The 230686-nt window shown below is 48.6% G+C and carries 240 protein-coding genes, 1 pseudogene, 1 riboswitch and 3 other annotated features (1 of these 245 only partly in view); of the genes and pseudogenes, 28 read left to right on the top strand and 213 right to left on the bottom strand.

Annotation, left to right across the window (positions count from 1 at the left end):
• Positions 1-110: 110 nt before the first annotated feature.
• Positions 111-422 (bottom strand): hypothetical protein, encoded by a 312-nt coding sequence (locus tag B9D94_RS17490; protein ID WP_006209584.1) that lies wholly within the window; start codon positions 420-422, stop codon positions 111-113.
• Positions 423-558: 136 nt separating this feature from the next.
• Between B9D94_RS17490 and B9D94_RS17495 the strand changes: the two genes are divergently transcribed.
• Both B9D94_RS17495 and B9D94_RS17500 read left to right on the top strand, forming a co-directional pair.
• A complete protein-coding gene (locus B9D94_RS17495; protein ID WP_148247611.1) occupies positions 559-840 on the top strand; it encodes a GNAT family N-acetyltransferase in 282 nt (93 codons plus the stop codon).
• A 233-nt stretch (positions 841-1073) separates the two neighbouring features.
• Entirely contained in the window at positions 1074-4079 is a 3006-nt protein-coding gene (locus B9D94_RS17500) for a PAS domain-containing protein (protein ID WP_148247612.1), read from the top strand.
• Between the two features lie 98 nt (positions 4080-4177).
• On the opposite strand, the gene pepF is transcribed toward B9D94_RS17500, so the two are convergent.
• Positions 4178-5977 carry an oligoendopeptidase F gene (pepF, locus tag B9D94_RS17505; protein ID WP_036636966.1) on the bottom strand — a complete coding sequence of 600 codons (1800 nt, stop codon included), beginning with the start codon at positions 5975-5977 and terminating at the stop codon, positions 4178-4180.
• Positions 5978-6530: 553 nt separating this feature from the next.
• On the opposite strand from pepF, the gene B9D94_RS17510 reads away from it, so the two are divergent.
• The 4 genes from B9D94_RS17510 to B9D94_RS17525 all read left to right on the top strand — a co-directional run bounded on the left by B9D94_RS17510 (position 6531) and on the right by B9D94_RS17525 (position 10894).
• Positions 6531-8489, top strand: a complete 1959-nt coding sequence (locus B9D94_RS17510) for an endonuclease MutS2 (RefSeq protein WP_148247613.1) — start codon at positions 6531-6533, stop codon at positions 8487-8489.
• 159 nt (positions 8490-8648) lie between these two features.
• Positions 8649-9167 carry a GNAT family N-acetyltransferase gene (locus B9D94_RS17515; protein ID WP_006209578.1) on the top strand — a complete coding sequence of 173 codons (519 nt, stop codon included), beginning with the start codon at positions 8649-8651 and terminating at the stop codon, positions 9165-9167.
• 124 nt (positions 9168-9291) lie between these two features.
• Positions 9292-10155 carry a class I SAM-dependent methyltransferase gene (locus B9D94_RS17520; RefSeq protein ID WP_063479212.1) on the top strand — a complete coding sequence of 288 codons (864 nt, stop codon included), beginning with the start codon at positions 9292-9294 and terminating at the stop codon, positions 10153-10155.
• Positions 10156-10159: 4 nt separating this feature from the next.
• Positions 10160-10894: an RluA family pseudouridine synthase gene (locus B9D94_RS17525; RefSeq protein ID WP_006209575.1), complete on the top strand. Its 735-nt coding sequence runs from the start codon at positions 10160-10162 to the stop codon at positions 10892-10894.
• Positions 10895-11143: 249 nt separating this feature from the next.
• Here the strand turns inward: B9D94_RS17525 and B9D94_RS17530 are convergent, their stop codons facing one another.
• The 20 genes from B9D94_RS17530 to leuC all read right to left on the bottom strand — a co-directional run bounded on the left by B9D94_RS17530 (position 11144) and on the right by leuC (position 40206).
• Positions 11144-11575, bottom strand: coding sequence for a MarR family winged helix-turn-helix transcriptional regulator (locus B9D94_RS17530; protein ID WP_006209574.1), 432 nt, complete (start codon positions 11573-11575; stop codon positions 11144-11146).
• Positions 11576-11964: 389 nt separating this feature from the next.
• Complete coding sequence (gene gyrA, locus B9D94_RS17535; RefSeq protein WP_148247614.1) at positions 11965-14424, bottom strand: DNA gyrase subunit A; 2460 nt, start codon at positions 14422-14424, stop codon at positions 11965-11967.
• An 11-nt stretch (positions 14425-14435) separates the two neighbouring features.
• Positions 14436-16415: a DNA topoisomerase IV subunit B gene (gene parE, locus B9D94_RS17540; RefSeq protein WP_006209572.1), complete on the bottom strand. Its 1980-nt coding sequence runs from the start codon at positions 16413-16415 to the stop codon at positions 14436-14438.
• A 109-nt stretch (positions 16416-16524) separates the two neighbouring features.
• Positions 16525-17514, bottom strand: coding sequence for an ABC transporter permease (locus tag B9D94_RS17545; RefSeq protein WP_006209571.1), 990 nt, complete (start codon positions 17512-17514; stop codon positions 16525-16527).
• Positions 17507-18475 carry an ABC transporter ATP-binding protein gene (locus B9D94_RS17550; protein ID WP_006209570.1) on the bottom strand — a complete coding sequence of 323 codons (969 nt, stop codon included), beginning with the start codon at positions 18473-18475 and terminating at the stop codon, positions 17507-17509. The genes B9D94_RS17545 and B9D94_RS17550 overlap by 8 nt, the downstream gene beginning before the upstream one ends.
• A gap of 34 nt (positions 18476-18509) precedes the next feature.
• Positions 18510-19361: a GDSL-type esterase/lipase family protein gene (locus B9D94_RS17555; RefSeq protein WP_006209569.1), complete on the bottom strand. Its 852-nt coding sequence runs from the start codon at positions 19359-19361 to the stop codon at positions 18510-18512.
• A gap of 147 nt (positions 19362-19508) precedes the next feature.
• A complete protein-coding gene (locus tag B9D94_RS17560; protein WP_148247615.1) occupies positions 19509-20345 on the bottom strand; it encodes a CAP domain-containing protein in 837 nt (278 codons plus the stop codon).
• A gap of 359 nt (positions 20346-20704) precedes the next feature.
• Positions 20705-21166, bottom strand: coding sequence for a GNAT family N-acetyltransferase (locus tag B9D94_RS17565; RefSeq protein ID WP_006209567.1), 462 nt, complete (start codon positions 21164-21166; stop codon positions 20705-20707).
• Positions 21167-21307: 141 nt separating this feature from the next.
• Entirely contained in the window at positions 21308-23122 is a 1815-nt protein-coding gene (locus B9D94_RS17570) for an ABC transporter ATP-binding protein (RefSeq protein ID WP_172964060.1), read from the bottom strand.
• 47 nt (positions 23123-23169) lie between these two features.
• Positions 23170-24948 (bottom strand): ABC transporter ATP-binding protein, encoded by a 1779-nt coding sequence (locus tag B9D94_RS17575; RefSeq protein WP_036636952.1) that lies wholly within the window; start codon positions 24946-24948, stop codon positions 23170-23172.
• Between the two features lie 541 nt (positions 24949-25489).
• Complete coding sequence (locus B9D94_RS17580; protein ID WP_148247616.1) at positions 25490-29149, bottom strand: dynamin family protein; 3660 nt, start codon at positions 29147-29149, stop codon at positions 25490-25492.
• Between the two features lie 293 nt (positions 29150-29442).
• Positions 29443-29724: a hypothetical protein gene (locus tag B9D94_RS17585; RefSeq protein WP_006209564.1), complete on the bottom strand. Its 282-nt coding sequence runs from the start codon at positions 29722-29724 to the stop codon at positions 29443-29445.
• A 236-nt stretch (positions 29725-29960) separates the two neighbouring features.
• Positions 29961-30647, bottom strand: coding sequence for an endonuclease III (gene nth / locus B9D94_RS17590; protein ID WP_006209563.1), 687 nt, complete (start codon positions 30645-30647; stop codon positions 29961-29963).
• Between the two features lie 85 nt (positions 30648-30732).
• Positions 30733-33462, bottom strand: a complete 2730-nt coding sequence (locus B9D94_RS17595; RefSeq protein WP_148247617.1) for an S-layer homology domain-containing protein — start codon at positions 33460-33462, stop codon at positions 30733-30735.
• A gap of 78 nt (positions 33463-33540) precedes the next feature.
• Positions 33541-34125: a GerMN domain-containing protein gene (locus tag B9D94_RS17600; RefSeq protein ID WP_148247618.1), complete on the bottom strand. Its 585-nt coding sequence runs from the start codon at positions 34123-34125 to the stop codon at positions 33541-33543.
• A gap of 40 nt (positions 34126-34165) precedes the next feature.
• Complete coding sequence (locus B9D94_RS17605) at positions 34166-35551, bottom strand: N-acetylmuramoyl-L-alanine amidase family protein (RefSeq protein ID WP_148247619.1); 1386 nt, start codon at positions 35549-35551, stop codon at positions 34166-34168.
• 201 nt (positions 35552-35752) lie between these two features.
• Positions 35753-36436, bottom strand: coding sequence for a GerMN domain-containing protein (locus B9D94_RS17610; protein WP_148247620.1), 684 nt, complete (start codon positions 36434-36436; stop codon positions 35753-35755).
• 40 nt (positions 36437-36476) lie between these two features.
• Positions 36477-37916 (bottom strand): N-acetylmuramoyl-L-alanine amidase family protein, encoded by a 1440-nt coding sequence (locus B9D94_RS17615; protein WP_148247621.1) that lies wholly within the window; start codon positions 37914-37916, stop codon positions 36477-36479.
• A 242-nt stretch (positions 37917-38158) separates the two neighbouring features.
• Complete coding sequence (leuD, locus tag B9D94_RS17620) at positions 38159-38761, bottom strand: 3-isopropylmalate dehydratase small subunit (RefSeq protein WP_036636936.1); 603 nt, start codon at positions 38759-38761, stop codon at positions 38159-38161.
• A 20-nt stretch (positions 38762-38781) separates the two neighbouring features.
• Complete coding sequence (gene leuC / locus B9D94_RS17625) at positions 38782-40206, bottom strand: 3-isopropylmalate dehydratase large subunit (RefSeq protein WP_063479788.1); 1425 nt, start codon at positions 40204-40206, stop codon at positions 38782-38784.
• A gap of 182 nt (positions 40207-40388) precedes the next feature.
• On the opposite strand from leuC, the gene B9D94_RS17630 reads away from it, so the two are divergent.
• Positions 40389-41321: a LysR family transcriptional regulator gene (locus B9D94_RS17630; RefSeq protein ID WP_148247622.1), complete on the top strand. Its 933-nt coding sequence runs from the start codon at positions 40389-40391 to the stop codon at positions 41319-41321.
• 121 nt (positions 41322-41442) lie between these two features.
• On the opposite strand, the gene B9D94_RS17635 is transcribed toward B9D94_RS17630, so the two are convergent.
• Both B9D94_RS17635 and B9D94_RS17640 read right to left on the bottom strand, forming a co-directional pair.
• Entirely contained in the window at positions 41443-41628 is a 186-nt protein-coding gene (locus B9D94_RS17635) for a hypothetical protein (protein ID WP_036636931.1), read from the bottom strand.
• 93 nt (positions 41629-41721) lie between these two features.
• Complete coding sequence (locus B9D94_RS17640; protein ID WP_148247623.1) at positions 41722-42534, bottom strand: carbon-nitrogen family hydrolase; 813 nt, start codon at positions 42532-42534, stop codon at positions 41722-41724.
• A 255-nt stretch (positions 42535-42789) separates the two neighbouring features.
• Between B9D94_RS17640 and B9D94_RS17645 the strand changes: the two genes are divergently transcribed.
• From B9D94_RS17645 to B9D94_RS17680, 8 genes are all read left to right on the top strand, one after another.
• On the top strand, positions 42790-43983 hold the full coding sequence (locus B9D94_RS17645) for a pyridoxal phosphate-dependent aminotransferase (RefSeq protein WP_063479204.1): 1194 nt from the start codon (positions 42790-42792) through the stop codon (positions 43981-43983).
• Between the two features lie 63 nt (positions 43984-44046).
• Positions 44047-44260, top strand: a binding site (T-box leader).
• Positions 44261-44343: 83 nt separating this feature from the next.
• Positions 44344-45447 (top strand): glutamate 5-kinase, encoded by a 1104-nt coding sequence (gene proB / locus B9D94_RS17650; RefSeq protein ID WP_006209548.1) that lies wholly within the window; start codon positions 44344-44346, stop codon positions 45445-45447.
• Between the two features lie 42 nt (positions 45448-45489).
• On the top strand, positions 45490-46737 hold the full coding sequence (locus B9D94_RS17655) for a glutamate-5-semialdehyde dehydrogenase (RefSeq protein WP_148247625.1): 1248 nt from the start codon (positions 45490-45492) through the stop codon (positions 46735-46737).
• A gap of 34 nt (positions 46738-46771) precedes the next feature.
• The gene (gene proC / locus B9D94_RS17660) at positions 46772-47641 is read left to right on the top strand and encodes a pyrroline-5-carboxylate reductase (protein ID WP_006209546.1); all 870 of its coding nucleotides are present in this window, start codon (positions 46772-46774) and stop codon (positions 47639-47641) included.
• The gene (locus B9D94_RS17665; protein ID WP_006209545.1) at positions 47638-48852 is read left to right on the top strand and encodes a 2,3-diketo-5-methylthiopentyl-1-phosphate enolase; all 1215 of its coding nucleotides are present in this window, start codon (positions 47638-47640) and stop codon (positions 48850-48852) included. Before proC ends, B9D94_RS17665 begins: the two co-directional genes overlap by 4 nt.
• Positions 48849-49529, top strand: a complete 681-nt coding sequence (locus B9D94_RS17670) for a 2-hydroxy-3-keto-5-methylthiopentenyl-1-phosphate phosphatase (RefSeq protein ID WP_148247626.1) — start codon at positions 48849-48851, stop codon at positions 49527-49529. The genes B9D94_RS17665 and B9D94_RS17670 overlap by 4 nt, the downstream gene beginning before the upstream one ends.
• Positions 49530-50186, top strand: coding sequence for a methylthioribulose 1-phosphate dehydratase (gene mtnB / locus B9D94_RS17675; RefSeq protein ID WP_148247627.1), 657 nt, complete (start codon positions 49530-49532; stop codon positions 50184-50186).
• 127 nt (positions 50187-50313) lie between these two features.
• A complete protein-coding gene (locus tag B9D94_RS17680) occupies positions 50314-50607 on the top strand; it encodes an SdpI family protein (RefSeq protein WP_036636917.1) in 294 nt (97 codons plus the stop codon).
• A 47-nt stretch (positions 50608-50654) separates the two neighbouring features.
• Here the strand turns inward: B9D94_RS17680 and B9D94_RS31035 are convergent, their stop codons facing one another.
• From B9D94_RS31035 to B9D94_RS17830, 31 genes are all read right to left on the bottom strand, one after another.
• On the bottom strand, positions 50655-50795 hold the full coding sequence (locus B9D94_RS31035) for a hypothetical protein (RefSeq protein WP_164481448.1): 141 nt from the start codon (positions 50793-50795) through the stop codon (positions 50655-50657).
• A 92-nt stretch (positions 50796-50887) separates the two neighbouring features.
• Entirely contained in the window at positions 50888-51589 is a 702-nt protein-coding gene (locus B9D94_RS17685) for a hypothetical protein (protein ID WP_148247628.1), read from the bottom strand.
• A complete protein-coding gene (locus tag B9D94_RS17690; protein WP_036636915.1) occupies positions 51570-52670 on the bottom strand; it encodes a DUF6677 family protein in 1101 nt (366 codons plus the stop codon). Before B9D94_RS17690 ends, B9D94_RS17685 begins: the two co-directional genes overlap by 20 nt.
• Positions 52671-52694: 24 nt before the next feature.
• On the bottom strand, positions 52695-53153 hold the full coding sequence (locus tag B9D94_RS17695) for a hypothetical protein (RefSeq protein WP_148247629.1): 459 nt from the start codon (positions 53151-53153) through the stop codon (positions 52695-52697).
• On the bottom strand, positions 53150-53761 hold the full coding sequence (locus B9D94_RS17700) for an RNA polymerase sigma factor (RefSeq protein WP_006209537.1): 612 nt from the start codon (positions 53759-53761) through the stop codon (positions 53150-53152). Before B9D94_RS17700 ends, B9D94_RS17695 begins: the two co-directional genes overlap by 4 nt.
• A 325-nt stretch (positions 53762-54086) precedes the next feature.
• Positions 54087-55097 (bottom strand): phosphotransferase enzyme family protein, encoded by a 1011-nt coding sequence (locus B9D94_RS17705; protein WP_148247630.1) that lies wholly within the window; start codon positions 55095-55097, stop codon positions 54087-54089.
• A 146-nt stretch (positions 55098-55243) separates the two neighbouring features.
• On the bottom strand, positions 55244-55513 hold the full coding sequence (locus tag B9D94_RS17710; protein ID WP_006209534.1) for a CD3324 family protein: 270 nt from the start codon (positions 55511-55513) through the stop codon (positions 55244-55246).
• A 263-nt stretch (positions 55514-55776) separates the two neighbouring features.
• Entirely contained in the window at positions 55777-55947 is a 171-nt protein-coding gene (locus B9D94_RS17715) for an HAD hydrolase-like protein (protein WP_006209532.1), read from the bottom strand.
• Positions 55948-56029: 82 nt separating this feature from the next.
• Complete coding sequence (locus B9D94_RS17720; protein WP_036636909.1) at positions 56030-56719, bottom strand: HAD family hydrolase; 690 nt, start codon at positions 56717-56719, stop codon at positions 56030-56032.
• A gap of 178 nt (positions 56720-56897) precedes the next feature.
• A complete protein-coding gene (locus tag B9D94_RS17725) occupies positions 56898-57644 on the bottom strand; it encodes a DnaD domain-containing protein (RefSeq protein ID WP_063479196.1) in 747 nt (248 codons plus the stop codon).
• A gap of 18 nt (positions 57645-57662) precedes the next feature.
• Positions 57663-58958 (bottom strand): asparagine--tRNA ligase, encoded by a 1296-nt coding sequence (gene asnS / locus B9D94_RS17730; RefSeq protein ID WP_006209529.1) that lies wholly within the window; start codon positions 58956-58958, stop codon positions 57663-57665.
• Positions 58959-58984: 26 nt separating this feature from the next.
• On the bottom strand, positions 58985-60196 hold the full coding sequence (locus B9D94_RS17735; RefSeq protein ID WP_148247632.1) for an acetate/propionate family kinase: 1212 nt from the start codon (positions 60194-60196) through the stop codon (positions 58985-58987).
• The gene (locus B9D94_RS17740) at positions 60193-61065 is read right to left on the bottom strand and encodes a 3-hydroxyacyl-CoA dehydrogenase family protein (RefSeq protein WP_006209527.1); all 873 of its coding nucleotides are present in this window, start codon (positions 61063-61065) and stop codon (positions 60193-60195) included. The genes B9D94_RS17735 and B9D94_RS17740 overlap by 4 nt, the downstream gene beginning before the upstream one ends.
• 133 nt (positions 61066-61198) lie before the next feature.
• Entirely contained in the window at positions 61199-62701 is a 1503-nt protein-coding gene (locus tag B9D94_RS17745) for an AAA family ATPase (protein ID WP_006209525.1), read from the bottom strand.
• Entirely contained in the window at positions 62694-63227 is a 534-nt protein-coding gene (locus tag B9D94_RS17750) for a hypothetical protein (RefSeq protein ID WP_006209523.1), read from the bottom strand. Before B9D94_RS17750 ends, B9D94_RS17745 begins: the two co-directional genes overlap by 8 nt.
• A 266-nt stretch (positions 63228-63493) precedes the next feature.
• On the bottom strand, positions 63494-64012 hold the full coding sequence (locus B9D94_RS17755) for a cell wall elongation regulator TseB-like domain-containing protein (protein WP_006209522.1): 519 nt from the start codon (positions 64010-64012) through the stop codon (positions 63494-63496).
• Positions 64013-64042: 30 nt separating this feature from the next.
• The gene (locus tag B9D94_RS17760) at positions 64043-65344 is read right to left on the bottom strand and encodes an amidohydrolase (RefSeq protein ID WP_148247633.1); all 1302 of its coding nucleotides are present in this window, start codon (positions 65342-65344) and stop codon (positions 64043-64045) included.
• Positions 65319-65984: a redox-sensing transcriptional repressor Rex gene (locus B9D94_RS17765; RefSeq protein WP_006209520.1), complete on the bottom strand. Its 666-nt coding sequence runs from the start codon at positions 65982-65984 to the stop codon at positions 65319-65321. Before B9D94_RS17765 ends, B9D94_RS17760 begins: the two co-directional genes overlap by 26 nt.
• Before the next feature lie 63 nt (positions 65985-66047).
• On the bottom strand, positions 66048-68933 hold the full coding sequence (gene dinG / locus B9D94_RS17770; RefSeq protein ID WP_148247634.1) for an ATP-dependent DNA helicase DinG: 2886 nt from the start codon (positions 68931-68933) through the stop codon (positions 66048-66050).
• Between the two features lie 173 nt (positions 68934-69106).
• Positions 69107-69736, bottom strand: coding sequence for a hypothetical protein (locus B9D94_RS17775; protein ID WP_006209518.1), 630 nt, complete (start codon positions 69734-69736; stop codon positions 69107-69109).
• A 109-nt stretch (positions 69737-69845) separates the two neighbouring features.
• Positions 69846-70229 (bottom strand): aspartate 1-decarboxylase, encoded by a 384-nt coding sequence (gene panD / locus B9D94_RS17780; protein ID WP_006209517.1) that lies wholly within the window; start codon positions 70227-70229, stop codon positions 69846-69848.
• Positions 70222-71112 carry a pantoate--beta-alanine ligase gene (panC, locus tag B9D94_RS17785; protein ID WP_036636896.1) on the bottom strand — a complete coding sequence of 297 codons (891 nt, stop codon included), beginning with the start codon at positions 71110-71112 and terminating at the stop codon, positions 70222-70224. The genes panD and panC overlap by 8 nt, the downstream gene beginning before the upstream one ends.
• On the bottom strand, positions 71109-71990 hold the full coding sequence (gene panB, locus B9D94_RS17790) for a 3-methyl-2-oxobutanoate hydroxymethyltransferase (RefSeq protein WP_063479193.1): 882 nt from the start codon (positions 71988-71990) through the stop codon (positions 71109-71111). Before panB ends, panC begins: the two co-directional genes overlap by 4 nt.
• Positions 71991-72271: 281 nt before the next feature.
• The gene (locus tag B9D94_RS17795) at positions 72272-73261 is read right to left on the bottom strand and encodes a biotin--[acetyl-CoA-carboxylase] ligase (RefSeq protein WP_148247635.1); all 990 of its coding nucleotides are present in this window, start codon (positions 73259-73261) and stop codon (positions 72272-72274) included.
• Positions 73248-74558: a CCA tRNA nucleotidyltransferase gene (locus B9D94_RS17800; RefSeq protein WP_148247636.1), complete on the bottom strand. Its 1311-nt coding sequence runs from the start codon at positions 74556-74558 to the stop codon at positions 73248-73250. The genes B9D94_RS17795 and B9D94_RS17800 overlap by 14 nt, the downstream gene beginning before the upstream one ends.
• 43 nt (positions 74559-74601) lie before the next feature.
• Positions 74602-75765, bottom strand: coding sequence for an N-acetyl-alpha-D-glucosaminyl L-malate synthase BshA (bshA, locus tag B9D94_RS17805; protein WP_006209510.1), 1164 nt, complete (start codon positions 75763-75765; stop codon positions 74602-74604).
• Between the two features lie 31 nt (positions 75766-75796).
• Complete coding sequence (gene bshB1 / locus B9D94_RS17810) at positions 75797-76504, bottom strand: bacillithiol biosynthesis deacetylase BshB1 (protein WP_063479190.1); 708 nt, start codon at positions 76502-76504, stop codon at positions 75797-75799.
• On the bottom strand, positions 76504-76923 hold the full coding sequence (gene mgsA / locus B9D94_RS17815; RefSeq protein ID WP_006209508.1) for a methylglyoxal synthase: 420 nt from the start codon (positions 76921-76923) through the stop codon (positions 76504-76506). Before mgsA ends, bshB1 begins: the two co-directional genes overlap by 1 nt.
• Before the next feature lie 18 nt (positions 76924-76941).
• Complete coding sequence (dapB, locus tag B9D94_RS17820) at positions 76942-77745, bottom strand: 4-hydroxy-tetrahydrodipicolinate reductase (RefSeq protein ID WP_148247637.1); 804 nt, start codon at positions 77743-77745, stop codon at positions 76942-76944.
• 16 nt (positions 77746-77761) lie between these two features.
• Complete coding sequence (locus B9D94_RS17825; protein WP_063479188.1) at positions 77762-78301, bottom strand: tetratricopeptide repeat protein; 540 nt, start codon at positions 78299-78301, stop codon at positions 77762-77764.
• Positions 78302-78350: 49 nt separating this feature from the next.
• Positions 78351-78680, bottom strand: a complete 330-nt coding sequence (locus B9D94_RS17830; protein WP_036637038.1) for a nucleotide pyrophosphohydrolase — start codon at positions 78678-78680, stop codon at positions 78351-78353.
• Positions 78681-78902: 222 nt separating this feature from the next.
• On the opposite strand from B9D94_RS17830, the gene B9D94_RS17835 reads away from it, so the two are divergent.
• The gene (locus tag B9D94_RS17835; RefSeq protein ID WP_148247638.1) at positions 78903-79772 is read left to right on the top strand and encodes a YitT family protein; all 870 of its coding nucleotides are present in this window, start codon (positions 78903-78905) and stop codon (positions 79770-79772) included.
• A gap of 43 nt (positions 79773-79815) precedes the next feature.
• On the opposite strand, the gene B9D94_RS17840 is transcribed toward B9D94_RS17835, so the two are convergent.
• The 8 genes from B9D94_RS17840 to B9D94_RS17875 all read right to left on the bottom strand — a co-directional run bounded on the left by B9D94_RS17840 (position 79816) and on the right by B9D94_RS17875 (position 85797).
• Positions 79816-80673 carry a sporulation protein YpjB gene (locus B9D94_RS17840; RefSeq protein ID WP_148247639.1) on the bottom strand — a complete coding sequence of 286 codons (858 nt, stop codon included), beginning with the start codon at positions 80671-80673 and terminating at the stop codon, positions 79816-79818.
• Positions 80674-80739: 66 nt separating this feature from the next.
• Positions 80740-81372, bottom strand: coding sequence for a DUF1405 domain-containing protein (locus tag B9D94_RS17845; RefSeq protein WP_148247640.1), 633 nt, complete (start codon positions 81370-81372; stop codon positions 80740-80742).
• 143 nt (positions 81373-81515) lie between these two features.
• Complete coding sequence (locus B9D94_RS17850; RefSeq protein WP_148247641.1) at positions 81516-82403, bottom strand: menaquinol-cytochrome c reductase cytochrome b/c subunit; 888 nt, start codon at positions 82401-82403, stop codon at positions 81516-81518.
• Positions 82404-82424: 21 nt separating this feature from the next.
• The gene (gene qcrB, locus B9D94_RS17855) at positions 82425-83096 is read right to left on the bottom strand and encodes a menaquinol-cytochrome c reductase cytochrome b subunit (RefSeq protein WP_006209500.1); all 672 of its coding nucleotides are present in this window, start codon (positions 83094-83096) and stop codon (positions 82425-82427) included.
• A gap of 15 nt (positions 83097-83111) precedes the next feature.
• On the bottom strand, positions 83112-83657 hold the full coding sequence (locus tag B9D94_RS17860) for a Rieske (2Fe-2S) protein (protein WP_006209499.1): 546 nt from the start codon (positions 83655-83657) through the stop codon (positions 83112-83114).
• A gap of 169 nt (positions 83658-83826) precedes the next feature.
• Complete coding sequence (locus B9D94_RS17865; protein WP_148247642.1) at positions 83827-84264, bottom strand: DUF2487 family protein; 438 nt, start codon at positions 84262-84264, stop codon at positions 83827-83829.
• A 101-nt stretch (positions 84265-84365) separates the two neighbouring features.
• Positions 84366-84545: an IDEAL domain-containing protein gene (locus B9D94_RS17870; RefSeq protein ID WP_006209497.1), complete on the bottom strand. Its 180-nt coding sequence runs from the start codon at positions 84543-84545 to the stop codon at positions 84366-84368.
• Between the two features lie 103 nt (positions 84546-84648).
• A complete protein-coding gene (locus B9D94_RS17875) occupies positions 84649-85797 on the bottom strand; it encodes a hypothetical protein (protein WP_036636868.1) in 1149 nt (382 codons plus the stop codon).
• Positions 85798-86148: 351 nt separating this feature from the next.
• Between B9D94_RS17875 and B9D94_RS17880 the strand changes: the two genes are divergently transcribed.
• Positions 86149-86907, top strand: a complete 759-nt coding sequence (locus B9D94_RS17880) for a class I SAM-dependent methyltransferase (RefSeq protein ID WP_006209495.1) — start codon at positions 86149-86151, stop codon at positions 86905-86907.
• A 68-nt stretch (positions 86908-86975) separates the two neighbouring features.
• On the opposite strand, the gene B9D94_RS17885 is transcribed toward B9D94_RS17880, so the two are convergent.
• From B9D94_RS17885 to B9D94_RS18105, 45 genes are all read right to left on the bottom strand, one after another.
• Positions 86976-87563, bottom strand: coding sequence for a histidine phosphatase family protein (locus tag B9D94_RS17885; RefSeq protein WP_063479184.1), 588 nt, complete (start codon positions 87561-87563; stop codon positions 86976-86978).
• A 27-nt stretch (positions 87564-87590) separates the two neighbouring features.
• Positions 87591-88193, bottom strand: a complete 603-nt coding sequence (locus tag B9D94_RS17890) for an anti-sigma factor family protein (RefSeq protein WP_063479183.1) — start codon at positions 88191-88193, stop codon at positions 87591-87593.
• Positions 88190-88783 carry an RNA polymerase sigma factor gene (locus B9D94_RS17895; protein ID WP_006209491.1) on the bottom strand — a complete coding sequence of 198 codons (594 nt, stop codon included), beginning with the start codon at positions 88781-88783 and terminating at the stop codon, positions 88190-88192. Before B9D94_RS17895 ends, B9D94_RS17890 begins: the two co-directional genes overlap by 4 nt.
• 407 nt (positions 88784-89190) lie before the next feature.
• Positions 89191-90279 carry a prephenate dehydrogenase gene (locus B9D94_RS17900; RefSeq protein ID WP_172964061.1) on the bottom strand — a complete coding sequence of 363 codons (1089 nt, stop codon included), beginning with the start codon at positions 90277-90279 and terminating at the stop codon, positions 89191-89193.
• A gap of 56 nt (positions 90280-90335) precedes the next feature.
• Entirely contained in the window at positions 90336-91433 is a 1098-nt protein-coding gene (hisC, locus tag B9D94_RS17905; RefSeq protein WP_148247644.1) for a histidinol-phosphate transaminase, read from the bottom strand.
• A 40-nt stretch (positions 91434-91473) separates the two neighbouring features.
• Entirely contained in the window at positions 91474-92280 is an 807-nt protein-coding gene (trpA, locus tag B9D94_RS17910) for a tryptophan synthase subunit alpha (protein WP_006209488.1), read from the bottom strand.
• Complete coding sequence (trpB, locus tag B9D94_RS17915; protein WP_148247645.1) at positions 92277-93473, bottom strand: tryptophan synthase subunit beta; 1197 nt, start codon at positions 93471-93473, stop codon at positions 92277-92279. The genes trpA and trpB overlap by 4 nt, the downstream gene beginning before the upstream one ends.
• Entirely contained in the window at positions 93470-94144 is a 675-nt protein-coding gene (locus tag B9D94_RS17920; protein ID WP_148248816.1) for a phosphoribosylanthranilate isomerase, read from the bottom strand. Before B9D94_RS17920 ends, trpB begins: the two co-directional genes overlap by 4 nt.
• Positions 94145-94157: 13 nt before the next feature.
• Entirely contained in the window at positions 94158-94967 is an 810-nt protein-coding gene (gene trpC, locus B9D94_RS17925) for an indole-3-glycerol phosphate synthase TrpC (RefSeq protein WP_148247646.1), read from the bottom strand.
• Positions 94957-95997 (bottom strand): anthranilate phosphoribosyltransferase, encoded by a 1041-nt coding sequence (gene trpD / locus B9D94_RS17930; protein WP_063479135.1) that lies wholly within the window; start codon positions 95995-95997, stop codon positions 94957-94959. The genes trpC and trpD overlap by 11 nt, the downstream gene beginning before the upstream one ends.
• 19 nt (positions 95998-96016) lie before the next feature.
• Complete coding sequence (trpE, locus tag B9D94_RS17935; protein ID WP_148247647.1) at positions 96017-97570, bottom strand: anthranilate synthase component I; 1554 nt, start codon at positions 97568-97570, stop codon at positions 96017-96019.
• A gap of 357 nt (positions 97571-97927) precedes the next feature.
• On the bottom strand, positions 97928-98302 hold the full coding sequence (aroH, locus tag B9D94_RS17940) for a chorismate mutase (protein WP_006209479.1): 375 nt from the start codon (positions 98300-98302) through the stop codon (positions 97928-97930).
• 3 nt (positions 98303-98305) lie between these two features.
• A complete protein-coding gene (gene aroB / locus B9D94_RS17945) occupies positions 98306-99400 on the bottom strand; it encodes a 3-dehydroquinate synthase (RefSeq protein ID WP_036636853.1) in 1095 nt (364 codons plus the stop codon).
• Between the two features lies 1 nt (position 99401).
• Positions 99402-100571: a chorismate synthase gene (aroC, locus tag B9D94_RS17950; RefSeq protein ID WP_063479132.1), complete on the bottom strand. Its 1170-nt coding sequence runs from the start codon at positions 100569-100571 to the stop codon at positions 99402-99404.
• Between the two features lie 169 nt (positions 100572-100740).
• On the bottom strand, positions 100741-101544 hold the full coding sequence (locus tag B9D94_RS17955; protein ID WP_063479131.1) for a CheR family methyltransferase: 804 nt from the start codon (positions 101542-101544) through the stop codon (positions 100741-100743).
• 51 nt (positions 101545-101595) lie between these two features.
• The gene (gene ndk, locus B9D94_RS17960; RefSeq protein WP_148247648.1) at positions 101596-102039 is read right to left on the bottom strand and encodes a nucleoside-diphosphate kinase; all 444 of its coding nucleotides are present in this window, start codon (positions 102037-102039) and stop codon (positions 101596-101598) included.
• 111 nt (positions 102040-102150) lie between these two features.
• On the bottom strand, positions 102151-103125 hold the full coding sequence (locus B9D94_RS17965) for a polyprenyl synthetase family protein (protein WP_006209473.1): 975 nt from the start codon (positions 103123-103125) through the stop codon (positions 102151-102153).
• Positions 103122-103985, bottom strand: coding sequence for a menaquinone biosynthesis protein (locus B9D94_RS17970; RefSeq protein ID WP_148247649.1), 864 nt, complete (start codon positions 103983-103985; stop codon positions 103122-103124). The genes B9D94_RS17965 and B9D94_RS17970 overlap by 4 nt, the downstream gene beginning before the upstream one ends.
• Position 103986: 1 nt before the next feature.
• Positions 103987-104589, bottom strand: coding sequence for a UbiX family flavin prenyltransferase (locus B9D94_RS17975; RefSeq protein WP_006209471.1), 603 nt, complete (start codon positions 104587-104589; stop codon positions 103987-103989).
• Positions 104589-105461: a UbiA-like polyprenyltransferase gene (locus tag B9D94_RS17980; RefSeq protein ID WP_006209470.1), complete on the bottom strand. Its 873-nt coding sequence runs from the start codon at positions 105459-105461 to the stop codon at positions 104589-104591. Before B9D94_RS17980 ends, B9D94_RS17975 begins: the two co-directional genes overlap by 1 nt.
• Positions 105454-106185, bottom strand: a complete 732-nt coding sequence (locus tag B9D94_RS17985) for a demethylmenaquinone methyltransferase (protein WP_036637031.1) — start codon at positions 106183-106185, stop codon at positions 105454-105456. Before B9D94_RS17985 ends, B9D94_RS17980 begins: the two co-directional genes overlap by 8 nt.
• A 36-nt stretch (positions 106186-106221) precedes the next feature.
• On the bottom strand, positions 106222-107082 hold the full coding sequence (locus tag B9D94_RS17990; protein ID WP_036636841.1) for a heptaprenyl diphosphate synthase component 1: 861 nt from the start codon (positions 107080-107082) through the stop codon (positions 106222-106224).
• A gap of 112 nt (positions 107083-107194) precedes the next feature.
• Positions 107195-107737, bottom strand: a complete 543-nt coding sequence (locus B9D94_RS17995; protein WP_006209467.1) for a hypothetical protein — start codon at positions 107735-107737, stop codon at positions 107195-107197.
• A gap of 114 nt (positions 107738-107851) precedes the next feature.
• The gene (locus B9D94_RS18000) at positions 107852-108814 is read right to left on the bottom strand and encodes a 1,4-dihydroxy-2-naphthoate polyprenyltransferase (RefSeq protein ID WP_148247650.1); all 963 of its coding nucleotides are present in this window, start codon (positions 108812-108814) and stop codon (positions 107852-107854) included.
• A 358-nt stretch (positions 108815-109172) separates the two neighbouring features.
• Positions 109173-109397: a trp RNA-binding attenuation protein MtrB gene (gene mtrB / locus B9D94_RS18010; protein WP_036636837.1), complete on the bottom strand. Its 225-nt coding sequence runs from the start codon at positions 109395-109397 to the stop codon at positions 109173-109175.
• Between the two features lie 84 nt (positions 109398-109481).
• Positions 109482-109754: an HU family DNA-binding protein gene (locus B9D94_RS18015; RefSeq protein WP_006209463.1), complete on the bottom strand. Its 273-nt coding sequence runs from the start codon at positions 109752-109754 to the stop codon at positions 109482-109484.
• A gap of 260 nt (positions 109755-110014) precedes the next feature.
• Positions 110015-111493 carry a stage IV sporulation protein A gene (gene spoIVA, locus B9D94_RS18020; RefSeq protein ID WP_006209462.1) on the bottom strand — a complete coding sequence of 493 codons (1479 nt, stop codon included), beginning with the start codon at positions 111491-111493 and terminating at the stop codon, positions 110015-110017.
• Positions 111494-112049: 556 nt separating this feature from the next.
• Positions 112050-112760: a YphF family lipoprotein gene (locus tag B9D94_RS18025; protein WP_081742690.1), complete on the bottom strand. Its 711-nt coding sequence runs from the start codon at positions 112758-112760 to the stop codon at positions 112050-112052.
• Between the two features lie 66 nt (positions 112761-112826).
• Positions 112827-113186 carry a 2Fe-2S iron-sulfur cluster-binding protein gene (locus B9D94_RS18030; protein ID WP_036636832.1) on the bottom strand — a complete coding sequence of 120 codons (360 nt, stop codon included), beginning with the start codon at positions 113184-113186 and terminating at the stop codon, positions 112827-112829.
• A gap of 67 nt (positions 113187-113253) precedes the next feature.
• On the bottom strand, positions 113254-113844 hold the full coding sequence (locus tag B9D94_RS18035) for a hypothetical protein (protein ID WP_006209458.1): 591 nt from the start codon (positions 113842-113844) through the stop codon (positions 113254-113256).
• Positions 113845-113886: 42 nt separating this feature from the next.
• Positions 113887-114066, bottom strand: coding sequence for a DUF2768 family protein (locus tag B9D94_RS18040; protein WP_006209457.1), 180 nt, complete (start codon positions 114064-114066; stop codon positions 113887-113889).
• A 142-nt stretch (positions 114067-114208) separates the two neighbouring features.
• A complete protein-coding gene (locus B9D94_RS18045; protein ID WP_006209456.1) occupies positions 114209-114484 on the bottom strand; it encodes a stage VI sporulation protein F in 276 nt (91 codons plus the stop codon).
• A 63-nt stretch (positions 114485-114547) separates the two neighbouring features.
• The gene (locus B9D94_RS18050; protein WP_036636829.1) at positions 114548-115588 is read right to left on the bottom strand and encodes an NAD(P)H-dependent glycerol-3-phosphate dehydrogenase; all 1041 of its coding nucleotides are present in this window, start codon (positions 115586-115588) and stop codon (positions 114548-114550) included.
• The gene (plsY, locus tag B9D94_RS18055) at positions 115581-116207 is read right to left on the bottom strand and encodes a glycerol-3-phosphate 1-O-acyltransferase PlsY (protein ID WP_006209454.1); all 627 of its coding nucleotides are present in this window, start codon (positions 116205-116207) and stop codon (positions 115581-115583) included. The genes B9D94_RS18050 and plsY overlap by 8 nt, the downstream gene beginning before the upstream one ends.
• An 11-nt stretch (positions 116208-116218) precedes the next feature.
• Complete coding sequence (gene der / locus B9D94_RS18060) at positions 116219-117541, bottom strand: ribosome biogenesis GTPase Der (RefSeq protein WP_006209453.1); 1323 nt, start codon at positions 117539-117541, stop codon at positions 116219-116221.
• A gap of 210 nt (positions 117542-117751) precedes the next feature.
• Positions 117752-118969, bottom strand: a complete 1218-nt coding sequence (gene rpsA, locus B9D94_RS18065) for a 30S ribosomal protein S1 (RefSeq protein ID WP_006209452.1) — start codon at positions 118967-118969, stop codon at positions 117752-117754.
• 120 nt (positions 118970-119089) lie between these two features.
• A complete protein-coding gene (locus tag B9D94_RS18070; protein WP_006209451.1) occupies positions 119090-119680 on the bottom strand; it encodes a lysophospholipid acyltransferase family protein in 591 nt (196 codons plus the stop codon).
• 21 nt (positions 119681-119701) lie between these two features.
• Complete coding sequence (cmk, locus tag B9D94_RS18075; RefSeq protein ID WP_006209450.1) at positions 119702-120382, bottom strand: (d)CMP kinase; 681 nt, start codon at positions 120380-120382, stop codon at positions 119702-119704.
• Between the two features lie 175 nt (positions 120383-120557).
• The gene (locus tag B9D94_RS18080; RefSeq protein ID WP_148247651.1) at positions 120558-120845 is read right to left on the bottom strand and encodes a DUF5359 family protein; all 288 of its coding nucleotides are present in this window, start codon (positions 120843-120845) and stop codon (positions 120558-120560) included.
• Positions 120846-120907: 62 nt separating this feature from the next.
• On the bottom strand, positions 120908-121570 hold the full coding sequence (locus B9D94_RS18085; protein WP_036636825.1) for a flagellar brake protein: 663 nt from the start codon (positions 121568-121570) through the stop codon (positions 120908-120910).
• A gap of 214 nt (positions 121571-121784) precedes the next feature.
• Positions 121785-123134, bottom strand: coding sequence for a germination protein YpeB (gene ypeB / locus B9D94_RS18090; protein ID WP_148247652.1), 1350 nt, complete (start codon positions 123132-123134; stop codon positions 121785-121787).
• A gap of 89 nt (positions 123135-123223) precedes the next feature.
• Positions 123224-123370 (bottom strand): hypothetical protein, encoded by a 147-nt coding sequence (locus B9D94_RS31040; RefSeq protein WP_006209446.1) that lies wholly within the window; start codon positions 123368-123370, stop codon positions 123224-123226.
• A 73-nt stretch (positions 123371-123443) separates the two neighbouring features.
• Positions 123444-124139 carry a glutamic-type intramembrane protease PrsW gene (gene prsW / locus B9D94_RS18095; RefSeq protein ID WP_006209445.1) on the bottom strand — a complete coding sequence of 232 codons (696 nt, stop codon included), beginning with the start codon at positions 124137-124139 and terminating at the stop codon, positions 123444-123446.
• Between the two features lie 59 nt (positions 124140-124198).
• The gene (locus B9D94_RS18100; RefSeq protein WP_006209444.1) at positions 124199-124810 is read right to left on the bottom strand and encodes a genetic competence negative regulator; all 612 of its coding nucleotides are present in this window, start codon (positions 124808-124810) and stop codon (positions 124199-124201) included.
• 200 nt (positions 124811-125010) lie between these two features.
• Complete coding sequence (locus B9D94_RS18105; RefSeq protein WP_148247653.1) at positions 125011-125379, bottom strand: hypothetical protein; 369 nt, start codon at positions 125377-125379, stop codon at positions 125011-125013.
• 93 nt (positions 125380-125472) lie between these two features.
• Between B9D94_RS18105 and B9D94_RS18110 the strand changes: the two genes are divergently transcribed.
• Positions 125473-126384 carry a polysaccharide deacetylase family protein gene (locus tag B9D94_RS18110; RefSeq protein ID WP_148247654.1) on the top strand — a complete coding sequence of 304 codons (912 nt, stop codon included), beginning with the start codon at positions 125473-125475 and terminating at the stop codon, positions 126382-126384.
• Positions 126385-126428: 44 nt separating this feature from the next.
• Here B9D94_RS18110 and B9D94_RS18115 read toward each other — a convergent pair whose 3' ends face one another.
• Genes B9D94_RS18115 through B9D94_RS18125 form a run of 3 tightly spaced genes read right to left on the bottom strand, consistent with a single transcriptional unit; the run spans position 126429 to position 128240 of the window.
• Positions 126429-127247 (bottom strand): metallophosphoesterase, encoded by an 819-nt coding sequence (locus tag B9D94_RS18115; protein ID WP_148247655.1) that lies wholly within the window; start codon positions 127245-127247, stop codon positions 126429-126431.
• On the bottom strand, positions 127244-127654 hold the full coding sequence (locus tag B9D94_RS18120) for a hypothetical protein (RefSeq protein WP_148247656.1): 411 nt from the start codon (positions 127652-127654) through the stop codon (positions 127244-127246). Before B9D94_RS18120 ends, B9D94_RS18115 begins: the two co-directional genes overlap by 4 nt.
• Positions 127641-128240: a CPBP family intramembrane glutamic endopeptidase gene (locus B9D94_RS18125; RefSeq protein ID WP_006209439.1), complete on the bottom strand. Its 600-nt coding sequence runs from the start codon at positions 128238-128240 to the stop codon at positions 127641-127643. The genes B9D94_RS18120 and B9D94_RS18125 overlap by 14 nt, the downstream gene beginning before the upstream one ends.
• A gap of 216 nt (positions 128241-128456) precedes the next feature.
• Positions 128457-128687 (top strand) — a binding site (T-box leader).
• Positions 128688-128883: 196 nt separating this feature from the next.
• On the opposite strand from B9D94_RS18125, the gene serA reads away from it, so the two are divergent.
• On the top strand, positions 128884-130476 hold the full coding sequence (gene serA, locus B9D94_RS18130) for a phosphoglycerate dehydrogenase (protein ID WP_006209438.1): 1593 nt from the start codon (positions 128884-128886) through the stop codon (positions 130474-130476).
• 120 nt (positions 130477-130596) lie between these two features.
• Here the strand turns inward: serA and B9D94_RS18135 are convergent, their stop codons facing one another.
• The 19 genes from B9D94_RS18135 to B9D94_RS31045 form a co-directional block, all read right to left on the bottom strand.
• The gene (locus B9D94_RS18135) at positions 130597-132030 is read right to left on the bottom strand and encodes an ATP-binding protein (protein ID WP_036636815.1); all 1434 of its coding nucleotides are present in this window, start codon (positions 132028-132030) and stop codon (positions 130597-130599) included.
• A 1-nt stretch (position 132031) separates the two neighbouring features.
• Positions 132032-132748: a response regulator transcription factor gene (locus tag B9D94_RS18140; RefSeq protein WP_006209436.1), complete on the bottom strand. Its 717-nt coding sequence runs from the start codon at positions 132746-132748 to the stop codon at positions 132032-132034.
• Between the two features lie 100 nt (positions 132749-132848).
• Positions 132849-134102 (bottom strand): cytochrome c biogenesis protein CcsA, encoded by a 1254-nt coding sequence (gene ccsA / locus B9D94_RS18145; RefSeq protein ID WP_006209435.1) that lies wholly within the window; start codon positions 134100-134102, stop codon positions 132849-132851.
• Complete coding sequence (locus B9D94_RS18150; protein WP_006209434.1) at positions 134089-135792, bottom strand: cytochrome c biogenesis protein ResB; 1704 nt, start codon at positions 135790-135792, stop codon at positions 134089-134091. The genes ccsA and B9D94_RS18150 overlap by 14 nt, the downstream gene beginning before the upstream one ends.
• A complete protein-coding gene (locus B9D94_RS18155) occupies positions 135789-136316 on the bottom strand; it encodes a redoxin domain-containing protein (protein WP_036636810.1) in 528 nt (175 codons plus the stop codon). Before B9D94_RS18155 ends, B9D94_RS18150 begins: the two co-directional genes overlap by 4 nt.
• Before the next feature lie 125 nt (positions 136317-136441).
• Entirely contained in the window at positions 136442-137197 is a 756-nt protein-coding gene (locus B9D94_RS18160) for a pseudouridine synthase (protein ID WP_006209431.1), read from the bottom strand.
• A gap of 21 nt (positions 137198-137218) precedes the next feature.
• Complete coding sequence (locus tag B9D94_RS18165) at positions 137219-137557, bottom strand: N-acetylmuramoyl-L-alanine amidase (protein ID WP_076152390.1); 339 nt, start codon at positions 137555-137557, stop codon at positions 137219-137221.
• A 146-nt stretch (positions 137558-137703) separates the two neighbouring features.
• Complete coding sequence (locus tag B9D94_RS18170; protein WP_006209429.1) at positions 137704-138237, bottom strand: spore maturation protein; 534 nt, start codon at positions 138235-138237, stop codon at positions 137704-137706.
• Positions 138238-138243: 6 nt separating this feature from the next.
• On the bottom strand, positions 138244-138876 hold the full coding sequence (locus tag B9D94_RS18175) for a nucleoside recognition domain-containing protein (RefSeq protein WP_006209428.1): 633 nt from the start codon (positions 138874-138876) through the stop codon (positions 138244-138246).
• Between the two features lie 60 nt (positions 138877-138936).
• On the bottom strand, positions 138937-140124 hold the full coding sequence (locus B9D94_RS18180) for a D-alanyl-D-alanine carboxypeptidase family protein (RefSeq protein ID WP_148247657.1): 1188 nt from the start codon (positions 140122-140124) through the stop codon (positions 138937-138939).
• A gap of 199 nt (positions 140125-140323) precedes the next feature.
• Positions 140324-140767 (bottom strand): GerW family sporulation protein, encoded by a 444-nt coding sequence (gene ytfJ, locus B9D94_RS18185; protein WP_063479122.1) that lies wholly within the window; start codon positions 140765-140767, stop codon positions 140324-140326.
• A complete protein-coding gene (locus B9D94_RS18190; RefSeq protein ID WP_006209425.1) occupies positions 140740-141420 on the bottom strand; it encodes a DUF2953 domain-containing protein in 681 nt (226 codons plus the stop codon). The genes ytfJ and B9D94_RS18190 overlap by 28 nt, the downstream gene beginning before the upstream one ends.
• A gap of 191 nt (positions 141421-141611) precedes the next feature.
• Positions 141612-142217, bottom strand: a complete 606-nt coding sequence (gene scpB / locus B9D94_RS18195) for an SMC-Scp complex subunit ScpB (protein WP_006209424.1) — start codon at positions 142215-142217, stop codon at positions 141612-141614.
• Positions 142186-142977: a segregation and condensation protein A gene (locus B9D94_RS18200; RefSeq protein WP_006209423.1), complete on the bottom strand. Its 792-nt coding sequence runs from the start codon at positions 142975-142977 to the stop codon at positions 142186-142188. Before B9D94_RS18200 ends, scpB begins: the two co-directional genes overlap by 32 nt.
• 66 nt (positions 142978-143043) lie before the next feature.
• Entirely contained in the window at positions 143044-143511 is a 468-nt protein-coding gene (gene ribE / locus B9D94_RS18205) for a 6,7-dimethyl-8-ribityllumazine synthase (RefSeq protein ID WP_006209422.1), read from the bottom strand.
• Between the two features lie 255 nt (positions 143512-143766).
• Complete coding sequence (locus tag B9D94_RS18210; RefSeq protein WP_006209421.1) at positions 143767-145005, bottom strand: bifunctional 3,4-dihydroxy-2-butanone-4-phosphate synthase/GTP cyclohydrolase II; 1239 nt, start codon at positions 145003-145005, stop codon at positions 143767-143769.
• Between the two features lie 45 nt (positions 145006-145050).
• On the bottom strand, positions 145051-145719 hold the full coding sequence (ribE, locus tag B9D94_RS18215; RefSeq protein ID WP_006209420.1) for a riboflavin synthase: 669 nt from the start codon (positions 145717-145719) through the stop codon (positions 145051-145053).
• Between the two features lie 27 nt (positions 145720-145746).
• Entirely contained in the window at positions 145747-146847 is a 1101-nt protein-coding gene (gene ribD, locus B9D94_RS18220; RefSeq protein ID WP_006209419.1) for a bifunctional diaminohydroxyphosphoribosylaminopyrimidine deaminase/5-amino-6-(5-phosphoribosylamino)uracil reductase RibD, read from the bottom strand.
• A gap of 385 nt (positions 146848-147232) precedes the next feature.
• A riboswitch (FMN riboswitch) is annotated at positions 147233-147415 on the bottom strand.
• Positions 147375-147518 carry a hypothetical protein gene (locus B9D94_RS31045; RefSeq protein ID WP_172963966.1) on the bottom strand — a complete coding sequence of 48 codons (144 nt, stop codon included), beginning with the start codon at positions 147516-147518 and terminating at the stop codon, positions 147375-147377. Its footprint overlaps the riboswitch before it by 41 nt.
• Positions 147519-147640: 122 nt before the next feature.
• Here B9D94_RS31045 and B9D94_RS18225 point away from each other — a divergent pair, with 122 nt between their 5' ends.
• A complete protein-coding gene (locus B9D94_RS18225) occupies positions 147641-148036 on the top strand; it encodes an acyl-CoA thioesterase (RefSeq protein WP_040680533.1) in 396 nt (131 codons plus the stop codon).
• Between the two features lie 83 nt (positions 148037-148119).
• On the opposite strand, the gene B9D94_RS18230 is transcribed toward B9D94_RS18225, so the two are convergent.
• From B9D94_RS18230 to B9D94_RS18305, 16 genes are all read right to left on the bottom strand, one after another.
• Entirely contained in the window at positions 148120-148551 is a 432-nt protein-coding gene (locus tag B9D94_RS18230) for a peptidylprolyl isomerase (protein WP_006209417.1), read from the bottom strand.
• A 219-nt stretch (positions 148552-148770) separates the two neighbouring features.
• Positions 148771-150102, bottom strand: coding sequence for a diaminopimelate decarboxylase (gene lysA / locus B9D94_RS18235; RefSeq protein ID WP_148247658.1), 1332 nt, complete (start codon positions 150100-150102; stop codon positions 148771-148773).
• Between the two features lie 117 nt (positions 150103-150219).
• A complete protein-coding gene (locus tag B9D94_RS18240) occupies positions 150220-151863 on the bottom strand; it encodes a spore germination protein (RefSeq protein WP_006209415.1) in 1644 nt (547 codons plus the stop codon).
• A 24-nt stretch (positions 151864-151887) separates the two neighbouring features.
• Entirely contained in the window at positions 151888-152316 is a 429-nt protein-coding gene (locus B9D94_RS18245) for a stage V sporulation protein AB (protein ID WP_006209414.1), read from the bottom strand.
• Positions 152313-152957 (bottom strand): stage V sporulation protein AA, encoded by a 645-nt coding sequence (locus B9D94_RS18250; protein ID WP_006209413.1) that lies wholly within the window; start codon positions 152955-152957, stop codon positions 152313-152315. The genes B9D94_RS18245 and B9D94_RS18250 overlap by 4 nt, the downstream gene beginning before the upstream one ends.
• A gap of 176 nt (positions 152958-153133) precedes the next feature.
• Positions 153134-153889 (bottom strand): RNA polymerase sporulation sigma factor SigF, encoded by a 756-nt coding sequence (gene sigF, locus B9D94_RS18255; protein WP_006209412.1) that lies wholly within the window; start codon positions 153887-153889, stop codon positions 153134-153136.
• Between the two features lie 11 nt (positions 153890-153900).
• Positions 153901-154359: an anti-sigma F factor gene (gene spoIIAB / locus B9D94_RS18260; RefSeq protein WP_006209411.1), complete on the bottom strand. Its 459-nt coding sequence runs from the start codon at positions 154357-154359 to the stop codon at positions 153901-153903.
• Positions 154356-154709: an anti-sigma F factor antagonist gene (gene spoIIAA, locus B9D94_RS18265; protein WP_006209410.1), complete on the bottom strand. Its 354-nt coding sequence runs from the start codon at positions 154707-154709 to the stop codon at positions 154356-154358. The genes spoIIAB and spoIIAA overlap by 4 nt, the downstream gene beginning before the upstream one ends.
• Positions 154710-154800: 91 nt before the next feature.
• On the bottom strand, positions 154801-155991 hold the full coding sequence (locus B9D94_RS18270) for a D-alanyl-D-alanine carboxypeptidase family protein (RefSeq protein ID WP_006209409.1): 1191 nt from the start codon (positions 155989-155991) through the stop codon (positions 154801-154803).
• 193 nt (positions 155992-156184) lie between these two features.
• The gene (locus tag B9D94_RS18275; RefSeq protein ID WP_006209408.1) at positions 156185-157009 is read right to left on the bottom strand and encodes a purine-nucleoside phosphorylase; all 825 of its coding nucleotides are present in this window, start codon (positions 157007-157009) and stop codon (positions 156185-156187) included.
• A 56-nt stretch (positions 157010-157065) separates the two neighbouring features.
• Complete coding sequence (locus B9D94_RS18280) at positions 157066-157950, bottom strand: tyrosine recombinase (protein WP_063479116.1); 885 nt, start codon at positions 157948-157950, stop codon at positions 157066-157068.
• 41 nt (positions 157951-157991) lie between these two features.
• Positions 157992-158225: a YqzK family protein gene (locus tag B9D94_RS18285; protein WP_036637025.1), complete on the bottom strand. Its 234-nt coding sequence runs from the start codon at positions 158223-158225 to the stop codon at positions 157992-157994.
• A 332-nt stretch (positions 158226-158557) separates the two neighbouring features.
• Positions 158558-159022 (bottom strand): ferric iron uptake transcriptional regulator, encoded by a 465-nt coding sequence (locus B9D94_RS18290; RefSeq protein WP_006209405.1) that lies wholly within the window; start codon positions 159020-159022, stop codon positions 158558-158560.
• Between the two features lie 109 nt (positions 159023-159131).
• On the bottom strand, positions 159132-159755 hold the full coding sequence (gene spoIIM, locus B9D94_RS18295) for a stage II sporulation protein M (protein ID WP_006209404.1): 624 nt from the start codon (positions 159753-159755) through the stop codon (positions 159132-159134).
• 92 nt (positions 159756-159847) lie between these two features.
• Positions 159848-161062: an endonuclease Q family protein gene (locus B9D94_RS18300; protein WP_148247659.1), complete on the bottom strand. Its 1215-nt coding sequence runs from the start codon at positions 161060-161062 to the stop codon at positions 159848-159850.
• A 1-nt stretch (position 161063) separates the two neighbouring features.
• Positions 161064-161645 carry an NUDIX domain-containing protein gene (locus tag B9D94_RS18305; protein WP_036636793.1) on the bottom strand — a complete coding sequence of 194 codons (582 nt, stop codon included), beginning with the start codon at positions 161643-161645 and terminating at the stop codon, positions 161064-161066.
• A gap of 93 nt (positions 161646-161738) precedes the next feature.
• Between B9D94_RS18305 and mciZ the strand changes: the two genes are divergently transcribed.
• Both mciZ and B9D94_RS18315 read left to right on the top strand, forming a co-directional pair.
• Positions 161739-161903, top strand: a complete 165-nt coding sequence (gene mciZ / locus B9D94_RS18310) for a Z-ring formation inhibitor MciZ (RefSeq protein WP_082834326.1) — start codon at positions 161739-161741, stop codon at positions 161901-161903.
• A gap of 97 nt (positions 161904-162000) precedes the next feature.
• The gene (locus B9D94_RS18315; protein WP_148247660.1) at positions 162001-163215 is read left to right on the top strand and encodes a tetratricopeptide repeat protein; all 1215 of its coding nucleotides are present in this window, start codon (positions 162001-162003) and stop codon (positions 163213-163215) included.
• A gap of 71 nt (positions 163216-163286) precedes the next feature.
• Here B9D94_RS18315 and B9D94_RS18320 read toward each other — a convergent pair whose 3' ends face one another.
• Positions 163287-164417 (bottom strand): tripeptidase T, encoded by a 1131-nt coding sequence (locus tag B9D94_RS18320; RefSeq protein WP_148247661.1) that lies wholly within the window; start codon positions 164415-164417, stop codon positions 163287-163289.
• Positions 164418-164531: 114 nt separating this feature from the next.
• Between B9D94_RS18320 and prli42 the strand changes: the two genes are divergently transcribed.
• Positions 164532-164633 carry a stressosome-associated protein Prli42 gene (gene prli42, locus B9D94_RS18325; RefSeq protein ID WP_006209398.1) on the top strand — a complete coding sequence of 34 codons (102 nt, stop codon included), beginning with the start codon at positions 164532-164534 and terminating at the stop codon, positions 164631-164633.
• A gap of 27 nt (positions 164634-164660) precedes the next feature.
• Here the strand turns inward: prli42 and lipB are convergent, their stop codons facing one another.
• The 5 genes from lipB to lpdA all read right to left on the bottom strand — a co-directional run bounded on the left by lipB (position 164661) and on the right by lpdA (position 170468).
• The gene (lipB, locus tag B9D94_RS18330) at positions 164661-165341 is read right to left on the bottom strand and encodes a lipoyl(octanoyl) transferase LipB (protein ID WP_148247662.1); all 681 of its coding nucleotides are present in this window, start codon (positions 165339-165341) and stop codon (positions 164661-164663) included.
• A gap of 84 nt (positions 165342-165425) precedes the next feature.
• On the bottom strand, positions 165426-166835 hold the full coding sequence (locus B9D94_RS18335; protein WP_148247663.1) for a dihydrolipoamide acetyltransferase family protein: 1410 nt from the start codon (positions 166833-166835) through the stop codon (positions 165426-165428).
• 18 nt (positions 166836-166853) lie between these two features.
• Positions 166854-167840, bottom strand: a complete 987-nt coding sequence (locus B9D94_RS18340) for an alpha-ketoacid dehydrogenase subunit beta (protein ID WP_063479112.1) — start codon at positions 167838-167840, stop codon at positions 166854-166856.
• Positions 167831-168871 (bottom strand): thiamine pyrophosphate-dependent dehydrogenase E1 component subunit alpha, encoded by a 1041-nt coding sequence (locus B9D94_RS18345; RefSeq protein WP_006209394.1) that lies wholly within the window; start codon positions 168869-168871, stop codon positions 167831-167833. The genes B9D94_RS18340 and B9D94_RS18345 overlap by 10 nt, the downstream gene beginning before the upstream one ends.
• Before the next feature lie 175 nt (positions 168872-169046).
• A complete protein-coding gene (gene lpdA, locus B9D94_RS18350; RefSeq protein ID WP_006209393.1) occupies positions 169047-170468 on the bottom strand; it encodes a dihydrolipoyl dehydrogenase in 1422 nt (473 codons plus the stop codon).
• Between the two features lie 156 nt (positions 170469-170624).
• Between lpdA and B9D94_RS18355 the strand changes: the two genes are divergently transcribed.
• Positions 170625-170930, top strand: a complete 306-nt coding sequence (locus B9D94_RS18355) for a DUF2627 domain-containing protein (RefSeq protein WP_063479110.1) — start codon at positions 170625-170627, stop codon at positions 170928-170930.
• Between the two features lie 68 nt (positions 170931-170998).
• On the opposite strand, the gene B9D94_RS18360 is transcribed toward B9D94_RS18355, so the two are convergent.
• The 6 genes from B9D94_RS18360 to B9D94_RS18385 all read right to left on the bottom strand — a co-directional run bounded on the left by B9D94_RS18360 (position 170999) and on the right by B9D94_RS18385 (position 176615).
• The gene (locus tag B9D94_RS18360; RefSeq protein WP_006209391.1) at positions 170999-171211 is read right to left on the bottom strand and encodes a hypothetical protein; all 213 of its coding nucleotides are present in this window, start codon (positions 171209-171211) and stop codon (positions 170999-171001) included.
• Positions 171212-171279: 68 nt separating this feature from the next.
• Positions 171280-172167: an NAD-dependent epimerase/dehydratase family protein gene (locus B9D94_RS18365; RefSeq protein WP_036636778.1), complete on the bottom strand. Its 888-nt coding sequence runs from the start codon at positions 172165-172167 to the stop codon at positions 171280-171282.
• A 253-nt stretch (positions 172168-172420) separates the two neighbouring features.
• Positions 172421-173395 carry a glycoside hydrolase family 43 protein gene (locus B9D94_RS18370; RefSeq protein WP_148247664.1) on the bottom strand — a complete coding sequence of 325 codons (975 nt, stop codon included), beginning with the start codon at positions 173393-173395 and terminating at the stop codon, positions 172421-172423.
• A 41-nt stretch (positions 173396-173436) separates the two neighbouring features.
• Positions 173437-174351: a carbohydrate ABC transporter permease gene (locus B9D94_RS18375; RefSeq protein ID WP_006209388.1), complete on the bottom strand. Its 915-nt coding sequence runs from the start codon at positions 174349-174351 to the stop codon at positions 173437-173439.
• A 54-nt stretch (positions 174352-174405) separates the two neighbouring features.
• The gene (locus tag B9D94_RS18380; protein WP_063479106.1) at positions 174406-175281 is read right to left on the bottom strand and encodes a carbohydrate ABC transporter permease; all 876 of its coding nucleotides are present in this window, start codon (positions 175279-175281) and stop codon (positions 174406-174408) included.
• Between the two features lie 92 nt (positions 175282-175373).
• Positions 175374-176615 carry an extracellular solute-binding protein gene (locus tag B9D94_RS18385; protein ID WP_036636775.1) on the bottom strand — a complete coding sequence of 414 codons (1242 nt, stop codon included), beginning with the start codon at positions 176613-176615 and terminating at the stop codon, positions 175374-175376.
• A 293-nt stretch (positions 176616-176908) separates the two neighbouring features.
• Between B9D94_RS18385 and B9D94_RS18390 the strand changes: the two genes are divergently transcribed.
• Complete coding sequence (locus B9D94_RS18390) at positions 176909-177811, top strand: ArsR/SmtB family transcription factor (protein WP_006209385.1); 903 nt, start codon at positions 176909-176911, stop codon at positions 177809-177811.
• A gap of 161 nt (positions 177812-177972) precedes the next feature.
• Here B9D94_RS18390 and B9D94_RS18395 read toward each other — a convergent pair.
• The 9 genes and pseudogenes from B9D94_RS18395 to B9D94_RS18435 form a co-directional block, all read right to left on the bottom strand.
• Positions 177973-178203: pseudogene (locus tag B9D94_RS18395) on the bottom strand (sporulation initiation factor Spo0A C-terminal domain-containing protein); the annotation flags it as partial.
• A gap of 275 nt (positions 178204-178478) precedes the next feature.
• A complete protein-coding gene (locus B9D94_RS18400; RefSeq protein WP_148247665.1) occupies positions 178479-179657 on the bottom strand; it encodes an IS110 family RNA-guided transposase in 1179 nt (392 codons plus the stop codon).
• 342 nt (positions 179658-179999) lie between these two features.
• The gene (locus B9D94_RS18405) at positions 180000-180947 is read right to left on the bottom strand and encodes a hypothetical protein (protein WP_148247666.1); all 948 of its coding nucleotides are present in this window, start codon (positions 180945-180947) and stop codon (positions 180000-180002) included.
• A 65-nt stretch (positions 180948-181012) separates the two neighbouring features.
• A complete protein-coding gene (locus B9D94_RS18410; RefSeq protein WP_148247667.1) occupies positions 181013-182749 on the bottom strand; it encodes a UvrD-helicase domain-containing protein in 1737 nt (578 codons plus the stop codon).
• Between the two features lie 29 nt (positions 182750-182778).
• Positions 182779-184512 carry an AAA family ATPase gene (locus B9D94_RS18415; protein ID WP_253805997.1) on the bottom strand — a complete coding sequence of 578 codons (1734 nt, stop codon included), beginning with the start codon at positions 184510-184512 and terminating at the stop codon, positions 182779-182781.
• A 467-nt stretch (positions 184513-184979) separates the two neighbouring features.
• Complete coding sequence (locus B9D94_RS18420; RefSeq protein WP_148247669.1) at positions 184980-185834, bottom strand: hypothetical protein; 855 nt, start codon at positions 185832-185834, stop codon at positions 184980-184982.
• Entirely contained in the window at positions 185810-186376 is a 567-nt protein-coding gene (locus B9D94_RS18425; RefSeq protein ID WP_253805998.1) for a serine/threonine protein kinase, read from the bottom strand. Before B9D94_RS18425 ends, B9D94_RS18420 begins: the two co-directional genes overlap by 25 nt.
• A gap of 287 nt (positions 186377-186663) precedes the next feature.
• Positions 186664-187185, bottom strand: coding sequence for a hypothetical protein (locus tag B9D94_RS18430; RefSeq protein ID WP_172963967.1), 522 nt, complete (start codon positions 187183-187185; stop codon positions 186664-186666).
• A 46-nt stretch (positions 187186-187231) separates the two neighbouring features.
• Positions 187232-187708: a hypothetical protein gene (locus B9D94_RS18435; RefSeq protein WP_148247672.1), complete on the bottom strand. Its 477-nt coding sequence runs from the start codon at positions 187706-187708 to the stop codon at positions 187232-187234.
• 200 nt (positions 187709-187908) lie between these two features.
• Here B9D94_RS18435 and B9D94_RS18440 point away from each other — a divergent pair, with 200 nt between their 5' ends.
• Positions 187909-188460 (top strand): helix-turn-helix domain-containing protein, encoded by a 552-nt coding sequence (locus B9D94_RS18440; RefSeq protein ID WP_148247673.1) that lies wholly within the window; start codon positions 187909-187911, stop codon positions 188458-188460.
• Between the two features lie 435 nt (positions 188461-188895).
• On the opposite strand, the gene B9D94_RS18445 is transcribed toward B9D94_RS18440, so the two are convergent.
• The 35 genes from B9D94_RS18445 to B9D94_RS18610 form a co-directional block, all read right to left on the bottom strand.
• On the bottom strand, positions 188896-189474 hold the full coding sequence (locus B9D94_RS18445; protein ID WP_172963968.1) for a DUF1643 domain-containing protein: 579 nt from the start codon (positions 189472-189474) through the stop codon (positions 188896-188898).
• A gap of 13 nt (positions 189475-189487) precedes the next feature.
• Positions 189488-189739, bottom strand: coding sequence for a DUF7669 domain-containing protein (locus B9D94_RS18450; protein ID WP_148247675.1), 252 nt, complete (start codon positions 189737-189739; stop codon positions 189488-189490).
• A gap of 417 nt (positions 189740-190156) precedes the next feature.
• On the bottom strand, positions 190157-190339 hold the full coding sequence (locus tag B9D94_RS31555; RefSeq protein WP_253805999.1) for a hypothetical protein: 183 nt from the start codon (positions 190337-190339) through the stop codon (positions 190157-190159).
• A 32-nt stretch (positions 190340-190371) separates the two neighbouring features.
• On the bottom strand, positions 190372-190959 hold the full coding sequence (locus B9D94_RS18455) for a tyrosine-type recombinase/integrase (RefSeq protein ID WP_253806000.1): 588 nt from the start codon (positions 190957-190959) through the stop codon (positions 190372-190374).
• Between the two features lie 163 nt (positions 190960-191122).
• A complete protein-coding gene (gene spo0A / locus B9D94_RS18460; protein WP_006209384.1) occupies positions 191123-191926 on the bottom strand; it encodes a sporulation transcription factor Spo0A in 804 nt (267 codons plus the stop codon).
• Positions 191927-192121: 195 nt separating this feature from the next.
• Positions 192122-193456: a SpoIVB peptidase gene (gene spoIVB / locus B9D94_RS18465; RefSeq protein WP_148247676.1), complete on the bottom strand. Its 1335-nt coding sequence runs from the start codon at positions 193454-193456 to the stop codon at positions 192122-192124.
• A gap of 100 nt (positions 193457-193556) precedes the next feature.
• Positions 193557-195296, bottom strand: coding sequence for a DNA repair protein RecN (recN, locus tag B9D94_RS18470; protein ID WP_148247677.1), 1740 nt, complete (start codon positions 195294-195296; stop codon positions 193557-193559).
• A 41-nt stretch (positions 195297-195337) separates the two neighbouring features.
• Complete coding sequence (argR, locus tag B9D94_RS18475) at positions 195338-195787, bottom strand: transcriptional regulator AhrC/ArgR (protein ID WP_006209381.1); 450 nt, start codon at positions 195785-195787, stop codon at positions 195338-195340.
• 17 nt (positions 195788-195804) lie between these two features.
• On the bottom strand, positions 195805-196296 hold the full coding sequence (locus B9D94_RS18480) for a hypothetical protein (protein WP_006209380.1): 492 nt from the start codon (positions 196294-196296) through the stop codon (positions 195805-195807).
• Positions 196297-196364: 68 nt separating this feature from the next.
• Positions 196365-197237 carry a TlyA family RNA methyltransferase gene (locus tag B9D94_RS18485; protein ID WP_148247678.1) on the bottom strand — a complete coding sequence of 291 codons (873 nt, stop codon included), beginning with the start codon at positions 197235-197237 and terminating at the stop codon, positions 196365-196367.
• 19 nt (positions 197238-197256) lie between these two features.
• Complete coding sequence (gene dxs, locus B9D94_RS18490) at positions 197257-199164, bottom strand: 1-deoxy-D-xylulose-5-phosphate synthase (protein WP_006209378.1); 1908 nt, start codon at positions 199162-199164, stop codon at positions 197257-197259.
• A 110-nt stretch (positions 199165-199274) separates the two neighbouring features.
• Entirely contained in the window at positions 199275-200150 is an 876-nt protein-coding gene (locus B9D94_RS18495; protein WP_152825305.1) for a polyprenyl synthetase family protein, read from the bottom strand.
• A gap of 22 nt (positions 200151-200172) precedes the next feature.
• The gene (gene xseB, locus B9D94_RS18500; RefSeq protein WP_063479098.1) at positions 200173-200433 is read right to left on the bottom strand and encodes an exodeoxyribonuclease VII small subunit; all 261 of its coding nucleotides are present in this window, start codon (positions 200431-200433) and stop codon (positions 200173-200175) included.
• Positions 200423-201793, bottom strand: coding sequence for an exodeoxyribonuclease VII large subunit (xseA, locus tag B9D94_RS18505; protein WP_148247679.1), 1371 nt, complete (start codon positions 201791-201793; stop codon positions 200423-200425). The genes xseB and xseA overlap by 11 nt, the downstream gene beginning before the upstream one ends.
• A gap of 1 nt (position 201794) precedes the next feature.
• The gene (gene folD, locus B9D94_RS18510) at positions 201795-202655 is read right to left on the bottom strand and encodes a bifunctional methylenetetrahydrofolate dehydrogenase/methenyltetrahydrofolate cyclohydrolase FolD (RefSeq protein WP_036636766.1); all 861 of its coding nucleotides are present in this window, start codon (positions 202653-202655) and stop codon (positions 201795-201797) included.
• 58 nt (positions 202656-202713) lie between these two features.
• Positions 202714-203172 carry a transcription antitermination factor NusB gene (gene nusB / locus B9D94_RS18515; RefSeq protein WP_006209373.1) on the bottom strand — a complete coding sequence of 153 codons (459 nt, stop codon included), beginning with the start codon at positions 203170-203172 and terminating at the stop codon, positions 202714-202716.
• Positions 203173-203349: 177 nt separating this feature from the next.
• Positions 203350-203583 carry a DUF2273 domain-containing protein gene (locus B9D94_RS18520; RefSeq protein ID WP_006209372.1) on the bottom strand — a complete coding sequence of 78 codons (234 nt, stop codon included), beginning with the start codon at positions 203581-203583 and terminating at the stop codon, positions 203350-203352.
• 15 nt (positions 203584-203598) lie between these two features.
• Positions 203599-204138: an alkaline shock response membrane anchor protein AmaP gene (gene amaP / locus B9D94_RS18525; protein ID WP_006209371.1), complete on the bottom strand. Its 540-nt coding sequence runs from the start codon at positions 204136-204138 to the stop codon at positions 203599-203601.
• Between the two features lie 73 nt (positions 204139-204211).
• Positions 204212-204625, bottom strand: coding sequence for an Asp23/Gls24 family envelope stress response protein (locus tag B9D94_RS18530; RefSeq protein ID WP_006209370.1), 414 nt, complete (start codon positions 204623-204625; stop codon positions 204212-204214).
• Positions 204626-204743: 118 nt separating this feature from the next.
• Positions 204744-206087 (bottom strand): acetyl-CoA carboxylase biotin carboxylase subunit, encoded by a 1344-nt coding sequence (accC, locus tag B9D94_RS18535; protein ID WP_036636762.1) that lies wholly within the window; start codon positions 206085-206087, stop codon positions 204744-204746.
• Between the two features lie 54 nt (positions 206088-206141).
• Positions 206142-206645, bottom strand: a complete 504-nt coding sequence (accB, locus tag B9D94_RS18540) for an acetyl-CoA carboxylase biotin carboxyl carrier protein (RefSeq protein WP_006209369.1) — start codon at positions 206643-206645, stop codon at positions 206142-206144.
• 169 nt (positions 206646-206814) lie between these two features.
• Entirely contained in the window at positions 206815-207645 is an 831-nt protein-coding gene (locus B9D94_RS18545; protein ID WP_006209368.1) for a SpoIIIAH-like family protein, read from the bottom strand.
• 71 nt (positions 207646-207716) lie between these two features.
• Positions 207717-208358, bottom strand: coding sequence for a stage III sporulation protein AG (gene spoIIIAG, locus B9D94_RS18550; RefSeq protein ID WP_006209367.1), 642 nt, complete (start codon positions 208356-208358; stop codon positions 207717-207719).
• Between the two features lie 14 nt (positions 208359-208372).
• Positions 208373-209092, bottom strand: coding sequence for a stage III sporulation protein AF (gene spoIIIAF / locus B9D94_RS18555; protein ID WP_063479096.1), 720 nt, complete (start codon positions 209090-209092; stop codon positions 208373-208375).
• Positions 209093-209132: 40 nt separating this feature from the next.
• The gene (gene spoIIIAE / locus B9D94_RS18560; protein ID WP_006209365.1) at positions 209133-210341 is read right to left on the bottom strand and encodes a stage III sporulation protein AE; all 1209 of its coding nucleotides are present in this window, start codon (positions 210339-210341) and stop codon (positions 209133-209135) included.
• A gap of 15 nt (positions 210342-210356) precedes the next feature.
• Positions 210357-210746: a stage III sporulation protein AD gene (spoIIIAD, locus tag B9D94_RS18565; protein WP_006209364.1), complete on the bottom strand. Its 390-nt coding sequence runs from the start codon at positions 210744-210746 to the stop codon at positions 210357-210359.
• A 10-nt stretch (positions 210747-210756) separates the two neighbouring features.
• Positions 210757-210960 (bottom strand): stage III sporulation protein AC, encoded by a 204-nt coding sequence (spoIIIAC, locus tag B9D94_RS18570; RefSeq protein WP_006209363.1) that lies wholly within the window; start codon positions 210958-210960, stop codon positions 210757-210759.
• Between the two features lie 15 nt (positions 210961-210975).
• A complete protein-coding gene (gene spoIIIAB, locus B9D94_RS18575) occupies positions 210976-211494 on the bottom strand; it encodes a stage III sporulation protein SpoIIIAB (RefSeq protein ID WP_006209362.1) in 519 nt (172 codons plus the stop codon).
• The gene (spoIIIAA, locus tag B9D94_RS18580) at positions 211487-212485 is read right to left on the bottom strand and encodes a stage III sporulation protein AA (RefSeq protein ID WP_006209361.1); all 999 of its coding nucleotides are present in this window, start codon (positions 212483-212485) and stop codon (positions 211487-211489) included. Before spoIIIAA ends, spoIIIAB begins: the two co-directional genes overlap by 8 nt.
• A gap of 119 nt (positions 212486-212604) precedes the next feature.
• Positions 212605-212871, bottom strand: coding sequence for a YqhV family protein (locus tag B9D94_RS18585; RefSeq protein WP_006209360.1), 267 nt, complete (start codon positions 212869-212871; stop codon positions 212605-212607).
• A gap of 186 nt (positions 212872-213057) precedes the next feature.
• Positions 213058-214311: an aspartate kinase gene (locus B9D94_RS18590; RefSeq protein ID WP_076152712.1), complete on the bottom strand. Its 1254-nt coding sequence runs from the start codon at positions 214309-214311 to the stop codon at positions 213058-213060.
• 236 nt (positions 214312-214547) lie between these two features.
• Positions 214548-215105, bottom strand: coding sequence for an elongation factor P (gene efp / locus B9D94_RS18595; protein WP_006209358.1), 558 nt, complete (start codon positions 215103-215105; stop codon positions 214548-214550).
• Between the two features lie 91 nt (positions 215106-215196).
• Positions 215197-216267: a M24 family metallopeptidase gene (locus tag B9D94_RS18600; protein WP_006209357.1), complete on the bottom strand. Its 1071-nt coding sequence runs from the start codon at positions 216265-216267 to the stop codon at positions 215197-215199.
• Positions 216268-216305: 38 nt separating this feature from the next.
• Positions 216306-216752, bottom strand: a complete 447-nt coding sequence (gene aroQ / locus B9D94_RS18605) for a type II 3-dehydroquinate dehydratase (protein ID WP_148247680.1) — start codon at positions 216750-216752, stop codon at positions 216306-216308.
• 78 nt (positions 216753-216830) lie between these two features.
• Positions 216831-217328 carry a YqhR family membrane protein gene (locus B9D94_RS18610; protein ID WP_006209355.1) on the bottom strand — a complete coding sequence of 166 codons (498 nt, stop codon included), beginning with the start codon at positions 217326-217328 and terminating at the stop codon, positions 216831-216833.
• A 163-nt stretch (positions 217329-217491) separates the two neighbouring features.
• On the opposite strand from B9D94_RS18610, the gene B9D94_RS18615 reads away from it, so the two are divergent.
• Positions 217492-218484, top strand: coding sequence for a DUF1385 domain-containing protein (locus B9D94_RS18615; protein WP_148247681.1), 993 nt, complete (start codon positions 217492-217494; stop codon positions 218482-218484).
• Positions 218485-218490: 6 nt separating this feature from the next.
• The gene (locus tag B9D94_RS18620) at positions 218491-218820 is read left to right on the top strand and encodes a hypothetical protein (protein WP_148247682.1); all 330 of its coding nucleotides are present in this window, start codon (positions 218491-218493) and stop codon (positions 218818-218820) included.
• Between the two features lie 47 nt (positions 218821-218867).
• Here the strand turns inward: B9D94_RS18620 and B9D94_RS18625 are convergent, their stop codons facing one another.
• From B9D94_RS18625 to B9D94_RS18675, 11 genes are all read right to left on the bottom strand, one after another.
• Positions 218868-219791, bottom strand: coding sequence for a patatin-like phospholipase family protein (locus tag B9D94_RS18625; RefSeq protein ID WP_006209352.1), 924 nt, complete (start codon positions 219789-219791; stop codon positions 218868-218870).
• Between the two features lie 79 nt (positions 219792-219870).
• Positions 219871-221427: a family 10 glycosylhydrolase gene (locus B9D94_RS18630; protein ID WP_148247683.1), complete on the bottom strand. Its 1557-nt coding sequence runs from the start codon at positions 221425-221427 to the stop codon at positions 219871-219873.
• Positions 221428-221544: 117 nt separating this feature from the next.
• Positions 221545-221970: a transcriptional regulator MntR gene (mntR, locus tag B9D94_RS18635; RefSeq protein ID WP_006209350.1), complete on the bottom strand. Its 426-nt coding sequence runs from the start codon at positions 221968-221970 to the stop codon at positions 221545-221547.
• Between the two features lie 153 nt (positions 221971-222123).
• On the bottom strand, positions 222124-222837 hold the full coding sequence (locus B9D94_RS18640) for a cytochrome c biogenesis CcdA family protein (RefSeq protein WP_006209349.1): 714 nt from the start codon (positions 222835-222837) through the stop codon (positions 222124-222126).
• 17 nt (positions 222838-222854) lie between these two features.
• Entirely contained in the window at positions 222855-223661 is an 807-nt protein-coding gene (locus B9D94_RS18645) for a metal ABC transporter permease (RefSeq protein WP_036636746.1), read from the bottom strand.
• A 48-nt stretch (positions 223662-223709) separates the two neighbouring features.
• Entirely contained in the window at positions 223710-224459 is a 750-nt protein-coding gene (locus B9D94_RS18650; protein ID WP_006209347.1) for a metal ABC transporter ATP-binding protein, read from the bottom strand.
• A gap of 100 nt (positions 224460-224559) precedes the next feature.
• A complete protein-coding gene (locus B9D94_RS18655) occupies positions 224560-225618 on the bottom strand; it encodes a metal ABC transporter solute-binding protein, Zn/Mn family (protein WP_082834325.1) in 1059 nt (352 codons plus the stop codon).
• Between the two features lie 204 nt (positions 225619-225822).
• Positions 225823-227811 (bottom strand): methionine--tRNA ligase, encoded by a 1989-nt coding sequence (gene metG / locus B9D94_RS18660; RefSeq protein ID WP_148247684.1) that lies wholly within the window; start codon positions 227809-227811, stop codon positions 225823-225825.
• Between the two features lie 80 nt (positions 227812-227891).
• Positions 227892-228151, bottom strand: a binding site (T-box leader).
• 117 nt (positions 228152-228268) lie between these two features.
• Entirely contained in the window at positions 228269-228526 is a 258-nt protein-coding gene (yidD, locus tag B9D94_RS18665; protein ID WP_006209344.1) for a membrane protein insertion efficiency factor YidD, read from the bottom strand.
• Positions 228523-228993: a Fur family transcriptional regulator gene (locus B9D94_RS18670; protein WP_006209343.1), complete on the bottom strand. Its 471-nt coding sequence runs from the start codon at positions 228991-228993 to the stop codon at positions 228523-228525. The genes yidD and B9D94_RS18670 overlap by 4 nt, the downstream gene beginning before the upstream one ends.
• A gap of 231 nt (positions 228994-229224) precedes the next feature.
• A protein-coding gene (locus tag B9D94_RS18675; RefSeq protein ID WP_148247685.1) for a stalk domain-containing protein crosses the window boundary here: on the bottom strand, positions 229225-230686 show its 3' portion. Its footprint extends 1259 nt past the window's final position; only the last 1462 of its 2721 coding nucleotides appear in the window; the start codon falls outside the window, past its right edge; it ends in the stop codon at positions 229225-229227.

Raw genomic sequence — 230686 nt, forward strand, 5'->3', positions numbered from 1 at the left:
TTTGGGATGAATCCAATTTAACATACATACTGTATGTATGTAAACAATAATTTTCAATACCTTCGCATAAAAAAAGAACCTGCAGCGTTAACTGCAGATTCTTCTGCTTGCTACCACAGCAAGCTGACAGCCAATAAATTGAACAATGCAAGCGGTAATATTACATTAGGATTGGGCCCAAAGGGAGGATAACCGGGATAGAATCCTCTGTTTCCTTGTTCTACAAGAATGTACACATTCTTTGCATCTACATTAATGACTGTACCTTCAAAAGCTTCATCATCCATCGTATGGACTCTTACCTTGCGATTCATGACATTTTTCATGGCTGCATGAGCGTTTTCTCTATGCTTCTTCATGGAATGCACCAACTGATGGTCACATTGAAACAGCATTTGCTGTTGATTGGTATAATTGTTCATGATGCTCCTCCTTCATTATCTTCTAATCGCATTGTATGCAAACGGCCCGCCAAGGGTGTTCGCCTACCTGCTATTCCCGTTTAATCCATGCCAAATACGGGTATAGTACAACCAAATATAAGGAGGGCAGAACATCATGGATAAACAAAGTATACAGGCTAGAACCGGAGGTTTTTTTCTTGAAGATAACGGAAAAACAGTAGCGGAAATCTCCTACTCCCCTCAAGGAGAAGGTGTGATCAGCATCGACCATACCTATATTTCACCAGGTCTTCGGGGACAAGGGCTTGCAGACGAGCTTGTCCGCAAGGTCATAGATTATGCGCGCGAGGAAGAGCTGAAAATCATCCCCGCCTGCTCCTATGCCGGGCATTATTTTGACAAAAACATGGACGATCGCGTATTGCTCTACAAATAGCATCCGGATCGGAACAGCATCCTATCCTATTATATTTCATTGAGAACGGATCTACCTTTTAGCTCGACCTTAGGACCTTAGCCAGCCATAAGATTGCTTCTCTTATCGGTTGGCTTTCATATGTCCATTATTTCCAAGTTCATATTGAAATTTGGGAATATCTATTGCGATAGAGTGATCCTATCCACTATGATCAGATGGTATAAGCTTAGCTCAGGGAGGCAACTGATATCATGACGCACGCAGCGGAAGATTGGGTCTGGGAACAGATGTTTAACAAGCTGCCCCTCGGGGCAATCCTGATTTCTGCGGTTGACGAGCAGGTAGTTAAGGTCAACGACCGGTTCTGCGAACTTATCGAATCGGAGCGTTCTGCACTGTTGCAGCGCAAACCTTCCGAAATCCAAGTGCTATCCGACCTATCCATCAACCAAACACTACAATCTTTAACTAATGACAGAACATCCCGTCTAAAAAAAGATTCTTTTTTCATTCGTCAGGATGGCAGCAGATTTTCGGTATCCGTGGATATATCGCTGCTTGAGCATCCTTCACCTGGAGAGGCTCCGTGGATATTATGCTGTCTTGGACAAGAAACGGTCCAGAAAGTAACTTCTCTGCCGGTCATCAAGAATGATGAATTGCTTGCACTCATCTTCAAGAGCGGACAAGATCTAATTTCCATTAGCAGCGAAGACGGAATCATTGAATACATCTCACCCTCTGCAACAGACATACTTGGCTATACCCAGGAGGAAATGACTGGGAAGCATCGAGCAGCCTTCTATCATGAAGTTGATTCTGAACAAATGAAGGAACCCGGAAAGCTATTTTCGGATGACCATAGTTTCATACGCCGTATCCGCCATAAGAATGGCCATTATTTATGGTTTGAAACGTCCTTCCAGCTGATACGGGGAACGAAAGGCGAGATTTCGAAAGTCCTTGCCATCGCGCGCAACATAACCAAGCGTAAAATCGATGAGGATACATTAGCCCAGGCGCAGCGAATCGCCAAGATCGGCTCCTGGCGTTGGGACTTGATCACGCATACGTTAACCTACAGCGAGGAAATGAGGCGAATCTATGGATACCAGATCAGCACTATCGAATCAAATCATGATTCACTGCTGGCAATGGTCATACCGGAAGACCGCGAACGCGTAGAGTCCATCGTAAGAAAAGCTCTTGTCGGTACAGCCGATGAAGTCATCTATCGGATCAAGCTTCATGACGGACATATTCGGACGATCCGAGCGCAGTGGGAGGTCTCCGTTACGAACGATGGCAGGCCCATTGAGATGGTGGGTATGGCCCAGGATATTACCGAGCAGGTATTGATTGAACAGCAGTCGCTGGACAATGAGAACAAGTACAAACTCATCACCGAAAACTCGCTTGATTTTATATCGAGAAGTACCATCGAATGTTCAACATTTTTATACTGCTCCCCCTCCTGTTATTCTCTCCTCGGGTATCGTCCGGAAGAGATGGTGGGTACGAGTGCTTTTGATTATGTGTACGCCGAGGATATTCCCTCGCTTCAGGAGTATTTTAGCAGCTGCCTGGTCGGGAAATTGCTCACACCGATCACCTTCCGCTATATACATAAGGATGGCAGGCACATCTGGTTTGAAGTCAATTGCAAGTACATTAGCACGCAGGACAATCAGAGGAACGAGATTATCTCGATTGCCCGTGACATATCCGAACGCAAAATGATGGAATTTAAACTAAAGGAGAATGAACAGCGCTACCGCTCTCTTTTTGAATACAATCCATCTGCCGTTTACTCCATGAATCTGGACGGCGATTATTTAACGGCCAACCACAACCTGCAGGAGCTGACGGGTTATACATTGGACGAATTAGTCGGCATGTATTTCGGACCGATTGTAGCGGAAAAAGATATAGCTCGCACGCTGTACCATTTTAACCTGGCGAAGGAAGGCAGACCGCAAAGCTATGATCTGACCATTATTCATAAGGACGGCCATCCCATCGAGATCAATACCATTAACATTCCGATTTTTGTGGATGATGAAGTGGTTGGCGTCTACGGCATTACAAGGGATATTACCGAACGTATACGCACCATGGAAGAGATCAAGAAACTCAGCCGGGAGTTATCCCTGCTGCTTAACACGGTATCCGAGGGGATTATTGGACTGGATATTCACGGTCAGGTCGCATTCATCAATCCGGCTGGTGCAGCCATGCTTGATTACGAGCCCCTTACCACCATCGGGAGACCCTGTGATCAGATTGTAAAAGAGATTCGCCATGACGGCACCTTCTATCGGGGCGAGGATTCCCCGCTTGTACAGGCTGTCAGGCAGGGAACTCCGCTTTCAAGAGCCGAGATCGTACTCTGGCGCGGAGATGGCACCAGCTTTCTTGCAGATTACCAGGTCAATCCGATCTGGGATCAGGGTGAACGCAAGGGCGCTGTCATGGTGTTCCGCGATATCACCGACGAAAAAGAAATCATCCGGGCTAAGGAGAATGCTGAACGAGCCGATCAAGCAAAAACGGAGTTTTTGACCATGATGAGCCATGAGCTGCGAACACCGATGAACGGAATTATCGGCATGATTGAACTGTTGAAGACAACCGAGCTCGATGAGGATCAGCGTAATTACACGGATATTCTCATGGAAAGCAGCGGCTCCCTGCTGCACATTCTGAACGAGATCCTGGATTTCAGCAAAATCGAAACCGGCAATATGACCCTCAATTCTGAGCCGATCGATGTACAAGCTTTGCTTGAGAGCATTGTCGATTTATTCTCGGCCAAGGCCAAGGAAAAAGGTTTGTTGCTATCGTGCAGCATAAACACCACGGTTCCCGATGTGATCATCGGCGATGGCTTGCGATTGCGGCAAGTGCTTGTTAATCTGATCAGCAATGCAATCAAATTTACGAATGAGGGCAGCATCTCGATGAGTGTCGAGGGATTGCACAGAACGGGAACTCAGGAGTTCACCCTTGCTTTCCAAGTGAAGGACACCGGAATCGGCATACCGGCCGAGCAGCAGCATCAGCTGTTCATGTCATTCTCTCAGCTTCATCCCTCCCTGAATCGTAAATATGGCGGGACTGGACTAGGGCTCGCGATAAGCAAAAAGCTGGTCGAGCTAATGGGTGGTGTCATCGGCGTTGAGAGCCGGGAGCAGCTTGGTTCCTCCTTCTACTTTACCATTCCGACACGTACGCTAAATGAAGATGGATCAGGATAAGTAATATGAGGACTTATTGTCTCCATCCGCACAAAAAGGGTGATCTACAGCCAATGCAGGCTGTGGACCACCCTTTTGTTCAATGAGCGAATATCGCTCTACTCGTATAAGGATTCCAGCTCGTCTACCAGAGTTCCTACATAAGCTACCGCTTTGGAAATCGGCTCGGACGTGGACATGTCCACACCTGCCATCGCCATCAATTCCAGCGGGCTCTTGCTGCCTCCGGCTTTGAGAACCTGAAGCCAGCGGTCTACGGCCGGCTGCCCTTCCTCACGAATCAGCTGCGCTGCCGCTGTTGAAGCAGTTAATCCCGCTGCATACGTATACGGATAAAGCCCCATGTAATAATGCGGTTGTCGCATCCAGGTAAGTTTTGCGCCTTCATCCAGCTCCACTGCGTCTCCCCAGAAGTCCGAGAGCACCGCACCCTTAAGCTCAGACAGCTTATCTGCCGTAATCGGCTCATCCGCCATCGCATGACGGTATACCCTTCTCTGCATCTCCGCTTCGAGAAGATGTGTCACATAATTATGATAGTACGTGCTCAGCAGTTGAAGAATGATCCACCGGCGCATCCGCTTATCCTCGGATTGACTGAGCAAGTGATCCGCCAGCAGCAGCTCGTTCATCGTTGAAGGTGCTTCGATGAAATACATCGAAGGACGGGCATTCGTGATGCTCTGATTATGGGCAGCCAGCATCAAATGACCTGCATGCCCAACCTCATGCGCCAGCGTAAAGGCATTTCGCATATTGTCCGCCCATGCCATCAGAATATAGGAATGCACACCGTAAACGGAGGAACAGAAGGCACCCGTGGATTTACCGATATTGTCGGCGTAATCCACCCAGCGCTTGGTGAACGTTGACTCAACGATCTCACCGTATTCCGGCCCAAGAACCGACAGCGCTTGAGAGATGGTCGAGCAAGCCTCTTCATAGGTTACGCTTGGATTAAAATCCGGATCCATCGGTGCTTTCAGATCGCAGAACAGCATTTGATCCAGTCCCAGCACACGCTTCTTCAGCTTCATGAGCCTCCGCATATGAGGAGCAAGCTCCGTCAGGATGGTATCATGAATATTGTTGTACATTTCCATTGTCACTTGCTGCGGCTTCAACAGCATATCTGTTACGGAATCGTATCCGCGAAGGCGAGAAAGCACTACTTGTTTCTTCACTTCCGTGGCGTAGGCTTCAGCAAATGTATGACGAGAGCCGTGCAATGATTTCGAGAATGAAGCAAAGGCTTCACGGCGAAGCTGTGCATCCTCGGACATCTCATAAGAATTCTCGTATAAACGGAACGAGACCGGCTTCGTATCTTCGTTCACTTGGATATCATCAAAAGTCATATCCGACAGCTTGCTGCGCAGGTATATGCGGTAAGGCGAACCGAGCACCTCTCCGAGTGATGCGAGCACGCTTTCCGTCTCAGGGCTCAGGCGGTGCGGCTTGGATTCCAGCAGCAGATTCAAGCTTCGGGCGTAAGGGGCGAGCCCTTGGTTGTTTGTTATGTATTGATCGATAATCCCTTCTTCAAGATCCAGCAGCTCCGATTCAATGAATGTCAGGGAGGACTGGATGCGGGATAACACATCACCGGTTTTCGCCGAATTTGCCAAATTAAGCGGGTTGGTTCCATCTTCGGATTGTCGAAGTCTGGCATATGCCCCGACTTTGCTGATGCTCTCCATCAAAACTTCCTGTTCGTTCAGGCATTCCAGAAGAACAGAGGCACCTTCACCTAGCTTGCCTTTAAATCTTGTCAATTCAGCGGCCTGCGATTCAAGCGCTTTTAAACCCGCTTCAAATTCGTTTTGCGAGACAAATAAATCATCCAGATTCCAGGTAGCTTCAATCGGAACCTCACTACGTGTCAGCATTTTTCCCATGGAAACAGCTCCTCATGTCTTATAATCTCATGACCACATATTCCTCACTAAATATTAGTAAAAGAATAACAATTCCATCATATCACAGTTTATTTCTGGAGCGTATCCGATTTTCTATCTTGACTTCTGGACCTGTTTATGGATATAGTTATCCCATACTCTGATCTAAAGGAGAGATTTTGATGTCGGTGGTCGTTCTTAACTAACCAAATTTCATATGGGTCGAAATGGAAAATTATGGACATTCCCTGCTTAGGGCTATGTTTATTTTTTGATGGTTATTCATTTCGTCCGTTGAATTAGTTAAGAACTGCGGATATCAATTGAAGCCCCTTTGGGTTTATTCCGATATGATATGGTGATCCGTGCTGAGTTCAGCGCGGATTTTTTGGGTCTCCCCTCTGCTACATCAGGGGTTATTTGGAGCTATCCCATCACACCGTACCCATCAGAATAACGGCCTATGGGCGGAAAGTGAACCTTAGTAGTTCACTTTCCGCCCTTTTTTGCGTTGCATGACACTCATTTCCAGAATAAAGGAGAACCGAAAACCATGAATCCATTTGCATTAAACAAATTAGAATATGAGAATATTCGCACCGATCTCGAACGCTTTGCCGTTTCATACCTGGGTATCGAGTATATACGGAAAATGGCGCCGCTCACCCAAATGAAAGCCATCCGCCATAAATTGAATGAAACCGAGGAAGCAAGAATTCTGCTTCATACCGGAGCGAGCGTACCCATTCCATCACTGGAAGGAGTCGAGATGATTTTAGATCTGCTCGGCACAGGATATGTGCTGTCTGAACGAGATTTCGGGAATATGGTCCAGTATCTGAGAAGCTGCCGGCAGCTCATTCAATATATGAATGCCAAGAGCGGCATCGCACCGACGATAAGCTCCTACGCCTCCTCCATGCATGAGCTGGGGCCGCTGCTGTCCGAAATTGAACGCAGCATTCACGGTGGCCGCGTCGTGGACCAGGCCAGCAAAGATCTGGCTAAAATCCGCAAGAAAATAATCGTAACCGAGGAACGGATCAAGCGGAAGCTCGACAGCCTTATGAGCCGTTATAAAGCGATCATGCAGGAGAGTGTCATCAGCAAGCGAGGAGGACGTTATGTGCTGCCGATCAAGAAGGAGCATCGCAAACTCGTGAACGGATCGATTCTGGACGAATCGGCAAGCGGGCAGACGGTATTCATTGAACCATCTGACCTGCAGGGACTCCAAGTGGAGTTGAACCTTCTTCATTCGGACGAGGTACGGGAAGAAACCAAAGTTCTGAGTGATTTGACCGCACTCACGGAGCAGTATCAATTCGAACTGAGAACCAACGCGGATACGGTCGGGATCTATGACTACATTATCGCAAGGGGCAAATATGCCATTTCCATAGGCGGACGCAATGTCCATTTGAACCAGGAAGGGTTTATCCTCCTGAAATCGGCCGTTCACCCGCTGATCGGCTCTTCCATGGTGCCGCTGGACTTCACCATTGGGAACCGTTACAAAACACTGATCATCACAGGTCCTAATACGGGCGGTAAAACCTCGGCGATCAAGACGGTTGGACTCATTACGGTGATGGTTCAATCCGGTCTGCTGGTACCTGTAGCGGAAGACAGCCACTGTGCCGTCTTTGACGAGGTTTCCGTGGATATCGGAGATGGGCAGAGCCTGGAGCATGCCCTCAGCACCTTCTCTGCACACATTCGCAACATCCGCGACATATTGCAGACGGCTGGCCGCTCAACGCTCGTGCTGCTGGATGAAATGGCATCCGGGACGGACCCGGGAGAAGGTGTAGGCTTATCCATTGCCATCCTGGAGGAACTGCATAAACGTCAGGCTACCGTTGTGGTTACCACCCATTTTACCGAAATCAAAAATTTTGCGGAACGTACGCCAGGCTTTGAGAACGCACGAATGGAATTCGATGCCGATACGCTGGAGCCGCTCTATCGCCTCCGGATCGGGGAAGCCGGCCACAGCTATGCCTTTGTCATCGCAGCCAAGCTGGGCATTCCTGAAGCCATTATCGCCAGATCACGCGAAATCACGGAAGCGGGAATTTCCAGCGGCAATACAGCCGTTGTACATCGAGAAAGCAGGGATCCCGTAGGCTTGGAGGAATCGAGCTCACCGGAACTCCCTGTCCTTCCCCCAGTCAAGCCGAACGAGTTAACGGACGTCAAGGCGAGTGGGGACGAAGCCTCCTCTTCCTCTCCCTTCCATCTCGGAGATCGAGTCTATGTACCTTATTTGAAACGAAGCGGTACCGTGTATGAAACTATAGATGCAAGGGGTAATGTAGGCGTCTTGATACAGAAGGACAGAATGAGGATTAACCATAAACGCCTGAAGCCTTACATTGCAGCAGAGGATCTGTATCCGGGCGATTATGATCTTGACATCGTATTTGAGAGTAAAGAGAATCGGAAGAAACGCAGCATAATGAAACGCAAACACATTGAAGGACTTGAGATTGAAAAGAAGCCCGAGTGACTCGCACTTTGTTATGGCCAACCAGCCATCAGAAGCATACCCCGAACCACGCATCGTGCGCACAGGGAGCCGTGCGCACGATGTTCAAAATTTTAGAGTCGGTGTCGCATCGGATCATCGGAAACGATAACCCATTTTATGTTTTAAGGAGAGATATCTATGAACATTCGGACTGAAACTGGAGCAGATTACGAGAAGGTACACACCCTTCTCACCCGTGCTTTTCCGGGACAGGAAGAAGCCATTCTGGTACAACGGCTGCGTGCCGATAATTCCTTTCAGCAGGAGCTGTCCATCGTTGCGGAAGAAAACGGGAAGATTACGGGGCACATTATGTTTAGCCAGGCCGCGCTTTGGGAGGGAGGTCATGCCCATTCTGTCGCCGCACTGGCGCCGCTGGCTGTGCTTCCGGAATTTCAACGTCAAGGAATTGGCGGCAAACTCATCGAAGAAGGTAAACGGCGGTGTCGGTCGCTTGGCTATCCCCTTGTCTTTCTGTTCGGCCATCCGTCGTACTATCCTAGGTACGGTTTTGTACAGGCCAGGAACTACGGGATGGAGATGACCCAGTTTACCGTTTCGGACGAAGTTTTCATGGTTGCTGAGCTTCAGGAAGGGGCACTCCACAGCCTGCATGGAGAGTTCCGGTTCCATCCAGCATTTGAAGAACTGGGCTAAGCTCTACTCCAAAGACCACATCATGCGAATCGGTTAGAGCGATCCGCCTAATCCTTGGTGGCATTCATCTTCAAATATGTTGTACAATATAGTCTAAATGACTATTTGAAGGATGGTTTTCAACATGTATGTAGCTCAGGATTGGCAAGATTACGAGGTTATCGATACCGGGGGCGGGGAAAAGCTCGAGCGCTGGGGAGATGTCATTCTCAGACGCCCGGACCCGCAGATTATATGGCCGATTGAGCAAGAAGACGGAGAATGGCGCAGTGTTCACGGACACTATCACCGCAGTTCGTCCGGCGGCGGTCAGTGGGATATGAAAAAGCAGCTGCCGGATCGGTGGACCATCTCGTACGACCAATTGAAATTTCATATTCGACCCACCAATTTTAAACATACTGGTCTGTTCCCGGAGCAGGCTGCCAACTGGCGCTGGATGATGGACAAGATCGCAGCGGCAGGTCGGCCGATAAGCGTACTGAACCTGTTCGCTTACACCGGAGGTGCTACGGTTGCTGCAGCGTCTGCAGGCGCACAGGTGGTTCATGTCGATGCTGCAAAAGGCATGGTCCAATGGGCTAAGGAGAATGCTGCATTATCTGGCCTTGCCGATCGCCCTATCCGTTATATTACGGATGATGTGTTTAAATTCGTACAGCGGGAAGAGCGTCGGGGGAATAAATACGATGCGATTATTATGGACCCTCCTTCCTATGGCCGCGGACCTAGCGGGGAAACGTGGAAGCTTGAACAGAGTTTGTACCCGTTCCTGGAAAGCTGCATGAACATCGTATCCGATAATCCGCTGTTTATGCTGATTAACTCCTATACGACCGGCATTTCCCCTACGGTACTGAACAACATGCTGACCATGACCATGAAACCGAAGTACGGCGGTACGATCAGTGCAGGCGAGATCGGATTACCGATCACTCGAACCGGCATGAACCTGCCTTGCGGCATCCTGGGTCGATGGGAGTCCTAAATCGATGAGCAGACGGGAATCCGCAGTGTACCCGGTCGTACCGATTCTGTTCGAGGATAATCATGTGTTAGGCGTGGCTAAACCGGTGAATGTCCCTTCTCAGGAGGATGCTACCGGAGATCCCGACATGCTGACCATACTAAAACAGGACATCAAGGAGCGCTTTAATAAACCCGGCAACGTATTTTTGGGTCTGGTGCATCGACTTGACCGTCCCGTTGGAGGGGCAATGGTATTTGCCAAGACCTCCAAAGCCGCTTCCCGATTATCCGAAGCAGTTCGGAGCCGCAGCTTCCGCAAGCAATATGTAGCGGTCGTTCACGGCATTCCTTCGAAGCCTTCCGGCCGACTCGTGGATATGCTGTATAAGGATGCAAAGACCAATACCGTCCATGTGACTTCAGAAGGCACTGACGGAGCGAAGGAAGCCATTCTGGACTATACGGTGCTCCAAACCTCGGAAGGCTTCAGTCTTGTCCTGATCGAGCTACACACGGGCAGACCACATCAGATCCGTGTCCAGCTTAATCATGCGGGGCATCCATTGTTCGGGGATCAGAAATATGGCAGCAAGGTGAATAAAGCGGGTCAGCAAATTGCGTTATGGTCTGTGCTGGTTGGATTTCCTCACCCCGTTACCAAAGAGGACATTTCCATACACTCGATGCCGCCTCCCGTGTATCCCTGGACCTCATTCTCCCTGGATAAACTGGAGCTGGCGTTACAAGCTTACCGATAAAATCACAAAAAACGAAATCCTTCCTAATGGATTTCGTTTTTTTGTCTTACTTAACGATTATGGAAATGAAAGCAATATGTTATTCCTTTACATTGCTTACAGCTTGCCGAAGAATAGGGCAACGTCTCTCCTTACAAGCAAATACCGCATGAAATTTCCGGCACCAGGATGGTTTGCTAGGGTAGGGCTAAACGTGGCTGGCCCCACGCGTGAGCTGCAAAGTGTAGTCTCGCTCAGGGGCTTTTCACTCTATGCTTCTACCAAAACTTCCTGTGGTGCTGTGTTGATTTTTCCTAACAGATAGACAAGCAGTTGTTGATTATGGGATGATATGCGGTTCAGAATTTGGGAAAGATACTCTTCCCTTACCTGCAGCCCCCGCGTATATTCCTCGCGACCTTTATAGGATATCGTAACCCACACGATCCGTCTGTCATGCACGTCCCGCTCTCGTTTGATCAATCCGTTCTTCTCCATCCGGTCCAGCAGCATCGTCACAGCAGCCGGACTTGTTGCCAAGTATGGAATGAAATCGGATGGTTTCATCCGCTTCTGCTCTGCAAGCACCTCCAGCACCATCAGTTGTGGCTCCGTCAATGTAGGTGCTAATCCGGCTTCCATATGGAGTTTATAATCCTTGGCCAGCTTGGACCACACTTTGGCAAATTCGGCAGTATGCATATTATCCCGTCCTTTCCGTTATGTCTGTCAAGATCGATCATCACAAGCGTGTTGTGGTCAAACTCGAAACGAAAGAATTCCACCGAAGTCATGCTTTTCATATTAGTTTATAGGATTAACTTTTCGCGGGAGACCTCGCAATATCCTTCTTTTTTCGTTAAAAAATATAATTTCCAATCAAGCGACAAAACCTGATATCCCTTATATGACGGCGTATTTCAAGGTTCACTCAACTTCGACAATGCCAGACATATGTCAAATAGTATAAATGTAAAATGTCCTCTTTCGGTAAACGCAGAATATAACAAAAGCACCTCGACAAAATATCATCGAAGGTGCTTATTGTCCATCTTACACTCTCAGGATTATGCTGATTAGATAATCTATGTTCAACTTTCTTTGCCTGTCTCCGTAATGGGCAGATTGACCAAATCCACAATCTGTCCTTTTTTGCCGACATCGGCAAGAAGCTTGCCAATCGATTTCCGTTCTGCGATCGGAACCTGCTCCGTATGAATCGGATAGGCTTGTCCATCTTCGCTGTAAGCCATAATCTGCAGAGGTTCCCGGCAGTAGAATGCTCCGGCAATGGCACTGCCGTTAGGCTTCACCCGCTTGCCTTCCTTGAACTCAAACGTAGCCATCCCTTTGCCGCCACGGCTTTGAGCCTGGTAATCCAGCAGCAGACTGCGCTTGCCATAACCCAGATCGGTGATCGTCAGAATCTCACCCTCGTCGTTCTCCACCCATAAAGCTGCAACAACCTCGTCTCCGTCACGGAGCTGGATACCCCGAACCCCACCGGACACGCGTCCCATCGCATTGACTTCCTGTTCATTGAATCGGATGCTCATTCCTTCTTTGGAGATCAGCACAATATCTTTATGGCCATCACTCATGACAACCTGGATAATGCTGTCATCCGCTGCAACCTTGACAGCAGCGACCGCACCAGCCCGCTTCGTGGCATAATCCTTGAGCTCGGTGCGCTTCACTTGGCCTTTGCGGCTTACAAATACCAGCGATTTGCCTGGATCTTCAAAGTTTGATACCGGTATGACGGATACGATGTTATCCTCTTTTGGCACTTGGATCACATTGACTATGGCGGTGCCGGCATCTTTCCATTTGTACTCCGGAATCTGGTGGACCGGCAGTAAGAAGTATTGCCCCCGGCTTGTAAAGATGAGCAAGTTCTCCAGTGTGTTGACTTCAAACAGACGGGTGATGTAATCGCCATCCTTCACGCCGGAGCTTCCCAGCTCACCGCCGCTGCGCGTAAAAGATAACATGCTGGTGCGCTTGATGTAACCTTCGTTCGACAACGTTACGAGCACATCTTCGGCATTAACCAGCACCTCAAGATTAACCTTGATCTCTTCCACTTCTTCCTGAATGACCGAACGCCGTTCGATGCCGTACTTCTCACGGATTTCGAGCAGTTCCTTGCGAATGACAGCAATCAGCTTTTTGTCGCTGTCCAGAATCGCACGCAAACCCTCGATTTTTTTCGTCAGCTCGTCCAGCTCTTTTTGCAGGGAATGAATTTCAAGGTTGGTAAGGCGGTATAATTGCAAAGTCAGAATGGAATCGGCCTGACGCTCCGTGAAACCGAACATCCATTGCAGGTTGTTCTGTGCATCCTGACGGTTTTTGGAGGCTTTAATCGCCGCAATAACCTCGTCCAGAATGTTGAGGGCCTTAACCAGACCTTCCAATACGTGCGCCCGGTCCTCCGCTTTCTCCAGCTCGAACTGCGTGCGATTGGTGACAACTTCACGCTGGTGCTCGATATAAGCAGTAAGCATCGCTTTGAGCCCCAGCTGCTGAGGGGTTTTATTCACGATGGCAACCATATTGAAATTGTACGTAATCTGCAGATCGGTTTTCTTCAACAAATAAGCAAGAATTCCGTTTGCGTCAGCATCCTTCTTCAGCTCAACGACGATGCGCAGCCCTTCGCGGCCGCTCTCATCCCGCACCTCGGCAATGCCCTCGACTTTTTTCTCAAGCCGAATGTTCTCCATGGCGGTGACAAGCCTCGATTTAACGACCTGATAAGGAATTTCCGTGATCACAATCTGCTGCTTGCCGCCGCGAAGCGATTCAATGTCCGTCTTCGACCGCAGATAGACGCGGCCTTTACCTGTGCGATAAGCATCCAGAATGCCTTCGCCGCCCATAATGATGCCGCTGGTCGGGAAATCCGGACCTTTGATAAAGGTCATAATTTCAGCCAGCTCAATCTCTGGCTTTTGCATGACGGCAATACAAGCATCAATCACTTCCCGCAAATTGTGAGGCGGAATTTCAGTGGCAAAGCCTGCGGAAATTCCGCTTGCCCCGTTAACGAGCAGGTTCGGATACCGTGAAGGCAGCACAACCGGCTCCTTGGCCGTATTATCAAAATTGTCCTTAAACAGCACGGTCCGCTTCTCGATATCCCGCAGCAGCTCCATCGCAATGGATGACAGCCTTGCTTCGGTATAACGCATCGCTGCAGCCGGATCATCATCCTGGGAACCCCAGTTTCCGTGACCGTCCACCAGCACATGCCCCATCTTCCAAGGCTGGGCCATACGGACCATGCCTTCATAGATCGATGAATCCCCGTGAGGGTGATAATTACCCATCACATCTCCGACCGTTTTCGCCGATTTACGATATGGTTTATCCGGTGTGTTACCCGAATCGTACATGGCGTACAGAATTCGCCGCTGAACGGGTTTCAGGCCGTCACGAACGTCCGGGATTGCCCGATCCTGAATAATATACTTGGAATACCTGCCGAATCGATCACCTACAACCTCTTCCAGATAAGCCGGTAAAAATTGCTCCGATAAACTCATTCATTCACCTTCTATTCCTCAAACTCCGCGAAGTTTACATTTTCTACAATCCAGCGCTTGCGAGGGTCCACCTTATCGCCCATTAGCGTTGACACGCGACGCTCCGCCTTGGCAGCGTCATCGATCTGCACCTGCAGCAAGGTCCGTGATTCCGGGTTCATCGTTGTTTCCCACAGTTGTTCCGGGTTCATCTCACCCAGCCCTTTATAACGCTGCAGCTCATAATTCTTGAATTCCTTCAGGTAATTAGCCAGCTGCCCTTCTGTCCAGGCATAACGAATCGTTTCCAGTTTCCCGGATTTGCTGGCGATTTTATATAATGGAGGCTGCGCAAGATAGACACGGCCTTCATCAATCAGCGGTTTCATGTACCTGTAGAAGAACGTGAGCAGCAGCACTTGAATGTGAGCGCCGTCCGTATCCGCATCGGTCATGATAATAATCTTCGAATAATTGCTGTCCCCAGCCGTAAATTCCGTGCCGATCCCCGCACCAATCGCAGAGACAATCGCACGATATTCATCATTCTTCAAGATATCGGCAAGCTTCGACTTCTCCGGATTCATCGGTTTCCCTTTAAGAGGCAGAATGGCCTGGATTTTCGAATCCCGTCCTTGCTTGGCAGAGCCTCCTGCGGAGTCCCCTTCCACAATAAACAATTCGGTTCTTGAAAAATCCTTCGATTGCGCTGGAGTCAGCTTGCCGCCAAGGTTCGAGCTTTCACTGCGTTTCTTGCCGCTGCGCATTTCATCGCGTGCTTTACGAGCCGCTTCCCGGGCTTTAGACGCCTGAATGGCTTTCTTCAGCAGCGTCTGGGCAACCTGAGGATTCTCTTCAAGGAAAATCTGCATCTTCTCGGTGACGATGCTGTCCACGGTGCTGCGGGCAGAGGCGCTTCCCAGCTGATCCTTCGTCTGACCGACGAATTCAACCTCAGCCATCTTGACGCTGATGACCGTCATCATGCCTTCGCGCAGATCGTTTCCTTCAAGATTCTTATCCTTCTCCTTCAGGAGATTGTTCTTGCGGGCATAATCATTCATCACGCGCGTATAAGCCGTCTTAAAACCCGTCTCATGTGTACCGCCGCCGCGGGTCGGGATAGAGTTTACGAATGAGGCCAGCGTCTCCGTATAACCGGCATTATATTGAAGGGCGATTTCGACCTCGATGTCATCCTTCTCCGCGTAGAAATGAATCACATCGTGCAGTACATCCTTGCCTTCATTCAAAAACTGTACGAACTGGCTTGCGCCGCCTTCATAGAAAAATTCTTCCCCATTTCCGCTTCGCTCATCTTTTAATACAATGCGAAGTCCTGAATTCAGGAAGGCGATTTCCTGCAAGCGCTCTGCAAGCGTGTCGTAATTCAAATGCGTGCCTGTAGTAAATACACGCGCATCCGGTTTAAACGTAATCTTCGTTCCCGTTTTGTTGGTGTTGCCGTGCACTTCAAGCCCGGTTACCGGTTCACCGACATGCTCTTTCCCTTTGGCATCCTGCCAGTATTCGAAGCGCTGGCGGTGAACTTTACCTTCGCGGTAAATTTCAACTTCCAGCCATTCGGACAACGCATTCGTAACCGATGCGCCAACTCCGTGAAGACCGCCGGACTTCTTGTACCCAGAGCCTCCGAACTTACCCCCGGCATGCAAAATGGTAAATACAACTTGCGGGGTTGGTATGCCTGTCTTGTGCATTCCTGTTGGAATTCCGCGCCCATTATCGTATACCGTCGCGGAACCGTCCTTATGCAATGTAATTTCAATTCTCGAGCAGTACTTGGCCAAATGCTCGTCTACGGCGTTGTCCACGATTTCCCAAACCAGATGATGCAAGCCTGACGAGCTTGTGCTCCCTATGTACATGCCTGGCCGTTTGCGTACCGCAACAAGGCCTTCGAGCACTTGAATGTCGTCAGCATCGTATCCTGAACGGCTGTTACCGCCATTCTTTGATGACTCTGCAAACATATCGATCTGTTCGACCATTCATGCTCCTCCTTCAATTTCACGTATCGAGTGTATTTCTTCGTTCAATATTTTAGAAGAACGCTGTTCTCTAAAAAAATGCAAACAAATGTTTCATGCTTTGTCCATTTTAATTCAAGATATCCCTTCTCGTAAAGACACTGAATGAAACAATAACCGCACAAGCCGCCCAGAGGGCCAATACGATAAGGGAAAAATTCAATGTCATCCCTTCAATCGGCGGCAAATTGCCTGCCAAATAATTTGTCAAATTCAGGTTCACCATGAACAAATATTTCGCACTGCTCCAGGCCGAGGCCATATTGGTCAATATATTGCCCGCAATCAGAGCCGCCATCATAATCACGATGCTGGCCGCCGTACTGCGCACCAGCACCGACACCATAAAAGCAAGCATACCTATACAGATGCCAACGAACCACACCAAACCGCCCTGCATCAGCAGGTACTTCCACTGGGGCACGGCATGAACTCCTGACATATCCACCTCAGAGCCAACGATCTGGAAGCCAGTGAATACCGGTATATCAAATCCCTTGTACCCGAAGGCAAGACCGGATATCAGATAAGCAATAATATAAGTGGACAATACAATCAGAGATGTAAACATGATCAGGGCGATCAGTTTGCTCAGCAGCACCTTCCAGCGCTTGACTGGCCTTGTAAGCAGCATCTTGATGGTTCCTGTCGTCCGTTCGCCGGATACAATATCCGATGCAATGGCCATAATGAGCAGCGGGATAAACAGGGATATCGCATTGTTCAGGAACTCCCGCGTGAATGTAACCCCGTTTGGTTGATTAGGATTCACATCATGCTGCAAATAATACTGCATTTGCTGAATAAAAATCAGACGATATCTTTTCCACTCATCCGGCACCCTGTCACTGCTGAGTGAATTCTCATTATCCGTTATCCGCTGCTGAAGCTCAAGCCGCCAGTCACTGTTGAACTTCTCCTGGCTCCGCTCCGCCGATTTCATCTGGGCATAAGTAAACATGGGTACAAGAGCAAGCAGAACAAGCAGGACAACATAGAAGCGCTTCCGTTTTATGATCTTAATGCACTCATTCTTGATCAGAGGCAAAAGACTACTCAATGCTCTCACCTTCCGTCATTTGCAGGAACAGCTGCTCCAGCGTAGGATTGATCCGGTGAACTTCCCGGACCTGTACACCCCCGGATACCAAGCGTTCCACTGCCCTTGACGTATTATCCGAGCTGATTCGGGTCACAACAGCTTCCGGCGACATGCCTGCCAGCAGATTATCGTCAAGCACTTCCTCCGGATGATTAACGATCTCACAATAATCCAGTTTTTGCAAAATCCTCTTCCCTTGCACTGCCGGATTAAGATCCCAGATCACATGATCACTATTGCCTGCAATCAATTCGTCAACCTCACCGACCGCCAGCACTCTTCCACTGCTGATGATCGCCACACGGCTGCACAGAAGCTGAATCTCGCTCAGTAGATGACTCGATACAAACACCGCCAGCCCTTCCGCGGCTAATTGGTGGATGAACTGCCGCATCTCTTTGATCCCCTTCGGATCAAGACCGTTGGTCGGCTCATCAAGAATAAGCAGTTTGGGCCTGCCAAGCAGTGCCTGTGCAATCCCCAGGCGCTGCCTCATCCCCAGGGAATACGTGCTCACCTTGTCGTGAATCCTTCGGTCCAGCCTCACGGTGTTTACAACTTCCTCAATCCGGTGCTGATCGATGCCGGGCTGCATCCGTGCAAAATGCTCGAGATTTTCCCATCCCGTCATGTAGGAATACATTTCAGGATTCTCTACAATGGATCCAATATAACGCAGTGCCTGTTCCTGCTGACGGTTGACGTCATACCCGCATACCCTGATCATACCAGATGACGGCTTAATCAAATCTACCAGCATGCGGATTGTGGTTGTCTTTCCAGCCCCGTTAGGACCGAGGAATCCAAAAATTTCTCCTGCACGGACGTCAAAGGAGACATCATGTATAATCCATTTTCGACCGATTTTCTTTTTTACATGCTGGACGGATAGTACGATTTCTTGCGCTTGTTCATTCATCGATTCCAACTCCCCATATGACATGTCTCTGTGACTAGAGCATTCCCTGCACAATTCGATCCGCTATAGCCTGATATCCTGCACCATTCGGATGAAAGTGATCCGACGACAGATATTCGCCTAGCTTGTGCTGGAACAGATCAAATGTCGGGACCAACGTCATATTGGGATCCCTGTTCACGATTTCCATGGCCGCTTGATTCCATGCAGAAACAACGATATTGCCGGGTATCAGCAATTCTTCCAAATCGGAAAAGGGATGATACAAACCGACATAGACAATTCTTGCCTCCGGGTTGATCAAACGTATCTTTTCCAAAATCGCCTGCAAACGTTCGGAAGCCATTGGCAATGCCCCCATTAACTTCGCAGGATCAAGCTCCAGCTCATCGGGGCTGGTCGCCTCCTCCATTAAATCGCTCCCCTGAAAAATATCATTGCCGCCGATGGAGAGCATGATGACGTTTGCTTGCTTCAACGCGTACTGTATTCCTTTATCGTCCAGCTTCGGCAGGAGCCCCTCGGTTGTCATTCCGTTGATAGCCAGATTAGCCAGAAGTTTGGCTGTTCGCCCGTCACCGTTCATCTGATCGACGCTTCGACGTACAAACCCGCTTCCGGAGTTGTCACCTGTTCCTTTGGCAAGCGAATCTCCGATGGCTGTTACCTTCAGATCTTTCGGCAGTGCAGGAAGGGATGGCGCTTGATCTGGTTTCGCCGGTGCTGCCTCTTCGTCGGATATCTCTGGTTCGCCTCCGGATAACAAAGGCTCGCCTTGCGGATTATTAATATCCTTGAAAGCATACACAAAACCCAGAATGAGTACAATCGTTACAATAACCGAAACGGAGGCAGTAATACGCCATATCCATGCAGATGATTTCATGACATTCCCCCTACAAAATTCCTCATTACATTACCTTAAGACTTCTATAAAAAATTTGCAAATCGCAACACGCAAATAAGACTGCCCCGGACGCAGTCTGACGACGTGCTCGGGGCAGTCCTGATTCATATAAATGATATTAATTGCTTATTGGCTAATGAATTCTTGAACCCAGTATCCGTTGTAGTATCCTACACCGATCATGGTGAAATTCGGAGAAAGGATATTCTCACGGTGTCCTTGGCTGTTCATCCAGGAGTTCATCACTTCTTGTGGTGTGCGCTGTCCCTTGGCAATATTCTCTCCAGCATAGCCGAAGGAAATACCGTAAGCTTTCATCATATCAAATGGCGAGCCATGCGTCGGGGACGTGTGGCTGAAGTAATTGTTGTCACTCATGTCTTTTGCTTTATCAACGGCTACCGTAGTCAGTTTTGCATGTACGGTCAGCGGCTTCAGACCTGCATTTGCACGTTCTTTATTCACCAACGTCACAACCTCGGAAGCAAAATTGGATTGCTCCGTGGTACCTGTCGACTCGGAAGGCTTGGACGGTGTAGTAGATGGATTGCTTGCTTCCGGTTTGCTAGCCTCTGGTGTGCTCGTTTCCGGTTTGCTTGTTTCTGGTTTGCTTGTCTCTGGTTTACTTGCTTCTGGTTTGCTTGTCTCTGGTTTACTTGCTTCTGGTTTGCTTGCTTCTGGCTTGCTTGTCTCTGGTTTGCTTGCTTCTGGCTTGCTTGCTTCTGGAGTTTCAACAGCTGGCTTGTCTGTCTGAGGTTTTTCCGTTTGCGGCTTCTGAACTACGCATTTGAATTGTGATTCATAACCTTGGCTCTCTAGAAATTTTTGAATCTTTTGCTGCCAGTTCAAATAATTATTGCTCTCAGCAGGTGCGGCAGACGCCGTAGTTGGAAGCATAATGCCAACAGCCAGTACAGCAGCAATACTTCCACCCGCGATTTTCTTTATCCACTGGTTATTCATGAATACTCATCTCCCTATGCTCGTAGTTGTAGAGTTTGCCTGACCGTCCATTCTTTGGTGTGAACTTCTTAGGTGTAGGACGATCAAACAATAGTTACATTTTTGTAATCAGGTACGAACACATTGTAACACATTTGATACCTTCAGCAATCCTACAATTGTTGGAAAAGTAGCCTTTGATTCCTACTTCCTATTAATCCGCTTTTGTCACACTCAAGTCCTGGTTCCTGATTGAATCCTGTGTCTTATGAACGAAACTATTAATATGATCTTATATCGGATACATGCCGTAAAAGTTTAAGTCACCAATCAAGAAAAAACCCATCCCGGGGAGGGATGGGTTTAATGAAAAGACGAGGTTACAGTTTTTTGCTAAACTGGTATCCAGCCTTTTCAAATCCAATATGTTCATAAAATGCATGTGCGGGAGCAAGTTCTTCCCGGTTGCCGCTTGTGAGAAACAAGAGGTGGCTACCATGCTGTCTTCCCCATGTCTCTGCACCGCGTATTAGTCGTTTGCCAATTCCTTGGCCGCGGCAGCTTGAGGTTACAATAACCGAAGTGATTTGAGTGACCGGTTCGGTCATAGTGAAGGATTTGACTTGACGAAGCATGATCATACCAACAACAACGCCATTAACCTCTGCAATCAGATTGCCGTATAACGGATTGTCGTTCATCGCTTCCATCCGTTCGCGCATAACATTAAGCGTGGTCGGATAATTAAGTTCTCGCATCAAGGATGTGACAGCTTCCAAATCATTCTTCTCAAAGTTTCGAATCAGCAGTGCAGGCGCAGATAATACGCTTTCGATGCTCATTATACCCTCATGCTTCCCTTCTTCTATGAATTCTGAGTAAACTCTATATCTATTTTGTAAGTTTATGAAGAAGATTGCAAGTATCAAGCGACATTTTTTTTACATTTGTGTCGGTTTTGTTAAACCTTTGTTAAGCCGTTTTTACAAAAATCGGTATTGAGCTTCAATCAACCCATGGTAAGTCCCCTGCTTCTGCATAAGCTGGCTGTGATTTCCTTCTTCAATGATCTCGCCATGGTCAAGCACAACGATATGATCGGCATGCCGAATTGTTGATAAACGATGCGCCACAATGAAGGAGGTTCTGCCCTGAAGCAGCACTTTCAAGGCTCCCTGAATTTTCAGTTCCGTCTCGGTATCGATACTGGCTGTTGCTTCATCGAGAATCAGGATCCGCGGATCGGCAAGCAGTGCTCTGGCAAAGGACAGCAGCTGCCGCTGACCCATGGACAGCATGTTTCCGCGTTCTTCCACCTCGGTTTCATATCCGCCAGGCATCTGAACGATAAATTCATGAGCACCGACAGCCTTGGCGACTTCCTCAATCTCTTCGTTCGTGGCATCCAGACGACCAAAGCGGATATTCTCCCGAATGGTTCCCGAGAATATAAACGTATCCTGCAGCACGATACCAATCTGGTTTCGAAGGCTTTCAACCGTCACCGACTGAATATCATACCCGTCAATCGTCAGCTTGCCATCCGTTATATCATAGAAACGGCTAAGCAGATTGATAATGGTGCTCTTGCCCGATCCCGTATGGCCGACCAGTGCTATCGACTGACCTGCCTTCACATCGAGGTCGATGCCTTTAAGGGCCTGGCGTCCTTTTTCATACTCAAACACCACGTTCTCCAGCTTGATATCCCCTTTAATCGTGGGCAGTTTCTTTGCCCCGGGCTCATCATCAATGCTGGGCTTCTCGTCAATAAATTCAAAGATACGCTCAGAGGAGGCCATCGCCACAAGCAGCTGGTTGTACATTTGCCCAAGCCGATTGATCGGCTCCCAGAAGTTTCCTACATATTGAGTAAAGGCAATTAACAAACCAATGGTCAGCTCGCCTTGTTGAATCAAGGTCGCACCGAGCCAGAACAGGATCAGTGAGCCGAAGCCACCGGTAATTTCGATGAGCGGCCCAAAGCCCTGGTTCATAGCAGATGCTCTATCCCAAGACTTCTTGCTGTCCATATTCATGTTATCAAAAAACTTCATATTCTCTTCTTCCTGCGTGTAGGCCTGGGTCACGCGGATACCCTGAATCGATTCATTCAAATGGGAGTTAATCCGCGAGTTCCGAATCCGTACATCCTGCCATGCACGCCGAATGCGTACACGGAGTTTGGTCGAGATGAAGAACATGATCGGTACGGTAACAATAACAGCTAGACCAAGCTTCCAGTTTATTAACAGAAGAATGACCACAATACCTACCAGCTGCACGCAGTCGATGATCAGATTGACAACCCCGTTAGTAAACAAATCCTGCAAGGAGTTAACATCATTCGTAACCCGGACCAGAACCGAACCAGCTGGGCGCTTGTCGAAGAAATTAAAGGACAGACGCTGAATGTGCCGGAACAGATCTGCTCGCAGGTCATAGATCACTCGCTGACCGATGATATTCGTAAACTTGATCCGGAATATCCCTGCAACCCATTGAATGATATACATCACCAGAACGGCTATCGTAATCTGATACAGCAGGGTTAGACTCGGGTTCCCGTTCTTGGGTTCGATAGCCCGGTCAATGGCCAAACTGGTTAAGAACGGAATGGCAAGCTTCGTTATGGTGCCGATGACCATCATCAGTCCGATCAACGGGAGAATCTGTTTGGCATAAGGTTTCATATACGAGATCAGCCGAGTCAGCTGTGTCCAGTTAAACGGTTTTTCAATCGCATCATCGTCCTTGTATACAAAACGCTCATTGGTTTCTTCCGAGTTTTTCTTCATCCTGGGAATCTTTTGCTTCTGATGCGGTTCAGTATTTACATTGGAGTTCATGCTTGCACCTGCCCTTGCGTACCGCCTGATTGAGCTTGCTTGGCGATAAGGTCCGCATATTGTATTTTATATACATCCTGATAAGGTCCTGGCACTGCAATCAAATCGTTATGCTTGCCGCGCTGCACAACACTCCCCTCATCCAGAACGAGTATTTCATCCGCATGGCGTAAAGAGGAAATCCGGTGAGCGATAATAAACGTCGTTCTGCCGTTCATGACTTCCTGGAAGCCGGATTGAATTTCGTGCTCGGTTTCCATATCCACTGCGCTGGTCGCATCATCCAGGATCAGAATTTTCGGATCCTTCAGCAGAGCCCGGGCTATTGCGATCCTCTGCTTCTGTCCACCGGAGAGTCCCATTCCCCGTTCGCCAACAATCGTATCGTAGCCGTCCTTCATCTCCATGATGAACTCATGAGCTTTGGCCAGCTTGGCTACCCGGATGATCTCTTCCATACTGACGTTTTTCATCCCGTAAGAAATATTGTTTCGAATACTGGACGAGAACAGGAATGTCTCCTGGAATACCGTGGCGATCTGACCCCGTAAACTTCGCACCTTGATATCATTAATGTTGACTCCGTCCAGTTTAATGCTGCCTTGATTTACATTGTAGGCATGCATCAAGAGCTGAATGATTGTCGATTTACCAGAGCCCGTTCCGCCAAGCAAACCAATAACGGAGCCGGGACGCGCATCCAGATTAATATCTTTCACGGCAGCCATCTTATTGCCATAAGCGAAGGTGACGTTATCAAATACGACGTGTCCCTTCACTTCGCTTGGCACCAGGTCTACCGCACGCTCGCGGTCTTCCACATCAATCGGCTGATTCAGCAGCTCCAGCACACGTTCTCCGGAAGCCTTGGACTGCGTATAGTTGTTAATGTGGAAGCCAATTCCCCATAAAGGGCCGATTATGTACCAGATCAAGGTGAAGAATGCTGCCAGCTCCCCCACGGTCATGGAGCCTTTGATAACCATGCCACCGCCGACTGCAAGCAGAATGACGACACTGATATTCGCAAACAGCTCCATCATCGGGAAGTAGCGTGCCCATAGCGAAGAGGCAAATATCTGGTTGGTTTTGTAGCGCTCATTCCGTTCGGAGAACTTCTCCACTTCGTGAGGTTCGCGTGCAAAGGATTTAACGGTTCGAACGCCCGTAATATTCTCCTGAACCGCGGTTGTCAGCGAGCTCAGCGCAAGACGCATTTCCTGGAACGCCGGATGGATCCTGGATTCGAACTTCAGGGCTGCCACAACCAGGAATGGCATCGCTACCAAAGTAACCAGCGTTAATTGCCAGCTGATGGTAAACATCATGATGGAACCAAAGGTCACCATCAATACTAAGTTAAGAAGCTGGGCAAAGCCGAACCCGATAAACATCCGGATTGCTTCCAGATCCCCCGTAAGCCGCGACATCAAATCCCCGGTCCGAGCCGTGTCATAATAGCGAAATGATAGAAATTGCAGTTTTTCATAGCAGGCGTTTCGCAGCGAGTATGCCAGGTAATTACCCAGCCTCCCTCCAAAGAATCCATGCAAAAACTGCATGAAGGCTTTAAGGATGACCACACCCAGCACTGTAAGTGCGAGCTGCGGTACGATCCCGTAATTCTCCAGCTTGATTGCATCGTCGATCAGCACTTTCAACAGCTGCGGATAGACGAGTCCCAATGCGGTTGCAATCGCCAGACACAGCATGGAAAGAAAAAGATAACTTCGTTTTTCCCAAAAGAAGCCCTGCAGTTGCCTGAGAACATTCATGTTTATCCTCCTTTGGATTATTTTCGTTCAGGTTATGTAGCATTTATGAAGTTTATCATCGACCCGAACCCGCGGCAAAGAGGGAAAACCGTCATAAATGAGCCAAAAGGACCTAAAGGCGGCAAATAGTATAACTTATCTTTGTTTCATGATTAAATCATCGGGAATTCTCATAAATACTAGGGGATATAATCACATTGTCAGTCCCTACAACCATCAGGCTTCATCCACTCTTTTCGACTTTTTTGAACATGCTTACAAAAGGGTAAAATCCTAACCTGCTTTCATCCTAGTGACGAACGCTGGAACGGATAAAAAGACGCGATCCCATCCCTTGACATGCCTCTGCTAATCTTGGAAATCTAATTTAATTAGGACAAAAGACGCCCCGCCAAGATGGCACACGGGACGTCTTTTTAGAGAAAACATGTAAATTTGAGGTTCGCAACAGACAGAGATCCGCGAAAGAGCACAACAGCTATTCTTGTGGGACTTTTATTGAACCGGAAGATATGCACTCTTAGTCAGACGATTAACCTGATCAGGTCCGCTCATGCTGCACAGTCGCGGACAATGCATCCAATTCGTCAGCCAGTTTTCTCCACATCATCGGGGATTGACCATCCTGCAGGGAACTGATGATGGCAGCCATGGATTCATTAAGCTGCTCCTCCAATACCGATACCTGATGCTTCAATGAAAGGGCGCCCATCTGTACATAGTGATCCGTTAACTGTTCTTCACGCATGGCGACTACATCCGCTATCGCTTCCTTTACCTTCGGTTCGGCTGCTTCACGAAGTTTGGAGCTGCCGCTGCCTTCAAAGAAATGCTTCGGGTTTTTAAACAGCGACCAGTAGGATAACCAATCTCCTTGAATTTGGAGCTCCGTTTCTCCAAGTGCCGGCGCTTCCCAGTCCGATTCCCGCCGAATCCCAAGCGACAAGCCCTCGGCCATGCCATTCATATCGGCTGCTGCCTTGGCAGCCGCACCTTCGGTTAATGTGCGGCCGGCCTGCTCCAGACGAAGCGTTGTCGCCCACAATTCCTGATCCAGCTCAATGGACAGTGTCCGCATCAGATCACGGCCGCAGGCCGCAAATGCCGCTTTCAGATGGCCTGCGTCTTCCCGAAGTACGGAAGGGTTAAAGGATTCCTGAAAAAAACGATTCAGCGCGTAGTCCAGCCGCTGCCGTACATGAAAGAGCAGCTCGCTGCTTTCTTGCGATATTTCCCGGGTTATGTTGTGCTCAGCCAACGCGGCCAGGGTAGATAAAGCTTGCACATGAGCCTCTTTGAGCTCAGTGATTTTACGCTCGCGCGTGGTTTCATCTTGGGCAGCCATATCCGCCCAAGCGCTGATGCGATTCCGCACCGAGGTTATCTCGTCATAACCCGCACGTTGTGACAGCCTTGGCAGCTCTTCCACAGCGAATCGGCTGATCGCTTGTTCAAAGACAGGGAAACCTGACTCCGCCAAGGTGTCTTCATCCTCATCCTGCTTGCTGCTCAGTGCAGCCAAACTGGACACGGGGAATATATGCGGGCTGCCCACTCCGCTTGCGGTGAGGTTGCTGCGAACATGTTTCACAACCTCCTCCAGCTCCTCTTCGGATTGTGCAAGATCAGCCGCATTGACGATAAAAAACATCTTATCCAAGGCAAAACTGTCTTTCACCCGACCAAGCTGGGACAGAAATTGTCTGTCCGCTTTCGAGAAGGCATGGTTGTAATAGGTGACATAGACAATGGCATCCGCATTCTTTATATAATTGAACGTTACACCGGTATGACGGGCATGCAGGGAATCGGCTCCGGGCGTATCCACCAGTACGATCCCTTGCTCCGTCAGCGGGCAGCTGTAATACAAGTCAATCCCGTCGACAAAACAGGACTTGGTTTCATCTGCTACATAGCCGCGGTATTCGGCCAGTTCTACTGTTTCCGTGGTACCCAGTTTCGTCTCCATCTCATTCCAGCCGGAGGCGGCTGCCTTCAGGAATCCGTAATGCGGCAGTCCTGCCGGATGAATGCCGCCTGGGGTTAATCCCTCCGCTACGCTCCGCCAATTCCCCGGATTCGGCTCTTCCAATCCCAATACGCTGAACGAATACAACAGATCGTCCCACCACATGTCGCGGCTCTTCATCCGCACGGCTGCAGTACCATGGGCATTCCCATCAGCCGGTGCGACAATCCGGTTCACCGCCGCCGTTGTCGGATGCGGTGACACCGGCAGGACCGACTCGCCAAGCAGGGCGTTGGCGAAGGAGGACTTCCCGGCGCTGAACGCTCCGAACAGCGCCAGGGTGAACGAGCCGCCCGCAAGCGCATCCGCGCGGGCGGTTAAATCCCGCGCGGCCGATGCCAGCGCGGGATGCGGCGCCAGCAGCGCGGCGGCAGCGCGCAGCTCTGCTGCCGCGGCCTCCAGCCGCTGGCGCCGCTGCGGGGCCGCCGCCTGCGCAGCGGCGCGGCGGGGCGCTGTGCGCCCGTGCCCCGGCTGCGCCGCTGGGGCACCAGCCCGGGCAGCCGCTTGTGCGGGCTGCCCTTCCGGCTCCCTCACCTCCGGCAGGAGGCCGGGGGTGAGGGAGGTCCGCGGCGGGAGCAGCTGCGCCAGCTCGGCCGCGCGGGCGGCTTCCGCCTGCTGCAGGGCCGCGTAGCCGGCGGAAGCCGCGGACTGCGCCAGGAGCTCCGCGCCCTGGCGCTCCAGCTCCAGCAGACGGACGGCGGAAGCGTCCGTCAACACCGCCATGAGCCGGTCGGCAAGCGCCAGTACGGCTCGGCGATAGCTGCCCTTGATTTCCTCGGCCAGCTCCCGGTTGTAGTTCAGCACATATTCACCGGACACCGTTGCCTCCGGGTTCACCGTGCGTGTAATCATATCTTCCTGAACCGTCGGGAGTTCAGCATCCATCAAACTCTCCCAATTCGCGCTCCATTCGGTATGCTGCTCCACGCTTTTACGGAACAAGGTCCGCAAATGCCAGTCAATCTGAGCAGTTGTCTGTTCCTTCAACCGATGATGGAAAGCCTCCAGACGGCGGCGGCGCTCCTCCTCCGTCTTCCCTCCTGAAAATAGAAAACCAACCTTGAAGCCGCTCTTGCGGCTTTCCAAAAAGGACAAACTTAAATCGCGGACATCCGCCGGCGTCAGATTAGCATTCGCCAGAAGAGTATCCGCTTCTTTGCGGAGTTTGCTGCGAACGACTTCCGGAAGGAGCTCCTCGGCAAGCTTTTGATCCTCCAGCTCCTGTAAGCGCGCCTTCAGCGCGGCAGCCGCTTTTTCGCCGCCCATCTCCTCAAGCAGCCGCTCCTTCTCCTCCTGATGACTGCGCGTATAGGCCTCCACATGCTGATCGGCAGCATGCCGAATAGAGCAGGATACACTATATTGTAACAAGGGTTCCCTATGGGATATCAGTTCACCGATTAAAGACTTCAGCGTTTCCCATTGATTGTAGGGATGATCCTGGACTTTAAGAGATGTGCACAATAACCCCTTATATGTGATTTTCCACTGAGCGAAGGCTTTTTTTACGTCATTCAGATAAGAAGCCAGTGTAAGCTCATCATCACGATGCTTATCGATCTGATTCACGATCAGGTAAAGCGGCTTCCCCCAATCCGACAAACTCTTCGCAAACATCAGATTACTCTCAGACTGCACATGATTGTAATCCATCACATAGAAGACGATATCCGCCATATGCAGGGCTGAATGCGTGGCAAGCCGATGTCCGTCATCCGTTGAGTCCACTCCCGGGGTATCCATCAACACGCCAGCTTCGCCAAGCAGCGGCACATCATCCCATACTTCAATCGCGGAATACTCCCTGCCTTCCTTGCAATATTCAGCCAGTTCGTCAATCGTGACTGTTAGAGGTTCACCCGAATCCGCAGCAGATCGATGGATCAGCGCCCGCGGTTCACCGCTGCGGATCGTGACCACGTTCGCACTTGTCGGTACCGGACCCGACGGCAGTACCTTCTTGCCGCATAGTGCATTAATCATGCTTGACTTCCCTGCAGAAAAATGTCCGCAAAAAGCAAGCGTAAGCTCACCGCCTGTACCCTTGCGTATTAAATCCTCAGCCAAGGTGTAGGAGGATTCATCATTCCACTCCAGGAATCGGTCACGAACCTGGGCCAGTTCCGAAACGTTATATCCAATCTCATGTTCAGCAATCAACTTCAATGTCATTTCTCGCTCCTGTCCATTGATCTCTCAATCTCTGACACAAATGATTCACATCATTTTATTTTATCACCGCTTGCTTCGTAAAGGAATCATTGCATTTTGATCCGGAGCCCATTCTTGCAAAATCACACTTCCAAGTATATGCAAAATGGCAGGCCAAGGAAGATATCTCTTCCTTGCCTGCCATTTGTCCAAAGACCATTACGACTGACGCAAACAGGAAACATGAAGTTGCATTCTTGTTCCATGCTAGTGCCAGGATATCCAATATTTTAAAACATTAAAATGGGAAGCTCTTAAGATACAACGGTATTTTCTTCGGCCGGAATCAAAATTTCAAATACATTCCCGTGCTGAAGAATAGTCAGACCGCGTGATTTATCGCGCATAACAACCACTTCCGGCTTTTGCGACATACGCTCCAAATAATGCTCCGGAGCATCCCCGGAGTGGCTGAACGTAACACCTTCAACTTCTTGTTCTTCGTTTTCGCTCAGTTGGCTTTGGCTCTCCACCACATGTTCAAAAATATCCGAGAACAATTCAAAATTGTCGGTGTAAACAGAGATGCATTTCATGTGTAATCCCATCCTCTTTTAAATTTGGCTCATGCTGATTCAGGTTGCCGTCCTCTCCCGATTTGCGAAGAAGTCAATCCCGTTCACTGTTATTTCCAGATTTCCATTCGCTTTTGGGGCTGAGATAGAAATCCGGAGACAAAGGCGAGCGATATATTCTAACTTAAAGATCTCGTCTGCTTCGCTGGCAGTTCGAAGGCGTTCATCACACCGAATCGGCTGAACTTCTTTTTTGTCTATTTCTTGCTGATTTTCGTTTGTTCCTTATTCTTCCTGACTGCTGAGGTTTTCATACGCTTCTTTCCTTCGCGGCAAACATCCAGCAGAGGGCACACCTGACATTGCGGATTTTGGGCTTTACAGTGATACCTTCCGAAAAAAATAATGCGATGATGTGTCAGCGTCCATTCCTCACGCGGCACCCGCTTCATCAGCTTTTTCTCCACTTCCAGCACGGAATCTTTCCAGCCGGCCAGTCCCAGACGCTTGGATACCCTTTCCACATGCGTATCAACCGCAATAGCAGGTACACCAAAAGCATTGGAGACCACGACGTTGGCTGTCTTACGTCCTACGCCCGGTAATTTGACCAGCTCATCATGAGCTTCCGGTACCTCACCGCCATACTGCTCGATCAGAATACTGCACAGATTCTGAATATGTTTGGCCTTGTTGCGATACAAGCCGATCCGTCTAATATCCTGTTCAAGTTCCTCAATCGGGACAGATACATAATCCAAAGGTGTTTTGTATTTCTGAAACAGATCCTTGGTCACTTTATTCACCGTTTCATCCGTGCACTGCGCGGATAGCAGCACGGCGATGGTCAGCTCAAACGCATTGCTGTGAACCAGCTCGCAATGTGCATCTGGGAACATGCTCTCCATCGTATCCAGAATATGCCGCACCGTTGCCGCATTCATATGAATTCCCTCCCGCAAAAAAAAATCTTGATGCGGAAATCCCCGCATCAAGACGGTGTTTCTCGAGCAATCCCAAGTAGATAATCTACTGTTTTACGATCTCTACAACGACACCGTTGTTTAAGTACAGTACAATATTATCATTTTCCTTGAGGGATTGCACGGACAAAGTAGTGTCACCTTGATGAACAAATACTTTATCAGATAATGCATACCGGAAATTATCGTTAATCGATTTACGCTTCACTTGAATTTCCGAGTTGTTCGCCAGCCAGAATGCACGTTCAAGTTTCTCCATGACGTTCACGATGGTGACGCCTTGAATGTCCTTGCGGATCTCTACGCGATCGCCGGAGACCAACGTGCTCAAATTCGTTGCCGTAGAACCATTCTTAACAACTTTTACACCGCCGCTTACACCCAGTGTCTGAGTGTTGCCGGAATGATCCTTCACTGTCAGCATATTACCGGAAGTATCTATACCCGTAACTTCACCAAGGGTCAATTTGACTTCGGCAACGGCAACGGCCGTTGTACCTTGAAGTGTGATATTAACAAGTGTTCCGGGACGCAGATCTGCAAGCAGGATCGCTTGTCCACTGTCTCCCGTCAAGGTAGCCTTGTCGGTATAAATATCGCTTGTAGTCCCCCCCGATTTTACACGAATTCGGTTCTTCGAAGGCTCCGTAAAGACAACCTCAAATTGAGCCGAAGTTTTGAGCTTTAAGCTCTGCAAGTAGTCCTGGTTGGTTGACAACTGGGCCGACACTTCGTCACCCACACGTACATCGGCCAGGGACGCATTCGATTTTCCGAAGATATCCACAATCAGAGCACTGTTATATGGTATCTCTTCCACTTTGCCATTCGCAGACAGAATGGAAATGATTTTCTTGGACGTGTTGATACTGCTGATTTTGCCTTCAACTTTGTAAACCACTTCTAATGACAGCGCGCGGGTTCCAATCAAGGTCACACTCACTTTGCGCCCTGCGCCAAGCAGCGGCTCCACTTTGTCAAGCGTCGTTCCGTTGCTAGATTCCAGCTTTGTCTTGTCATCCAGGATAATGACTCTAGGCTGGTTGTTGGCATCCTTGACCGTCAGCCAATGCGTCTTCGAATCATAGTTTACAATGGTGACCGCGTCCAGTTGCTCCATCTGACGCCCGGTCACTTCGATCTTGGTGATTCTCTCCTCACCATTGATGGTAAGTGTCACTTGATCGCCGGATACCGAATCAGCCAACAAATCGGACAACACCGGCTTTACTACGCCGCTCATAATGATCTCAGGCTTCTCCGCCAAGAACTTCGTTTCGAGCTGTGTGCTTCCGCTGCGCTTGTAGGTGATGGTCTTTCCGTTATCTTCAACGGAATACAATGTCGCTTGCACGGTTCGATCGACGCTTTGCGTAACCTCGAGCGATTGCAAGATGCTGTTTTTCACGGTGAAGTTCACGGTGAAACCCGTTTTCAGCTCAGCCGGCGTCAGGATTTGATTCTGGTAACGAATCACCGTTGCATCATCCCACGTGAACGAATCCTCATAACCGGTGCTATCCTTGAGCGTTACTTTTTTGTTTGCCGTGTCAACGTTCTGAACTACGCCTGCTCCAGCCTTGTTAACCAGGCCGCTCTTCACGCGAATAGCCACGATTTTCTTCTGCGGACTGTAGGTTTCACGCTCAATGGTAAGCAGGCTGCCTGCTGCCAATGTTTTCGGATCAATTTTGTTGCCGTTCTGATCCAGGAATACGGTAGTCGTTTCGTAGCTTAGCTCCTCAAAGGTACTGCCTGTATCCAGCCAAATCACGTTGTTGGGCGACAACCTTGCATAGGTGCGGTCGAACCGCTCCACCTGTTGGGTTGCGTCCGTAATTTCTACATAGGCAGCCGTACCGTTATTAACAACCACCACGGCTTGTGTATACGGATTGATATCTGAGAATTGCAATCTCTTCTCGGAATCGGATGCAAAGTATGCCGTGGAAGCATCCAGCTTGAACGAATTCAGCTTGCCATCCGCATACAGCTCCAATTTACCGTTCTCAAGAGAAGCAATGGAGCCTTTGTATTGATTCTCATAATTGGTCGTAATGTAGGCTTGTGCCCGGCTGAAGAACGTTGCAAGCTGGGCACGAGTCACAGCCCCCTGCGGATCGAACTTGTTGCCGGCGAGCCCTTTGGCAAGCCCCAGCTCAACCGCTACATTAACATAGCCCAGACGGTCCGGGGTTATTTTGGCGTTATCCGCAAAGCCTGTCGCTTTATTTTTGGCTGCATTGGCCTCCGTGGTACGTCCAATGGAACGGACAAGCACTTCGGTTATCCATTCGCGGGATGCTTTCTGCGCGCCCCAAATGACTTTCTGATCCGTATAACCGGATTCCTTTTGCTTGTCGAGCAGGTTTTGCTGAAAAGCCAGTTCAACATATTTCGTAAAATAGTCATTCACTTTAATATTTGTCGGTAATGTCGCAGCACCGCTGCTTAATTGATTCTGCATGTTTAAAAACCGGATCGCCATCGTTACAGCTTCCTGCTGTGTTACGGGATCATTCGGACGGAATTTTCCGTTATTCCCGGTTACGATCCCTTGTGCCGCCAATTGATAAATGTACTTCTCTCCCCAGTAACCGGCACTAACATCACTGAATACATTAATGGCTGATTGGGCTGCATTTGCTGTTGGTGCGTTTGCCGTTTCTTCATCTGCCGAGACGATCGAAGGCCCGCCTCCGAATGCTATAAGTCCGGCCATGACGGCGGAGACCACTTTTTTGGAATGAACATGTTTGCTGTGTCTAAGTACCATTTTCTTTCCCCTCTCAATAACTACTGCTTCATCATATACTAATATTCGACAGCAGAACGTGATCTCCTTCAACCATCATTACCGAGTCATAGGATTTTCCAAATCGACATGCCCCATCAACGATTCGGCCTGCTGACCATCTACCAGAAGCTGAAGTGATTTGACTTCGTCGAATTGGAAAAAGGTTTTCTTGATCGCATCGACAGCAAATGACTCTCCTCCTGCTCCCAAGTTGGCTTCATCAGGAACCGTAACGTCGATCGTCAAAGCCCCGTTTTCGAACTTCACCGAATTCAGCTCGATTTTCTCCCACAAGGGAATCATTTCGGCGTTATCACTTTTTTGGAGAGCCTTGTATGCCGCTTCGTATTTTTCATTGGCTTCTTTATATGAAATATCCGCGGTGCCTTCAACCAACTCCATCAATTCAGGGTCGGTATAGTAGGCTTTGATGCTCTCTGTTTTCGCATCCGGTGTGGTCGTTTCATTACCGCCACCCGATCCATTGGAAACTCCGCCGTTCCCTTGTCCTGTTTGATCATCAGGTGCAGGCGTAACTTGCCCCGGTGTATCGTCCGGTGCTGCGCCCGGTTTCTCTCCACAGCCTGCTCCAACCAGCATGACGGCTGCCAATAATCCAACTGACCATATTTTTTTATTCAAAAGTAGCCACCTCCTGCAAATCACGATAACTATCGTATCGTTAATCAACCTTCAAATAATTTTTAATGCCTCTGACAATAGCCGCAGCTACGCGATCCTGCGTCGCGGGATCAAACAGCTTGCTCTCATCGGTTTTGTTGCTCAGGAATCCTACCTCCAACAGAGCACCCGGCATTTTCGTTTCACGAATGACATGGAAATTGCCATATTTCACTCCACGGTCTTTTAAGCCCATGGCTTGAACGATCTCTTTGTGGAGCGCATTCGCCAGCGCTTTGTCAGATTCATTGTAATAATACGTTTCGGTTCCGCTTGCAGTGGAAGGGCCACTATTAGCATGTATCGATATGAAAACATCTGCCTTCAGATCGTTCGCAATCTTCGCGCGATCCTTCAGCTCGAGGAAAGTATCGTTACTGCGAGTCATGACAACTTGGATATTTTTTTCTTTGGCCAACAACTTCTCAACTTTTAACGCCACCGCAAGATTGAAATCTTTTTCCTTCTTCTTGGTTACACCGATTGCACCCGGATCGTGGTCTCCATGACCCGCATCGATAACCACGAGTTTCTTGCCGCCCGTACCCGGATCCGGTGTAGGGTTCGTAGTTGTGTTCAGATCGACAATGAACAGGCCTGATCCGTTCTCTGGGCCTGATACGGTGTAATTTTTGGCGGAGTTCAGATCAATAACGATGCGCACAGTCATCGGATTGCTGTTATACAAGGAGTAGCGGACCATTTTCACATCCGGGTATCCCGAAACCGTCAATTGACCGCTCTTTGTTGCATCATTAAAACTGGCGTTGCTGCTGAATGTATCCGAGAAAATCGTATTCTCCATATCAATGACGATACGATCCGGATTGCTCAATTTAGACACATTCGGTTTGGCATTCCCTGTAACGGCAACCATCAGCCTGTTCTCACTAAAGCTGAGGCCATCCACCGTCGACGTGTTCCCTCCAGGTTGTTCACCAGGATTACTCCCGCCGTTGGATGAAGTAAGATAGACTGCCTTCTGGGCGTTGTCCCATCTAACCTCAAGTCCCATCTGCTCACTTATGAAACGGATCGGAACCAGCGTTGTTCCGCCGCGCAGAACGGGTGCTTTGGCCATTTGTACACGCTGGCCGTTGATGTCAGCATTCTGGCTCCCAATTACCATCGTTACTTTTTGTGAGCCGTCTTGGACAGTGACCGTCTGACTTGCCTTGTTCCAATTCACGTTATATCCGAGATTTTCGGAAATGACACGGATCGGAACCATGACTGTGCCGTTGTTGTTCTCCACCTTCACGCCAGATGACAGATTGATTTGTTGACCATCCAGGTAAATTTTTGCGCTGTACGAACTCGCATCCGCCATTTTAGGAAACGCAATCATGATGACAACCAGAAACATTAAAAAACCGAACTTCTTCATCCTTCACCCCTACCATCCTATTATTTTGCCATAGATTGGCGTTTCTGCACTCGGCCTGTCCGACATTACCTGACAACCTATAGACGCCGAGTCTGAATGAAAGTTGCGAAATTGTTCCCTTTTTACCATAAAAACACCTATTTCAAAAATCGAAATAGGTGTTTGGACCTTCATATGAAACTTATCGTTAGTTCTTTGTAACTAGTTTCGAGTCATCGGATGTTCAAGCTCTACATGCCCCATCAAACTTTCCGTCTGATTGCCATCAACCAGAAGTTCAAGGGATTTCACTTCATCGAACTGAAAGAAGGTTTTCCGTAAGGCATCAAGCGCAAACATTTCTCCCCCCGCTCCGAGGTTAGCCTCGGCCGGCTTGGTAATGTCCAGCGTCAACGCCCCCTTGTCAAACTTGAGTGAATTCAGAGTGATCTGCTCTGACCACAACGGATTCAGTTCCGCATCGCTGCTCTTTTGAAGTCCTTCAAAGGCTTTTGTATACTTATCCTCTTCATTCGAATACGTAATCTCTTTGCTGGCTTCTTTCAAATCGATGATTTCCGGATCCGTATAATAGAGTTTAATATTGGCCTTCTTGGCTTGAGTCTCCGTCGCATTCACGTCCTTCGTATCGGCTGGGGTGCCAGTACCTTCACCAGCCGTATTCTGCGGCGGATTAGTTGTCCCCTCGCTTGCGTTTACGGTTTGCGCTGCTTCGTTAAGATCACCAGTTGCCGCATGATCAGGATCCTCCTGAGGCGTTTGCGCTTGTCCTGATGAAGACTCCGGACTTGTGTCGGCGGGGGCTGCAGCCGGCTTCTGTCCACAGCCGGCGCTAAACGCAAGCAGAAGCGCCAGCAATCCTGTCATCCAATATTTTTTGTTCATCGTTTTTGTCCCCCTCTAAGTTCATCAAATCCTGTACAAGTTATTGTACTTTAAGATATTCTTTAATACCCGCTACAATGCCTTGTGCAACACGATTTTGAAAATCGTCATTAAACAACTGGGCTTCGTCACCCTTGTTGCTTAAGAATCCAACCTCAAGCAGGACAGCCGGCATTGTTGTTTCTCTTGTAACATGAAGACTGCTGTATTTAACTCCTCGATCTTTAAGACCCGTCGCTTTTGCCAGATGTTTATGGATCACATTCGCCAAAGATTTGCTTGAATCTCTCGTATAATACGTCTCAGTACCATTTGGACTGCTGGACGGGTTGCTGTTTCCGTGAATGGATACAAATATATCAGCTTTCAAATTATTAGCAATTTTAACGCGATCACTAAGCTCAAGGTGTGAGTCATCGCTGCGAGTCATCACCACATGGATATTTTTCTCCTTTTTCAGCAATGCTTCGACCTTGAGGGAAACGTCCAGATTAAATGCTTTTTCCGTCCTTCCTGAAGGGCTGATCGATCCAGGCTTGATTCCACCATGGCCGGCATCAATAACAACAATCTTCTTGCCGTTACTGTTGACAGGAGGCACAGGCGGTACCAGGATATCCCCCTCAGCGTTCAGATCAACCATGATGATGCCCGATTCATTGGTTACCTCATAGTTTTTAGGTCCTGTCAGATCCAGAACGATGCGCACGGTCGAAGGATTATCGCTGAAGAGTGCATATCGTATGTTGGTCACGTCAGGGGAGTCTGTGACGGCCATATTGCCGCCGCTTTGGACGTTCACGGCATGTCCAGCCAAAAATGAAGCGGAGAATACCGTGTTCGGAAGATCGATAACAATCCGATCTGGTCCGGTTACACTGAACACATTCGGTGCTATGGCACCACCCTCTGTAGCAATCATTAATCGGTTGTCGCTAAAGCTAAGCCCCGTCATCGCTGGCTGGTTACTCGATTCAACAGGTGGTGGCGTCTCGTTTCCTGTATTGTTCTCGTAGCCAGGATCAATCTCCACTTCGGAGACCGGCGGAATGGAACTAGACAGGAATACCGCTTTGGTCTGGTTGTCCCATTTCACATCAAGACCCATCTGCTCACTTACAAACCGAAGCGGCACAAGTGTAGTCTGCCCATTCAGTACGGGTGCCAAATTCAAATCTACCGGTGCGCCGTTCAGCTCTGCTTGCGGGCTGCCTACCACCATACGAACCGTCTTCTGGCTATTCTCAACTGTTACGGTTTGACTGGCTTTCTCCCATCCCACCTTGAAGCCGAGATTCTCTGACACTACGCGTATCGGAATCATCACATTACCCTTCATATTGGCTACTTGGACGCCCGAAGACAAATTCAATTGTTGCCCGTCAAGAAAAATAGTTGCGCTTGAAGAACTGGCTTCACCAGTCCTTGGAAACGCCAGCAAGAAGACTATTAACACCATTACAAACCCTAACTTCTTCATGAATCCACCTCGATCATCCCATGATTGAATTTGAAAAGCAAATGAAGCAAAAAAGAGAAATGCTAAAAGTATGTAAATCAGCATTCCGGCCCAGGTCCAGCCGGACAAATACTGACATAAAACGTTGGTTCCCATCATAACCGCTGCATATTAATTCCATAATACCAAAAAAAACTTCCATTTCCTACACAGGAAATGGAAGTTTAATAATCTTGTAACCTTTTGTAGAGTCATTAGCTAGATTAAGCGAACAGACGGTCCCCATGCTTCTTCTCATAGGCTTCAATTGCACTCTCATGCTGCAGCGTCAAACCGATGTCATCCAAGCCCTGAAGCAGGAATTGGCGGCGATGCTCGTCAAGATCAAAGTCAATATGAAGTCCTTGTTCATCGGTAATCGTTTTGCTCTCCAGATCTACGTTCAGTTTATAGCCTTCCGTGGCATCTGTACGCTGAAACAATTCCTCGACTTGCTCCTCCGACAGTTTGATCGGCAGGATCCCGTTCTTAAAGCAGTTATTGTAGAAAATATCCGCAAACGATGGAGCGATGACAACACGGAAACCGTAGTCCAGGATGGCCCAAGGTGCATGTTCGCGGGAAGATCCGCAGCCAAAGTTGGCGCGGGAGATTAGAACGGTGGATCCCTGATAACGGGGCTGATTCAGCGAGAAGCTGTCGATATTGCCTCCCGCCTCGTCAAAACGCCATTCGTAAAACAAATACTGGCCAAACCCTGTTCGTTCGATCCGTTTCAAAAACTGCTTAGGAATAATGGCGTCTGTATCTACATTCACCCGGTCCACGGGTGCGACAATACCGTTTAGTTTCGTAAATGCTTGCATATATTTCTCCTCCGTCCTTCTTAGCTCACAACTTCTTCTGCTGCAAAGTTCCAGTCACGTACATCCACGAAGCGTCCTTTAACTGCAGCCGCTGCTGCCATTGCCGGCGATACGAGATGCGTTCTGCCGCCACGACCTTGACGTCCTTCGAAGTTACGGTTGGACGTGGAGGCGCAGCGTTGTCCAGGCTTAAGAACATCCGGGTTCATCGCAAGACACATGCTGCAGCCTGCTTCACGCCATTCAAATCCGGCTTCAACAAAAATCTTATCGAGGCCTTCTTTTTCCGCCTGAATCTTCACTCGGCCCGATCCTGGTACAACGATAGCTGTCACATTGCTGGAGACTTTATGGCCTTTTGCAACAGATGCGGCAGCACGCAAGTCCTCAATGCGTCCGTTCGTGCAAGAACCGATAAAGACATAATCAATCGGAATCTCTGAGATGGGCGTCCCCGGAACAAGGTCCATGTACTCAAGAGCCTTCTCGGCAGCCTTGCGCTCATTCTCGGTCTTGAAATCCGCCGGGTTTGGAACCGCCGAAGAAATGTCCGTACCCATTCCGGGGCTCGTTCCCCAGGTTACTTGAGGGATCAGCGTTTCAACATCGAATTCAACAACCACATCAAACTCGGCGCCTTCATCTGTCACAAGTTCCTTCCATGTGGCTACCGCAGCATCATAAGCTTCGCCTTGAGGTACATATTGACGTCCGCGCAAGTATTCGAATGTCGTCTCGTCCGGAGCGATCATGCCCGCTCTTGCTCCGCCCTCGATGGACATGTTGCACACGGTCATGCGCTCTTCCATCGACAACTCGCGAATAGCTTCCCCTGTATACTCAATAACATAGCCTGTTGCAAAATCCGTTCCGTACTTCGCGATAACGCCGAGGATCATGTCCTTCGCCGTTACACCCGGATTGCGATGACCGACAAAACGCACTTCCATCGTCTTTGCTTTTGCCTGCTGCAAGCATTGGGTTGCCATGACATGCTCAACCTCGCTCGTACCGATACCGAACGCAAGCGCACCAAACGCACCGTGGGTGGAGGTATGGCTGTCACCGCATACAATGGTTTTACCTGGATGAGTCAGTCCCAGCTCTGGGCCCATAACGTGCACAACGCCTTGATCAATCGTATCCAGATCGTACAAGGTAACGCCGAAATCCTGACAGTTCTTGGTCAGGGTATCGATTTGCTGCTTCGAGATCGGATCCGTAATGTTGAAGCGATCCTTAGTTGGAACGTTGTGGTCCATCGTCGCAAACGTCAATTCAGGACGTCGAACCTTGCGGCCGCTAAGACGCAGACCTTCAAATGCTTGCGGCGAAGTCACCTCATGCACCAAATGCAGGTCGATGTACAAAATACCCGGCTTGCCTTCTTCCTGATGAATAACGTGGTTATCCCAAATCTTTTCGAACATTGTCTTTTTACTCATCATTATCACCCCATTGTTCATTACGTTCATATGGAAGATCAATACTTGCATTCTTCTTAAAAAGGAAGACCTGCAACGCATCATCTTTACGTTGATAGTAATATAACATTTCCTTCTTCATTGATCCAAGATATAATATCTATAGATGTAATAGGATTCAGCTATAACGGAGTGATATATTTATGGAACTTAGACAACTGCAATATACGCTGCAAATCGCAGCCGATAAAAACTTCTCGCGCGCAGCCGAGAAACTTCATATCGCGCAGCCTTCACTTAGCCAGCAGCTCTCCAAGCTGGAGAAGGAGCTCGGCGTTCTGCTGTTCCAGCGCAATACGAGCAACGTTGAGCTTACCCATGCCGGTGCCAGCTTCGTTGAGCATGCCCAGAAGATTATGGATGCCGTCGAGCAGCTGAAGCAGGAAATGTCGGACATTTCCCAGCTCCGCAAAGGCAAAGTCGTCGTTGGCAGCATGCCGATTACAGGTTCTCATCTGCTGCCAAGGGTCCTGCCTGCATTTAAACAGGGCTACCCCGATATTGAAATCACCCTCCTGGAGGATTCCTCCATGAATCTGGAGAAGCTTACCGCCAGCGGCAAAGCCGACCTCAGCCTGCTTGCGCTTCCGCTCTCCGAACCGTCGCTGTCCTGGGTTCCCATCGGTGAGGAAATGATCGATTTGGCCGTGCCTCCGCAGCACCCGCTTGCCCAGCGGGCAGCCTCTGATCCTGTCAGGCCGATCACATTGGATGAAATCCGCGATGAAGCCTTCGTCGTGCTCAAGAAAGGCCAGGGCTTCCGAAAGCTTACCCTGGATCTATGCCGGGAAGCCGGTTTTGAGCCGAATATCGTGTTTGAGAGCAGCAACATCGAGACTCTCCAATCTCTTGTTGCTACCGGAATGGGAGTAACGCTGGTGCCTCGATTTATCGCCCGGGCAAAACGAAGCGAGTTTATTCCGGTATACCTGCCGCTCGCCGAGCCGGTTCCGAGTCGCACACTGGTTGTGGCCTATCGCCACGGCCGCTATTTGTCCAAAGCGGCGGATGCGTTTATCGACACCTTCAAGCAGGTCATGGACAACCTTGTGGTTACAAGCGTTAAGGATAAATGATGCCGTAACAAAAAAGAGGCTCTGTACGTGGTCAATGAGGGACGGGACTGACCCCATGACCAGGCAGAGCCTCTTTTTTTACAATCAATGAAAGACCGGAAGTCCCATCATGTGTAATCGTCTATTTGCGCAGGTTATGCTTGTCAATCATTCGATTCTGTTCATCTGCGGTGCGAGACTGATCCTGAATCGATTCGTTTTTTCCATTGCTTCCACCGGCTACGTTTTCAACAAAGCTGCGGAACTGCTCTTTCTGTTCTTCTTCCTGCTCATTGTTTCGGCTGTCGAATGGGTTGTTCTCTGCCATGATTCCAAGCCTCCTCTCAGACGGATTACCCATAGTATACCCGCCTCTGCACAGATGAAACTTACATTTTTAGAGGAGAGATCATAGAGCAGGCTATTGAAAGTACAAATTCGGACGACGATCCTCAAACACCGGTATCCGCCCTCTCACTTCATCCGGGAGATTACGATCAAGCGTACCAGTCAGAATGCTTTCCTGCTCATCCCCTTCCGCAATGACCTCGCCCCAAGGATCGATTATCATGGAGTGTCCGAAGAAGTCCGTATCGCCGCTGGTTCCTACACGATTGCAGGCAACCACGTACATTTGATTCTCGATCGCTCTTGCCATAAGCAGGGTTCTCCAGTGATGCAGGCGCGGATGAGGCCACTCCGCGGGCACAAACAGCACTTGAGCGCCGCCTAGGGCAAGAGTTCGTGATAGTTCCGGAAACCGGATATCGTAACATATAGACGCGCCTGCCTTGATTCCATCCAGATCAAAGGCTACGGTATGCTGGCCTGCTTGCAAATGCTTCTCTTCGTCCATCAGGCGAAACAGATGGATTTTGGAATATTTAGCGACCTGCTCCCCGTTCCGATTGAACACATACATGCTGTTATAGATTTCATTGTCCACGCTTTCAGCTACAGATCCGCCAACCACTTGAATCCGATGCCTCCGCGCGAAATCGCTCAGCATGGATGAAGTTTCTTGTCCCATGGGATCGGCCAGCTCTTGAATCCGGTCGAGCGCGTACCCTGTGTTCCACATCTCCGGCAGCACGATCACATCCGGCTTCGTATTGGCGGACGCGGCCTTCTCCATCAATTCCAGCATGTTATTCATATTGGCATTTACGTTACCTATCTCAATATTCGCTTGTATAAGCGCAATATGTAACTGAGCCTTGGCTGTTTCCGTCATCTTGCAACCTCCTGTTAGTCGGAATGAATCATGTCGGGGAAGCCGGATCTTGTTTTTCAACATGGATCTTGCTTCGTTTTTTTGATTCATCCGATGCTATATGTCCTCATCATAGCCTCCTCAGCCCAACAACTGCAACACCCGAGCCCCATTTCCCTCTATACACCCCTGATAAATCGTGTTAAATTAATCCTAATTGTTTTCAAGACCCCAATCGATTCGAGCGTAAATAGATAACGGAGTGATGAACCTGCGATGAACAGAAAATTAAAAGATTTCCATATAGAGCCGGCTGAGATCATGTCCCAGCTGCCTACGCAATTTTTCGCCACCTTGGTCTCCAAGGTAAACCGCCAGGTTGCGTTAGGACACGATGTGATTAATCTCGGCCAAGGGAATCCCGATCAACCCACACCGCCACATATCGTATCCAGTCTTAAGGAAGCGTCGGACAATCCGCAGTTCCACAAATATTCGCCTTTTACCGGCTTCTCCTTCCTGAAGGAAGCCATTGCGCACCGGTACAAGGAGGACTATAACGTGGACCTGGATCCGGAAACCGAGGTAGCGATTCTGTTTGGAGGAAAAACCGGGCTCGTGCAGCTACCGCAAATCCTGCTTAATCCGGGCGATGTTTGCCTTGTCCCGGACCCCGGTTACCCGGATTACTGGTCGGGCGTAGCACTGGCCAGGGCGCAGATGACATTCATGCCGTTAACCGAAGACCATCAGTTTCTGCCTGATTATGATGCAATAACACCTGCAGACAGGGAAAAGGCGAAACTCATGTTTTTGAATTATCCCAATAATCCAACATCCGCGGTTGCACCATTATCGTTCTACGAGGATACGGTGGCTTTTGCCGCAGAACACGGCATTGCGGTTGCCAGTGATTTTGCCTATGGTGCCATTGGATTTGATGGCAAGCGTCCGGTCAGCTTTTTGCAGGCAGAAGGCGCCAAAGAAGTTGGCGTAGAATTCTACACGCTCTCCAAGACCTACAACATGGCCGGATGGCGAGTCGGCTTTGCCCTGGGGAACATGAAGATTATTTCACTGATCAACCAGATGCAGGATCATATCTATGTCAGCCTGTTTGGCGGCATCCAGGCAGCAGCGGCTACAGCCCTTACCTCATCGCAAAACTGCGTCGAGCAGCTTGTAGCCCGTTACGAATCAAGACGGGACGCCTTCTATGGCGCCCTTGCGGAAATCGGCTGGGCAGCCCAGAAACCGCCGGGTTCCTTCTTCAGCTGGCTGCCCGTTCCGAAAGGCTATACGTCGGTAGCCTTTGCCGACTTGCTGCTGGAGGAAGCCAAGGTAGCGGTTGCGCCTGGCGTCGGCTTTGGAGACCATGGTGAGGGGTATGTCCGCGTTGGCCTGTTGAGCAGCGAAGACAGAATGCGGGAAGCCGCTTACCGCATTGGCAAGCTTAACCTGTTCGGCTAGCCTATTTCCTTTTGAAAAAACAAAAACGATGTGCTATTCTTGCAGTAACAATCGAATGCAGTTTCAAACGCGAAGACGGGACCAGTACGAAAGCATACGGTACGATAAAGAGAGCAAATTCCATGGGCTGAAAGAATTTGCCGTGACCTCCTTTCCGAATCCTACCCCCGAGCGGCCTGGCTTGCCAGGACAGTGCCTTCTGTTACAGGGCTAAAGCCGGATGAGCTGCGCTCATCAACAAAGGTGGTACCGCGGAAGTTAAACTTTCGTCCTTTTTCATACAGGACGAAAGTTTTTTTATTATCCATTTTGGATTCAAGCAGCTGCAGCCACTATCATAAATACAAGGAAGTGATCACGATGCTCTCTCGCATCGTCGTAAAAATCGGAAGCAGTTCCCTTACAACAGATGAAGGTGGATTGAACCTGGACTCCATTGCTTTTTTTGCGGGTGAACTCTCTGCGCTGCGAAGTGCTGGTCATGAAGTTCTGCTCGTTACATCTGGAGCCGTAGCCGCCGGGTTCCGGGATATCGGTTATGAAACGAGGCCGCGGCAATTGCACGAGAAGCAAGCGGCAGCCGCTCTGGGTCAGGCACTGCTGATGCGGGCTTATCAGAATGCGCTGGCCGATCATCAGCTGAAAGCTGCGCAAATTCTGTTGACCAGAACGGACTTCGCGAACCGCAAACGCATGAATAATGCCAACATGACCATCACCGAGCTTTTGAAGCAGGGAGTCATTCCGATCATCAACGAGAACGACACCGTGTCGATTGACGAGCTGAAGTTTGGTGATAACGATACGTTATCCGCACTTGTAGCCAATCTTGTCCGGGCGCAGCAGCTTATCATTCTGACCGACACGGACGGATTATACACGGCGGATCCCCGTAAATCGCCGGATGCAACCAAATACGAGGAAATTCATGAAATTACCGAGGAGATTTACAGCATGGCTGGTGGAGCGGGCTCCAGCGTAGGCACAGGCGGCATGCGTTCCAAAATCGATGCGGCCAAAATCGCAACCCGCGGCGGCGTTCCCGTCTTCATCGGCAAAGCCAACGAAACCGGCGATCTGCTGAAGGCATTGGAGCATACAGGCAAGGGAACCTATTTTGCCACACATCTCTCATCTCTTCCCATGAAAAAACAGTGGCTCGGCTTTATGTCCTCGCCGCTAGGCCGGATCGTAGTCGATCCGGGTGCGGAGAAAGCGTTGATTCACGGGGGCAACAGCCTTCTACCGGTTGGCGTGAAACGGATCGAGGGCAGTTTCCATGCCGGGGATGTTGTGGAGGTTGTGAACATTGGCAACGAGAGGCTCGGCAGGGGAATCGTGAATTATGACGAGGACCAGCTCCAGGCCGTGCTCGGTTTACCGAGCAGTCAAGTGATCGGAATCATCGGCGAAGTCCATCGCCTGGAGGTCATTCACCGCGACGAATGGATCACGCTAAAATAGTCAGCTCACCATCACTATATATGTCAATAAGGAGGAATCATCATGAGTGAGGTACGAAACAAGGCCCAGTTAGCCAAAAATGCCGCGCTCCGTATCGGCAGGCTGAACACGGAGGAGAAAAACCAGGCTCTGCTTATCATGGCAGACGCTTTGATCCGGCAGACGGTCGATATTATCGAAGCAAATGCGGAGGATCTTCGCCGCGGCAAGGAGCTCGGCACCTCTGCCTCCCTGCTGGACCGCTTGGCTCTGAATGAATCCCGCATTGAGGGGATTGCCGAAGGATTGCGCCAGATCGTCGAGCTGCCGGACCCGATCGGCGATACCTTGGAAAGCATTGACCGCCCGAACGGGCTGAGTATCGTGAAGAAACGTGTTCCGATCGGGGTCATAGGCATTATATATGAAGCACGTCCGAACGTGACGGTGGATGCAGCCGGGCTATGCTTGAAGACAGGCAATGCAGTCGTGCTGCGCGGCGGCTCGTCTGCGCTTTCCTCCAACCGCAAAATGATCGAAGTGCTTCATGAAGCCATGGAGGGCACGGCACTGCCTAAGGAAGCTCTTCAGCTTATCGAAGATCCGAACCGCTCCTCCGTGGATGAAATGCTGAAGCTGAACGGACTGCTGGATGTCATTATCCCGCGCGGCGGCAGCTCCCTGATCCAGAACGTTGTCATGAACGCCACGGTGCCGGTCATCGAAACCGGCGCCGGAATCTGCCATACCTACCTGGATGCCACAGCACAGCCGGACATGGCTGCTGCGATTAGTATCAATGCCAAGGTGCAGCGTCCTTCGGTCTGCAATTCCATGGAAACCTTGCTTGTCCATGCCGATTACGCCAAGCTGCACCTGACCGCCCTTGCGGAGGAGTTTCAGGAACGGAATGTCGAACTGCGTGGATGCCAGCGTACACTATCCTTTGCGCCTTGGGCAGCCTTGGCTTCGTCCGAGGACTATGCAACGGAGTATAACGACTATATTTTGAACATCAAAATTGTGGACCATCTGGATGAGGCCATCGAGCACATCTCAAATTATGGTACGAAGCATTCAGAATGCATCGTTACGGAGAATGAAGATCATGCCAGTCGTTTCTTGCAGGAAATCGACGCAGCGGCTGTCTATCATAACGCATCGACCCGCTTCACCGATGGCTTTGAATTTGGCTTTGGCGCCGAGATCGGCATCAGCACCCAGAAGCTGCATGCCCGTGGACCTATGGGACTGCCCGCGCTTACTTCCTCCAAATATGTTATTATCGGTAGTGGTCAAATACGCGAATAAATCATTCAATTTATCCATGAAGGAGGAAACAACGATGTGCCAATCCCCACAGAACCGCCCTTTAATAGATAAAGCAATTACCTTTTACGGCGCAGGCTCGATGGCAGAAGCGATTGTACGTGGCTTAGTGAGCCGTTCCGTCGTGCTTCCCGAGAATATTACGATGTTGAATCGAAGCAACGCCCATCGTCTTCAGGAACTGAGCGAGCGTTACGGTGTCCAGATCAACAATGACGATGCCGCCAAAATCGAAATTCTCAAGACGTCCCCGGTAATCGTGCTGGCGATGAAACCGAAGGATGCAGCTAAAGCACTGAAAGAGCTTGGTCCGAAGCTCTCCAGTGATCAATTGATCATCTCCGTGATTGCCGGGCTGTCCATCTACACCACGCAAACATTGCTTGGAAACCAACAGCCCATTGCAAGAACAATGCCGAATACTTCCGCCTCCATCGGACTCGGTTCCACAGGAATTGCGTTCTCGAAGGAAATCAGCGAAGAACAACGACAGCTCGTGCTTACCCTGTTCGAGGCTGTAGGGAATGTGACCGTTATTGAAGAAGAGAAGATGGATATCCTGACCGGTATTTCCGGCAGTGGTCCGGCTTATTTCTATTATATGATGGAAGCCATGACGGCAGCCGGCATTCGAGGCGGCCTGTCACCGGAGCAGAGCCGCGAATTGACGCTGCAAACGATCCTGGGCGCCGCCCGGATGGTCCAACAGACCGGAGAGCAGCCGTCATCGCTACGTGCGAAGATTACGTCACCGAACGGTTCCACGCAAGCCGCCTTGGAGACACTCGATCAAGGAGACTTTTTTGAAACCGTCATTGCCGCTGTAAACCGCTGCGCCGAGCGTTCCAAAGAAATGGGCGCCATGCTGAAGGAGCAAATCTCATGAGCCAATGCATCGCAACTTACCGTATCTACGACGATCAGGCGGATTTTCGTAAAAAAGCGACTTCCATTGCCGTTGGCATGACGGTTGGCAGCTGGACCGAACTGCCGCAGGCCAAGCGCGAAGCGATGCAGAAGCATCTGGGAGAAGTCGTCGATATTCAGGTTAACGAGGGCTGGGAGCCAGGCAGCCGCTATGCGGATGTCAGCATTGCGTATCCCGATATTAATTTTAGCCGCGATATTCCCGCCCTGCTTGTGACCGTCTTTGGCAAAATTTCCATGGACGGGCGCATCAAGCTGACCGCTCTGGACTTGTCTCCCGACTTTCTTAGCGCATTTCCGGGACCGAAGTTCGGCATCGACGGAATTCGCGATATTCTCGGTGTTCACGACCGTCCGCTGCTGATGAGCATTTTCAAGTCGGTTATCGGACTGAATGCGGACGAGCTTAGAGCCCAATTCATCCGTCAGGCACTCGGGGGCGTAGATCTGATCAAGGATGATGAAATCCTGTTTGAGAACGATCTGACCCCGATCGAACAACGCGTACGCATGTGCATTCAGGCCGCTGCTGATATCGAACAGCAGACAGGTAAAAAACTGCTGTACGCAGCCAATTTGACAGGCCGAACCTCGAAGCTGCGGGAGCAAGCACTACGCGCCATCGATGCCGGCGCAAATGCCCTGCTCTTCAATGTGCTGTCGTACGGATATGATGTTCTGCACGAGCTAAGCAGCGATCCGGATATCACGGTCCCCATCGCGGCGCATCCTGCCCTTGCCGGTGCGATTTACCCGTCTCCTTACTACGGGATAGCGGCTCCGGTACTGCTGGGTCAGCTGATGCGGATAGCGGGAGCAGATCTGGTGCTCTTCCCTTCTCCTTACGGATCCGTAACGATGCCAAGAGAAGAGAATCTGGCCATCCGCGACGAACTGCATAGTGCCAAACTCCGTGTGAAGCGCAGCATGCCCGTACCGTCTGCCGGAATTCATCCGGGACTTGTTCCGCGCATCATCCGGGACTTCGGCACCGATGTGGTTGTCAACGCTGGCGGCGGGATCCACGGCCATCCGATGGGAACCGAAGCGGGCGGCAAAGCCTTTGTACAAGCCATTGAGGCAACGATGAAATCCGTGCCGCTCGCCCACTATGCCGAAGAACACGAGGAACTGAAAGCCGCACTGGACATCTGGGGAGGAGAAGTATGACATCAGGAGAGAAACAGCCGATTATTTTTTGCGACTTTGACGGAACCATTACAAATAACGACAACATTGTAGCCATTATGAAGCATTTCAAGCCGGAAGGTTATGAAGCTGTCATGCAGGATACACTTGACCGTTCCATCTCCATTCGGGAAGGCGTGGGCCGCATGTTCGCCCTCTTCCCTTCCTCCATGAGAGACGAAATCACGGATTTCGTCCTTCAGCATGCAGGCATTCGCGAAGGATTCGGAGCATTCCTTGACTATTTGGAAGCCGAACAAATCGAGTTTTTTGTTACCAGCGGGGGGATCGATTTCTTTGTGGATCCGCTGCTGAAGCCTTTTGGCATCCCTGCCGACCATATATTCTGCAACGGTTCGAATTTCGAAGGGGATCGCATTGAAATTACCTGGCCCCATCCTTGCAAGGGATTTTGCCGCAACGACTGCGGCATGTGCAAGGTAACCGTAATGGAACGATTCCCTGCTGATCAGTATTACCGGATCCTGATCGGTGACAGCCTTACCGATTTCGAAGGCGCGAAGCAGGCCGATCTTATCTATTCCCGTTCCACGCTCACCGAGCAGTGCAGGAAGCTGGGTGTGCATCATGTGCCGTTTGAGACATTTACCGATATCCAGGATGACATGAGAAACAAGTTTAAACAGGAGGCGCTGTAAATGGCATTTTCAGATATCCCGCTTGAACAGAAACAGGCGGCGCTGCATGATCTTAAAGAAATCAAGGCGCTGTTTGCTGCAAGAAGCTGGTTCCCCGGCACCAGCGGTAATCTTTCGGTACGCGTTGGCGAGTTTTCGCCAGAACAATTTTATTTTGCAGTAACCGCCAGCGGAAAGGACAAGTCCGTACATACGCCAGAGGATTATTTATTCGTGGATCAGGACGGTGCGCCAAGTGAGGCAACGGGTTTAAAACCTAGCGCGGAGACCTTGATCCACTGCGAGATTTATCGCAAGACCGGCTGCGGTGCCATTTTCCATGTGCACACCATCGATAACAATCTAATCAGTGACTGGTATGGTGAACAAGGTTATGTACCTGCTCAAGGAATCGAGCTGATCAAAGCCTTTAACATCTGGGATGAAGATGCAGCGATTCGCATTCCTGTCCTTCCGAACTATGCCGACATCCCGCGGATTGCCGAATTGGTTCCAGATGCGCTTGACCCTGCGGTACCCGGCATTTTGCTGCGCAACCACGGCATTTATGCTTGGGGAAAAAATGCCTTCGAGGCGAAAAAACACCTGGAGGCGTTCGAGTTTATATTCGAATACTCGTATCGGCGTCTTCTTCTCAATGCTGCCAGTACTAAATAAATCAACCAAGTAACACCATTAGAACTTCAACAAGCCGGGATCAGCCGCTTTGACATGTGGCTTGCACCCTGTCTCGACCTGTTTGCAGGGTGCATCCGGCGCTATTTTTTCCGAGGAGCGTGTAGAGGTGCTTGAAAGCTTATCTATTGGCATTGTGTTTATTCTGTACGGGTTGGTCCTCTTTCTTCTTCCACCTAAAAGTTCCAAGAGTTTTTACGCTTATAAAACCACATCATCGCTTAAAAATGAACGGAACTTCAAAGCAGCCAATGCCTACGTCAGCCTGCTGCTGATGGTGTTCGGTGTCATCCTTCTGCTGATCGCCAGGCTTACAGGCCATTTCTTAACCACCGGTATCGCAACTTTCATCGTCTTTATCTTGATCTATATTCTGGTTGAACGAAAACTAAAAAACATCTAAAACGATCCAGATCGTTTTAGATGTTTTACTTTATGTCCTTATATGGATTATAGCCGATTCTGATCATGCTCCGTTAAAGAGAGGGCAGGTATAGGTACCTGCTCAGGCGTTGAATACGTATTCGCGATAAACAAACAGGTTACAACAAACAAAGCAATATACAACAGATAATACAAATTCTTAGCCACGATATCTCCCTCCACGCCTTATTCAATTATATTAGATCTGCTATCCAGCATCATATTGACTTGTATGCACCGTCTATGTAATGTGCTTTGCCCTAGCTGCTTCGGTCCCTCACGACCACTTTGACCGAAGCCGGCACGGACACCGTCACATCGAACCACGAAGACGATCCCCTGAATGCATAACGGGGTGGATCGTTCAGCTGAACATACAGAATATTACCCGATTGTTTGATTTGAATGAGTGCAGGCAGATCGGCTTGGCTCCAAATTTCAGAATCTTCCGTCCGCAGACTGCCAAAGATGAGCATCTCATCCGCACTGGAAACATCCTGCCTGATGTTGTGATTGTAACTGCCCTGAACAATGACTTTCTTAACCCCGTCCGGTATGGCCACCTTCTGGTCCGGTATCGGAATCGTTTGCTGTATAGCCATCGTTTCACGCCGAATCTGCTCCATCAACCCAGTTGCACTCAAAGCTGCCATACCAATGCAGCAGAAGGTTAGAAAACCAATAAGGAGAATGCTGAACATATCGTATCTAACCGTATCCTGCTTACGAAAGATTAACGTATACACGACGATTTCCGTGCCTAACAGGACAAATACGATGGGCCACCATCTAACAGCGGAACTGTACACCTCTACACCCTTCCAGGCTGATGACAAGACAAGCACGCCGAGTATAAGCAGGGAAAGTCCCATGGAGAGTGTACCGACTCTCCACTGCCGGGCAAACTTCGATGGAGGGGCAGCCAAATCGTGAATAGATATATTATTCGTTGTCGGATTCATAATAGGAACGCTCTCCTCTCACAGGTCCTTTTTTCGAACCTGTCATCAGCTTGATTCCGCCCCCTATCAGGAGAACCGCTACGATTACCGTCTTCATCAAGTCGCGGAAGCGGGAATCCACATACGTCGCAAGATACGGCATAACAAAGCTGTTAAACACAAAATAAATCCCCAGAATCAGCAGTCCAAGCCCGAGCCAGCGCTGTTGATGTCCAAGCCCCGAGATGATCGGCCGATCCCGCAGCGGTTCCCTGCCATACCGGCTTACTTGCTGCAGGCCGTCAAAGAACGCATAGAACCAAATCAGCGGAATCAGAAACAGGAACACGGACAGCTTCAGCACATCCAATACATAAATGCTGCCCAGAAACAGAACCATGAGCTGAAGCCCGCGTTTTTGCAGACCCAGATACATTTGCCCGGCTCCAGGGAGCGCGGATAACAGGGTGGCAAACACCTTGCTGCGGCGCCCGCTCTCCCGGCCGCTCTCCAGTTCGTCAAATAGCGTACGGTCCTCCAGCAGCTCCCCGGCCTGTTTGCGGTGAACGAGCTGTACAACATCAAACATGCAGTAGAGCCATATAATGGGCAGCATCCCCAAAAACAGCAGGAATACGGATTCATGGGTCAGTCCTGTCAGAAACAGGAGGATCGTCCCAAGACCGAAAAATGCGATTAAAAACGACAGTCCGCGCTGCATCAAGCCCAGTTGAAAATGTCCCAGGCCCGGAATGAAGGATAATAAAATCGTGTAGAAGCGTTCCGACTCGTCGCTCTTATCCTGACGAATTTCCATGGGTCTGCCGTACTCGTCATGGATAATCGTGACGGGTGTGTACCTGATTAAGGCGACCAGCAGATCAAGCATGCTGATCCCCCAGATCATTAACGCCCCGAGAATCCCCAGGATCAATACCGAATCGGAGTGCGACATGATGCCGAGCAGAAATCCTCCAAACAAACTTCCGAAGAATAATAGTGGATACAGCAGGGCGCGTCCCTTCCTCCCCCAATAATAGTGACCGAGGCCCGGAAGGATATTTAATATGAAGGCGAACCCTTTATTTCGTTGCGGTTGCACTAGGCATCTTCCTTTCGTATTTTCTTATCTGGACAATAGCTGGTCCAGCCAGCCCGTTGTTTTATTCATCAATTGCTCGCTGTAAGAAGGAGTGTTCGATAAGGGAACTTCACCGCTGATCTCGCCGGGAAGAAGACGGTCGAATGCTCCGGTAAAGAGGAACAGCATGGTAATGGACGCGGCGAAGGTATAGTGAACGATGGCGCGTTCGTACCAGCGCTTGGGACGTTCCTGAATCTGCGACGGTTCTTTGCGAATGTATGGCTTAACGTGTTCATGAGCTACCACCTGATCCGCAAACCCTTCAGGATCTGCCAGATTGGGGAGTTCCGAATCAAGCTCTGCCAGCATTTGCATATATAACTCCAGCACACTGTCATCCGTTAACATGAGCTCTTCATAATACGTTCGTTCTTCAAGTGAACCTTCCCCTCGAATATAGCGTTCAGTCAGCTGTTTAAGCCCGTTGTCCTTAACGTTCATTTCCATTCCTCCTCCTTCCAGGATTTCCGAATCCATTGTCTGGCCCGGTACAGCTTCGACTCCACGGTCTTCACCGTAACGTTCAGCTCGGTCGCAATCTGTTCATAATTTTTTTCATCCAAATAAAAGGCCGTTATAATTTCTCGGTGATTGTCCGGCAGTTGTTCGATCTTCTCTCGAAGCTCTTCTCTTCGCTCCTTATGTATGAGCAGAGAGACCACATCTTCGTCCCGGGAAGGGAGTTTATCCAGCACTTCATCATGTTCACCGGGCAGCTGCTCCGGTGGTTTACGGGAAAGCTTCCTCTTCATATCAATCGCTTTATTTAGCGTGATGCGCGTAATCCAGGTTTTAAACCCTTCAGATCGGTACTGGGGGAGAGCTTTATATACTTGAATAAACACTTCCTGCGACGCATCCTCCGCTTCCTTGGCATCCCGCAAAACCGAGTACGCCGTATGGAACACGTGCTGACTGTAATGGTTCACCAGTTCCCGAAAGGCTTCTTGCTCACCCTGCAGGATGCGCGTGATTAACGTTTCCGCATCAATAGCTCTCCCCTCCTTCCCAAATACAATAGACGTCAGCTTTGGCGGCTGCCCCTGCACTTTTTCAAAAAAATATTTATATCATCAAAAAACGAAGTCCAAATGGCTAAAGCTGGTCCGCTTAGTCTTCCCAAATTCTCCAAACAAAAAAGAACGCCCATCGACGCCCTTTTTTAGAATTGATGATATAGACCGCAACCAGAATGTACAACTTCAAGTTACAGGATCATGCCGCTAAGCACAAAATAAAACGTTCATAACAACGTGCATGACCGTTACGGGGATCATTCCCTGTGAACGGGTAAACACGCCACCCATCATAAAGGCCACGCTATGATTTTATCATACGCCTCTATCATGATGGGATCAACTGGACATTGATTGATTAGTCCACCGGCTGAACCACATTCAGCAAAAATGAACTCCCGTTCAAAAAAGCATGAATATAGGCTAAAGCATAGATCTGCTCACCCTTCAAGCCATCCGTCTCCCTTGGATTGGAGGCGTGATGGCTATAATTCTCCATCATAATCATAATGAAAAAACATTCCAAAGTCCGAATGAAATCTGACTCCAGCTTCCGCACGCTCCTATAACCTTCAATCACCTTATATCGCTGCTTCGGAACTAGTGACAGCATAACCGCCGCCAGATCATAAAGAAAATAACCGAAGCCACATCTGCCAAAATCAATCGGTTGTGGACACTGTCCTGCAAACACGATATTCCCCAAATGTAAATCGGCATGAATGAGACCATAACTTCCATCATGAGCGGTCATAGCGTTAAGCTCTGATAAAACCTTCTCAGCGGCACGCTGATACAGTGCCCAAGAAACTTCTGACATAAAGGTTTCTGCGTATCGCTCCAGCTTGGCAACAGCTGTTCTATAGCTGTCTATCCCCCATGTGGGCCTAGTAAAAGCAGAAGGCCAATCAAAACCGATGGCTGCTTCGTGTAGTCCCGCAATCATAGCCCCAACCTGAAAAGCTTGAACCTCTGTAAGTTTATCGATGACATGCTCGCCATCCATCCACCTCATGATAGTGACATAGGGAGATCGGAATCCTCGGTCCGTGTCGATCTTCATCACTCTTAACCCATTGGAAGCGACTACACCTGTCGGTACTGTGATTCCTGTTGCAATAAGGACATCCAGAAATTGAAGTTCCGATTCGATTTCATTCCTGCTCCATCGGTCTGAATGAATCCGCAACAAATAGGTTTCTTCCAAGTTAGTCCGGATTTGATATGTAATGGTATCCGATAGGCCGATAAATTTAATGCCAACCCATTGCAAGTTATAGGACTGAAGTGCAGACATGGCAACCTTCTCAGCTCTTGCAAGCAGTCTACCCCGCTGTTCTTCGTTTTCAAATTGAAAAAAATCATCCACGGTCTCACCTCTCCTTGATTCGTTACAACGTTCCTGACTTATTATACTGGCGCAGTCCTGCCAAGCCTATATAACAAATGGATTGAAAAGATTTTTATTGGCATAGCAAAAAGCCACATCAGAATCGAGTCCAATGTGACTTGTCATTACTTGTTTTTGGTATATACGATTTTTTTGATCGAATCGCAGGATAGACAAAATTGAGAAGAAAGCTCATCGATCGTGGTACCCGAAGCAAACTTTTGCCGGATTTCCAGGTTTCTCGTTTTCAGATATACCCGGCTGCCGGAATTTTCTCCCCATTTCTTGCGCAATCCTTCAGGTTTCGGGATGTACACCATCCCGCCCTGTACATATTTCTGAACTTCCTTTAGCAATTCTTCTGGAAGTATAATATCCGCGTTTATATATTTCATGGTAAGCTCTGCTCCTTAAAATTAAAATAAAGGTTTTAAGGATGCAAAGTCCATTAGATAAACGGCCTCTCTACACGAGGTAATCAGGCGGCAACTTTCTTATCGCTCCATGCAAACAACCGCCGTTGTTCATCAAATAGACTTTGCATAGAGCTCATCTGCAATCTTCCCTTCATAATCATGCCCCTCCCTTCAAAATAATGACATTCCGACTGGTTATGACCATTATAACCGATCATACGCCGAAATCGAAATGAAGTTCTTCAAACCACTATACGTGTAAAAGATTGCATCAGCTCTTTCACCGTTTTGACATAATGGGTTGGCTGACATGCCGTCAGCTTGTCCTCTGATCCATATCCATAACCAACAGCCATACTGTGTACCCCGCAGTTAAAGGCACCAATCAGATCATGCTTCCGGTCTCCAATCATCACGGCGTCCGAGGCATGGATATGGCATGTATCCAGAACGTACTGGATAACCTCGGTTCTGTCGGATCGGGTTCCGTCAAACTCAAGTCAAATCCTTGATCTGCAGAAGATCACTGATGATATAAGAAGGACGATGATGATCATGCAAAACTTTGCCTCGACGATTATAATAGCAAAAATCAATGCCGGCACGCACAGCTCCTTCATAATCATCCGTGAGTGAATCCCCTATGTACAATACCTCACTCGGACTTAACGCCAATTCCCTCAAGGCCATCTCAAAAATCAACGGATCCGGCTTCCAGCACTTCACCTCGTCCGAGATGATAAAGGAGTCAAAATAATGAAACAAGCCCCCTGTCGTAAGACGCTGGCGCTGTGCTTCACCTATGCCATTGGAAATCACTCCAAGCGCAAATTTTCCATGCAGATGCTCCAGAATCAAATCGGCGTTAGGCTCCTTATGATCAGAACCGCAAAAGAATCCCCAGTATGTTTCCGAGATCTCCCTGAACTGATTGAAATCCCGCTTCAAACCCAGAAAGGTGTCCGTGAACGAATGCTCCAGCACCTGTCTGATGTCGTGATTATTCCGGGTGCGGTTCATCCAGTATTGGAAGTTAATCGGACCAAAGACACTCCAGAACTCATCCCAAGTCAGATCCTCATGCAGTCGGTAATGTTCAAGCGCTTGCTGCATACACGTCTGCTCGCTCTGATTGTAATCCAGCAGCGTGTTATCCAGATCAAAAATAATCGCTTTATATTTCATGTCTCTCTCTCCTCACATCCGGTTGCAGTAAATAGATGAATTCGCTGATGCAGGAATATTCTCCTGCTTCTGATAGCTCCTGTCTGCACATCCCATTTTCAACTATATAAAAAAACAGCCATCAATCCAATCAAATAGCGGATAGCAAAAAAAGCACGTCCATATGGACGTGCTTCATCTATCTTCCGATATTCCTGAATTTCTGCGTATAAGCTTTGGCATCCTGCGCGGTGCGTACACGATTGCGGCTCCATTCGAGCAAGATACGGTCGATATAGCGGAAATGAAGCTTGCCCGCAAATACCGCTTCCTTCAGAGCTAACAATATCAACTCGTCCGGATATCGGTCCGCATCGACCCAACCGGAGATGGTCTCCAGCTCCATGGGCGATAAGGGACGGCCGAACTCTTTTTCGAATATCGAGAACAAATTTCGTTCTTCCTTCTCAGGCGTTGACTTCTCCGAGTCCGTTCCTTTGCCCGAAACCGGACGGGCATTTAATAGCGGGGACGCAAACGTGGTTCCATCAGCGCTCATCTCCTTGCCCTCTTCAGCCAGGCAAGAAGCGAGCCTCTCATACAATCCATTCAGATTGTAGCGCTCATAATGAATCCCCTGTGTCTCGTCCACATACTCATCAATGCCGAGCAGCCCTTCCTTCATCAAGCGCTGTAGGCTTGTGGCGATGAAAGAAGCCGGAGCTCCCGTTACGTCCGAAAGCTCCTCCAGCGAAGGAAACGTCTTGAACTCCACCTGCTGATATCCGATCAGATGTATGAGCAGCATTGCTTCACGGTCGCTTAAACCGATGGAACGATAATACCGAAGCAACGCGTAAGGGATAAGGGTCATCCCTTGGCTCATGCCGGCAGCTGCGCCCGCTGTCCACCCTTTCACGCCTGTGTCAGCGTTGCCGTGGTCCATAGACTCACCTCTCACAGCTTACGGATACAACCGGTACAAGGTCCGTGGGAACGGAATTGTCTCACGTACATGATCCAAACCGCAAATCCAGGCAACGGTGCGCTCCAGACCTAAGCCAAAACCGGAATGAGGGACTGTACCGTATTTACGCAGATCCATGTACCATTGATACGTTTCCATCGACAGCTCATGCTCCTTGAAGCGCTCTTCAAGCAGCTGCGGATCGTCTATCCGCTGCGAGCCGCCGATAATCTCGCCATAGCCTTCCGGTGCGATCATATCCGCACACAGCACCACTTCAGGACGATTCGGATCCGGCTTCATGTAGAATGCTTTGATCCCTGCCGGATAGTGTGTTATAAAGACCGGCTTATCATATTTCTCCGCGATAGCCGTTTCGTGTGGTGCTCCGAAGTCCTCACCCCAAGGAATATCGAAACCTTGCGTATGCAGGAATTCAATTGCCTCGTCGTACGTAATTCGAGGGAATGGTGCCTGTATCGCCTCAAGCTTGGAAATGTCGCGACCGATCGCCTCAAGCTCCTGACGGCAGTTCTTGACTACGGATTGCACCACATAACTAATGAACTGCTCTTGTACCTGAAGGCTCTCCTCATGGTCTGTGAAGGCCATCTCAGGCTCAATCATCCAGAACTCGATCAGGTGACGACGGGTTTTGGATTTCTCGGCACGGAACGTAGGACCGAAGGAGTATACCTTACCGAGTGCCATAGCAGCGGCCTCCATGTACAGCTGTCCGCTTTGCGTCAAATAAGCATCCTCTTCAAAATACTTCGTATGGAACAGGTTTGTTGTCCCCTCCGCCGAAGTTGGTGTCAAAATCGGAGGATCCACAAGGGTAAATCCGTTCGTGTCAAAATATGCTTGAACCGCACGGATGATTTCGGCGCGGATCACCATAATTGCCCGTTGTTTCTGTGTGCGAAGCCACAGATGACGATGGTCCATCAAATAATCGACACCATGCTCTTTAGGGGTAATCGGATAGTTTTCCGTAAGATGAATAATTTCAATGCCAGTAACCGTCATCTCGTAACCCGACTGACTGCGCGGCTCTTCACGTATCACACCCGTCACATACAAAGAGCTCTCTTGTGTCAGGCTTTTCGCGTCATCCCATACCTGCTCGGATACTTCGCTCTTCACAACAACACCCTGGATATATCCCGATCCATCGCGAAGCTGCAGGAACTGAATCTTCCCGCTGGAACGCTTGTTGTTAATCCAGGCGCCGATCGTGACGGTCTCACCGACATGCTGGTTGACGTTACGAATCACACTTTTGGTGGCCATGCTTAAATCTCTCCCTTATATCACTACTATTTAACGGTAGAAGCTTGTACGATACGATGCGTATCCCGAGCAATAACCAATTCCTCGTTGGTAGGAACTACGAGAACCTCTACCTTGGAATTCGCCGTTGAAATACGACGCGGCTCGCCGGAACGAATGCTGTTCAGCTCCTCATCCAATTCTACTCCGAGATAGGTAAGCTGCTCAAGCACTCTTTGACGAAGAACGATCGAATTCTCGCCAACTCCCGCGGTAAACACGATAACGTCCACACCGTTCATTGCCGCAGCATAAGAGCCGATGTATTTACGAACACGATATTCATACATATCAAAAGCCAATGTCGAATTCGGATCGCCCTTCTCCATGCCTTCCGTGATCTCGCGCATATCGCTGCTGATTCCGGAAATCGCCAGCAGTCCGCTGTGCTTGTTCAGCATCGAGTTTACTTCATTGACCGTCAATTCTTCCTTGTTCATGACAAACGGAACGATTGCAGGGTCCAAATCACCGCTGCGGGTACCCATCATCAGACCTTCCAGCGGGGTCATGCCCATGGAGGTATCGATAGATTTCCCACCTTGAACAGCTGTCAGGGAAGCGCCGTTGCCGATATGACAGGTAATGATCTTCAAATCCTCGAGCGGGCGGTCCAGGAACTCTGCTGCTGCCTGGCTGACATAAGCATGGGATGTTCCGTGCGCACCGTAACGACGTACTTTGTATTTATTATAAAGAACTCTCGGAATAGCGTATAGATACGATTTTTCCGGCATGGTTTGGTGGAATGCCGTATCAAATACAACCACCTGCGGCACGCCCGGCATATTCGTTTCTGCAGCCTTAATTCCCATCATGGACGCCGGATTATGAAGCGGAGCCAAGTCAAACAAACGGCGAATCTCGGCTTTTGCATCGCTATCTACAAGCGCGGACGCTTTGAAAGATTCACCGCCATGGACCACGCGGTGACCGACAGCCTGAATGTTCTCGATGGAGTCAATAACACCATGTTCTTCATTCGTCAGCATGCCAAGCACCTTGCGGATGGCCGTTGTATGCTCCAGAATTTCGCTAACCTCGGTTACGTCCTGTTTTCCGGTCGGCTTATGGGTCAATATGGAGGAATCCATACCGATCCGCTCAACCAGCCCTTTGGCCAGTACGGATTCATCTGTCATGTTGTACAATTGATACTTCAGTGAAGAGCTGCCTGCGTTAATTACGAGAATATTCATACCCGGTCACCATCCTTGTCGTACTTGAAAAAGCCTTCTCCGGTTTTGACGCCCAGTTGTCCTGCGCGAACCATTTTCTTCAAGACAATCGATGGACGGTATTTCAGCTCGCCATACTCGCGGAACATCCGCTCCAGCGCCGCAAGAATGGAATCGAGACCAAAGCGGTCTGCCATCTCCAGCGGCCCGTGCTGGAAGTTATAACCGATTCTCATCGCATCGTCGATATCTTCTGCCGAAGCCACACCTTCTTGAAGCAGATGCATCGCTTCATTGATGAGGAGCGTGATCATGCGTGTTGTAACGAAGCCTGGGGATTCATAAACCATGATGCCTTTTTTATCGGACACTTCCTCGACAAAGCGTTTCGTTTCCGTGAACGTATGATCGGAAGTTTTCAGACCGCGGATAATTTCAACCAGATCTACCTTGGAAACAGGATGTATGAAGTGCATGCCAATAACACGCTCAGGATATTTGGTAGAGCTGGCGAGCTCCGTCAAACTAAGCGTGGATGTATTACTTGCTAATATCACATGGCTGGGACATACTTGATCCAGCTGTGTAAACACTTCTTTTTTCGCTTCCAAGTCCTCTATAATGGTCTCAATCACCATATCGCAGGTGCTAAGCTCGGCAAAATGAGTTACTTTTTGAATCCGGTTCAGTATCAGTTTCTTCTCTGCTTGGGTAATTCCCCACTTCTCCAGCTGTTTATCTAGACTGGTCTCAATCATTCGGTATGAATAGTCCAGTTTCTCTGGAGTTTTCTCTACGAGCAGTACGTCAAGACCCTTTGCAGCCAGCATCTCCGCAATGCCCTGCCCCATAGTCCCGCCGCCTACAACGCCGATTTTTTTGAAGTACATGGTTTCTACTCCACCCTTTCCTTATCTCTATACTTTATTGTACCCCATTTGTCGAAAAATACAGTTTAGAGCACAAAGTATAATAATATCTTAGCACGACAAAAAAGTAAAAAAAAATAACCAGCATAACAATTTATGCTGGTAAAAGCGCGTTTTCACGAAATTGACAACGAAATTGTTCTCCCGAGAGGATTTCTTCCTTCAACAGGATGTCAAGAGAATTGTCGAATATTGGCCGATTCTGTTCCAAGAGGCTTTTCGTTCGGTTCATTAACTCTTCCAGAATCATATTATTCTCTTTCATTAACTCTTCCGTAGTTACCATATTCATATTGATGATGCCGAGCGCCGTCAGTCCTGACTTCATCATCGTCTCTACGATGTTAAGCGATTGCTCAAAGTCATTGCTGGAGCCCGTGCTTCGGCCCCCGTAATAAATCTCCTCGGCGGCGGCACCGCCAAGCGCTATCATAATCTGCTCTTCCAGGAACGCCTTGGTATACAGGTATTGTTCCTGTTGCGGATTATGCCTAACATAACCAAGTGCTTTACCACGCGGACTCAATGCTACTTGCTTGACACTGCCGGGACGCACAAGCTCTGCCATAATAGCATGTCCCAATTCATGGATGGCCACGCGCTTCTTCTCTTCGAAATTCGATTCTCGGTCCGAGCGTTCACCCATCATCACTTTGTCAATCGCCATGGATAAATGGCGCTGATGGATAAACTGCTCATTCTCACGCATCGTGTAGATTGCAGCTTCATTCATGACACTCTCCAGCTGTGCGCCGGAAAAGCCATAGGCTTCCTCCGCGATTTTGTCCAAGTCGACATCCTCATGCAGCGGCTTGTTACCCGCATGGAGATTCAAGATATGTGTACGCCCCTTCTTATCAGGCAGATCCACCTGAATATGGCGGTCAAATCGTCCTGGACGCAGCAGTGCACTATCCAACATTTCTTTGCGGTTCGTAGCGGCTATAACCAGTATACGCGGAGTATCCTGAGAATAAATGCCGTCCATTTCAGTTAACAGTTGATTCAGTGTCTGGTCATATTCACGCTGCTGGCCGCCTTCACGCTTGCCGCCAATCACATCAATCTCATCTATGAAAATGATCGCATTTTGTTTGTTTTCTTTTGCAGCGCGGCTTCTGGCATCCTTAAACAGATCCCGGACACGACCGGCACCAACCCCGACATACATTTCAACAAACTCACTGCCGGATGCAGCAACAAAGATAGAATCCGTATAATGGGCAGCGGCCTTGGCCATCAGGGTCTTCCCTGTTCCCGGAGGCCCGGTAAGAAGAATGCCCTTCAACGGACGAATGCCAAATTTCTTAATATCTTCATGACGAATGAGAAAATCCAGAGCCTCGCGGAGTTCTTGCTTGGCATTATCCTGTCCGCCGATTTCTTCGAATGTCAGTTTGGCCGGTCCGCTCTTCTTTCGCTTGCGTTCATTACCAGCCCCTACCGCGATGCCGCCCTTCATCTTTGCAATAAACAGCAGCGTACCTACGAGGGCCGCAGCAATAAACAGAGGCACGACGTTGACGCCTACAAACACGAGGAATACCAACAAAACCGGGATAAAACCCAGCATGATCTCTTTAGCCAGTTTAGGCATGGTTCCAAACCCCCATTTTACCCGGTTGACGCGGCAAGATAATAAATTTACCAGACTTCCCATCCGACAAGCTGACATAAACATTGGTGTCATCAATGGTTGCTTTCGCTTTTAAGTTCGTGGACTCGCCAGCCAATTGCTCAAGCGAAGATTGGATATCGGTGTACTGCTTGTTGTCCATCGCTTCTGCAACGGATAACATTGCCTGCTCCCACCATTGGTCCAGCGCTTCCGAGGAATGCTCCTCCACCTGGATTTTCAGCTCACGCTGCCCAATTACAGATTTGCCTTCTTGCTTTATATGCTGCACAAGCCCCTGCAAATTCGTTTCCGGAGCCAGATCAAGTTTCAAAGTAACCGTATCCTGTTTAATATCTATATGAGAACTCTTCACACCATCATACTGCGAAACAACATTTGCTAGCGGGTTATGCTGTGCCATCTGCCGATACAGAAACCATCCACCAAAGAGGACCGATGCTGAGATCACGACAGTCAGCACGATAGGTACAATGCGTAGTTTCATGAAGTTCCTCCTTAAAATCTTATATAGTTTTTGTCTATCATTTTCTTTGTATATAATGACATGTAACAACGATATAATACGATGCATGTAGTTTGTATGCTTAATTTGTACAAATATGAGTATATCACATTTTATATACTTTTTCATGCGTATCTGTGAAAATATTTAGAACAGTTTTTCCATTTTATTTATTGTAAACGTTGTCAATTGATGTGAAAAAAAGAGGCATCCCGAAATTGATAGGGATGTCTCTCTTTATTTTTCTACTATTGATTTGGAAGAATAATGTCATTGCCGATCGGATTTCCATCTTGGAAACGATAGAATCGATAGCCCCGCTGACCATTGCTTTCGTACTGGAGCTGCCATACAAACTCATTTTCATACATACCCGGCAGCAATCTCTTAATGGTTGCTCCTGGCAAATCATTGTGAATCTGATCCAGTATCTGTGCTTCTGACATTCCGGAACTCAATAAGACAGACTGCACCGCATCGGCACCGTCAACCGGTACATTATCATCGGTGAATTTCACCCAGACCATTCGGTCCTGATTGTCTTTATCCTTGCCGCTGACAACCCAGTAATTGTTGTCCTCGCCCCACACCGATTTATAGGTCTTTCCTGTCGAAACCAAACCGCCATGCTGTTTGGAAGCGTTGATTGCCATTCTCTCTTCATTCCAAGTGTCCTTCATGACATGCGAATAGTAGAGCTGCAGACCTAGCAGCAAGAGCAGCACTCCGGATACACTTAGCAATATCCACTTCGTTTTTTTCTTCAATCCGTCTTCCTCGCTCCCCTTGATTATTCCCTAGAGGGTTGTAAGACGCTCAAATGCAGACTGGGCTTCCCGGCGAATACGTTCCTCGTCGAGGGTAAGGCTGGCGCCATTTTTCACTACCTGCTTGCCGTCAACCCATACATGCTCTACATCCTTTGCACTGGCTGAATAGATCGCATGGGACACATAATCGGTTCGAGGAAGGAAGTGCGCCTGATCTGTATTCAACGCGATCATATCCGCCTTCATGCCGACGGCAAGTTTGCCTATATCTTCAATGAAAGCCGATTTGGCTCCATACTCCGTACCCATCCGCAGTGCTTCGGCTGCTGGAATGGCCGTAGGATCACCGCTTACCCCTTTATGGATCAATGCAGCCAGACGCATCTCTTCAAACATATCCAGATTGTTATTGCTCGCTGGTCCGTCGGTACCCAGGGACACGGTAACGCCGGCTTTCAGCAGTGCAGGCACGCGCGCTATACCACTGGCAAGCTTCAGATTACTGCCTGGATTATGAGAGACCGCGACTTGATATTTAGCCAAAATCTCGATCTCTTCATCAGTCAAATGGACGGCGTGCGCCAGAAGTGTAGGACGAGAGAACATGCCCAGCTTCTCCAGATGCGCAACGGGACGGAGTCCGTAGTCATTCACATTCTGGGCCACTTCCGTGTCCGTTTCCGACATATGTGTATGCAGCGGCAGATTCAAATCATGGGATGCTTGGACGAATTTTTCAATTAGATCCGGTGGACACGTATACGGTGCATGCGGCGAGAGCATCGTTGTGATTCTGCCATCGGCTTTGCCGTGCCAGTCCTTCGCAAATGCAACCGCCTCATCCAGTTTTTGCTGCTGAACCTCAGGCGGACATAATCCGATAACGCCACGGGTCAGGACACCGCGCATTCCTGAATCCTCTACCACCTTCGCAACCTGGTCCATCTGATCATACATATCCACAAAAGTTGTGGTTCCGCCCTTGATCATCTCCAGCACGGAAAGAGAGGCTCCCCAGTAAACATCATCGGCCGTGAATTTGGCTTCCATCGGCCACATTTTTTCCTGCAGCCATACTTGCAGCGCCAAATCGTCTCCATAACCGCGGAGCAGTGACATGGCAGCATGTCCATGGGTATTTACCAAACCAGGCAGGAACAACAGATGTGTGCCGTCGATAATCTCGGTTCCTTCCTCTACCAGCGGCTGTTCCTCACCAAGATAGGTAATGCGGTCATTCTCAACAAACATGTATCCACGAAGAACGGATCTTCCATCCTCAAGCACAGCAAAAGTACCGTTCTTAACCATCCACTTCGTTGTCGTCATGTGAAGCTTCCTCCTTACCGTTGTCCAAATAATAAGCCAAGCTCTGCAAATCGGTTGTAAAATCGGCCGTATGAATACGGATATGAGGTGGAGCTTTCAGGATGGTTGGCGCAAAATTCAGAATCGCTTCGATGCCTGCTGCAATAAGCTGATTAGCTACGTTTTGCGCCTCAAAATCCGGAACGGTAATAATCCCGATACGAATGCCGTATTCATGTACGGTTTTCTCAAGCTCTTCCATCGGCTGAACCGTCAAGTTGTTGATTTTCATACCAACTTTGGGGGAATATGAATCGAAAATAGCCACAATCTTCATATTATCCTTCAGGAATGCATTGTAATTGGATAATGCATGTCCAAGATTACCGGCTCCAACCAATGCTACATTAATCTTCTGGTCCAGCTTCAGAATCTGGCGAATCTTCTCAATCAAATAGGAAACATCATATCCGATCCCTTTCCGTCCAAAATCACCGAAATACGCCAGGTCCTTACGAATTTGAGCAGGATTCAGATCCAGTTTCTGCCCCAGCTCCTGGGATGAAACAGTTGAGACCTCCCGCTTCTGAAGCTCATTCAAATAGCGCAAATATACAGGTAATCTGCGGACCACGGCTTCCGAAATTTTTTCCGATTTCATGCATGCTCCCCCTAGTAAAGGTTAATAACTACATCTCTTGCATTTTCATTCTTCGTTTAGCTATCATTCATCGGATTGGTTATCTGCTCCAACCTCGACCTCTTCCTGAAGCCATTCCGAGATGCGTGGAACAATTCCCTCTGTCGGCATATGCTCCATCTTAGGTCCTGGCAAGGAATATAAGAAATATTTCCCGTAATAGGATTCAATCACCCGGGTATCGTATACAATCACGATCCCTTTATCCTGTGCCGTCCGCACCAGGCGGCCAAACCCTTGCTTGAACCGAATAACCGCTTGCGGAACGGAAAGCTTCATGAAGGGGTTCTTTTTCTGCTGCTGCAGCAGTTCACTCTTGGCTTCCACCAGCGGATGATTCGGCGGCTGGAAAGGCAGCCGTACAATAGCAAGACAGGTCAGCGCCTCGCCCGGAATGTCGACCCCTTCCCAGAAGGAGCTGGTGCCAAGGAGCACCGATGCGCTGCTCTCCTGGAAGCGTCGAATCAACTTGGTTCGACTGGTCCCGTCCATTCCTTGCCCCAGCACCGCAATGTCACTTAATGCCAATGCTTCCTTCAGTGGCTCATGCACCTGACGCAGCATCCGGTAAGAGGTGAACAGAACGAGCATCCTTCCATGGGTAGCGATCGCCGTTTCGGCCAGTGACTGCACAAGTGTGTTCACAAAGAGGGCATCCCCGACCGATCCCTTCACGCTCGGAAAATCACGTGGAACGACAAGCAGCGCTTGTTCTCTGTAATTAAACGGAGACGGCAGCTGAACCGTGTTCAGATTACCGGCTTCAGCCGCTTCCTGAAGACCCAGATTCTCGATCATGAACTGGAACGATTTATCCACCGACAAGGTAGCCGATGTCAGAATGACGCTTTGTTTTTTATCAAAAAACAATTCCTTTAAATGAGTGCTTACATCAACAGGCACTGCATAGAGCTGCAGCGATTTACTGCGGAAATTGCCATTAGCCTCCATCCAGTATACCGTACCCTCATCATTAAGAGCCATGAAGGAGCGCAAGTCCTCACGGTGAGCGGCCAGGTCTTTAAACAGTCCGGACAGATCCGTAAGCAAGCTGTCTGCACTGTAATCATCCAGATCTTCCTTCATTTCAGCAATCAGCTTGTCACCCTTGCGCACAACGTCACCCAGGGTCACATGAATCTGATGCTCCAGCTCCGCCAGCGATTGCCAATCCTTCGGTTTCTTGAGAGGCGATAACCGAAGTGAGAATTGGCCCGCGTCTCCTGGAGATGCATCCCCGCGTTCCGGCAGCAGTGCAAACAGCTGATCGCTAAGACGATCCCAATTTTCTTTGGCCGTGATGAGATCTGGATACATACGGTCAATGACAGAAGACCATTCTACGGCCTTCTCATGCGGTGAAGCCTGAAGCAGCTGGCGAAGCGCGGGAAGCTGTCCGCTGCGGCTGTCCTTGTACATCCGGGTCAACGTATGCACAACCGTAAAATATTTCATTTGCAAGCCAAGGTGCTTGCCCGCAACGTCCTCAAGATGATGTGCTTCGTCAATGACGAGGCGTTCATAACTCGGCAGCAGCTGATGATTGGCTTTAACGTCAGTGAACAGCTTCGAATGGTTCGTAATGACCACGTCGGCAACGCTCGCTTCATGTTTGGCCCTGTGGTAGTAGCATTTGCGGAACCATGGGCAGGCACGTCCAAGACAGGAATCCGAATCGCTGGAGATCGTCTCCCAGAAATCTCCGCCACGGCCGCCGAGGTTCAGCTCTTCATCGTCGCCGTTTTCTGTCTGTGTCAGCCAGACCAGCATCTGTGCTGCAATGATCACATCTTCCTTCGGCGAATGAAAATCTCTTCTATTTATTTTATGTTCAAATTTTCTCAAACACAAATAATGTCCTCTCCCCTTAAAAATAGCTGCTTTAAAGGGAAAAGGAACAACCTGAGTGAGCAGCGGTATATCCCGGTCACGCAGCTGTTCTTGAAGATTGATTGTATGCGTGCTGACCATGACCTTCTGTTCCTGCTTCACACTTTGATAGATCGAAGGCAGCAAATAGCCGAGGGACTTCCCTGTTCCCGTGCCTGCTTCAATCAACAGATGTTTATTATCATCCAGCGCCTGCATCACTTCTTGGAACATCATATCCTGAGCGTCTCTGCTCTCGTAATGAGGCAGCGTTTCCTTCAGACGGTCCCGGACATCGCTCATGTACTGTTCGAAGCTCACATCAGCCAGTGGGTTCGGCTCCGATTCGTCCCTTGCGGGTGCAATATCGTTCCAATCATCAACAGCCAGTGCAAACTGGCGATAATACGTATGGGTATCTCCGCCCTGTACAGCTTGGAATTCCCGTTCCGCCCGGATTCCGTCAAAGAACCAGGCCAAATCGCTATCCTCATCAGCAAAAAGATCACTTAACCGTTGAATGGTCAAGAGCGGAAGCTCATCGATCTCCTCCAGACATTTCAGCAGCGCATAGGCCGTTGCAAGTGCATCGCTGTCCGCTTGATGCGGACGGTCATGCTCCAGGCCGAAATGGGAAGACACCATTCCAAGCTGATATGAAGAAAGCGAAGGGAAGCATATTTTCAAGAAGTGCATCGTATCTAGAATCCGACCGCTGAACGGTAAATAGCCACAGCGATCGAGTGCATTTTGCAAAAAATTAAAATCAAAAGCTACGTTATGCCCAACCAATACCACATCGTCGAGCATGGGCACAAGTTCCATCATCATTTCCTCTAGGGATGGAGCGTCCGCTACATCGCTGTCAGAAATACCGGTCAAACCGGTGATAAACGGAGGGATTGGAATCCCGGGATTGACATAAGTGCCGTACACGCGGGATATACTTCGATCCTCTTCGATGATGGCCAGTCCGACCTGAATAATCTCATCTGCAGACTGGTTGCCCGTGGTTTCAAAATCCAATACGGCAAATTTCATTCGACTAAATCCCTTTCCTCCAGACTAATTAACAGCATACCAGAAGTTGCGGGTTTTGAACATTCCGGGTAAAAAATCCCCTCACCCTCCCCTTCCTGCTTCACACGGCAAAAAGCGATGCCAAAGTCTCTTTAGAATGAGCTCTGGCATCGCTTCTTGTTAGGCTTTTTCTTCTACAGCAAAGAGATCAGTTGGCTGCCGTACTGAAGTTCACCGCGGTTCTTCTTGCAGACCTCCAGATTAATAATGGGATCGGGCAGAGTCGGATCGCTGTGAATTGCCAGTGCGAAATTTTCTTCGGCCTTCCCTTGTTGTCCATTCAATACCTCGATGCATCCAAGTGCATTGTAGATCATCGCCCGGAGCTTCTTGTTATCTGCCAGCGGCAGAATGGACATCAATACATCAGATGCCTGAGCTGTCTGCCCCATATAAAGATGGGACATCGCAATGTACAGCTTGATCAGAAGGCTCTCCGGAAATACCACAGCGGCAGCCCCAAACTGCTGTATTGCCGGCTGGAACATCAACAACTTGTAATAACCTTGGCCACGGATAAAAGCATCAAGCTGCAATTCAGGCGCTTCGGTCGGCGGAAAAACCGGGGGTGATACGGCATTTTCGCGGAAAATGGCCATCTTCTCTTCAAATTGGAGCCACTCCTCGATAATTGCTTCACTCATGCTTTTGAGCATGTTCCAGTTTTGTACCAGCGCCTGTTTTTGGGGACCTTGTGCAGAAGGGTAATGCTTCACAATTTCATCTAACATGTTGTTCATTTCAGCGAATACATGTTGAAACATAGCTGCATCCCACCCTTAGCGGAAAAATGAGATCAGTGCATCGACCTGAACTCATTTTCTGTAGAAGTCGGTCTTTTCATCCCTTTGGGCTTCCGTCACATTTTGGCTCTTAGAGAACCGCCGCGTGGACTTCGCGATACTCCGTCGTAACCGGCTTATTCATTTCGTCGACAATCACAACCGTAGGCGTATGATGGTCGTATTCCTCTTTGGACATCATGGCATAAGAAATGATAATTACATTGTCTCCAGGTTGAACAAGCCTTGCTGCGGCGCCGTTCAGGCATATAACCCCGCTACCGCGTTCGCCTTTGATAACGTACGTTTCCAAACGGGCGCCATTGTTATTGTTCACGATTTGAACTTTTTCATTCTCCAGCAAGTCTGCAGCCTCCATTAAATTTTCATCAATGGTAATGCTGCCCACATAATTCAGATTGGCTTCCGTCACCGTAGCCCGGTGGATTTTGGATTTCATCATCGTTCTAAACATGGGATCCCCCTACTTTTGGTTGGATTAGCGCATTGTCAATGAGACGAGTTCTGCCGAAGCGCACAGCCAGCGCCATAATTACCGGGCTGTCTCCATCAACCATACGATAAGAATCTTCCACTGGAACAAGTTCCGGGAATGTGAGTAATTCTGCATATTCAATATCGGCCAGTGGGGAACGGGATATATATTCTCGAAGATGTGCACGGATCTCTCCTGCCGTTGCCGCCTGCCCTTGCTGGATTGCCTCCTGAGCCGTCCGCAGTGAACCTGACAGCACAAGAGCCTGTTCCCGCTCTTCCGGCTTCAAATACACGTTCCGCGAGCTCAGGGCCAGACCGTCGGCTTCACGGATGATGGGACAGGGCACGATGGTGACATCCATGTTCAAATCCCGTACCATTTGTTCAATGACAGCCACCTGCTGCGCGTCCTTCATCCCGAAAAAGGCGTAATCCGGTTTTATGATATTGAACAGTTTACTGACAACGGTGGTTACGCCGTCAAAATGCCCGGGGCGGGATGCTCCGCACAATAAAGACGTTATTTCCGCTACGGAAATCTTGGTTTTTGTTGGCTGCGGATACATTTCCTGTACAGCTGGAATGAACACCACGTCTACGCCTTCCGATTCCGCCAATGCCACATCACGCGCTTCATCTCGCGGGTAGGTTTCGAAATCTTCACCGGGACCGAACTGTATCGGATTGACGAAGATGCTGATGACCACCGTTCCTGACATTTCACGTGCTTTACGCATCAGACTGGCGTGTCCTTCATGCAAATAGCCCATCGTCGGCACAAGACCTACCGGTCCGTAACCGGATTGCTGGCGATCCTGAATTTCGGATCTCAATTCCGCAATTGTGCGAATCACTTTCATGAAGTCGTGCCCACCTTTTCCTTGGTACCGCCATATAATGTCGTTTCTACCACTGCTTTAGTCTCTGTTTTGAACACATGCTCTTCGGCCGGGAATGAGCGGTCCTTCACTTCCCTAACATACTGTGAAATGCCATCGCGGATGATGGTTCCGACATCAGCGTAGGTTTTAACGAAGCGTTTGTCCCGATAAGGGGACGCATATTTCAATATATCATGGTATACCAGTACTTGACCGTCACAATAACGACCGGCACCAATGCCAATGGTTGGTATGCTCAGCGCTTTGGAAATTTCAGCTGCTGTTTCTTCCGTCACCAGCTCCAATACAACTGCAAATGCACCTGCGGCTTCAAGTGCCTTCGCGTCATTCATGAGCCGCTCGGCATCACGAGCATCCTTGCCTTGTATGCGATAGCCGCCAATCTGATTCACGGATTGAGGCGTCAGCCCGATGTGCCCAAGTACCGGAACACCGGATTGTACAATACGTTTGACGGTATCGGCGATTTCTTCGCCACCCTCCATTTTCACGGCATGCGCATGGCCTTCCTGCATCAACCTCCGAACGCCTCGCAAGCTTTCATCAATGCCCCCATGGTAGGTCATAAACGGCATGTCGGCTACGATAAAGGTCTCTTCCGCCCCCCGAGCAACCGCGCGAGTATGGTATACCATATCATCCAGCGTTACAGGAATCGTTGAATTGTAGCCCAGCACTACGTTGCCAAGCGAATCGCCTACCAATATCATATCGATATCTGCTTCCTCCGCCAGCTTGGCAGAAGGATAATCGTACGCGGTCAGCATCGTAATCGGTACGCCCTTCTTCTTCATGTTTTTCATTTTTACAATGTTTAGTGCTTGTTTGCCTGCCATTGTGACACAGCCTCCCTGTGTAATTTAGTTAAACACAATAAAAAAAACCTTTTAGCACGACCGCTAAAAAGTCCGAAAGGCAAAAAAGAGTCACTCGCGATCGTCCCTTCTGTCTCGGTCCTTTCGGCTCAGAGCAGAATCCAACGTAACCGGCATAACAGTTATGAAGGTGTTCTATAACATGTTTCTTGCAAAACTTGCGCAGAGTGCAATTCGCTGTTCACGATACCGCCTCTGGCTATAGTATAACAAAATGCCGCTGCAATTTCACCATGTTTGATTTACCTGGTATTAAAAAGAATATCTCCAGAATAAACAGGTATCGTCTCATTCTCGTTATTCCGCACCAGCAATGCGCCGTCCTTATTGAGGCCTGTGGCGATTCCAATGAAACTGTCTCGCATCGTCTGGACACGCACCTCCCGACCGATTGAGCCTGACAATGCTTCCCAGAGCGATGAAATCGGTTCAAATCCCTGCTCGTTGTACAGTTCATACAGAACTTCCATCTCCGCCATGATGGTTTGAATCAATTCGGTTCGATTGATGGTTTTACCGCCAGCCATTCGAATCGAGGTTGCAACGTCACGCAGCTCTTCCGGAAAATCCGTCTCCTTCAGATTGGCGCTAATTCCGATTCCTGCCACGCAGTAACGGACTCTTTCATCTTCCGTAGCAGACTCCAGCAGAATCCCGCAAACCTTCTTACCCTGAAACAAAATATCGTTAGGCCACTTGATATCCGTCTTTATTCCAGCGGATTTCATGATGGCTCGGCAAACCGCCACGCCCGTCAGCAAGGTAAGCTGCTGGGTTAAATGCAGCGGCTGTTTCGGCCGTAGTACGAGGCTCATCCATATTCCCTTGCCCCGCGGGGAATGAAATCTCCGCCCCATTCGGCCGCGCCCGCCCGTTTGTTCTTCCGAGATGACTAAAGTGCCTTCCGGTGCTCCCTCTTCAGCCAACTGCCGGGCGTCCTCTTGAGTAGAGGTCGTTCTGTCCAATAACGTTACTTGCTTGCCTAGGATTTTACTGGTCATCCCCGCTTCCAGTTGATCCACACTCAGCTTGTCCGGCGATTCCATCATGCGATAGCCGAGTCTCGGGAGAGCTTCAAAATCATAACCCAAACTTCGCAGTTTATTGATCTGCTTCCATACAGCCGTCCGACTTATGGACAGCTTGCGGCTTATTTCTTCTCCTGACAAAAATTGACCGGAATTCTCCTGAAACATACTCAGCAGCGAATTGTCTTGATCATGATCCTTCATTATTAATTACCACCCGCTTTGCTTCATTAATCAACGATTCCTTATCGTTGTTAATTAGACCTGCCGCCGCCTTCTCCAGCAGTTCCCCGAGAAGTTCGCCAAGCCAGGCTCCACCGCGCTTGTCCAGCGCCAGCAGCAGCTCGCTTCCCGTAATATTCAGATCCTTCAGATTTCGAATCTGAAGCTCCTGCAGCCAGCCCTCAAGCTGCTCCATCACGGCCGGCGATACGGTCGCCGCTCCGGTCCATTCCATAGCCGTCTGCATCTGCAGCCAGCTATGAGCCGCTTCCGCCCCGTGAGCAAGAACAAGCTTGATCCACGTCAGCCTGCCGCTCTGTTTTTCTTTTTCTTTTTCTTTTTCTTCATTGACCTGTGCATATGATTCGTGAAGCGCCAGCAATTTCACAATCGCTTCCCGCTGTTTATTGGAAAATGTCCATGATCTCAGCAGTCTCTCAGCTTCCTGGGCCGAAATGCCGCAGGCAAGCAGCAGCAGCGACCAACGGATGGACGAATGCTCCGGGGCCGTCCGATGGATGGCTTCCATGATAGGAACATCATGCCCCGTGTACGGAAAAGGGGCTTTCATTCGTGAGTAAAGTCCGCTGCGGAGAAACATTTCCAATCCCCGTAATGGGGATGGTCCGGTCATGATTTTCTCAAATTCACTGCGAATTCGCTCCATGGCAATCCAGCTTAGGGTATCTCTCTCCGATAGAATTCCCTTCCAGGTATGCAGGGCAATGGAGAAACCAAACACCGAAGCGAAGCGAATACAGCGAACCATACGCAGCGCATCTTCACGAAAGCGAAGACGGGCATCGCCGACACAGCGAATCACTTGTTTATCAATATCCTCTCGTCCGCCAAACGGATCCACCCAGGAACCGTCGATGCCTCTGGCCATGGCATTCATCGTAAAATCGCGCCGCGTCAAATCTTCCTTCACATCTCGGACAAAAGCGACCTCGGTCGGATGCCGATGATCCTCATACCCGCTCTCCACCCGATAAGTGGTCACTTCGAAAGCCTGACCTTCCATCAGCACTGTAACGGTTCCGTGCTTGATGCCTGTAGGAACCACTTTCGGAAAGACAGAGCAGGTCACTTCCGGCAAGGCCGAGGTCGTAATATCCATATCGCTGACCCTGCGCCCCATGTATTCGTCACGGACACAGCCTCCGACCCAGTATGCTTCATATCCATGCTGAAGCAGAGTGCGGATCACGTCCGCACTCCGCTCAGCCATATTCGGGTCTGCGTTGCGCCATTGTACTGAATTAAACATCTCTGCCATAGTATTCCCGTTCCTTCACCCGAAAAACAACGAGAGGGTAAGCTTAGCCACAGACCGGCTTCAGCTTGCCTACCTCCCGTCCCAACACTCGGTAATATATTTCTTCATATTTGCCGCGGATTAACTCATTACAGAACATTTTGCTGGATCGCTGCAAACATGCTTTCCGCAGACGTTCGCTCAGTGCTTCATCCTTAAATATCTCAAGCACATGCTGAGCCATTGAATGCGTATCTCCGATCGGAGCCAAATATCCTGTCTCACCATGCGTAACCAATTCAGGGATTCCGCCTGCTGTGGAACCCACGGTGGGTACCCCACAAGCCATCGCTTCTAGGGCAACCAGACCGAAACTTTCCTTTTCCGAAGGAAGCAGCAGTACGTCGGCCATGGATATTACGTGGGCAATCTCATCTTGCTTGCCAAGAAAATGGACCTTGCTGCTGAGTCCCAGCTCATTGATACGGCATTGGATCTTCGGCAGCTCAGGCCCTTCACCGACAAGCAGCAGCTTACTTGGGACCTGTTCCTGTACCTGTGCGAATATCTCCAACACGTCGCCTACTCGCTTCACTGGCCGGAAATTAGAGATATGCATCACAATCTTTTCATCCGGATCGGCATAGTCTCTGCGTAGAGACTCCGAATCCCGAGGATAATACACCCTAGGATCAACGAAGTTGTAGGTCAGGTCAACATCCCGGCTTATGTCAAGCAGTTCCCGCGTCTCTCGGATCAGATCCTGAGAAACAGCCGTAACCGCATCACTCTCATTAATCGCGAGCCGGATTAGATCCTTCAGCGATTCATCCTGTGCCAGGACGGTAATATCCGTCCCATGCAAGGTGGTCACGACTTTAAGCTGATCCCCGACCATCTGCTTCGCCAAGAAAGCACATACCGCATGCGGCACCGCATAGTGGACATGAAGGACGTCAAGCTGCTGCATTTTTGCCACCTGCGCCATTTTCGTTGCTAGCGATAGATCATATGGCGGGTACCTAAACACATAATAATCGTTCACTTCAACTTCATGATAAAAAATATTTTTATGAAAAGTCCCTAACCGGAACGGGATGCTATGTGCTATAAAATGAACCTGGTGACCTTGCTCGGCCAGAAGCTTTCCAAGCTCCGTCGCCACCACCCCGGACCCGCCCAATGAAGGATAACAGGTAATTCCGATTTTTAATGGTTGTTGATTCATGTCAGGCCTCCTTTACCTACGCCTCTATATATTATGCCTGCTTGGAGCCGAATAGATGAACAACATATGGACTTTTACAAGCAAAACCTTCTGCATAAGGAATAAGCCTGCGCGCTCCAAGCAACGAATCCCTGGCCCGCACACGCTCTATGTATCCCTCTGTCAAAGGGGTAGAGACTGCATCCTCTTCAGCCTTCTGGAATTGGGAACGGTAACAAGACAAGGCTTGCTCTTTAACTCCGTAATAATCCGTAACGTCAACGACCAAATCCGCTCTTCCTATGTCATTGATGAAATAAAAATAAAGCTCGTCCACTTTGACCGGTGAGTGCTCCGGCATATAGCGTCGAAGTTTTGCATTAAACACCGCTTCTTCTACCAAACGACTGCAGGCCACATGATCGGGATGACGATCTTCCCAATAGGGTGCAAACACAACCGAAGGAGCAAACCTGCGGATTTCTGCTGTCACCAGCTCAATATGCTCAGGTGTGACGAATAAACCTCGATCCGGCAATCCCAGATTCGTACGGACCTTGAGATCCAGCACACTGGCAGCATGATCTGCCTCTGCTTTGCGAATGGAGACCGTTCCATTGGATGACATCTCTGCCTGCGTCAGGTCACAAATCCCGATAGACAGTCCTGCCGCCGCATGCTTCGCAATCGTTCCTGCCATTCCAATCTCGGCATCGTCTGCGTGTGCCCCGAAGATTAAAATATCCAGCTTGCTGTTCATTAGCTGTCCACGCCCGGTTTGTATTTATGCACAAGCTCTCTCCATGCAAAATCCCCGCGGTCCAGCGCTTTGACGAGAATTTCTGCAGTGGCTACATTGGTTGCAAGCGGAATTCCCTGCACGTCGCATAAACGAAGCAGCGCGTTAATGTCCGGCTCATGAGGCTGTGCCATCAAGGGATCGCGAAGAAATATAATTAAATCCATTTCATTATCCGCTACGAGCGCTCCAATCTGCTGGTCGCCGCCAAGCGGGCCCGAAGCAAAGCGATGTATGCTGAGCTGGGTTTGTTCCATAATACGGGTACCTGTCGTGCCTGTGGAGTACAGTTTATGATCTTCAAATACACTTTCATATGCAATAACGAAATTGACCATTTCCTCTTTTTTACGGTCATGAGCGATAAATGCAATATTCATAGTCATTTCTCCCCTATGTTAGTCAATAAAATGATCAAATCCATAGACCAAGCCGGTATAACTCATTACCTTCTCCATTGCCATCTTTACACCTGGCATATAAGCTGCACGCTCATAGGAATCATGACGGATCTTCAGACTTTGACCGTATCCTCCAAAAATAACTTCCTGCTGCGCGAATACACCCGGCAAACGGACGCTGTGTATGCGGAAGCCGTTATAATAACCGCCTCTGGCACCTTCAATTACTTCCTCTTCCTTCGGATTGCCTTGGCGAATTTCCTCACGGTTCTGTGCAATCATTTCTGCTGTTTTTATCGAGGTGCCGGACGGAGCATCCAGCTTCTGGTCGCCATGGGTTTCAATAATCTCAACATGTGGCAAATATTTTGCCGCTTGGGCAGCAAACTTCATCATGAGGATGGCTCCAATGGAGAAGTTCGGGGCAATTAAACCGCCGATATTCTGCCCCGCACACTGCTTGTCCAACTCTTCGATTTGCTCCGGAGTGAAACCGGTTGTGCCGATAATCGGACGCACACCATGCTTAATAGCCAGCGCCGTGTTGCTGTAAGCAAATTGCGGAGTTGTAAAATCAACCATAACATCCGGTCTGGATTCAACCAGCGCCATTTCCAAATCGGATGTTACGCGGATGCCGCAGGCTGGCAGACCAACAAGTGTCCCTGCGTCTGCGCCTGCATCAGATTTTCCTACGGCTGCTACCAGTTCCAGTTCCTCATCACCTAGCACCAGCTTCACAACTTCTTTGCCCATACGGCCGCCGGCACCGACGACCGCTACTTTCATTTTGTTTGCCATCTACATTTCCTCACTTTCAATCCGATGCTGAATCCTGCAAATATGATCTCAAGCGCTGTTTAAGCTCCTCCATAATATACTGAAGACCACTTTCCTGAGGATACAGCGCAATGACTTCTTTAAGCGTGGATATGGCAAGCGCGTGCTCGTCGAGTTCACTATAGACAAGGGCCAGCCATACATACGCCTGAGCATATAAAGGGTCCATCGCTACGGCTGATTTCAGATGCGATATGGCCTGATACAGCTCCGTCTTGGTGACATCCTTGCGGTTCTCCACCATTTTTCGGGCTCGCTGCACCAGTTCTGCAGCCTTAATATGCTGTAAATGAACACCATACTCCGGTTTGTCAGGCTGCAATCTTACGGCTTCTTCCGCGTGAATGATCGCCATATCCAGCTTGTTGCTTCTGCCATAGGTGATGGAGCATCGGTAGTGGACTTCAGCATCTCCGGGATTAGCGGCAATCGCTTGCTCAAACCAACGCAACGCCTCGTCGAAATCATTTTGAAGGATGCATCGATATGCTTTTTGTATATAGCTTTCAGGTTTCACTGGCTGTCCCTCCCCACAGCGGGTTTGGTACAGCATATGTAGCAGCAGCCTAATCGGTGTTTATTTTCGTCCAACGATCGGCATCACGCGTCGAAAATTTATGCATGACTTTATTATGGGCCTCCGCCAGATCAATGCCAAGCGAATTGGCAAAACAGATGGTGATAAACAGGATATCTCCAAGTTCCATTTCAATGGAATTATCCGCTTCATCCGCTTTCTTCGGCTTCTCGCCAAACTGATGATTAACCTCTCTGGCAAGCTCGCCGACCTCTTCCGACATCCGGGCCATCATGGATAAAGGACTGAAATAACCTTCCTTGAACTGTGATATATATCGATCGACTTCCTGCTGCATTTCAGCCATTGATTTTTCCAAGATTCCGATAACTCCCTTCACTGCGCAGTAAGCTTCCAACATGAAGTCTTCAGCAGCTTTCACTTGTCGTCAGGGCGACAGGTTTTAAACCTATGTTATCGTAAAGCCCATTTGAAAACAAATAATTTTTTATTGCTGCAACATTATCGGCACATACTAGTTAGGGATACGAGTTAACCAGACATACGGATACAGTCCACTACAGGAAATTCAGGAGGTCTTATGAGAACACCCATGTTGATGCATCAGCTTCGAACGATGATTCCAATCATCATCGGTTCTGCCATATACGCATTCGGTCTGCTCTATTTCATCATTCCGAATGAACTCATGGAAGGTGGAGTCACCGGTATTACCGTCCTTCTCAATTACGCCTTCAACATTTCCCCGTCCATCTCGACCATGGTATTAAATATTCCGCTATTTTTGGTTGGAATGAAAATCCTCGGAAAGCGCCAGTCCATCTATACGGGTCTCGGTATCGCCTCACTAACCCTGTTCCTCTGGTTATTCGAGATGCTGATCAATCGGGGATATATTGTGCCGTTTCGGACAGAGCATGATTATATTCTCGCGTCTCTCTATGCAGGCGTAACGCTTGGGGCTGGGCTCGGCATTGTGTTTCGATTCGGCGGAACCACCGGCGGCTCCGATATTATCGCCAGAATCATTAATCGCAAGTTCGGCTTCAGCATGGGTCAGATCATACTGTCACTTGATATTTTGATTATCGGGCTTTCGTTATTCTTTATCCCGCTCGAACGGATTTTATATACCCTGGTTGCCGTGTTCATTGCTTCGAAGGTCATCGATTTTATACAGGAGGGTGCCTATGCTGCCAGAGCTTTTACCATCATTAGTGATCATGCCCCCGAGATCGCCGAACGCATCACCATCGATATGGAACGCGGGGTTACGCTTATTCCCGCCATCGGTGTCTACTCCAAACAAGCCAAACATATGGTTTACTGCGTAGTGTCCAGACAGGAGATCCGCCGACTGACCGAAATAGCCAAATCCATTGATCCTCGTGCGTTCATGATCATTAACGATGTCAATGATGTCCATGGGGAAGGATTTAAAGAGGAATAGCCCGGTTTGCACCGGGCTGCTTCGAACTCATATCATATGTTGCTTACAATTTACGCGGAAACATCGGTTTAGAGCTATACTGCTGACCGCGATATTTGCGATAGCCAACAAACGTTAAAGCTGCCAGGATGAAGGCACCGATGACCAGCTGCCATATCCAAGGCTCCCTAACCTCTGCCAGAGGAGCAAGGGCCGGCTCATCCTTCTTCTTGCCAAACAGCATATTCATCATTTCCTCGCCCTGCGGCAGCACTCTTTGTACTTCGGATGTTTCTCCAGAGGTCACCAGACCACCCGCATAGGAAATCCAGGATTCAATCATGTTCACATCCTCAGGCTTTCGCTGAATAACGATGGACGGGCGTATGAGCTCATAATGTTCTTCCAGGCTGTCGTAAGCCCTTTTCATGCCGGGTTTATCCTGCTGCGCGGCATACTGCCCCATTACTCTAAGATCTTCACGAATCACCTTGAAGTACTGGAGCCATAATGCATCCCTCGAATGAATCAAGCTGTCTGATGCCATGCGGAGTTTACCTGCAGACCTCATCCAGTGCTGAGGTTCCTGCACGGCTCTTGCAGTAGCTTCTTTCATCTCCAAAATGCTCTCGGCCAGTGCATGAATACCTTCAACTCCGGTCAATCCCTGAAATGAGGAAGCTTCAAAAAGGCTGGATACCCGGCGGGTATCCTCAAGCACGGCTTGTACATTGCCTTCCTCCACATGACGGTACAGCTGCTCTACTTCCTTATTCAGCGCTTTGGCCTGAATGGAAGCAGCGGGCGAGTTTTCCGTATCTCCACTCACGGGATCAGCCCATATAGGATCACTGATGCTGATGGCATGCAGCAGCAATAGTGCAGACAGGACCAGCAGGAGCTTGCGAAAGGTTCGAAACATGGGACATCCCTCCTACCGTATATGTATGGCAGAAGGGATGTGCATAGAACTGTATTGCCGAATTGGCTATAGTCGATTGGAATTACCGTATTTCATGAATATCCAGGCAGCAAAGCCGCTAGAAAGAGTCAGGAGGTAGGTAAAGAGCTCTACAGCGGAAAGATCATCATATAACTCCCCCGGCAGCCAAGGAAACACTCCATAAGTATAATCCACTGTATCATTCAATAGAGTCCATGCGATGGCCCCGGTAAGCGCTGTCCAGCGGTAATGAAACAACCGGACAAACAGCAGCGCCTCCACCGCCATCGCCGTATGCGAGGCAACCAGCATCCAATCCTGCCATGCCAGCACATCCCCTTGGGCTTGTCCTGCAAATATGATGGCAACTGCCCATACCCCGTACTTCACTGAGGTAACAACGGCCAATGCCTCAATGAACTGCTGAAACAAGGCACTGCCCAATCGCTTAGGCGGGTATAGAAGCAGCAGTACTGCCAAACAGAAGAACAAACTCGCCGTCGGACTGTCCGGTACAAATATGACCTGCCATATGTAGCCGTGGTTCACCGTGTCAACCATTTGACCACCGTACCATATGTATCCATAAATCGTTCCAAGTGCATTGCATATGAACAATAACCACAGAATCGATCGCTTACTTAAAAATTCCCGGCTCCACAGATGTGAAATTGACAAACTCCGTCCTCCTTGTCTCATATGACTGTATTCTAATTACATAGCTACAGCCGATTATACCTAAACGCCCGATACATTTCATCTAAACCCTTCCTATTTAAAAAAACCTGACCGCATCAGCGGTCAGGTTCTTCTGTATATCATTACTCTCCAGCTGCTTCTGCTTTCTGGCTTGCAAGCCATTCAGCCAACTGATCAAGCTCTGCTTCGGTTACACCAGCACTTAAAGCCTGGTCTTTCATTCGAGGCATAGTACCTTGGCCATTTTCAATGATAGCCATGATCTCTTCCTTGGTGTGGGTATCCCCAACACCGCGAAGCGATGGACCGGATGCCCCTTTCAGATCTGCAGCATGACAGGTGATGCATGTAGCTGTCTTAAAGGTTTCCATTGCCGGATTATCCTTGTCCACAATCGCTACAATACTATCTTCCGACTGCTTGCCGCTGGTTGTCGGCAGTCCCGCTGCATGTTTCTCTTCTGCTTCTTCTTCCCGCTGAATATGCTCAGGCTTCTGTCCCGTAGCTTCCAACTCATGCACATAGTGCGTCCATGCTGCATTCGTCAGATAAATGACGGCAAACAACGACAGAATCATAAGTGCCGAAGTAATCGGCCTTTTGTAGAAGCGCCGTTCTTTCCCTGTATCAAGGAAAGGAACCAGCAGCAATGCACCGAAGGCGACCCCTGAAACCCCAATTGTACCTAGAACGACATAATCACCGGAAGCGTAAGGAAGCTTCAAGTATTCATACAAGAACAGGAAGTACCAGTCCGGCATCGGGATTACAGAAGCCCCCGGATCTGCCGGATAACCAAGCGGAGCCGGTTCCGAGATGGTCAGCACAAGAAATCCGACCAACACAACGACCCCAACCATCCATTCCTTCAGCAAGAAGTTAGGAATGAACGCTTCTGATTTACCGGGATAAGCGGTGTAATCCGGCGGAGTAACCCATCCGCTGCCTTTTTTCACACGCGAATCGCCGACAAAAACTACTTTCTCATCAGATTTATGACCATGTGCCATAAATATGCGCCTCCCTTCTTCTTATAGTGGACCGGAAATACCTTGTCGGCGGATCATAATAAAGTGTCCTACCAATAGGGCAAGAAGGACAGCCGGAAGGAAGAATACGTGAATAGCGAAGAAACGTGTTAGCGTTTCGGCACCAACAATCGTACCGCCCTGCAGCAATTCTTTAATGATTGGTCCAAGCCAAGGTACGGAGTTCGCAATCTCCAATGTAACTTTTGTAGCGAAGTAAGCTTTGTTATCCCATGGCAGCAGGTAACCTGTCAGACCAAGACCGAGCATAACAAAGAAAATGAGCATGCCGACTACCCAGTTCATTTCACGCGGCGCTTTGTAAGAGCCTGTGAAGAACACGCGCATCGTATGCAGGAACATCATTACGATTACCAAGCTTGCGCCCCAGTGATGCATACCGCGGACAATCTGTCCAAAAGCAACCTGTGTTTGCAGGTACTCGACACTGTTGTAAGCGTTTATGATATCGGGCACATAATACATCGTCAGGAACATCCCCGACAGAATCTGGATGACTGTGATAAAAAACGTCAAGCCGCCGAAACAGTACACAAACGCGGAGAAATGATGCGCCGGGTTTACGTGTTCCGGTACCTCGTGGTCTGCAACGTCTCTCCAAATCGGCGTGATATCGAGACGTTCATCAATCCAGTTGTAGACATTCTTCAACATCTGAATCTACGCCTCCTATTTAACTACGGTATTTGGCACGATGGCGCCGAGGTAAATCCAGCCGTTATCAATTTTCGTCTCGTACTGGTCAAGCGGCTTCGGCGCAACTGCAAGATTCTTACCGTCCGGTGTATAACGTGCACCGTGGCAAGGGCAGTGGTACTCATCCGGGAAATTCTTGTTGTTATTCCATCCAACAAGGCATCCCAAATGCTTACAAATTGGTGAAAGCGCTACAATCTCACCTTGATCGTTCTTACGAATCCACGCCGTCAAAGTGGCTGTACTGTTGTACCAGCCGTCCTGCTGTTTGAGTTCAAAATGGAATTCTTGTGGATCGTTGGTAATTTTGCTCTCTTCCGCTACCTTTACAAAAGATCCTTCTTCTTTATTCTGAAGAATCGGATCAACGGCAAAGCGAAGCATTGGCAAAACTACCCCAGCAGCCATATAAGCTGTGGCACCGCCCAACGTGTATGTAAGAAATTGTCTGCGGGACATCTCTTTCAGACGGGGTGGATTGTGCGATTCTTCATGCTCGTCATTGTGGTTGCTGCTCATTCTGTGTTCAACCCCCTTTGTCAACCGTTCTTAAGTGTCATCAATGATCAAAATCACACGACTTACTAGGACATACTAATAATATATTAGGCACCCAAGACCGTCAAGAATTTGAACCCCAAATTTGGGTTCGCTTCCAATAGCCCTTTCATAAATTGTTGGTTTTTTGTCACATTTCGATACGGCTTTCCTGCTGCCACATTTCACTGATTTGTTCGGAAACAACGGCCGCCAAGGGGGTATCTCCATTGTCTTCAAACCTGCGCTGGGACAGCACCAGCGAACTTTCAGGCACATCCTCTTCAGAAAGCTCACGATCGGCTGTCATGACAACAACGTATTTGAACCCGATGGATTTGACATTGTGACAAACTTCATTTAGAAGCTTTATATCTTCAGTCTTTCCATATTGTATGGCTGGATATGTAACCAATCTGCCCTTAAACGGAATTTCTGCCAAATCCATAAAATCCCGAAGCCGCTCCAGTGCAGCAGTCACTTCCCACGGCGACTCCAAACCTGATAATCCGGTATACGGAATGAGGCAGGTATCATAGAAAGGCTTCAGTTCCTCCCAAGTTTGCTCGTCCACTTCACTAAATTTCATGCAGGGTACATCCTTTCTGCTCACTCATTATGATTTTTCTTCATTATAAGAGTGAATCTGCAGTAAGGCAAAAAAAAGAAGAAATGCGATAAAGCATTTCTTCAATTCAAAGTCCTCAGTTCATCCGTCAGGTTTCGGAAAGCCACTTCGTCGCCGGAAGCCAGCGCTTCGTCAATTTCTTTATACAGCTCTTCACTCCGATGCTTGCGCAATGCTTCGTCCCACACCATCTCGGCCGCCAGACCTAACATAACCTCGTAAGTAACCTTCATCTTATCCATTAGGATGCACCTCCAAACTAAATTTGCATATAGCTTATATTCTTTCCCATTAATTGCTTTACTCTCATAAAATCATTTTGGCTGTTTCGACTACCTAACCATGCTAGAGGATCAAATCGTTCGAATCGCTGATATGTATACTGGCTTCCGCAGCCTTTAAGCCAAGCGCGGTCATTTTGTACGAAGTTCCCATCGTTTGGCTCTCCCCTATACGGATCATCCCTAAATGCATCAGCATACGGATAATCCGATGCTCGAGCATATTTTGCGGACTATCATAATAGAAAGGACGGATTAGCCAACCCAGCGATTCATAAAGAGATGCAGCTGTAACCCAATCTCTTGCACATTGACTGATCCAGTACACAAGAGAAGTGATATTGGGAATTGCGCCCTTATACAGTCTTAACCAAAAGCGGAATATCTGTATCACGCTAACTTGATTTCCTTCCTCAATAAACGAAGTTCCGCTTTCCGTCAAGATTAACCGTGCATTGCTTTCCGTGATCCATTTTCTTGCGTAAGCATAATCGTACAGCAGTGCAAATCGATCGGGATATTCAATGCAGGATCGGCCGTACCCAAAGCGCCATGCACCTTTCGTGATCAGCGGCTCCGTAATATGCAGCGTGCTCATCAGCTGCTGCTGGTTCCGCCTGTACATAAACCCTTCCTGATTCAATTCAATATCATGTCCACCGACATACTTAAGAATCAGCATCAAATCTTCCGCGGCCAGTCCCTGCTCGTCCCGATATACTTCCGGATCATCCGTCAATCGCTGCAGGTTTTCATGGAGACGTTCACGAAGCACGTCCCGAAAGCGCTCCTTCAAATCCGAAGGTACTTGAAACAAATATTTGGTGGAGTGGGTAAAACCGTTAAACAGCCACCCGCTTCGGCGATAGCGTGCAACAGCCTCACGCGGACTTTCCGTTTTCTCGGAAGCCTTCTTTTTCACAGGGGCCTTTGCACCCTTCTCTTCCACATCCGCCGTAAGGCGTATCGCAGCAGTCAATTCTTCCAGGCTGTAGCCTGTTCGAGTGTCAAAGACCAGGTTGTTCAGGAAACGCAAATCGCTTGGTGTCAAGCTGCTAACCTGCTCCTCGAAGAACTCTCTTCTTCCGAGCTTGGACAGGATGCTCTGAATCAACTCATGCTTCGAATTTCTCTTGGCGTCACAATCGTAATGATTCGCTATATTGCTAAGCTGTCCAATATCGGCATATGTGAGCATATCCGCTAGATTCATCTTCCATCGCCTCGCCGTTTTACAACCATTATGGGAAGGTTTTGAACATTTGATACCTGTTTGCTTCAGTTTACGAAATTATTTTTTTGTATATAAAAATGACTATGCTCTCTTATATAATGATAGAATGCCTATAGAGTCAAAATATAACATTTATGAAGCGCTCATCTAATAAAATGAAATGCTCGTTGATATGAAAGTGATTTTCAAAATTCAGGAAGGGGAATTATTGTGAGAACACCAGAGCATGAAATATAACTTGGCGCCCATAGAATTCGAGGGCCTCCATATCCAAAGCAATTTCAGATGCAGTTACAACTCATTATAAATTGTTATGGAGGTTGTCAAACCATGATTAAAGACAGACAGTTTATGGCCTATATCCAAGAAGTGGATCAGCATTTTTCTGGATGGGACTTTTCACATATCACGGCTTCAGGACGCATGCAGTCGCAGCTTCTTCCCTGGTCCTTGGGCAGTTTGGTCATTCCCTTGTTGCGGAATGCCAATACGCTGCTGGACATGGGTACGGGCGGTGGGGAGTTCTTATCCTCTCTTCAGCCCTTGCCACAGTCCGTCTACGCAACTGAAGGATATAAGCCTAATGTACCGGTGGCGAAGAAGCAGCTCGAGCCGCTGGGGGTAAAGGTTGTGTATTTCGAAGACGATGCTTCCCTTCCTTTAAAAGATCATTATTTTGATCTGATCATCAATCAGCATGAATCCTATTCCGTCACGGAGCTGCGGAGAATTTTGAACGATCGCGGTATATTCATAACCCAGCAATCCGGGGGAACGGATTGCGCAGGAATCAACGAAATGTTTGGAGTCCCGCTGAATGAAGAGTTCGCTCATTGGAATCTGGAAACGGCGATGAAAGAGCTGCTCGATCATCGTTTTAACATCACTCTCAGCCGGGAAGACTTCCCGCTGCAGCGATTTTATGACATCGGTGCGCTGGTGTATTACCTGAAAGCCATTCCGTGGCAGATCCCTGATTTCACCGTGGAACGCTACCTGGAGCCGTTGCATCGAATCCATCTTGTCATCCAGTCCAAGGGCTACTTCGAGGTTCAGCAGCATCGATTCATCGTGAAAGCAGAAGTTTAAACGACAGTCCTTATAATAAAGAGGAGCCTCCCCCGGGGAAGGCTCCTCTTTATTATAATTCAATGTACTTACGACTGCTTTGTCAGCAAATGCTTGGTACAGTTAAAGAGAAGGGGCGACCAATCATCGTCTTTTCTCTCCAGGACGGTGAGCGACAAATTGCCAATGCGTTCACTCAGAACACCACGACATACCAGTTTGTACAATTGCGCCAAAAAACCGCCATGACTGACAACCAGAATGTTTGCATCCGGATGCTTATGCCACATATCGTCAAGGAAAACAAGCCCCCTCGACTGCAGCTCAATGTCTGATTCCTGCCCTAAATCCTGCAGATGCCAGTCGGCACCGAACCTGGATTCACGTTCTTCCGCTGTTAAACCCTCCACCTGTCCGTATCTGCGCTCACGCAAACGGTTATCCGGTGGTGCCAATGGAATATTCAGCATGGATGAGATGATCTTCGCCGTCTCCTCGGCACGGGAGAGACCGCTGCTAATCGCAAAATCCCATCGATAGGACTCCTGCAGGAGTCTTTCCCCTAGCAAACGCGCTTGATTACGACCTTCCTCGTTAAGTGGAATGTCCGTTTGGCCTTGTATTTTGCCTACAGCATTCCAATCTGTTAAACCGTGACGAACCAAGCCGATCTGCATGCCACATCTCCTCCATCCTCATGTATTTTATCTTCTCACCCGATTTAATCTCTTCAGGAAAAACAAGGCGAAGCCGATTCCCAGCAGGGACAGGATCATCCAGTATTCTGGCTGAGTTGGGCTCATATCAACCACAAAAGGATCAATAATTCCGCTGTTGGTTTTCGGAATGTTGTAATCGTCCTGAGCAGCCAGGCCTTGGGCTGTGTCAGCCACTCCCGTAGGCATTATTCCTGTAGTTACCGCTTCCGGTACGGGCTCCGGCTGATTGCCCATCGTTGCAAAATAGACAAAGCTGCAAACAAACAATGCCAGAAACCCTGCAATCATTAGAGTCAACCGTTTACGAGAAACCCGGCTTACCGCGCGGCTCTTGGATGTTTCCTCCACCAGCCACGGGAAATCACGATAGATCCGGTCCATTACATTGCGGTTGATTTGGTCAGCGTCCATATCCGGAATTTCATGCTCCAACGCATGGACCAGATCTTGACTCTCCACCCACATTTCGTACTCCTCTGCACATGAACTGCAGGTTTGAACATGTGCTTTCAGCCGTTGTCGCCGCAGATCATTGTCAGGCAAATCCCAGACACTTTCCATCAGCTCTTGGGCTTCATCGCAAGTCATCTGCTCTTCATCCCTCTCAGATCCTCAAAAACCGGCTCATGAAAATAAGGTTCGAGCTGAATTTTGACACTGCCACGGGCTCTGAACAACAACGATTTGACCGAGCTGACACTCTGACCCAAAATATCCGCGATTTCTTGATAATCCAGTTGATCGTACTCCCGAAGAATCAGTGCCGATCTTTGTTTCTCCGGCAAATTATTAATAGCTTCTCTTACCATATGTACTCGTTCGCTTCGCAGAATCGCCTGTTCCGGAGCAACCTCCAGCGGAGCCACCGGAACGACTCCACTCTCCTCTAGCGGCAATGTGCCGCTGCGATGCTTGCGGAGCTCGCTGAGCACGGTGTTCCGTGCAATGGTATAGAGCCATGTTGAGAAGGATGCATCTACTTCTCGGAATGAATGCAAGCTTCGGAAAGCCTTGTAAAATGTTTCCGAGCATAAATCCTCAGCCATAAGCTCCATGTGCGAGCTTTTTAACATATGATAGACAAATGCTAATATTTTCCTCTGATAACGTCGCATTAATTCGGAATAAAGTTCGGTATTGCCTTGCTTGATTTCCTGGATCAATTGGGAATCCGTCATATGATTTTTCGTTCCTCCTTCACCCACCGGTGCCTCTTCCTTGTCCTGTACTTGTTCAAGGATGCAAAATCAAGGATTTGCAAAAGTACCGTCAAACCATATATAGTTACGCCTCATGTTGTCTGACTATTCTATGTATTTGGCAATTTCCCCAAATCTTCTACACTAGTACTCTAGCATTATAGCACAATTTGGAGAAAAGTTCAGGTTTGTGCCAGGAGGTTTACCACGGCTAGGAAAATAGACAAAAAAAATCCGCCTTCAAATTTGAAGGCGGTTGCACAAAGTGCAATATTTTGGATAGGAGTGGAGAGAAACCATACTGTACTCTTATTATATGTATACGTTTACATTTTGTCAACACATTAAACACATTTATTTCCGGTTGTTTTAAACAACCGGAAATATCACTGGTAAACCGAATGTCCTTGCGATATCAGCAGCTCTTTAGCACGCTCCTGTTCCATTTCATTGCGGAAGGAAAGTCTCATAACGCCCGGAACATCTTCCCGGCTCTCGATAATCTGCATGTTGCTGAGGTTAATGCGGTTTGTTCCCAAATCAGTTGCGATTCGACCGATGATCCCTGGATGGTCAGGTACGTCAAGATACAAATCGTACCGGGATACAATCATACCCTTACGTCTCTCAGGAAGCACACTGCGGAACTCCCCCGCTCTGCGGAAAGCCTCTTCGATAGCAGGTCCGTCTTGATTCTCCAGCATATCCATAAACCGCTGAATTCCTTCATTCCAGTCCCGAAGTAAAGGAAGCATTACATTGCGATTGTTTAATAAAATATCCCGCCAAACCACGGGATCACTGGATGCAATTCGGGTAATATCCCGGAAGCCACCTGCAGCAAGTGTGCGGTACAGCGGATTCTCCTCATTATAGGAGCTGATTTGGTTCACCAAAGCCACTGCGATCACATGGGGCAGGTGACTGATCGCCCCTACAATCTCATCATGCAGTCTCGGCTCTACCTTTACAATATGCGCCCGTGTATGAGCAAGAAGCTCCACAAGAGTATCCAGCTTCTCCTGAGGCACTTGATCTGGAGGGGTGAGGACATAATAAGCATTCTCGAACAAAACCGTCGAAGCAGCACCTACACCGGATCGCTCCGAGCCAGCCATTGGGTGTCCTCCGATAAAGCAAGCTTCCTTAAGTGTTAGCTGTGCTGCACATTCCGCAATGCTGGCTTTTGTACTGCCTACATCTGTGATAATGCACCCGGGTTTAAGCGGCAATTCGCTTAAACGCTTTATATATGTCTCCAGGCTGCCTACAGGAACGCACAGGAATATCACATCCGCATCCTGGGCTGCTTCTTCTATCGATAGGGTGACCTTGTCAACAACGGACTTGGCCGTAACCTGATCGGCATATTCCTGGGTGTGGGCATAACCCGTAACGGTTATGCCTGGTTTTCCTTTGAAGCATAATGCTAACGAACCGCCGATCAAGCCGACGCCAAAAATAGAAATGTGCATTGTCATGTTCTCTCTCTCACTCGTTTCAAGCTGCGATTATTTGTGGTGTCATTCGATCAGGCTGGAGAATTCACTTCGTGGAGCACTTGCTCCAAAGCGCCGATAAAAGCCTTGTTCTGTTCCTCGGAACCTACGGTTACGCGAATGTAGCTCGGGTAGACCTCAAATCCCGGTCGCACGATAATGCCTTTGCTAAGCAGTGATTTGAACACTTCGGTACCCGGATTCTGTACATCCACCATGATGAAATTACCGTTCGCAGGGAAGTAGGACAGCCCGAGGCGATCGAATTGCTGCTGAATAAACGTAATGCCTTCGGCATTCCGCTGGCGGCATTTGGCAACAAACTCCTGATCCTTCAGAGCAGCTTTCGCGGCTACTTGGGCAAGGCGACCTGTGTTAAATGGCTCGCGTACCCGGTTAATCAGGGAGATAACTTCCTGTTGACCGATGCCGTAACCGATGCGAAGCGCTGCCAATCCGTATATTTTGGAGAAGGTACGCAGAATAACCAGATTAGGATAGCGTTCCATCAGCTTGATGCTGGCTGGATAAGAAGCGTCCGTAACATATTCATAATAAGCTTCATCCAGTACAACCATTACGTGGGCAGGAACCTCATCCAGGAAGGATACCAGTTCACTCTCGGATACGATGGTTCCCGTAGGGTTATTCGGGTTGCACACCCATATTATTTTCGTTTTGTCCGTAATGACATTGACCATGCCCGGAAGATCATGCTTCCCGTTGATCAGCGGTACCTCAATGCTCACGGCACCTTCAATGTCTGCATTGGTTTTATACACGGAGAAGGTCTGATCCGCCATAATGGTCTCATCCCCCGGCTCCAGGAACGCTCGAATAATGAGAGCAATAATCTCGTCGGATCCGCATCCGAAAATAATTTGACTGCGTTCAATTGCCAGCTGGTCAGCAAGCTCTGCCGTTAAATCAGCCGCGCTTCCGTCCGGATACAAGCTGAGTGTTCCCAGTTCAGCGGTGATCGCTTCGGTTGCCCGCGGCGAGCAGCCATAAGGGTTCTCATTGGAGGCCAATTTAATGACAACATCAAGTCCTAATTCTTTTTTCACCTCTTCAATCGGCTTGCCCGGTTGATATACAGGAAGATTTACAATTTGCGCTTTTGGTTTCATTCGATATTCGCCTCACCTTTCATAACTGCTGTACACAACGCTAACCTTTTAATTGTGCCACAAACTCTCTAATTTGCAAAAGTCCCTGCTGACGCGTCTCTTCTTTTTCCAAGAGAGGTATATTGGATTCAATCTGGCGTACAATCGCGCTTCCGACAACCACACCGTCACAGATTTTCGAGAATCTGGCCACTTGCTCGCCGGACGATATGCCAAAACCAATCGCTATCGGAACATGGCTGTATTGCTTCACCGTTTCAAGGAAGGACTCAATTCCCGAATAAAAATCGGAGCGCTCTCCCGTCACACCAAGCGAGGATACGCAATAGACAAAGCCGGTCGCCTCTGAAGCAATGCTCGCAATCCGTTCATGCGAGGTTGGTGCCACCAGCGGAATCAGGTGGACGCCTGCAGCATGTGCCCGGCTCCTGATCTCTTCGGATTCCTCCACCGGAAGATCGGGAATGATCAAGCCGCTGATATCATTCTTCAGCACTTCCTCAAAAAATGTATCCAGCCCGGTTTGCAGAACCGGATTGTAATAGGTAAAGAGAATGAACGGCAGCTTGCTTCCGCGGTCTCTAGCCAGACGCGCAGTTTCCATGCAAGTTCGGATCGTTACCTTGCTCTTCAGTGCACGCTCGGAAGCGCGCTGGATGACCGGGCCGTCGGCAAGAGGATCCGAATAAGGAACGCCGAGTTCAATAATATCGGCTCCTGCAAGTTCAAGCTCGTGAATGATATCCAGCGTCGACTTCACATCGGGATCGCCGACAGTAAGATAAGGAATCAGGGCGGTTTTGTGTTGCTGTTTCAACGATGCAAAGGTCTCATCAATACGGTTCATTCTGTTATCCCTCCCGTGTAAGCCATGATGGACTCCACATCCTTGTCACCGCGACCAGATAAATTAATCACCACGATATCGTCCTCAGACCATGTTGACGCCATCTTCACCGCTTGTGCCACGGCGTGGGCGGATTCCAGAGCCGGAATGATGCCTTCCGTGCGGCATAACAGCTGCAGGGCATCCAGTGCCTCTTGGTCCGTTATCGGCACATACTGCACACGCTCAATATCTTTCAGGTATGAATGCTCCGGGCCAACACCCGGATAATCGAGGCCGGCAGAAATGGAATGCGCCTCCTGAACCTGACCGTATTCATCCTGGAGCAAATAACTCATCGATCCCTGGAACACACCATGTGTCCCTTTGGACATGGTAGCCGCATGAAAATCGGTATCCACACCTTTACCTGCCGCTTCAACGCCGATCAGACCCACTTCCTTATCTTCGAGGAACGGGTAGAACATCCCGATGGCATTGCTCCCTCCCCCGATCGGAGCGAGAATCACGTTCGGAAGGCGTCCTTCCGTCTCCAAAATCTGCTTGCGGGTCTCATCCCCGATAATTCGCTGGAAGTTCCGCACCATCATCGGATAAGGATGCGGACCTACGACAGAACCCAGAACGTAGAAGGTATCCTCCACGTTGCTGACCCAGTAGCGAAGCGCTTCGTTGCCCGCATCTTTCAGGGTACGGCTTCCCGAAGTCACCGGAATCACTTCTGCCCCGAGCATTTTCATACGGAACACATTCAACTGCTGCCGCTTCGTATCTTCCTCGCCCATGAACACTTTGCATTCAAGACCCAGGAGAGCAGCTACCGTTGCAGTTGCGACGCCATGCTGTCCGGCACCCGTCTCGGCAATCACCTTGCCCTTGCCCATGCGCTTGGCTAATACGCCCTGAGCGATGGCGTTGTTGATTTTGTGGGCGCCTGTATGATTCAAATCCTCGCGCTTGAGATAGATTTTGGCCTTGCCCAGTTGCTGGCTTAACCGTTCTGCATAATACAGAGGCGTTTCCCGCCCGGAGTACTGCTTAAGCAAATAAGCGATTTCTTCCTTGAATTCAGAATCCTCCGAAAAGCGATTATATTCCTGTTCAAGCTCTATTAAAGCGTTCATGAGTGTTTCCGGCACAAACCGGCCTCCAAACACCCCGAAACGTCCATTACGGTCCGGAAGCTGTGTCATTTCCCCTTCACCCTTTCTACGAATGCAGTCACTTTGTTTATATCCTTCACGCCAGGTTCACTCTCTACACCGCTGGATACATCCACGCCGTATGGAGCATATTGGCCGATTAAATGCGATACATTATCCGAATCGAGCCCGCCTGCTATAAACAAGGGGATTCCTTGCTGTGAGGCCCACCGCTGGTAAGGTGGAATCAGGTCCCAGGCAAATGTCTTGCCAGATCCACCGCCGTACACCGGATCGTAGGTGTCCAGCAGCAATCCGTCGATGCAGCCAGCGTACGCATCCAGTGAGGACAGACGATCAGCTTCCGAACGGTCACTCTCGATAGATACAGCCTTAAAAACGGAAACCGGGAAGCGCTCCTTCACTTCCCGGCAAAATTGCGGCGATTCCTGACCGTGCAGCTGCACGACATCGAGCGCCGCTTCTTGAAGGAGCTCTTCCAGCTCATTCAGATCAGGGTTAACCAAGACGCCGACGGCGGCAGGAGTCTTGCCCGTATCCCATTGCCGCAATACTTGAATCAGCAATGCAGCTTGCTTGGGCGATACGTTTCGCCGACTCTTCGCAAATACAAATCCGATATAATCCACAGGTAAGTTTATCATAGATTTTAGCACTTCAACGCTTTGAAGTCCACATATTTTTAGAACCGTACTCATCAGTGAATGCTCCCCTTTATTCTGTGTCTGCAGCAATCGGCAAGGGTCCCATCAGATCATTAACCGCCCGGAATACATCCTGCTGACGCATGAAATGCTCTCCTACCAGAACACCATGTGCCCCGACATAATGCAGGTAAGATATATCTGCGGGTCCTGAGATTCCACTCTCGCTGATCAAGGTGATTCCTTGAGGAACTTGCGCTGCGATATCAGCCGTTGTCTGAAGCGAAGTTTCGAACGTACGGAGGTTTCGATTGTTAATCCCGATAAGCTGAGCGGTGCCCAGCCCAAGAACCGTTTCCAGCTCTTTCTGATCGTGGACCTCGATCAAACAATCCAAACCGATGGAGCCCGCGGTCTCAATGAACTCCGCGATTTGCTGCGGCTCCAGGATGCTTGCAATCAACAGAACCGCATCCGCCCCCAGGAGGCGTGCTTCGTAAATCTGGGCCTCATCAATCAAGAAGTCCTTGCGCAGCAAGGGAATATGAACAGCTGCTCTAACCGCTTTTAAATATTCACCGCTACCTTGAAAATAGTCTCTGTCTGTCAGCACGGAGAGGCAATCCGCATCGGCCGCCTCATACGCTTTAGCGATCATAACCGGATCAAAATCCGGCCGGATCAAACCTTTGGAAGGAGATGCCTTCTTCACTTCGGCAATGAGTCCCATGCTGCGTTTTCGTCCTGTGGACAATGCCTTCTCGAATCCCAATGTGGGCGGTAATTCCGCGATCTGTCTCAGCGCCTCCGAGACGCTGAATGTTTCGCGCAGCTGAGAAACCTCTTTGCGTTTCGTTTCTACAATTCGATCAAGATACATAACTCATTTCCCCCGTTCTTGAGATCAACTGCTCCAGCTTGGACTGAGCCAATCCCGTGTCGATTGCTCCCGCTGCCCGCTGTACGCCTTCTTTCAAACTGTCCGCCAGCCCCGATACGTAGATGCATGCTCCGGCATTGGCAAGCACAATATCCCGGTAAGCGCTCCGTTCACCGCGCAGCACTGAACCGATAATCGCTGCATTTTCCTTTGCGTCTCCGCCCAGGATGTCGCTCATCGGATGAACCGACAGTCCCAAATCATGAGGGTGAATATCGTAAGTATGGACTTCCCCGCCGCGAAGCTCAGATACACGTGTAGGCGCCGATATGCTGATCTCGTCCAAACCATCATGGCTGGTTACCACCATTGCGCGTTTTAGGCCGAGTTCTTTCAGCACTTGAGCAATAGTTTCCGTTTTATTCATATCGTAAATGCCGAGCATCTGCCGATCGGCGCCGGCAGGGTTCGTCAAAGGTCCAAGCATATTAAATACGGTCCGGATACCCAGCTCTTTTCGCGGTGCAGCGGCATATTTCATGGACGGGTGATAGATTTGTGCAAACAAGAAGCAAATACCGATATCATCCAGACATGCAGTTGCCTGCTCGGCGGTGAGGTGAATATTGACACCCAATGCCTCCAGCACGTCTGCGCTTCCCGCCCGGCCTGAAGCCGAACGGTTGCCGTGTTTTGCCACTCTGACCGATACCGAGGAGGAGATGATCGCGGATACGGTAGAAATGTTGAACTTGTGAATGCCGGATCCTCCGGTACCGCACGTATCCAGCAGTTGATTCCGCTCGGTAACAACGCGCCCGCCCGCTCCTCTCATCGCTTCGGCAAAACCCGTTATCTCCTCTACCGTCTCCCCCTTCATTCTCAAGGCAGTGAGCAGTGCGCCAATCTGCGAATGTGTTGCTTGGCCTTCCATGATGGACTGCATCACCCCACGGGCTTCATCCCGATTCAGGTCTTGACCCGCAATCAACTTCGTAAGACTGGATTGTACCGGTTCCATAACGTTCATAACGTTCTCCTCCTTCAGTTTAGGGTGTGTATTGATACAGATAATCCTGATTGATCAAATCGTTAGCGCCTGTGCTGGTCGGAAACATCGCCTCCGCTACGCGGATCGCCTTGAGCATGCCCTTGGCTTTATTGACGGTCTCCTCGTACTCCTTCTCCGGAACCGAGTCCCATACGATACCGGCACCTGCCTGCACATAAGCCTTGCCCTGACGAAAAATAATCGTGCGGATCGTAATGCAGGAGTCCATATTGCCGCCAAATCCCAGATAGCCGATGGCTCCGGCATAAGCCCCCCGGGCTTCCCGCTCCAGCTCGGCAATGATTTCCATAGCTCGGAGTTTCGGAGCCCCTGATACCGTTCCCGCCGGAAGACAGGATAGGAAAGCGTCAAAGAAATCTTTGTCCTCGCTCAGCTGTCCGGATACGCTGGATACCATGTGCATTACGTGAGAGTATTTTTCAATCTCCATAAACGTGTCGCATTTCACCGATCCAAATTCCGATACACGCCCCAAGTCGTTCCGGCCCAGATCCACAAGCATCAAATGCTCCGCCCGTTCCTTCTCATCGCTCAGAAGCTCTTCCGCCAATGCCTTATCCTCGGCCTCGTCGACGCCTCTTGGCCTTGTACCCGCAATCGGCCTTGTCTCGAGCCTCCGTCCATCCACCTTCACCAAGGCTTCAGGGGAGGTTCCAACAATAATGTCATCATCCATTTTGAGATAATACATATACGGCGAAGGGTTCAGCGTTCTCAGCACACGATAGACGTGGAGCGGCGATACTTCCGTCTCAATATGGAAGCGCTGGGACAATACGACCTGAAATATGTCTCCTGCTCGGATATACTCCTGGGCTTGCTTCACATTGGCCATGTACTTCTCCTTGGTCATGTTGGATTTGATATCCCCCATGTCAACGTCTGCCGGAATGCCTCTGGAATTTACATTCTCACGCGGTCCCTGTCCTTGCAGCTGCTCAGCTGCCGCTTCCAGTTCACGGCATACGTCGATATAGCTTTGACGGATGGTTTCATCCGTATCTCCGGGCTTGACGTGTACATTGCCAATCAGCATGATCTGCTGCTTCACATGATCGAACACGATGACCTGGTCACAGAACATAAAGCGAATATCATCCATTCCCAGATCATCCATGGCATGCGCCGGGAGCTTTTCATAATATTGAAGCAGGTCATATCCAAAAAAACCGATAGCCCCTCCGGTAAAAGGAGGCATATCCTTCAGCTGCGGGCTGCGGTACGTTCGCAGCAGCGCCTTCAGCTCCTCAATCGGCTTGCCTTCGAGCAAAGTTCGTTCCCCGTTCACTTCGATTTCGATCTTGCCTTTCTTACCCGTTATCATTAAGAAGGGGTCTGTTCCGATAAACGAATACCGTGCCCACTGTACACCGCCCTCAACGCTCTCAAGTAAAAATGCCCGCTTCCGCTCCGCATACCGCTGAAAAATGCGAATCGGGGTCTCCATATCGGCTAACAGTCTGATCGCTACCGGAATCAGGTTGTATTCACCTGTCATTGCCACCACTTGCTCCATCGATGGATTCGCCATGTCAATCCCTCCTTAATGAGTGTAAACAACAAAAAAACCTCTACCGAAGTAGAGGTTAACGTTCAGAAAAAGTCTATGAAAAAAGAGCGTGGTCAAGAGAAAGTCAAATCAGTCACAATGACAAACTACAGCGGCTGCGTTCCATTGCCAGGTTCACAAATCCTACTTGTAACCCAACGTACGAACAAGCTGTACTATTCGTCATGAATACTAATCATTCTCTAACCCGATTGTGTTGTTACCTAAATGCCTCAGCTCTTCTCAACTCAACTCATCTGTAAAACCTAACTCTACTCAGCTATTCTGATATCACTATACAGGATAATACCCTTATTCTGCAACCCAAAATTTTAGTCATCAGGCGTTCGAGCCCGATAAATCCGGGCGCAGCCGCTTGGCTTCGTTCAAATACACATGCTTAATCTCGCTTTGGCTTTTGTCCGTGTTGACCTGCACCATAAACCGAATGCAGCGCGGAAGACTCCCCTGAACCGGTATTTCAACCGAACACATCAAAGGGACGAGATCCCAACCCTCCAGCTGGCGTATCGCTTTGGCAGGGAACGCCGCGTCGAGATCCTGAGTCATTGTAATCCATATATTGCTAATATATTCCGGTTGAAGCTCATTACGTCGTACCATCTCTTCAAGCAGTCGCAATGTCTCCTGCACTATTTCCTGTTCATCATTCCGAGTGACGGTTGTCGCCCCCCGGATTCCCCGATTCATCATGAACTATCCCTCTCCCTTCAACTGTTCAACCACGGATCGAACAGCTTCTACCGGCACATCCTTGACAATGGCTACAGAACCGACAGCTTCCGGTACAATAAAGACCATTTGTCCTTCGGTGAACTTTTTATCGTGCTGCATGGCTTCCATAATTCGTTCAACCGAGACATCCTCCGGCAAGGTTACAGGCAGGTTCACTGCCTTCAACATGCTCACGGTCTCGTGATGAAGATCGGCACTTCTGCCCAGCAGCTCTGCGAGGCGAGCCGATCCGGCCATGCCGATCGCTATGGCCTCACCGTGCAAAAAGCGTCCGTACCCTCCGACGGCTTCAATCGCATGTCCAATGGTGTGTCCCAGATTTAGAATGGCGCGCAGGCCGCCTTCCCGCTCATCCTGGGATACAACATTTGCCTTAATGGCGCAGCCGCGCTCGAGTCCATAGATCAAGGTCTCCGGAGCCAAGCTCAGCAGCTTCTCCCCATTGTCCCGGCACCAATAGGCAAAATCACGATCCAGAATCAGGCCATGCTTCACCATTTCGGCCAGACCCGAAGACACTTCGCGCGGAGGCAGTGACGCCAGCGTATTCACATCGTAAACCACCATCACCGGTTGATGGAAGGCGCCGATCATATTTTTGGCTAACGGATGGTTGACCGCTACCTTGCCGCCAACACTGCTATCATGCGCCAGTATGGTGGTTGGAATTTGAACAAATGTCACCCCGCGCATGTAAGTAGCCGCTACAAACCCCGCCAAGTCACCAACAACGCCCCCGCCTAGCGCAAATACAGCAGAGCTCCGGTCCAGTTTGCCGTTGATGGCTGTGGTCATAACCTCTTCATAAACTTGAAGCGATTTGGAGGATTCACCAGAAGGTACGATATGAGAAATGACCGTGTACCCTTCTGATTTTAACTGCTCCTCAACTTGAGACAGATAATGAGGCGCAACTTTATCATCCGTTACGATCAGATGCGGACTCTTCCGGCTAATCCCATGCTTTGCACTAAGCGTACCGATGGAATCCAGAATTCCTGCTCCGATATAGATCGGATACGAACGCTCTCCCAGTTCCACCTGCAGTGTTCTCATATTAGTAGTTCTCCAGCTGCTTCAGGTAGTTTTGGTAGTTCGCATGGATTTCTTCCATTGAGTCACCGCCGAACTTCTCAAGAAACGCTTTGGCTACCTCCCAAGTGACAACATGCTCCATCACAACGCTGGCCGCTGGAACCGCACAAGCATCCGAACGTTCAACCTGTGCCGTAAAAGCTTCCTTCGTATCGATATCTACACTCTGAAGCGGCTTGTATAACGTCGGAATCGGCTTCATGACACCGCGAACGACGATCGGCATGCCATTGGTCATTCCGCCTTCAAATCCGCCCAGGCGGTTAGTTGCACGGTAGTACCCCCGTTCCTCGCTGTACATGATCTCATCATGCACTTGGGAACCGCGCAGCTCGCCTGCTTCAAACCCGATGCCTACCTCGACGCCCTTGAACGCATTGATCGACATTACGCCTTGTGCGATGCGGCCATCCAGCTTGCGATCATATTGGACGTGGCTGCCAAGACCAACCGGCAAACCTTCGATGATGCATTCAACAATACCGCCTATGGAGTCGCCTTCTTTTTTGATCAGGTCTATGTAGGCTTCCATCTTCTTCTCCGTCTCTTCATCCACAACCCGGACCGAAGACGCTTCCGTACGCTCAATCAGCTCATCAATCGAAAGGTTATGCGGAGGAGCTTCAATCTCACCGATCCGGATCACCTGGCCTGCCACCTTGACACCGAACTGTGCCAGGAATTGTCTGGCAATTGCGCCAACCGCTACGCGGACCGTCGTCTCACGTGCGCTGGAGCGCTCCAGCACGTTGCGCAGATCCTTCAGGTTGTATTTCAAGCCGCCGTTCAGATCGGCATGTCCCGGTCGTGGACGGTGCATCCGTCTCTTCGCCTCGTCATTGCCTTCAATCGGCTCCACATTCATAATGTTCTGCCAATGCTTCCAGTCGTTATTCTGAACGACCAATGCAACCGGGGCTCCCGTGGTATATCCATGCCGAACACCGCCAAGAATTTGAGCCGTATCCTTCTCGATTTGCATGCGGCGTCCCCGGCCATATCCCTTTTGTCTGCGATGCAGTTGAAAGTTAAGTGCTTCAAAATCAAGCTCCAAATTGCTCGGTAGCCCTTCGATTATAGTTGTCAGCTGAGGACCATGTGTTTCCCCAGCAGTTAAAAAACGTAAACTCATGATGCTTTTCCCCCTTTAAACTTTTAAGCGTTAAACCGCTAAACTCCGTAAACATCTTCTGCTCATTATAGTATAGGTCCAACGCTTTGACAAGAATGTTGCCAGACAAGCAAAAGCGCCTCTCATCCTCAGGATAGAAAAGCGCTTTATGCGTTAATTATTGCCATCTCTATTGAACTTTGCGGTAGAAAAAGGTTTCATTGCTCTCCAGGCCGTATTGCCCCGGATTAAATATCTGCTCGGTGCTGCCCACAAACAGAAAGCCGCCCGGTTTCAGGCTATTGGCAAATTTCGTATACAGCTTATGCTTAGCCCCTTCCGTGAAATAAATCATCACGTTCCGGCAGACAATCAGATCATAACCGCCTTCAAACCGGTCGGTCAGCAGGTTCTGTTTATGAAAGGCAACTTCCTTCTTCAAGTTCTCATTGAAACGATACAGAGAACCTTCTTCCTTGAAGTAGCGAAGGACGATATCCGGAGGCACATCCTTCAATGACCTCTCGACATACAAGCCTTCCGCCGCTTTATGTAATGCGCCATCATCGATATCTGTGGCCACGATGCGTGCACGGTTCAGCATCTTCTGCTCAGCCAGAATCATGGCAAGTGTATAGGGCTCTTCGCCTGTGGAACAGGCAGCACTCCAGATCTTCAGCACACCCGGATTCTGATGCGACAATTCAGGCAAAATCTTATCCCGGAAAACTTCCCAGCGGTTCGGATTACGCCAAAACTCTGAGACGTTAATTGTCATCCGGTCCAAAAATTCATGGAAAAGCGGCTTGTCCTTCATCATCGCGTCATAAAAGGCCGAGAATGTTCCGAAGCCCTTCTTCATGCGCAGCGTTGTCAATCTTCGCTTCATTTGCGTTTCTTTATAATCTGCCAGATTGATCCCTGTGCTTCGTTCGATGCTTCGAACAAAGCTGATATAATCCGGATCATCCAGCACGGGTTCTTGTTCCGTCATCCGTATCATCCTGTTAATCAGATTATTCGCTCCCGCGCTTACTCAATACGTCTACAGCCAAGGGGATAGCGTCTTGTTATACTCCACCAACTCATTCTCTTCAAAAAAATTGGAAATCTCACGTTGTGCACTCTCCGGGGAATCTGATCCATGGATCAAATTATGCGGCGTATGCGCTGCAAAATCACCACGAATTGTTCCAGGCAATGCTTCCTTCACGTTTGTTTTGCCGATGACTTGGCGAGACAAGGCGATAATGTCGTCCCCTTCCCAAACCATGGAAAATACCGGTCCGGATGTTATAAATCCTACGAGGCTGGCAAAAAAGTCTTTCCCTTCATGCTCAGCATAATGGCGCCTCGCCTGCTCGTCCGAAATCTGCACAAACTTGCCTGCAACCAGCTTAAATCCTTTATCCTCCAAACGGCCGACGATTCGGCCGATCAGTCCACGCTGTACACCATCCGGTTTAATCATTAAAAAAGTACGTTCCATAGGCCTCATCACTCTTCCCCTCACTCTAGGATATTGAACAATCATTCCATGCTCATGTGATGTTACATGTTTGTACCCGTATTTTAACAGAAAGCTTCCTAATGGTTAAGGCTAATATGACCGTTTCGTAATAAAATTTGCAATATCTCTAAGCTGTTTCTTGCTTCTGATGTCAGGCAGCGTATCCAATGCAGCCAGTGCTTTACCGATGTAGCGATCGGCAAGGGCTTCAGCTCTTGCGATCCCTTCACTCGAGGTTACAAGCTTCACGGCATCCGACACGTCGCATTGGCCGTTCAGCGCATGAATTCGATCCAGCTCCGCAAGCAGTGCTTCCCTCCGCTCGCTATCCTTCAAGGCAAATATAACAGGCAGGGTAATGTTCCCCTGACGCATATCGCTGCCCGGCGGCTTGCCGATCTGTTTCTCCGTTCCGCACAGATCCAGAAGATCGTCCTGGATCTGAAACGCCATCCCCACGTTGTATCCGAACCGATACAGGCTGTTGGCCACCTGGCGATCCGCATCCGCGGCAAGCGCTCCGAGCTGGCAGCTGACCGCAATCAAAAGCGATGTCTTGCGGCGAATGCGGAGAAGGTATCTTCTTACATCCTGCTCCGTATTAAAGAAATCACGAATCTGTTCCATTTCGCCAATGGACATTTCAACCATCGCTTTGGCCAGAATCTGATGAATTTCGGGCTGCTTCAGGTGAGTCGTCAGTTCGAGCGCTTTGCCGTATATGTAGTCACCGGTATACATGGCGATCCGATTGTCCCATTTTGCCTTAACAGTTGGCTTCCCGCGTCTTGTATCGGCATCGTCAATCACGTCGTCATGAACAAGGGATGCGCTGTGAATCAGCTCAAGCGGCACTGCCACATGCTTCAGCTTATCGATATCATAGTCGCCGAACTTGCCGCCCATCAGCACAAAGACCGGCCGGAGACGCTTGCCGCCTGCTCTCAGCAGATGCAAGGATGTTTCCGTCAGCTCAGGGCTGTCGCCCTCCACACTGAGATAAAGCTCCTTCTCAATGACATCCATATCTTTTTTTAATGTTCCGAATATATCAAATCGTTTCATTTGTTCACCCGTATGCTTAGTTTCTCGTTCCATAACTCCGGCACCACTTCACGCTCCAGCAGGCCAAGTTCATATGCGAACTTGAAATATAAGCGTAACCCTTCCTGTTGTCGTTCGTCAAAATGGTAGCACAGGTTCGAAAAGTATTTCATCCAGTAGCCGCCAGTACCTCCAATTCGCCGAACCGCTTCATCGACAATAGGGTAGAGGTCGCTCACACTCCGCTGCTTGCTCTCGAGGAACATGGCGGCAATCTCAGCCATGCCTTCGGGATTCTGCTTCACAGCATGCCTGTTCACCGCCCAGACAGCAAACGTCATGCTGCAGCCGGTCCATTCTTTCCACCATTGGCCGAGATCCGTCTTATAATAATCCGAATGGCTCCATGAAGCCCGAATCGCATGGTCCCCAATCAGAAGTGCGGCATCCGCTTCAGCCATCATCTCGCTTAACACCGGGTCACAAGTGCGATAGGAATAAGTGCCCCCCAGTGATTTTTCCAGAAGAATCTTCAGCAAGTTGACGGAGGTTGCCGACGTATTGGTTAGCGCAATGGTTGCGTTCTTCAAGGCATCTAGCGGCTTTTTCGAAAACAGGAAGATGGAGTTAACCGCCCCATCTGCGCTCACGGATAAATCCGGCAGCAGCAGGAGCCGGTCCGACATTTCAGCATAGGCAAACGAAGAAAGCGCCCCGATATGGATTTCACCACTGTGCATCCCGCGGTTCAACGCGGCCGGGACTGCCGTCATCATCTCTGCAGGAGTATCCAGTGTTGACGGATTTACGTAATGAAATACCGGCCAAGCGTTGGTGTAACTGATTTTGCCGATGATAGTCTTGCTGTCTGCTCCCGGCATGTCAGTCACCCCATCTTTTGTACAATTGATGTTCAATACGCAGGCTATCCAGCACCTTGCCTACCAGAAAATTCACGATATCATCGATGGTTTTCGGACCATAGTAGAACGCCGGCATCGCAGGAATGATTTTGACGCCAAGCCTGGCCAGCTTCAGCATATTCTCTAAGTGGATCGCATGCAGGGGCGTTTCCCTCGGAACGAGCACCAGCGCGCGGCCTTCCTTCATCATCACATCGGCTGCCCGCCCCATCAGATTATCGGAGGACCCGTGTGCCACCGAGGATAATGTACCCATGGAACAAGGCATAATGATCATGCCTTCAACGAGATAGGATCCACTCGCAATCGTAGCTCCGATATCAGCGATCGGGTGATAAATCACCTTCCCCTCATATCCACCGAATTTTTCGGACAGCATCTCCTCGCGGTTGCCTGCCTGAAAATCCATTTCCTCCTTCAGGACACGCCAGCCTGCATTCGAAATGATCAGGTGCACATCATAGCCCAGCGAGAGCAGGCTTTCGGTAAGGCGTACACCGTATATGCTGCCGCTGGCCCCTGTAATCCCGACAACCCAGCTTTTTCTGCGCGTGGCTTCCATCAGATATACCGCACCACCAAATCAATCAAAGTAAACACAAACAAGATGATGCTGAGCGTACTGTTCATGGTAAAGAAAGCTGTTTGCAGCCGGCTCATGTCGTTTGGCGATAAAATGTAATGCTGATAGAACAAGATTCCGCAGGCAATGAGCATGCCAATCAGGTACCACCAGCCGAGCGGGGTGACAAAGAATAGAATAATAAAACCAGCCGCGGTCACTACATGGAATCCCCGGGCAAACCATAACGCTTTATGCAATCCGAACCGGGAAGGAATCGAGTACAGCTTCTCCTTCGCATCAAACTTCTCGTCTTGGCAAGCGTAGACAATATCAAATCCCGCTGTCCAGAACGCCAGCGCTATATAAAACACGATCGCTTTCCAGTCGATCTGACCGGTTACCGCAACCCATCCGCCTAGCGGAGCCAATGCGGTTGTAAGTCCGAGAACCAAATGGCACAGCCATGTAAAGCGTTTCGTAAAGGAATAAATAATAAGCATAAAAATTGCAATAGGCAGCAATCGAAAAGCAAACGGGTCCAACATAAACGTCGCCCAGAAAAATACTGCAAAAGACAAAATAATAAATAAAATCACTTCAAGCGGCTTGAGCAGTCCTGCCGGAATGGCCCGGTTTGCGGTGCGAGGGTTCTTGGCGTCAATGTGTTGATCTGTCAGCCGATTCAGTCCGAACGCGGCGCTGCGTGCCCCGAACATGGCCAGAAAGATCCAGCCGATATCTCCCCAGGAAGGCAGCCCGTCAAACACAACAGCCGATCCCACTAAAGCCCCCATAAAAGCGAAAGGCAGAGCAAACAGTGTATGCTCCACTTTGATCATTTCAAGATACGTTCCTATTTTCTTAAACATCCAGATTCTCCTTGATCCCAATATGTAAGGCTGCGATGCCACCAGTCAAGGGATAGGCCTGAACCTGTTTAAGTCCGGTCTGACGGAAAGCTTCGGCAAGCTCCTCTCTTCCGGGGAATAATGCCAACGATTCCGGCAGCCACTTATACTGCTCATATCGCTTGGCTACCAGTTTCCCCATCCGAGGCAGCACTTGTTGAAAGTAGAAATAATAAATGCCTTTGAACGGCTGCCAGGTGGGCTTGGACAGTTCCAGGCATACAACCATCCCTCCAGGCTTAACCACGCGTTTCATCTCTTGCAATACCTGCATATAATCCGGTACGTTGCGAAGACCGAAACCAATCGTTGCGTAGTCGAATTGACCATCTTCGAACGGAAGGCTCATCGCGTTGCCTTGAACCAGATTGATCTGCTGTTCCAAACCCTCTTTGGCCACCTTCTGCCGGCCGACGTTCAGCATCCCCTCGCTGAAATCAAGTCCGACTATGTGTCCGGATTCACTTGCCTGGGCCATACTGATCGTCCAGTCGCAAGTTCCGCAGCATAGGTCGATGGCCGTATCGCCTTGACGCATATTCATTTTCCTCATCGTATACTTGCGCCAGGCTTTATGTCTTCGAAAGCTGAGAATGTCATTCATCAAATCATATTTCCCTGAGATGCTTTCGAAGACGGAATGAACATACTGCTCTTTCGGATTTTTGCCGTCATGCTTATTCATGTCCAGCTTGTTCGTTTGATTATCCACTGCATCCCCCTACCCTTCACTTACGACGGACCGGAACGTGCTGAGCCGTTTCAGGAAAGGGTCCAATATGCCGGCGTAAGGGCTCTCTTCTACGCGGCTTGCCAGCTGCTGCTGAATGGCACTTACCGATTCCCGGAGCTTATCCAGCAGCTTCTCTGATGCCTTGTGCTTCAGAATCAGCTTCTTCCAATCCTTCATATCCGTCCTCTTACCGACCAGCATTTTCCGTTCCTCATCGCTTCCCGCCTCGATCAGATGCCAATAGGCGTAACCCCATCTGCCGAATTCAGGCGTTGCACAGCGTTCCATCTCCTGCACAAGTGTTTCACATTCCGTGATTTCCCTGAGCAGCTTCTCCCAAGTCTCTTGCACGGATTCCTCAAGCAGCGGAGTAAAAGAAAGAAACAGCTGCATGTTCAGCTGTACCGTTAGACTTAAATAATCTTCCGAAGGCAGCAGTGCTTCTTTCATTTTGCCGTACAAATTCATCTTCATCACGTTAACATCGCTCACAGCCTTGCTAAGAAGTGAGATAACAGCGATTTCGCCCTTCAGGGCAAGAAGTTGGTAAAATCGGCTGCTGAAGTAATCCCCTGCGAGAACTTTTAACTGCCGGGATCTCATCAGCGCCTCTCCTTGATTGCCCTCCGTAACATCGATGCTCTCATGCGTATCGAGTCCCACTTGAACCAGTGAGGTAACCAGCGCGTACAATTCTTCGTGTCCGGAAATATTTCGTCCCGAATCCTTTAAAAATATGTATAGCAAATGAACACGGGCATCCGGGAATTCCGGAAGATCCGTGTGGTTCTTAATCATATCATAATTCATATATTTCTCTGCCAGTTCTGGTACGCGATACGATTTCATTCTCAGCCTCCGTGCACTTGATGTTCTTTTGTCCAATTGAGCCCACAATCCAATCTATTATAACACATGTTCAAGGCACGTACATGCCCTGTCATCTACTAATTTACCCGTTTCAAGGGCTGCTGAATTGCTTCAGCCAAAGATTCGTAAATGTTATGTTGAGGGAGCTTGTTAAGGCCGGCGGCATATCGCCGTTCTCAAGTTGGGTGAGTGCTTCTGCATACCGAGGATCCCATGTTTCTCTGCTCATGTTCGATGCCAACAGCATGTATCGCTTCCCGCCCCAGCGATCAATGGCTATCACTCTCAAATACAACTGCTGTACATTATCGGTACCCTCAAACGAGAAGGACATAACACTTGCAACATCCTCATAGACGTCGGTTACGGTATCTGATTGATCGTTTAATTTGATATCCAGAGTCAGAGCGCCGTCATCATAATCCGCACGGCTAATCCTAAGATGGAGAGGGAGCTCCATCAGCGCATCCACTAATCCGGCATCGTTTAACTCCCGGGAATGATAAGGGATTGCAGCGGTCACAGCTCCGACCTTATAACGCGTTTGTGACTGCACGCTAATAAGCAGCGCAAGTATCATGCAGGCGATAGCCGCCGGCACAAGAACAGCTCGTACGGATGGCCAATGCTTCATATTATCTACCTCCTCTGTCCATAGTTTCCTCCGCTCCCATTAAGTCCATACCTCATTGTATAAAGAAAAAAAGCAGGCTATGCCTGCTTTAAGATATAACGATTAGTTTTCGGACTAGAGGATCGATAGAGCTGTTAGCGTCACTGCCACCCCGAGGGCAGCAATTCGGGCCATATTCATCAGAAGAAAATTTTGTACCGCGATCACGAATGTCTTCTCTTTAGAAGGACGAGCCGTAAATTGCACCCCTTTTTTATAAACCGGAATAATCGTTACAAACACCAGAAGAACAAGCACGGGGTGCACCTTCAACATAAGAAGGGCCAGCAGATCAAGGTATGCGAGAACGTAGAAAATACGGAACAGCGATAAGGAATGCTTGAACCCGATGTATACCGGCAGCGTGTACCGCTTGTTCTCCATATCCTCATCCATATCACAGATGTTGTTTGCCAGCATGATGTTAGCAATTCCGAGAATGGCCGGAAGGGACACGACAAGCAGTAGCAGGACTTCGGGAAGATTCACCTGAAGCGAGAGCATCCCTCCATGTATATCAAGAACCGCCAGTCTGTCCTTATCCACGTGGATCCAAACCGAGATAAAAATGATGACAAATCCCATAAACAATCCCGAGAACAGCTCTCCAAGCGGCATTCTTGAGATCGGAATCGGACCGAACGAATATAAGATCCCTACCGCAAAGGACAATCCTCCAAGCAGCAGGATCAGCCAGCCCGTGGAGAGAAAGAGCGCGATGCCGGAGCCGACTGCAGTCAGCAAAAGCACCACAATCACACACAGGACTGCCGTCTCCTTTAGTTTATAACGCACAATCGCATTATGCTGCTCATAACCGAAACCATTCGTCTTGATCGCTTTTTTGTAATCATAGTAGTTATTGATCGCTGTCGTTGCCATATCAAACGACAATAATGAAGCCAGCATGAGGACAAAATGATACCCTTCAAACTGCTGAAAGCGAAACAGCGCGTACAAGGTTCCTAACAGGAACGGGATCATGCTGGCTACCTTTGTCTGAATTTCCACCAGTTTAAAAAAAGATCGGACTCCCATCTTCATCACCCTTTATCATAAAAGTATCTAACTCCAGATTAAAGGATGTGAAAACAGGAGGCTGTTCGAATTGTACTTGACAAAACAGCTTCAAAAGTGACGAATGTTACTTTCTAGGGGCAAACACCAACCTAGTCGGATGTATCCTTGTCTATTCTTCTACGGCTCCACGGTGTTCCCAGCAGCGGCAGTGCCCAGCGGTCCAGGCCATACCAGCCCGCTAGTATATCCATCGTAAGTTAACTCGACCATAGGACTTTTAACAATGTGTTTACGCACTTCCACGTCAAAAAAACGTTCCATACAAAAAAAGCCGCCACCGATCATGGTGGGGCTTCTCAATAATGCCAAGTGAAAATTAACTGCCAGATTCGATTTTCCCGTGTTTCGTCATGACTTCCGCTTTACCGCGTATTTTCACTGCCGATGTATGATCCGTGAACTGTGCGATGATGACTTCGCCTTTATCCAGCTTCTCGGTATGATGAAACCGGGTGTCCTGTCCGCGGGTAAGACCGATGACTTGAACCCCGTGGTCAAGTGCTTTGACAACAAAATAATCTCCGTTCTGAACGTTCTCCATTTCCAGACCTCCTGACCGTAAGTCTAAAAGAAAAGGCCGTGAACGAATTCACGACCTGTGCTCTTAGGTAATATGTAGAAATCTTTATTTGATTCCGTCTTTGAGCGCTTTACCAGGTTTAAATGCAGGAATTTTGCTCGCAGGGATTTCGATTTCTTCACCTGTCTGCGGGTTGCGGCCTTTCCGTGCGGAACGCTCGCGAACCTCGAAGTTGCCAAAGCCAACCAGTTGAACCTTGTCTCCACTTTGCAGTGCTTCAGAGATCGCATCGAAAACGGCATCAACCGCTTTAGTTGCATCTTTCTTCGACAGCTCAGTAGATTCAGCTACTTGTGTGATCAGATCCGATTTATTCATTCTTTCACCTCCCTAACAAGGATGTGCTCCACTTGCTATTCACTGTTTCCGTTTTACCGCAAATTATACGTGCAATCGGGTATTTTACCCCTATCTCGCGTTTAGAATGCATGACGCGGAACAAATTTATAGTAATACAGCCATCTCATAATTTCAAGCGTTTTGCTTTATTGGACCAAAGAAAACACGAAAAACAGCCGCTAATCGGGACTTTTGACCCGCTAGCGACTGCTTTTTTCCGCTTCCTATCAACGCCTGGATTAGAGAATAATGGCAATCAAACCGCCGGAACCCTCGTTAATAATGCGACCCAACGTTTCCTGTAATTTGTATCTTGCATTGTCTGGCATCATGGCAATTTTGCCCTGAATTCCTTCGCGGACGATCGAGTGCAGCGAGCGTCCGAATATATCGGATTCCCAAATTTTGATCGGATCGTTCTCGAAATCCTGCATCAGATAGCGGACAAGCTCCTCACTCTGCTTCTCTGTTCCGATAATCGGCGAGAACTCGGATTCCACATCGACTCGAATCATATGGATGGAAGGCGCCGTCGCTTTCAATCTTACCCCAAAGCGGGTGCCCTGGCGGATAAGCTCAGGCTCATCGAGAGCCATCTCAGCCAGCGAAGGAGCTGCAATACCGTAACCTGTTGTTTTGACCATTTCAAGAGCTTCAGCGAAGCGGTCATACTCCCGTTTGGCATGGGAGAACTCCTGCATCAGCTGCAGCAGATGATCTTTGCCACGAATCTCAACACCAACGACCTCCATCAAGATCCGATCATACAATTCGTCAGGAGCGAAGAGATCGATCTCTGCGACGCCCTGCCCCATATTCATACCGCTAAGACCAGCGTGGTTAATAAAGTCATACTCCATGAACTGGCTGACAACACGATCCACATCGCGCAGGCGACGGATATCTTTCACGGTGTCTCTAACCGAGTTCTCGTAGTTGCTGCGCAGCCAGTGGTTCTCGTTGAGCACCATAACCCAGCTAGGCAGGTTGACATTCACCTCATGTACAGGGAACTCATACAATACTTCGCGAAGAACGCCGGTTACATCATCTTCGGTCATTGTAGCCGCGCTCAGTGTCATTACCGGAATGTCGTACTTCTCTGCCAGCTCATTACGCAGTTGAAGGGTTTCTTCACTGCGTGGACGCGTGGAGTTAATCACAACCACGAATGGCTTGCCAACTTCCTTCAGTTCCTCAATGACCCGCTCTTCCGCTTCAACGTAAGAACTGCGCGGGATCTCAGCGATGCTGCCGTCTGTCGTTACAACAACACCAAGTGTTGAGTGCTCCTGAATGACTTTGCGTGTTCCGATTTCAGCCGCTTCCTGGAACGGAATCGGTTCTTCGAACCATGGTGTCGAGATCATTCTAGGGCCGTTCTCGTCCTCGTATCCCTTGGCGCCTTCAACAGCGTAGCCTACGCAATCCACCAGTCGTACGTTGACCTCAAGACCATCCGTAACCTTAATCTGCACCGCATTGTTTGGCACAAATTTCGGCTCGGTTGTCATGATCGTTTTCCCTGCAGCACTTTGAGGCAGCTCATCGACAGCTCTTACTCGATCCGCCTCGTTCGTAATGTTCGGGAGAACAATCGTCTCCATAAACCGCTTAATGAAGGTTGATTTTCCCGTACGGACGGCACCGACAACACCTAAGTAAATGTCCCCTCCGGTCCGTTCGGCAATGTCCTTAAAAATGTCCACTTTTTCCAAAAGAGATCCCCTCCTCAAATTACTCCGAAGGAAAAATGCTTTAAGAGCATCCGCTTCGTGTTCCACTCATAGCCAAAGCCATTGCAACAGATGAGCAGCCTTTACAATGTCGCCAGCATCCCGCCGCCGGTATTCCATGAGTTTTGATGGAAACGGCAAAGCGGCGTAACTCGTACATGCATTTGGACTAGTAACATCATATGTACCGGGTTCAAAAATATGACGGTTGCCCCTTAAAGTCCGTCCAGTTTTTTTTAAGATATCGAAGATGTCTAAACAAACTAGACACGAAAAATCAAATATCCCAAGAAAAAACCACCGCATGGAGCGGTCTGTTCTCATGATGCGTCCCCGGACGTTGCCCTAAACCTCATGATGTGGGCAACCGACTCTTGCCCGCACTACTCTTTCAGATTATGAATATGCGCGCACTTTAATAGATATTCCAAATAGATTCATTCAATTTCAAAAAATCATCATAAGGAGTGCATGGCCGATCCTTTGCTGCTAAAACAAAAAAATACCCGCCGGGCTCGACGGGTATTACAGATAGGAGTCAGGATTGCGGCTGGGCCACGGGCTGCCCGTCCTTCCACGTGTAAGCGACTGATTTTACGGGGACATAGTAGGATTCTTCCTCCAAAAACACCCGTAAATCTTGTCCTTCTTGGGGATCGGCCCCATTTTTCTGGATGGCCTGCATAATATCGAAGGCGTAATCCGCATAAACGGTACCCTCTTCATCCATGATGAAGGTCATCTCCTGACCCGAATACACACTCATCAGTTTCAGGGACTTGGCATCGGTCTTGGACAAGTCCACCGCCGTATAACCCGGATAGAGGGCTTCGCCTGCCGGCAGGGCGTTGTCATGGGACATTTTATACAGATTCACTGCTCTTTGAACGTCATTCACCTTCTGGGTCGTGGTCAAGTCCATGACCTTCACGGTCGGCTTCGTTTCTTCATTAATAATGAGAAAGTAACCGCTGCCACCCTGCTCGAAAGCCGTGTTCGGAATCTCATCGAGGTATCCTCTGCCCTTGAGTTGATCCAGATCGACCCGGTATTTCTCATACCGCGGAATCTCCTGGCCAGCCGTTATAATCGGCAGTATTCCCTGCTCCTTGTAAAAATCGTCCACTGCCGATTGTATTCTCTTGATACTCTCCCTGTATGAAACCTGGTTCTCCTGTAATTTCTCATCAGGGTACAGGCAGCCGGTAAGCAGCATCGGTAAAAGTACCAGGATCAAGACGGCAGACATCCGCTTTGAACGGCCCCCTGCTTGGGTCATCCCATTGACTATACTCAACTAACATCATCCTTCACTTTAAATAAAATCATCCAAATCTCGGCTCCTCGCAGCCTCCAACTGCTTGCGTACCGCAGCTTTGAGCGGATCCTCCGGAATCATGACCGTTACATGGTTTGTTATTCTTGTTTGACAGGATAACCGGTAGCCTTGCTCGATAAGGGTTGAACCCAGCTTTCGAATTTCCTTGGATTCAGGGGGCAAGCAGTGCCCACGCTCCTCCTTCGGTATGATAACCTTGCACATCAAACAGCCGGCTTTTCCTCCACAACGGGTCGGAATACGTACACCAGCCCGACGAGAGGCATCCAGAACATTCGTATGTTGACGAACCTTGGCTTTTTTCTGATCTGGCAAAAACAACACCTCGTAGTCCACCGGTAAACGCACCCCCTTTTCTTCCTTATGTACACTAACCTTCGTAATTGCATCTACATATGCAATGCTAAAGCTGCAGTCCCATTAAACGATTCAGTATCTCAAGATGCTCCACGCTCAGACGATTACGGCTTATTAACTGCTGGAGAAGCGGAATGTGATTGTCCTTGTCCTTCAGGATAGCCTCCCCAATAGCTTCATAACGATCCTGCCTGTCCCGCAGCACGTTGAACACCAGTTCATGGGATAACGGCATCAGCCGTACCGCAGCGTCCCGTATACGGCTCTCAGGCGCTGCTTGGTACAAGAGTGACTCAATCTCTACCCTATAGGAGGATCCTGAAGAATTGATCTGAAAGCTGCCCACCAGCTCGATAGGGACTTCGTTAATGACATAGTGGCTCAGAATCGAGGAATACATTCCTTCCTGATCAAGGCGGGGAGCATCAACTGCCGCTGAAGCCAGCGTCTCATGCAATGGGTGAACACCCTCCGCATCGGTATATAAATCGATATCCCTCGGCGGTTTATCCAGCTTCACGTCCTGTAGAAGCAAGCTGCAGCTCCCGCCAAGCAGCCATGCGGTATAAGCCCGATTCAGTCTGTGAATGGCGGCAGCTAGTACCTTCTCCAATTCCGGCAGATCATTCAGCGTCATGCTGCACCCCTTTTACCTTATCATCCCTGACGGCTTCCTTTGTTATATGATGGAGGCCAGTCCAATAATAAAACCAAAAATCATCATCATAAAGGCCACAAACGACAAAGTGCCGCGCAGGAAACCCTTCGTCTTGCTTCGCGCAAGTGTAACCACGATGACAGACAGCGCCATAATCAATAATGCGACAAGGGACAGCCACATCTTTTGCATTGGATCCATGTCACGAAACTCTCCAATCTCTCATCAAATTATTCAACCTATTATATCACGAAAACGGTACCGCCTCACCCCAGGTTTGTCGAAAAAAAGAACAAAAGCCGCCGCCCAGCTGGACGTGGCTTTTGTTCATCATTGCTGCAACTTATTTGTTCATCATCATTTTCATCAAGGCTTCCATATTGCTTGGATTCATGCCGCTCTTCTTCACGGCTCCGACAATCTCCTGGATTGTATCCTCACTAACCGGTATGTTCGCCATGGAAGACACCTGTTTGATCAGTTGACGGAGCTGGGCTTCATTTTGCATTGTAGACGGCTTAACCGTGCTAGCCAGCTTATTGACAGCCCCTGAAGAAATTTTCTTGCCGCTTTTCTTGTTAATCGCATTCAGTACATCCTTGTGAAAGCTTTTGCTCATTTCCACCCCTCCTCCGACATCCTCACAACAATATATGAGAGAGCTATCGGAATGGTGAATAAGCTAGGTGTGCCACTGTTCCCAAGTTTCAAGCGGCATCAATTCCATCTCGGTCTTGGGATCCCGGCCCATTAAAGCTTCCACAGCAGTACGGGGATTGCGATCCTGGAAGAGCACATGATACAGCTGATCGGCAATCGGCATCTGCACGCCATATTTCTCAGAAATGGCATGTGCCGCTTTGGTCGTCCGAATTCCTTCCACAACCATCCCCATGGAGCCCAGAACTTCGTCCAGCTTCTTGCCTTGGCCCAGCATAGAGCCTGCTCGCCAGTTCCGGCTGTGTTGACTCGTAGCGGTAACCACAAGGTCCCCGATGCCGGCAAGCCCGGCAAACGTAAGCGGATTTGCTCCCATCTCCATACCGATTCGCAATATTTCCGCTAACCCTCTGGTGATGAGCGCTGCCTTGGCGTTGTCACCAAAGCCCAAGCCATCTGACATCCCGGCACCTAGTGCAATGATATTCTTCAAAGCCCCGGCAAGTTCCACACCGATCATATCCCGGTTCGTATATACTCTGAAATACGTGTTCATAAACAAATCCTGGGCAGCTGTGGCGGCAGCAGCATCCGATGATGCTACAACAACGGTAGTAGGACAGCGTCTAACTACTTCTTCCGCGTGGCTTGGTCCGGATAATACCACCACACGTCCTTCCTCACAGCCAAGCTCCTCGGAAATGACGGTAGACATCCGCTTCAAGGATTCAGTCTCGAACCCCTTCGTCGCATGGATGACCAGCATATCCTCAGTCCAATATGGCTTCAATTGGCCCGTGACCTCCCGCATAGCGGATGAAGGTGCAACAATGACCACAGCAACAGCCGAAGAAACCGCTTCTTCCATATGGGTTGTAGCGCGGATATTCGATGATAACTCCACACCGGGCAAATAACGGTTATTGGTATGAGACTCGTTAATTTCACGAGTCTGTTCCTCCGTTCTTGTCCAGACTACAACATTCAGATGATTCGAAGCGAGAACACTTGCCAAAGCGGTTCCCCAACTACCTGCCACCAGAACAGCGACTTTGTCAGACAACACGCTTCCCTCCTTTGTCTTTTCCTTTTCCCGAACCCAACTTATTCTCACGACCCTGTACAAGCTTCACAATATTCGTACGATGCCGCCAGAAGGCGAACACACATATAATCAAGCTTGTCCAAAAAATCGGCCAAGAATATCCTGCTATTAAAAGAAAAACAGGGGTGAGAAGCACAAAAATAAGGGAACCCAAAGATACATAACGGGTAAAAACAATCGATAGAATTGCAATAATGCCTGCTATAAACGCCGGTAAAAAGCAAAGTGTGGCCAGCACACCAATGGCGGTTGCAATCCCTTTGCCGCCTCGAAAACGGAAATAGAGCGGCCAATTATGACCGATTATGGCCGCAATCCCGCATAAACCAGGCAGCCACTCATTGTCTCCCCCGAGCCATCGTCCGATCCAAACCGCAGCGATGCCCTTCATTACATCCAATGCCAACACAAGTATGGCAGGCCCCTTCCCCAAGACGCGGAGGGTATTGGTTGCCCCGGCGTTGCCGCTGCCATGCTGGCGAATGTCGATCCCTTTGAGGATTTTGGCAAATAGTACGCTAAAGCTCACCGAACCAAGTAAATAACACACTACAATCGCTACGATCTCCAGAATCAAGCTATTCTCCCCTAACTCTCATCAGACTTTCTTCGTGTAAATATCCTGATGGGTGTACCTTCAAAATCAAACGCTGCCCGAATCTTGTTCTCGAGATAACGCTCATACGAGAAGTGCATCAATTCAGGATCGTTGACAAATACAACCATGGTTGGCGGTTTAACCGCAACCTGTGTTGAGTAGTTAATGCGCAATCTTCTTCCTTTATCCGTTGGAGGCGGATTGATGGCAATCGCATCCGATATCACATCGTTAAGCAGATGTGTCTGGACACGAAGTGAATGCTGATCGGCCACATGTTTAACCACGGGGAGCAGCTTCTGCAATCTCTGCTTTGTTTTGGCGGACAGGAATACGATCGGTGCGTAGGTCATGAACAAGAAATGATCCCGGATCTTCTTCTCGAACTGCTGCATCGTCTTATCTTCCTTCTCAACCATATCCCATTTATTGACAACGAACAAAGAAGCTTTACCAGCCTCGTATGCATACCCTGCAATATGCTTGTCCTGCTCGATGATGCCTTCCTCGCCATTAATGAGCACGAGCACCACATCTGCACGCTCGATGGCACGCATCGCACGCATGACACTGTATTTCTCTGTCGTCTCGTAGACCTTGCCCCGCTTACGCATACCTGCGGTATCGATGAGCACATAACGCTGCCCGTCTTTCTCGAACGGCGTATCAATTGCATCACGCGTAGTCCCGGCAACGTCGCTGACAATAACACGTTCTTCTCCCAATATCGCATTAACGAGGGAAGACTTGCCGACATTCGGTCTGCCAATCAAAGCGACGCGAATAACATCCTCGTCATATCCGTCATCCTCAAGCTCCGGCAAGTTCTCCACGACAACGTCAAGCAGATCCCCGATTCCGGTCCCGTGGCTTCCCGATATGCCCACAGGATCGCCAAATCCTAAGGAATAGAATTCGTAGATATCATCAACACGCTTCAAATTATCCACTTTATTTACGCTTAGAATAACCGGTTTGCCGGATCGGAACAGAATTTGTGCAACTTCCTCGTCCGATTGGGTAACCCCCGCTTTAGCATCGCACATAAATACGATGACATCCGCTTCTTCAATCGCAAGCTCTGCCTGCATGCGTATGGATTTCAATATCATGTCATCACCGTCGATTTCGATACCCCCGGTATCGATGACGCTGAACGCTTTGCCGTTCCATTCAGCACTTCCGTAAATCCGGTCACGGGTAATGCCCGGTTTATCTTCAACGATGGCTAATCTGTCGCCAATCAGTCGGTTAAATATGGTGGATTTACCGACGTTAGGTCGTCCAACGATAGCCACTACGGGTCTTGCCATAGTCACTCCTCCTGTCAATTCTTACGATTATCATCATAGCAAAAAACGTTACAATTGGCTAACCTTTCATCTTATTTCTATTATGCTCTACCCCATGTTACAACATCCGTTCACGTTAGTCCCCTAAAAAAACAAATGGCGAACCCAGGTTTCTGGGTTCGCCGACTTCGTTATGATAGGTCAATAGACCGAACAAAACTGTTCCCGGGCTTACTTGAATTTGCTCAGCTTATCGCCAAAACGCTCTCCAAGCGTAACACTCATGCCTTGATTGTTCAAAGAAACGTTAGGGTTGTCTTTCAGATCGATTTTAGGACCTTTGGACGGTTTTTCAGCTCGTGGAGCTTGAGCTGGTGCCTCTTCAGTTTCTTTGATGCTCAGGCTTACACGCTGCTCGGAAGTGTTGATATCAAGCACTTTAACCTGAACTTCCTGGCCTTCTTTCAATACTTCTTGCGGAGTACCGATATGCTTGTGGGAGATTTGGGAGATATGAACCAAACCTTCAACACCTGGAGCCAGCTCAACGAATGCGCCAAAGGTAACCAGACGTTTTACAACGCCTGTCACGATGTCGCCAGTGTTGAATTGCTCTCCAGCTGTTTCCCATGGACCAGGAGCTGCTGCTTTGATACTGAGGCTGATTTTGCCTTTTTCAGGATCAACTTTCAGCACTTTCACGCGAACTTGGTCGCCTTCGGACAATACATCGGCAGGCTTCTCAACATGGCTCCAAGCAATCTCGGATACATGAACCAAACCGTCAACGCCGCCCACGTCAACAAATGCGCCGAATTGGGTAAGACGTTGTACTGTACCTTCCAGCACTTGACCGTCTTGAAGCTCGGACATTACTTTTTGTTTGTTGGATTCGAACTCTTCTTCCAGAACATCCTTCTGGGAAAGAATCACTTTGTTGTTCTCGCGGTCCAGTTCTTTCACTTTTACGCGAAGTGTGCGGCCTTTGTAGTCGCTGAAATCTTCAACAAAATGACGTTCTACCATAGACGCAGGAATAAAGCCGCGTGCACCAACATCGGCTACAAGTCCGCCTTTCACCACGTCAGCCACCGTTACTTCGAATACGTCTTGATCTGCAAAATGCTTCTCAAGCTCTTCCCATGAATTCTCGGTGTCGATCGCGCGCTTGGAAAGAACCAGGCTTTCCTTGTCATCGTTAATGCTAACGACTTTGCACTCTACCTCTTGGCCAACCTGAACCGCATCAGATGCATTATCAAGTTGTACAGAAGACAGTTCGCGAACAGGAATTACGCCGTCATATTTATATCCAATGCTTACGTAAGCTTGGTTGTCCTCCAGTTTGACGATCGTCCCTTTCACGGTGTCCCCTTTTTTCAAGGATACGATTTGGTCCAGCTGCTCTTGGTTTTCAGCAGCCTCTTGATTTCTTGTTTCTTCCGACATGTCAAATAACCTCCTCAATTCAAACCCCATTTATTTAAACTCGCATTCGCGAAGTTCAAAACATAATTGCTGTAGTATCTTTCCAACTTTCCCATGCTTTTTATGCATGGAGCGAATAAATCAGTTCACGGTTGGTTTGCCGCTTGCACGCATTTCATGAATCTTCGCCATGATCATTCCAGTTGCCGCATCCAGTGCCTCTGGTGATTTATCCCCCTCAAACTGGGACAGATCCACAGGTGCGCCGTAGATGATCTTCACTTTTCTAAAAAGCTTGTAATCACCGATAATCGCAGCTGGTATAACCGTTGCCCCGCTGCGGAGAGCAAAGCTTGCTGCACCCCGTTTCGCTGCGGTAGCATCCGAGTTGCGTGTCCCTTCGGGAAAGATGCCCATGATCTCGCCGGAACGCAAGATGGTAAGGGCCATCTTGATGGAATCTTTGCTCACTCCACCGCGCTTCACCGGAAAAGCTCCAAGCTGGCGGACCAGCCATCCGAACACCGGAATTTTGAACAGTTCCGCCTTCGCCATGAATTTCACCTGGCGTTTGACGTGGATCCCGACAGATATTGGATCTCTTATGCTAATATGATTGCTGCAGATTAGCACGCCGCCTTCTGAAGGTATGTTATGTACGCCGACAGATTCAAATCTGTAGAGAATAGCGAACAAACCGCGGACCACCGCTCTGCAAAAAAGATAAATCATTGCTTTTCCTCCCCATCCCACTTAAGTTTCGCAATATGAAAGAATCGCTTCAACAACCTGGTTGATATCCATATGTGTCGTATCCAGAATGATGGCATCCTCTGCGCATCGGAGCGGCGACACTTCACGTTCCTGGTCAAGCCTGTCACGTTCTGCGATATCTTTTTCCAGTTGTTCCAGCGTGATGCCTTCATCACTCAACTCATTGAAGCGGCGGAGAGCACGTTCCTTGACACTGGCCGTCATGAAAATCTTCACCTCAGCATCCGGCAAAACCGTCGTGCCAATGTCACGCCCATCCATGACAACGCCTTTCTCCAGCGCCATTTGCTGCTGCAAACGGACAAGCTTTATCCGTACGCCCTCGATTCGTGCATATTTGGATACCACTGCACTAACCTGGTGTGAACGAATATAGGGTGTGACATCTTCCCCGTTCAGCAAAACCATTTGACCATTTTCATGCGGTTTTAATTCAATCACCATGTTTTGTGCATATTGAAGCACTTTTTCGGGATCTTCCGGAGAAATCCCTTGGTTCAGCATGAACCAGGTGACTGCCCTGTACATGGCTCCGGTATCCACATAGATGTACTGCAGCCTGCTGGCCACCATACGTGCTACTGTGCTTTTACCCGCGCCTGCCGGACCGTCAATGGCAATATTGATTCTGTCGCGATAACCTGTCCCCTGCATAACCAACGGGGCATTCCTCCTCAAACATATACCTCGAAATCGAAAGGGCTTACCATCCAGATAGGACGGAATCACACTTCCTGAGAAAAAATATACAAGAAAGCGCGAGATGAATTCTGCACCATTCTTATATTTCAAGAAAAAAGCAGGCGCCCGCCTGCGACGTGAAAATTATACCACACTACCTAGAGTGATGCAAAAGAGAAGGGTTGTTTTCCCCCATCCAATCGTTTACATTTGGCTCGTTAACGGGAACGCCCTCCATTTGCTGAACCGGCGAAATATAGGGCCTGCTGGGCTCATAATGCAGCAAAAGCTGGGCAATGACCAAAGCGACTACAAGCCCGATCAGCAGCTTAAACAGCGCTTTTCCGTAACGGTCATGAAGGGCTTGTCCATTCTCATGGAGCGCAGCATTAAGTTCTGTTTCTTCATTCAACGGGTCTTGATGAGACTTTGCTTCTGTCATGGCAAACGGTCCCTCCGGTACAAATTTCGGGTAGTGTACCACCGTTATACCATTTTTATGCATCATCGATTGCGAAAATCGAACTGTCTTTCGAAACAGTACCGGATCAGCTTTTGACGTTCCATATCTACGATATGATTGAATTTCAGCATAACGATGCTTCGATTCGTGGGCAGCTGCTTAACCCGCACCACCTCGCCTTCAAAAGGGACGTGCTCCACCGCACCATTCTTGTACGGTATCAGAACCCAGCAAGTCAGCAAGCTTCCTTCCGAAATGGATTGGCCCGGTTTTAGATGAAAGGATACCCCGCCGCCGCCGACATCATCGGTTTTGGTTAAGAACTGTGTGCCGTCTTTAGCAATAACAGCAACTTCGAGCTCCGCCTGCACCCTCAGGAAACTTCTTCTCTGAACCTTCGTTATCTGATCGGGATCCGGCTTCTTAATTCGAACCAGCCGTATAATGTCTTCGTGATGGCTCAAGACGTAGGAATTAAAGTAGTTCTTCACGCCGCCTTCACTTAGGAAATACGCTGACAGCTCGTCCCCAATGAAGAGCTTCTTCAGCCTCCCGGTGCCTTCCTGCAGCGGAACCTCCATATACATGGATTCATCATCCATGTCGGAAATGCGGGATTTATATACAATCTTGGCTTCCTTTTCATCCCCCGTATCCAACTGGATATAGAGGACATCATTGATCTTTGGATACAATGCGCTCACCCACTAATTCATGATAATCAATATTTACCATTATATCATGCGAACCCTGGGTCCATGGGATAAAATCTTCGATTGAAAATGTAAACATGTCTCCCCTTCGCAAACAACGGTTTGTCTGAGGCACTATTCAAGCGCTGATTCCACTGCATCTGCACATTAAAAAAACCGGTCAAGGAGTCTCCTTAACCGGTTCATACCACCATGTTTAGCGCCGTTATTTAATGCCTGCCTGTGCATCCTTCACGACTTCAACCGTTTCCTCAAGGCCGGTATCCGAATTAATATAGATCCGGTATTGCGAGCCGTTGATACGTCCGCCAAACTCGTAGCACAGCACATCCTCCGAACGGTCATTCTTAATTAATGCTTTGCGGTGATAAAGCACCTTGAATTCAGGGTTCAGCACTTTCTCCGCTTCTGCAAGACTCATCTTCGGCTGTGGAATTTGCCGCTTCATCTGGTGCTCATATACAAAGTCGCTGGCCTGAAAACCAATGACATCCCCGTTGTCCATCGCCGAACGAACGGTGATTTTCTCCGGATAGATCAGGACGCCGTCCTCTTCACGGACAAAAGAGAAGTTGGCGAGGTTGTCGTATTGGTCAGCTGAAACCACGGTCATGTCGGAGTAACCCTTTTTCGTCAGGAATTGCTGAGCTTTGTCGATGGCATCCTGGACCGATACTTTCTTCGCACCGACCTTGCGCTCATCCGTATAGGAGATCAATTGCCCTCCTTTTTCGGTAAAATCCAGGCTGAGCATATGACCGTTCGGGTGTTTTACCTTAGCTGTATAAGATACCCATTCCGTGCCGCTGCCGTTCTTGATGACTTGGACCTTGGCCTGGTTGCCAGCATCCGAGAACTTCAGCGCTTTCCGCTTCACATCCTCTTCCGAAATCGGCATGCCTGCCAACTGTTTGACAGAGCGTCTGTCATAAATGCTGCTGACCGACGGACCCCAGTCCAGCTCAGGGTAAGACTCGACTTTTTTGTCTACCGTTTTGAAACCATCGATAATGGAGTTGTCTCCTACCTTGTTCGTGGCAAGTGCTGTTTCTACATCCATCCAGCGCAAGCTGTTGGTGATGACTTTGTTCTGCACATGCTGCAAATCCTTCGTAATTTCGCCGGAGTTGGCATATAGGGATTTCAGCGTTTTAACCTCATTGTCACTTAGCGGTTCCTTGGTGAAATCTCGGACACCTGTTTTATAGGCAAAATTCGATATCCGGGATAAGAATTCTTCGGTCTTGTTGAATGGCAGCAGTGTAAGCGGCAGCTGGCTGATCTCATTCTGTGCCTCGCTGGTCAGACGCCATACATTCATCAAGCCCTTCCGGTGCATCCCCTGGGAAGTAGAGCTAACCGCAAGTGTGTTGCCGAGCTCGGCATGGATCCTGTCCATATTGTAGGACAAGTCGTGGAATGCCCGTTGGTATTGGTTCTCGGCGTTAATCAATATTGCGTTTTTCTCTTTATTCTCTTGATATCCCCATACCAGAGCCCCGATCAATAAAATTGTGGCCACAGGAAACAGAATAGCACTTAATCGTTTGTACATGATGCGATAGTCTCCTTTCTTCTACTCACTGAGGTTAGTTTGACTAGAAGGAAGAAGTCTTATGCATATCTGTATAATTACTTCATCATTTAGAAATCTTCCTCAATATCGAAGTGATCCCGGTTGTTGCACAGGCACTGCTTAAACCCGGTTTCGATCCGGCCATCTTCCTTCTTCCCGCGCAGAATAAAGCGCTCACCACAATCTTTGCAAAGGATTTTCACTTTTATACGCAAAAAAAGACACCTCCCACTCTATATTTCCTTGGCTGACAGCCAAGGCCTATAGAATGAAGTGTGCCCTTATTTATTACGTGTTAACCTCTTCCTCCCGTTTTATGAAACGAAAAGGAGAACGGTTGTTAGCCCTTGAGATTTTACCCATGCCGCCATACCATAACAGCACCATCAGCGGCACGATGAACCATATCCATGAATGGGCCAGCAGATTCAGAATCAGGTCGTACAGACCGTGCCACATCCAAGGCAGGAGGAGGGACAAAGCTAGGAAAAATCTTCTCCGCTTTCCTTCCGTGAATCTCGCATGCCCCATGTAGTAACCCATGATGACACCGAACATCGCGTGCCCCGAAACGGGTAGCAGTGCCCGCAAGAACATGGGACCAAAAGCAGCCTGACTGTACCACGCGTAAAGCAAGTTCTCTACAGTAGCGAAACCCAGCGATATAGCCGCTGCATAAAGGATACCATCATAAGGCTCGTCAAATTCCTTGTGTTTGAAAATAATATGGTACATCATAAACCATTTCAGAAACTCCTCAACGCCCGCTGAAACGAACAGTGAGTTGACTACCGGATGATCGCCAAGCCATAGTATCATTCCCCGCTGCAAAATCATAATCGGGAAAACGATCAGAACCCCAAGCATAAACACCTTGATCACCATATGCAGGGGTTCTTGATCATACCTATCTTTCAGGTAAAAATACGTGAGCAATGCGAGTCCCGGCGCCAAAGCTGACGCAATTACCGAGAACACCAGCACTAAAAAATTCCCCTTCCGTTAGTTGCGGGCCTGAAGTCCGGCACGCACGCCCACATTGATTAACGCTGACGCTGGAAGTGTGTACAGATTACCTCAACTGCTTGCTGAGGCATCACTTTCTTCCCGTATTCCTCCAGCACAGCTTCCGTTACTGAGGAGGATTCGCCGAATTCAGCCAGCATGGCAATGACCGCCGGCAGCTTCTCGCTGTTCAGTTCCTCAGGATCGAAATACAAAAACCATTTATCCATATAGTGATAGAGCTTACCTGCTCCGTCTACAAGTTCCTTCAACATATGCGATGCTTCAATGAGCACTTCAAAATCTTGAAAAACATAGACGATGGTATCACTTTGATCCAGCGTTACTTCCATTTCATAAATCTCGTCCGGCATATCTTCTTCGGACAAGCTGCTAAAATGGTGATCGTATTTCCCTCTCGTCACAATAACCACCATGCCCTGGGCAGGCAGTGCAAACACCTCAACGGCAAGAGGTCCGGTGGCATCAAACCCGAGTTCACTGTAGGCCTGATCCATCATCTCCGTAAACAGGTCATAAACTTTCGGTATTTCCTGCCACATCTCTTCCTTCTGGATCCCACGCTCACTCAGATCGTCAAACGTGAGGAAAATCCGTATCTTATCTTGACTCAAACGCTCTATTTTCATGACAGGATCCTCCTTACGTAAACAAAAGTTTATAACAAATTATGATGTCTGGATTATGACGTGATAAAAATGGTTTTATATAATTGATTTTATCATTTAATACCCACAAATGCACGTAAATATGTAGCTGAAGAAAAAAGAATCATTCACAGGGATGTGAAGTCCACTCCCCGAGAATGATTCAAAAAGGTGCGTGTCGTTTACAAACCCGGTATGACGGTGTGAGTCTCTTTGAGAATCTGTTCGACTTCGTTCTTCACGTCTGGATTGTTGCGGATAAAGTCCTTTACTTGCTTCAGGTTGGTAGCTTTCGAATGGGTCGATGTCTGTCCACCAGAAGTTCTGTCGGAATGAGTGGAGCCGTTACGGCCTGAACTGGGAGACACGCTTTCATGGCTTGAGCCGTAGTTATGGCTTTTTGTGCCTTGAATTTTACTCATCGCGGTATCCGCAAAGCGGCCCAGGTTCACATCTTTCATCATGGAAGAGAAACCCATGTTTTTACGGGAAATCATCCGGCATGCAACGGCACCGATAATGACACCATATAGAAATGACGAAGTCTTCACAAATGATACCTCCTTCTATGTTAAACTCGAGATTATTGTTCTCGCACCGCCAGGAACTCATGCTACATAAATACAGGAAAGTGAGATGGAATCATGGTTAGAACACGAACAGTCCTTCTGCTGGCTTGCTGTCTTATGCTCAGTGCGTGCGGCAACAACGGCGCTGCTCAGAAACAAGACGCGGCTGCGGAAGGCGGTAATGTGCCGACAACACAGCAAAATGAAACCGGGCATGTGCCCCCTCCAAGCGGGAGTACGGACGCTGTAAATGAACCGGACAAGCCTGATCCGGAATTGAGTGCGAATGGATCACAAGAACCGCCGACGAATGAACCGGATAAAAAGCCGGATGCAGTGGCTTCCGCCAAACCGCAATATCACATGAATAAAGTGTACCGGATTGTACCGAATGACGATTCCGTGCCAGACAAGGTGGTGCTGCTCACGTTTGACGACGGCCCCAAGGATGAGGACATGATCAACCAATTAATTGACACTCTCGACAAACATGAAGCCAAGGCCATCTTCTTCGTTAACGGATATCGAGTGAAAGAAAATCCCGAATTGCTGAAACTTATCCACGACCGCGGTCAAGTGATTGGGAATCATTCCTGGGATCATATCGATCTGAAAAAAGAGAGCAAACAGAACGTAGAGGAACAAATTGGGAATGTACAGAAAATCGTAAAGGAAACGATTGGTACGGAACCGAAGTTCTTCCGACCTCCTTTCGGCTCTGGCGGGGATACCGTCAAGGACATTGCCAAGGATCATGATTTGTTATTCATGACTTGGTCCAACGGCTCGCTGGATTGGGAAAGCAAAAACAAAAACAAACCCGATGCTGTGGTTAACAATGTACTGGAGCAGCTTCATCCCGGCAGCAACATCTTGATGCATGAGCTTCCCTGGACCGTCGAAGCACTTGACAGCCTGCTCACCAAGCTCGAGTCTAAAGGTTATGGATTTGTGGATCCTAGTTTGATCGAACCGAAAATAAGATAACCTTCAATACAAAAAAACCTTAATTCCTCCGTCATCACTTGGAATTAAGGTTTTTTGCGCAATGTAATGACATGATATTCCGCCGGACACTTCAAGCGCAGCGGGATGTGCGAGGTGCCAAATCCGCGGCTGATCAACATTCGGGAAGTGTGAAGGCTGTCGCCAACTTTTCTCGGCAGTGAATACCAACCTGATTGAAACTTCTTATAGAAGCGCTCCAGCCGTACGGCACCGGCAAAAGGAAGCACGATCTGTCCCCCATGCGTATGTCCTGCCAGCAGGAGATCACCGTTCGTTTCCTCCCTGTCCTTCACCCAGATCGGATCATGGACAAGGATGATGTGGTATGAATCTTCTTTTGGATTGCCGCGAAATTGCGTATACGGATGCTTTTTGCTTGCTGGCTGCCGAATTCCGCTCAGCGTTATACTCTCTTCATTCTTCTTCAGTGTAATTGTCTTATCACTCAACAAGGCGACCCCTGTCTCGCGCAGAACCTGACGAACCGCATCCTTGCCTGCATATAGATCATGATTACCCAGGACCGCATATACGGGGGCTATACGGAGCAGGACCGACATGTTATGCCTCATCCGCTGAAAGGATACCCCTTTTTCCGTAATATCTCCTCCAAGAAAAACGCAATCCACTGGCAAGAGATTGGAGGTCAGCTTCTGTTCTGACAAAACTCTGCGATGTATATCGGTTATGAACAATATTCGATACCCGTCAAAAGACTGAGGAATACGGTCGGATACAACTTCCTCTTCACGTATGCGATATCCTCCGGCTTCGGACCTCATCCAGCCGATTGTGCCTGCACCAACAGCCGCAGCACCGGCTAACCACATCAACACACTCATAATAACTCCTTTAATAATTCGCTTAATGGAGGCGCGCCGATCAGTCCCCACCACAACAGTCCTACCATTAATAATATGAATATGACAATCAATGAGTTCACAAACCATTTGCTCATTCTGACACGATAGGAGGAATACGTATTCGTTCGTTTAGGCGCCGGTACCTCTTCCCCGGATTGACCTGAGCGTGACCTTGTCGATCTGGACCGGCTCAGTCCTTCAGTCGGACTGTCGTCCTGAAGTTTCTGCTCCACCGGTTCTTTATGTACCGATGATTTAGAGCGATTTAATGTATCTTCTGCACGTTGTGACTTTGATGCAGTTCCTTGTTCCGAAGCAGCGGGTGTCTTGTTCTTCCGGCCTTTATTGCGGCTCCGATGTCGTTCCATTCTGCTAAGCTCGTTCATTTTCCTCTTTCCTCCGAAATCGAATCAGCATCCCTGAGATGAAATCAATCAGAAAATGGCACAGTATAGGCGCCCACAGAGTACCTGTATGAATATAGACGTACCCCAGGCCATAACTGCTCAAGAAAACCCATCCTGTAGGAAGCCAATGCTTTAGATATCTGACATGTATAAGCGCGAACAAAATGCTGGTCCAGTAGGGTCCAAATGCATGCTGTACCGCTCCACGAAACAGAAGTTCCTCACATACAGATACGATCAGGGCAATCACCAAAATATGCCATACCGGCCTGTTCCGAAACAACATTTCATTGATTCCGCCGTCATCCATACTATCTTCAGATACAAAACGGGACAATACAAAATCAACAATCAGCATAGCTGCAGCAAGACCAAGGCCCCAATATACAAACTCGACTTCTTTCGGAATGACAAACAGCTCAAACGGATTCCTCTTTTGAAACAAGATCCAGATCAAACCCACAATGAGGGTTAAGGCTTGGGTAAGATACAGATTGATAAGCAGCAGTCGGTCATTCAGTTGATGGGCTTCGATTCTTTTTACGCGTATTTTAAATTTTTTCATAGAAGATGGGCCTGTCTTTCATCTTGATATTTTAGGATAATCTTCGTGTACAACCTCAGTGATATAAGATTGATTCCATCATAGGCGGGCATAAGCATCATAGCAAATTACCGGCATGGTATTCAAGGCTATCCCCTGTTTCTTCGCTCTAAGGACGGAATAAACACCTATTGACACAATGTTAGAGCCATGATACATTATGAAAAAATTAATCTGTGAAAACCGATGATGGAAAAAAGAAGCTGCAACGTCCTCAGAGAGCCGATGGTTGGTGGAAATCGGTGGCGGTAAAGTATTCTTGAGCGTTCCTGAGATATTTCGCTGAACATTGAAGTAGGCGTAAATCGGATGATATCCGTTACCAATCATGGTCTGAACAGACCGCTTGAGGCTGCAGCAAGACAGCAGCGAATAAGGGTGGCACCACGAATAACTCTCGTCCCTTACTACGGAAGTAGTATGCGGATTGAGAGTTTTTTATGTTCCTGATTCTTTGTCACGACACCGCGTCAAACCTGTATAGAATTCTTCTGGCTTTACTAGGCAATCTTTGAACGTGTATAACGGAATGCGCGCCAAGCGTAATCCTTATTCAATATTGCAGTACCGCATTTATAGAGGATTTTAAGGAGGAAGAGAAACCATGTTTAAAGTATTGGTATCGGATCCGATCAGTGATTTGGGGATTCAGCAGTTGATGGATGCCGCCGATGTGCAGGTAGACAAAAAAACCGGGCTCAGTGAAGATGAGCTCACTGCCATTATCGGTGAATACGACGGACTCCTCGTACGGAGTCAGACACGTGTAACAGAACGCATTATGAATGCAGGAACAAACCTCAAGGTGGTTGGCCGGGCTGGTGTCGGTGTTGACAATATTGACCTGGAAGCCGCTACGAAGCGCGGTATCGTTGTCATTAACGCTCCGGATGGCAATACGATTACAACGGCCGAGCATACCTTTGCTATGATGATTGCCCTTGCCCGCCATATCCCGCAAGCCTATGCAAAAACTATAGGCGGATCCTGGGATCGCAAATCCTTCCTCGGCGTCGAGCTGCGCAATAAAACGCTTGGCGTTATGGGAATGGGACGAATCGGCAGCGAGGTTGCCAAACGCGCCAAGGCATTCGGCATGAACATACTTGCCTTTGATCCGTTCTTAACGGAGGAGCGTGCAGACAAACTCGGCGTGAGTCTCTCCTCGGTGGATAACATTATCCGCAATGCGGATTTCATTACGGTCCATACTCCGCTTACTCCTGAGACCCGCCACATGATCGCAAGACCGCAGTTTGAAGTGATGAAACGCGGCATGCGTATCGTGAACTGTGCACGCGGCGGTATTATCGACGAGCGCGCACTGGTCGAAGCCATTGATGAAGGCATTGTAGCTGGAGCTGCTTTTGACGTATTCGAGCATGAACCGCCGGAAAGCGACCATCCGTTCCTGACCCATCCAAAGGTGATCGTGACTCCGCATTTGGGTGCATCTACGATTGAGGCTCAAGAGAACGTAGCCATCGATGTATCGGAGCAGGTGCTGCATATTTTGCGCAATGAGCCGTTTAAGAATGCCGTCAACTTCCCGCTTGTAGCAGCAAGCGTCATGAACAAACTCCAGCCATACTTCTCCCTCGGTGAGAAACTCGGCAGTGTGGCCGCGCAAATTACCGCGCACGCTGTGAAGGAGATTCATGTCGACTATGCGGGCGAGCTGGCTGAGGTGGATACCCAGGCGTTGACACGCTACATCGTAAAAGGCGTGCTTGAGCGTCATCTCGGAAACGAAGTGAACATTGTAAACTCCATGCACCTGGCCAAAAGCCGTGATCTGCATGTCGTTGTATCTCAAACACCAAAAACGAAAGACTTTACCAATCTGGTTACCGTTACGCTTAAAACCCAAAACGGTCTGGAGCGGATTGTAGCCGGTACACTCCTTCTCGGTTATGGGGAACGGATTGTCCGCCTTGACAAATTCCCGGTCGATATCTCGCCGGAAGGTCATCTGATTCTGATCTCGCATAACGATAAACCGGGCATTATCGGTCGTGTCGGGACGCTGCTCGGCGAGAACGATGTCAACATCGCCTCCATGCAGGTGGGCCGTAAAGTCATCGGCGGCGAGGCTATCATGCTTCTGACCGTAGATAAGGACGTGCCTAAAGATGTTCTGATTAAACTCACAGGGCTGGCAGAACTGAACACCGCGCAACAAATTGCACTGGGCTAAACAACTGATTCAGATAAACGCGGGTTAGTCGATGTTCCACGTAGAACAAGATTAACCCCTTTATTTCAACAAAAAAACACGCTCCATGTGAGCGTGTTTTTTCTTTTGTGCGGGCATTCCCTATGATTCTACCGCTTTTGTGGGAATGATCATCGTAAATATGGTGCCTTTGCCAACCTCACTCGTTGCGTTAATCGTTCCGTGATGCGCAGTCACGATGTTTTTCACAATGGCGAGACCAATACCGGTACCCACCGTTTCACCTCTTACACGCGCTTTGTCCGCCTTATAGAACCGTTCGAAAACAAAGGGCAGATCTTCGGGCGGAATGCCGACACCCTGGTCGCAGATTTTCACCTGAAGTGCTTCATCGTCCAAAAGGGTGATCCGGTCTGCGGTGATCTGGATTTGCTTGCCTGAAGGGGTGTGACGGAAAGCATTATCCAGCAGATTCGTAAGCACCTGCTCCAGCTTATCTTCGTCTGCTGCTTCAAGCATCAGATTCGGATGAAGTTTATTCAACTGAAGATCAATTTCCCGCTCCTTGGCACGCACGGCGAATTTCCGGTATACCCGCTCGCACAATTCACCGGCATCCATTTTCCTCAGTGACAACTCCGCGTGTCCCGCTTCCATGCGTGTCAAATCAAGCAGATCCTTCACCAAGCGCCCCATTCGTAGAGATTCCTCATGGATGACCTGGATAAGCTCCCTGCTCTCTTCCGGCGAAGCCGCCATGCCATCAAGCAATGCTTCGCTGTAACCCTGCATCATCGACAGCGGTGTCCGGATTTCATGTGACACATTCGCAATGAAATCTGTACGCATCTTCTCCAGGGTCACCTGCTCGGTAATATCCCTGAGCACGACAACAGCGCCCCGAATCATATCGTCCGCGTACAGCGGGGCCATATGGGCCGACCATATCCCCTGCTTGACATGCAGGTCTGCACTCTGGTCCCTGCCTTCGTTCACGGTGCTGTAATAGAGCTCGCTCAGCGGCTTCGGCATTACATCAGCGGCCCAGCCGCCCCCTTGCAGCTCATCATCCCACTGCAGTCCCTTCCAGGTCTTCATGATTTCCTGTCCGGGCGGGTTCACCAGTATAACTTGACCATGATGGTCAAAGGTAATGACCGCGTCACTCATACTTCTCAGCACGCTGGACAGATGCTCCTTCTCATGGTTCAAATTACGAATATTTGTCTCCAGTTCGGCTGCCATATGGTTAAACGTATTGGCCAATTCACCGATCTCATCACTGGTTACCAGATTCAATCGTGTTCCGTATTTCCCTTTCCGAATATCATTGGCAGCCTCAATCAATTGCTGCATGGGCTGCGTGATCTTGGTTAACAGAAACAGTCCAAAAAAGGTGGTCATCGAGAATCCGATGATCGCCACATAAGTAAATAAACGTTTGATGGCATCCGAATTCGCAAACGTGGTGTCGATATACGGCAGCAAAAATAATCCGAGCGTCAGCAGTACGCACGCAACCAAACAGGTTATCGTAATCCACAGCTTGCCGACGAGTGATCTCCAGAAACTCACGTTACTTCGGTACCTCCAGCTTGTAGCCCACTCCCCACACGGTTGTAATCATCGCTGCGGAATCGGAGGATACCTTATTCAACTTCTCGCGCAATCGCTTCACATGGGTATCCACTGTGCGAAGATCACCGAAAAACTCATAATTCCATACATCCTTAAGCAGTTCTTCACGAGAAAACACTTTATCTGGCGAGGATGCCAAATAGTGAAGAAGTTCGTATTCTTTCGGCGTCAGGCTGATTTCGTGTCCTCCTGCCGTCACGCGGTGAGCGTCGTGCTCTATGACGAGATGCGGGAATACGATGCTGTTGCTTGGATTCGTTTCCTTGCTCAGATAGGCAGTCGCTGAAGACCGGCGTAAAATAGCTTTTACACGATAGATAACCTCGCGCGGACTGAACGGCTTCACGACATAATCGTCGGCCCCCACTTCAAAGCCCTGTACGCGATTGATCTCCTCGCCCTTGGCAGTCAGCATCAGGATCGGCGTAGACTTCACCTGACGAAGACGCGTGCACACCTCGACGCCATCCATGCCGGGCAGCATGACATCCAGAATAACAAGTCCATAATCTTCTGAGCTGGCTTTGCGAAGCGCGGTCTCCCCATCCTCCGCCTCTTCGATTTCATAACCTTCCTTCTCCAGATACATCTTCAACAATCGACGAATCCGTTCTTCATCATCTACAACAAGGATACGATTTCCGTGCTCTGACATTGGCAGCAGCTCCTTCATGTTTATAGGGAAAATCAGAAGTGGCCCTCTTGAATAGGAAAGGGCCCTTCTGATTGTTAATTCATTGCTATTAAGTTAACCATTAATCGGTTCCGGCATAAGAGTGCAGGCCCGCAATAATCAAGTTAACGCCCACCAGCGTGAACATGACAACGATAAAGCCAATAACGGACAGCCAGGAGGAATGTTTGCCCTGCCAGCCCCGTGACAGCCGCAGATGGAGATATACGCTGTAGAAGAGCCAGGTGATAAGCGCCCATACTTCCTTTGGATCCCAGCCCCAGAATCGGCCCCAGGCAATTTCCGCCCAGATCATGGCGAATATGAGTCCGCCGAGCGTAAATACCGGGAAACCAATCGCAATGGCGCGATAACTGATCTCATCCAGATCATCCGGATCCAGTCTGCCGAGCGCAGGCTGGATGAACTTCGCCAGCGGCTTGCGCAGTATGAGACGGAGCAGACCGTACAGGATCAAACCGCTGAGCAGCGACCATATTACTGTATTCAGCTTACGTCCTGCATTCACCCCGTGCATCCATGACGGAGCTTCCATGAGCGGAGATTTCATGCCCAGGAAGGATTGCATACTCTCCGTCTCACTCTTATATGGTGCAACAAGTGGAGGCATGTTATATTCCACTTTTACTATTGTACTATTTTCTGTCTTCGGGTCAACCAATGTCTGATTAAACTCGGCCTGATATCCGCCCGCACGGAAGCTGTATACCGACAAAATAAATCCGATCAGTACCACGATGGCAAACATGCAGAGCTCAAGCCAGCGCTGTTCCCTGCGCGAGCCCTTGTCAGTTCCGCTAAAGTTAACGGTACGAAGCAGGTGCATCAATCCGGCTATAAAACCGACGGCAAAAAACGCATCACCCAGCGCCGCCAATGTCACGTGAATCCCCAGCCAGTAGGATTGAAGCGAAGGAATGAGCGGCTGTACCTGCTGCGGAAATACGGCTGCATAAGCCATGATCAGTATAGCCAGCGGCAATGCAAACAATCCGAGCAGCGATTTTTTGTAGATAAAATAAAGGACTAGAAAAGCAATCATGATGGCCATCGACAAGAAGGACATAAACTCATACATGTTGCTGACAGGCACATGCCCCGAGCCTGCCCATCTTGTAAAGAAGTACAGCAAGTGGCCGATTAAACCGATCGTTGCTGTAACAAATGCAATCTTGCCCCACTTAGCCAAATGAGCTTCCGGATCCCGTTTACGGAACCGGCGTCCCATAACGGCAAGTGCATACATGATGAATGCCGCGCAGTATAAGGTAAAGGCTACAATAAAGGCGTCGCCGCTAAACTCAATTAGATTCATCCTTACTCCCCCTGTTATTCTCCAATGACTTTTCATCGACTTCGATATTCATTTGCTTGAGGATCGCGGAGATTTCCTTGCGAAGCCCAAACCAGTTTTTGTTCGTATGTGCGCCGAGAGTCAGTGTTTCGTTATCAATACGCAGCCAGATCCGGCGATGGGTGAAATAAAAGCCCATAATCAATCCAATCATGCCGATAAAACAACCCACCCATATGAATGGCATCGCTTTATCCACACGAATATTCAAATACGTCGTAGATTCCGAAAAGTCCACATCATCCATGCTGAGCACGTCCAGCGATACGAGCGACTCCCCACCCGCCAGCTGTGCATTGATTGCTTCCTGATTGAACCGTTCCTTATCGAGCTGCTTGGGAAAGTAGAAGTATTGAATGCCTTCCTTCGGCAGATCAGGCCCCTTAATCAGAAATAAGAATGCAGGCGCATTCGGGTTGGGTGACAGGTTGACCGGATTACCGTTATCGCCAAGTCCAAAATCAGTAAAGGATTGTGTAAGCGTTAACGTATATTCCCCTGCCTGATACTCCCTCTGGGGATCATTGATCGACAATGTAATCTTGCCAAATTCTTTACCGCTCTTACTATCAACCAGCACCGGCGAAACCGTACGAAGAATCGGGGTCAGGTCATAATCGAATTGGTAAGCTTTAAACCCTTTGTAATTGAGCGGATGATTAACCTCAATGTTATGGCGTGTCAATTCCACGAGTTGAGGCTCTTTATCCAGTCCATCGCAATTGGCCTCACACATATACAGAACAGCCTGGGTTTGGAATTCTTTTGGCAGCACTTTGTTCTTGCCTTTGAATTCTTCAGGCATATCCTCTTCCGTGTAGAATTCAACCTTAAATCCATTATTCAACAAATAATAACTGGTGTTCTTGATGTGCACAGGTTCCCCCTCGGGAAATGCCATGTGCTCGTCCATGTGCAGTCCGGGCAAATTCCGTCCGAGAACTGCAAGCAGGAATATAATGAGACCGATATGAAGCACATAAGGACCCCAGCGACTGAACCGCTGCTTCTCTGCCAGAAGCGTCCCGCCGTCCGTGCGAACCCGGTAGCCCTTCTTCTTGATTATCGGCTTCACCCGTTCGACCCACTCTGCTCCATCCTCCCCGACCTGCCCTTGATAGACAACTTTCTGACGGGTAAGAAATGACATATGCTTCGGGATACGCTGTCTGCTGAGTGCCTTGTAGAGTGGCAGCACACGATCAAGACTGCAGATGACAAGCGATGCGCCGATCATGACGAGCAGCAGCACGAACCACCATGATGTGTATGTATGTGACAGCCCGAGCAAGTAGTATATATGCCCCAGCTGCCCGTACTCCTCTTTGTAATAAACCGAGGGGTCAATATTGAGGAATGTGCTCTCTTGCGGAAAAATGGTCCCCAAAGAGGAGCCAATCAGGGTCAGCAAGATCAAATAAATGGCTACCTTTACCGAAGAAAAGAAATTCCATACCCGATCAATAATACCGGGATTTGCTTTTTGTGATCGACGGGCCACCCCGTCATAACGCATTTCCAGAACCGGCTGGGCCTCTGCTTCTTCGGTCAACGGCTTGCCGCAAGCCTCGCAAAGGACCGTCCCCGTCGGATTCTGGTGTCCGCAATCACACTTTGTGTTTTGGATCAAAGGCTTGGAACCTTGACTCATTTCGCATTCACCAACTGTTCAATTTGTTTGTCAAGGGTGTTCAAATCCAGTTCGCCTATACGAATATGGTCTATCTTGCCGGAGGCGGAAACAAAGAAGGTTGTTGGCATGGGTCCGACGCCAAAGCTGGCAACTGCATCCCGCTTAGGGTCCATCAAGATGGGGAACTGAACTCCCGTCTGAGCCACAAAATTCTCAACGGTCATCTTGTTCTCTCCCACATTTATGCCAATGATCTCAACGCCCTGACTGCTCCATTTCTCCCACTGAGCTTGAAGAGCCGGCATTTCCCGCACGCATGGCGGACAGTAGGTGCCCCAGAAATTAATAACCCTGGCTTTACCTTCATATTCACTCATGGTATGTACTTTGCCATCCATGCCTAGAAGTTCAAAATCCGCTGCCTTCTGTCCAACTTTGGGAACCTCGTCAGAGCCGAATACAACCGTTGCAACGGCGTACACTCCGACCAGGATGATGGCAAGCAGAATAACAATCTGTACGCTTTTCTTCGATTTGCCCATAAAGCAGCAGCTTCCTTTCTATGACATTCATCATATCGTATACTACGGGTGTGAACATCCTATGAACAATTATAACGAAATTTGTCATAAACGCCGCTCGCCATTTTGAATATTATGTGTCGGGTTTAACGTTTTTTCTTCGGATTCCCGCCTGGCTTCGCGGCTTTGGCCATCTGCATGAGCTGGTTGATTTCATCCGCTGTTAGATGGCGGTACAAGCCACGTTTTAAATTTTGCAGGAGCAGATCCCCGTAAGAGATCCGTTTCAAGCGCAATACCGGATGGGAAATGGCCTCAAACATCCTTCTCACCTGACGGTTACGGCCTTCGTGAATGGTGATGGATATAACGGATTGCTTATTATCAGGATCAACATCCTTGTATTCCACTTCGGCTGGCGATGTCATGCCGTCCTCCAGCATAATCCCCTGGCGCAGCTTGTCCAGCTCAGTGCCATGAGGCACCCCTTTCACAGTAGCCAAATAGGTTTTTGGCACGTGATATTTGGGGTGGCTGAGCAGATTGGCAAATTCGCCGTCATTGGTCAGCAGCAGAAGTCCTTCTGTATCGTAATCCAATCGTCCAATCGGATAGACGCGCTCTTTTATGCCCTTCAGATAATCCGATACAATTTTTCGACCTTCGGGATCAGAAGCACTCGTAATGACTCCCTTCGGTTTATTCAGCATGACATATACCTTTTTCTCATGCTTGATCGGTTTGCCAGAAACCGTGATCATATCCTGGGCTGGATCGGCCTTCGTGCCGAGTTCGGTAACGGTCTCTCCGTTCACCTGCACCTTGCCTTCAAGAATCAATTCCTCGCACTTGCGGCGGGAAGCGACTCCGGCCTGTGCCATAATTTTCTGTAATCTCTCCATGTTCGTTAGGTCACCTCATCCCTAATGATAACCATCGACAGGATAAATCACAAGCGCGTTCCATGGAAAATGTGCTCCAGGGCAGGAGTCGGAGTGTGGAAATAAGTATAGCGGAGAAATATCATGAAGCCTGGATAGCTCCAAAATGATTTTGCTGGCGGTAAAAAGCTGGGTTTTCTGATCCAAATTCATGGACTCGTAACCGAGATTGAAGTCTCCTTCCAGGCAGATGTGTATGTGACCCCGCCGCATCAGCACAGACGAGGAAGAAACCGCCCCATCCGGGTGGATCTTGAAATCCCAATTCGGCGGCTCCTGCTCGCATACGGTATGATGAATAACAAAACCCTCGAATTCCACTTGCGCCACCCCCACTACAATTCGTAATTGCAGCAGTATATGACACCGTGAAACCAAGGGTATAGGCATACGTCCTGTTACATCGAAAAACATCCCGTCTTGTTGCATACCTTATCATACCATCGCACACTCCATAGGATATAGGGCTAACCAAAAACCAGCAAACAAACGGCGATTGCGGCAATAAACCCAACCAAATCGGAGAACAGCCCCACCTTCAGCGCATAACGTCCGTTGCGAATACCAACTGCGCCAAAATAAACGGTCAGCACATACAAGGTTGTATCCGTGCTCCCCTGTATAGTCGAAGCGATCCGGCCAATCATGGAATCCGGGCCGTATGCCCTGATCAGTTCCGTGGTGTAGGCAAGTGAACCGGTGCCTGTCAGGGGACGGAGTATGCCTAGCGGCAGTATCTCGCTTGGCACTCCCAATGAATGAAGAAAAGGGCCCGTCCAGCCCACAAAAAACTCCAGCGCGCCGGAAGATCGGAAAACACTGATTGCCACCATCATGCCGACCAAATGCGGAATGATCCCAATCGCCGTGGAGAAACCGTCTTTGGCTCCATCCACAAACGATTCATATACAGGAACTTTACGTGTATAAGCGTACAGAGGAATGAAGGCGATAATGACGGGAATGGACCATGCGGATACGAGGTTAATCCAAGACAGCAAAGTTCATCACCCCTTTACGTCCGGGCCCAGGCTTGTACCGATTCCCGGCGCCTTCTGGCGACGAATCGTGCGTCTGCGGTACCACCTGTCAGCCATAATTGCTGCCGCAGTAGCAACGGCTGTAGCCAATAACGTGGTGCCTACAATCTCTGAAGGATTGGCCGATTCATAATTCAGCCTGATCGCGATCAGCGTGGTGGGTATGAGCGTAATGCTTGCTGTATTTAATGCAAGCAGCGTACACATTGCTGGAGAAGCCGTCTCCTTGTCCGGATTCAGCTTCTGAAGCTCTTGCATCGCTTTAATTCCCATCGGAGTTGCCGCATTGCCCAGACCGAACAAATTAGCGCTCATATTTGACAGTATATAACCCATCGCGGGATGATTCTTGGGCACATCCGGGAACAGAAAGCGAACAACTGGCCCCAGCAGCTTGGCAACCTTTTTCAGCAGGCCCGAATCTTCTGCCAGCCGCATCATGCCAAGCCAGAACACCAGTATGCTGATCAGACCGAAGGAGACTGTCACCCCTGTTTGAGCTCCGTCAAATGCGGCTTTTGTGACGCTGTCAATGTTCCCGTTAATAGCCGCAAAACCAAACCCGACCAGTATCATCCCCATCCAAATCAAATTAATCATCTCTTCGCCCCCAGTTCGATGCCTCGCTGCATGAGAGTGTAAACAACTCTTCAGCGAAGACTAGTTATGATTGGCCCTGAACAGATGCCTGATCACTTCTCCGGCCGACTGCCATAATGACAACGAACCCAGCGGTCCGGATGTGCTTCTGGACTTCTGCATGACGTCCGGGGTTTCAGGAAGCCTGCTTCCTTCTTCGTAAACAGGAACTTTACCTATGCTGACGTTATCCAGCAGCAGTTCAATATGGCCGCGAAGTCCGAACGAAACATCCGGCGCAGTCGCTTTATGCAGAACGAGTCTCTTCACCAGGCGACTCTCCTCATCATGCGCAAACGCATAGGTGAAGGAACTTCCCGTGACAAGGGTGTATCCCTGGATTTTCTGCCCTTTTTCGGTAACCTTCTTTAGAGGAAAATGGGCAAATCCGTAATCCAGCATGTTGGAATGATCGTTCCAGTCATTACCATCGTTCAGCGTTACGGCTGCAATCTGCTGGCCATTCCGGGTGGCGGAGCTCACCAGGCAGCGGAATGCTTTTTTAGTGTAGCCAGTTTTAACCCCGTCGGCCCCTTCATAGAAACGAAGCATTTTGTTCTTATTGTCCCACTTGTAGTCCCATGACTCGTTTGGATTAGGCGCTTTTTTGGTTGGTGTTTTGACAATTTCACTAAAAACAGGGTTCTTGAGTGCGTAAGCCGTCAGTTTGGCCATATCATTAGCCGAAGAGTAATGCTCGTCATGATCCAGTCCATGCGGGTTCATGAAATGCGAGTTCGTCATGCCAAGCTGGGCTGCCTTTTCGTTCATCAGCATCACAAAGCCTTCCTCTGTACCGCCGACATGCTCGGCAATGGCTGTAGCGGCATCGTTACCCGAACGAAGCATGAGGCCGAACAGTAAATTCTCAAGGGTCATCTCCTCGCCCAGCTTCAAAAAGATAGAGGAGCCTTCCTTGGCAAAAGCATTTTTGGAGATCTTGACACGGTCGTCCAGCTTGCCATGTTCAATCGCCACAATGGCTGTCATAATCTTTGTCAGGCTGGCGATTCTTAAGCGCTCATCACCGTTCTTGCTGTAAAGCATCCTCCCGGAAGTCACATCGATCAGCGCTGCGGCCTGAGCATGGTTCGCTGGCCCTTTCTCATGATCTGCATACACCACGGGCGTAATCGTAACCAGCAAGCAGCATACAGCGATTAACATGGATAACAAGGACTTGCCTTTTTTCCATTTCATTTTCATCATCTTATCCTCCGGTGTTCAGAAATCTTGTACAAGTATATGTCGCCTTCGCTTAAGGTATGTCCAATTCATCAGAGAAACGTCTACAGACAGATTTATACAGTTGCCATGGGGCGTTATTTAGAGGAGGTTTTCCTGGGACGCATCATCTTAACGGCAAAAATCCCTTCCGTTAGGAACGGAAGGGATATGCTTGCTCCAATCAGTACGCAGGCGGTGGTGTTGTGCCAGTGCTGTTGCCTGTTTGAAACATCGACTGAATTTGCTCAAGCAAATACGGGGTCGAATCAATGATCCGTTCGAACAGATGGGTCTGGTTATCCAGCGGCACGATGTGCACGCCTTCGTTTCCTACGACTAGAAAAGCAATCGGTCTGATGGATACGCCACCGCCGCTGCCTCCGCCAAAAGGATGGGAAATATGGTCGCTATGCGTCCCGTCTGTGGAATGATGGTGTGTGCCACCGGCTTCAACATTGTAGTCGCTGCCGCCAGCTGCAAAACCAAAGGCCACTTTACTGATGGGCAAGATTACGCTGCCGTCAGGTGTATTAACGGGGTCGCCAACGATCGTATTTACGTCCACCATTCCCTTGATGTTCTCCATTGCCGTTTGCATCAAGCCTTGAATAGGGTGTTCTGCCATGATCTAACTCCTCCTTTCACCTTTAACACGCGAACTATAAGTACCAGTCCAGCATACATAGCTTTTCCGCAGGAGATTTTCGCTATACAGTATAGTTCAGTGGAAATTTGCGGCGGGCCATTAAATATCGGCACTACATCGATTTGAGGCATGTCCTTCATGTTTAAACGGTGGGACATCCATCCAAGAAGCGTATGCTTCACCCCATGCAGCATCCCGGTTGCAACGGCCGTATCTGCCGCATGTTCCAAGGCAATCCGCGTCGACCATCGGACATCCATGAGATGAACCGCCGCCATCGTCTGCTTAACCCATTTTTTAAGACCTTTCGTCGATAATAATGCCCGCACATAATCCCTGTATCGAATGGTTCTGCTTGAAGAAATCTTCTCCTTGTTAGAACCTAACGGGATCCCCTGTTCTCCGGGAACGGTCTCCTTTTTATATTCAATGCCACCGTTGGCCAGATGAAAGGGGACTTCATATTTGCGCGTAATCAAACCGAAGATCATCTTAAGTTCCGCTAACGCTTTATATTCATCTTTTCTTAGAACCACATCCAGCTTAATCGTTATCTTGGAACTCAGCACAACGATCAGCAATACGATGAGGAGGACAACCAGACCGACCGCCAGAAAGATCCAAACCCTCACAAAGTAACCCCCAAAACGAACTTAGTAAAATGTAATCCGCTTGGCTTAGTATGGCAAAATCTCCTCAAAATGATGCGAAAATTATCCCAGGTTCCCGATTTCATGTACTTTCAATCAAAAAAAATCCCGGACGGTGAATTCACCACGCCCAGGATCAGCTCTTACTTAAGGCTTATAATATTGAATAATGGCTAGCTTTCCTCCACATCATCAAATGTAAGCTGACGACCATCAAGCTTATCAAACAGCAGCTGCGTTTCCTCTTCCAGATTATCGGTATCCTCAAACTGCGACGGCTCCGGCAAATCCTTGATATTGGCAAGTCCGAAATATTCGAGGAACGATTTGGTTGTACCATACAGAATGGGTCTGCCAATCGCCTCCGCTCGCCCGACTTCCTCGATCAAACCTTTACTGACAAGGGTGTGAATTGCCCGCTCGGACTTAACGCCGCGAATATCTTCAATCTCTACGCGCGTAATCGGCTGCCGATAGGCAACGATGGAGAGTGTTTCCAGCGCTGCTTGAGACAGTGAAGACCGTGAAGGCGAATAGGCCAGGCGTTCAAAATACGGCGCATGCTCAGACAATGTAGCCATTTTGTAGCTTCCCGCGATTTGAACAATCTGAATTCCGCGCTCCTGACGCTCCCACTCCTCCTTCATATCCTCAAGCGCTTCGCCAACCAGGCCATCCGACTGCTCGGTGATCTCAGCAATTTGCCTTACCGACAAGCCCTCTTCCCCCGATAGGAACAGAAGCCCCTCAATAATCGATTTCAGCTTCGGATAATCCATCAACACGTTCTTCCCCTCTCCACTCCATGACAATATCTTCAAACAACTTCTCTTGATAGCACAATATCTGTTTCATTTTCATCAATTCCAAAATGGCCAGGAAAGTCACTACGATTTCATGCCGTTCCATCTCTTCGTGAAGCAGCTTGGAGAACAGCACACGTCCTCCCGGTCCCACTTGCTCCAGGGCATCCATGACTTGACGAATCCGATCCTTTACCGATATTTCATCCCGCTGAATACGGGCATACGATGTACGTTTGACTGCTTTGTTTAACGCTTTTTGAAAAGCACTGATCAAATCTGAAATGTGCAGCCCCAGCACCGGGTTCTCTTCCACCTCAGGCATAAAAGGAGTGAGGTCTTCCGCTTCCTTGGAGTAGATCAGACTCCGCTCCCATTCCTTCTCATGAAGATGGCGGGCAATGCCTTTGTATTTGCGATATTCAATCAGCTTCTGAATAAGCTCCGCTCTCGGATCCATGTCGTCCTCATCATAAAAATCGAACTCGTCCATTTCGATAACCGGGGGCTTCGGAAGCAGCAGCTTGCTCTTTATAGACAGCAGCGTTGCAGCCATTACCAGAAATTCGCTTGTAATTTCGAGCTCCAGCTCCTGCATATTGTGCAAATAGGCCATGTATTGTTCGGTAATCTCGCTGACGGGGATATCCTGGATGTCGATTTCCGCTTTATCAATCAAATGCAGCAGCAGATCGAGCGGTCCTTCAAACGTTTCCAGCTTGTATAATACGGTCACTGTGAATCCTCCCGCCAAAAAAATAAAATGCAGTGCTCTGAAAAAGAGCACTACATTAAATAAGCACTATTTTAGGCTTTTCGTCAAGTTTGCCATTTCGATGGCCGCCATGGCTGAATCCCAGCCTTTGTTACCGGCTTTCGTTCCCGCACGCTCCACGGCTTGTTCGATATTCTCTGTCGTTACCACACCGAAAATGGTAGGTACGCCGGTCTTCAGGTTAATGGCCGATACGCCCTTAGCCACTTCGTTGCACACATAATCATAATGGGTAGTGGAGCCGCGGATGACGGTTCCCAGGGTGATTATGGCATCATACTTGCCGCTTTCTGCCATCTTCTGGGCAATGAGCGGGATTTCAAACGCTCCCGGCACCCAGGCCACATCGACTTCATTCTCCTGGGCTCCGTGGCGCTTCAATGCGTCGAGTGCGCCGCTCAGCAGCTTGCTGGTAATAAATTCATTGAAACGACCCACGACAATACCGTATTTCAGACCTTCGGATACTAATTTACCTTCAAATATTGTTGCCATAATGGGATGACTTCCTTTCGGATTGGAGTTTATATAAGGTCTCACTGGTGTTTACAATTGCTCCTTGAAGCCCGTTGCGCTGACGGCTGCTGCTTCCGATCGCTGTTAACTCCTGATTTCAGGATTTATTTTCCAAGGTGGAAATCAGGAGTTAAAGGCGACCGCTAACGCTTCTCCAGCAGCACTCCGTCCTCTTCGCTCGGTCTGTCTAAGAAGCAACCAAAAAACCAGATTGACCTTTTATTTTGTTGGTGATTAGTTGGTGCTCTCGTTCTGCTCGATATCATCGAATTTCAGCATATGACCGAGCTTCGCTTGCTTCGTATGAAGATAACCGGTGTTATCCTCGTTCTCCGGCATCTGGATCGGCACGCGTTCCACGACCTCCAGGCCATAGCCCTCCAAGCCTTTGATTTTGCGTGGATTGTTTGTCAGCAGGCGGATCTGCCTTACGCCCAGATCCTTCAGAATCTGAGCCCCGATGCCGTAATCCCGCAAATCGGCGGCAAAGCCAAGCTTTAGGTTCGCGTCAACCGTGTCCAGACCTTCTTCCTGCAGTTTATAAGCTTTCAGCTTATTGATCAGGCCAATGCCGCGCCCTTCTTGACGCATGTAGAGAAGAACGCCTCTTCCCGCCTCATCGATTTGACGGAGTGCCGCCTCGAATTGAGGACCGCAGTCACAGCGATGGGAGTGAAACACATCACCTGTCAGGCACTCGGAATGCACACGCACCAGGACAGGCTCGCTGCCGTCAATCTCCCCTTTCACCAAGGCAATATGCTCTTTATTATCCACATCGTTGGTATAGGCAACAGCCTGGAACACGCCGAAATCGGTAGGCATCCGTACAGATACCTCTCGCTGGACAAGCTTTTCCTTCTCATTGCGGTAATGAATCAGATCCTTGATGCTGATCAGCTTCAAGTCATGTTTCTTGGCAATCTCCACCAGATCCGGAAGTCGTGCCATTGTACCGTCCTCCTTGATCACCTCACAGATGACCCCGGCAGGATAGGACCCGCTTAATCTGGCAAGATCTACAGCAGCCTCTGTATGGCCGGCCCGGCGAAGGACTCCGCCGTCTTTGGCTATAAGGGGAAACATATGCCCCGGTCTGCGAAAATCAGCCGCGGTTGCGCTTGAATCCATGATGCCCCGAACGGTCACGGACCGTTCATAAGCGGAGATGCCTGTCGTGGTATGCTTATGATCAATAGAAACCGTAAAGGCCGTTCCATGATAGTCCGTGTTCTGGGTAACCATCGGTTTAAGATCAAGCTCCTGTGCCCGGGACTGCGTCATCGGCAGACATACCAGCCCCCGGCCTTCCGTAATCATGAAATTAATGACTTCCGGAGTTGCCTTGTCGGCAAGTGCGATGAAGTCCCCTTCATTCTCACGGTCTTCATCGTCTACTACAATGACAACCTTGCCTTCCTTCAAATCTGATAACGCCTCTTCGATGGTATGAAATGAAAAGCGCTCTTCCATTGCTACTCCTCCTTCTTCTCATGGAGATACCTGTATGAATATCAGCTAGGCAAATCCATGCTCGGCAAGGTAATCCCTGCTGATTCCCGGGTTCGGCCCACGTCTGCTGCCCGCACCCTCCGAGCCGTAATGCAGCAAGTGGTCCACATATTTACCAAGAATGTCGCATTCGATATTAATCGTATCGCCCGCTTTTTTATAGGCCAGCACAGTCTCGGCCAGCGTGTGGGGGATGATGGAAACCGTAAAGGAGGAATCCGTTGTTTTCACAACGGTCAAGCTGATTCCATCCAGTGTAACCGAGCCTTTGGGGATGATGTATTTAAACAAGTCATCTTGCGAAGGTGCAATCTCATAGACCACCGCATTCTGATCAGCCTGCACGCTGCGAATCACGCCGACTCCATCCACATGTCCCTGGACGATGTGGCCCCCGAATCTGCCTCCGGCCGCCATTGCCCGTTCAAGATTCACCTTTCCACCTGGTTGAAGCTCCTTAAGGTTGGTATTTCTATAGGTTTCCGGCATCACGTCAACCGTAAATATCCCTCGATCTATCGTCGTTGCAGTCAAGCATACGCCATTGACCGAAACGCTGTCACCCAGCTTCAAATCCTCCATGATCCGGCTGGCCGAAATGCTCAGCAGCATGGCTTCGCCTTTGCGGCCAATTCGCCTCATCTCACCTATTTCCTCAACCAATCCCGTAAACACAGGCTTCCCTCCTTCCTTCCCGATGTCTTACATCCAGACCGGAATGCCGGTGATGTAAATATTGTCGCCCAGTCTTTTACTTTCAAGCCCTGTCAGCACGATGGCTTGGTTCATTTGCTCATAACCGCTAAACATGAAATTCCCCGGAGCATCGTACCCTCCAATGATTTTTGGGGCAATAAACTGGATAAGCCTATCCACAAGCTTCTGTTCCAGCATGGCGCCGTTCAGTGTGCCGCCTCCTTCAAGCAGAATCGAGGAAATGCCCATCTGGCCGAGCTTCGCTATGGCCGCCTTCAGATCAACGCGCGGACCTTCCCCGCATGGGATCACTTGAATTCCCCGCTCCTCCAGCAATGTCCGCTTGCCTTCATCTGCCTGCTCCGTTGTCAAAATCCATGTGGGCGCCGTTCCGTCCGATACCACATGACTATCAAGCGGCATTCGCAGGCTGGAGTCCACAATGATCCTGACCGGATGCAGCCCTCCAACACTCAGTCTCGTTGTCAGGCTTGGATTGTCCGCAATAACCGTGGACACCCCGACCATAATGCCTTGATGACGATGACGAAGTGTGTGAACTAGCTCCCTGGATTCTTCGCTCGATATCCACTTGCTGTCACCGGTTTTCGATGCAATCTTGCCATCCAACGTGCTTGCTGTCTTCAACGTGACGAACGGCTGACCCGTCGTAATGAATTTAATGAAGGCTTCGTTTAAGCGAAGCGCACGTTCTCTCAAGATCCCTGTCACGACCTCGATTCCGGCTGCCCGCAGCATCTGGATGCCTTTGCCCGCAACGAGCGGATTCGGGTCCTCACACGCCACGACCACCCGCTTGACCCCTTCGGCGATCAACCTTTCGCTGCAAGGAGGTGTCGCTCCGTAGTGGCTGCAAGGCTCCAGCGTCACATACACCGTGCTGCCAGCCGCTTTGGTTCCGGCCATGTTCAAAGCATGAATCTCGGCGTGCGGGGTTCCACGCTCCAGATGGGTTCCCACTCCTGCAAGCGCACCATTCTTCACAATGACACAGCCGACAACCGGGTTGATACCCGTCTGTCCTTGAGCACGTTCGGCCAGGTCCAGTGCAAGTGACATATAGAATTCATCGTTGACGATATCCATGGTACACATGGGCCCCCTCTCACAACCTCCATAAAAAATAAAGTGATCGATGTACATTCCACATTGTTAGACTGCAGTTAGCAGTAATTGGTCTTTCGATATCATAAAAGCCCCTGTTTCAAAGGGGGCATACTCTCTGATATCTAAAAAAGCCCTGCTTCAGATTCAGAAGAATCCGGAACAGGGCTTGATAGAAGTTAAAGGATGACAAGGTAAATAACCGTCATGAACGCAGGTTTTGCCTACAACAAACAACTCAAAGCCATACACAGCGACAACAAATAATCGCCAAAGCCTGCTTTGATTCGCATGTGAAAACCTGCACATAACGCATGTCACGATCTGTGCATAGACACGACTGCACTTGCTGCCGCCAATGTGTCTTTCACTCCTTCTCCCATCCAGACTATACTGTCGGTCCCGGATTTGCACCAGGTCCACCGCATACGGTGTCATTCACACACGTATCCGGGTCACGGACTAAGATGCAGTCATTGGCTAACATTACGTTAAGCCCACTGCATTCATCACCGCCGGTAGGGAATTTCACCCTGCCCCGAAGGATTAAACTTATGAAGTTGTTTTATCTTATGATGAATCTTATCACCACCTTTTAAAAATTGCAAGGAAAAACCACTAACTTTTTTTAAGCACATAACTTTAATATCCATTTCCCATGACCTGCTGTTTTCTTAAATGATGCGCTGGGAGCAGGAGTATCCTGTCGTAAGAGAGAACATAATTGATGGATAAACATGAGGTATTGATCTCTGTTAAAAAGGAGCAAACAACGATGAAAACATCCCTGGACATCATCGTCCGACCTACGGAAATTGACGTCAATGGACATGTAAACAATGCTAAATACCTGGAGTATCTCGAATGGGGCCGAGAAGAATGGTACGAGGCTGGGGACCTCCGGTATGACGTGCTAAAACAACTCGGTGTCCAAACCGTAACCGTCAACATTAATATCAATTATCGCAAGGAGTGCAGTCAAGGCGATCGGTTGACCATCTCGACCGAGCCGAAATCTGTCGGACGGACGAGTTATGTCATGCTGCAGCAGATCCACAACAAGGAAGGTGAACTGTGTGCAGATGCAGAGGTAACCAGTGTAGCCATGGATCCCCATACTCGCAAAAGCAGATCAGTTCCGGAGGAGCTTCGCAGATTATTTCCTTCGTAATCCGCATCCCCGATTTTCTAATTACCATCATCATAAAAACAGGCACACCCTAAGGTGCGCCTGTCCAATCCGGAAGCTAACAATTACGCTTCGTATACTTCTACTTTTTCCATTTTGTCGCGGCCCTTGAATGCATCCACGTACTCCATGCCTTCCACAACTTTACCAAACACAGTATGCTGACCGTCCAGATGCGGCTGCGGCTCGTAGCATACATAGAACTGGCTGCCGCCTGTGTTACGGCCTGCATGCGCCATAGCCAAGCTTCCACGCTCATGTTTGTTAGGGTTAATCTCACAGTTGATGGTATAACCCGGACCGCCGGCACCTGTTCCTTGCGGACAGCCGCCTTGAGCGACAAAGCCAGGGATTACGCGATGAAATACAAGGCCGTTATAAAAACCGGAGTTAGCCAATTTCTCAAAGTTGGCTACCGTGTTCGGCGCCTCGTTCTCAAACAGATCAAGCAATACCTCTTTACCGTTTTCCAGTGTGATCTTCGCTTTTTTTGCCATATGGGTGTATCTCCTTCCGTTATTAGACCGCTTCAGTAGTTTTGTTACACAATGCATTTTATAGTTTACTATGAATTGAGCCTCGAAGCAAAATGAACTTGTCCTCGCGCACCCGCCATGTCGAGCTGAACAGGCACACCAAAGAGCCCTGACCGCAGCCCTGAGGCATTGGCGGGCCCTCTGATGGAATGGCTTTTCATATCTAACTGAGGTGATTATTTAGCTCGTTACGGTTTCTTTTGCCACATTCGCAGGCACGATGTCGTTACTGATGATGTCTGCAAGCGACTCGCGACGTACGACCAGATTGCTCTGGCCATCCTTCACAAATACGACTGCCGGCTTGCGGATCCGGTTGTAGTTGCTTGCCATAGAGTAGTTGTAGGCACCTGTACAGGATACAGCCAGCAAATCACCTGTCTCTACCTTCGGAAGATCCAGATCCCAGATGAGCATATCCCCGCTCTCACAGCATTTGCCAGCGATGGACACGGTTTCTTCAACCTTATCGTTAGCACGGTTGGCAAGCACTGCTTCATATTTCGATTCATACAACGCCGGACGAGGATTGTCCGTCATCCCGCCATCTACGGCAACATATTTGCGTACGCCTGGAATATCCTTGCTTGTGCCCACCGTGTACAGCGTGGTGCCTGCATCGCCAACGATGCTCCGGCCCGGCTCCACCCAAATTTCAGGAAGCTCGGAACCCAGACCAGCAAAGTGAGTTTTCACCGCATCCGTAATCGCTTTTACATACTGGGATACTTGAAGCGGAGTGTCTCCATCCACATAACGGATACCAAACCCGCCGCCAAGATTTACAACCTTGAACACAACGCCCAAGCCTTCTTTTACAGAAAAAGCAAACTCGGCAACACGCTGAACGGCCATCTGGAAGCCTTCCACCTCAAAAATCTGGGAGCCGATGTGGGAATGAATGCCCATCAAGTTAATGTTCCCTTGTGCTTCTGCAAGCTTTACCGCTTCATATGCGGAGCCGTTACCGATATCAAAACCAAACTTGGAGTCGGTTTGACCTGTGGAGATATACTCATGCGTATGAGCCTCAACACCCGGTGTCACGCGAAGCAGAATGTTAACGGTGCGGTTCTTCTCGGCTGCAATGGCCTGCAGCATGTGCAGTTCAATCACGTTATCCACTACAAAACAGCCGATATGTGCATCAAGCGCCATTTCAATCTCTTCCGGCGTCTTATTGTTCCCGTGGAAATGAATCCGTTCCGCAGGAAATCCTGCTTGCAGCGCTGTGTACAGCTCGCCATCGGAAACCACGTCAAGCGACATGCCTTCCTCATCCGCCAAGCGGCACATAGCCATGACGCAAAACGCCTTGCTTGCATACGCGACTTGGAATTTCAACCCGGAAGCATTGAATGCCTCGATATATTCCCGACAGCGGTTGCGCACCGACTGCTCGTCTACAATATATAGTGGTGTTCCATATTGAGCTTTCAAATCGGATGTGTCGCACCCGCCGATTTCCAAATGCCCCTGATCGTTGATCTTACTTGTACCGTGTAAAAACATGCTTACAATTCCTCCGATCCATTGTTTCAAAATAGGATAACCGAATAATTGTTCACAGTATAGCAGACAACGTAAGCGAAGCAAAATGGATTTTTCAACACAACATTTGTGTTATTGTTAATGCTCTCCTCGCGGATTCATGTCAGAGCCCATTTTTGTGTTGTCACGGGTTTTATTGATAGCCGGCCTTCTTCTGGACATCAGCAGCGGTTTCCGGAATAAAATTTCGCCCATTGCTTTTGCACTAAATGGTATGAATGGCCACAGGTAAGAGGAGTTGTAGGAGCGGTGGGTGGTCAGAATCAAGATCAGAAGTGTGGTCCCTATGACAAAGCCCTTTGCTCCAAACAAGGCCGTGGCAATCAGCAGAATCAGTCTGACCATCCGGTTGGCAAGCCCCAGCTCGTAACTCGGGGTCGCATACATCCCGATGGTCGCAACCGCCATATACAGAACGACCTCGTTGACAAACAATCCGGTTTTAACCGCGATATCGCCAACCAAAATGGCAGCGATCAACCCCATCGCCGAGGCCAGCGGCGTCGGCGTATGAACGGCAGCGAGCCGCAGCAGGTCCACACCGAACTCAACGATCAGAAACTGCATAATAATCGGAATTTCCGTATTCTTCTGCGGACCGAGGATGTCCAGTCCGGGTGGCTTCATTTCCGGATGGATCACCAAGAGCATCCACAACGGCAGCAGGAACATGGATGCAAATATACCAATAAAGCGTATCCAGCGGAGATACGTTCCCATAAACGGGGTCTGTCGGTTCTCCTCGGCATGCTGACAGAGATCGAGGAACGTGGTCGGCATAATCATCACACTCGGAGAAGTATCCACCATGACTACGATCCGGCCTTCGAGGAGATGCGAGGACACTACGTCAGGCCGTTCAGAATACCTGACAAGCGGATAGGGGTGCCATCCCTTGTTCACAATCGCTTCCTCCAGCTGCTTATCGCCTAGGGGCAATCCTTCCAAATCCACTTCCTCGATTTTATTGCGAATAGCCTCAACTTGGGTGCGGTCGACTATGTCATCGATGAAGACCAGACTGACGTCCGTTCTCGTCCGCCTTCCCACTTTGATGATCTCCACGTGCAGTCCGGGATCACGAACCCGTCTCCTGACCAGATTCACGTTGGTCACAAGCGTCTCCGTAAACCCGTCCCGGGCGCCTCGAACGACACGTTCGACCGCAGGCTCTTCAAGTCCCCGAACCGGATATTTCCGGGTGTCCAGGATGATGGCGGAATGGGCATCCTCGATGAACAGGGCGCATAGGCCCGAGAGAACCTCGTCAATTACCTTGCTGAGCCTCGTATCCCGTTCCACCTGGACATGAGGAATATATCGGTTCATCATTTCGTTCAGCGCCTGGTTGTTTACGTCCTCAGGCTTCAGGTACGTCAATCGGGTTAATATTTCCGTCACCACCATATCGTTGGTGAACCCGTTCAAGAAGAGAAGCCCTGCATTTCTGCCAGCAAAATTCATTTCGCGGAATATCACATCAAACGAGACTCCGAGGCCGATCACTTCCTTAAGCGTTTCTTTCAGATCGCTCAGCTTCGCGGGAACATCGTCCGTCTGCTGCCAATAGATGACCGATTCCTTGGTGCTGTCAGAGGTTTCGGCTTCCCTCTTCTCCTTCAGCGCCTCTTCATTCAACTTTTTAATCTCCGATGGGGGAACAATCGGAATATCTTTAACCAGATCAACGTTGCCGTCATTATGTGCTGTTTTATCGTCCATAACCTACCTCCTAGCCATAAACTATCATTTGCTGAATACGAACCAGTCGAACAGGGAGCCCGCCACCTTGCCTGCCACCATGGCCATCAGAAGTCCGAACAGATACCCCTTTAACCGGAGCCGCTTGGCCAGGATTGGCAGCACATTCAGAACTTCCGTCAGCGCGGCTGCCAGCATGCCGATAAAAATGCCGCACATCAACCCGATTACGGTACTCACGATCGGACCCAGCGGAACGGACCATCGCCAGAAATCTGCCACCGTTCCAATGAAAGACCCTGCAATCAGCGCACCTTCATACCAATGCACCCGGTTATAGGTTCCGGTCAGCTGAGACAGTCTGGGAATGATGTCCAGCACAATGATGAGCGCGATCACTCCGCCGCCGACTGCAATGCCTCCCGCTACGCCGAGAACACAGGTGAATATAGCCTGGAGAATGGACAAGATCATGGTTTTTCACCCGGTGGTTTAGCCGCGGTGTTCATTTTCCGGTATTCCTCGGCAACCACGAATTGGTCCAAATTTTCCTGGTAAAGATACATCTCCACCTCAAGCGGGGTCGGCTCCTCATTCCATTTTTTCTTGAACAAATGATTGAAGAACACCGTCATCCCGAAACCGAGACCCAGGGAATACGCAATTTGAAACAAGTATGGATGCTCGTCTCTTTTCCCTGTCACCATTTCGACGATTCGAATTTGTACCTCGAGCATATTGACGTCCGCATGAAAGTTCATGATGGTTAGTGCGGACCCGAAAAACAACAGCAGCCAGATTAGCGGAAACCAGAGTTTCGATCGTTTGCTGTCAGGTCCTACGAGCTCCACGAGGGTATGATGATTTCCCATCGTTTCAATATGGGCGCCCGGAATCACCTTCTGAATCTTCGGTATGATTTGAATCAGATCCATGACGAGCCGGTTGCCATCGATATCCTTCGGCTGCGTTAGCGGCAGGTCTCTAAGCCTTCTCTCCCATTCGGGTTCACAGACTATGAAGGCAACATCACCTAATTTGACGGTCTGATCTCTCGGTAACCGGATGCGGCTCCGGAGCTGCAGAAACACCGTCGGAGTGGGATTAACCTTCATCCGAAACACTCCTTTACTGCTAAATTACCGTTAGTATGGGAAATCCTCCTCGTTTCTACTCGGATTTACCATACTTTCTTTTTTCGGCCACTTGAAAAACAGCTTCGGAAACGCAAAAAAGCGCCACCCTAAGGGCGGCGCCGAATGGAGCAGGCTTATATAGAAAAAAGGAAGCGCTACTGCGCAATCTCGTTTCGAATGCTCTGCAATATTTTTTTCTCAAGCCGCGATACCTGTACCTGGGATATCCCCAGCCGGCTGGCAACTTCCGACTGTGTCTGATCCCGGTAATACCTCAAATACACAATGAGCCGCTCCCGCTCGGTCAAGCCGCCTATCGCTTCGTTCAAGGCCAGCTTGTCGAACCAGCGTTCCTGCGATTCATCGGCTATCTGATCCATCAGCGTAATGGGATCTCCGTCATTCTCAAATACGGTTTCATGAATCGAGGTCGGTGGTTTATTCGCCTCCTGGGCGAACACCACTTCCTCTGGTGTTACCCCTAACTCTTCGGCAACCTCTTTCACCGTAGGCAGACGATCCAGCTGCTTGGACAGCTCGTCCCGCTTCTTCCTGACTTTGTTCGCCATTTCCTTGAGCGACCGGCTGACCTTCAGGGTCCCGTCGTCTCTCAAGAAACGCTGAATTTCTCCGATAATCATCGGTACGGCATAGGTAGAGAACTTTACGTCATAACTGAGATCGAACTTGTCCACTGACTTCAGGAGACCGATACAGCCGATTTGAAATAGATCATCAGGCTCATACCCCCGGTTCATGAACCGCTGAACGACAGACCAGACAAGACGAATATTACAGTTGACGAGCGTATCCCGGGCGACATTATCCCCGCTTTGGCTAAGTGCAATGAGTCGTTTGACCTCCGCGTCGTCCAAATAAGTCTGCGAAGTTTTCTTCACATCGGCATCCATTTGTCCAACCCCTAATTATATAAAGCTTTCTTAGATTCGATCCTCTTTTTCATTTTGATCGACGTACCGCTGCCTGGTTCGCTGACCACTTCAAATTCGTCCATGAAATTCTCCATGATCGTGAATCCCATGCCGGATCGCTCCAGCTCCGGCTTGGATGTATAAAGCGGCTGCTTGGCCATTTCCAAATCTTCAATGCCTCGACCCGAATCCTCAACGCGCAGCGTGATCATATCCCCGTCAATCGAAGCCTCAATCTTGACAACGCCCACCGGATCGCTGTCATAGCCATGGATGATGCTGTTCGTGACCGCTTCGGAAACCACCGTTTTCAGGTCACTGAGCTCATCCATGTTAGGATCCAACTGGGAGATGAACGCAGCTACGGCGACACGGGCAAAGGATTCGTTTTCCGACTTTGCGGCAAACTGCAGAGTCATAAAATTATGCTGTGCTCTTCCTTCACTCATGACACTACCTCCAAACCCGAGAGTGCCGTACCCTCGTTCTCATATATCGGCATGATTTTGAACAGCCCCGACATTTCAAGCAAGCGGTAAACTTGCGGCTTCACATCGCATACCGCCATCTTTCCACCCTTTTGCTTGATGAATTTATAGCGTCCCAGGATGACCCCGAGACCTGAGCTGTCCATAAAGTCCAATTCCTTTAAGCTCAGCACCAAGTGCTCTGTTTGACGTCTCTGAATGGCTTCTTCCAGCTGCATCCGGACATGATCGGCCGTGTGATGATCCAGTTCCCCGGATAGACGGACGATCAGAATATGCCTGTGATGCTCCATCTCAACCTGCAGATTCATGTTTGCTCACTCTCCTCCCTGACATGAACAAAGATTTCTACATTTGAAAAAGACATTCCTGCATCACGACAAAACTAGAAGAAAACTCCCATTAATCTACATGAAACAACTTGCCGGTTGTCCGTTTGAACAGCTTCCAGAAGCCTGCCTTCTTCACCTCAACCGGAGATGTCAGCTCAAACTCCTTCACCAGTCGGTCCCCCTGATAGACCAAGAGCTTGCCGATGACTTGTCCGGCGGAAACAGGAGCCTTCACATTCTGATCCATCTGAATTTCATGACGGATATCCGGGTCCTTTACGCCCTTCTTCACAAGCACGCTGTAGTCTCTGTCCGCTTGAATGGACAGTTCAGGCACATTCCCTTTCTGAACCTTCACGATGCCCAATACTTCGCCTGGCTTATAGATAGAATGCATCGTGTATTGAGCGAACGCATAGTCAAACATACGGGATACTTCATTATTCCGCGTCTTGGTGTCAGGAGCTCCCATGACAACGGCTACTGCGCGCAGTCCATCCCGTTTGGCCGTTGCGGACAAACAGAATTTAGCCTCTGACGTATATCCGGTTTTCAGGCCGTCTGCACCTGTGTAGAAACGAACCAGCTTATTGGTGTTCACCAGCCAGAACGGCTTTTGCGAATCCTTTCGCAAATAATCCTGGTACGAGCCTGTATATTTGGTGATCTGCTCATATTTCAGCAATTCCCTGCTCATGACCGCGATGTCATGAGCTGAAGTATAGTGATTCTCTGCCGGAAGTCCGTTGCAATTCACAAAATGCGTATCTTTCATTCCCAGCTCAGCCGCTTTATCATTCATCATCTTGACAAAACCTTGTTCGGAACCGGCAAGCTTCTCCGCCATCGCAACAGAAGCGTCATTGCCTGATGCCATGGCAATGCCTTTCAGCATTTCATCAACGGTCATTTCTTCCCCAGGCTCAAGAAAAATCTGCGATCCGCCCATGGAGGCAGCATATTCACTGGTACGTACCTTATCCGTCCACTGCAATCGTCCCGCATCGATGGCCTCCATCGTAAGCAGCATCGTCATAATCTTGGTGATGCTGGCCGGAGGCAGCTTATCATGGCTGTTTTTCTCATAAATAATGGTTCCGGTATCCGCATCCAGCAATATGGCGGAACGAGCACTAGGCGCCAGTTCCTCTTGAGATGACCCTTCGCCGGTTTTACTATTTTCTTCTGCATAACTTGGAACAGCCGTACTGGACAACCCAACAAATAGAACAAGGAATCCAGCGATCAACGCTTTTTTCAATTCCGTCCCCTCCTGACATTCGTAATGGCATCCCGCAAGTATACGGGTCTGCTATTCATTGTCGTCAGGATGAAAACAAATTATTCCAGTATTTTACGGAAAAGTTAGGACTCTATACTTACGGGAGCATAGCAAAAAGGCCGTACTCCGGTAGATTCGCATCTACTAGAGTACAGCCTTGTACTTGGAAATATTACATTTTCGGGATAATGGCCAACACAAGCGCAAGGAATTTCTCGCGAACCTTCTCTGCTGTCTCCATAACCTCATCATGGGAAAGCGGCTGATCCAGAATACCTGCTGCCATGTTGCTGATGCAGGAGATGCCCAGCACCTCAAGCCCCGCATGTCTGGCCACAATCACCTCAGATACCGTTGACATGCCTACCGCATCCGCGCCCAGTGTGCGCAGCATGACAATTTCAGCCGGCGTTTCATAGGTTGGCCCAAGCAAGCCGGCATAAACCCCTTCTCTAAGAACAACGCTCTGACTCACGGCTACTTCTTTTGCCAACTGACGGAGCTTCCGGCTGTAGGCCTGCGACATATCCGGGAACCGTACGCCAAGCTCAGGATCGTTAGGTCCGATTAACGGACTGGTTCCCGTCATGTTCAAATGATCGGAGATCAGCATAAGGTCACCCGGCTCGAAGGAGGTATTGATACCGCCTGCCGCATTGGTAACGAGCAAACTCTTCACGCCCAGCTCTTTCATGACCCGTACCGGGAACGCCGTCACTTCCGGACCATAACCTTCATACATGTGGAAACGGCCCTTCATCATGACCACAGGTCGGTTGTGAATCGTGCCCAGGAGCAGCTCCCCTTCATGACCTTCTACCGTCGATACCGGAAAATGAGGAATGTCGGTGTATGGGATCGAAACCGGATCCTGAATCAATTCGGCCAGGACACCGAGTCCCGAACCCAGAATCAGGCCAACCTCGGGCTGAACGCCATTCTGTTCGCGTATGTAAGCTGCTGCTTCCTTAATGCTCTGTTGATTAACTGAACTCATGTTAATACCTCTCCTAACTGAAAATAAGTTGTAGATCAGTGGACATGTTGCGGTCCTTAAGATCTCGGGTGGTAATGATCATAAACTTCCTTCATGCTCTTCTTGGTGGATTGATACATGCCCGTGGTGGATAATGCCGAGTGACCCAGCATTTCCTGAACGGAGCGTAAATCGGCACCATTCTGCAGCAAATGTATGGCAAAGGAATGGCGAAGGGTATGCGGCGTTATTTCCTCATCGATTTCGGCCAGCTTGCCGTACTTTTTAATAATTTTCCAAAATCCCTGCCGTGTCAAGCGGGTACCCAGTGAATTCAGGAATAATGCCTCTTCCTCGGCATCTCTTATAAGCTGGCTCCGCATATCACGCATATAATAAGCCACACTCTGGGCTGCAATCTGGCTGATCGGAAGAATACGCTCCTTCCCCCCGGGTACGGCACAGCGCAAAAATCGCATCTCCATATTCAGGTCATGAATGCTGAGTGAGACCAGCTCCGAAACCTTGATGCCTGAGGCATAGAGCAGTTCCAGCATCGCCCTGTCCCTTGCCCCCTGCGGCGTGTCGGAATCCGGGGCGGACAGAAGCTTATCCACCTGCTCAATGGTTAAAGCCTGTGGAGGCTTCCGTTCCGGCTTGGGACGATCCAGCAGCTGGGTTGGGTCTTGTCCGATAACTGATTGACGCACCAGATATTGAAAAAAGGACCGCAGGGAAGCCGTGCAGCGAAGCTGGCTCGATGCCGCCTTGCCCTGCTGCCTCAGTCTTCCCAAATACAATCCCAACACCGTCCGGTTCACATCCTGTGGATGGGTCACTTCCCTGTCCGCTGCATATTCAATAAATCCGTTAAGGTCTGCCCGGTAGGATTCAATCGTGCTCCGGGACAGTCTCTTCACTTCTTCCAAATAGGTTACATATTCGTCCAGATATTGCTTCATGATCACTTTATCTCCTATTCCGTGCACCTAAAAAAACACAGTCATTCCCCGTACCAATAATACAATCGCAGGCGTTCCGCCGGCGAATACCGGGAATCCATGGTGCTTTCAGGCTGAAATGCCTTTACAGCTTGGCCCGAAGGTGCACTGTAAGGATCCATCGGGGTCAGCCAGTCGCTTACCCAGCCCAGCACAAAATAAAAAAACATCGCCAGAACGGCAAACATCGAAATAAAACGGATCAGTGAGCCTATTTTCCGAATCGATATAATCACATGCAGCGCCTCTCTTTCATCATCGCGATATGAAAGCTGGTATTCCAGGTATCGCATCACGTAAAGCCTATGATACAAGCTGCAGGATTATGACGACATGACCCTTATTTTCCTATACGGAATAAGGTCAAGGCATCTGATATTTTGAAGAATAAAAAAAACGTCTGACGACGTACTTGTAAATGGTACAGATGGAATGCTCTTATGTGAACGATACAGATGCGTGCATGTTTATGATTATAGGATTGCTATCTAAAAAACCCTCCCGGCTTACCGCCGTAGAGGGCTTGCCGTGATCGTCATCACTGCTGTTTGGTTAATTGATATAAAATTTATGATTTGTCCTGGTCATTCTTGCCCTTCTCTTTGCAACGGTAGCATATGCCATGGAAATCAAGCCGATGGTCATGAACGGTAAAGTTGAACTCTCGCTCCAACCGCTCTTCCAAAGGGCCGAGCCAATCCTCGCGTATCTCATCCATGCTTCCACATTGAGTACATATCAAATGGTGATGGTGATGCTTCGAAGTATCCGTCCGCAAGTCATAACGGGCGACACCATCGCCAAAATTTATCTTCTCTACAACATGAAGCTCACTGAGCAGCTCTAGGGTACGGTACACGGTTGCCAGACCGATCTCCGGAGCCTTCTCTTTCACGAGCATAAATACATCCTCTGCGCTAAGGTGGTCGTCTTCATTTTCCAACAATACGCTTACCGTGGCTTCCCGTTGGGGCGTTAATTTGTATCCTTGGGATTGTAGCTGCTGCTTAATTTTGTCGATCCGCGCTTCCATCGTTTCCCTCCCCCTTGGAAATCACTGCACGTTATTGTTCACTTCCTTCATTATAGGGGGATTTGACAAACAAAGTCAAACGGTTTTGCTATATGGAAAAATTCGCGGATTAAAGCAACATTGGAGTGACCCAGCGCATCATAACAGGGGTAACCCAGGTTTCAAAGGATGCAACTCCGAGTGTCAGCAGGACCATGCAGAACGTCAACAAAGCATAAGATGCAAATGGCTTCATCATGCTGCCGCCGCGATTCATAATAAAACGGTCTCTGATGATATATAGAGAGAAGGTGATTGCTGCTACACTGCACATCATGAGCACCGGAATAATCAGCAAATTTTGCGGCGCAATCGACACCAGGGCAAACAGCAGTCCTTTCCACGAATATTGCCCGACCAAATAACCGACCGTGAACCCGATAAGAACTCCCTTTAAGAAATCCAATATCAATATTCCAGGAAGTCCGATGACGGACAATCCCAGAATCCATATCAAGCCGATCCATTTCAGATGAAGGGCTGCGATGCTCCAGTAAGAAGATTGACTCATGGCTTCTCCACCGTCCTGCACGTTAACAAAAAAGTGATTCAAATATCGGGCCATTTCCTGCTGCTGCTCCAGTGAAAGTGCATTGACCATCAACGCTCCAAACAGTACGCCGACTAAGAACAGGACGGCAACAAACACATAGAGCGTAGTCTGATCCTTAAAGGCTTGGCGGAATGATGACATAGAATAGAGTCTCCTTTCTGCGTCTCTACTCTACTCTATGACACTCGTCCTTCTTCTATGACTTTCGGTGAATGAAAGAGAGTCCCGTGGATTTATCGAAGCACTTTCCCGTAAGTGCCTCCCCCGCCTGCCAACAGGGACAGCGTCCCGTTTCGGGCCATGACAATGCTTGCCGCCAGCTGATCGCCGGCAACTGCCGCAAGCTCTGCCTCCGTCGCCTGATGAAGGATATTCATTTCCGTTCCAAAGGCTTGCAGCAGCTTCGACATGGCGGATTTGCCAAGCCCGGGAATGAATTCTAGCGGAACCTGATAGTGATACTCCGGTCGGCTGAGGGGAATCACGGGTTCTTCACGATCCGAGACATGAAGAATCCGATCAAATACCCCCTGTACCAACTTGGTGCTGCCGCAGTATGGGCAGCGCTTCATTTCTTTTATATCACTGCCCTCATCCAGAATGCTATTGCATCCGCTGCAATAGGTCCGATGGTATTTTCCCAGTCGGGGATTAAGCCCGTAGTTTGCGCTGATTTTCCTCCCGTCCTTGGCCTCGAGTGCCATTCGGAATTCCGCAAAAGAAGGCTCAGCCATGTCAATTCGGTTATACTCCCTGCCGATCTTACCAAGCGAATGGGCATCGGAGTTGGTCAGAAAGGAATAACCGTCCAGCTCGCTTATCCGCCCTGCCATCGAGGAGTCCGCACTGAGCCCAAGCTCGATTCCGGCGATCCCGTTCAGGTCGAATACCTCGCTCATACGATCCGCCATGCTGCCATACAGCCCCTTATGAGGCGTAAACACATGTGCAGGCACCAGCAAACCGCCGCGGTCAACAATCTCCTGCTGCAATTCACGCGGAGTAACGTAGATGCGCTGAGAGCTCAGCTGCACATTTTTCATAGATCTCGCCATCCAGACGGTGAAATCCTGCATCGTACCCAGATCTGGAAAATAGGCCAGCACATGGGCTGCACCACGGCCGCTTTCACGAATTTCGATCTCGCTGCCAAGCAGGATGACCGTATCCCGGTACGCTATCCCTCCGCCATCGATCTCTTGCATGGCTCCACTGTCGAGACACTGGATAATATCCTCCTGCACCGAAGGAGAGTGGCAATCGATGATGCCAATCATCTGGATGCCTTTTCGCTCCGATGCCTCGATGGCAATATTCTCAAAGGTCAGATTGTTGCTTGCGCTTATTTTCACAGCTTGCCCGCTGCTCGTGCGTCCGATGTGAATATGCATATCACCATAAAAAGAATGAAGCTTCCGGGCCGTTGTCTGTTCTAAAGATGACAGCATATCAGATTTTCCCTGTCAGTTTGTACATATTCCAGGCATACACAGCCAGGATGGTCTTCGCATCGCTGATCCTCTCTTCTTGAATGAGGGAATAAGCTTCTTCCAGCGTAATTTCCATCATTTCTATAAATTCATCCTCATCCGGATTCATATCGCCGCTAACGAGATCTTCCGCCAAATACAAATGAATGATTTCATCCGCAAAGCCCGGTGACGTGTAAAAGGAATGAAGCTTCCGAATGGAACCGCAGGTATACCCCGTCTCTTCCTGAAGTTCGCGCTTGGCAGCCTCCAGAGGATCCTCCCCACGCTCCAGCTTGCCCGCAGGTATTTCAACCTCGCAGCGGCCCAGCGGCTGCCTGTACTGATTCACAGCCAGCATTGTGTCGCCTTTTAATGCCAGCACGGCGACCGCACCCGGATGCCGGACAACTTCACGGCTAGCGGTCTGTCCATCCGGAAGTTTCACCGTGTCCACCTGCAGCGAGATAATTTTCCCTTCAAAAATCGATTGAGAAGACAACGTGGTTTCTTCCAGCAATTTATCCGAAGCTTCCCGGTTCTTACTGCCGATATCGCTCATAAAATGACCTCCTTTGTTTAAAAACGGCATGTCTGACCATGCTATTGCATAAGGTGTATTATATCAAAATTCCGCAGAAAGAAGGTAACACCCATGAAAAGCTATAAAGGAGACCATTCGATTCATTTGGTAGGACAGGCCTGGCAGATTCGGATTATGCTGAAGCAGTGGCAGGAGCAATGGGGCTCAGAGACGAGAGTTATGGATATTATTTCAAAAAATACAATAAATAAACGCGAAAGCGGGACAAAGAATTAGGTTCTAAGACCTATTTTTCGACTTTTTTCTGTTTTTTTCGAATATAGACCATGACCTTTTCACCTAAACGGGTGTTATACCATTGGGAGGCTTCGACATGCGACAATTACCTATTATTGAATCCGAACCAATTACAAATCCACCATCAACTGATTATGAACGCGGAAAATGGTACAAAAGACGCGGGTATCTCGATAAAGCTCTGGAAAGTTTCAAGGAAGCTGCGAAGTCCGATCCAACTGACAATACCCGTTCCGGATGGAAAGAGATTGACCTAAGCTGGCTTGAGTACGGGTTATTAAGCATGCGTATGCGCGCCTTCCACAAATCTGAGGAGGCCTTTAAGACTGTCCTGCATCACGCGGGTACATATGCTCAGGAGGCGCTCAATCACTGGGCAGCCCTTCTGCTTCTGCAAGGGACGACCGATGAGGTTATATATGAGCAGCTATTGGCTGAAACGAACCGCTTTCCCGCATCCCATGCAATGGTTGGCAGGTCGTTGTATTACATCGGAGCTTACCCTTTTGCTTCCCTCTGTTTTGCCAATCAGGAGAACTTGAATCCCGATACCTGCATCCCATACGTGTCCTGTCTCATTATGACCGATCAGCTGCCTGAGGCCATAGAGCTTATTGACAGTTATCTGCATGGCTCCAAGAACAGCCAAGGAGAGCAGGCCTGCCCGAGAGCAGCCGAAAGGAATCACTTGGCTAGAATCAGACAGCTCTGTGAGTGGAAATGGGAAGGTAGAGCTCCGGACAGGTTCATCATTATGTCCGAATTGCTTGAGTTAGCCCATACCGCCATATCACTTGGCATGGTATCAGTAGCCGAGGAGCTGCTTGCGGATTGCAGCGATCACACTGATTATGCACTGATCTGTTTTCTTTATTATGAAGGTTACAGGGGACTCGCTGTATCCAAAATAAATCAATTGGAAGCGCTCCCTCTCCAAGAACATGGCAGCTATAGTATGAACGTATGTTTTATAGCGGCAGAGAGTCTGTATGACCAAGGAAAATACGATGAAGCCGCATCCTTGCTGGAGCAGCTAAGACGGTCTTATCCTGAACACACCGAGACGCGATTCGGCGAAGCTGCCTGTTATTTACAGTCTGCCTTGATATCCCTCTCCTCACGACTGGAGGAGCAGTATCCATCAGAACCTGCGCGGAAGGAAATCGAGCAATACATGGACAGCATCCATGCCGCGCTGCATGTTGTAGAAAGCACGAACTGGCATACTACCTGGTCGCCTGCACAGAGACGAATAGAAGGCAATTCGTTGACGATGTCATTCTTGAACTGATAGATAACACAATAAAAGCCCGAAGCGGACTTCATCGTCTGCCTCGGGCTCTTTTGTTGTATTCCTGTCAACTAAGCCTTAGCCGTTTCTTGGATAATCCCTACGACAATCTGGGCAGCTTTTACCAGATCAGCCGCTTGAATGCGTTCCTGCGTGGTATGGATTTCTTGATATCCGATGGCCAAATTGACGGTTGGAATGCCAAGACCATTGAAAATGTTGGCATCACTGCCACCGCCGGACTGGAAGGTTCGGGTTGGGAAACCTAATCCACGGATGGCACGCTGTGCCAGCTGAACAACCTCATCATGTTCATTAAAACTGAATGCTGGATAAACGACTTCGCTGATGAACTCGCAATTGGCGTTGTATTCGCGAACCGTGGTCTCGAGCGCCTCACGCATATCATTGACTTGTTTATCCACTTTCTCCTGAACGATGCTGCGCGCTTCCGCATCAATCTGAACATGGTCGCACACGATATTCGTTGCGCCCCCGCCCTGAAACTTGCCGATGTTCGCCGTGGTTTCCTTGTCGATGCGTCCCAGCTTCATTTTCGATATGGCTTTGGAAGCCACTTGAATTGCACTGATGCCATCCTCCGGATTGACACCTGCATGAGCAGATTTTCCTTTGATAATCATCTTGATTTTTGCCTGGGTTGGCGCTGCAACAGCAATCGAACCCAATTCACCATTGGAATCGAGGGCAAACCCGATATCCGCGTCCAAATAATCGGGATCGAGCGCACGGGCTCCGACCAGCCCCGACTCCTCACCTACCGTAATCACAAACTGGATTTGTCCGTGGGGAATGTTATTTTCCTGGATCACCCGAATACCCTCCAGAAGTGCTGCGATTCCCGCTTTGTCGTCCGCGCCGAGAATGGTCGTGCCGTCGCTTCGAATCCAGCCGTCTTCACCAAGTACGGGTTTGATGCTTTTACCGGGTGTTACGGTATCCATGTGGCAGGTAAAGAGCAATTTAGGCGTTTGTTCAGCAGCCTGATCCGCTTTCCAGGTAATAATCAAATTACCCGCGCCGTGACCTGTTTTTTCCTTTGCATCATCTTCGGTGACATCAAATCCAAGACGGGTAAATTTATCTTTAAGCACTTTCGAGATCTCTTCTTCATGTTTCGTTTCGCTATCCACCTGAACTAATTCCATAAACTCTCGAATGATACGTTCTTCTGAAATCACTAGACTTCCCTCTCTTTCGCAGATACGATACAATATCCTTATATCCATTTCTTAAATCGATGATGCAGATGCAAGTCTTGTTCATCATTAAACCTATTTCAAAGGAGTTACACCATGCAACGTAAAAAGTGGTTTCGAATTGTTATCTATCTTATGCTGATTGCTATGATCGGATCAACGCTTCTGATTGTACTTGAGCCTTTGTTCCTTCGTTAAGACCTTGCCGCTACTCACAGCTCCCGTTTACAACCAATGAGCCTCATATGGAAATACCCGGGTGAAGTAAGGCACGATCTCCCGGGCTACTTCCTCTACTTCAAACGTACGCCCCGTACAATCCTCCAGCGAAGTTACACCAAATTCCTGTATTCCGCATGGAATGATGCCTGAGAAGCCCGCGTCGGCAATTCCGGATTTAATATTAAACGCAAACCCGTGGCTCGTCACAAATCCGCGATGTTGTCGACATTTATTAAACTTAACGCCAATTGCGCAGATTTTCGAATCCCCTACCCATACCCCGGTATATTCGGGTTTGCGCCCTGCTTCAATATGATAGGAGGCCAGGTAATCAATAATAACCTGTTCCACATCGCGAAGAAATCCGTGCAGATTCAAATTCTTCCCGCCATCCAGAAGCAGCAGCGGATATCCGACCAGCTGCCCTGGTCCATGATATGTAATATCTCCGCCACGATCAATTTCAAACAGGCCGATTCCCTGTTTCTCCAGCTCCTCTTTACTAAGCAGCAAATGCTCCGGATGTCGCTGTGAACCCATCGTATAGGTTGGAGGATGCTGAAGGAGCATCAAACTTTCGTGACGCTCCCCTTGATCAATGGCGGAAACATGCAATTTCTGAAGTTCCCAGGCCATACCATAATCTACAATTGGCGTATACGATACGTCTAACGGTTTATTCATCTGCTCACGCCTTCTTTCATAGGGTTCCGACTAACCTAATGAAAACTTTATGCCACTGACTTCATACGAAAAAAACGGCAATTTTTAGTAGAGCTTTGTATCCAAGGTATAACCTTCGAGGTTATCTTTAACACGCTGCAGGAACCTTCCGCAGATGACGCCATCCAAAATCCGATGATCCAGAGACAGACACAGATTCGCCATCGAGCGAACAGCAATCATGTCATTGATAACAACCGGCTTTTTAACGATGGATTCAAAGGTCAGAATCGCCGCCTGCGGGTAGTTGATGATCGGATACGACAGAATCGAACCGAAGGATCCCGTATTGTTTACCGTAAACGTCCCGCCCTGCATATCGTCCAGCTTAAGCTTGCCCTCGCGTGTCTTGCGTGCCAGCTCCTCGATCTCTCTTGCCAATCCGGCAATGTTCTTCTGATCGGCACGATGAATAACCGGCGTCAGCACGGAATCCTCTGTTCCGACTGCCAGCGACAGATTGATATCGCGCTTCACCACGATTTTATCCACTGCCCAGAAGGAATTCATGATCGGATAATCCTTAATTGCGTTCACAACGGCTTTGAGCAAGAATGCCAGGTAGGTGAGATTAACTCCTTCCTTGCGCTTAAACTCGTCCTTCAGCTGATTGCGAAGCAGCACAATGTTGGTCACATCTACTTCAATCATGGTCCAGGCGTGCGGGATTTCCGTCACGCTTTGACGCATATTTCTAGCGATTGCATTGCGCATTGGAGTAACGTCAATAAAATATTCCGATCTTCCGCCCTCCATTCCTTCCACTTCGATGGTTGGAATCTTCGGCGATTCCGTCAGATGCAGCCCGGAGTGGCGCACATTCGGGATAGCCGTACCGAGCGGTGGCGACGGTTCCGACGGCATCTGATGCTGCAGACCTTCAAACGGTGACGTCGAACGATGCTGTACCGTCTCTTTCGGGGCTTGCGATGGATTGAAGGCCGCTCCTTCGGCCGCATAACTTGCGGCTGCTCCACCTTTTTCGATATAAGCCAGTACATCCTTACGCGTTATTCTTCCACCCATGCCGGAGCCTTGTACTTGCGAGAGGTCAATCCGGTGCTCTGCAGCCAGACTCTGCACCGCCGGTGAATAACGCGAGCGCATCGAATACGCTTCATTAGTACCCTCTTGGGGTTGACCCGCTGTGGAAGCATTTCGGTTGACTGCCGTCTGTGACAACACCGCTGCCTCCTGAGCGGAAGCAACCGATATCCGGCAAATTACCTCACCTACATTAACGGTTTGACCTTCCTGGGCAAGAATCTCTCCCATGACACCATCCAGCGTAGATGGAATCTCCGCATTAACCTTATCGGTAATCACTTCGCAGATCGGTTCGTACTGCTCTATGGAATCCCCCGGCTTCTTCAGCCATTTGGCAATTGTCGCGGAAACAAGGGATTCCGCCAGCTGAGGCATCGTAACATCGGTCAATTTCTGATTTTCAGACATGCTCACAACTCCCTGTTCTTAATAAAGCGCCAATTGACGCATGGATTCTTTGACTTTGTCCTTGTTAAGCATAAAGAACTTCTCCATCGGTGGACTGATTGGCATGGCCGGTACATCCGGACCGCAGAGACGCATAATCGGGGCATCCAAATCGTAGAGGCAGTGCTCCGCAATAATAGCGGATACTTCCCCTCCAACGCCGCCGGTCTTATTATCCTCATGCACGATCAGCACTTTGCCCGTTGTACGGGCTGCTTCGATAATCGCTTCCCGGTCAAGCGGTTGAATGGTACGCAAATCCAGGACATGGGCGCTGATGCCCTCTTCCTTCTCAAGCTCCTCGGCAGCCTGCATAACAAAATGCAGAGGCATGCTGTAGCTGATTACCGTAATGTCCGATCCTTCACGCAGCAAATTTGCTTTGCCAATCGGTACAACGTAATCGTCGTCCGGAACATCGCCGGTTATTAGTTTGTAACACTTCTTATTCTCAAAGAACAGCACCGGGTCCGGGTCGCGTACAGCCGCTTTGAGCAGTCCCTTGGCATCATAAGCTGAGAACGGGGCAACAATCTTAAGTCCCGGTGTTCCAAAGAAAACGGATTCCGGACATTGGGAATGATACAATCCCCCGAATATCCCGCCGCCAATAGGTGCACGAATGACAACCGGGCAGCTCCAATCGTTATTGGAACGATAGCGGATTTTTGCAGCTTCGCTAATAATCTGATTGGTAGCCGGGAACATAAAGTCGGAATATTGCATCTCGGCAATCGGCTTCATGCCATACATCGCAGCACCAATCGCCACGCCGGCAATCGCGGATTCTGCCAGCGGCGTGTCAAGCACCCGTGCTTCGCCAAACTGGTCCATTAAACCTTTGGTTGTAGTGAATACGCCGCCTTTTACGCCAACGTCCTCACCAAGGACGAATACCGATTCGTCACGCTCCATCTCTTCCTTCATGGCCAGACGAATTGCATCTATATACTCCATTACCGCCATTCTGCTGCGCCCCCTTCATCATCGGCATATACGTGAAGAAGCGTATCTTCCGGCTTCGGAAACGGAGCCAGGTCTGCAGATTCCGTCGCTTCTTTGATCTCCAGATTCAATTGTGCGACCAGATCCTGATCGCGTGTTTCGTCCCAGAGCCCAAGGTCGATTAAATAGGTCTTAAAGCGGGCAACGCCGTCTTTTTTCCAGTTCTCTTCAACCTCTTCTTTTGTCCGGTAAGCCAGATCGTTATCCGATGTGGAATGAGGGGACAAACGGTACATCATGGATTCAATCAGCGTAGGTCCTTCCCCGCGAATCGCACGTTCGCGCGCTTCCTTCACGGCGGCGTACACTTCAAGCGCATCATTGCCGTCTACTCGAATACCAGGGAAGCCATACCCAAGAGCACGATCGCTCACCTTACCGCTAATCTGTTTATGAAGCGGCACCGAGATGGCGTATTGGTTATTCTCACACATGATAATGACAGGAAGCTTGTGAACACCTGCAAAGTTGCAGCCCTCATGAAAATCGCCCTGATTGCTTGATCCTTCACCAAATGTTACAAACGAAACAAAGTCCTTCTTCTGCATCTTCGCGGCAAGCGCAATACCGACCGCATGCGGAACCTGGGTTGTCACCGGGCTTGAGCCCGTCACAATCCGCAGACGCTTGCTGCCGAAGTGTCCTGGCATCTGGCGTCCCCCGCTGTTCGGATCTTCAGCCTTGGCAAATGCCGACAGCATCAATTCCCGAGGCGTCATGCCAACGGCCATTACAAATCCGTAGTCACGGTAGTATGGTAAGAAATAATCCTTCTCCCGGTCCAGTGCAAAAGCAGCAGCAACCTGGCATGCCTCCTGCCCGATACCCGATACGTGAAAATTAATTTTGCCCGCACGCTGCAGCAGCAGGTTGCGCTCATCGAACTTTCGCGCCAGTACCATATATTTGTACATGTCTAGCACTTGTCCGTCGGTCAGTCCAAGCTGCTCATGCCTATTGTTGTTCGCCGTAACCGTTTCATGTTCTTTCATGGAGATCCCTCCTTTATGTGAGCCATGACTATCAGGCTTGACCTGCCCATTTCGTTAAGAACGGGGCATATTAGATCAAGTATTAAAACCTGGTACTAAGACTTGGCTTAATGTTATTATAATCCCTTTCTCCGCAAAAAGAAATGAGGGATTCCACAAAAGAATACACTCATCTCTACAAACCGATAGCCCGTCCATCCACCGCAAGCATCGCTTCGCCTATAATTTCCGACAAAGACGGATGGGCATGGACAGCCGTCCCCACTTCCCATGGTGTCGCATCCAGCACTTGAGCTAATGCCGCTTGACCAATCAGCTCCGTTACATGTGGACCCACCATATGCACACCCAGAATATCCTGTGTCTTCTGATCGGCAATGACTTTAACAAACCCTTCCTTCGTTCCATGGATCAGTGATTTGCCAATCGCCGAAAACGGGAATTTCCCAATCTTGATCTCATGCCCGCGTTCTCTGGCCTGCTTCTCGGTCAGACCAACGCTCGCCGCCTCATGACGGGTGTATACACAGCGAGGAATCCATTCACTGCGGAAAGTCTCCGACTTCTCGCCCGACAGATGGTTTACGGCCGCAATGCCTTCATGACTCGCCGCATGGGCAAGCTGAAGCCCCCCGATGCAATCTCCGATCGCATATATGTGAGGCTCTGTCGTCTGCATATTCGCATTCACCGTTATTACACCGTTCTCCACCCGAACATCGGTATTCTCAAGGCCAATATTCTCGGTATTGCCTACTCTTCCGACTGAGAGGAGCAGCTTGTCCGCGGATAACCTTCTTGTTTCATCGCCTTGCTCGATCGTAATGGAGACGCTATGATCCTGGATTTCGCAGCTGTCGGTCAAAAGATTAATGTTCGTGATCACCTCAACGCCTCTGGCGGAAAGCATCTTTGTAAGCGCTCGCCCGATTTCTTCATCTTCGGATGGCAGCAGATGAGCGGAGGCCTCTACTACCGTCACCTTCACGCCAAAATCGTTCAGCATGGAGGCCCATTCCACGCCGATGACGCCGCCCCCTACGATCATGATGGATGAAGGAAGCTCCTCCAGTTGAAGTGCATGATCGCTTGTCAGTATATGTATGCCGTCCGGCTCAAGGCCCGGTAAGTGACGCGGCCGCGATCCGGTCGCAATGATCAGATGGGCGGGAACCACCGTCTCCATCTCCCCATCCGGAAGCTCAACCGCCACAGCACCGCTCCGCGGGGAGAAAATCGATGGACCGATGACTCTCCCTTTTCCTTGTATGACGGTGATTTTATTTTTACGCATTAAATATTGGACGCCCTGATGCAGCTTATCCACGATGCCGTCTTTACGCTTCTGCACGTTGCCAAATGACAGCCGAATCCCGTTCGTCTCGATTCCGTAACTCTCGCTATCCTTCATTTCTGCATACAGTTCAGCACTGCGAAGCAATGCTTTGCTGGGAATACAACCGCGGTGAAGACAGGTTCCCCCCAGTTTGTCCTGTTCAATGATGACCACATTTTTGCCAAGCTGGGCAGCACGAATGGCAGCTACATAACCACCGGTTCCCCCGCCAAGAATTGCTACGTCACAAGTTATAGCCACAAACGGCACCTCCATAATAAGTCCAGTTTTCACTATCATTGTACTCTCTTTTTTTCGGATTACAAAATCCGAATCGATAATCGAAATAGACATCATCATATGAAAAAGGTATGATAAACGTTAGTTACTTACATCAGTCGCAGGAAGGAATCTCCTATGAAAATGTTAATTTCCCGCTTTATTGCCATCTTGATTTTGGTCATCCCGGGCTTCATGGCAATGAAGGGTTTCTTAATGATGAAGGATGCGGTTTTTCTATATATTTCCGTTCATGGGGATGATAGCGTGGCGAATCCCGCTTTCGGCTGGCTGCCGTTTTTAGGCGGACTTTCGCTGTTTGTCATCGGCATCAGTTTCTTGGGCGGGTGGATCCTGTTCCGGGATCGCAAACGAAATTACGTCGGCCCGAGATTCAAAAAGAAGCGTCCGACGTCAAAATCAGGAACGCCATCCAAAAGTTAATCAAGCGATATGAAACAAACACCGGAGAGCCATCCCCGGTGTTTGTTTTTTTTGATTGTTTGAACCAGCTATTCCATCAAAGCATCCTTCAATTTGCTCGACATTCTTGTCTGTTTGGAAGTGGCCTTCAAAACGGTTTTGCGGAGATTCATGTTTTGCTTCGTTATAACTTCAAGTTCTTCATACATGGCATGAATTAACGTTGCTGCTTCCGGAGATAAGCCTCCCTGCGACTCCACCTCTTGCATACGTGCCTTCCAGGTTTCCATCTTGTCACTCATGCTTGTCTCCCTCTCAGAGCATTTCACTCTACTCATACTTGAACGATCTATCCGTTCCTATTAATGAACTATCGAACCTTCAGATCAGCAGACAATTCAGCAATCAATTTTGGCATCCATTCCTTCAACTCCCAAAACGAAAAGCCGGCAGCAGCCGCTTTGGCATGATCCATCGTCCAATCCCCCGGAATGCCGAAAGGAGACATATGCTCAGGTGCCGCCGATGTCTGAAGAGGTGCCGATCTTCCAATTTCCTGCTGAATCAAGCCCATGATTTCTCTGACTGATATTGTACCGACGGAACAAGCATTAACCGGTCCTTCAAACTGAACCTGACCTGCCCACTCCAGAAACTCGGCCGCCTCCTCAGCATGCACAAACGATATTTCCGCATCCGGATCGGGCAACCCAATAGCTTCTCCGCTGGCAGCATGCTCAATATGGAAGAGCAGTCTTCTTGTATAATCATCCGGTCCCAGGACAATCGGTAATCGAACGGCGGTGACATTCAGGTTATGTCGGCTAAACAACACGGCCTCAGCCTGACGCTTGCCTTCCTTGTAGCTGTAATCCTGGCTTGCATTCATCATGACAGGATATCTGTAAGGATCGAAGTCCTCTTCCCGCACAGGGTGATCTGCAAAATCATATACCGATAGCGTGGAGGTCAGCACATATTGTCCAACCCGTCCCGTAAAAATATCGGCTGCTTGTCCCGCTTCTTCTGGAGTATAACATATATTATCGTACACGATGTCAAAGTCCTGATTCCCCACCGCTTGCTTCAGGCTTTCCGGATCTTTGCGATCCACGGCAACTCTCTGTACAGCACCTCCAAAAGAATCCTGGTGTTGTCCCCTCGTCAAAATCGTAACGGCATCTCCGTTAGCCAGCAGCCGGTTAACAAGCCTTCTGCCAAAAAAACGGGTTCCGCCCAATACTAGAATCTTTGCCATTTATAATTCCTCCTTACCAGGAAATAAAGTTATCGCGTTTAAAATTCGGTGTATTCATCTTAACCAGTAGTATCGTTATCCGTCCCTTTTTCTCCATCTGCATCGCAGACTCCTTCTTTTCTCCTATTTTATCTTTGTAACCACCTTCCCAAAAAGCAAAAACCGACCAAGCTGGCGCTCAGTCGGTTGGCTGCTGCATATACGGAGCTGCTGCTCCTGTTATACGAATTAGAATCAGGTTTAGGAGCAGAGGTTATGACCTGGATGCCAGATCACTATCCGCTCTCGGTACCCCGAAATCCGGCATTCCATCCTCTGTCCACTGGAAAATCTGCACCCGCGTATGTCGATTCGGATCGTATAAGGGGTCTCCCACAATCTCCTTATAACTTCTCGCATGGTAGACCAGGATGTCCTGCGAGCCATCCTCGGAAACGGTGAAGCTGTTATGCCCTGGCCCATATTGGCCGTTAGCTTCCGATGTAGCAAATACAGGCGATGGTGATTTCATCCACGAGTCAGGATTTAACAGGTCACTGTCCTCATCTGCCGTCAGCAGTCCCATCGCATAGTTATGGTCGGTGGCGCTTGCCGAGTAGGTCATGTAAATACGTCCGTTGCGCTTAAGCACAGCGGCCCCCTCGTTTACGAGATATCCGATCTTCTCCCATTCGTACTCGGGAATCGATATACAGACCTGCTCGCCTGTCAGCGTCCATGCGTTTTCCATCAATGAAATGTACAGATTGGAGTTGCCTGGAATAGCAGGATCCTTCTGAGCCCACACATAATACCGGTTTCCTCTATGCTCAAACGTTGTTGCATCCAAGGCAAACGACTCCCACCGGGTAATCACTTGGCCTTTCTCCACCCATTCCCCATCCAGCGGGTTTGCCGCCTCGTTCTCCAGCACAAACATACGATGATCAAACAACCCGTCCCTTGTTTCTGAAGTATGGGCAGCTGCATAATAGACATACCATTTGCCGTCGATGTAATGCAGCTCAGGAGCCCATATGTTGGCACTCATCAGGCCTGATTCATGCTTGCGCCAGATCGTCGCCTCTCGTGAATCCGCGAGCCCTTGTATCGTTGTCGAGCGCCGTAGCACAATGCGGTCGTATTCCGGGACGGAACCGGTAAAATAATAATAACCATCGACATGTTTATAGATCCATGGATCTGCCCGCTGCTCGATCAGGGGGTTTTTTATATATAATTCAGACATGGTGACGACTCCTATACCTTATTATTTTATTTGTATTCTATCTAACCCTTGATACCGGCGTTTAAGTTAATAGACTGCACAAAGTATTTCTGGGCAAACAGGAACAACAGCAGCGTCGGAATGATCGCTAGAATGGCAGAGCCCATTAATTGGCCGATCATGCGATAATTGCCGTATATGTCCTGCAGCAGCAATAGACCTGCGGTGACCGGCATTTTCTCCACATCCGTATATACGATGACAGGCCAGAGAAAATCATTCCAGGACCCTGTGAAGGAAAACAACCCGCACACAATCAATACCGGCTTCATAAGCGGCAAGATGATAGAGTAATAGATTTTAAAATCTCCCGCACCATCAACACGAGCCGATTCATCCAAATCCTTGGGAACGCCCATCATAAATTGCCGAACCAGAAAAATGTTACCCATGCCCGCCAACCCCGGAATAATCATCGCCCATGACGTGTTCACCCAGCCCAGCGCATCGATGATTTTGTAAGACGGGATGAGATTAACCACGCCAGGAAAAAAGGAGATACCCAGCAAAGTAAAGAACAATGCATCTCTGCCTTTAAACTTCATGCGTGAATATCCATAACCAGTAAGTGAAATGACCACAATCACCAGCAGTGTATGCAGGGTTGCAATGAACACCGAGTTCATCAGCCAGCGTAAAATAGGGGCCGTCGACGTGTTCTGCAGAATGGTAACATAATTATCGAAAATCCAGTTGACGGGCAGCAATCTGAAACCGCTGGACACCACTTCAGCTTGCGAGCGAAAAGACGTGGTAATACCAAAAATGACGGGAATTGCCCATATGATACACAGCACAATCAGAAATGTGTAAGCTATATATTTTGAGATGCTTATATGAGATGCAGCCTTCTTCGGACCGGATGGACCAAGCCTTGGATTCTTCATATCGGTTTCATTTAATACCGGGTTCGACATTGCACAGTACACCTACCTTTATCGTTTCCGTTGCTTGCAAGCATGACTTGCCATCTATGAAGCGTTTCGGTTCATGACATAGTATTGAAGAGCTGAGATCACAAGTATGACTAATCCCAGCAGCACTGCCATTGCGGAAGCCATACCAGCAATCGATTCTCCATGACCGAAAGCCAGCTGCCGAATGTACATCATCAATACCGTTGTGCTCTGCCTTGGTCCCCCGTCCGTCATCATGAGCGGTTGACCGAATACGTTGAAGGCTCCGGCCGTTGTCATAACAAAGGTATAGATCAGCGGAAAACGAATCGACGGCAGCGTGATGCTCGAAAACCTGCGGACCGGTCCTGCTCCGTCCATTTCTGCTGATTCGTACAAATCCTTGGATACGCCGCTTATGGAGGCGCGGTAGATAATCATGTTTCCACCCACGCCGCCCCATACCGTAATGACAATGATAATGAGCCAAGCGTAGGGTTGATTTGCCGCCCAGACGGTTTCCGAACCGAAGATATTATTCGTGATTCCAAGCTGCTTATTAAATATTAATGACCAAATAAGTGCCGCCGCGGAAATCGAGATGAGTCCGGGTATATAGAGAATGGACTGGATGACATTTTTCATTTTCACTTTTTTATGCTCAAGTGAAACAGCAATCATTAAAGGGATGATAATTAATACAGGCACGCTCAGCACAACGAAAATCAGCGTGTTTTTCAGACCATTCATAAACTGGCTATAGAACGTGGACTCCGTGTTGAACAGAATTGTTTTATAGTTGGCAAGCCCCACCCACACGGGATCATTGATCAAATTCCATTGCGTAAACGATGCATATATCCCGTAAATGGTCGGCAGCAGGATAAATACGATAAATAAAATCAGATGGGGACCTACAAAGAAAAAAGGCGTCAACGACTTCTTATTCATACCCTTTCATGTCTCCTTTGGAGAAGAAATGTGTCTTGGATCCAACGACACGTTTCTTTTTTTCAATCGGTTCGGTTCAGATTCCCTGCCTGTTATTTCGCGCCGCTATTGCCCTCGGCTATTTTATCCTCTACAAACTTTTGCATTGTCACCAAAGTTTCGTCGATATCGACATTTCCTCTTACGATATCCCCTGCATAGGTATCTACGGCTTCTGCCACATACGGATAGTATTCATAGGTGTAGATGTACAACGATTCGATCTCCTTATCGTTAGAAGTGAAGAACGACTGGATGTAGCTGTCGTAATCAGGGCTCTCAATGACTTGTTTACTGGCCACGATCTGTCCCGCCTTTGCCCACTCTATGGAGTGTTCCCGTATGAATTCGAGGAACTGGCCAATGGCTTGTTCTTTTTCATCCGTTCTCTTCTCGTTCTTCAGCATGGAGAATAAGTGTGAGGAGGCACGGTTCGTGAATGTATCTGCACTGGTCGAATAGATGTTGGTTACGCCAAAATCCAATCCTTCCACGCTGGCATGTGCCGTCGAACTCCATGTGCCGTCTGTAGAAAATAAAACGTTTCCAGCTTGGAACATCAAGTATCCGTCTTCGCCGAACGGAGTCATTAACCCCGCATCCGATATCTTCTTAATCTCGGTCAGGGCCTGCTTCATGGCTTCTGTGTTTACGGCCGGCTTGCCGTCTTGCTCGATACCGCCGCCCAGATTCTGAATCTGAGCCAACACAACCCAGCCTAACAATGCATCGTTAACCACATAGTCGCCTTCATCTAACTTTCCTTGCAGGGATAATATTTCATCAATGGTAACGACATCGTCATCGAGAAAACTTTCGACATTGTATTTTTTGAGCAGGTTCTTGTTGTAATACATCGCATTGCTATGAATATCGAGAGGCACAGTATATTGGGTACCCTCCACATTTCCGGTTGCCCAGGCTTGTGGCAAATAATTGTCTTCTTTCAGTTCTGGTTGCGCTTGCATAACCGTTGTCATGGGTTCAAGTACGCCTTGCTTCACAAAGCTCGGCACCCGGTCGGCATGAATAATGGACAAATCCGGTACGCCCTTGCCGGAGTTCAGAACCGTGGATATCTTGGTATACATATCCGAAGTAATCACATGTTTCACTTTATACTCGGGATTTGTTGCATTATAGTCCTTTACGAGCTGATCCATGTAAGCTCCGTCATCACCTGTCAAAGGCGTCCAGAAGGTGATGGTGTTTTTGTCTCCGTTTCCACATCCCCCTAGAACTGCTACGGCTAACCATACAAGTATCAGTGAAACCCCCATTTTTTTCTTCAACAAACTCTCCTCCTATTACTAATCATTTGGTTAATCATTACCTGTAAGAGAAATGGAAACGATTAACTTTGGTTCAGTATACACTCGCTCTGAAAGCGGTGTCAATAACTTAAATATAAATCTAATATAATAATTTTATATTTAATTAACTATTATGTTAATCATATACTTGAAATTTTGTTTCTATAAAAGAGGTGATTTATATACAGGTTAACCTTGCCTATGGTATGATGCTTATTAGTTAATGATCTTTGTTCATCTTAGTTCATGAAAACTTTTTTGAAAGAAGTGGTCATATGCAATTGGAAATAGACAAGTCATCGCTTGTGGTTTATGAGGCGTTGGCCAGCGAAGTTCGAATCAAGATAATTCAGCTGCTCTCCAAAAACAAAATGAATATCAAGGATTTGGCTCAAGAACTTCAAATTAGCAGTCCGATTGTGACAAAGCATATTAAAAAACTGGAAGATGCGGGGATTATACGCACGGAGAAAATCCCCGGAAAATCCGGACAGCAAAAAATTTCAATCCTGAAAGTGGATCATATCGAAATCAATTTCCCCAAAAAAATTTTTCATTCTTTTGCTTCCTATGAAGCTTCGGTGCCTATCGGCCATTACACGGATTATGATCTGAAGCCTACCTGCGGCCTTGCGACTGAAAAGGAGTTTATCGGAAGGGTGGATGAGCCTAAGTATTTTATGGATCCGAAGCGGGTTGATGCAGAGATTCTATGGTTTACCGAAGGGTTTATCCAGTACAACATCGCTAACTTTCTTCAGAAGGACGAGAAGCTGCAGCAGTTCGAGATCAGCTTGGAGCTGTCGTCGGAATTTCCTTTTTCCAACGATGTTTGGCCTTCGGATATTACGTTTTCATTAAATGGGATTGAACTCGGTACGTGGACAAGCCCCGGGGATTTCGCAGATACGCGAGGGAAATATACACCTGAATGGTGGCCGCACAACATCAACCAATATGGACTACTGAAAACGATCCGGATTACAAGTCATGGCACATACATTGATGGCGACCCGCTCTCCCCTGTCTCTGTGAACGATCTGGATACCACTTGTGACCGTTGGACCTTTCGAATTGAAGTAAAGCCAGACGCGGAGCACGTTGGAGGAGCCACGATATTCGGCAAAAAATTCGGCAACCATGAACAAGATATCGAGTTCAAAATGTATTATCTGTGAGGGGGATAGGATCCCGAGCATTCAGAATGAGGAGCATATAGCGAGAAGAAACCAGCCGAATCAACGGCTGGTTTCTTTTTTACAAAAAATAAAATCACTCCTTTACAGGTTACTCATTCGCAACCAATAAAGGAGTGATTTCAATGTTAGTCCTTACCCTTTCAAGAAACCTTATGCTCGATTCTCAGCTTGTCTGCCACCATCGCGATAAACTCGCTGTTTGTTGGTTTGGATTTGCTGATGTTGATCGTATAACCAAACAGATGGCTGATAGAATCGATATTGCCGCGCGTCCAGGCCACTTCAATGGCGTGACGGATGGCACGCTCCACTCGGGAAGGCGTTGTTTTGAACTTCTCGGCAATGGCCGGGTAGAGTGTCTTCGTGATGGCTATTGAGCTGTCAAAAGTATCGAATGAGTAGAACAAATCCAAATGTTTATCGGGTTTCCGTGGGATTATTTATAGCTCAAATCCCCTTAATCAAACCTTACTTCACGACGTTCATAGTGTCAACCCGATAAATATCTAAGGGCATAATTGCAAATAAAAAACCAGCTAATACTTGTCAAGCATTACAGCTTGGTTAAATCATAGAATACTGATATACTTTTCTAAACAGCAAAAATAACCTTCATTGGCGTGAAGGTTATGGGAAAATATGGTTTTTAGGCCTTGTAGGGCTCGCTTTTACTTAGGATGGCATAAATGTGATGGAGAAGCTTGTTGGCGCAGGCGATCACGACCACCTTGTAGGGCTTGCCCTCTTTTCTTTTCTTGTCGTAATATTCACTTATCCTGCGGTTGGCACACCTGCGAATTCCGCACTGTACAGCAAGATATAGGGCTCGCCGTAGTCTCTTTGAGCCTCGTTTTGTAATCCGGTTGCTTGTAGCCGTGAACTTTCCTGAGCTGTAGATCCCCGGGTCTAAGCCTGCGTAGGCTACAAGTTGCTTCGCATCCTTGAATTGGCTTACTTCACCAAGCTCTGCCACGATGGCTGCCGCCAGCTTGTTCCCTACACCCGGGATACTTTTGACCAATTCCACTTCAGGCAGCTCCCCAGCCCGTTCTTCCATCTGCTTCTCCAAATGATTTAACTGTTTATCGAATTCCAACAGCAGTGAGACCATGCTAGTCAACGCTATGCTCTGGGATTGACTCCTCTCTTGTGCTTTCCAGCCCTGCATGAGTTCCTTCAACCGTTTTGTTTTCTCCTCAATCCATCCATTGGAGTGGGATTTACCTACACATTCACGGATAAGATCCCCCACATCCCCGATCTTGTTCTCCAAACATCGCTCTAGTACTTTTAATGACGTGGTCGCATACAGATTATGAAATAAACCGATGAACTCTGGAAACACCTGCTCAAGCAAAGCTCTGCTGTTTAACTTGGCCTGTACGTACATCGCGGTTACGAACTCATGTTGCCTCGTTAGGTGTTGAAGCTCGGTATAGCTTTCTTCCCACTCACGATGCGCTTTTACGTCCCCTCGGTAATACATCTCCGCTAAATGCCATGCATCTGCTGCATCTGTTTTCACCTTGCGAAGTTGCGTGCCTTTTGATCGTTTCGCTTGCAGAGGATTGACGATGCAATAAGTCCATCCACAGCGTTTAAGATACCCTACCAGACTTCGATGGTAATGTCCGGTTGCCTCAAGGACAACAACAGGCTCGTCGTCACATTTATGTTTGAGCATTCCTAACAGTTCCCCTAGCTGTTCAAAACCTTCCTTCCCATGCTGAAGTTTCTCGATCCTTCCGTAGGGTTCTTCACGACCGATAAAGTCTTGGATCACGCTAACCCCTTTTGCCACGTCTATTCCTACTACTGGCTGCATGCATAATAACCTCCTTGATTCGATTTACCGGCATTCCCACATGGTCTCCAACCCCATAGCTTCGCTTGTGATGCGAGGTCTAAAGCCTCTACCAGCTCAAACATGGTCATTGGACGGTAGTGAGAGAACTGTTTTTTTAACGGGATCTACGTCCCTAAGCCACCCTCGTTCTCCCGGCTACCACCATCGTATAATGCCTACAAAAATAGGCCAACCAGAAAAATCTCTGGCTGACCTATTAATACGAAGTCACCATAGCTGGTGACTTAACAAATCTTTTATGAATTTTAAGCGTCCTTGCCATTCACTAAACAAGCATCGATACTGGTTCCGCGGCGGTCTTTATTTAAATTGTTCAACTACAAGAGCCACACCTAGTTTAACTGCGATATCATAAGCCCAACCACCTATAGTTTTAATGATCTTTTTAGCTTTTGGTACATCGCCATCCTTAACTGCGAGTTCGGCTTCTGCAACCTTTGCAATCTCTAAAATTTGCTCAGGGCTCTTGGCTTGTTTCATAAGTTCTTCACGCAACAATGTTAATGACTCCATTAATTGTTCAGGGTCAGTATCTTGTTGCATCTGGTTTATCTGAGTTAATTGGTTGTTATTAGCAACAGCATTACGTCCTACTGCAGCGGCTTGATTTACATTATAAATCTCCACGGTGTTCCCCTCCATGTATATGTTAATACGTTCTCTCTCTTCATCTGATGTAATAGCCTGCCATGCATCATAATGCGCATAAACATCAGATATCAAGTGATCATCATGATACTCATGGTTTTTAAACTCTTCATAGGTTGCCTTTTTATAAGAACATTCAAGATCAAAACCAAAGGATTTGAACCGTGACCTACACTCGATATATATTACATAGCATTTCTTTTGTTCATCCTTGATGACTGCCTTTTTTAATGGACGATCATTATGCGGATTTATTACTGCTATTTGAAAAGGTACTGCGTAAATTGGAAGACTTAATGCGTAGTAGGATAATTCCCCCTGCTCAGTAGGAATATTTCGCCAAGGCAAACTCAACTGTGTTACTAAATCACTCGTACGAAGATGGTTCGAATTTAATTTTCTTGCACCATTAGTTCTTGCAGTCTTCCTTAATATTCTATCATGCTGGCGATTGTGAAAGTAGAATGGGCCGCTACGCTTTTCATCATACTCATTCGGGAAAGATATTATCAGTTGACCAGCAACAGCAGAATTGAGCTGGACTGTTTTTAATGTTCCATCATACTCAATCTTTTCAATAATTACAGAGTTTACATACATAAGTATCTACCACCGTTGACAAGAATTATCACAACTCAGTTTGCATAGTCCAAGTTAGTAATGAATTATAAAAAAGGGCACATATCACTCGCTGGAGTTATAATTGTTGTGTTTTGTCTGGCTCGTGTAACTCCAACTCGAAGACTCAATCGTGATTGCTCTATAGATTTGGTCCCACCGATCGTATTTACAATTTTACCTTGAAATAGTCCTTCGTAAATTATGACTTCATCGAATTCCTTACCTTTGGACTTGTGAATGGTCATAATATGAATTCCTCTATATTCTTTCGTCGATGAGGAAAAGTATTCCTGAAGCAAGGATAACCTTATTGCTTGTCCCGCTCCTCTATACGAACCGTAAGATCGCCACAATGTTGAAAGACTAGACCTAAGTTCTGACCCCTTGTGAAGTATTCTAAGATACTTGGAATCGACAACAACCTGTTTTATGACATCTGAACTGGACTTGGACAAGATATCGACTATTTGAATCCAGTCTTCACTGGGATTCCCGCTATATTCCAAATCATAAATGGCATCATTTATGGCTTTGCAATCGTTTATTATGCTTTGTCGCTTTGTTCCGCGAATTTTACCTGTCGCTAGATAATCCAACAAAGCTGTTGACAATTCCAAGTTTGCCTTGCTCGGAGGCTCATTCCCATTCCTTCCCCGAATGTGTTCACATAAGTTTTTTATTAATTGATTCAGACCATTTACCTTAGCAACACCTAAATCTAATAATTCCCCGATAAGAATCGCAGCAAGTGATGGTCCCGTTGTTTCAAGGGCAACCTCATGAGGAATTCTTCTCAATGTCTTGTTCCTTATATTCTGAGTTTCACTGAAGTAATCAGACACTTCTATCATCAGTCTCTTAGTAGGTACAAGCACCGCAACCGACCATTTACTCTTTTGACCTGCTGCAATTAATTTCCTAACTGCTTTAATGGCTGCCACTTTAACATCAAAATGAACCCAATCCCCTTTACGAAATGGATACGTTACTATTTGTACATTGTTGTATTTCTTTTCTTTATTTCGGCCAGCTAACAGGTCATTACCAAAAGTGGCTATATCGGTTCCGCTACTTCGATTATTCTCCGAGCCAAAATCAAACTGCTGCGGGCTATATTGCTTAATGAACTCTGAGATTCGTGCTGGATCAGCCCCTCTGAATTCATATATTCTTTGTTCAGCATCAGCTAGAGCTATCAGTCTACTCCTCTTGCCTAATTCTTTAATAAAGCTCCATTCATCCAGGTTAGTGTCCTGAAACTCATCAAGAATAACAACAGGGTAAGCATCAGAGATAATCCTTGCCAAGGAGTTACTTCGTGATAGTAGTTCTGCCCCCAAACTTGCAAACAAATCAAAATGTACGATTCCCTCGACATCAAATAATCGCTTTTTCTCAGCCGCTTTCTGTTCGTTGCTGATATTCGCAAATCTGGATGCAGCTTCAGGCGGTGTCAGCAGCTTTAACGGTGACTTGGAGTTCAACAAGTACCCATGACTCCGTAATATCCCCCAGATAAATCCGTGATATGTATTAACTTCAATATGCTTTTTATTATCAGTTGATATCATTTGGCCGACCTGTTCTTCAACGCGAGAAACAGTTGCTCGTGCAAAACTTAGAAATAAAACCAGTTGTCCCTTACTCAAACCACCCTGCTCAATTATTTGATTCGCCTTCAATAAAGCAATTGTTGTCTTCCCAGAACCAGGCCCTCCCAAAATTAACAAGGGGCCGTTTGTATTTAGCAATCTCTTCTTTTGATCCGAGAGTTCAAACATCCGATTCCCTCCCGCCTCTTATTTCGCCATTAATCCAGTAGATCGTCATCATCCTCTTCAATATCTCCTGAATTGCCAGCTCGTGATTCGATAATTGCTTGTATAGCTTGTAATGTATCCTTGATAAAGCCTGGCATCTCAGCTTCTTCACACTGGTTAATAAAGTCAGATGCTACGCCAGCAGCTTTTGACTGCTTGAAGAATTCTCGGAGACTCTTTTTAAGTTCCTCATCGGTGCTACTTACAGTGACTTTAGATAAATGGGTAGGCCATTCTCCCGCTTCAATTACTGATTTTGCATAACGCCGTAAAGCCGCAATACCAGAACCATTAACTATCAAGTCTTCAAACCCTTTTTCTTGAGCTTCGAAAGGATGGTCGACTGCAAGATCAATTAGCTTTTTACTTTCATCAGTTTGCTTATCAAAAACAGCCAAGGTTGACTTACCTATGCTTCTAAAATAAGCTCCCAACGCGGCTACTTTTGACTCCCCTTCAGCATTAATAATAGCTATTCCTAGTTCCTCAAGTGTCCTGTACTTGAACGGGAGTAACTGTTGCAATCTTCTTGCCGCCGCTGGAAATGAATCGTACTCCGTTCTACCTTCTGTTATTAATACAGTTCGTGTAAGTAATGCCTCACAGAATCTTCTCCTAAACTCATCCCGATATGCTTTTGGTTTCACACTTGGAGGATATTGAGCGGGTTTGCCAGAAAGTATTCCATGCTGCCTCGTTATGACAAGAATTTCAGAAGGATCAAGCTCCTCCAACACATAAGGAGAATGAGATGTGAAGATGGCTTGAGATGATTTAGCTATGATACTGTGAATAATCCTTTTTTGGGTATGCGGTGGAATCGCAATTTCTGGCTCTTCCATAGCAAATATAACATTGTTTTTGAGCTCTGCAATCATGGACAGCAAAGTCAGCACAAGCGTATTAATAGTCCCTGTTCCTTGATATTGAAAAGGTGCAGCGTATTCCTCGCCATCGCTACGGACAGCACCTGTCCCCATAAATACGGTTAGTGCCTTTCTCATACTGGAACGTGTCAAATCGGAAACGCGAAAATGAGGCTTATCAGCCCATTCCGATGGAACTAATGCTCTCAAGCCCTCCTGTACAGAAGTCAGAATTTCAGTAACACCTAAAGCGGGATCGTCTGCAACAGTTATCTTCCTAAGCTTAACTAATACCTCTTCCCACATTGGGAGGTTTATTTCTTTCAAACGAACTATAATGTCGAGGAGTGAGCCCTTCTCTAGACTGAGTGCTCTCGAACCTGTTCTAAGAGTGCGTAGTAATAAGAAACCACAAAGACGTTTATCCTTTGTACCAAAAATGTCTCGTGAACCATCATCTTTCATTGGTGATTCAAAATAAGTCTTACCAATGAAGTCGTCTTCGTCCTCATCATATCTCCCTGTAAAAGAAACACGTAATGCTGGAACAACCTTTTCTTCATCTGTAGATTCTGGTGGTGGGCCATCCAGGATAGTTTGTTTTTCATTATGCCACCATTCTAAATGGTTCCTGAAATGCCTCTGCTGGTCTTCAGTCAAATCGACTACAACTACTTCAATATTTATTTCTACGAGGTTACTCTCGCTGCCGAGATATTCTCCTGCATAGAAGTCATGCTCATTAATCACTGAAGGTCTTGATAACCTGTCTGGTCCAAGGACAAGATCAATAGCCTCCAATACTGAAGACTTACCTATGTTATTATCTCCAACAAGCACTGTCTTTGGATTTAACAATAACTCGCCTTCTTTTATGCCCCTAAAGTTACGGATACGAAGTCTCGAAATCCTCAATAGACTCACCTCAATGGTACTTTATATCATAACTTTCGACTTATTCAGACTAATTTCCTGCATTTAGAAAAAGAAAGTGCCCCGTGGGCACTAGTCTTGAAAAATGAATTATTGGAATAAAAGAGCTAATTGCCGATGTGATCTCCATGGTATTTACTGTATCGAAATGTCCAAATGCCTGCTTTAGATTAGGTCTGCTTTACTTATCTCTGATTTTCTGATTGTTATAATAGGCTAGTAATTATAAAAGAGATCATGTAACCACACACCTTAAATGTCGTGAGACATATTGATACACCGCGAGTCCTAGAAAGTATAGGCTTGAGAGTATTTGCATTCTTCATCAGCCATACTTTGATCCAACATATCGTTATGTCCCTCATTAAATAAATTTATTGGACAATATTGTTCTAACTCATCATAACAGATACTGGATGGCGCTTTAATTTATCGATTTTTCTAAGTTCACTCTCAAGTATCTCACCTGCATCTTTGATTGCGTGATATACATCATCTACTACTTCTCTATTCCTATTACGATTCATGTCAACATTTATAGGATTTGCGAAAGTGGCGACAAAGAGAAAATCACGTTCAAACTCTCTTATACGAATCTCAGCCCTTCCATCAATTTTTTCAACTTTCCCGTCTATTGCTGCATAACCATCATCGTATTCCTGTCTTGTTATATATCTATCAAGAAACCATGCTGCTTCTTCCGTTTTTTGTCCAAAATCTTCATAAATACCAAATCGAGGCATGGGACCACATTGTAACAGTATATATTGGTGATCGAGACCACTGTCTTTTTTCACCCAAATTTCTTCAATACGACATTCACTACTATCAAATATCCAAATATGCTCATCCAACTGTCGTATGTTCTCAATAGGACAATCTGAAGAGCCTTGAGTCCACCATAATCGTAGTTTACTGTACTCCTCGGCTAACCTTTTCATAATGTAATCAATCTTTTGTTTTTCTGTAATCCTAACTAGTCCTCTCTTCCCTGGACAAGCAGATCTGATAATATCATCGAACCTTCTTAGAGTATTTATTACTTTGTCTTCCTCACTTTCTCGAATCACAGGAGGGTTAAGCGCAGTATGAATAAGTTTGGATAACTCTTTGGCACTTTGTGGTCTATTTGATGGCTCGTACTGAAGAAGCAGATCAACAACTGAATCTAAAGGTTTGAAAGATTCATGTACACTTGTTAATTTAGTTCTATTTACACCTCTTACAGTATCACCTGAACCAGCCATTGAATTAACTGACCGACTGCAAACAAGTCCATTGTAGGCCTTGGATCAGGGTTTGCTTGAAACTGTTCTGGCGCAGAATAGCCAAAGTTAGCTAGGCGATCCTTCTTCTCGGTTTTAACTAGTCGTTCATAATGTTCAGGATCAAACCATGAGATTCCGAAGTCCGCAAGCACTACATCGTTGTTTTCATCAATTAGAAGATTCTGAGGCTTAATATCACGATGAACTATATTATTGCTATGAATCTTATCAAGACAAAAAATAAGTTGCTCAACTATGGGGATAACATTTCCGATCTCTTTGATTTCATTCTTTTTTCTCCATGTGTTCAGTGTATCAGGATATTTCTTCATGACCATGTATGGAAATGTGCTATTCTCCACTGTTAAATGACCATAGTGAAAAATCGGGACAACGGCTTGTGAATCTGATAGCTTTATTATTTCTCGAACTTCGGTTAAAAACCTATAATGCCTAGTTGTAATTTCATTTGCACAATCTTCTGCAAGAAACTTTATTGCAACAAGTGTCCTTCCCCACATTGCAGAAAAAACTAAAGCATTTCCTCCTTGCCCCAGCTCTTCTTGTACTTCAAAATCACCTAAAAGTGAACCAATGCATTTTGTTTCTTTAGATATCTTCGTAACGTGTTCTTATGTTGATCTATAACGCTTGACATTTAACTGCACTCCCAAAAAAGAAATAATATTTGCTTTTCTTGAACCGACATAGACGTACTTAGAGGAATCTAAATTGAAATTCATTTAAACGTTCGACAGAAATAGGTAATAACCCTGCTTTTAACCAAAAGAAAAGCGCCACGTAGGCGCTATTTCTGTCGTTTCATTGTTTCAGTTTGTGAATCGGTCGCGTAGGTCATCTTCTTCTTATCATCGCTTAATTCAAGCTCAGCCTGCTTCGTATCATTAATCTTAATAACGATTTGATACTCATCCATGTATGTAATGCCGAAAGATTCCTGATATGGTTCCCGCTCTTGATAGGAGTTGAGTGTGCCGCCTGAATCTCCATCCAGCTTTATTTCGAAGCATAGCACTTGTAGCGAATCGCACCATTTACCGTTGAATCCGCTAATCAATTCAACTCCTTCACTAATCGCTTGGCCTTCGCCATTTCTTTCAAGGTTAATCCTTTGCTCATTAGTCTTATAGCCCAAAACACCTGAGTCATACAAGGTCAGAATAAGCGGCTTTTCCTCGCTTCCGAGCATTGTCATTAGCTGCGTATCACTGGATTTTACAAACTTGAAGGGAACAGGGCTCTCCGAGCCTTGGTTGTAATATGTGATTACTCCGCGCTTGTCATCTGTGAATGTGATATTGATTGCCAACTCGTCTGAACCTGGCGTACTAATTCCCTTTTCTTTTGTAGCCAAGTCAATTTGTAAAGTAGTACCGCTTAAGCTTTAAATAGAGATACTTGCGCAAATAACCAAGATAGTTATAAGCGATGACTTCTGTCTGACTATGCTTTCGATAATAGCTTTTCGTCATCTTCCTGGCTATTATAAATGACTCCTGATAGAGATCATCTCTGCTTGGCCTAGTGTACCAATAGAGTGTAGCCAGCCTTTCAATAGCACGGCTGACGATCACTTGTACCAGTGGATTGGTATAGATCGCATTTACTCTTGTATCGTTAAAGGGTCCAACATCGGTAAAGACCGTATGCAGACGTTCAAATGCCTTATCAAAAAGATCATCTGCATAATCAATGATCTCCCCATACCAGTCAACTGAATCGATCAAATGATACTTGATTTGCGGGAAACGATCATCGACAGCGAGCGAATCAAGTTCATCAGCTTGCCCGTTTCCCCATACACGTTCAAACTCCATCCTCCATCTTTCCATTACTATCATCCTCCGTTGTGACGGCACTTCCGATGTTGCTCCTTCCCGTTCCTCGATTGTATCGCAGGAAATTGAACATACTGCATCTGTGTCGTTTGATTTAGACATATTATATCCACTTATATTCACTTTTGCAATACATACTATTGCATTTTTGAAACAAAAGTGTTATGATATCAATTAGAAAGGACGTGTAGCTGATGGGAATGATTCCTTACCAAACTTCTAGCGATGACTTAAAGCAGCTTCAAAGCTTTGAAACGGCAGGCGAGATTCACAAATTCATCCGCGAGAAAGCGGAAGCATTCAATTCAGGCATGTTTTCGATTAACGCTTTGGCGGAAAAAGTTGAAACCTCTCCCTCGACGCTATCAAGATTCGAGTCAGGAAAACAACACGGGCTGAAAGCGTCGGTACTCTCCAAAATCGCACAAGTCATGGCCGTTCCAATCGAAGCTTTTCAGGTGGATTACTACCGAAATGATCCGCGACCGTTTACGATTTGCGGAATAACACCCTCCATCAAGAACTTCGACTTAATCGAACCGTCACATCGAATGCATCTGAACCTCAAGGCATATTCGCCAGCGGGAGTAATGTATGAGGAAGTGGACGAAATCGTAGAGATGAGCGTACTGGAGCATGAGGAATTCATCGAGGAAGTAAACAGCTTAATTAAGAAGCTCAGAGTTCGGAGAGATACATGGGCAAGGAAGAAAGCTGCCATTGATGAATTAAGCAGAAAGGGATGACTTCGATGATCAATGCAGAGGACGAACTTCGACAATTATTAAACGCCTTCCATAAAGGTGGATATTCCTTAGAACGATTATCAGAAATGACTGGAAGGAACATTAGATTACTTCAAGCGTTTATTGCTGGTAATTACCATTTATCAGACGATACTTGCCGCGACATAACGTATTCACTCATAACAGATAACGAATCAGCTTCAATTCTGTTAAGAGAACTTGATGAAGAGTTTGTACACCTCCCAAGTTAGAGTTAGGCAATATCTAGCCCCCCAAAGAAGGTCACGCATGGATCAAGCCCTCTGCACACCGTCAGCATGGCGTAATTCATCCAATTGTCAGCCAAGGAATTAGGACAAGTGTCAGTGGATCGCTCTGCCTGTTAAGGTTGAACTGAATGCATCTCTCCCTTGACAGGCAATGTAACGAGCTAATTTATAACGGATTTAGAGAAGGATCGCCATTCCATCCGCGGCCATGTCTTGGGTTATTCCCTTTCTTGGTTAGCTCCCCAACATGATAAAGGTCACATCCCCGAAGGAGTTTATTCAATTGCTCTTTGCGCTGCTTGAAGACATGGGAATCCACGCCGTTACAATCCCCATGAGCGATGATTACGTAGTCGACATTCTTACATATTTTAGTAATCCATTTATCGTTCACGGCATGATTAAGTTCAGCGTTCCCCTTTCCCCTGAGTCCTCGTGGTTGAGGATCAGCATACGACCACAGATTTAAGCAGTAAATTTTATCAAAGATTTCCTGCTCATTATCATTACACCAGCATAATACCTTCCCAATAGTCGGATCAGGACTCCAATCTAGTTTGTTGGCATCCTTCCAATCTGTACTTGATCCATTCATCTGAATTATGGCTACACTCATACAGTTCCTTGGCACAACAGATTCGAATTTCAATACATATCTGTGCCTTCCAACTGTATAGCTGTAGTCATCTGGTTTGATCCTTATTAGCCTATAATAATCTTTAGACCTTGCCGAATTTGATTTCAATGATTGTCCACTCCTATGGATTGATAAGCTTATATACACCATTACCTAGGGCTTCATAATCGTTGTAAGTAACAGCGTGATGTTTCTTGGCATTACTGCAACACCTAGAAGTGATATGAGTGCTGATGGTCGATTCAGCATAGGTCGTATTGTTTTTCTTCATAAACTCAATTGCTTCTTTAGGCGTAAACCGATTATCACCCTTAGCTTTAACTATCGCTCTCGTTGCAAGCAATAACTCATCCCTGCAAGTTCCTTTCCTCATTGCAAATCACTCCACTCATGGTTTTCCTCATCTTACCATGAACTTCAGTTTCCAGAATAGTAAGCTCCTATTGTGATTGAGTGTTGTGATTAGAGTGAATGTCTAATTCATTTCCGCATTCAGCATCCATTGTTTTCATATTCTGTGCGGGCTACAATCCGTTCAAGAGGTGAGAACAATATTACGGTTTTTAACCCGATCTATTAAGAATCCCCCCGCTTTCCTAACCTCAAGAGCCTAAAAACGCCTCCTAGAGCTTCACTCCGCAATCAAATCCCGTCCATATGCGCGATAGGACTATGCTTCTGATACTTAGATAAGCTTTTTGAGTTACTTCGACCGAGCTATGCCCCAGAATGCGGCACAAGCTGAATCAGTCCCCGTTATTCAAGATATAGTACTTAGCAAAGTTATTCCTCAGTTGATGAGGATGGATGGATACCCTACCCGTTCTCCCGCTTCGCGCAATACTCTTTCATAATTGCGTACTTCAAGTTGCGTTCCTCTGGTCGTCGGAAACAAGAACGGGCTTTCTGAATATCTGTCCTTGTACTTCATCCACTGTTTCATGTCATTAGCCAGCTTGAACGAGAAGTACACATATCGCTCCTGCTTATTCTTCGGATTCGTGATTAAGATGCTCTTATTGGGGTATAGTCAAAATGCTCTGGGAATAAGGACAGGCATTCTCCAATTCGCATTCCCGTATCCAGCAATAGCTTGGTAATAATATAGTTCCTGTAGCCGTGAATGGTTGATGAATCAAACTGCTTTAATACTCGCTTGATTTCATCAGGCGTCAGTATCTTCTTCATCTTCCGTTCAGGCTTAGGGTTGTCGATACTGTCCACTGGATTCTTTGGAATTTCCCGCTCGGCGTGGTACAGATAATTGAAAAACACTTTAATGTTCCGAACGTAGTTGGCTATGGTTGTCGTCGATATGTCCTTCTTATAATCGCTTCGGTTATCGGGATGATTAATGTTCTTGCTTTCTTCCTTGTTGACGACCGTGTACTTGCCCCGCTCCCGCAGATACTTGATGTATTGGCGAATATGTCCCGATTGCACTTTCTTCACATCTTCAATATCAAAGCTCTGCTTCAGGAACAGAGTAAACAGCTTAAGGCTTTGTTCATAGGATGCCAAAGTCTTGCGGGAAAGATTCTTGGAACTGCAATAAAGCATAAAATTGTCGATGTGAAATTCCATGTCTGTCATAAGAAATACCACTCCTTTATAGGGTTGTTGGGAACCCAATAAACAAGCGGTATTTGTTGGCTTACTCATTCGATATTTATTGGCTCAAAACGTCCGCTTTCGGATATTTATAGCCAAAACTGCAATAGCCCTTGACACGCTAAAAGCCTTACGGCTCTTGCTTTCAGGAGACCTTATGCTCGATTCTCAGCTTGTCTGCCACCATCGCGATGAACTCGCTGTTTGTTGGTTTGGATTTGCTGATGTTGATCGTATAACCAAACAGATGGCTGATGGAATCGATATTGCCGCGCGTCCAGGCCACTTCAATAGCGTGACGGATGGCACGCTCCACTCGGGAAGGCGTTGTTTTGAACTTCTCGGCAATTGCCGGATACAGTGTTTTGGTTATCGCACCCAAAATTTCGATATTGTTGTATACCATGGTAATCGCTTCCCGCAAATATTGGTAACCTTTGATATGAGCAGGAACGCCAATTTCGTGAATAATCGATGTGATATTCGCATCCAAATTCTTGCCCTTGCCCATAGGAACCACATTGGATTTCATGCTTGAAAACGGCGTGCTGGACGAGATATTGCTTGGCGATCCAACCAGCTGGCGAATGCGGCTAGCCAGAACCTCCATATCAAACGGCTTCAGAATATAATAAGAGGCACCCAATTGCACAGCACGCTGAGTAATATTCTCCTGACCAAATGCCGTGAGCATAATGACTTTCGGCTGTGGAGACAGGTTCATATCGCGTAAACGCTCAAGTACGCCAAGTCCATCCAGATGAGGCATAATAATATCAAGGATTAGCACATCTGGTGCTTTTCCTGATTCCTCAATCATGTTCAATACTTCTTCGCCATTATAAGCGATTCCGGATACCACCATGTCTTGTTGATCCGAAATGTATTCACCAAGCAGGTTTGTAAACTCACGGTTGTCATCTGCCAATAATACTTCGATCTTTTGCAATTCGTGCTCCTCCTTTATCAGATCAGTGATTAGTTTAGAACATTTTCTTGTGTTTAAAGTTTTCGACATGCTTATTTAAATTCCTTCTGTCGAAAATTATTTTTCTTTATTTTTTTTTGAAGTTGATTTATAATTAAATATTTTGTTTCAAATTAATCTGTATTTCGTTCTTTTACGACAAAAAATCTCAAGGCATTAACCTGCCTTAAGATTTTGAGGAGTTGACTCTGTAGATTGTAGTACACCGGAATCCTGAAGCATCCATTCAATAAAGCATCCATATCCCGATTTGGGATCATTCACAAACACGTGGGTTACAGCTCCAATCAGCTTACCGTCTTGGACGATTGGACTGCCGCTCATGCCCTGTACGATACCGCCTGTCTTCTTGAGCAGCCTTGGGTCCGTAATGCGCAGCACAAGCCCTTTCGTTGCCGGAACGTCCTGTTTGGACACATGAACAATCTCAACTGTAAAGCGTTCGACTTCCTGACCTTCAACAACGGTCAAAATCTCGGCTGGGCCTTCCTGAACCTCATGAGACATGGCAACCGGTATCGGCTCCTGATAAACCCCGTGATCCGGCAGATCATTCATTTTACCAAAAATGCCAAAGTGGGTGTTACGCTCGACGTTGCCCAAAATCTTGCCGTCCTTCGTGAAGGTTGCCCGTTTTTCTCCCGGCTCGCCTTCTTCACTACGGCTAATGGACGTGACGTTAGACTGAACGATCTGGCCACTTCCAACCTCAATAGGGGTTTGAGTATTCATATCGGTGATGACATGGCCCAGGGCGCCATAGACTTTCTGGTGGGGTGCATAGAAGGTCAAGGTGCCTACACCTGCGGCAGAATCACGGATATAGAGGCCAAGGCGCCAGCTTTGATCTTCCTGGTCATAAGCTGGACTCAGCTTGGTCTTCATTTCTTTACCGCCCCGCTTAAAAGAGATATCCAGTGGCCGCTTGGCTTTGCCCGCCTTCTCCACGAGATCTGCAACCTTAGTTACGTCATTAAGCGGCTTGCCATCCATCGTCATAAGCAGATCGCCAAGTTTTAAACCTGCTGCTTCTCCGGGTGACACTTTGGCACCGTTTTGAACGCGTACCAGGTGATGACCAACCACGAGAATTCCAGAGGATTTCACTTTGACACCGATGGTTTGACCACCCGGGATTACCTTGAGTTCAGGCATCACTTTGACATGTACAGTCTTCAGAGGAATTTTACCGAATAATTTCAGTGTAACTTCAGCTTTTCCGCTTTGCTGAGGATTTAAGTGCAGCGGATGCTTCAATGATACTTGAAGCTGCGATTCGCTGGAGCCGTTGAGTTGCACGACATCCGGACGATCTACTGAAGCGAGTGCTTGAACGGGCATGGCAACATCCAGGCGGGACTGCTGACCGGAAATCAACCTAAGCTCATCAGGCAATGAAGCAAAAGATTGGACAGGATCAGCAGATCCAAGGAAACAAAGAAGGAAAGCAAGAACGAAACCGAGCAGTTTTCTCCTGAGGTTAGGCTTCAATGGCTGTCACGCTCCCTTTTTCTTCTTTCGCTTGACGAAAAGGTGGTCGCCAATTGCGTACCTTTAAGTTACCCTGCCCTTAAGGTTTTATAACTGTCAATCATTGACCCAAAGCCTTTCTGGAAGCCTTTTGCGCTGCCGCCAGATTGAGCATTTCCTGGGCATGATGCAGCGTCTTTTCCGTGATTTCGACTCCGCCAAGCATCCGTGCAAGCTCTTTTACACGCCCCTCTTCCGTCAGGTTCTCCACTTGGGTCATCGTTCTGGAGGCTTCAAGTTTCTTCTCGATTAGATACTGATGATCCGCCATACAAGCCACCTGAGGCAAATGCGTAATGGAGAACACCTGACAGGTTTTGGCCAGCAAAAACAGCTTCTCAGCAATCGATTGGGCTGCTCTGCCGCTAACACCCGTATCGACTTCATCAAAGATTAAGACCGGAATTTGATCATGACGGGCAAATATACTCTTCATCGCCAGCATAATTCTGGACATTTCACCGCCTGAAGCAATCTTGGCAAGCGGACGCAGCGGTTCTCCCGGATTGGCGGATATGAGGAATTCCGCTGTATCCATTCCTTGTTTGGTCAGCCGTACTCGATGTCCTTCATATTCATATCCGTTAGGATCCACCTGCAGCTCTAAACGTACCTCCAGAGAGGTTCGCTCCATCTGAAGATCCTTCAGCTCGCCTTCCACTTGTCGTGCCAAATCCTGCGCGCACTGCTTGCGGGTAATACTGAGCTCTTTAGCACTAACCAAAAGCACGCTCAATAGCTCATCCCGTCGCTGCTCCAACGCTTGAATAAATTCGTCCTTGTTTTCCAGCATGTCAGTTTCCTGCTGAATTCTAACGTAGTATTCCAGAATTTGCTCCACATTATCCCCATATTTTCGGCGTAATCCGGATATCATATCTAAACGAAGCTCAATGTCGTTAAGCCGCTCGGGATTGAATTCAATCCCGTCCCGATAATCGCGAAGCTGGAATACGGCATCCTCAAGCTGATAATACGCAGATTGAAGCTGTTCGACCAGCGGCTTTAACCCCTTCTCGTCATAAGCAGATACATCTTCCAATTTCGACAGTGCCCGGCTGACGGATTCGAGACCCGAGGCCCCGTACAAGAGGTCGTATGCTCCTGCTACGGAGTCCATCATTTTCTCACTATGGGACAGCTTGGTCCTCTCATCGGAAAGTTCCTCGTCTTCGCCTGTTTTTAGCTCGGCTGCCGCTATTTCCTCCAGCTGAAAACGATACATATCCAGCATTTGATACGCCTTTTGGCTGGTCTCCTGCAGGTCCCTAAGCTCTCTTTCCACTTTACTAAACTCGGAGTACAGCTCCTGGTATTTACGCTTGGCAGGTCCTATGACCTTATCTCCGTACGTATCCAACAAGCTCATATGCTGCTCTGAACGCAGCAAACTTTGATGCTCATGCTGACCATGGATATTAATCAGTTTCTCGCCGACTTCACGGAGCATACTTAGATTCAGAAGCTGTCCGTTAATACGGGACGTGCTTTTCCCTTGGGCTGTCAGCTCTCTTCGGATCAGCAAATGTTCCTCCCGATCCGCTTCCACACCCAGCTCCTTCAGCGTATTCCATACCGGATGATCAATGGGAAGCTCAAATAAGGCTTCGATCTCCGCCTTGTCACAGCCGTAGCGAATCAGCTCAGCAGAACCGCGCCCGCCTGCAATTAACCCAAGCGCATCGATAATAATGGATTTACCCGCCCCAGTCTCCCCTGTAAGGACATGAAACCCCGGATAAAATTGCACATCCACACTCTCAACAACTGCCAAATTACGAATGGATAACGTGTTTAACATGCTTAACACCTCCACAGCCTGCTTATATATAGGACATTGACTTACGATATGAATTTATTGATCTGGGATACAACGTGTTCCCCATCGGCCTCCGTACGGCAAATTAACAATATGGTGTCATCTCCGCAGATGGTTCCCATAATTTGGGACCACTCCATATTATCCAGCAGTACCGCAACCGAGTTGGCTGTTCCAGGCAAACATTTCATGACGACAAGGTTTCCGGTACGATCGATGTATACGAAATTATCGATCAGCGCTCTTTTGAGCTTCTGTACAGGATTGTAACGCTGATCAGTCGGCATGGAGTATTTGTAACGCCCATCATCCGTTGGCACCTTAATGAGCAGCAGTTCTTTTATATCTCGTGAGATCGTAGCCTGTGTAACTTGAAAACCCTCAGCACGCAAAGCATCCACAAGCTCATCCTGTGTCTCAATATCATGGTGGGTAATTATATCCCTGATTTTAATATGGCGTTGTCCCTTCATAAAGAGCCTCCTGAGTATTAACTGTTGTATTCATCATTGCCGATCCATTCTTCGTCTGACCAATCTAAACCTAAACGGTGAATGACCTGTTCATTCATATCGATATAGAGCAGCCCGGCACATTCCGGATACAGCAGCAAAAATGGCATGAGCCGGTCACGGATGCCCGAGCCTGTCCAATCGACCGGCATTCGGTCCCGCGACACCTTTACCATATACAGCTCACCGCTGTCATCGGATGCAACATAATCGACAAACAGACGACTATGGATCGGCCTCTGTCCCGTTTCGAAAGATAAGTTTATTTTTACTTTACCCCCAACCACATCATATCCTTCTTCTTCAAGCATCCCAATCGCTGGATGATCTGGTATTCGCTCATTGATCGGGATACCCGGCAGCCGGTCCGGTGATGGTGACATCAGCCAACGATTCAGCCTATAGCCGATAAGCAAGGCAATGACGACACCAAGCAATATCATTAATAACCAATCATAACGCTCATTCATCCTCTCACCTCGAATTTTGTATTCGCGGATGAGAACATAAATTCCTCTTTTTCAGCAAAAGAAACCCATCATTTCGATGAGTTTCCCGTAAATGTATGAGCCGCTTGTGTTACAACGGTGTCAATCCATTGACTCAAGTGGACAGCATCTTGTCCATCTCCCTGAATCGGTGCTTCCGAAACTTCAGAAACCTCCGGCTCTAAACGCCAGTGGGCCAGGAATTCAATATTTCCTTCCCCTCCGGTAATCGGTGAGAAAGTAAGATTTTTCAATTTGAACCCTATCTCTTCAGCAAAAGTCAGCACCTGCGTTAGAACTTCCTTGTGAACCTTCGGATCCCGAACCACGCCGGATTTACCGACCTTCTCCCGCCCTGCCTCAAATTGAGGTTTGATCAGAGCGGCAACATCTCCGGGTTTACCCAGCAGCATTTTCAATGGTGGCAAAATAATGCGGAGGGATATAAACGACACGTCAATGCTTGCGAAATTAGGCGGTGGGCCCTTCAAATCCTCCGGTGTCATATATCGGAAATTCGTTCGCTCCATGACACACACGCGCTCATCGTTACGCAATGACCAGTCCAGCTGATTATAGCCAACGTCAATTGCATATACATAACTTGCCCCGTGCTGGAGTGCGCAATCCGTAAAGCCGCCAGTCGAAGAGCCGATATCCAGCATCGTGCGCTCCTTCATATCGATATCGAATTCACGAATCGCCTTCTCAAGCTTTAAGCCCCCACGACTGACGAACGGATGAACAGAGCCTTTGACTTTCAGTTCTGACGTCCTCGGGATTTTCATGCCGGCCTTCTCGATCCGCTCGGTTCCAGCGTAGACCAGTCCCGCCATAATCGCAGCTTTGGCTTTTTCCCTGCTTTCATAATATCCCTGCTCCACGAGCAAGACATCAATCCGTTCTTTCTGAGATGAATCCATATTATACTCCCGATCGTTACTAAGACATAAAACTTCTCTTGCCAAGCTCAGCGGTCCGAGCGGTCTTCAAATTCCGGATTTCCTGACACACCGATTCCAGGGTCAGCCCTACTTCTTCACGCTGCTGCGGAATGCTTCCATGCTCGATAAACCGATCCTCAATGCCCATTAAGGATACGACTGCATCATGTATTCCCTGTTCTGCAAAATACTCCAGAACCGCACTGCCCATACTGCCCGCTTGGGAAACCTCCTCTAGAACCAGCATGGACGTACCAGTCTCTGCCAAATTCTTGAGCATCTCTCCATCGAGCGGTTTAAGGAACCGTGCATTAACGACTTCTACCGAAATGCCTTCCCGCTTAAGCTGCTCGGCCGCTTCCTCGGCTAATTGTACCATCGGGCCCGAAGCCAAAATGGCATATCCTTCACCCGGACGAACGATTTCCCAAGTTCCGATAGGAATGGGTACCAGTTCGGTATCCATCGGGACACCACGAACGTTGTTCCGAGGGTAACGATATGCAATCGGACCCTCATTATAGTCGAGAGCTGTTTTCATCATATGACGAAGCTCATTCTCATCTTTCGGCATCATAATGACGATATTCGGGATGTGACGCATAAAGGCCACGTCGTATACCCCTTGGTGTGTTTCGCCATCAGCGCCAACAAAGCCGGCGCGATCAATCGCAAACATAACGTTGGCGTTATGACGACAAATATCGTGCACGATCTGGTCATAAGCGCGCTGCATAAACGTCGAATACACGGCAAATACAGGCTTCATGCCTTCCATTGCCATTGCTGCGCACAGTGTTGCTGCATGCTGTTCGGCGATGCCCACGTCAATCATCCGGTCAGGGAATTTTTTGCTGAACGGGATTAAGCCGGACCCGCCTGGCATCGCTGGCGTAACGGCCACGATGCGTTTGTCCTGCTCACCCAGCTCAACCAAAGTCTGCCCGAACACTTCCGTGTACATCGGATTTCCTACGGCTTTAAGAACTTGGCCGGATTCAATCTTATAAGGCGTAATTCCGTGCCATTTATGAGAATCTGATTCTGCAGGACGGTAACCCTTGCCTTTGGTGGTTACCGCATGAACCAGAACAGGTCCATCTACGTTGTCAGCCTGATTTAACGTATCGATCAGCTTGTTCAGATCGTGTCCGTCCACAGGTCCCAAATACGTAAAGCCAAGCTCCTCGAACAGAACGCCGGGAACCATCATGTATTTGAGGCTGTCCTTCATCTTCTCCGCAGTCTTTGCCAATTTCCCGCCGATGGCAGGAATCTTCTTCAGCACCATCTCCACTTCGTCTTTAGCGCGAAGATAAAAGCGGTCTGAACGAATTTTGCTTAAATAGTTATGCATGGCACCCACATTGGGTGCAATCGACATTTCATTATCATTTAAAATGACTATCAGCTTTTTCTGCTCATGGCCAATATGATTGAGAGCCTCAAACGCCATACCGCCGGTAAGGGCGCCATCCCCGATCATGGCGATAACCCGATTGTTCTCACCCTTCAGATCGCGTGCCATAGCCATTCCCATTGCAGCTGATAGCGAAGTGCTGCTGTGCCCGGCTTCCCAGACATCATGCTCGCTTTCAGAACGCTTAACGAAGCCGCACAAACCCTTGTATTTGCGGAGCGTGTCGAACTGATCCATCCGACCCGTCAGGATTTTGTGTACATAGGCTTGATGACCCACGTCAAAAATCATCTTGTCACGAGGGCTGTCAAAGCAATAGTGCAAGGCCAGCGTGAGTTCAACCACTCCCAGGTTCGGTGCAAGATGGCCACCGGTAACGGACAGTTTTTCAATTAGAAAATTACGGATTTGTACAGCTAAATCCTCGAGTTCGTTCACCGATAAGTTCATTAGTTGTTTGGGATGTTTGATATTTGGAAGAAGCACGAAGAATCTCCCCGCTTTCCTTGATTAAGTTTACGTTTCTGAGGCTGACTTGTGAATCAGCCATTAATAGACATTATATCACAAAAAAACCTTATGCATGTAATGCACGCTTAGTGGTCCCGAGCCATCAAGAAATCTGCAATCTCGAGCAGTCTGGATGGATCGTTGAAATTCCCCTCGGTGATAACCCTCTTGGCTTCTGCTGTCAGGCGTTCAACCTCTCGCCTTGATGGGTCCAAACCGATGAAGTACGGATAAGTTACTTTTTCCTGCTTCACATCGCTCTGTACCGGCTTCCCAAGCTTGGACTCATCCCCGACCAGATCCAGAATATCATCCTGAATCTGAAAAGCAAGCCCGATGTGGTGTCCAAAAGTCCGAAGCGACTCAATCTGGGCTTCCGTGCATCCGGCGATATGCCCGCCTGCCATGAGTGAGAACATGATCAAATCACTGGTCTTGTGCAGATGGATATACTCCAGCTGCTCCAGCGTCGTCAACCCTTGTTCACCCTCCATGTCGGCAACCTGGCCTCCTACCATTCCCCGAGGCCCTGCATACTCAGCAAGATCCTCCACAATCGACAGCACGCGTTCTGCCGGAACGCCAAACTGTCTGGAAGCCTGAATTATGCTATAGAAAGCGTGGGTCAGCAAGGCGTCACCAGCCAAAATAGCACTGGCCTCACCAAATACCTTGTGATTTGTCGGTTTGCCTCGGCGGTAATCGTCATCATCCATCGCTGGCAGATCATCGTGTACGAGCGAATATGTATGGACCATCTCAACAGCACATGCCACCGGAATTGCGGCATCGCGTGATCCGCCCCCCGCTTCGCAGGCAGCAATCACAAGCAGCGGACGCATACGCTTTCCGCCTGCCATTAAAGAATACGACATGGACTTGTGAAGGGTTTCAGGAACTTTCCAACTTGGAGGAAAAAGATTCGTAAGCTCACTATCAAGCCTGTCACAAATTTCATTCATATATTGATTGATCGGTTGTCTATTATTCACCCAGTTCACCTGTCTCCTCCAGCGTCCCGCCAAAGGGCTTGCGCTTAAGTTCCCCGCCTTCTTCAACAATCATTTCGATCTTCTGCTCAACCTGCTCCAGCTTTTGGCTGCACATCTGCGACAGCTTCATGCCCTGTTGAAATAAATCGATGGCCTTCTCCAGAGGTACGTCTCCATCTTCCAATTGCTCTACAATGGTCTCAAGCTGAGCCATTGCCTCTTCAAAACTGATCTCCACGGTTTCATTCGCCATGCCCTTCATCCTCCTTCATTCCCCATACTTGACACTGCAGCTGTCCATCACTGACCCTCACATTAACCAAATCGCCCAACTGCACATCCTTTAAAGACTTCACGAGTCTCTGCTCTTTCTCGTCATACACCAGACTATACCCTCTGGACATAATCTTAAGCGGACTGAGTGCATCGAGATGCCGCATTTCGGTTTGAAGCTGTGACAGCCTGGATTTCATGATGGACTGCATCGCATTCATTAACTGGCGGTTAGCCTGATCTTTCCTTCGCGCCGCAAACTCCGCTTGCGTGCGCGGATTGTACCGAATCAACCCCTGATGCAGTGATTTTTGCCGCTGACGGCTCAGGGATAGCTGCGATTTCAAATTCCCGTGCAGCCGCTGTGACAGCATGTCCAACCGCTCAGCATGCTGCAGCATGTATCGGCGAGGGTGAACAAGGACGGGAGAGCGCTGAAGTGAAGCTAAACGCTCACGGCTCCGCTTCAGGCGCTGCTGAAGCCCCTGATTCAGCTGCCGCTGTCCCTGAACAAGCTGCCCCTTCAATTCTGCGCTGCTTGGTACCGCAAGCTCCGCTGCAGCAGTTGGCGTAGCTGCCCGGAGATCGGCAACAAAATCGGCGATCGTAAAATCCGTCTCATGACCAACGGCCGATATGACAGGAATGTCCGATTGATAAATGGCTCTTGCTACGATCTCCTCGTTAAATGCCCACAATTCTTCAAGCGATCCACCGCCGCGTCCTACAATGAGTACGTCTGCCTCAGCCATGTCATTCATTGTCCGAATCGCTTTAACAATCGAAGGAGCTGCCCCTTTTCCTTGGACCAGAACGGGATACAATATGGTTCTCGCTTGAGGGTACCGCCTTCTAATGGTAATCATAATATCCCGAACAGCGGCTCCCGTCGGCGAGGTAATGACGCCAATCGTCTTGGGATAAAGCGGCAGGGGGCGCTTGCGATCAGCCGCAAACAAACCTTCCTCCTCCAGCTTGGCTTTCAACTGTTCATATGCCAAATACAAACTGCCGATACCATCCGGCTGCATTTGAACAGCATAGAACTGGTACTGCCCATCCCGTTCGTAAACCGACACGTTTCCACGAGCTATGACCCGCGAGCCTTCCTTCGGAATAAAGGGGAGCCTCTGATTGTGGGTCGCAAACATAATCGCACGAATCCGGCTTCCTTCATCCTTGAGGGTGAAGTACATGTGACCGCTGGAATGATGGGTGAAATTCGAAATTTCACCTCGGATCCAAACATCTGAGAGCCGGGAGTCGCCTTCCATTTTCATACGGATATAACGGTTTAAATCCTTTACGGATAAAACGCGTCCTGGATCTGCCGATTTCATATCAGGCCAACCCATTCAGCCTTTTGGCGGCTAACAAGGTATTCTGCATCAGCATCGTGATGGTCATGGGGCCTACGCCTCCGGGAACCGGGGTAATAGGGCCGGACACTTGCTTCACGCTCTCGAAATCAACATCCCCGGCAAGCTTTCCGTTCTCCAGGCGATTCATCCCGACATCGATGACAACGGCTCCAGGTTTCACATAGCTGGCATCGATCATATTGGCTCTGCCGATCGCGACGACCAGAATATCCGCTTGACGAGCAATTTCGGCCATGTTGGCAGTTCTGGAATGACACATCGTAACCGTGGCATTCTCCCGCTGAAGCAGGAGGGACACCGGCTTGCCCACAATATTGGATCTGCCGATTACAACGGCATGCTTGCCCGCAATCTCTATGCCGGTTCGTTTAATCATTTCAATCACACCTGCTGGAGTACATGGAAGCAAGCTGTCATCGCCTATTACGAGGTTACCCACATTAACCGGATGGAAACCATCCACGTCCTTCTCCACCGAGATTGCGTCGATGACAGCTTTCTCATGGATGTGTTTGGGCAGAGGCAGCTGAACCAGAATCCCGTGAATGGAATCCTGGGCATTAAGCTTGTCCACCAGCGCCAGCACTTCTTCTTGGCTGGAATCCGCGGATAGCCGATGCACCTCCGAATAATAACCCAGATCCTGACATGCCTTTTCCTTGTTACGAACGTAAACATGCGAAGCCGGATCATCACCTACAAGTACAACAGCCAAACCAGGACGTACATTCTGCTTGGACAATTGTTCTACTTCTAACGCAATCCCCTTGCGAATTTCCTCGGAAATCTGTTTACCGCTAATAATCGTTGCTGCTGTCATCCTTATCTCTCCTCCACTATGATGGAATGATGCGGCCTTTACGTTAAGTGCGCACAGTTCAAGACTGACGCAACTTCAGTTTGACTTGGTCCAGTTCTTGAATCATCCGGCCCAGTACGCCGTTCACGAATTTACCGGACTCATCGGTTCCAAAATGCTTGGACAACTCAATTGCCTCGTTTACGGCAACCTTCCCAGGCACATCTTCACGGCTACTCAGTTCATATACTGCCAAACGCAGAATTTGACGATCCACACGGGAAAGACGACTCACCTGCCAGCCTTTCAAATAATGAGCGAGCAGTTCATCAATGGATTCCTTGGATTCCCAAGTTCCGTTAACCAGCTGCAGTACATACTCCTTCATTTGGACTTCGTCACCGATTACCCGCTCGGTCTCATTCTCTTCGGCCGCTTCCGAGAGCAGCATCGACACGGCTTCCATGCTATCGACTTCGTTCATCTCCATTTGGTAAAGGCTCTGAACGACAATCTCTCTAGCTACACGTCTTTTCATTTCGTTCCTCCTGTGGACCCTGCCTGAATCCATTTTTTCTAATTAGTATGATCCATTTATCATCAAGACTTGACAACAATAAAACTCCAAAAAAAAACCTGTGAATATCTCTCTCCGCAAAAAAGGCGCACTAAACCTGTCCTCAGCATTTTTTCCGGAGAAAGCATATCACAGGGTTCATTTAAACGGCCGCCAACGCTCAGAAAGCCAGCGTCCCCATTCCTGAAAGTGGAACATGGAGCCTTGCTTCAAATCCTTACGTTTGCCAAATATATAGCCGATAAATACCACTAATGCAAAGAACAACATATCCCAAAAACCGGATAATAAATAAATCAGTCCGCACACAAGCCCGCCGGTCACGCCGGCAATTCTTCCTCTGTGACTCTCCCATATTTCTTTCCAGGGCATTTGGGAAGCTCACCTCTATTCCACGCGGCTCTTGAAGCTTGGTGCCTGAACCACGTTAGCAATATACACGGATACGGATGACACAGGTATTCCAGTTGTATCCTCAACAAAGTCGTGCACCTGCTTCTGTACTTCGGTTGTCAGCGTTGGAATGGATTCCTCTCCATCAACCACGGCGCGAATCGCGATATCCAGACCTGACTGGGATACTTTGATTCGGGACTTCAAATCCTTTACGCCTCGGACGCGTGAAGCAGCCTTGAGACACAGATTCTCGATCGTCTCCACAGAGATTTGGATATCGCCAAATTCTGTACGCTGATCAATGGAATTCAGGTTCGAGCGATCACGTCTTACTGAGATGTAGAAGAAACGAATGCTCAGCAAAAACAACACCGCAGCTACGATAATTCCAGCCCAGAAAAGACGTTGTTCCTGCACACTCGTTAACGTATACGGAACAGCGCCGCTCAACAGGAGGATGGCAACTACGGATATAACACCGATGCTTAAGCTGTAGATAAACAGCAGAAGTCTGTCCATTATTTTGGCCACGATTCAGCACAGCCTCCCTTATAAATTAGAGTAAACCCTCGACATCGCTGCCCAGGGCTAGCCTGAAACTATTCTATTTCACGCGTTGAGCCAGATCCAACTCTTCCGTCTTCTCTACGGATTTCATGAAATGGACATCATGAATATGTACATTGACTTCAATAACCGTAAGCCCTGTCATATTCTCTATTGAACGTTTCACGTTGCGTTGGATTTCTCCAGCTACTTCCGGAAGACGATACCCGTATTCCACAATAACGGATACATCAACAGCAGCTTCGCGTTGTCCCACTTCCACTTTAACACCCTTGGATAAGTTTTTGCGTCCGAGCAGTTCAGCAATACCGCCTGCGAAGCCTCCGCTCATTCCTGCAACTCCACGCACTTCAACCGTGGCAAGTCCAGCGATGACTTCAATAACTTCCGGCGCAATCTGAATCTCACCGATATCTGTACGTTCGAATTCTGTAGGCAAAGTTTCCGCCATTGTCTCAACACACCTTTCAGAATAAGTAAGCGGATGCACCCGAACTGCATAAGGCATGCGCTCTTATTACTCATACTATACCATTTGGCCAAGTTTATGACAAACTTGGCCAAAGTATTCAAATCTCATTTTCTTCCAAAAATTTAATATCAAAGTCACCCTTCAGGAAGGTAGGATGATTCATCAGTTTTTGATGGAACGGGATTGTAGAATAGATTCCCTCAATCTCGAATTCCGCCAAGGCGCGCTTCATCTTCGCAATCGCTTCTTCACGAGTCGGCGCCCATACAATCAACTTGGCAATCATGGAATCATAATAGGGCGAAATGGTATAGCCGGGATATGCCGCGCTGTCCACCCGCACGCCAGGACCACCTGGAGGTAGATAGAACTGAATCGTTCCCGGTGCAGGCATGAAGCCTTTGTCCGGATTCTCGGCATTGATGCGGCATTCGATGGACCAGCCGTTAATGACAACATCCTCTTGACTGAAGGAAAGTGTGTTGCCTTCAGCGACAGAGATCATTTCCTGGATCAGATCCACCCCGGTTACCATTTCGGTCACCGGATGCTCTACCTGAATCCGCGTATTCATTTCCATGAAGTAGAACTGACCGTCTGGCGACAATAAAAATTCAAGCGTTCCGGCACCAGAGTAATCAACAGCTTTCGCCGCGCGCACCGCCGCTTCTCCCATCCGGCTGCGTACCTCTTCACTTAGCACCGGACAAGGAGCTTCTTCAACCAGCTTCTGTCTCCGGCGCTGCACGGAACAGTCACGCTCTCCGAGATGCACGGCGTTGCCGTGTTTGTCAGCCATAATTTGAATTTCGACATGCTTCATGCCGGTTAAATATTTCTCAAGATAAACTCCCGCATTGCCGAATGCTTTCTGAGCTTCCTGCTGTGCGTTTGTAATCTGCTTAACGAGCGACTCTTCGTCCTCTGCGATCCGAATTCCCTTACCCCCGCCACCTGCAGTGGCTTTGATAATGACCGGATAGCCGATATCCCGGGCAAGCATAACCGCCTCGTTCAGATCCTCTACCAAACCGTCCGAGCCCGGAATAACCGGTACACCGGCATCCTTCATCGTTTGTTTTGCAACGGCCTTATCCCCCATACGGTTGATTGCGTCAGCCGAAGGACCGATAAAGGTAATATTGCAGGATTCACAGATCTCAGCAAAGTCCGCGTTCTCGGCCAGGAAGCCATAACCCGGGTGAATGGCATCACACTCGGTCAGTGTGGCAACACTCATAATATTGGTGAAATTCAGATAACTGTCTTTGGATAGTGTAGGGCCGATGCAATAAGCCTCATCCGCTAAGCGAACATGCAGCGACTCACGATCCGGCTCCGAGTATACAGCAACGGTTGCGATGCCGAGTTCCCGGCATGCCCGGATGATACGAACGGCAATCTCTCCCCTGTTCGCAATAAGCACTTTTTGAAATGTCATGCAGTAACCTCCTTCGGACTCTTACGACTCTCGTTCTTGGCGAGTCCCTCCATATTACTCCGGCTTCACCAGAAACAGAGGCTGCCCGAATTCTACAAGTTGTCCGTTCTGAGCGAGAACCTCTACGATTTCGCCTTTGATCTCTGCTTCCAGTTCGTTCATCAGCTTCATGGCCTCAATGATGCAGACCGTCGATTTATCAGTCACCTTGTCCCCGGGACTAACAAACGGCCCAGCTTCTGGAGACGGGGAACGATAAAAGGTTCCTACCATCGGTGAAACGATTTTATGTAATGAGCTGCTGCTATCCTCCACTGTATCCTGCCCCGGTGCGGCTGCAGGCGCCTGATTCCCCGTATTCGGCTGTACGATCTGTGGTGCCATCACTTGCTGTGCTGGTATGTACGCTTGCGGCGCGGCTTGATAGTTGTTTACAACCTCAGCTGCATTGGGTTTCTTAATGGACAAGCGTGTACCTTCGCTCTCAATCTCCAGTTCATGTACGGAAGTTTGATCCACCAGCTTAATAAGTTCTTTGATCTCGTTTAATTTAAACATTATCGACGTTCACTCCTTCACTTTCTTGGAAGCCCTTGCTTAGGACAGTCAGTCAATAGCTTAGAGTATTATATCACAATCAGGCGAAATAGAAAGAGCCCAAGGCAATCCTTAGACTCTTTCAAGAGTATCGTATAAAGATGCTTTATGTTGAATCCTGCAGACGGGCTTACGGCGTAACATATCGGACAGTTACTTTATCCGGTGAAACCTTCAGTTCCTTCATCACAAGATCGACAATGCCGGCTGCGCCTTTGGCATCAAGTTTGTCGCTCAGAACAACAACATTGTACTTCTCGCTTTCTTCTTTTACAACAGCGTTGCCAAATTGCTGCTGCAGCGACTCCTCGATGCTGAGAATCACTTCCTCTTTCTCTTCAGCCGCTTTCAGCTGTTGGGTTGCTTGTGCCGTTTGCTCCGGCTTATCTTCGTGATTGTCGATCTTTGTCATCAAATCATCGTATAATTTCATATTTTTTTGTGCCCGCTCTAGTTTATAGGACTCCAATTGAGCTTCAGCGGAAGTTGCGTTGGCAGCCACTTGCTCTAATATTTCTTTCTCTGATCCCTCTCCGGTATTCGTGCTGCTGGTATCTTTGGAATTCTCAGCTCCATCCTTGGATTCCTTCACCTCAGGCTCTGCCGGTTTTTCTGCTGCCCCATTCTCTTTTCCTTCATCCCCTTGCTCTCCCTGTGTCGCTTCCGCAGGGTCTTGGGCACCTGTGGCACCTGTGTCGGTTGTTCCAGCCCCTTGCTCATTAGCACCGGAATCGCCGTCCGTGCCTTCTTCGAGAACTTCGTTCACAACCAGTTCGTCACCAGTGCCTGTAGTTCCGTTTGCTTCTTGTCCAGCACCTGGCTTCTGTCCGTCAACCTGCGTGCTCTCGGCAACAGGCGGCGCTTTGGTTCCGGAATCATCCGTAAATAAGTAGTAGGCTGACAGAATGACCATTAAACTCAGCATGGAAACCAACCAGATGGTTTGTCTTTTGTTATTCATTTGAACTTTTCCTCCTTTAATTGAAAAACCTTGGAATGAACGATCGGCTCATTCGCGAGACTCCTTGCTTACTACTGCTTGCGTGGGACAACGGATATTCGATAGGATGGGACATTGAGGCCGCGCTGGATCGCATCTACGATCAAGCTTTTGACAATTTCATTCTCCGCGCCCTTGGCTACGACAAGCACACCCCGGACCTGCGGCTTGATCTTCTTGGTAATAATGGGCGTTTGATCACCGGCTGAATCGTAAGTGACGATCTGCCCGTCGCGCTGATAGCTTGTAACATGACGTTTCCCCCCGTTTGCATCGGTTTCCTCCGTCAGCTCTTGTGTATCCTTCATGTTGCGCTGAACCACCAGTTCTTCCGTAGAATCCACGGTTACCATCACATCGACGGATCCTACGCCTACAATCTGTTCCAACATGGTCTTGGTACGCATCTCGAAATCCTGCTCTATCGATTCAAAATCCGCGCCGCCGCTGCTTGAAGTCCCCCCTTGCGTTGTAGATACTGAGGCCGATTCGGGCGGTGGCTCACGGCCGATATTCTCGTGATCAAGCTTCTTTACATTCACGAAAGAATTGAACAGCATGATTGCCACACCGATAAGACCCAGAATGATCAACCAGCGGAAGGTTTGTATTTTTCTTGCTCCGCCAGCTCCTCCGCCAAGCCACTGTTCCAATCGCTTCAACCAATTCCCCATCATCCTCACCTCCGCTACAGCTTTTTATCCTGCTCCTGGCCTGGCATATATATCGTGATCAGATCCGGCTCCAAATCCCAGCGACGGCTGATGTAATCCCTTACGGGCTCCGCCCTTGCCTCCTCGGCTATGCTTACGGCCTCTGCGTTATCCTTAGCGTTTGCCTTCCCATCTCTTTCCGTTGATGAAGGCTCAACGTTGACTCGAACAGAATCCACCGGGGGGATGCCGATAGGGTGCTGATTTTCTTCCTCTACTGCAGCATCCGCTTGTTCCATCCCGGTCAGTCTGACATCGACAGAACGTATTGCCGCGCCGGAATATCCCTTGTCCTGTCCGGCAACCGCAGCCAGTACCACCTTAACCTCTTGTACCGCTTCCCCTGTTTCTGCGGAAATTTCTTCCTTCATCACCCGTGCCAGTTCATTGCCTGCCCACTGAAGGCTTTGACTCTGCTGCATATCCTTCAGCTTCTCAGCCTGTGCCATAATCTGTTCCAGTTGAACCTCTTCCGGCAGCCCCTTCTCCTGACGCTCCAGCTCCATCGCCAATTGGTTCTCGGGCGGGTCCGTAATCAGCGAGATAATCGGACTTAGCAGTGTGAGCAGAATGAGGAGGCTTAGAACTAACCGGGCATAACGTTCCATCGCCTTGCCAGGCAGTATCAGATCAACGAAGGCCGCAAAGAGGACCACCATAATGACGCTTTTCAGCCAAGCTCCAAGCCAGTCCATTCGTCAACCCTCCTAAACTGCGACTGTTGCATTTACCTTTTCACCTCATCATGACGGTGATGTTGCCTGCGGTGAGCAATATCGTTATCGCCAGGAAGAACATCATGCTCACGGCGGCCAAGGCTGCAAACACATACAGCATCGTCTTTCCGATCGTTTGCAAGCAGGTCCCGATCGGCGTGTCCCCAAGCGGCTGCATCACCGCAGCTGCCAGATTATATATCAAGGCAAGCGTCAAGATTTTGATTGCAGGAAATGCACACAGAAACAAGATGATGATGACCCCTGCCAGACCGATGGAATTCTTAACGAGCAATGAGGCCGAAATCACGGTATCCGTCGCGTCTGCAAACATCTTGCCGACTACCGGAACGAAATTGCCTGTTACATATTTGGCTGCCCGGATCGTCACGCCGTCCGTAACCGAGCTGGTTAACCCTTGAACGGAAATGACGCCGAGGAACACGGTAAGCAGCACGCCCAGAACCCCCATGGAGATTCCTCTAAGCAGATCGGCAAGCTGGGTCAGCTTGTACTTTTCAGACAGCGAACTCACAAGATGCAGCAGTGCCGAGAAGAACAGCAGCGGGAAAACAATCGTGCTTATCAAGGTGCCTACCGTATGTACCATGAATATGACCAGGGGATGAGCAACCGATACCGTTACAACATTCCCCATTGACGCCATGAGCGCAAAGAGCAGGGGAAGCATCGCCATCATGAAGTCAATCATCTGCGTGATCGCATCCCGCGCATATCCAATCGCGATGCTGAAGCTGTTAACAGCAATGACCAGCACGACCATATAACAGATCGTATAGGCTACGCGGCTCACCGTGCTTTTTTCAAAAGCCGTCTGCAGGTTCTCCAGGATGAGACTCATGATGCTCAGCATGACGATGGTAGCCAGCAGTTTGCCGTTATAGAGCACCTCATGCCATAAATATTTCCCAATACCGGACATAACCCCTTTGAAACTTAACCCGTCGCCGCCCGGCAGCAGCATATCCATCAGAGACGGCGTCTTGCCGTCCGGGAAGAATCCGCCGTAATCCTTCATCAACCGGTCCCAGTATTTCTCAACCTGGTCCGTCGGCAGCTGCTCCGTCTGCTGCTCCACCCAATCTCCTGCCGGATTTGATGCCTCAGCCGCGGATACCGTGCCGCACAACAAGCCGGAGAGAAACAACATCAAGGTTAGTAAACGAAACACGGCTAAGCCTTTTTGAATGGTCGCTCCTCTTCCCATGTCCCCCCACCTTTATCAAGCCGGGAGGAGCTTCAGGACCGTCTCGATAATGATCCCGATAATCGGTACAGCGAGCACCAATATGAGCACTTTTCCCGCCAGTTCTATTTTGGATGCGATTGATTCCTGTCCGGCATCTCGTACGATCTGGGCTCCCATCTCCGCAATATAGGCAATGCCGATAATCTTCAGGACCGTCTTTAGATATATGATCTGGACTCCGGAGTTCTCCGCCAAATCCTCCAGCATGGATATGACATTTCCGATCTTCCCGATGAGGAAGAGAAAGATCAGCACTGAGGTCGCCACGGCGAGAAGAAAGGCAAAGAGAGGCTTCTGTTCCTTGACCACCAATATCAGCACGGTTGCGATGAGACCCAGCCCTACCACCTGGATAATTTCCATAAAGGTCCACCTACTGGAATAAAAAAATACTTTTGATTTCCTTAAGCAAATCGTCGAGCAGTCTTATGACCATAAACAGCACCACCACAAACCCGATAAGAGTCACCCAATGCGCCATGTCTTCCTTGCCCATTTGTTTCAGAACGGTATGAATCATGGCGATAATAATGCCGATACCCGCGATCTGGAAGATGGCATTCACTTCAATGTTCATTTCCTTGGCACCTCGCTAAAAGATCAAAATGACGATCAATGCTCCAATTAGCAGCCCCAGACTCTTGCTCATCTTTTCATATTTGACCTGGTCGTCCCTAGCCGCTGCTTCTTCATGCTTCAGCTGACCGACGGCCAGAGCTATATGTTTGATCTGGTCCTGCCTGTCACTGGTGCCAAGTACACCGCTAAGCTGCTCTAACACCTCTCGCTCGGCACTTTTCATCGATGTTCGCTTCCAATATTCGCCGAGTGCCTTCCGGATGCTGTCCTGTGCGGATAACCCGTAGTCGGGTCTCATGTAAAGTGCAGCTGAGGCAAACAAGGATCTGAGCGGCTCTCGAAGGGAAGTGCCAATTCGCTCCAGTGCATCGGGAAGCGGTGTAAAACCGTAGCTGATTTCCGTCTCAAGCCGTTGAAACGCCAGAATGAGTTCTCTTAGCTGCCTGGGTCTTGTCGCAAACTGCTGGGCTTGAAAAAATCCGGCCAAAGTACCTGCTCCCAGCACGAGCACCGCGCCCACCAGTTTAAGCATAGGCATCACCGCCAGGCGGGCCGCTCGCAGCCGGCTGAAGTGTGCGCTGACCTCCGTCATACAGCTTGTATGATCTTTGGTCACCCGTTCTGTTAAGAACGGCATACATCTCAAACATCCGGTTCTCCAGTAATCCGGAGAGTGCTGGTCGGCCCCGCATATCCTGGACGGATGAGCCATGCGCCGTTGCAATCACGCTTATGCCTGCGTGCAAGGCTTCAATGACAGCTTCGGCGTCTTCCGGGCGGCCGATCTCGTCCACAATCAGCACATCCGGCGACATGGACCTTATCATCATCATCATCCCTTCCGCTTTCGGACATCCATCCAGCACATCCGTACGGGGACCCACGTCAAATCCCGGCACTCCCCGCAAACAACCTGCAATTTCAGAACGTTCGTCAACGATGCCAACTTTCATTCCCGGCCAATGCACGGCCGACTTCCCCCATTTGCCATGGCTGATTTGCCTCGCCAAGTCCCTGAGCAGCGTGGTCTTGCCTTGCTGAGGCGGAGATAGAATCAGCGTGTGCAGGACCCTCTTCCGCTTGCGGTCCAGTAAATGCGGGATGATATCGTCTGCTGCTCCCTGTACTTCCTTGGCAATCCGTACATTGAATCCGCTGATGTCCCGAATGTGTTCAACTCTACCTCCGCTAAGCACGGTCCGGCCTGTGAGTCCAACCCGATGACCGCCGGGTATCGTGATGAACCCTTTGCGCAGCTCCTCTTCCATGGTGTAGAGGGAATGATTACTGATGAGATCCAGCAGCCTGTGGGTGTCTTCGCGTGTCGGTTTATACGCTTCTTCTGGCCGCAGAGTGAGTCCGCCCCGCAGGTCCAGAAAGTGATGCTTACCCGCCGAATTGATTTCGAGCGGACGCTCCTCCCGGATGCGCACCTCCTCCACATGATGGAGAAGCTCGTTCGATAAGCCCAGCAGCATTCGTTTTACGGTTTCGGGAAACAGTTCTAGCCAGCTCAGTGTCATCTCAATTTCCCCCAAGTTGTCCTTTTTTGAAATATGGCGCTTTACAGAACGTCATTTAAATAAATAGAACTTCTTATCCCATGTGTATGCTTGTACCGAGAAATTATGCAGCGAATCTATCATTTTTTTAAAACTCCGTATAAGAGACAGGAGACGCCGCACAAAATCCAGCCAATCTTCCCCCAAGACAATTTATCTGCCATTCCTACAAGACCGATCGTTGTCGTAATAATCAACACCAGCGGACCCGTGAAAGCCAGTGCTGAATTAACAGCCAGCGCTTTATCAACTTGATTCAGTCGAAGCATGATGATGGCCGCCACAATCTCGAGACTGCCGGAGAAAATTCGCAATGTAGCCATACTAGCGACAAACTTGTCCAGCATGCTGTTTATCCTCCTTCTTCCTTCTTCACGTCAGTGATGTTTAAAAATATGCGAGTGACTCTCGTTTTATCTCTATTTTTTTTCAATTTCATAGAACCGATATCTGAAGCGAATGAACAACGCAAAAAATCCCGATCGATATCGACCGGGATTACTCTATTAAAACAGGTATAATAGCTGAAAATGTTATCGTCGAACCTGCGGTCCGCCAACGGAAGCCTGCTGGTCTGTATCCAGCCCGTACGCAGTATGCAGCGCCTGTACAACACCTTCGAGATTGCTGCCCTCAATTACGCAGGACACTTTAATCTCGGAAGTGCTAACCATCTTGATGCTGACGCCTTGCTGTGAAATCACATCGAACATCTGAGCTGCCACGCCAGGATGGCTGACCATTCCCGCTCCGACAATCGACACTTTCACAAGATGATCTTCCGATGTCACATCACGGTACGGAAGTTTACCGCGAATCTGCTCAATTACGGACAGTGCGCGTTCGCGATCGCTCAGGGAAACGGTAAAGGAAAAGTCCGCTTCGCCATTCTGCACACCACTCTGCACGATAATATCGACGTCAATCGCTTCCTTCGCCAGCTCTCCGAACACTTGAGCCAAGACACCCGGCGTATCGGCAACACCCAGGATACTGATTCTGGCTACATTCTTGTCAAATGCAATTCCGCTGACAACCACACCTTGCTCCATGCTTGTTTCCTCCTTAACAACCGTACCCTCGTTATGATTAAAACTGGATCTGACGACTAGCTTGACTTGATTATGCTTCGCATATTCAACCGCACGCGGGTGAAGGACCGCTGCACCAAGATTGGCAAGCTCCAGCATCTCGTCATAGGAAATCTCCTTCAGCTTCCGAGCGCATTGGACTACCCGCGGATCTGTAGAGTAGATTCCGTCCACATCCGTATATATTTCACATACATCCGCTTGAATGGCTGCTGCAAGAGCAACCGCGGTGGTGTCTGATCCTCCGCGACCAAGCGTCGTAATTTCTCCTTCTTCGGACATTCCCTGGAATCCCGCGACAATGACGATGTGACCATCGTCAAGCGCCTTATGCACGCGCTCAGGCATAATGTCGGTTATACGAGCTTTGCCATGGACCGCTTCCGTACGGAAGCCTGCCTGCCAGCCAGTAAAGGACATCGCCTTGCGCCCCAGGCCGTGAATAGCCATGGACAGCAGTGAAATCGATATCTGTTCCCCTGTGGTCATCAGCATATCCATTTCCCGCGCCGGCGGGTTCTCATTCAACAGTTTCGCCTGATCGATCAAATCGTCTGTTGTATCCCCCATAGCAGACACTACAACTACACATTGATGACCTTCATCTTGTTTCTCTACAATTCTTCTGGCAACACGCTTCATGCGTTCTGTATCCCCAACAGAGCTGCCTCCGAATTTCATGACGTACAGTGACAATGCTTCTTTCACTCCCCGCTAATCAGTATGTAACAGCATTCAGGTGGTTTCTCACTTTAAAACAGTATAATACGAAAGTGAGTCATCCCGTCAAGGCTTTTCAAAAGCAAAACGTGCACAGCGCATGGATCCAAGCCCGACTCATCGCAAAAAACTCCCGTACATGCGTACAGGAGTCCTTGATTTAGAACATATTGGCACCCTGCGAGTCTTCGAAGGGTTCCGTTTAAGCCACACTAAGCACGGGAGATATATTTACCTTCGCGCGTATCAATCAGAAGCACATCGTCTTCGTTAATGAACAGCGGAACCTGCACATTGAGGCCGGTTTCCACTTTCGCACTCTTCGTAGCACCCGTAGCCGTGTTGCCTTTGATTCCAGGCTCGGTCTCAACAACCTTCAGCTCAACGCTGTTTGGCAGGTTGATACCAAGGATCTCACCTTGGTAGCTGATGATGTTAACGTTCATGTTCTCTCTCAGGAAGTTAAGCTCCCACTCCAGCTGCTCGCTGGTCAAGCTGAACTGATCATAAGTTTCGTTGTCCATAAACACATGCTCTTGTCCGCTTGCGTACAGGTATTGCACTCCGCGGTTGTCGATGATGGCACGACCGATGGTTTCCCCCGCACGGAATGTCTTCTCAACGGTGTTGCCGTTGCGAAGGTTTTTCAACTTGGAGCGCACGAAAGCTGCGCCTTTACCCGGCTTCACATGTTGAAAATCCAAAACGCTAAAAATATCGCCATCCACTTCTACGGTCAAACCTGTTTTAAAATCGTTAACTGAAATCACTAAGATTCCCTCCTAAGGATACGGTCTAATGAATTGCATTTCATTCCTGATCGAACATTCTTGGTCATAAGAGACTCCTGGAGCTGCCTCTTTATAGTACAGTGTAATCTTTGGACGAGCTAGTCAGTATATGAATACCCGTTTCCGTGATTACGATATCATCTTCGATACGCACGCCGCCAAGCCCAGGCAGGTAGATGCCCGGCTCGACCGTGACCACCATGCCCGGCTGCAGCACATCATCACTCATCTTGGAGAGGCGCGGAGATTCATGAACCTCCATACCCAAACCATGTCCCGTGCTGTGGCCAAAATATTCGCCATATCCATAACGTGAAATGATATCACGTGTTAAGGCATCTGCCTCGCGTCCCGTCATGCCTGGTTTAATATGATCCAGTGCGTGAAGCTGCGCTTCAAGCACAATATCATAGATTTCCTTCAGTTTAGGGTCAGGATTGCCGAGTGCAACAGTTCTTGTCAAATCGGAGCAGTATCCGTCAAGCAGCGCACCGAAATCAAATGTAACGAATTCATTCCCCTGAATGACGCGCTGACTGGCAACACCGTGCGGAAGGGCGGATCGTTCGCCGGAGGCAACGATGGTGTCGAAGGAAGAGGAGGTCGCACCATGCTTGCGCATGAACATTTCCATTTCCAGATCGATCTCCCGTTCCGTTTTACCGCTCGACAGAATGGTCAGCACATGACTGAACGTTTGATCCGCCAAATCTGCCGCTCGCTGCATGATGCTCAGCTCTTCAGCATCCTTAAATATACGCAGTTCCTCCACAAGGCCTGTAACCGGCGCCAAGCTGATTGGTGCAAGCTGTTCGGAATATGTGGAAAACACACCGTATGTAACATGATCCTGTTCAAAACCAAGCGAGGTGATTCCTTCTGCAGCAAGCAGATCTTTAACCGTATCCATGACCTTCGGTCCATGCTCGACCACTGTAAACCCAACCGCTTGCTGCGGAGCCTGTGTCATGTAACGGAAATCCGTCAATAGATAAGATTCATTCAGCGTGATCAGCACATAACCGGCAGATCCGGTGAATCCCGTCAAATATCTGCGGTTGACCGGACTTGCAACCAGCATAGCCGACAAGCCTTTGCCTTGAAGTTTCTCACGCAGCTCAACAACTCGTTTGTTACTCATTCGTTACCCTCTCCTCTCACCCATTTCCCAAGAGCAAACTATCCTTCTTGGTCATCCAGAACTTGTAAAAGGGCTGACAAGCCCAGTGTGTAACTGGCTGCGCCAAAACCCGCGATTTGCCCGACAGCAACAGGTGCTATGACGGAAGTATGACGAAATTCCTCCCTGGCATGAATGTTCGATAGATGAACTTCCACTGTCGGAATACGGGCGGAACTGATGGCATCACGTACAGCGTAGCTGTAATGAGTCAGTGCGCCTGGATTAAGGAGTATGCCGTCCGCGAGCCCAATAGCTTCATGGATCCGGTCAATAATTGCACCCTCATGATTGGACTGAAAGAAGGTAACACCGATACCGGCGAGATCCGCCTGTTTGCGCAAATTATCTTCGATCGCCTGCAGGCTGAGTGAACCATAAATCCCCGGTTCCCGGAAGCCGAGCAGGTTTAAGTTCGGTCCGTTTATCACCCATATGGATTTCATAGGGTTTCCCACCTTTTTCGTCAAATAACCAAAAGCTATTTTACCATAGGCAGCATGAGATTGAGAAGTTTTTCTTGTCTAGCCTGTCACCTTCTTCGGTTCACGCAGTTTCTCATCGGTGAATTCCTGCGCTGCCGTATAGCCGATAAATAGTCCCCACAATATAAAAATACAAACTTCGGAGATGTTTGTATCCCACGGCAGCTTCTTGACCGGGTCCGTCAGTCGGAGCCACGGGTTGAGGGCAATAAACAACACAGCCCACCATAAAATTCCATAAGCAATCCCGGGCCATGGACCCTTGAGTTTCCTTAGCAAGAGCACATAGATAAGCGAAGCAATGACGGAAAAGGCGATGAAAGATAGCCACCCGGCGATTTGACCCGCGGTGCTCTTGAGAAATTCATGTTTGAAGAATGGCTCCAACAAAAATCCAGGCAGCACCTTCGTAAAACTCAGCCAGTAAAACAACCAGAGTACAGCCCCCCAGATCAGTCCAGCATAATAGCCCAGCTCCAAGGCAAACAAGAATGGACTCGTTACCTGATTCTGCTGCCGAAATTGATGTTCATGCATCTATCGATTCTCCTCTCTATGCTATGGAAACACTTCATTGCCTCAGTTCTTCTTTCAAAGTAGTATGCACCTCTTCCCTTGCGGCTAATCCAACTAGAAATTACTTTCAAAATTCGATACAATAGTTCATAGAACGAAAAACATGTCAGGGAGGGTGAACTGGTTGTCCGATAAGTCAACCCCGATCAGCTATGGAGGCCAAGCTGTAATCGAAGGCGTTATGTTCGGCGGCAAGCATGTCAATGTGACAGCCGTGCGGCGAAAAAATAACGAAATCAAGTTTCTAGAGGTGCCTCGCGAAGACAAGACATGGGTTCGTAAGCTGCGGAAGATTCCGCTTCTTCGCGGCATCGTCAGTCTCATAGATTCAACAATCAAAGGTTCCAAACATCTGAATTATTCGGCTGATGCTTACGCAGACGATACGCTGGAGCCGGAAGAACGCGAGAAACAGAAAGAGAAGGAAGACTCAGGCTGGAGTTTAAGCATGATTATTGGTGTCGCCGCCGTCAGTGTGCTTTCCTTTATATTCGGTAAGCTGTTGTTTACACTCGTACCTGTTTTTGTAGAAGATTTCTTTTTTGGCGATACATTTGATCACTATATTGTGCATAACCTGATTGAAGGCGTTATTAAATTAATACTGCTCCTTGTGTATTTGTGGGCGATCTCCCAAACACCTGTCATTAAGAGACTGTTCCAGTACCACGGTGCTGAACATAAAGTCATAAGCGCATTCGAAGCAGGTGAAGAACTGACGGTGAAGAACGTTCAGAAATATACGCGCCTGCATTATCGCTGCGGCAGCAGTTTCATGATGCTGACTATTGTGCTCGGCGTTGTGGTTTACTCGGTAGTCCCATGGGATACCATGACAGAGAGGGTCATTCAACGAATCGCGCTTCTTCCGGTGGTGCTGGGCGTTTCCTTTGAGTTTCTGAAACTCACCAATGCCATGCGTGATACGCCGGTGCTTCGTTTCCTCGGATATCCCGGTCTGTGGCTGCAGCTTCTGACTACAAAGGAACCTAATGATGCTCAGGTTGAAGTATCCATCGCATCCTTTAACAGAATGCGTGAGTTAGATGCTCAATACGAGAAGGTTACCGTTCACCAATCTGTGACAGGAAGTGTGCTGGATCCCGCGAAAGGGTGATAATCCATGAGAAGGCATGCGATCATTTTTTGGACGGCTAGCACCTTAGCCGCCGTAGGGCTGCTGGTACTCCTGTTAGAACCTGGATCAAGAATGAGTATTCTGATCCCCTTGATTATTGTTGGCGTTGTGTATTTGCTCTACAAGTTTCCGCCGCGCTGCTTAAGCAAGCGTCCCAAGGTGAAGCCTTCCAAGAGAACAGCGGCAAAAATGGCAGCCAAGAATGCTCCGGTGCGAAAGAGCAGTCCAGCTAAACGCAAACAGTACCCGTTTCAGGTCATCGATGGGCAAAAAGGTAAATCAGACCCGCCGGATGATGTTCCTAAATATCATTAACAATAAAAAACCGCCCCCTGCATGGAAATGCCGGGTGGACGGTTTTTTTATTGTTCAGAGCTCCAGCGGCTGAAAAATATCGTCCCTGCCGTTAATCCGGAATTATACAAATCCTCACTCTCGTCCTTCGTCAGGTTAAAATGTGTCGTTCCGATGCCGAGCGTCGGGATTTTAATCGTTCGGTTTCGATTTTTCTGCTCGATGTACCGTTCATCGTGGGCCGACAGCATCGTCTCAAACATGGCAGTCAGCATGCCGATGGGCCCCTCGATCAGATGAGGAAAGTTGCTATTCTTTCCAACCATTTGAAAACCAAGCACAGGCAGCGGCTTAGGCCCCCCTTTGGAATCACGGTCAAAGAGCCACAACGGGAAATTGCTAAGCAGCCCTCCATCCACAATGTAGACAAACTGATCTGCCAAGGATTTGCCCTTAGCAGCCCTGCCCAATAAGCGAAGAATGACCGGATCAAAAAAATAAGGAATGCTGCAGCTCATACGAACAGCCTTGGCCACAGGGAACGTTTGCGGGTTAATTCCATATTGACGAAGATCATCAGGAAGCACCAGCAGCCTTCCGTTTGTTATGTCAGAGGCTACAATATACAGCTTGCCTGCCGGTATGTCCGAGAAGGTAAAGATCCCTTTCGCAAGTAAAATGTCTCGAATCCAGTTCTCCAGGGCTTCTCCGGAATACAGACCCTTCTTAATCAACACCCGCAAGGCAGGACCGATAAACTTCGTATTAAATATCGGGGCGCGCTGGAGAAACGAATGAAAAGGCGTTTCCTCGATAATATCCTTGATCTCATCCGCGCGGTAACCGGCTGCCAGCACGGACGCAATGATTGATCCGGAAGATGTTCCGGCAACGCGGCTGAACTCTACCCCGGCATTCTCCGCTGCTTTGACAGCCCCTGCAAGCGAGATGCCCTTGACTCCCCCACCTTCAAAAACCGCATTGATTTGCATACAAAAATCCCCCGCCTCACATGGTCTAATGACTATGTATGAGCACGGGGGAAATTTCATACCTATAGGACTTGCTGGATTATCTATAATATGATTGCAATTGATCTTTAAGACCTAACGGATTGCTTAAAATATTTTCTGCTCTAAAGAAAATGCTGCCTGTAACCTCTGAATAATTCTGATTGTACTTCAATTGGTTAATAATTTCCGATGCGCTTTGCCAACCGATTTCACTGGTTCCAAGCTTGTAGGGTGCATGACCGATAATGAGATCCACGTCCGTTCCTCGAACCTCGCCAACCCACCAGTCAACCAGCTTGTCATAATCGACAGCCGGATTACTCATGCTCCAGTAAATCTGTGGAGCTACATAATCGATCCAGCCGTTCTGGATCCACGCCCGTACGTCGGCATACATGCTGTCATAAGCGGTCACACCGGCTTTGGTATCGGATCCGGTTTTATCCACTGACTGGTTGCGCCATACACCGAATGGGCTGATTCCGTATTCAACGTTAGGCTTCGCACGGTGAATACTCTCACCAAGCGACTGGACAAATGCATTGATGTTGCCGCGGCGCCAGTCTCCGAGATTGGAGTAAACTCCATTATTGTACTGCCGATACGCGGCATCATCGTTAAATACCGTATTGGATGGATAGAAGTAATCATCCAGATGAATGCCGTCGATATCGTACCCGTTCACCACTTCCATAATGGTATCAATAATGTGCTCACGCGCATCCGGGATACCTGGATTGATATACAGCTGCTTACCGGTGTTCACGATCCAGTCCGGATGGCTTAAGGCCACGTGAGATGGATCGAGTGTTGCCGTCAGGATATCGGTGTTGGCCCGGAACGGATTGAACCAAGCGTGGAACTCCATATTCCGCTTATGTGTTTCTTCTACCATGAATGCCAGCGGATCATACCCCGGGTCTGCCCCTTGAATGCCAGTCAGCACCTTGGACCAGGGAACCATGGAGGAAGGATACAAGGCATCTCCAGCCGGACGCACCTGCACGTACACGGTATTGATGCCAACTTCCTGGAGTGAGTCCAGTAAAGAGGTATAGGATGCTTTTTGCTGTTCGGCGCTGGTTTTCGATTTTGGCCAATCGAGATTGAACACCGTGGAGATCCAGGCCCCTCTGATCTCGTCACCCGTGGATACGGGCGGCGGAACGACAACCATGCCTGTGAAGAGCGAAATACGCTGTGCCGTTTGATTCCACTCTACTTGCAGGCCAAGATTCTCACTGATAAACCGCAGCGGAACCATAACCCGACCGTTCTTAATCTCAACCGATGCATCCAGGGCTACGGATGCGCCGTTCACAATTGCGGTTTTTTTGCCGAAAGTCAATTGAAGATTGGAACCGTCCTTACCGATCGTTACCGTCTTCGATTTCTGATTCCAATCGACCGATGCGCCAAGCCCCTCACTGATAATACGTGTTGGAACCATCGTCACATAGACCTTGGGCAATATGTAAGGAGATACGTCACTGTTCAGGTTAACACCGTCCAACTGTATGCTGATACCGGCTGTCTTCGCTTGCGCAGTTGGGACCACCGACGGGAGACACAATAGCAGCATAATCAGCACCAACAACCATCTACGAAGCTTCATTTCTATTATTCCTCCGAAAATATGAAATTTGCAGGTAAATCTAACCTATTAATAAAACACTAGAAATATGACAGTTTAGTTTAAAAAAGCATCTGTCACAAGCGGACAGATGCCACATTACGATTCGTTGACTAATTCGTTATGAACGTCACGCAAATCCTGAAGTCGATTCTCATCACGCTTGAAATACTCGACAAGCGTCTCAATTCTCATAATGGAATCCCAGCTCAAATGATGCTCGATTCCCTCAACGTCCTTATAAATATTTTCATCCTGTACACCGATCATCTCAAGGAATTCCTCAAGCAAATGATGGCGTTCCATGAGCCGCTTGCCCATTTTTTTGCCTTTGCTGGTCAACACCAATCCACGATATTTTTCATAAATCAAATATTCGTCTTTGTCCAGCTTTTGAATCATTTTCGTGACGGATGAGGGGTGAACCTCCAAGCCTTCGGCAATATCCGAAACGCGCGCATATCCTTTTTCGTCAATCAGCTTGTAGATGCGCTCCAAATAATCCTCCATGCTAGGTGTCGGCATCTTATTCCCTCTTTTCTATAATTACATAACCATTGCAAAAAAACCTCTTTTACCTGCACTAGTAATGATACATGTTTTTAAGACCCGTTGGCAAGTCCTGGTCCAATCCTATAACATTATTGACTTATGAATTGGACCAGCTTAACCTGCTCATTAGAATTTGAGCCACTCCGGCGTAATGCCTTGCAGCCAAATCGTAATTTTGTACATTTGATCCGTAAAGAGCAGAACCCCCATCAGAATCATCAGGATGCCGCCTACCTTCATCAACGTGCTGGAATATTTCAGGATCCAGCGGGTAGAGCCGATAAAGAATGCCAAGATGAAAAATGGAACGGCAAATCCTAGTGAGTACGAAGTGATCAGCGGGAACCAGGTTCCTGGATCAGAGGCTGCCAGTGCAATGATTGCCGTTAAGATCGGCCCGACGCAAGGCGACCATCCTGCGGCAAACCCGATGCCAAACAAAAACGTTCCTATGTATCCGGTCGGCTTCGATTTAAAATTGAATTTCCGATCCTTCATTAGAAATTTAGGCTGGAAGAGGCCGATAAGCATAAGTCCCATCACAATGATAAGCAGTGCAGACAACTGGCGAATCAGATCCTGATACTCTGTAAAAAACTCCCCGAATAAACCTGCCCCCCAGCCAAGGGTGTAATAAACGGCAGAAAACCCAAGGATGAACGCCAAAGTGTGCGTCATGGTCCGGAAGCGGACCTCCTTGCGGTTCTGCTCATTCTTCAGGTCATTCACCGACATGCCTGTAATGATGGATAAGTAGGACGGGTATAACGGTAAGCAGCATGGAGATATAAAGGAAGCAAAACCGGCAGCAAACGCAATGCCGATATTAATATCAGCCATTTTATTTCAGAACCCCCTTATGTCGTAAAGCCCTTTTTGCCGACAAGTGTGACGATAAGCAGACTAATCAGCAGCAGCACGATAGTTGCACCCGGTGCCAAATTGAATACGCCCGCAAGCATCAGCCCCCCGATAACGGCAATTTCGGAGATGATAACCGATAAAACGATGGAGCTTCGGAAGCTTCTCGCCAGTAATAAACTGATCGCTACCGGTATGGTCAGGAGCGCAGATACCAGAAGTGCGCCCACAATCTTGATGGCCGTGCTTACGACAAGTGCGGTCAGAACCGTAATGATCATGTTCATCATTTTGACAGGCAGCCCGCTGACGCTTGCCGCATCCTCCTCGAAACTGAGCAGGAAGAATTCTTTGAAGAACATGACCACCACCGCGATCACGATAATCGTTACACCGCCTACCATATAAATATCGGTGGTATCCAGCGTATAGATGCTTCCAAATAAATAACTCATAACATCCGTATTATAGCCCATTCCCAATGTGAAAAACAGCGAAGCCAACGCTACGCCGCCAGACATAATAATCGCGATTGACAGCTCGGCATAGCTTTTGTATGCCTTTCTCAGCTTCTCAATCGCAAAAGAGGCCAGAACCGCAAACACAAGTCCTGCGGCTAGTGGATATACTTCAATCAAAAATCCCAGCGCCACACCCGCAATCGTGACATGCGATAAGGTATCGCCGATCATGGACAGCCTGCGCAGCACGAGGAATATCCCGATAAGCGGGGCTGTTAAACCGATCAGAACCCCTCCGATCAGCGCCCGCTGAAAAAAATCGCTAAGCAAAATATCAAGCAATGATAACGTCTCCTTCTCCTGCTTCACACAGTTCCGTATGCAAATGCATTATACGAGCGAATGCTGCAGGTCAACTTCCGCGCAATTCTCGATTTCATGGGAATGGCGAACATAAAATTGTATTTTCCCGTTCTGCGATACCGGCGACTCTCCCAAGTAGTCTTTAACCATGTCCAAGTCATGGGTCACCATCAAAAAGGTCATATGATGATGGGCATGCATATGGGTAATCAATTCAAAAAATCCGGCCTGAGTCTCGGCATCAATGCCAATCGTTGGCTCGTCCAATATGAGCAGATCCGGACGATTGATAAGCGCACGGGCCAGGAATACACGCTGCTGCTGACCGCCGGACAGGGCGCCGATCCGCTTGTCTGCAATATCCTGAATACGCATGACTTCCAGAGCATCCTCGCATTTCTGATGATCCAGACGGGTCAGACGGCGAAACATTTTCTTGCGGTTATATAACCCGGACATCACCACTTCGCGCACGGTTGCCGGAAACAACGGGTTGAACGAATTTTTCTGCGGAACGTATCCAATCCGCTCCCAGTCCTGAAATTTCCGGATCGGCTGACCAAACAGTTCGATGGATCCTTCCACGGCAGGCAGCAATCCAACGATCATGCGAAGCAACGTGGTTTTGCCCGCTCCGTTAGAGCCGACGATCCCTACAAAGTCTCGTTCTTTGATGGTGAAATTAAGATCCTTGATCACCTGCTGATCGCGATAATGAAAGGATACATTCTTGATTTGTATAATCGGTTGATGGCAATCCTGCGCTGCCGGTTCCATAACCAGGCCGCCTTTCTCTCTGTAGTCTCTCTATCAAGTATACGAGCATATTAACATTCCATGACACAAAAGAAGAGGGGGATATTATCCCCCTTCTTATTTATTGTAATGCCTTCGTTAGATTTTGCAAATTTTTCTCCATCAGCGTGAAATAATTCTCACCGCTGTCCACCTGCTCCTTCGTCAATCCCTCAACCGGATTCAGCACCAGCGTTTCCACGCCCGCTTCATTAGCCAGCGTTTTTGCAAGTTTATCCGATACAAGTTCTTCGAAGAAAATATATTGAACTTCCTTCTCCTTCACCGTTTTGGTCAGGTTCACAATGTCCTGTGCTCTCGGCTCAGCATCTGGAGACAATCCCATAATCGCATGCTGTGTCAGACCATAATCCCGGCATAGATAACCGAATGCCTGATGAGATACAACGATGTCTTTTTTCGGCAAACCGGACAATTGATTCGTAAAGTCGTTATCCAGCTTCACGAGCTTCTCTTTCAATCCTTCATAGCGCTGTTCATATAAGTCCTTATGTTCGGGATCCACTTCAACGAGGCTATTCTTGATGTTCTCCGCCATCGCCAATGCCGATTTCGGACTTACCCATGTATGTGGATCTGCATGATGCGCACTCGCGTTATTCTCCGTTGCGCCTTCTTCGTGGTCATGGCCTTCATGATTTTCTTCGGCACCTTCCTCGTGGCTGTGGTCGTGCTCCTCTTCATGAGCTGCTTCTCCATGCCCGTGACCATCGTCACCCTCTGCATCAATCAACTGAATGCCTTGGCTGACTTCGACTGGTTTCACCTGGGTATCCTTATCAAGCCCCTTCAGAAAACCGGGTACCCATCCCTCAAGACCTGCGCCATTATAAAGAAACAGCTGAGCTTTGGAAGTGTTGACGATATCCTGGCTGCGCGGAGTCCAATCATGCGGCTCTACGCCGGTTGGCAAAAGATTTACCACATTGACCTCGTCGCCGCCGATTTCCTTCGTAAATTCATATATAGGATAAAAGGTAGTAATAACGTTGACCTTGCCTTCTACAACGCCTCCGCCCGATTTACTGCCACACCCGGACAAAATGACAACTGCCAATAACATGGAGGTTATACTCCAGGTCCAACTGTTAAGCATATTCTTTCTCTTACTCATGTTCATCTCCCCACACCGCTCCGTTCATTTAATCGTAAACTTTACTAACAAGATTATAAGAGCAGGAAAACCCAATTGTCAACCAAATCGTAAAAATTACTATTAGATTTCGATAGAGATGTTATGTACTCCTTATTAACGGAAAAAAATAACGGCGTACCCTTAACAGGGTACACCGTCTATTCCGACTTCATTCAACATAGTCGCACATTATTTCACGACAGCTCCATTAGGCATGCTGTCCGGTACCGTTGCAAGCGTTAACTGATCCCCCTCGGAAGCGGCCAGGATCATCCCTTGCGACATTTCTCCTCTTAGTTTCACCGGCTTCAGATTGGTCACACAAATCACTTTGCGTCCCACCAATTCCTCCGGCGTGTAAAACTTGGCAATGCCGGATACCACTTGCCGCTGTTCGAAACCGAGATCAAGCTGCAGCTTCAGCAGCTTGTCTGCTTTCTTCACGGGCTCTGCGGAGATTACCTGCGCCACTCGAAGCTCAACCTTGGCGAAATCCTCTATGCCTATCTCCTCTTTGAGCTCTACAGGCTCTGCTGCGCTATTCTCGGATGAAGAAGCACCCGAGGCAGAAGCCTCTTCCTGGACAGCCTTCGTGCCGCCTGTCATCGCCTCTACGATGAACGCCACTTCTTGCTCTGTGTCCAGACGCGGGAAGATCGGCTCGCCTTTTTGCAGTTTCGTTCCGGCCGGAATGGCCCCGAACTGACGGCCGCTCTCCCAAGTCGTCAGCTCACCCTCCACCAGGCCGAGCTGATCCCACATTTTCTTCGGCGTACGGGTCAGGAACGGCTGCAGCAGAATGGACGCTACGCGGAGCGTTTCCACCAAATGACTCATCACGGATGCGAGTTCGTGGCGTTTGCCCTCATCTTTAGCCAGCGTCCATGGCTGTGTCTCATCAATATATTTGTTGCTGCGGCTGACAAACTGGCTGATCGCCGTCAAGGCAACCGAGAATTCCATATTCTCCATAGCGGTCTCGACTTTGTCATACACGGTCTTGGCGGCTTCCTCTATGGCGGCATCAAACGGTGTCACACCTGCAATTAATGCCGGGACTTCTCCGTCAAAATATTTATCGACCATGGCCACGGTGCGGTTCAGCAGGTTGCCCAGGTCGTTGGCAAGATCCGAGTTTACCCGCTCGACAAAGCTCTCCGGCGTAAACGTACCGTCCGCGCCAAATGGAACCTCGCGCAGCAAATAATAACGAAGCGCATCCAGTCCATACCGGTCAATCATCGTGACCGGATCAACCACGTTACCTTTGGACTTGGACATTTTACCGTCCTTCATCAGCAGCCAGCCATGGGCAAACACTTTTTTCGGAAGCGGCACATCGAGTGCCATCAGGATGATCGGCCAATAGATCGTATGGAAACGCACAATCTCCTTACTCATCAGGTGTACATCGGCTGGCCAGTATTTATCATACATGCTGGTGTCCTCTGCACCGTATCCAAGTGCCGTTATATAGTTCAGGAGTGCATCAATCCACACATAAATCACATGTTTCGGATCGCTTTTGACTTTTACGCCCCACTCATAGGTCGTACGAGAAACAGCCAGATCCTCAAGGCCCGGTTTAATGAAGTTGTTGATCATCTCATTCTTGCGGGACACCGGCTGGATAAAATCCGGGTTCTCTTCATAGTACTGAAGCAGGCGGTCCACATACTTGCTCATGCGGAAGAAGTAGCTCTCCTCCTTCACAAGCTCTACCGGACGACCGCAGTCCGGACAATTGCCGTTCACCAGCTGACGCTCCAGGAAAAACGATTCGCAAGGTGTGCAGTACCAGCCTTCATACTCGCCCTTGTAGATATCATCTTGCTTGAGCAGTCGTTCAAATACCTCCTGCACCACCGTTGTATGGCGCTTCTCCGTAGTACGAATGAAATCCTCGTTCGAGATGTCCAGCTTCTTCCACAGATCCTTGATTCCAGCCACAATGTCGTCCACGAACTGCTGAGGAGTCTTCCCTGCTTCTTCCGCTTTCCGTTCAATCTTTTGTCCATGCTCATCGGTTCCCGTCAAATAACGGACATCGTAACCTCGAAGCCGCTTGTAGCGAGCCATGGCATCTCCTGCCACCGTGGTGTAGGCATGCCCGATATGCAGCTTGTCGCTTGGATAATAGATGGGTGTTGTAATATAAAACGTCTTTTTGTCGGCCATAAAAACCTTCCTTTGCCTTAAATTAATTGTTGTATCAAGCTATTGCCGGCATGCAGGAAAACAGCAAAAAACCCCCGTCCCCATGGGACGAGAGTTGTTCTCACGTGTTACCACCCAAATTCCCTGTACCCTTACGGGCAACAGGCTCTTCTGCCGTCAAGCGGCCGTCCATTAACGCTGGCTCACGCCGCTCCCTTACAGCAGCCTCCCATGCTGGCTGCAGCGCTCAAAAGCGGATCCTCCAAGACCATTTTCCGAAATTCGCCATGACCGGTTTCCAGCTTCCCCGGCTCTCTGTACAAGGCGCAGCTTTTCGTACTTATCTCTTCCTCGGATTTACCTATAATTTCTTATCATTTTAATAAAATGGGCTGCCGGGTGTCAAGCCGGTCTGTGCGGACATCCTATTCCTACTGTCAGCATGCCACAACCGCAAGCATTTTACCAGGGACAAGGACTATTCCTCCGTCAATGGAGAGTGCGACTCTCCTTTGCGCGGCGGAACCATGTCAATGCCGCCAGGATTAAACGGATGACATCTTGCAATCCGCTTGGCCGCCAGCCAGGACCCCTTCAAGGCACCGTGCACTTCAACGGCCTCCAAAGCGTAGGCTGAGCAGGTCGGATAAAATCGGCAGGTTGCCGGTTTCAACGGTGAAATGAATTTCCGATAGAAGTGTATCGGCACCTTCACAACCCTGCGCGCGGTGCTCATGCCCGGTTGTCCCGTTTTCCTCCACTTGAAGGTGAGGTTCCCTTATCGGTATTATCCTTGCTGCAATCCCGGCAGTAGCCAAACACTTCGAATTTATGCTGAACGACTTGAAAATCATCCGGCGCATCGGTCAACTGCATCGGACAGAACGTGATCGGATACGTCTTCTGGCATTGCAGGCAGATCATATGATGATGGTGATGATCCTCGCTGCACCGTCCTCTGAACTTGATCCCTTCCTCGAACACGACCTGCTCCAATACGCCAAGCTCATACAATACCCGAAGATTACGATACACCGTATCAAAGCTCAAACCGCTGTACTTCCGGCCCATATATTCGTATACATCCTTAGCTGTCAAATAGCCGGGATGTTCCCCAAACAATTTGGCAAGCGTCTTGCGCTGATCGGTAATGCGCAGCCCCTGTTCCGACATGGCGTCGATAATCTCTTCTGTCGTAAGCATACGCAATAACCTCCTCTTCATGAAGATACTCTCTCCTTATAATGCCTGAAAAATGAGACATCGTCAATGTAAGCGGTTATGTGCCTGCTGTGTTCGTACATTGAACGCCATGATTCAATAGCGACGGCTTCGGATCACCGCACCGACGGATACGAATCATCATAAAAAGGGCAGCCCTCTCACCATTTCCGTGGTTGTAAGGACTGCCCTTGTTGTCATAAGAAAGTAATATTAGTTCTTAACCTGCGGCAGCGGCTGCAAGAGGATGTTGATTGGCAGACTGCTTCCCGGTGCTGCTGTGAACAAAATCTCTACGCTCTGCTCGTAATTGCCTGTACGGTACAGTACTGCGGCTTCATTCGGAGCGGAAATTGCGCCTCCGCTTGTATTCGGCGTCTGAATGATGTTTCCGTTCACCATCATCGCGCCCATGTACTTGCCTCCGCGCGGATTCAGCGTGATCAGCGTATTGGGCGCTACGCGGTGCAGCTTGATTTTGTACAGTACACCGAAGTTGCCGGCATTGGATTGATATGAGCCGTTAATGCCGTCATACCCTTCCAGATTCGGATCATTTGTCTTGTCACCCAGTGCAAGCCGGGAAGGTGTATTCCCTACCAGTTCGTAAGACTCGATAATCCGCGTGGAATCCGGATAGGTTCCCCGATTATGAACGCCATCACTCGGATGCAGAATCAGATAAGGAAGCTTTTGAATCGGATCCTTGACTTCATCAATCATGATAACGTCATATCGGATCGGCGAATCCGAATACAAATCAGCAAACATCGAGAGCACCTGCTGGTTCTTCATGGTTTGCGCGCTTAAATCTTGTAAAATGATTCGACTTTCCCCAGGTGCAAGGGAAATCGTCTTGAACGAATCCGGTGACTGCATCGATTCAAGGTAACGCTGCACGGCTGCTTTGCCTGTCGCTGTAGGAATATTAATCGGTCCGCCCATTCCGGTATACTCGGTTGTCAGGCGTGCCGTCGATGTGTTGATATTAGTTGCGACTACGTACATCTTCATGTTTTTTCCGGTTGCGTTCAAATGGTGAATCATGAAGCGTGTGCTGGCATTGCCAATCTCGCGGTACACAATCCCCTCTTGATATACTGTTTCCGGAGAGTTGCTGCGGATCAACAAGCTGGGCTCGGAGCTTCTCGTAATGGGCATAAGATTCCATGTTGGCACCGCTGTTCCGTCAAACGTATATTTGTCGCCGATACCCGTAAATAACTGATTGAATTGATCCTTTGTATACAAGACCTCATTCGTTACGTTAATGATTTTCTCATAAGAGCTGGTGGCGCCATGCTTATCCGTAACAATCAATAACACTTTATGCGGGCCGGCCGTGAAAAAGGCCTGATCATTGTTTTCCCATTTATACGTAATCTCATCGCCAGGATCACTGTCATAACTCTGGTTGATATACGTAATTTTCTCACCGATCTTATATTCCTTCTTATCGGTATCAAACATCGCTACAGGCGGGGTGTTTGGAGCTGATATATGGATGCTGAGTGTATACGGCTCGCTCCACTCCCCACTCGAATCCTGTACGGAGTAGGAAACCGTATGCACGCCGGGTTCATTGAAAACCTCTTCGCGGCCTTCCCAATGCTCATTTACGATCGCAAGGCCTGTCGGCGAATACGAGTTCGTTTTATACGTAACCTTCTGACCG

Origin of the sequence: Paenibacillus sp. Cedars (assembly GCF_003184205.1) — a bacterium.
GTDB lineage: Bacteria > Bacillota > Bacilli > Paenibacillales > Paenibacillaceae > Paenibacillus_AQ > Paenibacillus_AQ glucanolyticus.

What these genes read in the sequence shown, in the direction of transcription:
- B9D94_RS17490 (WP_006209584.1), bottom strand. Translation starts at nt 422, where the DNA reads ATGAACAATTATACCAATCAACAGCAAATGCTGTTTCAATGTGACCAT.
- B9D94_RS17495 (WP_148247611.1), top strand. Translation starts at nt 559, where the DNA reads ATGGATAAACAAAGTATACAGGCTAGAACCGGAGGTTTTTTTCTTGAA.
- B9D94_RS17500 (WP_148247612.1), top strand. Translation starts at nt 1,074, where the DNA reads ATGACGCACGCAGCGGAAGATTGGGTCTGGGAACAGATGTTTAACAAG.
- pepF (WP_036636966.1), bottom strand. Translation starts at nt 5,977, where the DNA reads ATGGGAAAAATGCTGACACGTAGTGAGGTTCCGATTGAAGCTACCTGG.
- B9D94_RS17510 (WP_148247613.1), top strand. Translation starts at nt 6,531, where the DNA reads ATGAATCCATTTGCATTAAACAAATTAGAATATGAGAATATTCGCACC.
- B9D94_RS17515 (WP_006209578.1), top strand. Translation starts at nt 8,649, where the DNA reads ATGAACATTCGGACTGAAACTGGAGCAGATTACGAGAAGGTACACACC.
- B9D94_RS17520 (WP_063479212.1), top strand. Translation starts at nt 9,292, where the DNA reads ATGTATGTAGCTCAGGATTGGCAAGATTACGAGGTTATCGATACCGGG.
- B9D94_RS17525 (WP_006209575.1), top strand. Translation starts at nt 10,160, where the DNA reads ATGAGCAGACGGGAATCCGCAGTGTACCCGGTCGTACCGATTCTGTTC.
- B9D94_RS17530 (WP_006209574.1), bottom strand. Translation starts at nt 11,575, where the DNA reads ATGCATACTGCCGAATTTGCCAAAGTGTGGTCCAAGCTGGCCAAGGAT.
- gyrA (WP_148247614.1), bottom strand. Translation starts at nt 14,424, where the DNA reads ATGAGTTTATCGGAGCAATTTTTACCGGCTTATCTGGAAGAGGTTGTA.
- parE (WP_006209572.1), bottom strand. Translation starts at nt 16,415, where the DNA reads ATGGTCGAACAGATCGATATGTTTGCAGAGTCATCAAAGAATGGCGGT.
- B9D94_RS17550 (WP_006209570.1), bottom strand. Translation starts at nt 18,475, where the DNA reads ATGAATGAACAAGCGCAAGAAATCGTACTATCCGTCCAGCATGTAAAA.
- B9D94_RS17555 (WP_006209569.1), bottom strand. Translation starts at nt 19,361, where the DNA reads ATGAAATCATCTGCATGGATATGGCGTATTACTGCCTCCGTTTCGGTT.
- B9D94_RS17560 (WP_148247615.1), bottom strand. Translation starts at nt 20,345, where the DNA reads ATGAATAACCAGTGGATAAAGAAAATCGCGGGTGGAAGTATTGCTGCT.
- B9D94_RS17565 (WP_006209567.1), bottom strand. Translation starts at nt 21,166, where the DNA reads ATGAGCATCGAAAGCGTATTATCTGCGCCTGCACTGCTGATTCGAAAC.
- B9D94_RS17570 (WP_172964060.1), bottom strand. Translation starts at nt 23,122, where the DNA reads ATGAAGAAAAACTCGGAAGAAACCAATGAGCGTTTTGTATACAAGGAC.
- B9D94_RS17575 (WP_036636952.1), bottom strand. Translation starts at nt 24,948, where the DNA reads ATGAATGTTCTCAGGCAACTGCAGGGCTTCTTTTGGGAAAAACGAAGT.
- B9D94_RS17580 (WP_148247616.1), bottom strand. Translation starts at nt 29,149, where the DNA reads ATGACATTGAAGTTGATTGCTGAACATGAGATTGGATATAACGTTTCG.
- B9D94_RS17585 (WP_006209564.1), bottom strand. Translation starts at nt 29,724, where the DNA reads ATGAAATGCATCTCTGTTTACACCGACAATTTTGAATTGTTCTCGGAT.
- nth (WP_006209563.1), bottom strand. Translation starts at nt 30,647, where the DNA reads ATGAATGCGGCAACGGTGCGGCATATTCTGGATACGATGGAGAGCATG.
- B9D94_RS17595 (WP_148247617.1), bottom strand. Translation starts at nt 33,462, where the DNA reads ATGGTACTTAGACACAGCAAACATGTTCATTCCAAAAAAGTGGTCTCC.
- B9D94_RS17605 (WP_148247619.1), bottom strand. Translation starts at nt 35,551, where the DNA reads ATGAAGAAGTTCGGTTTTTTAATGTTTCTGGTTGTCATCATGATTGCG.
- B9D94_RS17610 (WP_148247620.1), bottom strand. Translation starts at nt 36,436, where the DNA reads ATGAACAAAAAATATTGGATGACAGGATTGCTGGCGCTTCTGCTTGCG.
- B9D94_RS17615 (WP_148247621.1), bottom strand. Translation starts at nt 37,916, where the DNA reads ATGAAGAAGTTAGGGTTTGTAATGGTGTTAATAGTCTTCTTGCTGGCG.
- leuD (WP_036636936.1), bottom strand. Translation starts at nt 38,761, where the DNA reads ATGCAAGCATTTACGAAACTAAACGGTATTGTCGCACCCGTGGACCGG.
- leuC (WP_063479788.1), bottom strand. Translation starts at nt 40,206, where the DNA reads ATGAGTAAAAAGACAATGTTCGAAAAGATTTGGGATAACCACGTTATT.
- B9D94_RS17630 (WP_148247622.1), top strand. Translation starts at nt 40,389, where the DNA reads ATGGAACTTAGACAACTGCAATATACGCTGCAAATCGCAGCCGATAAA.
- B9D94_RS17635 (WP_036636931.1), bottom strand. Translation starts at nt 41,628, where the DNA reads ATGGCAGAGAACAACCCATTCGACAGCCGAAACAATGAGCAGGAAGAA.
- B9D94_RS17640 (WP_148247623.1), bottom strand. Translation starts at nt 42,534, where the DNA reads ATGACGGAAACAGCCAAGGCTCAGTTACATATTGCGCTTATACAAGCG.
- B9D94_RS17645 (WP_063479204.1), top strand. Translation starts at nt 42,790, where the DNA reads ATGAACAGAAAATTAAAAGATTTCCATATAGAGCCGGCTGAGATCATG.
- proB (WP_006209548.1), top strand. Translation starts at nt 44,344, where the DNA reads ATGCTCTCTCGCATCGTCGTAAAAATCGGAAGCAGTTCCCTTACAACA.
- B9D94_RS17655 (WP_148247625.1), top strand. Translation starts at nt 45,490, where the DNA reads ATGAGTGAGGTACGAAACAAGGCCCAGTTAGCCAAAAATGCCGCGCTC.
- proC (WP_006209546.1), top strand. Translation starts at nt 46,772, where the DNA reads ATGTGCCAATCCCCACAGAACCGCCCTTTAATAGATAAAGCAATTACC.
- B9D94_RS17665 (WP_006209545.1), top strand. Translation starts at nt 47,638, where the DNA reads ATGAGCCAATGCATCGCAACTTACCGTATCTACGACGATCAGGCGGAT.
- B9D94_RS17670 (WP_148247626.1), top strand. Translation starts at nt 48,849, where the DNA reads ATGACATCAGGAGAGAAACAGCCGATTATTTTTTGCGACTTTGACGGA.
- mtnB (WP_148247627.1), top strand. Translation starts at nt 49,530, where the DNA reads ATGGCATTTTCAGATATCCCGCTTGAACAGAAACAGGCGGCGCTGCAT.
- B9D94_RS17685 (WP_148247628.1), bottom strand. Translation starts at nt 51,589, where the DNA reads ATGAATCCGACAACGAATAATATATCTATTCACGATTTGGCTGCCCCT.
- B9D94_RS17695 (WP_148247629.1), bottom strand. Translation starts at nt 53,153, where the DNA reads ATGAACGTTAAGGACAACGGGCTTAAACAGCTGACTGAACGCTATATT.
- B9D94_RS17710 (WP_006209534.1), bottom strand. Translation starts at nt 55,513, where the DNA reads ATGAAATATATAAACGCGGATATTATACTTCCAGAAGAATTGCTAAAG.
- B9D94_RS17715 (WP_006209532.1), bottom strand. Translation starts at nt 55,947, where the DNA reads ATGATTGGAGACCGGAAGCATGATCTGATTGGTGCCTTTAACTGCGGG.
- B9D94_RS17720 (WP_036636909.1), bottom strand. Translation starts at nt 56,719, where the DNA reads ATGAAATATAAAGCGATTATTTTTGATCTGGATAACACGCTGCTGGAT.
- B9D94_RS17725 (WP_063479196.1), bottom strand. Translation starts at nt 57,644, where the DNA reads ATGGACCACGGCAACGCTGACACAGGCGTGAAAGGGTGGACAGCGGGC.
- asnS (WP_006209529.1), bottom strand. Translation starts at nt 58,958, where the DNA reads ATGGCCACCAAAAGTGTGATTCGTAACGTCAACCAGCATGTCGGTGAG.
- B9D94_RS17735 (WP_148247632.1), bottom strand. Translation starts at nt 60,196, where the DNA reads ATGAATATTCTCGTAATTAACGCAGGCAGCTCTTCACTGAAGTATCAA.
- B9D94_RS17740 (WP_006209527.1), bottom strand. Translation starts at nt 61,065, where the DNA reads ATGTACTTCAAAAAAATCGGCGTTGTAGGCGGCGGGACTATGGGGCAG.
- B9D94_RS17745 (WP_006209525.1), bottom strand. Translation starts at nt 62,701, where the DNA reads ATGCCTAAACTGGCTAAAGAGATCATGCTGGGTTTTATCCCGGTTTTG.
- B9D94_RS17750 (WP_006209523.1), bottom strand. Translation starts at nt 63,227, where the DNA reads ATGAAACTACGCATTGTACCTATCGTGCTGACTGTCGTGATCTCAGCA.
- B9D94_RS17760 (WP_148247633.1), bottom strand. Translation starts at nt 65,344, where the DNA reads ATGACGACAACGAAGTGGATGGTTAAGAACGGTACTTTTGCTGTGCTT.
- B9D94_RS17765 (WP_006209520.1), bottom strand. Translation starts at nt 65,984, where the DNA reads ATGAAATCGGAAAAAATTTCGGAAGCCGTGGTCCGCAGATTACCTGTA.
- dinG (WP_148247634.1), bottom strand. Translation starts at nt 68,933, where the DNA reads ATGAAATTTGCCGTATTGGATTTTGAAACCACGGGCAACCAGTCTGCA.
- B9D94_RS17775 (WP_006209518.1), bottom strand. Translation starts at nt 69,736, where the DNA reads ATGTTTCAACATGTATTCGCTGAAATGAACAACATGTTAGATGAAATT.
- panD (WP_006209517.1), bottom strand. Translation starts at nt 70,229, where the DNA reads ATGTTTAGAACGATGATGAAATCCAAAATCCACCGGGCTACGGTGACG.
- panC (WP_036636896.1), bottom strand. Translation starts at nt 71,112, where the DNA reads ATGAAAGTGATTCGCACAATTGCGGAATTGAGATCCGAAATTCAGGAT.
- panB (WP_063479193.1), bottom strand. Translation starts at nt 71,990, where the DNA reads ATGGCAGGCAAACAAGCACTAAACATTGTAAAAATGAAAAACATGAAG.
- B9D94_RS17795 (WP_148247635.1), bottom strand. Translation starts at nt 73,261, where the DNA reads ATGAAGGATCATGATCAAGACAATTCGCTGCTGAGTATGTTTCAGGAG.
- B9D94_RS17800 (WP_148247636.1), bottom strand. Translation starts at nt 74,558, where the DNA reads ATGGCAGAGATGTTTAATTCAGTACAATGGCGCAACGCAGACCCGAAT.
- bshA (WP_006209510.1), bottom strand. Translation starts at nt 75,765, where the DNA reads ATGAATCAACAACCATTAAAAATCGGAATTACCTGTTATCCTTCATTG.
- bshB1 (WP_063479190.1), bottom strand. Translation starts at nt 76,504, where the DNA reads ATGAACAGCAAGCTGGATATTTTAATCTTCGGGGCACACGCAGACGAT.
- mgsA (WP_006209508.1), bottom strand. Translation starts at nt 76,923, where the DNA reads ATGAATATTGCATTTATCGCTCATGACCGTAAAAAAGAGGAAATGGTC.
- dapB (WP_148247637.1), bottom strand. Translation starts at nt 77,745, where the DNA reads ATGGCAAACAAAATGAAAGTAGCGGTCGTCGGTGCCGGCGGCCGTATG.
- B9D94_RS17835 (WP_148247638.1), top strand. Translation starts at nt 78,903, where the DNA reads ATGAGAACACCCATGTTGATGCATCAGCTTCGAACGATGATTCCAATC.
- B9D94_RS17840 (WP_148247639.1), bottom strand. Translation starts at nt 80,673, where the DNA reads ATGTTTCGAACCTTTCGCAAGCTCCTGCTGGTCCTGTCTGCACTATTG.
- B9D94_RS17850 (WP_148247641.1), bottom strand. Translation starts at nt 82,403, where the DNA reads ATGGCACATGGTCATAAATCTGATGAGAAAGTAGTTTTTGTCGGCGAT.
- qcrB (WP_006209500.1), bottom strand. Translation starts at nt 83,096, where the DNA reads ATGTTGAAGAATGTCTACAACTGGATTGATGAACGTCTCGATATCACG.
- B9D94_RS17860 (WP_006209499.1), bottom strand. Translation starts at nt 83,657, where the DNA reads ATGAGCAGCAACCACAATGACGAGCATGAAGAATCGCACAATCCACCC.
- B9D94_RS17865 (WP_148247642.1), bottom strand. Translation starts at nt 84,264, where the DNA reads ATGAAATTTAGTGAAGTGGACGAGCAAACTTGGGAGGAACTGAAGCCT.
- B9D94_RS17870 (WP_006209497.1), bottom strand. Translation starts at nt 84,545, where the DNA reads ATGGATAAGATGAAGGTTACTTACGAGGTTATGTTAGGTCTGGCGGCC.
- B9D94_RS17875 (WP_036636868.1), bottom strand. Translation starts at nt 85,797, where the DNA reads ATGAATCTAGCGGATATGCTCACATATGCCGATATTGGACAGCTTAGC.
- B9D94_RS17880 (WP_006209495.1), top strand. Translation starts at nt 86,149, where the DNA reads ATGATTAAAGACAGACAGTTTATGGCCTATATCCAAGAAGTGGATCAG.
- B9D94_RS17885 (WP_063479184.1), bottom strand. Translation starts at nt 87,563, where the DNA reads ATGCAGATCGGCTTGGTTCGTCACGGTTTAACAGATTGGAATGCTGTA.
- B9D94_RS17890 (WP_063479183.1), bottom strand. Translation starts at nt 88,193, where the DNA reads ATGACTTGCGATGAAGCCCAAGAGCTGATGGAAAGTGTCTGGGATTTG.
- B9D94_RS17895 (WP_006209491.1), bottom strand. Translation starts at nt 88,783, where the DNA reads ATGACGGATTCCCAATTGATCCAGGAAATCAAGCAAGGCAATACCGAA.
- B9D94_RS17900 (WP_172964061.1), bottom strand. Translation starts at nt 90,279, where the DNA reads ATGCACATTTCTATTTTTGGCGTCGGCTTGATCGGCGGTTCGTTAGCA.
- hisC (WP_148247644.1), bottom strand. Translation starts at nt 91,433, where the DNA reads ATGAAACCAAAAGCGCAAATTGTAAATCTTCCTGTATATCAACCGGGC.
- trpA (WP_006209488.1), bottom strand. Translation starts at nt 92,280, where the DNA reads ATGAACCGTATTGATGAGACCTTTGCATCGTTGAAACAGCAACACAAA.
- trpB (WP_148247645.1), bottom strand. Translation starts at nt 93,473, where the DNA reads ATGACACAGCTTCCGGACCGTAATGGACGTTTCGGGGTGTTTGGAGGC.
- trpC (WP_148247646.1), bottom strand. Translation starts at nt 94,967, where the DNA reads ATGTATCTTGATCGAATTGTAGAAACGAAACGCAAAGAGGTTTCTCAG.
- trpD (WP_063479135.1), bottom strand. Translation starts at nt 95,997, where the DNA reads ATGAACGTTATGGAACCGGTACAATCCAGTCTTACGAAGTTGATTGCG.
- trpE (WP_148247647.1), bottom strand. Translation starts at nt 97,570, where the DNA reads ATGGCGAATCCATCGATGGAGCAAGTGGTGGCAATGACAGGTGAATAC.
- aroH (WP_006209479.1), bottom strand. Translation starts at nt 98,302, where the DNA reads ATGATGAATCGGGGAATCCGGGGGGCGACAACCGTCACTCGGAATGAT.
- aroB (WP_036636853.1), bottom strand. Translation starts at nt 99,400, where the DNA reads ATGAGAACACTGCAGGTGGAACTGGGAGAGCGTTCGTATCCGATCTAT.
- aroC (WP_063479132.1), bottom strand. Translation starts at nt 100,571, where the DNA reads ATGAGTTTACGTTTTTTAACTGCTGGGGAAACACATGGTCCTCAGCTG.
- B9D94_RS17955 (WP_063479131.1), bottom strand. Translation starts at nt 101,544, where the DNA reads ATGACGGAACAAGAACCCGTGCTGGATGATCCGGATTATATCAGCTTT.
- ndk (WP_148247648.1), bottom strand. Translation starts at nt 102,039, where the DNA reads ATGGAACGTACTTTTTTAATGATTAAACCGGATGGTGTACAGCGTGGA.
- B9D94_RS17965 (WP_006209473.1), bottom strand. Translation starts at nt 103,125, where the DNA reads ATGAAACGATTTGATATATTCGGAACATTAAAAAAAGATATGGATGTC.
- B9D94_RS17970 (WP_148247649.1), bottom strand. Translation starts at nt 103,985, where the DNA reads ATGCCGGGAGCAGACAGCAAGACTATCATCGGCAAAATCAGTTACACC.
- B9D94_RS17975 (WP_006209471.1), bottom strand. Translation starts at nt 104,589, where the DNA reads ATGGAAGCCACGCGCAGAAAAAGCTGGGTTGTCGGGATTACAGGGGCC.
- B9D94_RS17980 (WP_006209470.1), bottom strand. Translation starts at nt 105,461, where the DNA reads ATGTTTAAGAAAATAGGAACGTATCTTGAAATGATCAAAGTGGAGCAT.
- B9D94_RS17985 (WP_036637031.1), bottom strand. Translation starts at nt 106,185, where the DNA reads ATGAATAAGCATGACGGCAAAAATCCGAAAGAGCAGTATGTTCATTCC.
- B9D94_RS17990 (WP_036636841.1), bottom strand. Translation starts at nt 107,082, where the DNA reads ATGAAATCGTATCGCGTACCAGAACTGGCAGAGAAATATATGAATTAT.
- B9D94_RS17995 (WP_006209467.1), bottom strand. Translation starts at nt 107,737, where the DNA reads ATGAAGCATTGGCCATCCGTACGAGCTGTTCTTGTGCCGGCGGCTATC.
- B9D94_RS18000 (WP_148247650.1), bottom strand. Translation starts at nt 108,814, where the DNA reads ATGGGAGTCCGATCTTTTTTTAAACTGGTGGAAATTCAGACAAAGGTA.
- mtrB (WP_036636837.1), bottom strand. Translation starts at nt 109,397, where the DNA reads ATGGAGAACGTTCAGAACGGAGATTATTTTGTTGTCAAAGCACTTGAC.
- B9D94_RS18015 (WP_006209463.1), bottom strand. Translation starts at nt 109,754, where the DNA reads ATGAATAAATCGGATCTGATCACACAAGTAGCTGAATCTACTGAGCTG.
- B9D94_RS18025 (WP_081742690.1), bottom strand. Translation starts at nt 112,760, where the DNA reads ATGTCTGCCGTCTTGATCCTGGTACTTTTACCGATGCTGCTTACCGGC.
- B9D94_RS18035 (WP_006209458.1), bottom strand. Translation starts at nt 113,844, where the DNA reads ATGACGCTGAATGATCTGCCGGAATTGGAGAAGGTACTAGCTGCCGCC.
- B9D94_RS18040 (WP_006209457.1), bottom strand. Translation starts at nt 114,066, where the DNA reads ATGGATCCAATGCAAAAGATGTGGCTGTCCCTTGTCGCATTATTGATT.
- B9D94_RS18045 (WP_006209456.1), bottom strand. Translation starts at nt 114,484, where the DNA reads ATGAGCAAAAGCTTTCACAAGGATGTACTGAATGCGATTAACAAGAAA.
- der (WP_006209453.1), bottom strand. Translation starts at nt 117,541, where the DNA reads ATGGCAAGACCCGTAGTGGCTATCGTTGGACGACCTAACGTCGGTAAA.
- rpsA (WP_006209452.1), bottom strand. Translation starts at nt 118,969, where the DNA reads ATGTCGGAAGAAACAAGAAATCAAGAGGCTGCTGAAAACCAAGAGCAG.
- B9D94_RS18070 (WP_006209451.1), bottom strand. Translation starts at nt 119,680, where the DNA reads ATGATTTATCTTTTTTGCAGAGCGGTGGTCCGCGGTTTGTTCGCTATT.
- B9D94_RS18080 (WP_148247651.1), bottom strand. Translation starts at nt 120,845, where the DNA reads ATGACAGAAGCAAAGTCTCATCAAGACCCGTTGAATGAAGAAACAGAA.
- ypeB (WP_148247652.1), bottom strand. Translation starts at nt 123,134, where the DNA reads ATGTACAAACGATTAAGTGCTATTCTGTTTCCTGTGGCCACAATTTTA.
- B9D94_RS18100 (WP_006209444.1), bottom strand. Translation starts at nt 124,810, where the DNA reads ATGAAAATAGAGCGTTTGAGTCAAGATAAGATACGGATTTTCCTCACG.
- B9D94_RS18110 (WP_148247654.1), top strand. Translation starts at nt 125,473, where the DNA reads ATGGTTAGAACACGAACAGTCCTTCTGCTGGCTTGCTGTCTTATGCTC.
- B9D94_RS18115 (WP_148247655.1), bottom strand. Translation starts at nt 127,247, where the DNA reads ATGAGTGTGTTGATGTGGTTAGCCGGTGCTGCGGCTGTTGGTGCAGGC.
- B9D94_RS18120 (WP_148247656.1), bottom strand. Translation starts at nt 127,654, where the DNA reads ATGAACGAGCTTAGCAGAATGGAACGACATCGGAGCCGCAATAAAGGC.
- B9D94_RS18125 (WP_006209439.1), bottom strand. Translation starts at nt 128,240, where the DNA reads ATGAAAAAATTTAAAATACGCGTAAAAAGAATCGAAGCCCATCAACTG.
- serA (WP_006209438.1), top strand. Translation starts at nt 128,884, where the DNA reads ATGTTTAAAGTATTGGTATCGGATCCGATCAGTGATTTGGGGATTCAG.
- B9D94_RS18140 (WP_006209436.1), bottom strand. Translation starts at nt 132,748, where the DNA reads ATGTCAGAGCACGGAAATCGTATCCTTGTTGTAGATGATGAAGAACGG.
- ccsA (WP_006209435.1), bottom strand. Translation starts at nt 134,102, where the DNA reads ATGAATCTAATTGAGTTTAGCGGCGACGCCTTTATTGTAGCCTTTACC.
- B9D94_RS18150 (WP_006209434.1), bottom strand. Translation starts at nt 135,792, where the DNA reads ATGAGTCAAGGTTCCAAGCCTTTGATCCAAAACACAAAGTGTGATTGC.
- B9D94_RS18155 (WP_036636810.1), bottom strand. Translation starts at nt 136,316, where the DNA reads ATGGGCAAATCGAAGAAAAGCGTACAGATTGTTATTCTGCTTGCCATC.
- B9D94_RS18160 (WP_006209431.1), bottom strand. Translation starts at nt 137,197, where the DNA reads ATGGAGAGATTACAGAAAATTATGGCACAGGCCGGAGTCGCTTCCCGC.
- B9D94_RS18175 (WP_006209428.1), bottom strand. Translation starts at nt 138,876, where the DNA reads ATGATTAATTTGATTTGGATGGGGATGATACTGGTCGGGTTTGGTTTT.
- B9D94_RS18180 (WP_148247657.1), bottom strand. Translation starts at nt 140,124, where the DNA reads ATGATGAAAATGAAATGGAAAAAAGGCAAGTCCTTGTTATCCATGTTA.
- ytfJ (WP_063479122.1), bottom strand. Translation starts at nt 140,767, where the DNA reads ATGGCAGAACACCCTATTCAAGGCTTGATGCAAACGGCAATGGAGAAC.
- scpB (WP_006209424.1), bottom strand. Translation starts at nt 142,217, where the DNA reads ATGGATTATCCGAAGCTGAAATCGATTATTGAGGGGCTTCTGTTCCTA.
- ribE (WP_006209422.1), bottom strand. Translation starts at nt 143,511, where the DNA reads ATGGCAACAATATTTGAAGGTAAATTAGTATCCGAAGGTCTGAAATAC.
- B9D94_RS18210 (WP_006209421.1), bottom strand. Translation starts at nt 145,005, where the DNA reads ATGGAAGAGCGCTTTTCATTTCATACCATCGAAGAGGCGTTATCAGAT.
- ribD (WP_006209419.1), bottom strand. Translation starts at nt 146,847, where the DNA reads ATGGATATCGTCAACGATGAATTCTATATGTCACTTGCACTGGACCTG.
- B9D94_RS31045 (WP_172963966.1), bottom strand. Translation starts at nt 147,518, where the DNA reads ATGGATATTAAAGTTATGTGCTTAAAAAAAGTTAGTGGTTTTTCCTTG.
- B9D94_RS18225 (WP_040680533.1), top strand. Translation starts at nt 147,641, where the DNA reads ATGAAAACATCCCTGGACATCATCGTCCGACCTACGGAAATTGACGTC.
- B9D94_RS18230 (WP_006209417.1), bottom strand. Translation starts at nt 148,551, where the DNA reads ATGGCAAAAAAAGCGAAGATCACACTGGAAAACGGTAAAGAGGTATTG.
- lysA (WP_148247658.1), bottom strand. Translation starts at nt 150,102, where the DNA reads ATGTTTTTACACGGTACAAGTAAGATCAACGATCAGGGGCATTTGGAA.
- B9D94_RS18240 (WP_006209415.1), bottom strand. Translation starts at nt 151,863, where the DNA reads ATGGACGATAAAACAGCACATAATGACGGCAACGTTGATCTGGTTAAA.
- B9D94_RS18245 (WP_006209414.1), bottom strand. Translation starts at nt 152,316, where the DNA reads ATGATCTTGTCCATTCTCCAGGCTATATTCACCTGTGTTCTCGGCGTA.
- B9D94_RS18250 (WP_006209413.1), bottom strand. Translation starts at nt 152,957, where the DNA reads ATGAAGGTTAATCCCACTCCGACGGTGTTTCTGCAGCTCCGGAGCCGC.
- sigF (WP_006209412.1), bottom strand. Translation starts at nt 153,889, where the DNA reads ATGGATGCCGATGTGAAGAAAACTTCGCAGACTTATTTGGACGACGCG.
- spoIIAB (WP_006209411.1), bottom strand. Translation starts at nt 154,359, where the DNA reads ATGAGTGAAGGAAGAGCACAGCATAATTTTATGACTCTGCAGTTTGCC.
- spoIIAA (WP_006209410.1), bottom strand. Translation starts at nt 154,709, where the DNA reads ATGAATCTGCAGGTTGAGATGGAGCATCACAGGCATATTCTGATCGTC.
- B9D94_RS18275 (WP_006209408.1), bottom strand. Translation starts at nt 157,009, where the DNA reads ATGAGTTCAGTTAATCAACAGAGCATTAAGGAAGCAGCAGCTTACATA.
- B9D94_RS18280 (WP_063479116.1), bottom strand. Translation starts at nt 157,950, where the DNA reads ATGAAGCAATATCTGGACGAATATGTAACCTATTTGGAAGAAGTGAAG.
- B9D94_RS18290 (WP_006209405.1), bottom strand. Translation starts at nt 159,022, where the DNA reads ATGGAAGCGCGGATCGACAAAATTAAGCAGCAGCTACAATCCCAAGGA.
- spoIIM (WP_006209404.1), bottom strand. Translation starts at nt 159,755, where the DNA reads ATGTCATCATTCCGCCAAGCCTTTAAGGATCAGACTACGCTCTATGTG.
- B9D94_RS18300 (WP_148247659.1), bottom strand. Translation starts at nt 161,062, where the DNA reads ATGCTGTCATCTTTAGAACAGACAACGGCCCGGAAGCTTCATTCTTTT.
- B9D94_RS18305 (WP_036636793.1), bottom strand. Translation starts at nt 161,645, where the DNA reads ATGAGCGATATCGGCAGTAAGAACCGGGAAGCTTCGGATAAATTGCTG.
- mciZ (WP_082834326.1), top strand. Translation starts at nt 161,739, where the DNA reads ATGAAAAGCTATAAAGGAGACCATTCGATTCATTTGGTAGGACAGGCC.
- B9D94_RS18315 (WP_148247660.1), top strand. Translation starts at nt 162,001, where the DNA reads ATGCGACAATTACCTATTATTGAATCCGAACCAATTACAAATCCACCA.
- prli42 (WP_006209398.1), top strand. Translation starts at nt 164,532, where the DNA reads ATGCAACGTAAAAAGTGGTTTCGAATTGTTATCTATCTTATGCTGATT.
- lipB (WP_148247662.1), bottom strand. Translation starts at nt 165,341, where the DNA reads ATGAATAAACCGTTAGACGTATCGTATACGCCAATTGTAGATTATGGT.
- B9D94_RS18335 (WP_148247663.1), bottom strand. Translation starts at nt 166,835, where the DNA reads ATGTCTGAAAATCAGAAATTGACCGATGTTACGATGCCTCAGCTGGCG.
- B9D94_RS18340 (WP_063479112.1), bottom strand. Translation starts at nt 167,840, where the DNA reads ATGGCGGTAATGGAGTATATAGATGCAATTCGTCTGGCCATGAAGGAA.
- B9D94_RS18345 (WP_006209394.1), bottom strand. Translation starts at nt 168,871, where the DNA reads ATGAAAGAACATGAAACGGTTACGGCGAACAACAATAGGCATGAGCAG.
- B9D94_RS18355 (WP_063479110.1), top strand. Translation starts at nt 170,625, where the DNA reads ATGAAAATGTTAATTTCCCGCTTTATTGCCATCTTGATTTTGGTCATC.
- B9D94_RS18360 (WP_006209391.1), bottom strand. Translation starts at nt 171,211, where the DNA reads ATGAGTGACAAGATGGAAACCTGGAAGGCACGTATGCAAGAGGTGGAG.
- B9D94_RS18365 (WP_036636778.1), bottom strand. Translation starts at nt 172,167, where the DNA reads ATGGCAAAGATTCTAGTATTGGGCGGAACCCGTTTTTTTGGCAGAAGG.
- B9D94_RS18370 (WP_148247664.1), bottom strand. Translation starts at nt 173,395, where the DNA reads ATGTCTGAATTATATATAAAAAACCCCCTGATCGAGCAGCGGGCAGAT.
- B9D94_RS18375 (WP_006209388.1), bottom strand. Translation starts at nt 174,351, where the DNA reads ATGTCGAACCCGGTATTAAATGAAACCGATATGAAGAATCCAAGGCTT.
- B9D94_RS18380 (WP_063479106.1), bottom strand. Translation starts at nt 175,281, where the DNA reads ATGAATAAGAAGTCGTTGACGCCTTTTTTCTTTGTAGGTCCCCATCTG.
- B9D94_RS18390 (WP_006209385.1), top strand. Translation starts at nt 176,909, where the DNA reads ATGCAATTGGAAATAGACAAGTCATCGCTTGTGGTTTATGAGGCGTTG.
- B9D94_RS18400 (WP_148247665.1), bottom strand. Translation starts at nt 179,657, where the DNA reads ATGCAGCCAGTAGTAGGAATAGACGTGGCAAAAGGGGTTAGCGTGATC.
- B9D94_RS18405 (WP_148247666.1), bottom strand. Translation starts at nt 180,947, where the DNA reads ATGTATGTAAACTCTGTAATTATTGAAAAGATTGAGTATGATGGAACA.
- B9D94_RS18410 (WP_148247667.1), bottom strand. Translation starts at nt 182,749, where the DNA reads ATGTTTGAACTCTCGGATCAAAAGAAGAGATTGCTAAATACAAACGGC.
- B9D94_RS18420 (WP_148247669.1), bottom strand. Translation starts at nt 185,834, where the DNA reads ATGGCTGGTTCAGGTGATACTGTAAGAGGTGTAAATAGAACTAAATTA.
- B9D94_RS18425 (WP_253805998.1), bottom strand. Translation starts at nt 186,376, where the DNA reads ATGTGGGGAAGGACACTTGTTGCAATAAAGTTTCTTGCAGAAGATTGT.
- B9D94_RS18435 (WP_148247672.1), bottom strand. Translation starts at nt 187,708, where the DNA reads ATGGAAAGATGGAGGATGGAGTTTGAACGTGTATGGGGAAACGGGCAA.
- B9D94_RS18440 (WP_148247673.1), top strand. Translation starts at nt 187,909, where the DNA reads ATGGGAATGATTCCTTACCAAACTTCTAGCGATGACTTAAAGCAGCTT.
- B9D94_RS18450 (WP_148247675.1), bottom strand. Translation starts at nt 189,739, where the DNA reads ATGAGGAAAGGAACTTGCAGGGATGAGTTATTGCTTGCAACGAGAGCG.
- B9D94_RS18455 (WP_253806000.1), bottom strand. Translation starts at nt 190,959, where the DNA reads ATGACAGACATGGAATTTCACATCGACAATTTTATGCTTTATTGCAGT.
- recN (WP_148247677.1), bottom strand. Translation starts at nt 195,296, where the DNA reads ATGTTAAACACGTTATCCATTCGTAATTTGGCAGTTGTTGAGAGTGTG.
- argR (WP_006209381.1), bottom strand. Translation starts at nt 195,787, where the DNA reads ATGAAGGGACAACGCCATATTAAAATCAGGGATATAATTACCCACCAT.
- B9D94_RS18480 (WP_006209380.1), bottom strand. Translation starts at nt 196,296, where the DNA reads ATGAATGAGCGTTATGATTGGTTATTAATGATATTGCTTGGTGTCGTC.
- B9D94_RS18485 (WP_148247678.1), bottom strand. Translation starts at nt 197,237, where the DNA reads ATGGATTCATCTCAGAAAGAACGGATTGATGTCTTGCTCGTGGAGCAG.
- B9D94_RS18495 (WP_152825305.1), bottom strand. Translation starts at nt 200,150, where the DNA reads ATGAATGAAATTTGTGACAGGCTTGATAGTGAGCTTACGAATCTTTTT.
- xseB (WP_063479098.1), bottom strand. Translation starts at nt 200,433, where the DNA reads ATGGCGAATGAAACCGTGGAGATCAGTTTTGAAGAGGCAATGGCTCAG.
- xseA (WP_148247679.1), bottom strand. Translation starts at nt 201,793, where the DNA reads ATGAAATCGGCAGATCCAGGACGCGTTTTATCCGTAAAGGATTTAAAC.
- folD (WP_036636766.1), bottom strand. Translation starts at nt 202,655, where the DNA reads ATGACAGCAGCAACGATTATTAGCGGTAAACAGATTTCCGAGGAAATT.
- nusB (WP_006209373.1), bottom strand. Translation starts at nt 203,172, where the DNA reads ATGAAAAGACGTGTAGCTAGAGAGATTGTCGTTCAGAGCCTTTACCAA.
- B9D94_RS18520 (WP_006209372.1), bottom strand. Translation starts at nt 203,583, where the DNA reads ATGCCCTGGAAAGAAATATGGGAGAGTCACAGAGGAAGAATTGCCGGC.
- B9D94_RS18530 (WP_006209370.1), bottom strand. Translation starts at nt 204,625, where the DNA reads ATGGCGGAAACTTTGCCTACAGAATTCGAACGTACAGATATCGGTGAG.
- accC (WP_036636762.1), bottom strand. Translation starts at nt 206,087, where the DNA reads ATGACATTTCAAAAAGTGCTTATTGCGAACAGGGGAGAGATTGCCGTT.
- accB (WP_006209369.1), bottom strand. Translation starts at nt 206,645, where the DNA reads ATGTTTAAATTAAACGAGATCAAAGAACTTATTAAGCTGGTGGATCAA.
- B9D94_RS18545 (WP_006209368.1), bottom strand. Translation starts at nt 207,645, where the DNA reads ATGAATAACAAAAGACAAACCATCTGGTTGGTTTCCATGCTGAGTTTA.
- spoIIIAG (WP_006209367.1), bottom strand. Translation starts at nt 208,358, where the DNA reads ATGGGGAATTGGTTGAAGCGATTGGAACAGTGGCTTGGCGGAGGAGCT.
- spoIIIAF (WP_063479096.1), bottom strand. Translation starts at nt 209,092, where the DNA reads ATGGACTGGCTTGGAGCTTGGCTGAAAAGCGTCATTATGGTGGTCCTC.
- spoIIIAE (WP_006209365.1), bottom strand. Translation starts at nt 210,341, where the DNA reads ATGGGAAGAGGAGCGACCATTCAAAAAGGCTTAGCCGTGTTTCGTTTA.
- spoIIIAD (WP_006209364.1), bottom strand. Translation starts at nt 210,746, where the DNA reads ATGGAAATTATCCAGGTGGTAGGGCTGGGTCTCATCGCAACCGTGCTG.
- spoIIIAC (WP_006209363.1), bottom strand. Translation starts at nt 210,960, where the DNA reads ATGAACATTGAAGTGAATGCCATCTTCCAGATCGCGGGTATCGGCATT.
- spoIIIAB (WP_006209362.1), bottom strand. Translation starts at nt 211,494, where the DNA reads ATGCTTAAACTGGTGGGCGCGGTGCTCGTGCTGGGAGCAGGTACTTTG.
- spoIIIAA (WP_006209361.1), bottom strand. Translation starts at nt 212,485, where the DNA reads ATGACACTGAGCTGGCTAGAACTGTTTCCCGAAACCGTAAAACGAATG.
- B9D94_RS18585 (WP_006209360.1), bottom strand. Translation starts at nt 212,871, where the DNA reads ATGCTGGACAAGTTTGTCGCTAGTATGGCTACATTGCGAATTTTCTCC.
- B9D94_RS18600 (WP_006209357.1), bottom strand. Translation starts at nt 216,267, where the DNA reads ATGAGTAACAAACGAGTTGTTGAGCTGCGTGAGAAACTTCAAGGCAAA.
- aroQ (WP_148247680.1), bottom strand. Translation starts at nt 216,752, where the DNA reads ATGAAATCCATATGGGTGATAAACGGACCGAACTTAAACCTGCTCGGC.
- B9D94_RS18610 (WP_006209355.1), bottom strand. Translation starts at nt 217,328, where the DNA reads ATGCATGAACATCAATTTCGGCAGCAGAATCAGGTAACGAGTCCATTC.
- B9D94_RS18620 (WP_148247682.1), top strand. Translation starts at nt 218,491, where the DNA reads ATGAGAAGGCATGCGATCATTTTTTGGACGGCTAGCACCTTAGCCGCC.
- B9D94_RS18625 (WP_006209352.1), bottom strand. Translation starts at nt 219,791, where the DNA reads ATGCAAATCAATGCGGTTTTTGAAGGTGGGGGAGTCAAGGGCATCTCG.
- B9D94_RS18630 (WP_148247683.1), bottom strand. Translation starts at nt 221,427, where the DNA reads ATGAAGCTTCGTAGATGGTTGTTGGTGCTGATTATGCTGCTATTGTGT.
- mntR (WP_006209350.1), bottom strand. Translation starts at nt 221,970, where the DNA reads ATGCCGACACCTAGCATGGAGGATTATTTGGAGCGCATCTACAAGCTG.
- B9D94_RS18640 (WP_006209349.1), bottom strand. Translation starts at nt 222,837, where the DNA reads ATGGCTGATATTAATATCGGCATTGCGTTTGCTGCCGGTTTTGCTTCC.
- B9D94_RS18650 (WP_006209347.1), bottom strand. Translation starts at nt 224,459, where the DNA reads ATGGAACCGGCAGCGCAGGATTGCCATCAACCGATTATACAAATCAAG.
- B9D94_RS18655 (WP_082834325.1), bottom strand. Translation starts at nt 225,618, where the DNA reads ATGAACATGAGTAAGAGAAAGAATATGCTTAACAGTTGGACCTGGAGT.
- metG (WP_148247684.1), bottom strand. Translation starts at nt 227,811, where the DNA reads ATGGCCGACAAAAAGACGTTTTATATTACAACACCCATCTATTATCCA.
- yidD (WP_006209344.1), bottom strand. Translation starts at nt 228,526, where the DNA reads ATGAGCACCGCGCGCAGGGTTGTGAAGGTGCCGATACACTTCTATCGG.
- B9D94_RS18670 (WP_006209343.1), bottom strand. Translation starts at nt 228,993, where the DNA reads ATGCTTACGACAGAAGAGATTATCGACGCCATGTCGGAACAGGGGCTG.